Origin of the sequence: Formosa sp. Hel1_33_131, from assembly GCF_001735745.1 — a bacterium.
Lineage (GTDB): Bacteria > Bacteroidota > Bacteroidia > Flavobacteriales > Flavobacteriaceae > Hel1-33-131.
This window is the reverse complement of sequence record NZ_CP017260.1, coordinates 2511927-2735158: the sequence shown is the minus strand read 5'-3', so window position 1 is coordinate 2735158 and position 223232 is coordinate 2511927. Positions and strand designations below refer to the sequence as shown.

At 36.1% G+C, this 223232-nt stretch carries 227 protein-coding genes, 1 tRNA gene and 2 other RNA genes; 129 read left to right on the top strand and 101 right to left on the bottom strand.

Going from position 1 to position 223232, the window contains the following annotated elements; all coding sequences use genetic code 11:
* Window positions 1-129: 129 nt before the first annotated feature.
* Window positions 130-966, bottom strand: a complete 837-nt coding sequence (locus FORMB_RS12755; RefSeq protein ID WP_069677832.1) for an SAM hydrolase/SAM-dependent halogenase family protein — start codon at window positions 964-966, stop codon at window positions 130-132.
* Between the two features lie 175 nt (window positions 967-1141).
* On the opposite strand from FORMB_RS12755, the gene FORMB_RS12750 reads away from it, so the two are divergent.
* On the top strand, window positions 1142-2095 hold the full coding sequence (locus FORMB_RS12750) for a PhoH family protein (protein ID WP_069677831.1): 954 nt from the start codon (window positions 1142-1144) through the stop codon (window positions 2093-2095).
* 9 nt (window positions 2096-2104) lie between these two features.
* Entirely contained in the window at window positions 2105-3058 is a 954-nt protein-coding gene (locus tag FORMB_RS12745; RefSeq protein ID WP_069677830.1) for a phosphoribosylaminoimidazolesuccinocarboxamide synthase, read from the top strand.
* Here the strand turns inward: FORMB_RS12745 and FORMB_RS12740 are convergent.
* Entirely contained in the window at window positions 3036-4145 is a 1110-nt protein-coding gene (locus FORMB_RS12740; protein ID WP_083243963.1) for a heparan-alpha-glucosaminide N-acetyltransferase domain-containing protein, read from the bottom strand. The two genes, FORMB_RS12745 and FORMB_RS12740, sit on opposite strands and share 23 nt — an antisense overlap.
* 65 nt (window positions 4146-4210) lie before the next feature.
* Window positions 4211-5410, bottom strand: coding sequence for a cytochrome-c peroxidase (locus tag FORMB_RS12735; RefSeq protein ID WP_069677828.1), 1200 nt, complete (start codon window positions 5408-5410; stop codon window positions 4211-4213).
* 87 nt (window positions 5411-5497) lie between these two features.
* Here FORMB_RS12735 and acs point away from each other — a divergent pair, with 87 nt between their 5' ends.
* Window positions 5498-7399: an acetate--CoA ligase gene (gene acs, locus FORMB_RS12730; protein ID WP_069677827.1), complete on the top strand. Its 1902-nt coding sequence runs from the start codon at window positions 5498-5500 to the stop codon at window positions 7397-7399.
* 30 nt (window positions 7400-7429) lie between these two features.
* The gene (locus tag FORMB_RS12725) at window positions 7430-8476 is read left to right on the top strand and encodes a proline iminopeptidase-family hydrolase (RefSeq protein WP_069677826.1); all 1047 of its coding nucleotides are present in this window, start codon (window positions 7430-7432) and stop codon (window positions 8474-8476) included.
* Here FORMB_RS12725 and FORMB_RS12720 read toward each other — a convergent pair.
* Genes FORMB_RS12720 through FORMB_RS12710 form a run of 3 tightly spaced genes read right to left on the bottom strand, consistent with a single transcriptional unit; the run spans window position 8473 to window position 11335 of the window.
* Entirely contained in the window at window positions 8473-9672 is a 1200-nt protein-coding gene (locus FORMB_RS12720; RefSeq protein ID WP_069677825.1) for a multidrug effflux MFS transporter, read from the bottom strand. The two genes, FORMB_RS12725 and FORMB_RS12720, sit on opposite strands and share 4 nt — an antisense overlap.
* Before the next feature lie 19 nt (window positions 9673-9691).
* Complete coding sequence (locus tag FORMB_RS12715; protein WP_069677824.1) at window positions 9692-10240, bottom strand: NUDIX hydrolase; 549 nt, start codon at window positions 10238-10240, stop codon at window positions 9692-9694.
* A 6-nt stretch (window positions 10241-10246) separates the two neighbouring features.
* Window positions 10247-11335, bottom strand: a complete 1089-nt coding sequence (locus FORMB_RS12710) for a M42 family metallopeptidase (RefSeq protein ID WP_069677823.1) — start codon at window positions 11333-11335, stop codon at window positions 10247-10249.
* 100 nt (window positions 11336-11435) lie between these two features.
* Here FORMB_RS12710 and FORMB_RS12705 point away from each other — a divergent pair, with 100 nt between their 5' ends.
* A complete protein-coding gene (locus tag FORMB_RS12705) occupies window positions 11436-12098 on the top strand; it encodes a DUF4294 domain-containing protein (protein ID WP_069677822.1) in 663 nt (220 codons plus the stop codon).
* 221 nt (window positions 12099-12319) lie between these two features.
* Here FORMB_RS12705 and FORMB_RS12700 read toward each other — a convergent pair whose 3' ends face one another.
* The 3 genes from FORMB_RS12700 to FORMB_RS12690 are packed head-to-tail and all read right to left on the bottom strand — an operon-like array spanning window position 12320 to window position 14161.
* Window positions 12320-12748: a DUF4268 domain-containing protein gene (locus FORMB_RS12700; protein WP_069677821.1), complete on the bottom strand. Its 429-nt coding sequence runs from the start codon at window positions 12746-12748 to the stop codon at window positions 12320-12322.
* 5 nt (window positions 12749-12753) lie between these two features.
* Window positions 12754-13428, bottom strand: a complete 675-nt coding sequence (locus tag FORMB_RS12695) for a ZIP family metal transporter (protein ID WP_069677820.1) — start codon at window positions 13426-13428, stop codon at window positions 12754-12756.
* Window positions 13421-14161 (bottom strand): class I SAM-dependent methyltransferase, encoded by a 741-nt coding sequence (locus FORMB_RS12690; protein WP_069677819.1) that lies wholly within the window; start codon window positions 14159-14161, stop codon window positions 13421-13423. Before FORMB_RS12690 ends, FORMB_RS12695 begins: the two co-directional genes overlap by 8 nt.
* Before the next feature lie 58 nt (window positions 14162-14219).
* On the opposite strand from FORMB_RS12690, the gene FORMB_RS12685 reads away from it, so the two are divergent.
* Complete coding sequence (locus tag FORMB_RS12685) at window positions 14220-15389, top strand: THUMP domain-containing class I SAM-dependent RNA methyltransferase (RefSeq protein ID WP_069677818.1); 1170 nt, start codon at window positions 14220-14222, stop codon at window positions 15387-15389.
* On the opposite strand, the gene FORMB_RS12680 is transcribed toward FORMB_RS12685, so the two are convergent.
* Window positions 15386-15817, bottom strand: coding sequence for a hypothetical protein (locus tag FORMB_RS12680; RefSeq protein WP_069677817.1), 432 nt, complete (start codon window positions 15815-15817; stop codon window positions 15386-15388). The two genes, FORMB_RS12685 and FORMB_RS12680, sit on opposite strands and share 4 nt — an antisense overlap.
* A gap of 192 nt (window positions 15818-16009) precedes the next feature.
* Here FORMB_RS12680 and FORMB_RS12675 point away from each other — a divergent pair, with 192 nt between their 5' ends.
* The 6 genes from FORMB_RS12675 to FORMB_RS12650 all read left to right on the top strand — a co-directional run bounded on the left by FORMB_RS12675 (window position 16010) and on the right by FORMB_RS12650 (window position 21791).
* Window positions 16010-17551 (top strand): DEAD/DEAH box helicase, encoded by a 1542-nt coding sequence (locus FORMB_RS12675; RefSeq protein ID WP_069677816.1) that lies wholly within the window; start codon window positions 16010-16012, stop codon window positions 17549-17551.
* A 41-nt stretch (window positions 17552-17592) separates the two neighbouring features.
* Window positions 17593-18096 carry a CIA30 family protein gene (locus tag FORMB_RS12670; protein ID WP_157498204.1) on the top strand — a complete coding sequence of 168 codons (504 nt, stop codon included), beginning with the start codon at window positions 17593-17595 and terminating at the stop codon, window positions 18094-18096.
* A 100-nt stretch (window positions 18097-18196) separates the two neighbouring features.
* Window positions 18197-18388: a cold-shock protein gene (locus FORMB_RS12665; RefSeq protein WP_069677815.1), complete on the top strand. Its 192-nt coding sequence runs from the start codon at window positions 18197-18199 to the stop codon at window positions 18386-18388.
* Window positions 18389-18566: 178 nt separating this feature from the next.
* Window positions 18567-19016: a KTSC domain-containing protein gene (locus FORMB_RS12660; protein ID WP_069677814.1), complete on the top strand. Its 450-nt coding sequence runs from the start codon at window positions 18567-18569 to the stop codon at window positions 19014-19016.
* 118 nt (window positions 19017-19134) lie between these two features.
* Window positions 19135-20466, top strand: a complete 1332-nt coding sequence (locus tag FORMB_RS12655; protein ID WP_069677813.1) for a DEAD/DEAH box helicase — start codon at window positions 19135-19137, stop codon at window positions 20464-20466.
* 5 nt (window positions 20467-20471) lie between these two features.
* On the top strand, window positions 20472-21791 hold the full coding sequence (locus tag FORMB_RS12650) for a DEAD/DEAH box helicase (RefSeq protein ID WP_069677812.1): 1320 nt from the start codon (window positions 20472-20474) through the stop codon (window positions 21789-21791).
* On the opposite strand, the gene rlmF is transcribed toward FORMB_RS12650, so the two are convergent.
* Both rlmF and FORMB_RS12640 read right to left on the bottom strand, forming a co-directional pair.
* The gene (gene rlmF, locus FORMB_RS12645) at window positions 21788-22663 is read right to left on the bottom strand and encodes a 23S rRNA (adenine(1618)-N(6))-methyltransferase RlmF (protein WP_069677811.1); all 876 of its coding nucleotides are present in this window, start codon (window positions 22661-22663) and stop codon (window positions 21788-21790) included. The two genes, FORMB_RS12650 and rlmF, sit on opposite strands and share 4 nt — an antisense overlap.
* A gap of 94 nt (window positions 22664-22757) precedes the next feature.
* Window positions 22758-23702 (bottom strand): dioxygenase family protein, encoded by a 945-nt coding sequence (locus FORMB_RS12640; protein WP_069677810.1) that lies wholly within the window; start codon window positions 23700-23702, stop codon window positions 22758-22760.
* A gap of 293 nt (window positions 23703-23995) precedes the next feature.
* Here FORMB_RS12640 and FORMB_RS12635 point away from each other — a divergent pair, with 293 nt between their 5' ends.
* On the top strand, window positions 23996-26209 hold the full coding sequence (locus FORMB_RS12635; protein ID WP_069677809.1) for a DNA cytosine methyltransferase: 2214 nt from the start codon (window positions 23996-23998) through the stop codon (window positions 26207-26209).
* Window positions 26206-27387, top strand: coding sequence for an MvaI/BcnI family restriction endonuclease (locus FORMB_RS12630; protein WP_069677808.1), 1182 nt, complete (start codon window positions 26206-26208; stop codon window positions 27385-27387). Before FORMB_RS12635 ends, FORMB_RS12630 begins: the two co-directional genes overlap by 4 nt.
* 34 nt (window positions 27388-27421) lie before the next feature.
* On the opposite strand, the gene FORMB_RS12625 is transcribed toward FORMB_RS12630, so the two are convergent.
* Entirely contained in the window at window positions 27422-28057 is a 636-nt protein-coding gene (locus FORMB_RS12625; protein ID WP_069677807.1) for a thiamine phosphate synthase, read from the bottom strand.
* Between the two features lie 30 nt (window positions 28058-28087).
* Entirely contained in the window at window positions 28088-28699 is a 612-nt protein-coding gene (locus tag FORMB_RS12620) for a DEAD/DEAH box helicase (RefSeq protein ID WP_069677806.1), read from the bottom strand.
* 264 nt (window positions 28700-28963) lie between these two features.
* On the opposite strand from FORMB_RS12620, the gene FORMB_RS12615 reads away from it, so the two are divergent.
* The 3 genes from FORMB_RS12615 to FORMB_RS12605 are packed head-to-tail and all read left to right on the top strand — an operon-like array spanning window position 28964 to window position 32794.
* The gene (locus FORMB_RS12615; protein WP_069677805.1) at window positions 28964-30082 is read left to right on the top strand and encodes an FAD-binding domain-containing protein; all 1119 of its coding nucleotides are present in this window, start codon (window positions 28964-28966) and stop codon (window positions 30080-30082) included.
* The gene (locus FORMB_RS12610) at window positions 30079-31536 is read left to right on the top strand and encodes a cryptochrome/deoxyribodipyrimidine photo-lyase family protein (RefSeq protein ID WP_069677804.1); all 1458 of its coding nucleotides are present in this window, start codon (window positions 30079-30081) and stop codon (window positions 31534-31536) included. The genes FORMB_RS12615 and FORMB_RS12610 overlap by 4 nt, the downstream gene beginning before the upstream one ends.
* Before the next feature lie 10 nt (window positions 31537-31546).
* On the top strand, window positions 31547-32794 hold the full coding sequence (locus tag FORMB_RS12605) for an NAD(P)/FAD-dependent oxidoreductase (protein ID WP_069677978.1): 1248 nt from the start codon (window positions 31547-31549) through the stop codon (window positions 32792-32794).
* Window positions 32795-32862: 68 nt separating this feature from the next.
* Here FORMB_RS12605 and FORMB_RS12600 read toward each other — a convergent pair whose 3' ends face one another.
* On the bottom strand, window positions 32863-33348 hold the full coding sequence (locus tag FORMB_RS12600; protein ID WP_231925551.1) for a YybH family protein: 486 nt from the start codon (window positions 33346-33348) through the stop codon (window positions 32863-32865).
* A gap of 268 nt (window positions 33349-33616) precedes the next feature.
* Between FORMB_RS12600 and FORMB_RS12590 the strand changes: the two genes are divergently transcribed.
* A protein-coding gene (locus FORMB_RS12590; protein ID WP_157498202.1) for an IS3 family transposase occupies window positions 33617-34776 on the top strand; the annotation gives its coding sequence in 2 pieces (ribosomal slippage) (window positions 33617-33878 and window positions 33878-34776; 1161 coding nt in all).
* A 316-nt stretch (window positions 34777-35092) separates the two neighbouring features.
* Here the strand turns inward: FORMB_RS12590 and FORMB_RS12585 are convergent.
* The 4 genes from FORMB_RS12585 to FORMB_RS12570 form a co-directional block, all read right to left on the bottom strand.
* A complete protein-coding gene (locus FORMB_RS12585; RefSeq protein ID WP_069677801.1) occupies window positions 35093-36925 on the bottom strand; it encodes a YCF48-related protein in 1833 nt (610 codons plus the stop codon).
* Between the two features lie 166 nt (window positions 36926-37091).
* Window positions 37092-38384 carry a helix-turn-helix transcriptional regulator gene (locus FORMB_RS12580; RefSeq protein ID WP_069677800.1) on the bottom strand — a complete coding sequence of 431 codons (1293 nt, stop codon included), beginning with the start codon at window positions 38382-38384 and terminating at the stop codon, window positions 37092-37094.
* 176 nt (window positions 38385-38560) lie between these two features.
* A complete protein-coding gene (locus tag FORMB_RS12575; RefSeq protein WP_069677799.1) occupies window positions 38561-39676 on the bottom strand; it encodes a metallophosphoesterase in 1116 nt (371 codons plus the stop codon).
* Window positions 39676-42516 (bottom strand): TonB-dependent receptor, encoded by a 2841-nt coding sequence (locus tag FORMB_RS12570; protein ID WP_069677798.1) that lies wholly within the window; start codon window positions 42514-42516, stop codon window positions 39676-39678. Before FORMB_RS12570 ends, FORMB_RS12575 begins: the two co-directional genes overlap by 1 nt.
* A 1288-nt stretch (window positions 42517-43804) precedes the next feature.
* Here FORMB_RS12570 and FORMB_RS12565 point away from each other — a divergent pair.
* The 9 genes from FORMB_RS12565 (at window position 43805) to FORMB_RS12525 (ending at window position 51173) form a co-directional block, all read left to right on the top strand.
* Window positions 43805-45265, top strand: coding sequence for an arginine decarboxylase (locus FORMB_RS12565; protein ID WP_083243962.1), 1461 nt, complete (start codon window positions 43805-43807; stop codon window positions 45263-45265).
* Window positions 45266-45268: 3 nt separating this feature from the next.
* On the top strand, window positions 45269-46207 hold the full coding sequence (gene speB / locus FORMB_RS12560) for an agmatinase (protein ID WP_069677797.1): 939 nt from the start codon (window positions 45269-45271) through the stop codon (window positions 46205-46207).
* On the top strand, window positions 46197-47171 hold the full coding sequence (locus FORMB_RS12555) for a deoxyhypusine synthase family protein (RefSeq protein WP_069677796.1): 975 nt from the start codon (window positions 46197-46199) through the stop codon (window positions 47169-47171). Before speB ends, FORMB_RS12555 begins: the two co-directional genes overlap by 11 nt.
* A 10-nt stretch (window positions 47172-47181) precedes the next feature.
* Window positions 47182-47472, top strand: coding sequence for a hypothetical protein (locus FORMB_RS12550; RefSeq protein WP_069677795.1), 291 nt, complete (start codon window positions 47182-47184; stop codon window positions 47470-47472).
* A 15-nt stretch (window positions 47473-47487) separates the two neighbouring features.
* The gene (locus FORMB_RS12545; protein WP_069677794.1) at window positions 47488-47901 is read left to right on the top strand and encodes an NUDIX hydrolase; all 414 of its coding nucleotides are present in this window, start codon (window positions 47488-47490) and stop codon (window positions 47899-47901) included.
* A 56-nt stretch (window positions 47902-47957) separates the two neighbouring features.
* Window positions 47958-48371 carry a VOC family protein gene (locus tag FORMB_RS12540; protein ID WP_069677793.1) on the top strand — a complete coding sequence of 138 codons (414 nt, stop codon included), beginning with the start codon at window positions 47958-47960 and terminating at the stop codon, window positions 48369-48371.
* An 862-nt stretch (window positions 48372-49233) separates the two neighbouring features.
* A complete protein-coding gene (locus tag FORMB_RS12535; RefSeq protein WP_069677792.1) occupies window positions 49234-49518 on the top strand; it encodes a DUF3817 domain-containing protein in 285 nt (94 codons plus the stop codon).
* Window positions 49515-50759: a mechanosensitive ion channel family protein gene (locus tag FORMB_RS12530; RefSeq protein WP_069677791.1), complete on the top strand. Its 1245-nt coding sequence runs from the start codon at window positions 49515-49517 to the stop codon at window positions 50757-50759. Before FORMB_RS12535 ends, FORMB_RS12530 begins: the two co-directional genes overlap by 4 nt.
* A gap of 3 nt (window positions 50760-50762) precedes the next feature.
* Window positions 50763-51173 (top strand): glyoxalase, encoded by a 411-nt coding sequence (locus FORMB_RS12525; RefSeq protein WP_069677790.1) that lies wholly within the window; start codon window positions 50763-50765, stop codon window positions 51171-51173.
* Here FORMB_RS12525 and FORMB_RS12520 read toward each other — a convergent pair.
* From FORMB_RS12520 to fabG, 13 genes are all read right to left on the bottom strand, one after another.
* Window positions 51163-51831, bottom strand: coding sequence for a DUF2461 domain-containing protein (locus FORMB_RS12520; protein WP_069677789.1), 669 nt, complete (start codon window positions 51829-51831; stop codon window positions 51163-51165). The genes FORMB_RS12525 and FORMB_RS12520 overlap by 11 nt on opposite strands.
* A gap of 11 nt (window positions 51832-51842) precedes the next feature.
* Window positions 51843-52625 carry a pseudouridine synthase gene (locus FORMB_RS12515; RefSeq protein WP_069677788.1) on the bottom strand — a complete coding sequence of 261 codons (783 nt, stop codon included), beginning with the start codon at window positions 52623-52625 and terminating at the stop codon, window positions 51843-51845.
* 36 nt (window positions 52626-52661) lie between these two features.
* Window positions 52662-53252 carry a bifunctional phosphoribosyl-AMP cyclohydrolase/phosphoribosyl-ATP diphosphatase HisIE gene (gene hisIE / locus FORMB_RS12510; RefSeq protein ID WP_069677787.1) on the bottom strand — a complete coding sequence of 197 codons (591 nt, stop codon included), beginning with the start codon at window positions 53250-53252 and terminating at the stop codon, window positions 52662-52664.
* Window positions 53252-54007, bottom strand: coding sequence for an imidazole glycerol phosphate synthase subunit HisF (gene hisF, locus FORMB_RS12505; protein WP_069677786.1), 756 nt, complete (start codon window positions 54005-54007; stop codon window positions 53252-53254). Before hisF ends, hisIE begins: the two co-directional genes overlap by 1 nt.
* Before the next feature lie 2 nt (window positions 54008-54009).
* The gene (gene hisA, locus FORMB_RS12500; RefSeq protein ID WP_069677785.1) at window positions 54010-54738 is read right to left on the bottom strand and encodes a 1-(5-phosphoribosyl)-5-[(5-phosphoribosylamino)methylideneamino]imidazole-4-carboxamide isomerase; all 729 of its coding nucleotides are present in this window, start codon (window positions 54736-54738) and stop codon (window positions 54010-54012) included.
* Window position 54739: 1 nt separating this feature from the next.
* A complete protein-coding gene (hisH, locus tag FORMB_RS12495; RefSeq protein ID WP_069677784.1) occupies window positions 54740-55321 on the bottom strand; it encodes an imidazole glycerol phosphate synthase subunit HisH in 582 nt (193 codons plus the stop codon).
* The gene (hisB, locus tag FORMB_RS12490; RefSeq protein ID WP_069677783.1) at window positions 55322-56458 is read right to left on the bottom strand and encodes a bifunctional histidinol-phosphatase/imidazoleglycerol-phosphate dehydratase HisB; all 1137 of its coding nucleotides are present in this window, start codon (window positions 56456-56458) and stop codon (window positions 55322-55324) included.
* A complete protein-coding gene (hisC, locus tag FORMB_RS12485) occupies window positions 56455-57492 on the bottom strand; it encodes a histidinol-phosphate transaminase (protein ID WP_069677782.1) in 1038 nt (345 codons plus the stop codon). The genes hisB and hisC overlap by 4 nt, the downstream gene beginning before the upstream one ends.
* Entirely contained in the window at window positions 57479-58777 is a 1299-nt protein-coding gene (gene hisD, locus FORMB_RS12480; protein ID WP_069677976.1) for a histidinol dehydrogenase, read from the bottom strand. The genes hisC and hisD overlap by 14 nt, the downstream gene beginning before the upstream one ends.
* Window positions 58777-59634, bottom strand: coding sequence for an ATP phosphoribosyltransferase (hisG, locus tag FORMB_RS12475; protein ID WP_069677781.1), 858 nt, complete (start codon window positions 59632-59634; stop codon window positions 58777-58779). The genes hisD and hisG overlap by 1 nt, the downstream gene beginning before the upstream one ends.
* 258 nt (window positions 59635-59892) lie before the next feature.
* On the bottom strand, window positions 59893-60705 hold the full coding sequence (locus FORMB_RS12470) for a prohibitin family protein (RefSeq protein ID WP_069677780.1): 813 nt from the start codon (window positions 60703-60705) through the stop codon (window positions 59893-59895).
* Window positions 60706-60722: 17 nt separating this feature from the next.
* On the bottom strand, window positions 60723-62753 hold the full coding sequence (locus tag FORMB_RS12465) for a hypothetical protein (protein ID WP_069677779.1): 2031 nt from the start codon (window positions 62751-62753) through the stop codon (window positions 60723-60725).
* Between the two features lie 36 nt (window positions 62754-62789).
* Complete coding sequence (gene fabG, locus FORMB_RS12460) at window positions 62790-63536, bottom strand: 3-oxoacyl-[acyl-carrier-protein] reductase (protein ID WP_069677778.1); 747 nt, start codon at window positions 63534-63536, stop codon at window positions 62790-62792.
* 287 nt (window positions 63537-63823) lie between these two features.
* Here fabG and FORMB_RS12455 point away from each other — a divergent pair, with 287 nt between their 5' ends.
* Together FORMB_RS12455 and FORMB_RS12450 are read left to right on the top strand one after the other, a co-directional pair.
* Window positions 63824-65188 carry an Omp28-related outer membrane protein gene (locus FORMB_RS12455; RefSeq protein WP_069677777.1) on the top strand — a complete coding sequence of 455 codons (1365 nt, stop codon included), beginning with the start codon at window positions 63824-63826 and terminating at the stop codon, window positions 65186-65188.
* Window positions 65189-65364: 176 nt separating this feature from the next.
* Window positions 65365-65736, top strand: a complete 372-nt coding sequence (locus tag FORMB_RS12450; RefSeq protein WP_069677776.1) for a lipocalin family protein — start codon at window positions 65365-65367, stop codon at window positions 65734-65736.
* 98 nt (window positions 65737-65834) lie between these two features.
* Here FORMB_RS12450 and FORMB_RS13090 read toward each other — a convergent pair whose 3' ends face one another.
* The 6 genes from FORMB_RS13090 to glyA all read right to left on the bottom strand — a co-directional run bounded on the left by FORMB_RS13090 (window position 65835) and on the right by glyA (window position 77160).
* Window positions 65835-65975 carry a hypothetical protein gene (locus FORMB_RS13090; protein ID WP_157498200.1) on the bottom strand — a complete coding sequence of 47 codons (141 nt, stop codon included), beginning with the start codon at window positions 65973-65975 and terminating at the stop codon, window positions 65835-65837.
* Window positions 65976-66275: 300 nt separating this feature from the next.
* The gene (locus FORMB_RS12445) at window positions 66276-66962 is read right to left on the bottom strand and encodes a hypothetical protein (protein ID WP_069677775.1); all 687 of its coding nucleotides are present in this window, start codon (window positions 66960-66962) and stop codon (window positions 66276-66278) included.
* Between the two features lie 26 nt (window positions 66963-66988).
* On the bottom strand, window positions 66989-67189 hold the full coding sequence (locus FORMB_RS12440; protein ID WP_069677774.1) for a hypothetical protein: 201 nt from the start codon (window positions 67187-67189) through the stop codon (window positions 66989-66991).
* A 4-nt stretch (window positions 67190-67193) separates the two neighbouring features.
* Window positions 67194-72251, bottom strand: a complete 5058-nt coding sequence (locus FORMB_RS12435) for a DUF6443 domain-containing protein (RefSeq protein WP_157498198.1) — start codon at window positions 72249-72251, stop codon at window positions 67194-67196.
* A gap of 4 nt (window positions 72252-72255) precedes the next feature.
* Window positions 72256-75732 carry an RHS repeat domain-containing protein gene (locus tag FORMB_RS12430; RefSeq protein WP_069677772.1) on the bottom strand — a complete coding sequence of 1159 codons (3477 nt, stop codon included), beginning with the start codon at window positions 75730-75732 and terminating at the stop codon, window positions 72256-72258.
* 156 nt (window positions 75733-75888) lie between these two features.
* Window positions 75889-77160 carry a serine hydroxymethyltransferase gene (glyA, locus tag FORMB_RS12425; protein WP_069677771.1) on the bottom strand — a complete coding sequence of 424 codons (1272 nt, stop codon included), beginning with the start codon at window positions 77158-77160 and terminating at the stop codon, window positions 75889-75891.
* Between the two features lie 477 nt (window positions 77161-77637).
* Between glyA and thrA the strand changes: the two genes are divergently transcribed.
* From thrA to FORMB_RS12390, 6 genes are all read left to right on the top strand, one after another.
* Window positions 77638-80091: a bifunctional aspartate kinase/homoserine dehydrogenase I gene (gene thrA / locus FORMB_RS12415; protein ID WP_069677769.1), complete on the top strand. Its 2454-nt coding sequence runs from the start codon at window positions 77638-77640 to the stop codon at window positions 80089-80091.
* Window positions 80091-81020 (top strand): homoserine kinase, encoded by a 930-nt coding sequence (locus FORMB_RS12410; RefSeq protein WP_069677768.1) that lies wholly within the window; start codon window positions 80091-80093, stop codon window positions 81018-81020. The genes thrA and FORMB_RS12410 overlap by 1 nt, the downstream gene beginning before the upstream one ends.
* 2 nt (window positions 81021-81022) lie before the next feature.
* The gene (gene thrC / locus FORMB_RS12405) at window positions 81023-82318 is read left to right on the top strand and encodes a threonine synthase (protein WP_069677767.1); all 1296 of its coding nucleotides are present in this window, start codon (window positions 81023-81025) and stop codon (window positions 82316-82318) included.
* A 55-nt stretch (window positions 82319-82373) separates the two neighbouring features.
* Complete coding sequence (gcvT, locus tag FORMB_RS12400) at window positions 82374-83456, top strand: glycine cleavage system aminomethyltransferase GcvT (RefSeq protein ID WP_069677766.1); 1083 nt, start codon at window positions 82374-82376, stop codon at window positions 83454-83456.
* A 13-nt stretch (window positions 83457-83469) separates the two neighbouring features.
* Window positions 83470-84297: a sugar nucleotide-binding protein gene (locus tag FORMB_RS12395; RefSeq protein WP_069677765.1), complete on the top strand. Its 828-nt coding sequence runs from the start codon at window positions 83470-83472 to the stop codon at window positions 84295-84297.
* 80 nt (window positions 84298-84377) lie between these two features.
* Entirely contained in the window at window positions 84378-85088 is a 711-nt protein-coding gene (locus FORMB_RS12390) for a YebC/PmpR family DNA-binding transcriptional regulator (protein WP_069677764.1), read from the top strand.
* Here the strand turns inward: FORMB_RS12390 and FORMB_RS12385 are convergent, their stop codons facing one another.
* The 5 genes from FORMB_RS12385 to FORMB_RS12365 all read right to left on the bottom strand — a co-directional run bounded on the left by FORMB_RS12385 (window position 85089) and on the right by FORMB_RS12365 (window position 89612).
* Window positions 85089-85631, bottom strand: a complete 543-nt coding sequence (locus FORMB_RS12385) for a 1-acyl-sn-glycerol-3-phosphate acyltransferase (RefSeq protein WP_069677763.1) — start codon at window positions 85629-85631, stop codon at window positions 85089-85091. It abuts the gene before it with no gap.
* Window position 85632: 1 nt separating this feature from the next.
* Complete coding sequence (locus FORMB_RS12380) at window positions 85633-86691, bottom strand: iron-containing alcohol dehydrogenase family protein (protein WP_231925550.1); 1059 nt, start codon at window positions 86689-86691, stop codon at window positions 85633-85635.
* 57 nt (window positions 86692-86748) lie between these two features.
* Window positions 86749-87369 (bottom strand): CatA-like O-acetyltransferase, encoded by a 621-nt coding sequence (locus FORMB_RS12375; RefSeq protein WP_069677761.1) that lies wholly within the window; start codon window positions 87367-87369, stop codon window positions 86749-86751.
* A 15-nt stretch (window positions 87370-87384) separates the two neighbouring features.
* Window positions 87385-88119, bottom strand: a complete 735-nt coding sequence (kdsB, locus tag FORMB_RS12370) for a 3-deoxy-manno-octulosonate cytidylyltransferase (RefSeq protein ID WP_069677760.1) — start codon at window positions 88117-88119, stop codon at window positions 87385-87387.
* 68 nt (window positions 88120-88187) lie between these two features.
* Window positions 88188-89612 carry an ATP-dependent DNA helicase gene (locus FORMB_RS12365; RefSeq protein WP_069677759.1) on the bottom strand — a complete coding sequence of 475 codons (1425 nt, stop codon included), beginning with the start codon at window positions 89610-89612 and terminating at the stop codon, window positions 88188-88190.
* 117 nt (window positions 89613-89729) lie between these two features.
* Here FORMB_RS12365 and FORMB_RS12360 point away from each other — a divergent pair, with 117 nt between their 5' ends.
* The 3 genes from FORMB_RS12360 to FORMB_RS12350 are packed head-to-tail and all read left to right on the top strand — an operon-like array spanning window position 89730 to window position 91790.
* The gene (locus tag FORMB_RS12360; protein WP_231925549.1) at window positions 89730-90464 is read left to right on the top strand and encodes a hypothetical protein; all 735 of its coding nucleotides are present in this window, start codon (window positions 89730-89732) and stop codon (window positions 90462-90464) included.
* Window positions 90427-91254 carry a DUF3822 family protein gene (locus FORMB_RS12355; RefSeq protein WP_069677758.1) on the top strand — a complete coding sequence of 276 codons (828 nt, stop codon included), beginning with the start codon at window positions 90427-90429 and terminating at the stop codon, window positions 91252-91254. Before FORMB_RS12360 ends, FORMB_RS12355 begins: the two co-directional genes overlap by 38 nt.
* Entirely contained in the window at window positions 91254-91790 is a 537-nt protein-coding gene (locus FORMB_RS12350) for an RsmD family RNA methyltransferase (protein ID WP_069677757.1), read from the top strand. Before FORMB_RS12355 ends, FORMB_RS12350 begins: the two co-directional genes overlap by 1 nt.
* On the opposite strand, the gene rnpB is transcribed toward FORMB_RS12350, so the two are convergent.
* An RNA gene (gene rnpB, locus FORMB_RS12345) (RNase P RNA component class A) lies at window positions 91790-92101 on the bottom strand. The two genes, FORMB_RS12350 and rnpB, sit on opposite strands and share 1 nt — an antisense overlap.
* A 101-nt stretch (window positions 92102-92202) precedes the next feature.
* Here rnpB and dnaX point away from each other — a divergent pair.
* The gene (dnaX, locus tag FORMB_RS12340) at window positions 92203-93948 is read left to right on the top strand and encodes a DNA polymerase III subunit gamma/tau (protein WP_069677756.1); all 1746 of its coding nucleotides are present in this window, start codon (window positions 92203-92205) and stop codon (window positions 93946-93948) included.
* A 3-nt stretch (window positions 93949-93951) separates the two neighbouring features.
* The gene (locus FORMB_RS12335) at window positions 93952-94533 is read left to right on the top strand and encodes a tRNA-(ms[2]io[6]A)-hydroxylase (RefSeq protein ID WP_069677755.1); all 582 of its coding nucleotides are present in this window, start codon (window positions 93952-93954) and stop codon (window positions 94531-94533) included.
* An 8-nt stretch (window positions 94534-94541) separates the two neighbouring features.
* Here FORMB_RS12335 and FORMB_RS12330 read toward each other — a convergent pair whose 3' ends face one another.
* Window positions 94542-95030, bottom strand: coding sequence for a SixA phosphatase family protein (locus tag FORMB_RS12330; protein WP_069677754.1), 489 nt, complete (start codon window positions 95028-95030; stop codon window positions 94542-94544).
* Window positions 95031-95032: 2 nt separating this feature from the next.
* A complete protein-coding gene (gene pdxH / locus FORMB_RS12325) occupies window positions 95033-95680 on the bottom strand; it encodes a pyridoxamine 5'-phosphate oxidase (protein WP_069677753.1) in 648 nt (215 codons plus the stop codon).
* 116 nt (window positions 95681-95796) lie between these two features.
* On the opposite strand from pdxH, the gene FORMB_RS12320 reads away from it, so the two are divergent.
* The 5 genes from FORMB_RS12320 to ribB all read left to right on the top strand — a co-directional run bounded on the left by FORMB_RS12320 (window position 95797) and on the right by ribB (window position 102526).
* On the top strand, window positions 95797-96081 hold the full coding sequence (locus FORMB_RS12320; RefSeq protein WP_069677752.1) for a DUF3784 domain-containing protein: 285 nt from the start codon (window positions 95797-95799) through the stop codon (window positions 96079-96081).
* 113 nt (window positions 96082-96194) lie between these two features.
* Window positions 96195-98597, top strand: a complete 2403-nt coding sequence (locus FORMB_RS12315; protein WP_069677751.1) for a DNA translocase FtsK — start codon at window positions 96195-96197, stop codon at window positions 98595-98597.
* Window positions 98598-98690: 93 nt separating this feature from the next.
* Entirely contained in the window at window positions 98691-99335 is a 645-nt protein-coding gene (locus FORMB_RS12310; protein WP_069677750.1) for a LolA family protein, read from the top strand.
* A gap of 9 nt (window positions 99336-99344) precedes the next feature.
* Window positions 99345-101327, top strand: a complete 1983-nt coding sequence (locus tag FORMB_RS12305; protein WP_083243961.1) for an LptF/LptG family permease — start codon at window positions 99345-99347, stop codon at window positions 101325-101327.
* Between the two features lie 44 nt (window positions 101328-101371).
* A complete protein-coding gene (gene ribB / locus FORMB_RS12300; RefSeq protein ID WP_069677749.1) occupies window positions 101372-102526 on the top strand; it encodes a 3,4-dihydroxy-2-butanone-4-phosphate synthase in 1155 nt (384 codons plus the stop codon).
* Here ribB and FORMB_RS12295 read toward each other — a convergent pair.
* Window positions 102523-103719 carry a DegT/DnrJ/EryC1/StrS family aminotransferase gene (locus FORMB_RS12295; RefSeq protein ID WP_069677748.1) on the bottom strand — a complete coding sequence of 399 codons (1197 nt, stop codon included), beginning with the start codon at window positions 103717-103719 and terminating at the stop codon, window positions 102523-102525. The genes ribB and FORMB_RS12295 overlap by 4 nt on opposite strands.
* 7 nt (window positions 103720-103726) lie before the next feature.
* Window positions 103727-104359, bottom strand: a complete 633-nt coding sequence (locus FORMB_RS12290; protein ID WP_069677747.1) for an NAD(P)H-dependent oxidoreductase — start codon at window positions 104357-104359, stop codon at window positions 103727-103729.
* Window positions 104360-104512: 153 nt separating this feature from the next.
* Here FORMB_RS12290 and FORMB_RS12285 point away from each other — a divergent pair.
* Both FORMB_RS12285 and FORMB_RS12280 read left to right on the top strand, forming a co-directional pair.
* Window positions 104513-104597: transfer RNA gene (locus FORMB_RS12285), tRNA-Ser, on the top strand.
* A gap of 320 nt (window positions 104598-104917) precedes the next feature.
* Window positions 104918-105877: a hypothetical protein gene (locus FORMB_RS12280; protein ID WP_069677746.1), complete on the top strand. Its 960-nt coding sequence runs from the start codon at window positions 104918-104920 to the stop codon at window positions 105875-105877.
* A 74-nt stretch (window positions 105878-105951) separates the two neighbouring features.
* Here the strand turns inward: FORMB_RS12280 and FORMB_RS12275 are convergent, their stop codons facing one another.
* The 5 genes from FORMB_RS12275 to FORMB_RS12255 form a co-directional block, all read right to left on the bottom strand.
* Entirely contained in the window at window positions 105952-106479 is a 528-nt protein-coding gene (locus FORMB_RS12275) for a GNAT family N-acetyltransferase (protein WP_069677745.1), read from the bottom strand.
* A 29-nt stretch (window positions 106480-106508) separates the two neighbouring features.
* Entirely contained in the window at window positions 106509-106994 is a 486-nt protein-coding gene (locus tag FORMB_RS12270; protein ID WP_069677744.1) for a hypothetical protein, read from the bottom strand.
* 19 nt (window positions 106995-107013) lie between these two features.
* Window positions 107014-107283, bottom strand: a complete 270-nt coding sequence (locus FORMB_RS12265; RefSeq protein ID WP_069677743.1) for a hexameric tyrosine-coordinated heme protein — start codon at window positions 107281-107283, stop codon at window positions 107014-107016.
* Window positions 107284-107333: 50 nt separating this feature from the next.
* Window positions 107334-107936 carry a DUF1684 domain-containing protein gene (locus FORMB_RS12260; protein WP_069677742.1) on the bottom strand — a complete coding sequence of 201 codons (603 nt, stop codon included), beginning with the start codon at window positions 107934-107936 and terminating at the stop codon, window positions 107334-107336.
* A 75-nt stretch (window positions 107937-108011) separates the two neighbouring features.
* Complete coding sequence (locus FORMB_RS12255) at window positions 108012-108758, bottom strand: ORF6N domain-containing protein (protein WP_069677741.1); 747 nt, start codon at window positions 108756-108758, stop codon at window positions 108012-108014.
* Window positions 108759-109179: 421 nt separating this feature from the next.
* Between FORMB_RS12255 and xerA the strand changes: the two genes are divergently transcribed.
* Window positions 109180-110076 carry a site-specific tyrosine recombinase/integron integrase gene (gene xerA / locus FORMB_RS12250; protein ID WP_069677740.1) on the top strand — a complete coding sequence of 299 codons (897 nt, stop codon included), beginning with the start codon at window positions 109180-109182 and terminating at the stop codon, window positions 110074-110076.
* A 177-nt stretch (window positions 110077-110253) separates the two neighbouring features.
* On the opposite strand, the gene rny is transcribed toward xerA, so the two are convergent.
* The 4 genes from rny to FORMB_RS12230 form a co-directional block, all read right to left on the bottom strand.
* Window positions 110254-111831: a ribonuclease Y gene (gene rny / locus FORMB_RS12245; protein WP_069677739.1), complete on the bottom strand. Its 1578-nt coding sequence runs from the start codon at window positions 111829-111831 to the stop codon at window positions 110254-110256.
* Between the two features lie 50 nt (window positions 111832-111881).
* Window positions 111882-111991: non-coding RNA, 6S RNA (ssrS, locus tag FORMB_RS12240), on the bottom strand.
* A 42-nt stretch (window positions 111992-112033) separates the two neighbouring features.
* Window positions 112034-112336: a cell division protein ZapA gene (locus FORMB_RS12235; protein ID WP_069677738.1), complete on the bottom strand. Its 303-nt coding sequence runs from the start codon at window positions 112334-112336 to the stop codon at window positions 112034-112036.
* 12 nt (window positions 112337-112348) lie between these two features.
* Entirely contained in the window at window positions 112349-112639 is a 291-nt protein-coding gene (locus tag FORMB_RS12230; RefSeq protein ID WP_069677737.1) for a hypothetical protein, read from the bottom strand.
* Between the two features lie 160 nt (window positions 112640-112799).
* Here FORMB_RS12230 and FORMB_RS12225 point away from each other — a divergent pair, with 160 nt between their 5' ends.
* Together FORMB_RS12225 and FORMB_RS12220 are read left to right on the top strand one after the other, a co-directional pair.
* Entirely contained in the window at window positions 112800-114488 is a 1689-nt protein-coding gene (locus FORMB_RS12225) for a M23 family metallopeptidase (protein WP_069677736.1), read from the top strand.
* A gap of 72 nt (window positions 114489-114560) precedes the next feature.
* Complete coding sequence (locus FORMB_RS12220) at window positions 114561-116966, top strand: TonB-dependent receptor (protein ID WP_069677973.1); 2406 nt, start codon at window positions 114561-114563, stop codon at window positions 116964-116966.
* Here FORMB_RS12220 and FORMB_RS12215 read toward each other — a convergent pair.
* Window positions 116963-118117, bottom strand: a complete 1155-nt coding sequence (locus FORMB_RS12215) for a cysteine desulfurase family protein (protein WP_069677735.1) — start codon at window positions 118115-118117, stop codon at window positions 116963-116965. The two genes, FORMB_RS12220 and FORMB_RS12215, sit on opposite strands and share 4 nt — an antisense overlap.
* A 100-nt stretch (window positions 118118-118217) precedes the next feature.
* Here FORMB_RS12215 and FORMB_RS12210 point away from each other — a divergent pair, with 100 nt between their 5' ends.
* Window positions 118218-119069, top strand: a complete 852-nt coding sequence (locus FORMB_RS12210) for a hypothetical protein (RefSeq protein WP_157498196.1) — start codon at window positions 118218-118220, stop codon at window positions 119067-119069.
* A gap of 4 nt (window positions 119070-119073) precedes the next feature.
* On the opposite strand, the gene FORMB_RS12205 is transcribed toward FORMB_RS12210, so the two are convergent.
* Together FORMB_RS12205 and FORMB_RS12200 are read right to left on the bottom strand one after the other, a co-directional pair.
* A complete protein-coding gene (locus FORMB_RS12205; protein ID WP_069677733.1) occupies window positions 119074-119634 on the bottom strand; it encodes a Smr/MutS family protein in 561 nt (186 codons plus the stop codon).
* The gene (locus FORMB_RS12200; protein WP_157498194.1) at window positions 119631-119831 is read right to left on the bottom strand and encodes a hypothetical protein; all 201 of its coding nucleotides are present in this window, start codon (window positions 119829-119831) and stop codon (window positions 119631-119633) included. Before FORMB_RS12200 ends, FORMB_RS12205 begins: the two co-directional genes overlap by 4 nt.
* A 118-nt stretch (window positions 119832-119949) precedes the next feature.
* On the opposite strand from FORMB_RS12200, the gene FORMB_RS12195 reads away from it, so the two are divergent.
* Entirely contained in the window at window positions 119950-120204 is a 255-nt protein-coding gene (locus FORMB_RS12195; RefSeq protein WP_069677731.1) for a DUF2752 domain-containing protein, read from the top strand.
* Between the two features lie 558 nt (window positions 120205-120762).
* Here FORMB_RS12195 and FORMB_RS12190 read toward each other — a convergent pair.
* The gene (locus FORMB_RS12190) at window positions 120763-121440 is read right to left on the bottom strand and encodes a hypothetical protein (RefSeq protein WP_069677730.1); all 678 of its coding nucleotides are present in this window, start codon (window positions 121438-121440) and stop codon (window positions 120763-120765) included.
* A gap of 73 nt (window positions 121441-121513) precedes the next feature.
* Here FORMB_RS12190 and FORMB_RS12185 point away from each other — a divergent pair, with 73 nt between their 5' ends.
* The 19 genes from FORMB_RS12185 to FORMB_RS12110 all read left to right on the top strand — a co-directional run bounded on the left by FORMB_RS12185 (window position 121514) and on the right by FORMB_RS12110 (window position 132147).
* Window positions 121514-121705 carry a hypothetical protein gene (locus tag FORMB_RS12185; protein WP_069677729.1) on the top strand — a complete coding sequence of 64 codons (192 nt, stop codon included), beginning with the start codon at window positions 121514-121516 and terminating at the stop codon, window positions 121703-121705.
* 65 nt (window positions 121706-121770) lie between these two features.
* A complete protein-coding gene (locus FORMB_RS12180; protein ID WP_069677728.1) occupies window positions 121771-123780 on the top strand; it encodes a hypothetical protein in 2010 nt (669 codons plus the stop codon).
* A gap of 18 nt (window positions 123781-123798) precedes the next feature.
* Entirely contained in the window at window positions 123799-124662 is an 864-nt protein-coding gene (locus tag FORMB_RS12175) for an ATP-binding protein (protein ID WP_069677727.1), read from the top strand.
* Between the two features lie 6 nt (window positions 124663-124668).
* Window positions 124669-125313: a hypothetical protein gene (locus FORMB_RS12170; protein ID WP_069677726.1), complete on the top strand. Its 645-nt coding sequence runs from the start codon at window positions 124669-124671 to the stop codon at window positions 125311-125313.
* A 3-nt stretch (window positions 125314-125316) separates the two neighbouring features.
* A complete protein-coding gene (locus FORMB_RS13085) occupies window positions 125317-125478 on the top strand; it encodes a hypothetical protein (protein ID WP_157498192.1) in 162 nt (53 codons plus the stop codon).
* 4 nt (window positions 125479-125482) lie between these two features.
* Entirely contained in the window at window positions 125483-125827 is a 345-nt protein-coding gene (locus FORMB_RS12165) for a hypothetical protein (protein ID WP_069677725.1), read from the top strand.
* The gene (locus FORMB_RS13080) at window positions 125827-126003 is read left to right on the top strand and encodes a hypothetical protein (protein ID WP_157498190.1); all 177 of its coding nucleotides are present in this window, start codon (window positions 125827-125829) and stop codon (window positions 126001-126003) included. The genes FORMB_RS12165 and FORMB_RS13080 overlap by 1 nt, the downstream gene beginning before the upstream one ends.
* A complete protein-coding gene (locus FORMB_RS12160) occupies window positions 126003-126305 on the top strand; it encodes a hypothetical protein (RefSeq protein WP_069677724.1) in 303 nt (100 codons plus the stop codon). The genes FORMB_RS13080 and FORMB_RS12160 overlap by 1 nt, the downstream gene beginning before the upstream one ends.
* A 55-nt stretch (window positions 126306-126360) precedes the next feature.
* Window positions 126361-127002 carry a DUF3164 family protein gene (locus tag FORMB_RS12155; protein WP_197493477.1) on the top strand — a complete coding sequence of 214 codons (642 nt, stop codon included), beginning with the start codon at window positions 126361-126363 and terminating at the stop codon, window positions 127000-127002.
* 181 nt (window positions 127003-127183) lie between these two features.
* Window positions 127184-127351 (top strand): hypothetical protein, encoded by a 168-nt coding sequence (locus tag FORMB_RS13075; protein ID WP_157498188.1) that lies wholly within the window; start codon window positions 127184-127186, stop codon window positions 127349-127351.
* On the top strand, window positions 127338-127802 hold the full coding sequence (locus tag FORMB_RS12150) for a hypothetical protein (protein WP_069677722.1): 465 nt from the start codon (window positions 127338-127340) through the stop codon (window positions 127800-127802). Before FORMB_RS13075 ends, FORMB_RS12150 begins: the two co-directional genes overlap by 14 nt.
* 159 nt (window positions 127803-127961) lie before the next feature.
* On the top strand, window positions 127962-128525 hold the full coding sequence (locus tag FORMB_RS12145; protein ID WP_069677721.1) for a hypothetical protein: 564 nt from the start codon (window positions 127962-127964) through the stop codon (window positions 128523-128525).
* Entirely contained in the window at window positions 128440-129147 is a 708-nt protein-coding gene (locus tag FORMB_RS12140) for a hypothetical protein (RefSeq protein WP_197493476.1), read from the top strand. Before FORMB_RS12145 ends, FORMB_RS12140 begins: the two co-directional genes overlap by 86 nt.
* 4 nt (window positions 129148-129151) lie before the next feature.
* Window positions 129152-129403, top strand: coding sequence for a hypothetical protein (locus FORMB_RS12135; RefSeq protein WP_069677719.1), 252 nt, complete (start codon window positions 129152-129154; stop codon window positions 129401-129403).
* 256 nt (window positions 129404-129659) lie between these two features.
* Window positions 129660-129995: a DUF7220 family protein gene (locus FORMB_RS13190; RefSeq protein ID WP_069677718.1), complete on the top strand. Its 336-nt coding sequence runs from the start codon at window positions 129660-129662 to the stop codon at window positions 129993-129995.
* Between the two features lie 18 nt (window positions 129996-130013).
* Window positions 130014-130442 (top strand): hypothetical protein, encoded by a 429-nt coding sequence (locus FORMB_RS12125; protein ID WP_069677717.1) that lies wholly within the window; start codon window positions 130014-130016, stop codon window positions 130440-130442.
* Between the two features lie 128 nt (window positions 130443-130570).
* Window positions 130571-131461: a hypothetical protein gene (locus FORMB_RS12120; RefSeq protein ID WP_069677716.1), complete on the top strand. Its 891-nt coding sequence runs from the start codon at window positions 130571-130573 to the stop codon at window positions 131459-131461.
* Between the two features lie 53 nt (window positions 131462-131514).
* On the top strand, window positions 131515-131907 hold the full coding sequence (locus FORMB_RS12115) for a hypothetical protein (RefSeq protein WP_069677715.1): 393 nt from the start codon (window positions 131515-131517) through the stop codon (window positions 131905-131907).
* Between the two features lie 45 nt (window positions 131908-131952).
* Window positions 131953-132147: a hypothetical protein gene (locus FORMB_RS12110; protein WP_069677714.1), complete on the top strand. Its 195-nt coding sequence runs from the start codon at window positions 131953-131955 to the stop codon at window positions 132145-132147.
* A 14-nt stretch (window positions 132148-132161) separates the two neighbouring features.
* On the opposite strand, the gene FORMB_RS12105 is transcribed toward FORMB_RS12110, so the two are convergent.
* From FORMB_RS12105 to FORMB_RS12070, 8 genes are all read right to left on the bottom strand, one after another.
* Window positions 132162-132674, bottom strand: a complete 513-nt coding sequence (locus FORMB_RS12105; protein ID WP_069677713.1) for a hypothetical protein — start codon at window positions 132672-132674, stop codon at window positions 132162-132164.
* A 13-nt stretch (window positions 132675-132687) separates the two neighbouring features.
* The gene (locus FORMB_RS12100) at window positions 132688-133200 is read right to left on the bottom strand and encodes a hypothetical protein (RefSeq protein ID WP_157498184.1); all 513 of its coding nucleotides are present in this window, start codon (window positions 133198-133200) and stop codon (window positions 132688-132690) included.
* A 92-nt stretch (window positions 133201-133292) separates the two neighbouring features.
* On the bottom strand, window positions 133293-134492 hold the full coding sequence (locus tag FORMB_RS12095) for a phage minor head protein (RefSeq protein WP_069677711.1): 1200 nt from the start codon (window positions 134490-134492) through the stop codon (window positions 133293-133295).
* 68 nt (window positions 134493-134560) lie between these two features.
* Window positions 134561-135826, bottom strand: a complete 1266-nt coding sequence (locus tag FORMB_RS12090) for a phage portal protein family protein (RefSeq protein ID WP_069677710.1) — start codon at window positions 135824-135826, stop codon at window positions 134561-134563.
* Window positions 135826-136245: a phage protein Gp36 family protein gene (locus tag FORMB_RS12085; protein ID WP_069677709.1), complete on the bottom strand. Its 420-nt coding sequence runs from the start codon at window positions 136243-136245 to the stop codon at window positions 135826-135828. The genes FORMB_RS12090 and FORMB_RS12085 overlap by 1 nt, the downstream gene beginning before the upstream one ends.
* Complete coding sequence (locus tag FORMB_RS12080) at window positions 136242-137756, bottom strand: hypothetical protein (protein ID WP_069677708.1); 1515 nt, start codon at window positions 137754-137756, stop codon at window positions 136242-136244. The genes FORMB_RS12085 and FORMB_RS12080 overlap by 4 nt, the downstream gene beginning before the upstream one ends.
* Window positions 137756-138001: a hypothetical protein gene (locus FORMB_RS12075; protein ID WP_157498182.1), complete on the bottom strand. Its 246-nt coding sequence runs from the start codon at window positions 137999-138001 to the stop codon at window positions 137756-137758. Before FORMB_RS12075 ends, FORMB_RS12080 begins: the two co-directional genes overlap by 1 nt.
* A 25-nt stretch (window positions 138002-138026) precedes the next feature.
* The gene (locus tag FORMB_RS12070; protein ID WP_069677706.1) at window positions 138027-138566 is read right to left on the bottom strand and encodes a terminase gpP N-terminus-related DNA-binding protein; all 540 of its coding nucleotides are present in this window, start codon (window positions 138564-138566) and stop codon (window positions 138027-138029) included.
* 171 nt (window positions 138567-138737) lie between these two features.
* Here FORMB_RS12070 and FORMB_RS12065 point away from each other — a divergent pair, with 171 nt between their 5' ends.
* The 29 genes from FORMB_RS12065 (at window position 138738) to FORMB_RS11925 (ending at window position 159498) form a co-directional block, all read left to right on the top strand.
* The gene (locus FORMB_RS12065; RefSeq protein ID WP_069677705.1) at window positions 138738-139895 is read left to right on the top strand and encodes a Clp protease ClpP; all 1158 of its coding nucleotides are present in this window, start codon (window positions 138738-138740) and stop codon (window positions 139893-139895) included.
* 81 nt (window positions 139896-139976) lie between these two features.
* Window positions 139977-140942, top strand: a complete 966-nt coding sequence (locus tag FORMB_RS12060) for a hypothetical protein (RefSeq protein ID WP_157498180.1) — start codon at window positions 139977-139979, stop codon at window positions 140940-140942.
* 64 nt (window positions 140943-141006) lie between these two features.
* On the top strand, window positions 141007-141462 hold the full coding sequence (locus FORMB_RS12055) for an N-acetylmuramoyl-L-alanine amidase (RefSeq protein WP_069677703.1): 456 nt from the start codon (window positions 141007-141009) through the stop codon (window positions 141460-141462).
* Window positions 141453-141944, top strand: a complete 492-nt coding sequence (locus tag FORMB_RS12050; RefSeq protein ID WP_069677702.1) for a hypothetical protein — start codon at window positions 141453-141455, stop codon at window positions 141942-141944. Before FORMB_RS12055 ends, FORMB_RS12050 begins: the two co-directional genes overlap by 10 nt.
* A gap of 3 nt (window positions 141945-141947) precedes the next feature.
* On the top strand, window positions 141948-142307 hold the full coding sequence (locus FORMB_RS12045; RefSeq protein ID WP_069677701.1) for a hypothetical protein: 360 nt from the start codon (window positions 141948-141950) through the stop codon (window positions 142305-142307).
* A 3-nt stretch (window positions 142308-142310) separates the two neighbouring features.
* Window positions 142311-143540: a DUF2586 family protein gene (locus FORMB_RS12040; RefSeq protein ID WP_069677700.1), complete on the top strand. Its 1230-nt coding sequence runs from the start codon at window positions 142311-142313 to the stop codon at window positions 143538-143540.
* Between the two features lie 3 nt (window positions 143541-143543).
* Entirely contained in the window at window positions 143544-143984 is a 441-nt protein-coding gene (locus FORMB_RS12035) for a hypothetical protein (RefSeq protein ID WP_069677699.1), read from the top strand.
* 7 nt (window positions 143985-143991) lie between these two features.
* Window positions 143992-144324 (top strand): hypothetical protein, encoded by a 333-nt coding sequence (locus tag FORMB_RS12030; RefSeq protein WP_069677698.1) that lies wholly within the window; start codon window positions 143992-143994, stop codon window positions 144322-144324.
* Window positions 144325-144570: 246 nt separating this feature from the next.
* The gene (locus FORMB_RS12025; RefSeq protein WP_069677697.1) at window positions 144571-146571 is read left to right on the top strand and encodes a phage tail tape measure protein; all 2001 of its coding nucleotides are present in this window, start codon (window positions 144571-144573) and stop codon (window positions 146569-146571) included.
* Window positions 146571-147182 (top strand): DUF6046 domain-containing protein, encoded by a 612-nt coding sequence (locus FORMB_RS12020; protein ID WP_069677696.1) that lies wholly within the window; start codon window positions 146571-146573, stop codon window positions 147180-147182. Before FORMB_RS12025 ends, FORMB_RS12020 begins: the two co-directional genes overlap by 1 nt.
* A gap of 3 nt (window positions 147183-147185) precedes the next feature.
* On the top strand, window positions 147186-148154 hold the full coding sequence (locus tag FORMB_RS12015; RefSeq protein WP_069677695.1) for a hypothetical protein: 969 nt from the start codon (window positions 147186-147188) through the stop codon (window positions 148152-148154).
* Entirely contained in the window at window positions 148151-148633 is a 483-nt protein-coding gene (locus FORMB_RS12010) for a hypothetical protein (protein ID WP_069677694.1), read from the top strand. The genes FORMB_RS12015 and FORMB_RS12010 overlap by 4 nt, the downstream gene beginning before the upstream one ends.
* Window position 148634: 1 nt before the next feature.
* Window positions 148635-148844 (top strand): hypothetical protein, encoded by a 210-nt coding sequence (locus FORMB_RS12005; RefSeq protein WP_069677693.1) that lies wholly within the window; start codon window positions 148635-148637, stop codon window positions 148842-148844.
* The gene (locus tag FORMB_RS12000) at window positions 148845-149126 is read left to right on the top strand and encodes a hypothetical protein (protein WP_069677692.1); all 282 of its coding nucleotides are present in this window, start codon (window positions 148845-148847) and stop codon (window positions 149124-149126) included.
* Window positions 149126-149431 carry a hypothetical protein gene (locus FORMB_RS11995; protein ID WP_069677691.1) on the top strand — a complete coding sequence of 102 codons (306 nt, stop codon included), beginning with the start codon at window positions 149126-149128 and terminating at the stop codon, window positions 149429-149431. Before FORMB_RS12000 ends, FORMB_RS11995 begins: the two co-directional genes overlap by 1 nt.
* Entirely contained in the window at window positions 149431-149721 is a 291-nt protein-coding gene (locus FORMB_RS11990; RefSeq protein ID WP_069677690.1) for a hypothetical protein, read from the top strand. The genes FORMB_RS11995 and FORMB_RS11990 overlap by 1 nt, the downstream gene beginning before the upstream one ends.
* Before the next feature lie 3 nt (window positions 149722-149724).
* Complete coding sequence (locus FORMB_RS11985) at window positions 149725-151005, top strand: hypothetical protein (RefSeq protein WP_069677689.1); 1281 nt, start codon at window positions 149725-149727, stop codon at window positions 151003-151005.
* 1 nt (window position 151006) lies between these two features.
* A complete protein-coding gene (locus tag FORMB_RS11980; protein WP_069677688.1) occupies window positions 151007-151411 on the top strand; it encodes a hypothetical protein in 405 nt (134 codons plus the stop codon).
* A 14-nt stretch (window positions 151412-151425) separates the two neighbouring features.
* Complete coding sequence (locus FORMB_RS11975; protein ID WP_069677687.1) at window positions 151426-152310, top strand: hypothetical protein; 885 nt, start codon at window positions 151426-151428, stop codon at window positions 152308-152310.
* A 157-nt stretch (window positions 152311-152467) separates the two neighbouring features.
* Entirely contained in the window at window positions 152468-152800 is a 333-nt protein-coding gene (locus FORMB_RS11970) for a hypothetical protein (protein ID WP_157498178.1), read from the top strand.
* The gene (locus FORMB_RS11965) at window positions 152788-153633 is read left to right on the top strand and encodes a phage tail protein (RefSeq protein ID WP_069677686.1); all 846 of its coding nucleotides are present in this window, start codon (window positions 152788-152790) and stop codon (window positions 153631-153633) included. The genes FORMB_RS11970 and FORMB_RS11965 overlap by 13 nt, the downstream gene beginning before the upstream one ends.
* Window positions 153634-153635: 2 nt before the next feature.
* On the top strand, window positions 153636-154412 hold the full coding sequence (locus FORMB_RS11960) for a hypothetical protein (protein ID WP_069677685.1): 777 nt from the start codon (window positions 153636-153638) through the stop codon (window positions 154410-154412).
* 1 nt (window position 154413) lies between these two features.
* Entirely contained in the window at window positions 154414-154785 is a 372-nt protein-coding gene (locus FORMB_RS11955; RefSeq protein WP_069677684.1) for a hypothetical protein, read from the top strand.
* The gene (locus tag FORMB_RS11950) at window positions 154782-155168 is read left to right on the top strand and encodes a hypothetical protein (protein ID WP_069677683.1); all 387 of its coding nucleotides are present in this window, start codon (window positions 154782-154784) and stop codon (window positions 155166-155168) included. The genes FORMB_RS11955 and FORMB_RS11950 overlap by 4 nt, the downstream gene beginning before the upstream one ends.
* 161 nt (window positions 155169-155329) lie before the next feature.
* Window positions 155330-155965 carry a thymidylate synthase gene (locus FORMB_RS11945; RefSeq protein WP_069677682.1) on the top strand — a complete coding sequence of 212 codons (636 nt, stop codon included), beginning with the start codon at window positions 155330-155332 and terminating at the stop codon, window positions 155963-155965.
* A complete protein-coding gene (locus FORMB_RS11940; RefSeq protein WP_069677681.1) occupies window positions 155962-156780 on the top strand; it encodes a DNA adenine methylase in 819 nt (272 codons plus the stop codon). Before FORMB_RS11945 ends, FORMB_RS11940 begins: the two co-directional genes overlap by 4 nt.
* Before the next feature lie 166 nt (window positions 156781-156946).
* Window positions 156947-157270 (top strand): CCC motif membrane protein, encoded by a 324-nt coding sequence (locus tag FORMB_RS11935; RefSeq protein ID WP_069677680.1) that lies wholly within the window; start codon window positions 156947-156949, stop codon window positions 157268-157270.
* 166 nt (window positions 157271-157436) lie between these two features.
* Window positions 157437-159023 (top strand): NADP-dependent glyceraldehyde-3-phosphate dehydrogenase, encoded by a 1587-nt coding sequence (locus tag FORMB_RS11930; RefSeq protein WP_069677679.1) that lies wholly within the window; start codon window positions 157437-157439, stop codon window positions 159021-159023.
* Between the two features lie 163 nt (window positions 159024-159186).
* Complete coding sequence (locus FORMB_RS11925; RefSeq protein ID WP_157498176.1) at window positions 159187-159498, top strand: CCC motif membrane protein; 312 nt, start codon at window positions 159187-159189, stop codon at window positions 159496-159498.
* An 89-nt stretch (window positions 159499-159587) separates the two neighbouring features.
* Here FORMB_RS11925 and rocD read toward each other — a convergent pair whose 3' ends face one another.
* Window positions 159588-160871, bottom strand: a complete 1284-nt coding sequence (gene rocD, locus FORMB_RS11920; RefSeq protein ID WP_069677677.1) for an ornithine--oxo-acid transaminase — start codon at window positions 160869-160871, stop codon at window positions 159588-159590.
* A gap of 133 nt (window positions 160872-161004) precedes the next feature.
* Between rocD and rlmD the strand changes: the two genes are divergently transcribed.
* Genes rlmD through FORMB_RS11905 form a run of 3 tightly spaced genes read left to right on the top strand, consistent with a single transcriptional unit; the run spans window position 161005 to window position 163624 of the window.
* Window positions 161005-162426 carry a 23S rRNA (uracil(1939)-C(5))-methyltransferase RlmD gene (gene rlmD, locus FORMB_RS11915; RefSeq protein ID WP_069677676.1) on the top strand — a complete coding sequence of 474 codons (1422 nt, stop codon included), beginning with the start codon at window positions 161005-161007 and terminating at the stop codon, window positions 162424-162426.
* 3 nt (window positions 162427-162429) lie between these two features.
* Complete coding sequence (locus FORMB_RS11910) at window positions 162430-162933, top strand: DUF6452 family protein (protein WP_069677675.1); 504 nt, start codon at window positions 162430-162432, stop codon at window positions 162931-162933.
* A 25-nt stretch (window positions 162934-162958) separates the two neighbouring features.
* The gene (locus FORMB_RS11905; protein WP_231925548.1) at window positions 162959-163624 is read left to right on the top strand and encodes a DUF6048 family protein; all 666 of its coding nucleotides are present in this window, start codon (window positions 162959-162961) and stop codon (window positions 163622-163624) included.
* On the opposite strand, the gene FORMB_RS11900 is transcribed toward FORMB_RS11905, so the two are convergent.
* The 4 genes from FORMB_RS11900 to FORMB_RS11885 are packed head-to-tail and all read right to left on the bottom strand — an operon-like array spanning window position 163614 to window position 166456.
* Entirely contained in the window at window positions 163614-163799 is a 186-nt protein-coding gene (locus tag FORMB_RS11900; protein ID WP_069677673.1) for a DUF1272 domain-containing protein, read from the bottom strand. The genes FORMB_RS11905 and FORMB_RS11900 overlap by 11 nt on opposite strands.
* Before the next feature lie 2 nt (window positions 163800-163801).
* Window positions 163802-165493: an energy-dependent translational throttle protein EttA gene (gene ettA, locus FORMB_RS11895; RefSeq protein ID WP_069677672.1), complete on the bottom strand. Its 1692-nt coding sequence runs from the start codon at window positions 165491-165493 to the stop codon at window positions 163802-163804.
* Window positions 165493-165675 carry a CAL67264 family membrane protein gene (locus FORMB_RS11890; protein WP_069677671.1) on the bottom strand — a complete coding sequence of 61 codons (183 nt, stop codon included), beginning with the start codon at window positions 165673-165675 and terminating at the stop codon, window positions 165493-165495. The genes ettA and FORMB_RS11890 overlap by 1 nt, the downstream gene beginning before the upstream one ends.
* 49 nt (window positions 165676-165724) lie before the next feature.
* Complete coding sequence (locus FORMB_RS11885; protein ID WP_069677670.1) at window positions 165725-166456, bottom strand: pirin family protein; 732 nt, start codon at window positions 166454-166456, stop codon at window positions 165725-165727.
* Window positions 166457-166539: 83 nt separating this feature from the next.
* Here FORMB_RS11885 and FORMB_RS11880 point away from each other — a divergent pair, with 83 nt between their 5' ends.
* Window positions 166540-168168: an acyl-CoA carboxylase subunit beta gene (locus FORMB_RS11880; protein ID WP_069677669.1), complete on the top strand. Its 1629-nt coding sequence runs from the start codon at window positions 166540-166542 to the stop codon at window positions 168166-168168.
* Here the strand turns inward: FORMB_RS11880 and FORMB_RS11875 are convergent.
* The 12 genes from FORMB_RS11875 to FORMB_RS11820 all read right to left on the bottom strand — a co-directional run bounded on the left by FORMB_RS11875 (window position 168155) and on the right by FORMB_RS11820 (window position 179203).
* Window positions 168155-169216: an AMP-binding protein gene (locus FORMB_RS11875; protein ID WP_069677668.1), complete on the bottom strand. Its 1062-nt coding sequence runs from the start codon at window positions 169214-169216 to the stop codon at window positions 168155-168157. The genes FORMB_RS11880 and FORMB_RS11875 overlap by 14 nt on opposite strands.
* Complete coding sequence (locus FORMB_RS11870; RefSeq protein ID WP_069677667.1) at window positions 169217-170170, bottom strand: CPBP family intramembrane glutamic endopeptidase; 954 nt, start codon at window positions 170168-170170, stop codon at window positions 169217-169219.
* A 3-nt stretch (window positions 170171-170173) separates the two neighbouring features.
* Complete coding sequence (locus tag FORMB_RS11865) at window positions 170174-171208, bottom strand: o-succinylbenzoate synthase (protein ID WP_069677666.1); 1035 nt, start codon at window positions 171206-171208, stop codon at window positions 170174-170176.
* Window positions 171209-171886, bottom strand: coding sequence for a metal-dependent hydrolase (locus FORMB_RS11860; RefSeq protein ID WP_069677665.1), 678 nt, complete (start codon window positions 171884-171886; stop codon window positions 171209-171211).
* Between the two features lie 40 nt (window positions 171887-171926).
* Complete coding sequence (menA, locus tag FORMB_RS11855) at window positions 171927-172823, bottom strand: 1,4-dihydroxy-2-naphthoate octaprenyltransferase (RefSeq protein WP_069677664.1); 897 nt, start codon at window positions 172821-172823, stop codon at window positions 171927-171929.
* A gap of 1 nt (window position 172824) precedes the next feature.
* Complete coding sequence (locus FORMB_RS11850; RefSeq protein ID WP_069677663.1) at window positions 172825-173664, bottom strand: 1,4-dihydroxy-2-naphthoyl-CoA synthase; 840 nt, start codon at window positions 173662-173664, stop codon at window positions 172825-172827.
* A gap of 12 nt (window positions 173665-173676) precedes the next feature.
* A complete protein-coding gene (locus FORMB_RS11845) occupies window positions 173677-174513 on the bottom strand; it encodes a CvfB family protein (protein ID WP_069677662.1) in 837 nt (278 codons plus the stop codon).
* Between the two features lie 83 nt (window positions 174514-174596).
* Window positions 174597-174938: a DUF2853 family protein gene (locus FORMB_RS11840; RefSeq protein ID WP_069677661.1), complete on the bottom strand. Its 342-nt coding sequence runs from the start codon at window positions 174936-174938 to the stop codon at window positions 174597-174599.
* 109 nt (window positions 174939-175047) lie between these two features.
* A complete protein-coding gene (gene menD, locus FORMB_RS11835; RefSeq protein ID WP_069677660.1) occupies window positions 175048-176727 on the bottom strand; it encodes a 2-succinyl-5-enolpyruvyl-6-hydroxy-3-cyclohexene-1-carboxylic-acid synthase in 1680 nt (559 codons plus the stop codon).
* A gap of 67 nt (window positions 176728-176794) precedes the next feature.
* Window positions 176795-177907, bottom strand: coding sequence for a chorismate-binding protein (locus tag FORMB_RS11830; protein WP_069677659.1), 1113 nt, complete (start codon window positions 177905-177907; stop codon window positions 176795-176797).
* A gap of 3 nt (window positions 177908-177910) precedes the next feature.
* On the bottom strand, window positions 177911-178336 hold the full coding sequence (locus tag FORMB_RS11825; protein ID WP_069677658.1) for a PaaI family thioesterase: 426 nt from the start codon (window positions 178334-178336) through the stop codon (window positions 177911-177913).
* A gap of 132 nt (window positions 178337-178468) precedes the next feature.
* Window positions 178469-179203, bottom strand: coding sequence for a bacteriorhodopsin-like (locus tag FORMB_RS11820; RefSeq protein WP_069677657.1), 735 nt, complete (start codon window positions 179201-179203; stop codon window positions 178469-178471).
* Between the two features lie 110 nt (window positions 179204-179313).
* Here FORMB_RS11820 and FORMB_RS11815 point away from each other — a divergent pair, with 110 nt between their 5' ends.
* On the top strand, window positions 179314-180210 hold the full coding sequence (locus tag FORMB_RS11815) for a Brp/Blh family beta-carotene 15,15'-dioxygenase (RefSeq protein ID WP_069677656.1): 897 nt from the start codon (window positions 179314-179316) through the stop codon (window positions 180208-180210).
* Between the two features lie 37 nt (window positions 180211-180247).
* Here FORMB_RS11815 and dnaK read toward each other — a convergent pair whose 3' ends face one another.
* Window positions 180248-182143, bottom strand: coding sequence for a molecular chaperone DnaK (gene dnaK / locus FORMB_RS11810; RefSeq protein WP_069677655.1), 1896 nt, complete (start codon window positions 182141-182143; stop codon window positions 180248-180250).
* Window positions 182144-182308: 165 nt separating this feature from the next.
* On the opposite strand from dnaK, the gene FORMB_RS11805 reads away from it, so the two are divergent.
* The 4 genes from FORMB_RS11805 to FORMB_RS11790 all read left to right on the top strand — a co-directional run bounded on the left by FORMB_RS11805 (window position 182309) and on the right by FORMB_RS11790 (window position 185859).
* Complete coding sequence (locus tag FORMB_RS11805; protein WP_069677654.1) at window positions 182309-182782, top strand: hypothetical protein; 474 nt, start codon at window positions 182309-182311, stop codon at window positions 182780-182782.
* Between the two features lie 163 nt (window positions 182783-182945).
* Window positions 182946-183764, top strand: a complete 819-nt coding sequence (gene panB, locus FORMB_RS11800; protein WP_069677653.1) for a 3-methyl-2-oxobutanoate hydroxymethyltransferase — start codon at window positions 182946-182948, stop codon at window positions 183762-183764.
* A gap of 4 nt (window positions 183765-183768) precedes the next feature.
* Window positions 183769-184479, top strand: coding sequence for an RluA family pseudouridine synthase (locus FORMB_RS11795; protein ID WP_069677652.1), 711 nt, complete (start codon window positions 183769-183771; stop codon window positions 184477-184479).
* A 3-nt stretch (window positions 184480-184482) separates the two neighbouring features.
* A complete protein-coding gene (locus FORMB_RS11790) occupies window positions 184483-185859 on the top strand; it encodes an aldehyde dehydrogenase (protein WP_069677651.1) in 1377 nt (458 codons plus the stop codon).
* 114 nt (window positions 185860-185973) lie between these two features.
* On the opposite strand, the gene FORMB_RS11785 is transcribed toward FORMB_RS11790, so the two are convergent.
* The 10 genes from FORMB_RS11785 to FORMB_RS11740 form a co-directional block, all read right to left on the bottom strand.
* A complete protein-coding gene (locus FORMB_RS11785; protein ID WP_069677650.1) occupies window positions 185974-187512 on the bottom strand; it encodes a YifB family Mg chelatase-like AAA ATPase in 1539 nt (512 codons plus the stop codon).
* 158 nt (window positions 187513-187670) lie between these two features.
* A complete protein-coding gene (locus tag FORMB_RS11780) occupies window positions 187671-188579 on the bottom strand; it encodes a glycoside hydrolase family 17 protein (RefSeq protein WP_069677649.1) in 909 nt (302 codons plus the stop codon).
* Window positions 188580-188594: 15 nt separating this feature from the next.
* Complete coding sequence (locus FORMB_RS11775; protein ID WP_069677648.1) at window positions 188595-190943, bottom strand: MFS transporter; 2349 nt, start codon at window positions 190941-190943, stop codon at window positions 188595-188597.
* A 33-nt stretch (window positions 190944-190976) separates the two neighbouring features.
* A complete protein-coding gene (locus FORMB_RS11770) occupies window positions 190977-192422 on the bottom strand; it encodes a glycoside hydrolase family 30 protein (protein ID WP_231925547.1) in 1446 nt (481 codons plus the stop codon).
* 43 nt (window positions 192423-192465) lie between these two features.
* On the bottom strand, window positions 192466-193758 hold the full coding sequence (locus tag FORMB_RS11765) for a glycosyl hydrolase family 17 protein (RefSeq protein ID WP_069677646.1): 1293 nt from the start codon (window positions 193756-193758) through the stop codon (window positions 192466-192468).
* Between the two features lie 15 nt (window positions 193759-193773).
* Window positions 193774-197247, bottom strand: a complete 3474-nt coding sequence (locus FORMB_RS11760; RefSeq protein WP_069677645.1) for a hypothetical protein — start codon at window positions 197245-197247, stop codon at window positions 193774-193776.
* Between the two features lie 306 nt (window positions 197248-197553).
* Entirely contained in the window at window positions 197554-199860 is a 2307-nt protein-coding gene (locus tag FORMB_RS11755) for a PKD domain-containing protein (protein WP_069677644.1), read from the bottom strand.
* Between the two features lie 24 nt (window positions 199861-199884).
* Window positions 199885-200817, bottom strand: coding sequence for a glycoside hydrolase family 16 protein (locus FORMB_RS11750; RefSeq protein WP_069677643.1), 933 nt, complete (start codon window positions 200815-200817; stop codon window positions 199885-199887).
* A gap of 27 nt (window positions 200818-200844) precedes the next feature.
* Window positions 200845-202254: a glycosyl hydrolase family 16 gene (locus tag FORMB_RS11745; protein ID WP_069677642.1), complete on the bottom strand. Its 1410-nt coding sequence runs from the start codon at window positions 202252-202254 to the stop codon at window positions 200845-200847.
* Window positions 202255-202266: 12 nt separating this feature from the next.
* Window positions 202267-205404 (bottom strand): glycoside hydrolase family 2 TIM barrel-domain containing protein, encoded by a 3138-nt coding sequence (locus FORMB_RS11740; RefSeq protein WP_069677971.1) that lies wholly within the window; start codon window positions 205402-205404, stop codon window positions 202267-202269.
* Between the two features lie 526 nt (window positions 205405-205930).
* On the opposite strand from FORMB_RS11740, the gene FORMB_RS11735 reads away from it, so the two are divergent.
* The 16 genes from FORMB_RS11735 to FORMB_RS11670 all read left to right on the top strand — a co-directional run bounded on the left by FORMB_RS11735 (window position 205931) and on the right by FORMB_RS11670 (window position 216350).
* Window positions 205931-206590: an aquaporin gene (locus tag FORMB_RS11735; protein ID WP_069677641.1), complete on the top strand. Its 660-nt coding sequence runs from the start codon at window positions 205931-205933 to the stop codon at window positions 206588-206590.
* Window positions 206591-206657: 67 nt separating this feature from the next.
* On the top strand, window positions 206658-207314 hold the full coding sequence (locus FORMB_RS11730) for a TetR family transcriptional regulator C-terminal domain-containing protein (protein ID WP_069677640.1): 657 nt from the start codon (window positions 206658-206660) through the stop codon (window positions 207312-207314).
* A gap of 1 nt (window position 207315) precedes the next feature.
* Window positions 207316-208626, top strand: a complete 1311-nt coding sequence (locus FORMB_RS11725) for an ABC1 kinase family protein (RefSeq protein ID WP_069677639.1) — start codon at window positions 207316-207318, stop codon at window positions 208624-208626.
* The gene (locus FORMB_RS11720; protein WP_069677638.1) at window positions 208627-209247 is read left to right on the top strand and encodes a flavin reductase family protein; all 621 of its coding nucleotides are present in this window, start codon (window positions 208627-208629) and stop codon (window positions 209245-209247) included.
* A 13-nt stretch (window positions 209248-209260) separates the two neighbouring features.
* Complete coding sequence (locus FORMB_RS12890; RefSeq protein ID WP_197493475.1) at window positions 209261-209401, top strand: DUF2256 domain-containing protein; 141 nt, start codon at window positions 209261-209263, stop codon at window positions 209399-209401.
* 66 nt (window positions 209402-209467) lie between these two features.
* Window positions 209468-211000: a cryptochrome/photolyase family protein gene (locus FORMB_RS11715; RefSeq protein ID WP_069677637.1), complete on the top strand. Its 1533-nt coding sequence runs from the start codon at window positions 209468-209470 to the stop codon at window positions 210998-211000.
* An 84-nt stretch (window positions 211001-211084) separates the two neighbouring features.
* Window positions 211085-211471, top strand: coding sequence for a hypothetical protein (locus FORMB_RS11710; RefSeq protein ID WP_231925546.1), 387 nt, complete (start codon window positions 211085-211087; stop codon window positions 211469-211471).
* Between the two features lie 39 nt (window positions 211472-211510).
* Window positions 211511-211783, top strand: a complete 273-nt coding sequence (locus tag FORMB_RS11705; protein ID WP_069677636.1) for a TIGR03643 family protein — start codon at window positions 211511-211513, stop codon at window positions 211781-211783.
* A gap of 8 nt (window positions 211784-211791) precedes the next feature.
* Entirely contained in the window at window positions 211792-212481 is a 690-nt protein-coding gene (gene folE / locus FORMB_RS11700; protein ID WP_069677635.1) for a GTP cyclohydrolase I FolE, read from the top strand.
* Window positions 212482-212483: 2 nt separating this feature from the next.
* Window positions 212484-212708: a hypothetical protein gene (locus FORMB_RS11695; protein ID WP_069677634.1), complete on the top strand. Its 225-nt coding sequence runs from the start codon at window positions 212484-212486 to the stop codon at window positions 212706-212708.
* Entirely contained in the window at window positions 212705-213388 is a 684-nt protein-coding gene (locus FORMB_RS11690; protein ID WP_069677633.1) for an SDR family NAD(P)-dependent oxidoreductase, read from the top strand. Before FORMB_RS11695 ends, FORMB_RS11690 begins: the two co-directional genes overlap by 4 nt.
* A gap of 87 nt (window positions 213389-213475) precedes the next feature.
* Window positions 213476-213946, top strand: coding sequence for a glutathione peroxidase (locus FORMB_RS11685; protein WP_231925545.1), 471 nt, complete (start codon window positions 213476-213478; stop codon window positions 213944-213946).
* A gap of 3 nt (window positions 213947-213949) precedes the next feature.
* Window positions 213950-214117, top strand: coding sequence for a Lacal_2735 family protein (locus tag FORMB_RS13070; RefSeq protein WP_157498174.1), 168 nt, complete (start codon window positions 213950-213952; stop codon window positions 214115-214117).
* Window positions 214118-214579 (top strand): TspO/MBR family protein, encoded by a 462-nt coding sequence (locus FORMB_RS11680; RefSeq protein WP_069677631.1) that lies wholly within the window; start codon window positions 214118-214120, stop codon window positions 214577-214579.
* A 2-nt stretch (window positions 214580-214581) separates the two neighbouring features.
* Complete coding sequence (locus tag FORMB_RS11675) at window positions 214582-215043, top strand: SRPBCC family protein (RefSeq protein WP_069677630.1); 462 nt, start codon at window positions 214582-214584, stop codon at window positions 215041-215043.
* Window positions 215043-216350 (top strand): cryptochrome/photolyase family protein, encoded by a 1308-nt coding sequence (locus FORMB_RS11670; protein ID WP_069677629.1) that lies wholly within the window; start codon window positions 215043-215045, stop codon window positions 216348-216350. Before FORMB_RS11675 ends, FORMB_RS11670 begins: the two co-directional genes overlap by 1 nt.
* Here the strand turns inward: FORMB_RS11670 and FORMB_RS11665 are convergent.
* The 4 genes from FORMB_RS11665 to FORMB_RS11650 form a co-directional block, all read right to left on the bottom strand.
* Complete coding sequence (locus tag FORMB_RS11665) at window positions 216347-216925, bottom strand: PhnA domain-containing protein (RefSeq protein WP_069677628.1); 579 nt, start codon at window positions 216923-216925, stop codon at window positions 216347-216349. The genes FORMB_RS11670 and FORMB_RS11665 overlap by 4 nt on opposite strands.
* 50 nt (window positions 216926-216975) lie before the next feature.
* Entirely contained in the window at window positions 216976-218289 is a 1314-nt protein-coding gene (gene murA / locus FORMB_RS11660) for a UDP-N-acetylglucosamine 1-carboxyvinyltransferase (protein ID WP_069677627.1), read from the bottom strand.
* A 55-nt stretch (window positions 218290-218344) separates the two neighbouring features.
* Window positions 218345-218995: a DUF4290 domain-containing protein gene (locus FORMB_RS11655; RefSeq protein WP_069677626.1), complete on the bottom strand. Its 651-nt coding sequence runs from the start codon at window positions 218993-218995 to the stop codon at window positions 218345-218347.
* A gap of 98 nt (window positions 218996-219093) precedes the next feature.
* The gene (locus FORMB_RS11650) at window positions 219094-219387 is read right to left on the bottom strand and encodes a DUF493 family protein (protein WP_069677625.1); all 294 of its coding nucleotides are present in this window, start codon (window positions 219385-219387) and stop codon (window positions 219094-219096) included.
* A gap of 90 nt (window positions 219388-219477) precedes the next feature.
* On the opposite strand from FORMB_RS11650, the gene FORMB_RS11645 reads away from it, so the two are divergent.
* From FORMB_RS11645 to FORMB_RS11630, 4 genes are read left to right on the top strand one after another with little or no spacing between them, the layout of a single operon-like run.
* Complete coding sequence (locus tag FORMB_RS11645) at window positions 219478-220023, top strand: AAA family ATPase (protein WP_069677624.1); 546 nt, start codon at window positions 219478-219480, stop codon at window positions 220021-220023.
* Window positions 220020-221918 carry a RecQ family ATP-dependent DNA helicase gene (locus FORMB_RS11640; RefSeq protein WP_069677623.1) on the top strand — a complete coding sequence of 633 codons (1899 nt, stop codon included), beginning with the start codon at window positions 220020-220022 and terminating at the stop codon, window positions 221916-221918. Before FORMB_RS11645 ends, FORMB_RS11640 begins: the two co-directional genes overlap by 4 nt.
* A complete protein-coding gene (gene fmt, locus FORMB_RS11635; RefSeq protein WP_069677622.1) occupies window positions 221915-222865 on the top strand; it encodes a methionyl-tRNA formyltransferase in 951 nt (316 codons plus the stop codon). The genes FORMB_RS11640 and fmt overlap by 4 nt, the downstream gene beginning before the upstream one ends.
* Before the next feature lie 16 nt (window positions 222866-222881).
* Window positions 222882-223154, top strand: a complete 273-nt coding sequence (locus FORMB_RS11630) for an HU family DNA-binding protein (protein WP_069677970.1) — start codon at window positions 222882-222884, stop codon at window positions 223152-223154.
* Window positions 223155-223232: the final 78 nt, after the last annotated feature.

The following is a 223232-nucleotide window of genomic DNA, read 5'->3' as shown; positions in this document are numbered from 1 at the left end:
CTGTGATGTGTATTATAAATTTAATAATTGGGTTACTACAAATATATCTTTTTGATGCTTATTATTAAAAGAAACTTATTAACATAAGGTTGATAGCTTTTTGAAGCATCAAACAGTACTTGTTTCAACTTAATCTTTGAAAAAATTAATCGAAATACTATCCATCATATCCAATCCCAACAGGGTAGAAGCACTGCCCACTGTGGCTAGATTGCTCCGATACACCGCAATTTCGAGATACTCGGAAGAATTAAACACAACCAGTCCTTGCCCTTCATCATTGCGAAATTCTGCCGAAATGTTAAAATCAACTATATCGCTATAATGGTTATAAATCCGTTTGAATTTATGATTCCGTGCCGAAATCTCAAACCGACGTCCTTTTTGTACCGATTCAAAAAAGCGCTTTTTTATGTTCGTAATCACGTTGCCATAATGGTCCACATAAATCACATTTCCGATCAACTGATTCCCATCATCCTTCACAATAGGCGCAATGTTTTTAATGGGTTTGATTTCTGTAATGATTTTCCCAACCACCTCTAAAGTACCACCACGGGCAATGTGGGCAGCAACTTTCACAAACACATCCAACACTGGGAAACTGGTTGAAATTTTATCATGAATATTTACTTCTACAATTTTCTGTGGATTGATTTCAGAACAAATCATACTCATAATCCCATTATTAGCACAAATAAAATAATGGTCGTTAAGCTGTACTACAATATGTTTATTTTCTTCACTTATTTCGGAGTCAACACCAATAATATGAATACTCCCCACAGGAAAACTTTCAAAGGCATTTTGAATCACATAGGCCGCTTCTAAAATACTAAATGGTGCAATATTATGTGAGATGTCCACAACTTTAGCTTCTACAATTTCAGACAGCAAGGCACCTTTTACAGCTCCTGCAAAATGATCTTTTGTTCCGAAATCGGTCGTTAAAGTGATGATGGCCATTGGCGCTTCGTATTGTTAAGATTAAATAAACCCTTAAAAATCTGATCTTTTAAGATATACAAACCTACACAATTTTTGTTTTAAATTTTTATTAACAGTCTTAAAAATTCTACTAAATTGTGACTACATTTATAGTATTGAATAGAATCATAAACCCACTAAACCAAACAGCCCTTTGAATGAACTAATAATTGAGTTAATAGATATTACACCAAAAGAGTTTTTTGGTCCTCAAAACAAAAACATTGAACTTTTAAAAATGTACTTCCCAAAGCTAAAAATTGTAGCTCGGGGTACAAAAATCACCGCCTTTGGCGATGAAGATTTATTAGCAGAATTTGACAAACGCATGAAAATGCTGTTAAGTCACTTTCAGAAATTCAATAAATTAGATGAAAACATGATCGAACGTGTGCTTACAAGTGATTCTAAAGCCGACTATGATACGTCCTCAAAAAGTGGGGAAGTTATTGTACATGGGGTCAATGGACGCTTGATCAAAGCACAAACAGCCAATCAACGGAAATTGGTGGACAGTGTTTATAAAAATGACATGGTATTTGCGATAGGCCCTGCTGGAACCGGTAAAACCTATACAGGGGTCGCACTGGCAGTTAGAGCCCTCAAAAATAAAGAAGTCAAACGGATTATTTTGACGCGTCCTGCGGTGGAAGCAGGGGAGAATTTAGGCTTTTTACCAGGGGATTTAAAAGAAAAATTAGATCCTTATATGCAGCCTTTGTACGATGCGCTAAGAGATATGATCCCCCCTGAAAAATTAGAAACCTATATCGAAAATGGCACCATTCAAATTGCACCTTTAGCATTTATGAGAGGTCGCACATTAGATCATGCCTTTGTGATTTTAGATGAAGGTCAAAACACGACCCACGCTCAAATGAAAATGTTTTTGACGCGAATGGGAAAAGATGCTAAATTTCTTTTAACAGGCGATCCCGGGCAAATAGATTTGCCAAGACGTACCATTTCAGGACTTAAAGAAGCCCTTTTAATATTAAAGGATATTGAAGGCGTGGGCATGATATTTTTAGACGATAAAGATGTCATCCGTCATAAATTGGTCAAAAAAGTAATTGAAGCCTATAAACATATTGAAAACAGAGATTAAAAGAATAGCATGAGTCATACCATTACCGATACAAATTTTGAATTCCCAGGACAATCGAATCTTTACAAAGGAAAAGTAAGAGAAGTCTATAACATAAACGATGATCTTTTAGTGATGGTAGCGACCGATCGCTTGTCAGCTTTTGATGTAGTGATGCCAAAAGGCATTCCTTTTAAAGGTCAAATTCTAAATCAAATTGCTACAAAAATGATGGCAGCCACGGCTGATATTGTTCCAAATTGGTTGATTGCCACTCCAGATCCCAACGTAGCTGTGGGACATCTGTGTGAACCCTTCAAAGTAGAAATGGTCATCAGAGGCTATATGTCTGGCCATGCGGCTCGCGAATATTCCGCAGGAAAACGTTCGCTTTGTGGTGTATCCATGCCAGATGGTCTAAAAGAAAATGACGCCTTTCCAACCCCCATTATTACGCCTGCAACCAAGGCTGAAATGGGCGATCATGATGAAGATATTTCTAGAGAAGACATTCTGAAACGTGGCATTGTTTCTGAAGCCGATTATGTGGTTTTAGAAGATTATACCCGTAAATTATTTAAAAGAGGATCTGAAATTGCGGCCTCAAGAGGGCTAATTTTAGTGGATACAAAATATGAATTTGGTAAAACTAAAGAAGGAGTTATTGTGTTAATCGATGAAATCCATACACCCGATTCCTCGCGTTATTTTTACGCAGAGGGGTATGAAGCACGTCAAGCCAATAATGAGTCTCAAAAACAACTCTCTAAAGAGTTTGTGCGTCAGTGGTTGATTAGCAAAAATTTCCAAGGGCTAGAAGGACAAACCGTTCCTGAAATGAATGACGATTATATAGTAACAGTAAGTGAACGTTACATCGAATTGTATGAAAATATCACAGGAGAAACTTTTGTAAAAGCCGATGTTTCTGATATTCAATCGCGTATAGAAACCAACATTCTTACGTATTTAAAGACTTTATAGTCGGTTTTGGGAGTTGTGCTTTTTTTCTAATATAATCACTTAATTGCTTATTGGCTTTAGATATATATATTGAAAGAAGACTTACGATTACCAAAAAACAAAGGGCACCTGTAATTGCTTGAAATGGGCTTAAGTTTTTCCCAAAGATTTTGTTAAGGCCCAAGCCTGTAAAACTTCCGTAAAGAAGAATAAAGTGTAACACATAAATGGAAAGAGTTTTTTGTCCAATTTTTAAAATTACAGCATGTTTTAAATAGGATTCTAAGGCATAAAACAATCCAAATAGTATTAGAACATTTCCAAGTCGAACAAATAAATAATTATAGTTAGCAACTTCGGAGAAGAGTATAAAATCGGATGTTGTTGCAAGCCAATGTAAGAAGGCGGAAGACCCAAGAATCAAACCAAAACCTACCGTAAAAAATCCAGTTACAATGGCAGTTTTAAACCGTGGATGTAATAAATAACCATAAAATAAGGTCGCAATAAAAGCACCATAGGCCATGTAACCAAACCAAGGGACAATTGTAAATACAGACCCATTTACTTTTGTAAGATAATTGGCAAACAGTAAGGGGATGCCTTCCGCTGTAAAGGTTCTATAAAAGGGTTCGGTTAGAAACACTAAAGTTCCCAAACAAAGCATGGTAATAGAAAATAATAAGGTCTTCTTTTGAGTGAGGATATACACACCCACAATCAAAATTAGTGAGAGTCCAATAATCTGCAATACATCAATCACCATAAAATAAGTTCCAAAAGACCCTGTGAGCCATCTGAAAAGTGGAATTCGAAGTGCATAGCCAATCCCAATCAACATTAGTCCTCGAACGACTCCCTTTCGCATTCGAAAGTTGAGTGTACCTTTTTCTTTAGCTTTTAGAAGTAAATACGTAAAAATTAATCCTGAAATTGTAAAAAACACTGGCGCAGTGATGCCTCTAAAATACTTCCAAGTATTAAAAGCTAAGTTGTTAGCATCTCGATATTCGACCGCTAATAATGTGTCTATAAAATGACCTTGAAGCATCATTAAGATCGCAAAGGCTCTTATAGCGTCAATGAAGTAGAGACGTTTTAATTGCAAAGTTAAATTGGTTTAACCGCAAAGTTAGAGTATTAAAATCGAAAATGAGTTTTAATTAAAAAGGATTAATCAATAAAAGGGTTACTCCATTTGGAATTTGTGTAAAGATCCGCGCCGCTTAATGTTTCCATAAATGCTACCAATGCATTTTTTTCATTAGGAGTCATATTCAATCGTTGTGGATTTCCTGCTGGGCGAAGCCTTGGGTCTAAATTGTTATTCCCTGTCCCATCAATAACATTGTAGTGATTGATAACGTCTATTAGCTCCACAAAAGCACCATTGTGCATAAAGCTTCCATTGGTGTCTCCATTTTGTTTTACAACATCTCTAAGGCTAGGAGCTCTTGTACTGATCAAATCGGTTCCGATTCCACTGATTGTTCCAATAACACCATTGTTAAGCGAATTGGGATCTACATCAAACTCAGGTGCCTGATGGCATCCAGCACAGCCAACTCCTCCATTGATTCGCATTCCGGTATTATTAAAAACAGGAGGTTGGTTAAATAGTTGTTTTCCTGTGTTTTCTAAAGCTGAAAAATTTGGAAAAGGCTGGTTATTGTTTGCAGCGAGGGAACGACCTTGGTCATATTTACTGTCAAAGGATTGAATACTTCTCACAAATTGTGCAAGTACTTGCTGGATTCGGTCTTCTGAAATAGTTTCCGTTCCAAAAGCATTGGAGAATAATACAGGGTAGTAGGGAATACTTTCTAGTTTTGTGAGTAAATCGTCAAAACTTAAATCGCCATTTTCACCACTAAAGCCCATTTCAATATGGTCCTGAATTGGTTGGGTTGTTTGAGCTTCCAAAGTTGCCGCACGTTTGTCCCAGAAAAATTCATTTCCATTCGCAAAACGATTGTTCACCAAACGCATTGAATGTCTTCCTGTAGTGCCATTAATCCCAACACTCGCTATATCGGCATCGCCAAAAGCCTCACTTTGAACATGGCAACTAGCACAAGCCACTGTATTATCGGAAGAAAGGTTGGTGTCATAAAACAAAACACGTCCTAAAATAGCACCCTCATCTGTAATTGGATTTGCTGCAGGTGTATTGTCTTTTGTGATATAATTTGGAATGTCTTGATTGGCATAGTTAGGCAAGGCATCAAATTCCACGGAAAAATAAGAAGATAAATCAACTGGGGTTTCAAGATTATCTGTTGGGTCTGTGGGGGTCGTGGAGGTATCATTCGATGAACAACTTTGTAAAATAAAATATAATAAGGAAACCTGCAGAATATTTTTAAAATTCATTTTAATGTTGCTCTAATTGGTTAATCTTTTCAAATGTATAAAAAGATTGAGCGAATTGTATTACTTTAGGGACTTAATTTTATAAACATGATTAAATTCGAAATTAAAAATTCAGAAGACTACAATAAAAACTATAGTGCTGCTATTCAGAACCCTGAGGAATTTTGGGCGACCATTGCAAAGAAAAACTTCACTTGGAAACGTCCTTGGAGCAAGGTTTTAGATTGGGATTTTTCCATCCCAAAAGTCAGTTGGTTTGAAGGTGCACAACTCAATATTACCGAAAATTGTATCGACCGCCATTTGGAAACTAAGGGGGATAAAACAGCCATTTTATTTGAGCCTAACAATCCAAACGAACCTTCCGAAGCGATTACTTATAACGAATTACACAAACGTGTCAATCAGTTTGCCAATGTATTAAATTCCAAAGGCATCCAAAAAGGGGATCGGGTTTGTATTTACTTGCCCATGATTCCAGAACTCGCAATTTCAGTATTGGCATGTGCCCGAATAGGCGCTATTCACTCGGTGGTTTTTGCAGGGTTCTCAGCAACGGCCTTATCCACCCGCATCAACGATTGCGACTGTAAAATGGTTATTACCAGTGATGGTGGTTACCGTGGTGCCAAAACAATTGATTTAAAATCGATTGTGGATACGGCACTTTTGGACTGTGATGGTATTGAATCGGTACTCGTTGCCAAACGTATTCACAGCGATATTCCGATGGTTTCAGGGAGAGATTTTTGGTTGCAACCACTTTTAGATACTGCTTCTGAAAAATGCGAAGCGACCGTTATGGATGCTGAAGATCCGCTCTTTATATTATATACATCGGGTTCCACAGGGCAACCTAAAGGAATGGTTCACACCACTGCGGGTTATATGGTATATACCGCCTATACCTTTAAAAATATATTTCAATACGAACCTAATGATGTTTATTGGTGTACGGCCGATATTGGTTGGATTACGGGCCACAGTTATATTGTGTATGGACCACTGTTAAACGGCGCTACGACCTTGATGTTTGAAGGTGTGCCGAGTTACCCTGATTACGGTCGTTTTTGGTCCATTGTCGAAAAACATAAGGTGACCCAATTTTATACCGCACCCACTGCCATAAGAGCGTTGGCTAAAGAAGGTTTAGAGGTGGTGACTCCTTATGATTTATCGTCTTTAAAAATTCTAGGAACGGTCGGAGAACCCATTAATGAAGAAGCTTGGCATTGGTACAATGACCATATCGGAAAAAATAAATGTCCTATTGTGGATACTTGGTGGCAAACCGAAACGGGAGGGATTATGATTTCCCCCATCCCCAACAGTTTCGAAGGAAAACCAGCGTTTGCAACCCTGCCATTTATGGGAATTCAACCCGCATTGATGGATGAAAATGGGGTAGAGTTAGAGGGCAATTCTGTCGAAGGACGTTTGTGTATTAAATTCCCCTGGCCATCTATGGCACGTACTATTTGGGGAAATCATCAACGCTATAAAGAGACGTATTTCTCTGCTTACGATCAAAAGTATTTTACAGGCGATGGCGCACTAAGAGATGAAAATGGGCATTATCGGATTACAGGTCGGGTGGATGATGTCATTATTGTATCGGGACACAACCTTGGAACGGCTCCTATCGAAGATGCGATTAATGAGCATCCAAACGTAGCGGAATCGGCGATTGTGGGGTATCCTCACGATATAAAAGGCAGTGCTTTGTACGGATTTGTAACCTTAAAAAATTCGGATATCTCTAATGATAGTTTAAAAGCCGAAATCAATCAATTGATTAGTAAACAAATTGGGCCTATCGCAAAACTTGATAAAATTCAGTTTACTTCAGGACTTCCAAAAACACGTTCTGGTAAAATTATGCGTCGGATTCTTCGTAAAATTGCCAGTAAGGATACTTCTAATTTAGGAGACATCAGCACCTTGCTAAACCCGGAAGTGGTGGAAACAATCATGAAAAATTCACTTTAAACACTTATATTTACTTAAAATCTAATCACAATGCAAACCAATTTAGTGTACATTCTTCTTTTTTCTTTTCTGTTAACAGCTTGTAAAACAGAAATTAAAACATCTATTAATACTTCAGACTCCGACTATTTAGACAGTTCTCAAAAAGAGGATCAATATTTAGGGGGTATTAAAATGATTCCCATTTCAACCCCAAAAGGGGAGTTCAATGTGTGGACCAAGCGTGTTGGAAACAATCCAACCATGAAAGTACTTTTATTACATGGAGGGCCTGGAATGACGCATGAAATTTATGAATCTTTTGATGGCTACATTCCAAACGAAGGCATCGAATATTATTATTACGATCAATTGGGGTCTTATTACAGCGATCAACCAAAAGACTTATCTCTTTGGGATTTAGATCGTTTTGTGGAAGAAGTAGAACAAGTACGCATTGCTTTGGGCTTGACTAACGATAATTTTTATTTGTATGGACAATCGTGGGGCGGTATTTTAGGCATGCAATATGCATTGAAATATCAGCAGCACTTAAAAGGATTGATCATTTCTAATATGGTACCTTCCATCCCTGATTATCAAAAGTATTCAGATGAAGTGTTAGCACCTAAACTAGATCCTGAAGTATTGAAGGAAATCATGGTGTACGAGGCTAAGGAAGATTATACCAACGCACGTTATATGGAATTGGTGGTCAATAACTACTATACCGAACACATCATTCGATTGCCAGTAGCCGAATGGCCTGAACCCTTAAATAGAAGCTTTAAACATATCAACCACGATGTATATGTAACCATGCAAGGTCCAAGTGAATTTGGAATCAAAGGCGATGCCAACTTAAAGTATTGGGATGTGAAGGCAGACTTGCATAAAATTACAGTCCCGACTTTGAGTATTGGTGCCACATATGATACGATGGATCCCGAACAAATGAAGTTTATCTCTGAAGAAGTTCAAAACGGTCGTTTTTTATTATGTCCTAACGGGAGTCACCTTTCGCAATTTGACGATCAAAAAATCTATTTTGAAGGCTTGATCAAATTTATCAAAGATGTGGATACTGGAGCGTTTTAAATCGTACGTTCCAAGGGTTTGTTAAGAAGAAAAATCACCATAGAAGCAAAACCACATCCCGTAAATCCTAAAAACAACGGCCAGACGGTGGCGCTAACATAAGCACCTATAATACTGGCAATTAATACGCCCATCACGGTTGAAATAAACCCATTGACAGCAGCCCCAACTCCAGCAATATGCCCAATCGGTTGCATGGCCAAAGCTCTAAGGTTTCCAAACAAAAATCCAACAGCAGTAAACTGTAAAGCAAAAAAGATGAGTAACACCCAAAGCGTAGGATTTATTTGATTGAAGAACATTAACACATAGATTAAAGAACTCAAGGTATAGCCCGCTAAAGAAATTAATGCAATGCGTTTCATGCCAATTCTGACCACAAAGACTCCGTTCATATAGGTTGCAAAACCCACACCTACTGCCAAACTCGCAAAGATCAAAGGGAAATCTTCTCCTAAGTCATACTGAACTTCAAAGATGTATTGACTGGTACTCAAATACACCATAAACGAACCTGTGATAAATCCAGATATTAAGGTAAAAGCAACGGCTTGTTTGTGTTTAAAAAATTCTTTGAATCCAGAAACTAAGGTTGAAGTTCTAAAAGGAATCCGATTTGAAAGTGCCAACGTTTCAGGCTGCCGTTTCCAAAACCAAAAAATAACCAACATTCCGAGTCCTAATTGTACATTAAAAATGGCTTGCCAATTGTAGGTGAGCATTAAAAACTGTCCAAGCGTGGGGGCTACGATCGGAATGAGAATAAATATCATGACAATAAACGACATGACTTTGGCCATATAATCGCCTTCATACGAATCGCGAATCATAGCAATACTTAAAGTACGTGGCGATGCCAATCCAATCCCTTGCAAAATGCGACCTGCAATTAACACTTCATAAGAGTTTGTATTCACACAAATAATACTTGCCACTGCAAACACTAAAAATCCCACATAGATAATTGGTTTTCGACCGTAACTATCTGATAAAGGGCCAAAAATTAATTGTCCAAACCCCAATCCAAGAAAAATCATGGTAATCAGTAATTGGTGATCTTTCGTATCAGTCACCCCCAGGTCGTTTCCAATCACGGCGAGGGCAGGGAGGATGCCATCAATAGACAGTGCCACTAAAGACATTAACAGTGCCATGATGGCTACAAACTCTATTTTGAGGGCAGGTTGATTTTGCATTCGGCAAAATTAGTGTTAATTAGAAGATTTTCAACACCGCATCCATCACAAATTGGTAATAGCTCATATCGGCAGGGACAATCTTATAATTGGGATGCTTTTGAAGCATGCAGTTTTGGAGTTCTTCAAAAGAAAACAGCCGTACGGCATCCACCTCCGTTTTTTGAATGTGCAGTTGAGAAATGGGAGTTTCCAATTTCACTAAAAACACATGTTGAAATTCACAGTCTATAACACCATTGTCAAAACGATTGGTGTTTTTCCGAATGTCTAGGGGTACTAAATCAGAGGCTTGAATGTCCAAGCCGATCTCTTCATTGACTTCGCGAAGTGCGCCTTCTAAGATGGATTCTCCAGCACTGACATGCCCCGCAACAGAAACGTCCCAAAACCCTGGGAACGTTTGTTTTGATAGACCTCGTTTTTGGAGTAAAAGGGCAGGAGCAGGGGTGTAAAACCAAACATGCACAGTAGGATGGAACCAACCCTTTTGATGGGCTTCATCTTTTGTGCCTATTTTGCCTGTTGGTTGCCCTTCAGAATTCCAAATATCTAAATATTCTTCCACTACAAATTAGTCAAAGTAAGAGAATGTTTCACCGTCTTTAATTTTTAATAGAGTTTCATAAATCATTTTAATCACATTTTCAACATCGTCACGGTGCACCATTTCAACCGTGGTATGCATGTATCGTAAGGGCAGTGAAATCAATGCTGAAGCCACGCCGCCATTGCTGTAAGCAAAAGCATCGGTATCTGTGCCAGTTGCTCTAGAAAGTGCTGCACGTTGGAATGGAATTTTATTTGCTTCGGCAGTCTCTGTAATCAAATCACGTAATTTTTGTTGAACCGCAGGGGCATACGCTATCACGGGGCCTTTGCCCATTTCGCAGTGTCCTTGCGTTTTTTTGTCAATCATTGGCGTGGTGGTATCGTGCGTCACATCGGTTACAATAGCAACATTGGGTTGTATGGTATGCGTAATCATTTCAGCACCTCGAAGTCCAATTTCTTCCTGAACGGAGTTAGTGATGTACAATCCAAATGGAAGGGTCTTTTTGTTTTCGTGTAATAAGCGGGCTACTTGTGCAATCATAAAACCACCCATTCGGTTGTCTAAAGCACGACATACAAAATGATCTTTATTTAGTATGTGGAAGGTGTCAGGATAGGTAATCACACAACCGACATGTACGCCTAGTTTATCAACGGCTTCTTTGGTTTTACATCCAATATCGATAAAAATATTATCCGGCTTAGGCGCTTGTTCTTTTGCTGCGCTACGTGTATGGATTGCAGGCCATCCAAAAACGCCTTTTACAATCCCGTTTTTTGTGTGAATATTAACGATCTTACTGGGTGCAATTTGGTGGTCGCTTCCTCCATTACGAATGACATAAATAAGTCCATCATCTGAAATATAGTTGACATACCACGAAATTTCATCGGCATGGCCTTCAATCACGACCTTAAAAGGCGCCTCTGGATTGATGACACCCACAGCGGTCCCGTAGGTATCTGTAATAAAGGTATCCACATAGGGTTTTAAATAATCCATCCATAGTTTTTGACCGTCCCATTCGTAGCCTGTTGGGGCTGCATTGTTGAGATAATCTTCTAAAAATGTAAGTGCGTTTTTATCTAGGATTGTTTTCTTTGCCATTTTGAATTTAATTTTGGTTAAAAATAACAATTATGAATGATATTCACATAAAGATTAAGGCATATTTTGTAAGTTTGAAAACCCACAAGTAAACTTAGTTATGAAGTTGATTCGTTGTATTCTTTTTTGGTTCCCTGTTCTCCTTTTGGGGCAGACATTTCCTGTACAAAAAGATTTGCTTCCAGAGAATTATTTAATCATTGTTGGAGATACCATTACCAATAACTCAATTAATTTAAATGAGGTTTATATACTTCCAAAACTTAAATTCACTTCAAATGAATCCAGACGACGGTATTTAATTTTACAGCGTAAAACCATTAAAGTATATCCGTATGCAAAATTAGCTGCGGAACGATTGGAAAGCTTGAATGAGCGGATCTTGAACCTAAAAAGTAAGCGGAAACGAAAGAAGTACACCCGCATGGTTCAAAAGTATATTGAAGGGGAGTTTGCTGAAAAGCTCAAAAAGTTCACGATTACGGAAGGTCAAATTTTAATTAAATTAATTCACCGTCAAACAGGGGAGACCGCTTTTGAACTCATTAAATATTTAAGAAGTGGTTGGCGTGCCTTTTGGTATAATAATACCGCTAGCTTGTTTAATATGTCTTTAAAATTGCCTTTTGATCCCAAAACTTCAGAAGAAGATTATTTGATAGAGGACATCTTACAGCGTCAATTCCAAAGTGGACGGCTAGAATATCAAAAATCCTTTCATGAATTTGATATTTATGAGCTTTTGGAACATTGGAAACACTGATATTGTTTAAATAGGTTCATTTTCACAAGTTGTTCAAAACCGCTTATTACAGAATATCTACCGTTTGTTACGTAGAATGACCGCTTGTTACTTGACGCTTTGTGATTTGAATAAAATGCAGTTATTTTGAACCAGAAATAAATTTCAAGATTTTATTATATGAGATTTAATTAATCTTTTTTGCCCTTTATTTTTAAAACCTACTTAAATACGGTTAAGACTCAAATCTTAATCGTATTTTCATATACGGCATAAAACGCTTCAAACTTCAGCATCGTTTCATTCAGGAATTCCATTGCAGATCTCCAAGTTGATTTATTGTAAATTGAAACCTTAGATTCTATAGAAACAAAGACTGCTGAAAGAATTTTTTCATCAGATACTTCAAAATACTCTTCAAATTTAACTTGTGGTAAAAAATCGGTTTCTAGGATTGATTTATGAGAAAGCATTTGGTTCCAATAAGCTTGTTGTTTACTAGGTTCCATATCGATACAAAATGCGACAAAGGCAGTTTTGGTATCAAAATGAAATTTAAAACTAAGACCTTTAACATTGGTATTATACAGAATCCACTCTGTAGGAAAGGACTTTCCAAAACTGGTCCAGAATTCTTGTCTTAGAAGTTTGGCTTCATTTTTACTAAACATGATTTTTATATAAAATAAGCTAAAACAACGGCACTAATAATCATTAAAATTTTATTCAAATTAAAATGATGTCCTTCGCTACTTTCAAACAAAATGATGGTAGAGATATGAAGAAACATCCCAATGACGATGGCATTTATACTGTAAATCAGGGTTGGTGAAATGCTAAATAATTCGGCTGCAATAGAGCCTAAAGGCGTCATGAGGGTAAATATAATTAAGAAGAGTACCACTTGCGACTTGGGAAGTTTTGATTTTAGCAGATAGGTGGTTATTAAAATCGCAATGGGGATTTTATGAATAACAACGCCAATGATAATGTTATGGTGGTCTTTTAAAGGAAACCCCTCAAAAAAGGCATGAATTCCTAGACTTATAAATAAAAACCATGGAAACCTCTTATTGGAATCGTGGTGATGTAAGTGCCCATGTTCAGCGCCTTTAGAATAAAATTCTAAAAGAATCTGTAACAGAATACCTCCCATAATAAATACGCCTATTTGTTTGGTGTCTACATTTTGGTACACCTCTGGAAGGAGTTCAAAAATTGTGGTTGACAATAAAAAAGCACCACTAAATGCTAAAAATAGTTTTAGATTTAAGGGTTTTGATTTGCTATATAAGAGTACAATGGCTACCCCAAATACAACTGATAATATGGGTGCTAAAAAACTAATCATTCGCCATGAAAATTAAGATTAAACGTTCGGATGTTTTACTGTTAAAGGGGGCTAATTTATAACTTCCAAAACAGTCTAACAAATGCAGTCCCGCATTTGAGAGCATTGTTTCAAAATCTTGAAAGGCAAACGCACGTACTTTCTCTTCAAAATGATGTGTTTTATCAGCATCTTTCACTTCGATGTCTTTTGTGATAAATCCATCTGTATAACTACGTTTGAGTTTGAATTTCACTCCTTCAGCTTCGTAAGTGTTTTGAGCAATCAAATTTTCAATGACAACAGGGCTGTTCATAAAGTCGATAACGCCAATTCCGTTTTGTTTTAGACTCGATTTGATGGTTTGAATCACTTTAAAATTATCCGCTTCCTCCTCAAAATACCCGAAACTTGTGAATAGATTTAAAACCACTTCAAATTGGTTCGGATATGAATTTCTCATATCATGGACGTCAAAATGCAAAGAACTTGATTCATGTGTTTTTGCATGTTCGATACTATTTTTAGATAAATCCAACCCCGTAACCTTATAACCTAAGGCATTTAGGAAAATGGAATGCCTGCCTTTACCGCATGCCAAGTCCAGTATAGAATCGTCCTTATCGAGATTCAAATACGTTGCTATATTTTTAATAAAAACTTCAGCCTCTTTATAATCTCTGTGTTTATAAAGGATATGATAATAGGTGGTATCAAACCAAGACTGAAACCACTTTGAATGTTCTTTTGTCATTTATTTACTTCTAACTCGAACAAAAATACTGTATTTTTGCGCGTACTAAATAATTTTGATGGAGAATAATTTTAAGATGGTTGCTAAAACCTTGTTTGGTTTTGAGGAACTTTTAGCTAAGGAATTGAAACAACTGGGTGCGCAAGCGGTCACTATAGGCGTCCGACACGTGAGTTTTGTTGGAGATAAGGGCTTTATGTATAAAGCAAACCTTGGTTTACGTACGGCCATTAAAATCCTAAAACCTATTGCAAAATTTAAAGTTATAAATGAAAATGACCTATATAATAAAGTTAATGCCATTCCTTGGGAGAATTATTTAAAGTCGGATGGAAGTTTGGCGGTAGGCGCTACCCTTAATGGCGATACGTTTACGCATTCACAATATGTGTCACTTAAAACAAAAGATGCGATTGTGGATCGTTTTAGAGATCAAACTGGAGAGCGTCCAAACGTAGATTTAAGATTTCCAGATTTAAAAATTGACATTCATATCGACCGTCATTTTTGTACTGTTTCTTTGGATAGTTCGGGAGAATCTTTACACAAACGCGGATATAAAATTGCAACGAACATAGCACCTATCAACGAAGTGTTGGCTGCTGGTTTAATAATGTTATCTGGATGGGATGGTCAAAGTGATTTTATGGATCCAATGTGTGGTTCTGGGACTGTTTTGATAGAGGCTGCTATGATTGCTTGTAACATTCCTCCAAATTTAATGCGTAACGAATTTGGTTTTGAACGTTGGGGAGATTGGGACGTCGATTTATTTGAAAAGATTGAAGAATCCTTACTTTCTAAAACACGTGATTTTCATCATAAGATTATGGGCTTTGATAAATCGCCTAGTGCGGTAGAAAAAGCCACACAGAATGTTGAGAATGCAAAGTTGGAAGACTTTATCTACATAAAACACGAAGATTTTTTCAAAACTCAAAAAGGAGGCGAGGAGCATTTACACATGGTGTTTAACCCACCCTACGGAGAACGATTGGATATTGAAATGGAAACCTTTTACAGTTCCATTGGTTCTACCCTTAAACATAAATACCCAGGCACCAATGCATGGATGATTTCGTCAAACTTAGAAGCTCTTAAACACGTAGGATTGAGACCTTCTAGAAAAATCAAGTTATTTAATGCGAAGTTAGAAGCTAGATTTTCGAAATATGAAATGTATGCGGGCACCAAGAAAACACACAAACTCGAGGCGAAAAACGACTAATTTAACACACCCTGTTTACTCATTTTAGAGGAGTACCAAAGCAAGAAAAACCCAATAACAGTGGTGGATATTGGCAGTATTAATTCCATACCACTAATAGCCATATAGTTTTGAATAAAGAAATTGTAGAACTGATGTATAAGCAGCGAAATCATTGAAATTGAGAACAAAAGATTTGCGATTCTTTTTTTAAATAGCAAAGCAATGGATCCAAATACACCTGCAAAAACAGCGGTAGCAAATGTTGCTGTTGCCCATGCTGGCATGTTAATGAAGTAATGCTGTTCAGCTTTAGATAAGGTTAAAAGAACTTTTTGGCTCATAAAAGTTTGGCTTATGTAGGCCAAAACTCCCATGGAGTTCCAAACAAGGGCTAGACTACTGAAAATCCAAAAATTAATTGAAGGCCGATTTGATGTTTCGTTCATAATATTTGAGGTTAAAATTTTTTAAAAGTAATAATTTTTAAATCAATTAAAAAATAATCATATAGATTTAATTTTCAGAAATAAAAAATAAGACTAATATTTATTTTAATCAATTACAAAAAAATATGTTAGAATAATTCTTTATATACTCAATAAAGAATGTACTTTTGCAAAAATCAACCAAAACGAACTATGCTTTCCATTTCAGAACAAGAAGAACGTAAAACGGGCAAAGAACTCTATAGCTACCAGAAGGGAGCCATACAAAAAATCTTTCAATGTTTTGAAACAGCAGCAGATGATTATCACCTTTTGTACCAGTTGCCAACAGGTGGTGGTAAAACCGTTATCTTTTCTGAAATTGTAAGTCAATACCTAAAAACACACAAGAAAAAAGTGTTGGTAATGACCCACAGAATTGAGCTCTGCAAACAAACATCTTCTGTATTGACAGAATTTGGAGTTCAAAATAAAGTGATTGATAGCAAAGCTAATTTAGAAGACCAATCTAAATTTGATTGTTTTGTTGCGATGGTTGAAACCCTCAACAATCGATTAAAAGACGATAAATTAGACATTTCAGATATCGGGCTGATTATTATTGATGAAGCTCATTACAATTCATTCACGAAACTTTTCAAATTCTTTGAAAAATCATTCGTTTTAGGAGTGACTGCGACGCCCTTAAGTTCAAATATTGAACTTCCAATGGCCGATAATTATAATGAATTAATTGTTGGGGAGAGTATTGAATCCCTGATTGAAAATGAATTTTTAGCTCAGGCTAAAATGTATTCCTATAATGTTGGATTGACCTCTTTAGTGGTTGGTGCCAACGGAGATTATACAGTGAAATCTTCGGAAGATTTATATACCAATAATGAGATGCTTTCCAAGTTAATGGAAGCCTATAACGAACGTTGCGAAGGAAAGAAAACATTGATATTTAATAACGGTATCAATACCTCCTTATTTGTTTATGACTTGTTTAGAAACGCCGGTTATCCTGTAGCACATTTAGATAATACGGCCTCTAAAAAAGAACGTACTCAAATCCTTAAATGGTTTAAGGAGACGCCCAATGCCATTCTAACCTCAGTGAGTATATTGACCACTGGTTTTGATGAGCCAACTGTAGAGTCTATTATCTTAAATCGTGCGACTAAATCGTTGACACTATACTACCAAATGATTGGTAGAGGGTCTCGTATTTTAAAGAATAAAAACTCTTTTGACGTGATTGATTTAGGGAATAACTTTCACCGTTTTGGCCCTTGGGGAAGTACAAACCTAGATTGGCAACGCATTTTTAAGTATCCAAATTATTATTTAGATGGTGTCTTAAGTGATGAAGAGCTCGAAAGTAATTTTATTTATGAAATGCCTGAAGACATTAGAGCCTCATTCTCTAATTCTGAAGATGTGTATTTCGACGTCAATAAAACCTATATTCAATCCATTAGAAGTGGCGAGTCCTCAAAGGTAGTTTTGAAACGTTCTATTGAGCAACATGCGCTTATATGTATAGAAAACAGTGAAGATGTTTACGATGCATTGGCCCTTGTTAAACTTCTCACAGATGATATTGATTTCAGAATCCATCGCTATTCAAAATGTATAAGTAAGAGTACACATAACTTTTTGACGTGGCTTAAAGAAGATTACAAAAAGAAATTAAGAGCCTATTTAAGAGAGAATTTTGATGAAATTCTAGAAGCACTTCCAAAAGTTTAGATTTTAAAACTATGTTTTATACATTGATTATATTTACCGTTATGAATATGTTCCAATCACCAAATGTTATTTTTGAATTTGAATCGGGTAGTTCTACCAAAGGATGGCAAATTGTAGATGACCGTGTGATGGGAGGGAGGTCTCAAGGAGATTTCACGATCAATTCAGAGGGTTTCGGAGTGTTTGAAGGTTATGTATCGACTGAAAACAACGGGGGATTCTCTTCACTTCGCTATGATTTTGATGGAATTAAAACGAGTGGTTTTGAAACGGTTGTTTTAAAATTAAAAGGCGATGGTAAATCCTACCAATTCAGATTAAAAGATTCAGATAACCAACGCCATTCGTATATATATACGTTTACAACCACAGGATTAGAACAAGAAATCTGCATTCCACTCAAAGATTTTTCTCCAAGATTTAGAGGTAGGCAATTGGATCTTCCCAATTTTGATGCGGACAAAATTGAACAAATTGCGTTTTTAATAGGGAACAAAACCAATGAACACTTTTATTTAGCAATTGAAAGCATTACATTAAAATAATCATATTTTTAATAAACTGAAAATAAGTAATTTAAATAGTGGTATTTTAATTAAAAGGTTGTACGTTTGCAAAAATATTATAAATTTTAATTACACTATTATGAGTAAAGGAACAGTAAAGTTTTTCAATGAATCTAAAGGATTTGGATTTATCACTGAAGAAGGAGTTGAAAAAGATCATTTTGTACACATTTCAGGATTAGTTGACGAGATTCGCGAAGGCGATTCAGTTGAATTTGATCTTCAAGAAGGAAACAAAGGATTAAATGCAGTAAACGTAAAAGTTATCTAATAAATATACTTCAAGTTTAATAAAAAGCTCAACATTAAATGTTGGGCTTTTTTTGTGCCCAATCGTAATAAGATAGGATTGAAATTTTTGTTTAACTTATTTAGAAATAAAAACAGCCTAATTACAGTCCCTTGTTCATAATAAAGATGTAGTTTCGCAGCTGCTAAAAAATGAGTTTATGAAGCGTATCAGTCAATATAAGAAACTATTTAGTGTTGAAAAGGAAATTGACCTTAAGACACTCAAAAAGAGTTACCGTAATCTAGTAAAAGAATGGCATCCAGATAAGTTTCAAGAAAACGATTCTAAAGCGGAAGAGGCTGAATTAAAAAGTCGTGAAATCATTGATGGCTATCATTTTTTAGTGAGCATCGCTCCCGAAACAATCGCAGCGAATTTAGATGTTTATACGGAGACGATTAACAACTCTGGAATTGCAGATTATATTCACAAAGGAATGCTCTTAGAAATCACCTTTTTAGATGGGACTACTTACGAATACTTTGGGGTAACAAAACCAATCTACATAAAGATGATTAATTCTAACAAATTGAATCGTTTTGCAAAACGAAGCATTTACCCGAATTACATCTACAGAAAATCTAAGCGCACCGTTCAAGAAGCTTAAGCGTCTATTTTGGTGGGGCTTTCTTAATCTATTCTTTTTATCTTTTTTAAATTGAATTCGCAATCCATTTTACACGATTCTCGGATTTTGTATAGTTATCTTTGCATAAAACTATGTTATGTCAAAACCGTTTTCTGATTTAGGAATTAATATACTCTTGCAACAAGGCTTAGCCGATTTACAAATTTCTGTTCCTACAGACATTCAAGTAAAAACCATTCCGGTGGTTCTAAATCAAACGGAAGACATCGTCGCTGTTGCCAAAACGGGTACAGGAAAAACTGCGGCCTTTGGAATTCCTTTGTTGCAGTTAATCAACCTAGAAAACGCTCATGTACAAGTGGTCATATTAGCACCCACCCGTGAGTTAGGACAACAAATTCATACGAACTTAACTGCGTATGCGGTGCATAGTCCAGAAATATCTGTGGCAGCTGTCTGTGGTGGAATTCCTATAAGACCTCAAATAGAACGTTTAAAATCGCCAACCCATATTGTGGTGGCAACCCCAGGACGTTTGGTGGATTTAGTGAAGCGTGGCGCGATTAATCTTAAACAGTTATCGTATTTAGTATTGGACGAAGCCGATGAAATGGTGAGTGCTTTAAAACAAGATTTGGATCTTATTATTAAAGAAATTCCAAAAACACGCAGAACGCTGTTGTTTACCGCTACACTTTCAGGTGCGATTAAACAATTGGTTCAAAATTACATGTCGAAACATGTGATGCAAATAGAAGCCGACATGAAAACGGTTGGTCATCAAGGCATCGATCATCAATATGTGGTGGTGGAACCTATTGAAAAACTGAATGTTTTGATGCATTTTTTAAGTAGCAAAGAAGGACAACGTAGCATTATATTTTGTAAAACAAAAGCAGCGGTTAATAAATTAGCTAAAAATTTAGCCATTAATAAATTCTCATCTGGTGCGCTTCATGGGAGTTTGTCTCAAGGCATTCGCGATCGGATCATGGGACAATTTAGAGAAGGCTTTATTGATATTTTGGTGGCAACGGATTTAGCTGCTCGTGGTATTGATGTGAAAGAAATCGCCTATGTTGTCAATTATCATTTGCCAGACACCTTTGAAGCCTATGTACACAGAAGTGGACGTACAGCGAGAGCAGGCGCAAAGGGATTGTCCTTAACCATATTACAAGCAGAAGAAGTTCAAGACCTTCCTGAATTTGAAAAAGAATTGGGAATTAAATTTAATGAATTCAAAAAAGCAGACGCCCAAAGTATCGAAGAAAACAACGGATTGTTGTGGGCTAAAAAAATATTTAAGACCAAACCCAATCGTACGATTTCAGATACATTCAGAGCAGATATAAGTACCATTTTTCACCATTTGACCAAAGAGGAATTGATCGAAAAAGTATTGGCAAATTATCTGGCGCAAACAAGTACAGCGCAATCAAAAATTGAGGTTTCAAAAAAGAAGTAATTATTATGGCAAATACAATTAAAGAACAACAAGATATTTTAACGAAATTAAATATTCATGTATTGAATCCAATGCAAGAGGAAGCGATTTCGGTGATTGATAGAACAACCAATACCATCTTATTATCACCTACAGGAACAGGTAAAACATTGGCTTTTTTATTGCCACTTATCAAATTACTTGATCCCGAAAGTAAAGAGGTGCAAGCCTTGATTATTGTGCCTTCAAGAGAACTGGCCATACAGATTGAACAAGTAGTCCGCAGTATGGGTTCTGGATTTAAAGTGAATGCTGTGTATGGCGGACGTCCAATGTCTAAAGATAAAATTGAAATCAAACACGTACCCGCTATTTTAATAGGTACGCCCGGTAGAATTGCAGATCATTTTAGCAACGACCGTTTTTCTAAAACGAGCATAAAAACGCTCATATTAGATGAGTTTGACAAGTCGCTTGAAGATGGGTTTGAAGCTGAAATGAAAGAAATTATCCATCAGTTGCCACATATCAACAAACGGATTTTAACCTCTGCCACTCAAAGTATCAACATCCCTGGGTTTGTACGTTTGGATCAACCCACCACTGTCAATTATTTGAAAGAAAAAGTAGTTTCTAAACTGGAGATTAAAACCGTAGTCTATCCGTCTAAAAATAAACCTCAAACGCTTTTGGATTTAGTAGGACACCTTGGCAACCAAACAGGGATTGTATTCTGTAATTTAAGAGACAGTGTTGATTCCGTGAGTCGTTTTTTAGATAAAAATAAGATCAACCACAGTTGTTTTGTAGGAGGTATGGAACAAAAAGAAAGAGAACGTTCTTTGATAAAGTTTAGAAATGGCACCAATCAGATTCTCATTGCGACAGATCTAGCCTCTCGAGGTATTGATATTCCTGAGTTGAAATTTATTATCCATTACGAAGTACCTCGCGCCAAAGAAGAATTTATTCACAGAAATGGGCGTGCTGCTAGAGTCGATTCTAAAGGAACGGCTTATATAATGAAAGGAGACTCTGAAGATTTACCAGCGTACATTCATAATTCTAAAGTCGTTAACATCTCTAAACAGTCGGTTCGTAAACCACAGTTTTGGGAAACTTTGTTTATTTCTGGAGGTCGAAAAGACAAAATTTCAAAAGGGGATATTGCAGGACTCTTTTTTAAACAAGGGAATATTACAAAGGATCAACTCGGAAATATTGAGTTAAAACAAGATTGTGCGTTTGTGGCAGTGCCTAAGTCGATCGCAGAGGACTTGGTAGAGAAATTAAATAATACACGCCTCAAAAAGAAAAAAGTACGGGTAACGGTCTTAGAAACCTAATCAAACCACCAGAGAACAATACGACTTTTCTTATTGCCCAAATCCATTGGCAACACATAAGAATTCGCTTTAGCTTTTTTAAGCTGTTTATCAATACTAGAGAGGCTATCTGTTTTTGAAACCAGTGTAGAAAAGACTTTCACTTGATTTTTAAACGCGGTACTTTCTTTTATCAATCGTTTGATAAAAAGGGCTTCGCCACCATTGCACCAAAGTTCGTTGGCTTGACCTTCAAAATTAAGAGCGACTTCTTTTTTATCAAATTCACGACCTAAATTGTTAATTTTTCTCTGAGACCCTCTAAACGCCTCTTCTTTAGAGGTGTGAAATGGGGGATTGCAAACGGTGAAATCAAATTGCTCATCCGTTTTAATTATATTCTTAAAAAGGAAACTTTTATTTTCTTGATGTCGAATTTCAATCTTATTTTTTAATGACTTTGTATGTTGCATGTTAGCCTTTGCAATTTCTACAGAATTGGCATCACATTCAGCACCTACCATGGTCCAATTAAAATGTTGTAATCCCAAAATACAATAGATGCCATTCGCACCAGATCCGATGTCTAACCCTCGTAGTTTGGTGTTTTTATCGATATTAAATTGTTCTGAAAGAAACTCACGTATATGTAATAAATATTCTAAACGTCCTGGGACAGGAGGAATGAGATAGCCCATTGGCAATTCATATTTCTCAACTTTAAAGTCGGCCAAAAGCATGGCTTTATTCAATTCATAGACCGCGGCTGAATTACTAAAGTCAATCGTTTCTTCGCCTGAGGGGTTTAAAACAATGTGTTCTTGTAACTGTGGATGGTGAATTGCCAATCGTTTCAGATCATAACGATCGCTGTAAGGGTTTTCTAAATGCATCGGGCGAAGGTATGCGATTTCCTGTAAAAACGATCGATATATGTCTCAAATATTATAGAAGAAGATTTCGAATAAGCAGGCGCATCGAAATCTATTATTTCTTCAAAATTTTCAAGTAGTGTACTTGAAGGTCATTAATTTTTAACACACAAAAATAAAGTCCAGAAGCCATAAACGGTTCTGGTCTCCAAACGGCTGAATATTTATTTGCATTCAGTTGTTTATTTTCTACATTGGCGACGAGTTGCCCTTGCAAATTATAAATTTCTATACGTGCTTTTGAGGACTTGAAAACACCATAATTAATAGTCACTTGATCTGTAAATGGATTGGGGCTCACGTTGTAAATCATCCCATTTGTGAGGTGTAAATCATCTGCAGAAAGAATGCCATCTCCATCGACAATAACATCCCATGTGCCTTCTAAAACACCCGCATTATCCACAAGAGGAATAATACGATCTGTGGCATCAAAAGTACCAGAAGTAATGGACGCAGCGGCGTCTCCAGCAATACTCGTATCGCCTTCAAAATACAGTTGAGTTGTAAAAGTTGAAAACCCAGGAGTGGTCACCTTCACATGAATATGACTGGGTCTGTAGCTACTGCCGTTCAAGTATTTTCCAGGTAAAATAGTTTCTAAATTATAAAAACCCGCACTGTTAGATATGATTTTTCGTCTCAAGCTGAAACCTGTATTGTCATAAGCACCGGCGTCGTTGGCATGCCATAAGTCCAATACGGTATCAGGAATGACTTCTGTGCAGTCTAAATTTTTAATAATTCCCGATAATTTTAAACGGACTCCCACTTCATCACTTGGCATCATCACACCATCAGAGCTAATCGGCGCATTGGGTGTATAAAATGGCCCCGTACCATAGTAATCTTGTGTTAACGGGTTGCAGGCTTCTTGTGGTTTTACATTTGATAGATCCCTAGATTTACCAGTATCAGCCTTTGTTAGTAAGGGAGATGCACCCATCGCGATAACCGCAAGTGTGGTGTTTTTTAAAAATTGTCTTCTGTCCTTCTTCATAGTTCCTCGTTTTTAATTTTATAATTGTCCAAAAGCATAGCTTAATTCGTAAATCACAGAGGAATTACTAAATTAATGATCTTTTTTCCAGAAAGTTTTTTTGCAGGTATCCTCACAAAGATAAACGATTTCTGTTCTAACTTGGAGTTTTTTGAATTTTTATTATGGATGTTGAGCAAAAGTGATGATGTGAATTGAACAGGGTAAATGGAAATATTATAAATTTTAGTAGGTTATATTACTTGCTGTCCGTAAATTTGTCCGTGTCCGTAAAAACGTCCGCAATATAAAGTATGGCTACAATAAACTTCTATCTCGATAAATCAAATAAAAAAGGATTCTCTCCAATTCACTTAAGGATTAATTGTAATTCTGAACAAATTAAATTATCAACTGGAGAAAAAATAAAACGGCAAGATTTTGATAAGGAAACTCAAACTGTAAAACAAAACTCAGAAAGATCTACTGAAATTAACCATTATTTGAATTATTTAAAGGAGAGGGCAGATGAACTACTAAACAATTCCTATAAAAAAAGTTATACTAATAATGAAATCAAAACAAAGTTACATGGTTTTGTAAAAGCTTACAAAGAGAATCACAATGTTAACATTGTAAGGGAACAAATCCCTCTATACGGTAAACCGTTTACGTTTGTTGATTTATTTGCAGGTGCGGGCGGTTTTAGTGAAGGTTTTTTACAAGCAGAGCATAACAATAAATTCTTTGATTTTCTTGTAGCAAATGATATAAATGATAACTCTGAATTAACTCATATAGTAAGATACAATCATCAATTAGGATTGGATGCGGATTTTTTATGTCAAGATATTACAGAACCTGATTTTTTGGATAATTTAATTTCGAAAACCAAAGGCAAAAAAGTTGACGTAGTTTGTGGAGGCCCTCCTTGTCAGAGTTTTAGTTTAGCAGGCAAAAGAAAGAAGTTTGATAAAAAGGATGATTTATTTGCTCATTATTTGGGAGTAATCAAAGTACTTCAGCCCAAGTACTTTATTATGGAGAATGTAAAAGGAATTTTAACAAAGGAAAAAGGGAAAATAAAAGAACTAATTCTAAAAGAAATTAATTCCATTGTTGATATTAAAGAAATCCCTCGTTTAGCCTCTTTTATTAAATCTTTAAAAACGACTAATACAGATAACGGTTTCTTGTTAGATTGTTTGATTAAAAGAATTGAAATTGAACAGTTTACGGATTCTAAAATTGAAGAAGTGAAAGAAGTTTATATACGAACAATTGATGCTAAGTTCAGAAAGTTAACTCCAGATATTGTTGACTACAAAACGAGTAAAACGGATGAAAGAATTAGCACGATCAGACACGGTTTTAATATTTTAGCTAGAAGTAAAGAATGGGAAAAACTTAAACGAGATATTATTCGTGAAAAGGATTTTTGTAATATTGATAACGATTTCTTTGTAGATTCTTTCACTCAATTCCTCACGGATATTGATTCAAATGAAATAATCAATAAAGTCGAAGAAGCATTTGATGGATTAAATGTAGTAAAAGACTTTAAGAAATCTTGTGACGATATAATACAAGCATTGAAAATATATGTCCTAAATATTGATGATTGTCTCACAATGATTCGTGCCTATTGTGACAAAGAACAAAGCAATGAATTAGATACAATTATCAGTGATATAAGACTTTATAAAATAGAAGCGCCATTTGTAGCAAATTCATCAAATTATGGAGTACCACAAAATAGAGAGCGTGTTTTATTTATAGGGTGTAGAAAAGATCAAAAATTCATATCTGAGATTCCTGCTACTGTTAAGGAAGAAGAGAAGGTTTCTGTTTTCGAAGCGCTTTATGATTTAGATTTTATTGGCAATAATCAAGAAGCTCACCAATATCAGTCAGTAGATATTTCTAAACAGTATAATGTAACTGCTAAAAAAATGAAAGGTCTAATTAAGGCTCGTTCAATTGATGGTAAACTCATAAAAACTAAAGGGAAAACTTTTGCAGAATGGAGTAAGAGAGGTCGGCTAAACGGTCGATTTGAAAAAGCAACCAAACCTTTTTATGTAAAAAGTGAATTAGCTCTTAATAATGGAGAAAAAGTTTATGACCTACTTCATAATCATAAAACAAGTAACCAAGGAGAGGATGTAATTAAACGACTTGATATAATTTTAAAAGAAGGAAATTATAAAAAAGCACAAAATAAATTAAATGAATGTGGTTTATCGTCTAATAAAAGAAATTACAATGTATTAAAACCAGAGAATCAAAGTCCTACGGTTATGACTATTCCAGATGATTACATTCACTATAACTCACCAAGAGCATTAACTGTTAGGGAAATGGCAAGGTTACAATCATTTGATGATTCATTCGTTTTTCAAGGAAAACGTTCAACGGGCGGAAATAATAGAAAAACCGAACTGCCCCAATATACATTAGTCGGAAACGCAGTGCCTCCATTAATGGCTAGAGCAGTTGCAATTGAAATTTTGAAACACATTAAATGAGATTATTAACTCCCCAAGAAGAAGATAAGCTTAAGGTTTTAACTAAAAACTCAATCTCCTTAACTTTAATTGAACCTACTGAAAATGGACTTAAGAAGTCTATAATGGATGCAACCGGAACTGTAAGGAATTATTTAAGAACTAATAACTTTCACGATTATAGCTTACAACTTCAAGGTCCTGATCATAAAATAATTATTGATGCTTTAATTTATGATGTAAATTCTGTTTTAAAATCCAAAACTTCGTTATACAGGCCTAAGACAAAAACAGGAGATCCAAGAATATGGTTTTCAGAAATATCTAAACACACACAACCAAATGATGTTCTAGGATTAATTTGTTTTGATGGTGTAATTCACATTATCAATGTAACTCAACTGCCAGTTAGCCAATTAATAAATGGTGTTAATTCTAACCCCTTAAAAGAATTAGTACAAGAAATTAATTATAATGAAAATGTAATTGCGAATGAATTACTAGGCTTATTAACAACAATTGCTAAGAAAGGTCCAATTCCTTCAATGGTTAATGCTGATACATCTGTTGGACGTACTTTAGAAACAGCCTTGGGAATAGATATTAATTCTTCTAAATTACCAGATTACAAAGGAATTGAACTGAAATCTTATCGATCTTCAAAAGGGAATCGGAAGAATTTATTTGCTCAAGTACCAGATTGGACATTAAGCAAATTTAAAAATTCAACAGAGATATTAAATGAGTTCGGTTATAGCAGAGGAAGTGCTTTTAAATTGTATTGTACTTTATCTACTATTGTAGTCAACTCACAAGGTCTCTCATTAAAAATTAATTCAGATATAAACCATTTAATAGAAACTTCGGACAAAAAAGAAGTTGGTGATTTTGTTGTATGGACTCTGGAAAAATTACATCAACGACTATTAGAGAAACATAAAGAAACATTTTGGATCGCTGCTGATAGTATTAAAATAAGAGGCAAAGAACATTTTCAATATAAACTAGTTGAACACACAAGAAAACCAATTATCTCACAATTTGATTTACTTTTAGAACAAGGAATAATTACAGTAGATCATTTAATCAAAAGAACTCCAACTGGTGGAGGCGCAGAAAAAGGACCTTTATTTAAATTAAAAGACAATAGTTTAAATTTATTATTTCCTCCAAGTAACAAATATGATTTGTTAGCGTAATAACTTAATTTAACCTAACAACTCCTACAGTCATTTATTGAAACGAATGGCGTTGTTCTTCTGTTGAAGAAGCCGTCAATAGTTGGTTAAATGTTTTTATGGTATTAAAATCTTGTGTGATTTCATCAGAAACCCCAACTCCAGAAATTCCGGTTTCTAAGATGGCTGTAACATCAGTTGTAGTGATCCCTCCAACGCCAATAATAGGCGTTTCGGTTTTTAAGGCTTCTGTAATTGCGGTAAAACCGTTCAAGCCTAATGGAGTTCCTTGAATGTCTTCCTTTGCTCTAAATGGTGCTAAGTATATATAATCGACTTCCTTTTCGATGTAAGTCTCACAATCTTGCAAGTTGTTTGCGGTCGCTCCAATCAGTTGCCAAGGGAGTAACTCTTTTCGAATAATAGTAGGGCAGGGCGATGTAAAATCTAAATGGATGCCATCTACTTTTAGTTCTTTAGCTATTTTATAATGTGCGCTAATAATTAAACGTGTTTGAAAATGAGACGTGATCTCTCTTGCCTGTTTCACTATTTTTAAATACTTCTTTTCAGAACTGTTTTGAAGGTTTAACACGACTAATTCCGCACCTGCTGCACAGGCATTTTGAATGTGATCCAGATGTGCTTTGGGCGAATTCCCCTGTGAAATATAATGTAATTTAGGTATCATAGTGACGTCGTGAATGTTAAATGGTAATTTCTAAAAAGAAACGATTTTTGAACGTTCCATAAAATAAGATTCAAAACGCTCAAGCATTTTAGTCATTTTTTCTGAGTAAATGACATATTGACATTTTTGGATACTCTGAGAAATCGACATAATCGCCGAATAGGAGGAGTGTTGCGAAAGAAATTCCGCATCATCAATACTGATTATTTTTAATTGTGCAGTGCTGACACCATTTAATAAGAACAACTTATTCATTGTTTTGGGAGTAGAAATAAGAATGTCTGTACCCTCAAATATTTCCGATTTCTGAATGTCTATATGCAGCTGTTCATGCCCTACATAAACGCGTAAAGAATTGTATTTTGTATAGGCTAAAAACGTTTCGTATAATTCCATCGCCCGTTCCTTGTTTTCTACAAGAACAACGGCTCTAGGCGCATTTCCGTCAGCCTCACATTTTAACTTTTGTAAGGTAGTCAATACAAGGGTGGTTGTTTTACCACTGTCTTTAGGAGCGGTGCAATATACATTCACACCACTTTTAATAATGGGAATGCTGCTGCTCTGAAATGGCGTTGGCGTTTGTATGTTTAGAGATTCTAATTTCTCTCGAATATCAGAATGTAATTTTTTAAAAGGCATAGAAATTTAAGAGATCACTGGTTAAAGATGTATTCGTAAATATTTGGACAAATATACGCTGTGTAAACTTAATAAACTGAAAAGTTGAATTTCAATTTTTAATAGGAGGGCGCGCGTCCGAAAGTAACAAATCCAATAGTTTAGGAGAAGGCTTAATTAATTGCCTAATAATATGAATTATTCTCGTTTGACAATACTGCATAATAGTTAAACATATTATATCTTTATCAAATAGTTTCAAAATAATAAATAAGCACACAATACATGGAATTATTTAACCAAGAAAATACGATGTTTCCCTTAGCTTACGATGAAATCCTTCAGCGTGTTCGCGCTATTGATCCTGTTAAATACAGTTCAACTCGAAACTATATAAATGGGGCGATCACGCACTTATCTCCCTACATCTCAAGGGGGATTATTTCAACTAAATTTATACTATCTGAAGTTTTAAAAAAAGGGTATAAACCGGCACAAATTGAAAAATTTATTCAAGAATTGGCATGGAGAGATTATTGGCAACAGGTTTGGATTGCAAAAAGCGATGCCATCAATCAAGATTTAAAACACCCTCAAACCCCCGTTTCTAACAATTCAATTTCAAAATCTATTGTAGACTCCCTAACGGGTGTTGAGGCGCTAGACGATGCTATTGAAGCACTTTACAAAACAGGCTATATGCACAATCATTTGAGAATGTACACTGCTGCTGTGGCGTGTAATATGGGCCAAAGTCATTGGAAAGTTCCAGCACAGTGGATGTATTACCATTTATTGGATGCCGACTGGGCGAGTAATGCCTTAAGTTGGCAGTGGGTTTCTGGGGCGAATGCCAACAAAAAGTATGTAGCCAATCAAGAGAATATTAATAAGTACTGTTTTACAGCCCAAAAAAACACCTTTTTAGATGTACCTTATGAAGCATTTGCTTCGATGAAAATCCCTGAGATTTTAAAAGATACTCCTGATATTGAGTTGAAAACTCCGTTGCCAAAACAAACTACTTTATTGATTGATGGTACACTTCCAACCTGCATCTATAATTTCTATAACTTAGATCCCCTTTGGAAAAAAGATATTTCAGTCAATAGGATATTACTATTAGAGCCCTCTCATTTTGAGGCCTATCCCGTCTCTCAAAAAACAATTGATTTTATTCTAAACATCTCAAAAGAAAATATAGATACGATTCAAGTTTATGTAGGAGAATTTAAGGATCTAGTTACAGATTATAAGCTTACAAATATCTATTTTAAAGAACATCCGTTAAGCCAGCATTACCATGGCATTGAAGAATCGAGAGATTGGATGTTTGAGGTTCAGGGCTATTTCCCGTCCTTCTTTTCATTTTGGAAAAAATGTAAAAAACAGCTTACATATTGAAAAAACAGACTGTAAATATTGTTTGGTTAAAACGGGACCTTCGATCGCAAGATCACGAACCTTTATTAAAGGCTGAGCGTGCTGGTATTCCATATCGAATCATCTATGTATTTGAGCCTTCTAGAATTGAATATCCAGATACAAGCCCACGGCATTTGCAGTTTGTGTACCATTCTATTGCAGCCTTAAATAAAACGCTGGCGCCTTTCAATAGGAGTGTAGAGGTGTTTTATGGAGAAGCCATCGACGTATTTGAACAACTTGAAGAAAGCTTTGATATAAACAACATTTTTAGCTATCGCGAAAGTGGCACTCAAGGGACTTGGCAACGTGACAAACAAATCACCATTTTCTGTAAGCAACATCAAATTGATTGGCAAGAGTCGCAACGGGATGGTATTCTAAGAGGTATTAAAAATAGAGAAGATTGGAACAAGCAGTGGCACATTACAATGCACAAACTGGTACTTCAAAACAGCTATTCTGTATCTAAAGAAGAGCCTTTAGAACATTCCTTTTTACTGCCTGAAAAATTAGAGACTCAATTAAAAGACTATCCGAAACAGTACCAACCAGCAGGGGAACAAAATGCATGGCGGTATATAAAGTCCTTTACCAACCAACGCGGGTTTAATTATCAGAAACACATCTCAAAACCAACCGAAAGCAGGATGTCTTGCAGTCGCTTATCCCCTTACTTCGCTTGGGGGAATATGAGTATCAAACAAGCGTTTCACTTTATTGGCACGCATCCTAACGGCACCAGAAACAGCAAGGCTTTTTCGGCGATGCTTACCAGACTTCATTGGCATTGTCATTTTATTCAGAAATTTGAAGTGGAGTGCCGTTATGAAACGGAGTGTATTAACAAAGGGTATGAGCTTTTAGAACACCAGAAGAATGAAGCGTTTATCAAAGCTTGGAAAACGGGCAGCACAGGGTATCCATTAATCGATGCGTGTATGCGTGCTGTTGAAAATACGGGTTGGATTAATTTTAGGATGCGTGCCATGGTGGTGTCTTTTTTAACGTTGAATCTAGATCAAGATTGGCGAGATGGCACTTACCATTTGGCCCGACAGTTTTTAGATTATGAACCGGGCATTCACTATCCACAGTTTCAGATGCAAGCTGGCACTACGGGAATTAATACGGTACGTTTATACAATCCTGTGAAAAATTCTCAGGAGCACGACCCCGAAGGTGCCTTTATCAAAAAATGGATTCCAGAATTGAGTAATGTTCCTGTAGCATACATTCACGAACCTTGGAATATGTCCGCTATGGAGCAGACGTTTTGTGGGGTTAGCATTGGAGAGGATTATCCACTTCCAATTGTGGATTTGCAAGAGAGTGCACGGCTGGCAAGAGATAAAATATGGGGACATAAAAAGCATCCCGCTGTGCAGGGGGAAATGAAACGCCTTTTACAAACACATGTAAATGCCAGATGATAAAAAAATGATGCACAAAAAAGATTATAAAATACATATTATTGGAGCTGGCATAAGCGGACTCATCGCTGCCAGAGTTTTAGAAAATCATGGCTACCATCCTGTGATTATAGAATCAACAGATCGGGTAGGAGGTCGTGTTAAAACAGATGTTGTAAATGGGTATCAATTGGACCATGGGTTTCAAGTGTTGCTCACAGCCTATCCAGCAGTTCAAAAACATTTAGATTATGAGGCTTTAGAATTGCAGAAATTTTTACCAGGCGCTTCTATTTTTAAGGCAAATGCCCAAAAAATAATAGGCGATCCTTTAAGAAATCTTTCGTTACTATTTCCAACACTTCTATCTGGAATCGGGAATTTTTCTGATAAACTTAAAATTCTAAAACTGAACCAAAAGTTAAAGAACAAAAAGATGTCTGACATATTTTCTGAAAAAGAACAATCGACCTTAGACTATTTGATAAATTTTGGTTTTTCAAAGGATATCATCACTGATTTTTTTACACCTTTTTTTAGCGGTATTTTTCTTGAAACACAACTTGAAACATCGAGTAGAATGTTTGAATTTGTATATAAGATGTTTGGTGAAGGCGATGCAACGGTTCCAAAAGCGGGTATTGAGGCGATTCCAAAACAATTATTAAACAATTTAAAGAGTACAACTTTTAAATATAACACGAAAGTAACAGCGTTGAAAGATGGAAAGATTACGCTTGATGATGATACAAAATTAGAAAGTGATTATACAATTGTTGCCACTGAGGCGAGTGGTTTAATTCCTAATTTAAAAAATCAATCTACAGAGTGGAAATCCTGCACGACCTTGTATTTTGAAACGGAAACACGAGGTATTGATAAAAAGTTAATTGGGCTCATTCCTAAATCGGGAACCTTTATAAATAACATCTTTTACAACAGTAGTTTAGAATGTGCTATAAGACCCAAGAATGAACTGTTGTCAGTGACCGTCATAGATGATCAAGACCTTTCTAGCAAAGCCCTTATCGAAGCGGTTCAAACAGAGCTAAAAGAGTTGTGTGGGATTACAACAATGAATTTCATTAAATTGTACAGTATCCCGATGGCACTGCCAAAGTTAAAAGATTTGAAATATGAAATGATGCCCTCTGAGACGCGTTTAACAAACGGACTTTTTTTAGCTGGAGATACGCAATTAAATGCGTCCTTAAATGCCGCCATGATTTCTGGCGAAAGGGCAGCATTGGGCGTGATTGAATCTATTTCAGCTATTTAATAGTTCTGTACAAATAGTGCAGCGTTTTCCTTATTTTATCTGGTAATTAAAATTTTGTACGCGTCAGTTTACCCACAACTCATATCTGCAACAATTTTCCATTCGTTATTTATTTTTTTAAATACAATCAAGAAAACTCCATTTGCATCCCCGACTTTACGACTTAGAAAGTACTTGCCCATGACCCAGTAACTTTGGTTTTCAATAGGGGATATATCTATGATTTCAAAGTTTAGTGTGCCGCTATGATCTTTGGTGGGATAGCCTTTTTTATAGTTATCAAGTGTTTGCTGCCAGCCTTTCGTCAGTCCACTATTTCCGAAGAATTTTAAAGAATCACTCTTAATATACCCTTTCATAAATCCTTCCAAATCATTTTGACTCCAAGCAATCTCTTGGTCTTTCATTACTTTTAGGATTGCCGTTTTGTCATCTTCAAGATTGGGAGTTTTAATTTCTAAAGTGTTTACTTCCCCTTCAATGGCTTCAGGTTTTGTTTGAAAGTCACAGCTGTAAAGAGTTATTGAAAATGTGAATATTAATAAATTTTTCATGATTTAATTATTAAAAATCCGATTTTTAAAATGTTGTTGTAAATAGTTTGGATGCGTTTAATTTTTTTACACAAATAAAATGATTTTCAGCATTTGAATTACAATACCTAAAACAATCAAAATAAGTCCTTCCAAAAACAATCTACTAAACAAATATACTATTTGTTACAGACTTAAATATATTGTTATTCAACGTTACATATGTAAGCTCCCCCTAAAACCGCACTGTTTAAAAGTATAAAAAAAATATTAACTTTAAACAGAAAAAATGAGAAGAAGTAAATTTAGTCCAACGCAAATCGCTACGATTTTAAAAGAGTTTGACACAGGTAAAACCGTTGTAGAAATCACTCGAGAGTATGGGGTTAGTTCTGCCAGTTTTTACAAATGGCGTTCCAAGTATGCAGGAATGAACGCTAAGGAGTTAAAACGCCTCAAGCAGCTAGAGGATGAGAATCGCAAGCTCAAGCAGATGTATGCCACTTTAGCTCTGGATCATCAAATGGCAAAAGAGATCATAGAAAAAAAGCTCTAAAGCCTTGCGTTAAAAGAAGCCTAAGTAATGAGCTTGCTCACTACGGTATCAGTAGGGCGTGCCGTGTACTAAAAATGAGTAAAAGTGTATATTATTACAAGCCATTACCAAAGGATGATTCAGAGATAGTGACAGCACTAAGTGAAAAAGCAGTAATCCACTCAGAGGAAGGTTTTTGGAAAGCCTTTGACCGATTACGTTCAGAAGGAAAAACGTGGAATCATAAACGGGTTTATAGGGTCTATAAAGCCATGGGCTTGTCACTTAGAAGAAAGGTGAAGAAACGATTACCCTCACGGGTTAAAGAGCCTTTAGAAGTTCCTAGCGTACTTAATCATACATGGAGCATGGATTTTGTAACCGATGTTTTAGAGAATAAAAGACGCTTTAGAGCTTTTAACATTATTGACGACTATAACAGAGAAGCCTTACATATTGAGATCGACTATTCTCTGACAAGCAATCGCATCATTTGGGTGCTGAATCATTTAATTAACAAAAATGGAAAACCAAAACGTATTCGTATGGACAATGGACCAGAATTTATAGCGCATTTAACAGCCAACTGGAGTCTGATGCATTCTATAGAGTTTAAATATATTCAACCAGGCAAACCGACTCAAAATGCTTTTATAGAACGCTTCAATGGAAGTTATCGAAGAGGTGTTTTGAATAAATATATTTTTGAAAATTTAGATCAGGTTAGAGAGCAAACACAAATTTGGATGGATGATTACAACCACAAAAGACCCCATGATGCACTAGGAAAATTAGCACCAAAAAAGTACGCAGAAATTAATTTTAATGGAGCTAGCTCCATTAAAATTAAAAACAATAAATTTGATAATAGTAGAAATTTAAACAGTGCGGTTTTAGGGGAAGCTTACAACTAGATCTGTTGAGTTCTGTGCGATTCCTGTAAAACTTAAAAGAGTAATAAGGGCTATTGTAAGAATGTTATTTTTCATGGGGCTCATTCGTTTATCAAAGTTACATATTTTATTTTAAATCGATATAGTTACAATTATTGTGCCAAAACACGGAATTATTATTTTAATGGAATACTCTTTTTACGAAACGACGATAGGAGAGTAGTATAATTCGATGAATTAAAAATCAGCAAGCTAAATACTAAAAAAGTGAATCTTTTTCAAGACTCACTTTTTATTTAACTACCTAAATAATTCAAATAGACAAAAACAATTGTTTTTATTTTAATAATACACCGTCGTCTCCAACAATAATTATTTTTCCACTAGGCGAAGCAGCTATTCCTTCTAAATCTAAAGTGGAATCTGAAATTATACCTGAATCTACCATAGAAGAAGAAAAAGTTGTTCCACCATCAAAACTCTGAATAAGCCCAGCATCATCTGTTACAGCTATAATTAGGTTGTTATTTACAATTTCAAAATAATTAATATCTATATCACTAGGTAAATTGCCTGTAATAGTAATAGTATTCCAAGTACTTCCTCCATCTGTTGTGTTTAGTATTGTTGATTGTTCTCCAACGACCCACCCATTGTTAGCATCTGTAAAAATTACTCTCTTTAAATCGATATCTGCAGCTTGTAGAGTGGTATTTGTATGGTCTATCCATGTAGATCCTCCATCTGTTGTGCTTATAATCGTTCCTTTTTCTGCAACAGCCCAACCATTATTTGCATCTGAGAAGAAAATATTATCAAAATCTAGTGTGTCATAATCATACGTGTACGTGCTTGTTCCTGAATTGAAAGTTGCAGCTTGCACATCCCAATTAGAACCACCATCTGTAGTGTGTAATATAATACCATTGTCTCCAGAAGCCCAACCTGTATTTGCGTCAACAAAAATTATAGATCTAATTTCTTCGCTTTTGGTTTTGTCGTCATCTTCCCATTCTGTCCAACTACCACCAGCATCTGATGTTTTGTAAATAACACCACTTCTAGTAGTTGCCCAACCTGTGTTTTCATCAATAAAAAATACATTGTAAAGATCATCAGTTCCTGCCAGTCCTGGAATTACTGTATCAGCTGTCCAAGTAGCCCCAGAATCTGTAGTTTTAAGTAACGTTCCGTCGTCTCCAACAATATAGGCTATAGTATCATTTAACCAAAATACTTTTAATAAATCTAACGAGGTTGAAGAATCATTAGTAGAAAAGGTAACCGTAAAATCTGGACCAGTAGCTGTCACTCCGTTTACAGTAACACTTATTGGACCACTTGTTACTCCATTTGGAACAACAACGGTTAAACTTGTTGTGGTAGCTGCACTAACAGTAGCATTTATACCATTAAATGATACCGTATTTTCAGAAATAACATCACTAAAATTAGCCCCAAAAATGGTGACCTCTGCTCCAATACTTCCTCCTGAAGGACTATATGACAATACTGAAAGAGCAGTTGTGTCTGTTACTTCAAAAGCAGAAGTAGTTTCTTCTTGAATGCTTGTTACTGAGACTTTTACAGTAGTGTTACCTAGTTCTGCATTTTGTGGTACAATAACTTCTAAACTAGTAGAGCTTGCAGAGGTAACAGTAGCTTGAATAGCTCCAAAGGTTACAACATTTTCTGAAATTATTTCAGAAAAATCTTGACCAGTAATTGTTACTGTATCACCTCTATTTGCAGATGCTGGGCTTATTTCTGTTATAGTTAACGCAAGTTGTATTATTTCAACAATAGGACTCGTACCTAATTCGCCATTAACTGTTACAGTAATTGGTCCTGTAATTGCTCCTAAAGGCACTCTAACCGAAAGTGCATTTTCTTGTGCTTGTATAACTTCTGCTTCTAAATCTATAGTGAAATTACCATTGCTATCTTCTGCACTAGTGAACTTAACTATATTTAGGGAAGTCTCTGCATCAAAATTACCTCCTAAAACACTAATAACTTTATTTGGTTTGGTTGAATCTGGAGAAAAATTTAATATAACTGGTGTTGGAGTGAAACTATTATCATTATCATTACAAGAAGTAATTGAAAAAATGAATATTATCCCCAATAACATAAGTAAACGTCTGAAAAAAAGTTTTGATGTAAGCATGTTTATTTTGTTTAGTTTATATAAGATACAAATGTATAATTATACAAACATTTAGCTATAAAATTGAGTTATATATACCTTATATGATTTGTTTTGCTTCTACTATAAACCTACTATTCTTTATTAAAAGTTTATTTTTATTAAGATTAAAGGCTTTATAATTACATTAATAGTTTATTATAAATTCTTTTAAATCAATAGATTCGTCTAGCAATAGTTTTTTCTTTATTCTATATCTTGAAGCTTGAACAGAGCGTGGACTTATATGTAAATATCTAGCAATTTCTTTTGTTGAAAGATGTAGTTTTATCAAGCAACAGTGCTTTATTTCGGTTTGTGTTAAGGGTGAAAATTCTTTATTCATTCTATTTAAAAAATCGGAATGAACTGAATTAAAGTGCTTTTGCAAATCGTGCCATTCTTCATTCTCTTGACTTAAATTAAAATCAATTTTTTGTACGATTCTTTTAATATCTGATTTTGCAATAGTACTTTTATTAGCAATTAGATTGATATCATATTTTAATTGCTCTATATGTTGTTTATTTTGGATTCCCCTTAGAGATTGACTAAGCAATTCTTCTTCTTTTATAGATTTATCTTTATTTAAGTCTTCAATAATGTTTTTATATTCCTTTTTTTCTTTTTTTCTTAAATTCCACAATCTATAAAGTAAAATTGCTATTATAATAAATAATAAAATAAGCACATAAAATGAATATTTGGTAACAGACAATTTTATTTTTATTTGTGTGAGTTCTGCATTTTTTATCTCCATCTGAATTCTATGATGGAGATCTTTTACCTCATCTTTTAATTTTACATTTTGATTGTTTTGGTGTTTAAAAATGTCACTTAAATAAGTAAAATCATTAGAACCTATTAATTCTAAATCAAATACAGCATCTGTAGTGACTTTACCTCTTTGGTGTAATTCTACAGCAATAATGTTTACACCATTTATAAAAAAACTTGGTGTAAATACCTTTGTAAAAAATTCTTTTTCTTCTTTTGCTTTTACTATTTTTAAAGATTTAGTATATGCGGTAATATTATCTATATACGGCATATTTGTACGCCATACTTCGTTCCCGTTTATATATATAATTGCTCCATCATCTCGTCTAATATTTAATTTATAAGCATAAAATTTAGAGACATCTTTAATATAAAGTATTTTATGAAAATATGCCGTTAGATTTTTATTTAAAGAGTCTTTTCCATAGCTTATAACTGTATTAATATTTTTCATGTTATAGCCTAAAGGCGCATTGCCTTTTTTCCATTTTGGCGATAACAGTTGTTTTTCTTTCCAATAATTATTTTCTAAATAATCTAAATCATAATAAGACCAACTGCTTCCTTTTTTAATTAATACAGAATCTTGTAATGTATTATTTTGTGCTTGTAAGACAGTAAAGGAAATGAATAAAAATAATAAAGAGAATAAACTTTTCATTGTTTATTGTTTAATTCACTAAAGAATATTAGTTTATAAATATGGTAAAATTAAAGCAATAAAAATAACAAAAAATATTTAAATTAAGTAATTGTATATTGTAACTTATTTACAGTTAGTTAGTAAATATGCTCATAAGAAGTATTAACGGTTAGCAACTAAAATAACAACTGTTGTTATTTTAGTTTAATTTTATTACGATCTTCATCTAATGTGTAAAAAACATTATTTTCTTTTAAAAGCATACTTAATTTACCATCACTTTCATTTTTAGGATGTTTTAAATCTATAGCTATTATTCTTTTTTTGTAGGATGCATTTATTTTTTTTTGAATTGTATGACCAACTACTATATAATTTGCATCGTAATATGTTAATATATCTGTAATATCTATATTAGATACATCCATATTTTTAAAATATCCTCTATACCATAAAGGACCTCTTTTTGTGCTAAAAACTAAAGCAGATTCTTCTATTTTTTTTCTGTTTGGGTTTCCGTAATATTTTTTAGCAATTCTATTAATATCGTTTAAAGAATACTGATTATTTACCAGATCAATACTTAAACCTGCATGAACATATATGGTGTTTCCTATTTTTACTACAGCATTTTTTGTGCGCAACCATTTGCCTAGCTCTGTATGTGTTCCAAAAAGTTCTTTATAAGGTATTTTTAATTGTTCTGCTAAATTTTTGTATTTACTTTTTACATATTTAGTATTACCTCTTAAATTCATATTCTCATGATTTCCGATAATTAAATGTACTTTTCCGCCAAATTGTTTGGCTTGTCTTTCCAACTCATAAGTAAGCCATAAACACTGGGTTACATTATCACCTCTATCAAACATATCACCTACAATAACTAAATGTCCATCTCCATAGACCCATTGATAGTCTTTGCTCATTACACCTGCACTTATTAGCATTTTTTTATAAGCATAGAAGTTTCCTTCTAAATCAGATAGTGCTAGTAATTTGGGTGGCTCAGAATATTCAGATTGCTCTTTTACATATTCTTTTTGTAAAAGAACATTAAATGTTTCTTTTTTTTTATTATACACTTCTACGTCAAAAGATAAAACATCGTTTTTGTCAATATTTTCAATTTCTGAAAGTGCTATTTTATATTGAGTTGTATCATTTACTACTTCAGGTCTAACCTGAAGTATTTTTGCAGAATTATTATCCTTGTTTTGGTAAAAAATGTAAGGGCCATCTGTAGTTTGCGCTACAGTTTTATTAATTATAATAAAATAAAATATTCCTAAAAAAACAGTTTTCTTCATTAAATTTTATATTTAAGTCCTAATACAAATTGAGAATCATAGTATTCTTCTTGTATCATATACTGTGATTCTCCAATATAATAACGAAGTGGTTGATTGGTTAGGTTTTTTGCTTCAAAATAAATTTTTAAATCTTTTAATATATCATAAGATGCATTAAAGTCTAAAAAAGTTTGCTTGTCGTAATACTCATCTTGAATAGGTGTTGGTCCATAACCAAGTATATAGGCTGATGTGCCATTTATAGATCCTGTAAGTGTGAAATTTTTATATTCGTAACTTAATGATGCGTTATAAGTAAAATCGGCTGTATCTGTTAAATTTCTTTTATTTCTAAAATTTGGAGAATTAAATCCTGAAAAGTTAGAATTTGTAATAATTAGTCCTGCATCTATTATTGTTGCATTTCCATAAAAGTTTAAATTACGTAAAAAAGAAGGTAGAAAATCTAAATTTTTTTGAAAAGCGAATTCCATTCCTTTTATAGTAGCATCTCCTACATTTTCTGTTTTTCGTATTTGTAAGATATCGCCATTTGCCAATGTGTAGTTTCTGTTAACTCTACTATAAAAATTATTTAAATCTTTATAAAATAAGCCTACAGATATTAATCCTTTTGGTATATAATATTCTATACTAAAATCGTAATTATCTGAAGTTCTTGGTCTTAAATTAGGGTTTCCAACTGTGAGTCTTCCTATATCACTATCATCATCAATATCACTACTTCCAAAACGTATTCTAGGTGCTATTCTTGAGTAGCTTGGTCTGTTAATAGTTTTTGAATATGCAAGTCTTGTTATTAATCTTCTTGTAATATTATATTTAAGATCGGCACTTGGTAAGTAATTATCATACACTACGTTTAGCCTATTATCAATATCAGATTGATTAAGTTGGTCAAAAATAAAGGCTTTATAACCGCTATTTGTTCTTTCCCAACGCACTCCTCCTCTTATAGAAATGTCATTTGTTAAATTGTATTTTGCTTGTAAATACCCTGCACTAACTTTCTCAACGCTTGTATAGCTAGTCTCTGCATGGTTTTCAAGATTTTCTACAATAGTAAAGAGTGTATCATCAAAAATATTTAACCCGCCAACAAATGCTCTGTCTGGAGCATCTAACATTTGATAATTGCTAAAAGCAAAATCAGATCTTCGATAGTTTTCTGATGGGATCTGAATAAAGTCATCTATATTAACTATGGGACTAATATCAAAAGTTCTGTTATCTTCTATACGTTCATTCTTTCTGTATTGAAAACCAGATTTTAAGTAACCATTTTTAAATGGTATTTTAAATTTTATTGCTCCCTTAATATTGCTATCATCAATATTTTGTGTGTTTCTCGTAAAACTAGATAGTACAGCCTCTTCATTAAAATTTGCTAGATTGGTTGTTATTTTAGGTCTATTTGGGTTTCTTGTATCTACAAATAAATCTGCTTCTCCTTCTGCAACACGATAAGCAATTTCTCTTCTTTTTCTTCTCTTTTTTGATTTTGAATATGTAAAACTCCAATCGGTTTCTATTTTTCCAAGTAAATGCTCTCCATATAATTTAGTATTTATAACATTTTTTTTATCTAATCTATAATTATTGGGCTTTCCTTCACTAGAGCCAGCTCTAGTGTATGTTGTAATACTTCCTTCTGAAACTACTATCCCTTCTGGTGTAAATGACTTCGGAACATCAATACTACTATATCTTGTTCTGTATCTATTTTCAAAATCATTTCTATAAGAAAGTGATGTTTTTATTCCAATTAAAGAATTTTTTGAAAATTCATAATCAACCCCTAGATTTAAATTTTTTCTATCTCTTATTACCCAATATTGTCGTATTTGAAGTTCATTAAAAAATCTTGTGTCATCTGTAGGGTCACCTATAACTCCTGTATCTAACCAATCCCAGTCTGCTTCAATGTTATCTGACTTAAATGACCTGCTACTAGAAGATCCATTTAATGCTATTCCTAATTTTCCATCAAGCATCTTTTTAGAAACTCCAACTGCAGTATTATAATTAATGTCATTCCAAGTAGGTGTATAATTATAATCTGTAGAAACACTTAATTTTAATTCTTTACTGTAAGCATTTCTAGTTATTAAGTTTACCACACCTCCAGTAGCCTCACCATCTAAATCGGCAGAAGCACTCTTTGTCACTTCTATATTTTGAATAACATCAGCAGGGATTAAATCTGCCTCTACACTTCTTGAGTTAAAGCTAGTTGAAGAAATTCTATCTCCATTAATAAGCATTGTAGTAGCAGCAGATCCTAAACCTCTAACAGAAACTTCTCTAGCTTCTCCTTGATCGGTCTTTATTGTTAATCCAGACACTCTTTTTAAAGCATCGCCAATATTTGAGTCAGGGAATTTACTCGCCTGTTCTAAAGAAATCACATTTACAATATTTTCAGAGTTCTTTTGAACATTTAAAGCTCTTACTTGTCCTTGTGATCTCGTTTGGACAACTACAGTTCCTAATGATTCTGCTTCTGGTTTTAACAAAACAGATGGTATCTCAATAGTTTTACCAGATACCACCGTTACATTTAGCTTAATCTCTTTGAAACCCAGATAGCTTATTGTAATTGTCTGCTCTCCAGATGGAACATTGGTAATAATAAATTTACCATCAAAGTCACTAGTAGCACCTATAATTCTATTATTAATTTGTAAGAATATTTCTGCACCTGGTAAAGGCAAGCTTGTATCATCTACAATTACTCCTGAAATATTTCCTTTTTTTGAAGAATCTTGCGCATGAATATTCAGTATAAGTAATAATGAGGCAATAAAAAATACATGTTTAATGATTTTTGTTTTCATAAGTTTAAATGATTTTAATCAGATGCAATATATTACTAATACAATAAAGAAAAGTTTTTTTGGGGTTATAGAAACCTACTATAAAATCTAAAAAAACTACTTAAGAACTACTATTAAAAATATTTTTTCAATTATAGTCGAGTTTTACAAAAAATTATAACAATGTCCTTATACTTGACTGGACAAATAGAGAATTATAGCTATCAAATAAACCTAAAAGTTTTTAAGCCGTAATTTAATTCACTCGTTAATATTTATTTTTGTGTTCATGAATCTCCTAAAGTCGATTTCTTTTTTATCAAGAAAAAAAGATAAGAATCAAACCTTATAAAGTTCTTCAGATTTAATTTCTGTTTTACATAATATAAATAGTTAAAATTAAAAGAATATTCTAATGGAAGTGAAAATAAAGCAAGTGTATAGAAATTTTTAAGAAAGAAATTGAGCAAGGGAAAATTTTGCACTGTTGCGAAAAGCTAACGAGAAGTTTCTGAAAACTTTTTACAACGAGAATTTTATTACAGACGAATGCTTTTTTTTGGCGGTGACAAGCGTTGGATAATTGTGTGTAAAATAAATTGCCAGAGCAATTTGATTTTATAAAGCAATCGAGCGTTTGGTAGCGGCTATTTTACATAACGGCAAATTATAGCTACACAATAATAAATACAACTACGAAGCCACAATTAGCTTGACATAATTACTATCGATATAAGTCTAAAGACGTTATATCTGCAATTATGTCAAATATCGCCCAAAAGCGCTATTTCGCTAATTGCTGTAAAATGTTCTATAATGTTCTGCGTTATGTAACTTGAGCTTTGGTTAAAAGCGAAAGTTATTACTTCAGTTTCTTAAAAAAATTTATTCTAAAAAGTTTCTTCTACAATGTTAATGGAACACTCTTTTTACGTAACGACGTAGGAGAGTAGTGGAATGTGTGTGGAATGGAAATGATAAAAAAAAATAAAAAACAATGAAATATTAAATTTTTGTGTTTAATTTGTTATACTAAAGCTTTAATCATAGGAGTTTTTAGCTGAGCAAATTGAAAAATGTTTATAAGTTCGGTCTTTTGAAAATTAGGAAGTCATATTCAAAAGAAGCTTACTGGGTAAGTAACCGAAATTTAAAGCTAACTTCCGTAGTAAAAAATATATCTACACGATATAAATTGTGTTTTGTCCCCAAAATGCAATATCAAATTATGATTTGATTTTAAGTTATTAATTCTTTTTAAGAAAGCATTCCTGCTTTCACGTTTTAATAACTTCTTATCACATTTATAATGAATACAAAATATATTGATTTAATCAGTCAGACTTTTGATTTTCCTCAAGAAGAATTCATCCTTGAGAAAGATCACTTACGTTTCCATGATATAGACCTAAATAAATTGGTTGAAACCTATGGAACACCCTTAAAATTTACATACTTACCTAAAATTTCCGAGAATATAAATCGCGCAAAGCACTGGTTTCAAAAAGCGATAAATAAATACGATTATAACGGTCATTATCAATATTGCTATTGCACCAAAAGCTCACATTTTAGGCATGTTTTAAACGAAGCCTTAAAAAATGATATACATATTGAAACGTCCTCAGCTTTTGACATAGATATTGTAGAAACCCTAAAACAAGAAGGAAAAATAAATAACAAAACTTATGTTATTAGCAATGGTTTTAAACGCGCAGAATACGTTACAAATATTGCGCGATTAATCAATAACGGTCATCAAAATTGCATTCCGATTATTGACAATTATGAAGAAATCGATTTGCTTTCAAACGAAATTCAGGACAATTTCAATATCGGAATTCGTATTGCTTCAGAAGAAGAACCCAAATTTGAATTTTACACCTCTCGATTAGGAATAGGTTATAAAAACATTATGCCTTTTTATAACAAACAAATTAAAGACAATCCAAAAGTAGTACTTAAAATGCTTCATTTCTTTATTAATACTGGCATTAGAGATAATGCTTACTATTGGAATGAGCTTTTAAAATGCCTTAAAGTATATACAAGTTTAAAAAAGATTTGTCCATCGCTAAACAGTTTGAATATTGGAGGTGGTTTTCCTATTAAAAACTCATTAGCTTTTGATTTTGATTATGAATACATCATAGATGAAATCATTAATCAGATTAAACTTACTTGCGAAGAAGAAGATGTAGATGTGCCTAATATTTTTACAGAGTTTGGAAGTTTTACAGTTGGAGAAAGTGGTGGAGCAATTTATGAAGTGCTTTATCAAAAGCAACAAAACGATAGGGAAAAATGGAATATGATAAACTCTTCATTTATAACTACACTTCCAGATACTTGGGCTATAAATAAACGTTTTATTATGTTACCAATAAATCGTTGGAATGATTCTTATGAACGTGTTTTACTTGGAGGATTAACTTGTGATAGCGACGATTATTATAATAGTGAGCAACACATGAACGCTATCTATTTACCAAAATATAATAAAGATAAACCATTATATATCGGATTTTTTAATACTGGAGCTTATCAAGAAACTATTGGAGGTTATGGAGGTTTACAACACTGTTTAATCCCAGCTCCCAAACACATCATAATTGATAAAGATGCCCATGGAAATATCACAACACAGTTATTTAGAGAACAACAAAAAAGCGAAGAATTACTTGAAATTTTAGGCTATGATAAAAAACCTGAAACACAGACAATTCAAAATTTAAATACAAGTGCTGAATTACAATTAGCAGATAAATAAAAAATGGAAACTAAAACTTACGCTGGAATATCAGAAGAATATGCAAAATTAGAGCATTCGAAGATTGTATTAATTCCTGTCCCATATGATGGAACAAGTACATGGCAAAAAGGTGCAGACAAAGGACCAAAAGCCTTTTTAGAAGCTTCTGAAAATATGGAGCTTTACGATATTGAGACCAATTCAGAAGTTTATAAACAAGGTGTTTACTTGACTGAACCTATAAAAGTAAATGCTACACCAGAAGCTATGGTAGATGCTGTACATCAGGAAACTAAAAGCTATATAAAAAAGAACAAATTTGTAACTGTTTTTGGCGGTGAACATTCTATATCTATTGGAACAATTAGAGCATTTAATGAGATGTTTCCAAGCTTAACAGTGGTGCATATAGATGCACATGCAGATTTACGAAAAAGTTATGATGGTAGTTCTTGTAATCATGCTTGTGCAGTTTATGAAGCCAGTCAGAACACCAATTTAATTCAAGTTGGTATTCGTTCTATGGACATAAAAGAGAAGTCTGTTATGAATTTGGATAAAACCTATTTTGCGCACGACATGGCAATAGATGATTCTTGGATGGATTCTGCTATCGACCAAATGACAGATAATGTATTTATAACATTTGATTTAGACGCTTTCGACCCTTCAATACTACCAAGTACAGGTACACCAGAACCAGGAGGTTTGCTTTGGTATGAAACTATGGATTTTCTAAAGCAAGTATTTGCAGAAAAAAATGTTGTTGGTTTTGATATTGTTGAATTATGCCCTAATGAAATAGATAAATCTTCAGATTTTCTTGCAGCAAAACTGTATTATAAAATGTTAAGTTATAAGTTTCAAAATGATGAAACAGAAGATGATTATGACAATGCTTATAACGATAAACCACTAACTAATAATTTATCAAAATTCAAAGAAGAAGATGACTACTAAAGGAGCAATTTCAGACTTTATAGAAACATATTATTTGCATTTCAATGCTGCAACTGTTGTCGATGCAGCAAAATCTTATGAAGAGCAATTAGATAAAGGTTCAAAGATGTTAGTGTCTTTGGCAGGAGCAATGAGTACAGCAGAAATAGGAAAGATTTTTGCTGAAATGATACGACAAGATAAGGTGCAAATTATCTCGTGTACAGGAGCAAATTTAGAAGAGGATATCATGAATTTAGTAGCACATTCTCATTATAAACGAATTCCTAATTATCGAGATTTAACACCCAAGCAAGAATGGGATTTATTAGAACAAGGTCTTAACCGTGTTACAGATACTTGCATTCCAGAAGAAGAAGCATTTAGAAGATTACAACAGCATATTTATAAAATATGGAAAGAAGCAGAAGATAAAGGAGAACGCTATCTACCACATGAGTACATGTACAAAATGTTATTGTCTGGTGTCTTAGAAGAATACTACGAAATAGATTTAAAAGACTCATGGATGTATGCAGCAGCAGAAAAAAATCTACCTATAATTTGTCCAGGATGGGAAGATAGTACTATGGGAAATATTTTTGCAAGTTATGTCCTAAAAGGAGAGCTTAAAGCAAGCACTATGAAATCTGGAATTGAGTATATGACCTTTCTTGCAGATTGGTATTCTGATAATTCTAAAAATGGTATAGGTTTCTTTCAAATAGGAGGTGGAATAGCAGGAGATTTTCCAATTTGTGTAGTACCAATGCTATATCAAGATATGGAGCGTACTGATACACCTTTTTGGAGTTATTTCTGCCAAATAAGTGATTCTACTACAAGTTATGGTTCGTATTCTGGAGCAGTTCCGAATGAAAAAATAACTTGGGGGAAATTAGATATTAACACACCAAAATTTATAATAGAGAGTGATGCTACGATTGTTGCTCCGTTAATCTTTGCCTATTTGTTAGGCATGTAACACTAAAAAAATGATACGTAAAATTGTAGATTATCAAAAGTTGAATGAAGACATTTTAAACCTATTAGTGGATAAATACCCTGATGGATATGCTGACAAGGATATAATCGCATTTAGAAATGCACAAAATGAATACATAGAAGCTGTTGAAGTAAGAACCGAAGATACAGTCTATTTAGTAAAAGTTGGAAAACGATTAGTTCAAGCTATGGAAGAACATGAAGAAGATGATAACTTGAATGTTGATTCTACTAATGATAACGTAGATATTGATACTTTAAATGAAGAGGATTTAGATTAAATTGAAGAATTAATCATGATAGATAAAGTTGATAAATCTAGGCTTATTGCCATAAAGAATGACAAAATTCTTGTTCTTGAAAAAATAGGTGAGAAGAAAAAGTTTTCACTTGCTGGTGGTGTGAAAAAGAAAAAAGAAACAGATATTAAATCCTTAATAAGAGAAACTTTTGAGGAAATAGGGTTGCGGTTAAAAAAGAAAGAATTGACTTATTTTCTATCAAGGAAGAATAATAACACTAAAAAAAAAGAAATCTATAAGCATTATTTTATAACAAATACTTCAATAAAAAATATTGAAGTATTAGAACCTCATAAGTTTAAAAAAGTGCAGTGGGTTCCTTGGTATGATGCACTTGAATACCTGGATAAAGACGACCGAAGTGCAATAACATTATATTTTGACCAGTTTAGAAAACAAGTAAATTAATACAAGATTTTTTTATTTGAATAAAGATTACTTATAACCAATTAAAGCAAATTAATATGGAAACTTTATTTCACTTATCATTACCATGCACAAATGCTGAAGAAACCAAAAGGTTTTATATAGAAACCGTTGGTGCAATTTTAGGAAGGCATTCTAATAACTGGGTAGATATTAACTTATTTGGACATCAAATAACATTTACCCAAGCAGCTAAATTTAATTTCAATAATCCTAATTATGTGTTCGAGGGAAAAATTCTTCCTACTTTTCATTTTGGGATTATTCTAAATGTAGAAGAATGGGGTAGAATGTATTCTAAACTTAATGAACTGAATTTAGAATTAGTAACACAAGCAACTTTTTTAAAAAATAAATCTGGAGAACATTTGTCATTTTTTGTTAAAGACCCAAATGGATATATGTTGGAATTTAAAAGTTTTAAACAACCACAAGAGGTTTTTAAAATTTAATCTCAAAGACTTAAAGATTTTTATTATGTAAAATAGAATCTCCATGTTAAACTTGGCCTCATAAAATTTTGGTTAAACAATAAGGTGAAGTGAGCGTCCATATTTTAGGGGTTTAGTACTACCGTTTCTTAAGAGTTACAATTATACAAGGGATTTTAAAGCAATCTTTACGAGTTACAATGTTTCCTAAAATATAGCGAATGAGCCGTAAATTGTTTCCAAAAGTTTATGCAGCCTTGAATTTTTGTTTCTTTTGTTTCAAGACAAAAGATAATGAATCATTAAAAAAAGGATTAATTGAAGTACTAAATATAACAAGTGCATAGAATTTTATTTTTACTCACTTATTTAATTATTTGCAAAAACTTCAATTGAGTTTGTGAATCTCGTAAAAACTCGATTTCATAAAATTTATGCTCTTGTGGCAAGCTTACGAGAATCGCTTAAAATTTTTTATTACGTACATTTTTCGAATACGCGAATTTTAATAGGAGCAAAAAGGTTAGCTTTTATTTTGGCGTTGGCAAGCGTTGGATAATTGTGTGTAAAATAAATTGCCAGAGCAATTTGATTTTATAAAACAATCGAGCGCTTGGTAGCGGCTATTTTACATAACGGCTAATTATAGCTACACAATAATAAATACAACTACGAAGCCACAATTAGCTTGACATAATTACTATCGATATAAGTCTAAAGACGTTATATCTGCAATTATGTCAAATATCGCCCAAAAGCGCTATTTCGCTAATTGCTGTAAAATGTTCTATAATTTATATTATGTAAAATAGATAATTTCAACATCCAATACCCTCTATTCATTTAAACTTCATTAATTTTGCACCATTAATATACCATACAAATGAAAACACTTACCATATTTCGAATCATTGCCTTTTTAGAAGGCTTATCCTATATACTGTTACTATTTGTGGGCGTGCCGTTAAAATATTTTGGCAATGACGTTACACTTGTTAAAATGCTTGGAATGCCTCACGGGTTTCTATTCATGGCGTATATCGCGTTTGTAATTGTCCTCCGATTTGATAATCCATGGTTCAAAAAACATTTTATTTTAATTGCACTAGCATCCATCGTTCCTTTTGGAACGTTTATCGTTGAACACAAACTTAGAAAATTAGCATGAAACATATTATCGAATTAATAGTACAGTTATTAACCTCTTGGGGCTTGCCCGCTAATGTTGCTACAAATCTAAGTATTACGATTTTATTTATAGGATTAACGATTCTCATCTATATCATTGATCTGATCCTGAAGAAAATTATTCGTGCGACCTTTACAAAAATCGCTAACAAATCTAAAACTGATTTTGATGATATCATGTTGGCGAATAGAGTTCCGAGTAGTATTGCGCAAATAGTTCCTTTCATACTTACCTACAAACTCATTCCTAATTTATTTTATGATTTCGAAAAATTACAAGGATTTATTGAAAAAACAATTTTAGTCGTTGGGATTGCACTCACCATTTGGGGCTTAAGAAATATTCTCAACTCCATAAAAATCTATTTAAAAACCCTTAATTTCCTTAAAGATAAACCTGTTGACAGTTACATACAGGTTTTTATGATTTTTGTATGGCTTACTGGTGTGTTTGCTACCGTTGCCATAGTGTCTGGAATTTCATTTTTAGAATTTATTGCGGGATTAGGAACCATTTCAGCCATTATTATTTTAATATTTAGAGATACCATACTAGGGTTTGTAGCCAGTATTCAAGTGTCCATTAACGACATGGTTCGAATTGGCGACTGGATTTCTTTTGAGAAATTTGGTGCCGATGGCGATGTGATTGAAATCAACCTAGCCACCGTAAAAGTTCAAAACTTTGATAATACCATCACCACCATCCCCACTTATGCACTCATTTCCGATTCGTTTAAAAACTGGCGCGGTATGGACGAATCTAAAGGAAGACGCATCAAGCGCTCTTTAAACATTCGTATGGAGAGTATCAAAAATTTGACGCAAGCCGATATTCTTAAAATATCTAAAATTCAACTCATTTCGGAGTATATTTTAAATCGTTCAAAAGACATCAATACTTATAACGAAACCCATGCGGTTGATAAATCGCTTTTGATCAACGGTAGAAACCTGACCAATATTGGGGTTTTTAGAAAATATATGGAAACCTTTATCGAACAGCATTCTGCGATCAATAAAGAGATGATGATTATGGTTCGTCAACTCCAACCCTCTGCTCAAGGTTTACCGATTGAAATCTATGCATTTAGCAGTGATAAACGCTGGGCAAATTACGAGTTTATCATTGCAGATATTTTTGATCACATGATTGCATCCGTCAACGATTTTGATTTGGAAATTTCTGAAACGCCTGTGTTTACCTCTTTAAAAAAATAACCAATGCAGTCTAGAGATTCAAGTTTAAATGCCATCCGTCTGGATCGTATATCCAACACCATCAAATCAGAAATGTCTTCTGAAGAATACTTTCAAAACAGTGTTTTAAGACCTATTATCAAGTTTCAAAACGATCTATTGCTTGCCGCTTTTTTGAATTTCTCAAACAAATATAAAAACGTATTTTTTGACTTGTCAACAGAGAAAAAAGTAAACTACATAGAAAACGCCATTGCAAAAGATAGCACCTTCAGAAACAGTCTAAAAGATATGATTGTGGGATTGTTTACCGTGGATGAATACAATCAGTACATCCCCAATGCATCCGCCTTAAACAAGCGCATGACGGGTATTATTAAAGAACGCCTTATCAGTCATGTTCAGTTGCTCTCAGAAATGGGACCTACAGCGTAGATTCCCCATTTAAATTAGTAGTCAACACAGAACTCATATAGTCAAAATAAGGTCGAATGACTTCAAAGTCATCAATAACCTGTTGTTCAAAACCCTTTGAAAGCACTTCTTTATCCGTGAATTTTTTAGTAAAAATAAATTGCTTCCTTCGGATCAAATCAATGTTTGGATCCAACTTGTCAAACCCTCTCGGAGCTGATTTTAGTTCATCTCCTTGCATTCTTCCCCAAACGCTTTTAAATTTCGGAGCTTCCATCAACGCACGAATTTCTTCTGAATCCGTTTCAAACTCTTTCCGGATTCTAAGAAGATCTTCTTTATTCGGATCCCAAAACCCCGTGGCAATAAAACTCTCGTTTTGTGGCGCCAGATGTAAATAATACCCACCTCTTAATTCTGGTTTAGTTCGATGAAAACTGCCGCTAAAATGGATTTTGTAGGGCAATTTGTTTTTTGAAAATCGGACATCTCTATAGATGCGAAAAACTTTAAACGTATCAATAGAATCCACCGTATTTAGCTGTTCAAATAATTGAGCATAAAACTGCTTCACTCCCATTTCAACTTCTTTAAATGCCGCTTTATGTTCTTGAAACCAATCGCGATTATTGTTTTTTTGTAATATTTTTAAGAAACTAAATACATCTTTAGAGATCATGTCTTATATTTTTAAAATTCAATCTTATGTAAAATCAAACCCGAAGCGGGCGCGATATAATCCATCACCTCTTGACTCTTGGGTTTTAAACTGTTTTTTATATACTCCAAATCAATCTCGCCACGTCCTAATTTAATCAAAGCCCCCATCATCAATCGTATTTGATGACGCCCAAATCCCTTTCCAATCACTTTTAAAACATAACTTTTCTCTGGAAAAAAACTGGCCGTATATAAGGTGTTTTCTATAAGCTCACAACAGATGAGTTCTCGATCATACACCCCTTCATTCGTGGGTTTATAACAATAGGTTTTATAGTTGTTTTGTCCTTCAAAAAGCTGTGCCCCTTTTTTCATCAATTCGATATCCAAAGAATCTAAAATGGTAGTCATAATCGGAGCCGCAAACGGATGAAATTTTGCACCCTGCGCAAACACATAATGGTATTCTTTTAATTTTGAATCCTGAATGATGTTAAATTTCGCATCCACTTCTTTGATACTTAAAGCGCGAATGTCTTGTGGAAGATTTTGATTGAACAGTTCTAAAAACGCTGTTAAATCCTCTAAAGGTTGTCCATCTAAAAACAATTCAAATGCAGCTTCACTTGCAGACACCATCGCATCGGTGCGCCCCGCTCCTAGTGTTTTGAATTTTTGTTCTTCCAGAATGAACTTCAATGTGCGATCGATCATCAGATGCACTGTTTTGGTGTTCGGCTGTTTTTGCCACCCATGAAAACGGTACCCTAAAAATTGCACCTTGACTACATAAAAATAACGCTTTTGCAACATGTTTACAAGGTCGTAATTTTATAAAGAGTTACAAAATTAATGTCTGGATTTTAGAACGTCAATGACCGCATCGAGTTTGAACCCTTTTGCTTGCAATAAAATTAAGTAATGAAATAACAAATCAGCACTCTCATTTAAAAACAAATCATCGTTGTCATCTTTGGCTTCAATCACAACTTCAACCGCCTCCTCGCCTACTTTTTGAGCTATTTTATTAAGACCTTTTTCAAACAACTCAGAGACATAGGAAGTTTCTGAGGAAGCATTCTCTTTCCGTTCCGTGATGATCGTTTCGAGTTCCGATAAAAACCCATAAGATTCTGTATTGGATTCGCCCCAACAAGTATCAGTTCCTTTGTGACAGGTAGAACCTTGGGGCGTTGCTTGGATCAATAATGTGTCGTTATCACAATCATTCTGTAAACTTTTGAAGCTTAGAAAATTCCCACTCTCCTCCCCTTTTGTCCACAGGCGTTGTTTACTGCGACTAAAAAAAGTCACCTTATTAGTTTCCAAAGTCTTTGCAACCGCTTCCGCATTCATATAGCCGAGCATTAAAACGGTTTTCGTTGTTGCGTCTTGAATGATTGCAGGAATTAATCCGTCACTGTTATACTTGATGTCCATTAGAGTCGTATGTTAATTTGATTTGTTTGTAATTCTTGTTTTAAATCGTTTATGGCAATTTCACCGAAATGAAATACACTGGCTGCCAAGGCAGCATCTGCTTTTCCTTCTTTAAAAACCTCCACAAAATGCTGCATCGTTCCTGCACCTCCAGAAGCAATGATCGGAATATTGACCGTTTCTGACAGTTGTGCCAAGGCTTCATTTGCAAAGCCTGTTTTAACGCCGTCATTATTCATTGAGGTAAATAAGATTTCACCAGCACCACGGGTTTCTACTTCTTTGGCCCATTCAAATAAATCCAAATCTGTTGGGATCGTTCCACCTGCCAAATGTACCAACCATTTACCATCTACTTTTTTTGCATCAATAGCCACCACAATACACTGGTTTCCGAAGGCTTTTGAAAGTTCGTTAATCAGCTCTGGACGTTTGATGGCGGCTGAATTCACCCCCACCTTGTCGGCCCCAGATTTTAAGAGTAATTCAACACCTTCTTTGGTACTCACCCCGCCACCCACAGTAAAAGGAATGTCTATTTGTTCCGCCACATTGCGAACCATGTCTATGGTAGTAGAGCGTGATTCTAGCGTTGCTGAAATATCTAAAAACACCAATTCATCCGCTCCGTTTTCAGCATATTGTTTTGCCAAAGCCACTGGATCGCCAGCGTCTCGAAGATTTAAAAAATTAACTCCTTTGACCGTGCGTCCATTTTTGATATCTAAACATGGAATAATTCGTTTGGCTAACATACTTAAGATCGATTGAGTTGATAGGTTTCTAATTGTTTTAAACTGATATTCCCTTCGTAAATGGCTTTTCCAATAATGACACCTTCACAGCCTAAATCAGCTAATTTTGGCAACTCATCAAAAGTTGAAATCCCTCCCGAAGCAATGAGTTTTACAGGATTCACTGTGGATAAAATCGTTTCGTATAAATCAAATGAAGGTCCTTGTAACATCCCATCTTTGGAAATATCTGTACAGATCACATAAGAAATTCCTTTTGAAACAAACTCTTTTATAAAACTGAGGACTTCTTTGTCACTTTCCACCTGCCAACCTTGAATCGCAATTTTTTGATCCAAGCAATCCGCACCTAAAATAATGTTATCAGCACCATAGGTTTCTAACCAGTTTAAAAATTGTGATGGATTTTTGACAGCAATACTTCCTCCTGTGATCTGGTGTGCGCCAGAATTAAAAGCGATTTTTAAATCTTTGTCAGATTTTAAACCCCCACCAAAATCAACCTTTAAATTTGTTTTGGTCGCGATGGATTCTAAAATTTTATGATTGATGATGTGCTGTGCTTTGGCACCATCCAAATCCACCACATGTAGATGTTCGATGCCGACGTCTTCAAACATTTTAGCAACCTCTAAAGGGTTTTCATTATAGACTTTTTTAGTACTATAATCGCCTTTGGTCAGGCGTACACATTGCCCGTTTATCAGGTCTATTGCAGGTATAATTCGCATACTATAAGTTTAAAAAGTTTTGTAATAATTGAGTCCCGTCTTTACTGCTTTTTTCAGGATGAAATTGAACCCCATAAAAATTATCAGATTGCAAAGCCGCTGAAAATTCATGTTCATACACAGAACGCGCAATGGTTTGCGGTCCTAGATCAGCATAATAACTATGTACAGAGTACATATAGCTGTTTTCAGGGATGGTTTTCAATAAATCCGATTGGAGGTTTTGAATCGTGTTCCATCCCATATGCGGGACTTTAACCGCATTTGAAAAGTGTTTGACATTCACATCAAAAACCCCGAGCCCTTTGGTATCGCCTTCTTCGGAATAATTGCATAACAATTGCATTCCCAAACAAATCCCCAACACCTCTTGTTTGAGAGTTGGAATTAAGAGGTCTAACTTTGATTTCTTCAACATTTCCATTGCCTGACTGGCTTCGCCAACCCCTGGAAAAATGACCTTATCCGCTCTTTGAATTTCCTCTACTGAATTCGAGAGCTTGGCATGAACTCCCAAACGCTGAAACGCAAATTGAATGCTCTGAATATTTCCTGCTCCGTAATCGATTATTATAACGTTCATTTATTCTAAAGTTCCTTTGGTTGATGGTAAAATCATTTTATTCACATCGCGTTTGACGGACATTTTGATCGCTTTTGCAAACGCCTTAAAAATCGCCTCTATTTTGTGATGTTCATTACTCCCATCAGCTTTGATGTTTAAATTGCACTTAGCCCCATCCGTAAAGGATTTAAAGAAGTGCATAAACATTTCCGTAGGCATTTTACCGACGTATTCACGTTTAAAATCAGCTTCCCAAACCAACCAGTTTCTACCTCCAAAATCAATGGCAACTTGTGCCAAACAATCGTCCATTGGCAAGCAAAAGCCATAGCGTTCAATACCTAATTTTGAGCCCAAGGCGGTGTGAAATAAATTCCCGAGTGCAATCGCCGTATCTTCGATGGTATGATGTTCATCAACTTCTAAATCGCCTTTCACTTTGATGTCTAAATCCATTTGTCCATGACGTGCGATTTGGTCTAACATGTGGTCAAAAAAGGCAATTCCAGTATCAATCTGACTTTGTCCTGTGCCGTCTAAATTTAAAGTGATCGCAATCTTCGTTTCATTGGTGTTTCTCACAATAGACTCTACGCGTTGCTTCGCTTTAAGGAATTCATAAATGGCGTCCCAACGGTTTGTTTCTAAGGCGATAAAAGGAGTTAGCTCCTCTTGTTTGACGGAGATTTCATTTTCACCTAAATGTGTTTCATCGTTGATAAAAATGCCTTTACACCCTAAGTTTTTCGCCAGTTCTACATCTGTTAAACGGTCGCCAATTACATAAGAATTCTCTAAATCGTAAGCTTCGGTAAAATACTCCGTTAATAAACCTGTTTGCGGTTTTCGGGTTGGTGCATTGTCTTTAGCAAACGTACGATCGATGAATTGTTTTTCAAAAACGATGCCTTCGTTTTTAAAGGTATCGAGGATGAAATTATGAACCGGCCAAAATGTATTTTCTGGGTATATTTCCGTTCCCAAACCATCTTGATTGGTAATCATGACAATTTCAAAATCCAATTCTTGACAGATTTTTTTTAAATTAGAAAATACATCAGGGTAGAATTCTAATTTCTCAAATGAATCAATTTGTTCGTCCGCAGGTTCGCGGATGATCGTTCCATCGCGATCTATAAATAATACAGGCTTCATTTTAGAGTCTTTAATAAGGTTAATAATTGTGTGTTTTCAGAAGGTGTCCCCACCGTGATTCTTAAGCAATTTTCACAATGCGATTGAGAGCTTCTATTTCTGACAACGATCCCATTTTTAATCAATTCATCGTAACGTTTGTTGGCATCATCTACTTTGATTAAAATAAAATTTGCTTCTGAAGGGTATAGCTTTTTAATAAAGGGATAAGTTTCTAAGGCTTTGTTTAATCTGTTGCGTTCGTTTATAATGGAAGCAATTTGATCAGAAACCACTTCCTTATTATGGAGTGCTTTCAATGCTGCTTCCTGCGTAAGCGTATTGATGTTATACGGGGGTTTTATTTTATTTAATACCGCAATAATTTCTTTGGAGGCATAACAAATCCCCAACCGAATCCCCGCCAACCCATAGGCTTTAGAAAGGGTTTGTGTGACGATTAAATTTGGATACACATTCAGCCATTGGATCCAACTGCTTTCTTCTGTAAAATCGATATAGGCTTCATCTATGACAACCAGCCCTTTAAAGTCTTTCAAAAGACGTTCAACTGCGGTACGATCGACCGTGTTTCCAGAAGGATTGTTCGGCGAACAGATGAACAATAGTTTAGTAGTTGGTTTTATATGTTCTAGAATCGAATCGACCTCTATTTGAAAATCAGAGTTTAAAGGCACTTGTATATTCTCAATGGCATTCAAATTTGCCAAGACTTCGTACATCCCATAAGTCGGAGGCAATGTGAGAATACTGTCTTGATTGGGTTCACAAAACGCTCTGAAAATTAAATCCAAGACTTCGTCGCTGCCATTCCCCAAAAGTATTTGATCTGACGCCACTTCTTTTTGTTTTGAAATGATAGCTTTTAAAGCCGTTTGCTGTGGATCTGGATACCGATTTAAAGAACTGTCAAAAGGGTTTTCATTGGCATCCAAAAATACCATATCCGTTTGCAAGTCTTTATATTCATCGCGCGCAGACGAATAGGGTTTCATCTGTTGTATATTCTTTCGAACTAATTTATTTAGATCCATCTTCTATAGATTTTAATCGAATTGTGACCGCATTTTTGTGTGCCATCAATCCTTCAGCTTCCGCCATAAGTTCGATGGTGTTTCCGATGTTTACTAGGCCTTCTTTGGTGATTTCTTGAAAGCTAATGTTTTTCAAAAAGCTGTCTAAATTCACGCCTGAGTATGCTTTTGCATAGCCATTAGTTGGCAGCGTGTGGTTGGTTCCAGAGGCATAATCACCAGCACTTTCGGGGGTGTATTTCCCGATAAACACAGAACCTGCATTGATGATATTCTCTACAAAAAAAGAATTGTTTTCTGTACAAATGATATAATGTTCAGGTCCGTAAAAATTAATTAAATCAACCGCTTCTTGATCGGAGTCCACTAAAATCAACTTTTTGTTTTCAAGGGCTTTTTCTAGAATCGATTTGCGATCTAAAAGTTGCGTTTGAATGCTAATTTGTTTCGCAGTTTCTAAAAGTAGTTTTTCATCAGTTGACACTAAAACAACTTGACTGTCAACGCCGTGTTCTGCTTGACTTAATAAATCCGAAGCGATAAAAGCAGGGTTGGCATTTTTATCTGCCACAACCAGAAGTTCACTAGGGCCAGCAGGCATATCGATTGCCACACCAAACTTGGTAGCCAATTGCTTTGCAACAGTGACATATTGATTTCCAGGACCGAATATTTTAGATACTTTAGGAATACTCAAAGTTCCAAAGGTCAATCCTGCAATGGCTTGAATCCCTCCTACTTTGATAATTGTTGTAATTCCACACAAAGCTGCTGTATAAAGGATTTCATTGGCAATCGCTCCTTCTGAATTTGGAGGGGTACATAGAATACTATTTTTACAGCCCGCAATGGTTGCTGGAACGGCAAGCATCAATACTGTTGAAAACAAGGGCGCTGTCCCACCAGGAATGTACAAACCTACGGTTTCTATCGGGCGTTTTTCTTGCCAACAACGAACGCCTGGTTGTGTTTCTACATCCACCTTCGCTGTTTTTTGGGCGTTGTGAAAGACTTCAATATTAGACTTGGCTTGTTGAATGGCAGCTTTTAAATCTTCTGAAACTAAATTTGATGCGGTTTCAACTTCTTCTTGTGTAACAAATAGAGATTTTAAATCCACCTTATCAAATCGTTTTGTGTACTGGGCAATCGCCGTATCACCTTCTTGTTTGACTGCTAAAAAGACCTCATTTACAATGGCTTCAATGGCTTCCACAGATTGTGTGGGACGTTGCAGGACGGTTTCCCAAGTGGATCGAGCAGGATATTTAATAAGAGTCTCCATTAAAGTACCATTTTTTCGATTGGACATATAAGGATGCCTTGCGCACCTAAGGCTTTTAAATCGTCTATAATGTCCCAAAATTGGTTCTTATCAATCACACTGTGCACGGAGCTCCACCCCGATTCTGCTAATGGAAGTACGGTTGGACTTTTCATTCCCGGTAAGAGATTGATAATGGCTTCCAAACTATCATTTGGTGCATTGAGCAATACATACTTTGAGGACTGTCCCTTAAGCACTGCTTCGATACGAAATTTTATTTTATCTAAAATCGCTTTTTGAGGCGCTGAAATTGTTGGAGAGACTGCCAAAACGGCTTCTGATTTCAGAATCACTTCTTTCTCAACCAAATTGTTTTTAAACAAGGTGCCTCCTGTAGAGACGATATCAACGATGGCTTCTGCCAGTCCGATATTGGGTGCAATTTCAACAGAGCCATTAATGACATGGATGCTCGCTCTAATATTGTTTTTTTCTAAAAAGGCATTGACGGTATTGGGATAAGAGGTGGCAATTTGTTTGCCGTTCAAATCTTCGAGTGATTTGTATTCCATGTTTTTGGGAACGGCAATTGAAACTCTGCATTTTGAAAATCCTAACTTCGAAATATATTCTATGGAGTTTCCTTTTTCGACAAGAACATTGTTTCCAATAATAGCGGCATCTACAACCCCATCTTTTAAGTATTGAGGAATATCGCCATTCCGCAGGTAAAAAACTTCGACTGGGAAATTTGTCGCCGTGGCTTTGAGTTGGTCTTTTCCATTATCGATAGAGATTCCAATATCTTTCAAAAGTTTCATAGAATCGTCTTTGAGACGTCCTGACTTTTGCACTGCAATTTTTAAAGTATTCATTCTTTATTAATTTAGTAAAAAAAAAAGACCCGCTTGATTGCTCAAACGGGTCCGTATATAGTTTAAATAGTATCCTACACAACTTTACCTCGCTTGATGGCCAGTTAAAATATGATGATGATGGATAACTAAATATGAATTCATTGTAATTATTTTGAAAACAAATATTCAAAAAATAAAAAGTATAAACCTAACTTATTTTTAAGAATTATTGATTTGATAAAAATAGCGAGTACAAAACTAGCTATTAATTAAAATTTACTGATTCCCTAAAATAATTGGCAATCCATTTTTTCCAGAGCCAATGACAATCACTTTACTGTTTGGAGATTCAGACAACTTTACAGTCGCTTCAATTCCTTTATCTTGTAAGATGCGATCGTTTAGAGATGCACTTAAAATTTTGTTTGCATCCGCTTTACCTTGCGCTTCAATACGTACTTTTTGAGCCTCTTTATCTGCAGTCACTAATCTAAATTCATATTCTAAAGATTCTTGCTCTTGCTTTAATTTACTCTCAATCGCATTTTTGATGGTGTTTGGAAGTTTTACATCTTCTACTAAAACACGCTTCACATTTAAAAATTGACCGTCTAATAAGTTTACGACTTCATCAAGAATTTCTTGTTCGATGACATCACGCTTACTAGAATACAATTGTTCTGGCGTATAACGACCTACAACACTTCTTGCTGCTGCATTGACCGCAGGGCCTAAAAGTTCATTCTCATAATCCTCACCTTTTGTTTTGATAAGGCTTCCAAGGTTTTCGAATTCTGGCTCATACCATATCGTTCCGTTTACTTTAACTTCCAATCCGTTTACAGATAAAACGTTCATTTCATCAGAGATGGATTGTTGTCTTACTTTATGGATTAACATACTGTTCCAAGGCGCTACAATTTGAAAGCCTTCACCATACGTTTTGTCCGTTTGGATTCCATCTCCGAAACGCTCAAATAACACGCCTCCTTCACCAGGGCCGATCGTCACGGCAGATTTTGATATTAAAAGAATAATAGCACCAATTATAAAGATAACTGGGAGTCCGATTTTAGGAAATTTTTGCATTTTTTTGTTTTAAATTATTAAATAAGTCCGTTGTATTTTCTTATGAACCATTCGATTGCTAGACTTGATAAAAGTAATAACAACCAGAATTTTATACCGATCAAAGGTACTGTTTTTTTAGTGAATTTCTGAATACTTAAAAAACGATTGTCAGAAATTAATTCAGACATTAATCCGTCGATTTGAGTATCAAAAAAGGCTGCCCCATCTGTGTGAATGGCAAGTTGTTCGAGTTTCTGAACATTGGCATTTATAAATTGTTGTTCGATGTTAAAATCTAAAATTTCAATTTCTCCAAACGAACGATGTGTACCGCCGTTGGCACGCACCTCAAAAGAATAATTCCCAGGCTCTAAAGCGTTTAGATTTATGTTGTAACTGTTTTGAACCGCAATCATTGGATACTCTAATTGTTGCCCTGTAGCTTTGTTTTTAAGCTTGATGACTAACTGTGCATTGCGGTTTGGCTCATAATTTTTATTAAAAAATTGTGCTGATATTTCTAAGGGTTGACTCCCATCATAAATAGATTCATAGTTGACAAGCAGTCGTGTATTTTGGTTTTTGATGTTTAAATACTGAATCAGTTTCGCCATAAACGAATCAAATGATTTAAAATTTTGATCTTCACGGAAGGAATGCATGCGCCATTTCCACAGGTTTTCAGCTAAGAGTACAGCTGTTCTTTGAGAATTGTTTTCGAAAGTAAACCACAAAGGTTCTTGTGTAGGTGAACCATTAATCGATTTGAACAACAAAGTTTCGTGAGAAACATTTAGTGCGATGCTTCCAAATTCAGCGGTTAAGGGCGGATAGGTATTAAACATAAAATCATCTACGGAAAAATTATTAAAATTTGGATTGACAACTCCTTGATAATTTTCATATTGACCTGTAACCTCTTGTTTGAAGTCTGATTGTATTGCATTTAAAAATGCCCATTGTGTTTGGCTCCCTCCTATGATAAAGGTATTTAACTTTCTTTTTTCAATGAGGTCAAAAACGGCTTTAAAACTTTGATTGGGTTGGTATAAAATTGCTAGACCATAGTTGTCATTCGTTTCTAAATACTCTATTGGAGAACAGATTTTAACAAGTCGCTGTTTGTTGGTTTCAATTGCAGCTTTTAAAGCGCCTAAATCGGGATGGGATAAAGAGGTTACTAACGCAATATTCGTGTATTCGTCAATCGTTTCTATTGCAAAGGATTTTTTATTGTTGACCGTATTTTTTTCGTTTTCAACAGGAGACAAACTGACCTGATACCGCTGTAACCCTACCTTAGTAGATACAATCTTAGGTGTGAGGATAATTGAATTATTTGTGGCTGAGAACTGTACACGTTCTTTATGAATAATCCGCCCGCGAGATTCAATTCTTAGTTCTGACTGCACAGCAGTGTTTCCAGTGTAAGAAGCGATAATTTCAACAGGGAATTTATTATTCAGATAGGTGTATTTATTGACGTTAATTTGTTGAATTTTCAAATCCGTATGGTAAATACTGTCCCCCAATATAAGAGGAAACACAACTTGTTCAAACTGTTTAGAAGCAAATTCATAAGCGTCACCAATAGTTTGATTCCCATCGGAAATTAAAACAACGGGCGCAAATTGAGAATCATACAGAGACTCAATGTCTTGGAGGCTCTTTGTAATGTTTGTTTGTGTATCCTCAAAAGTGAGTGTTGAATTTTGATTAATCTGTGTTCCAAACGGATATACTTTAACATCGTATTTAGAAGTAATTTCAGTATTTCTCAAGAGGGTTTGAACCGCCTCAGAAGAAATACTGTCTTTATTTAAGTAATTGACAGATTGAGAATTATCAACCATAACTGCAAGTACAGGTTTAATTATTTTACTTTCTTTTGTTTCAAACTTTGGGTTAATGACAAGAAGTAATAATGAAAAAACCGAAATGAACCTCACTCCTGCTAAACCCCAATGAAGCCGATGACGCTTGGTTTTATACACATACTGAAAAAGCGCTATGAACAGCGCTAAAATTCCAGATCCAATAATGTATAAAATTGTTTGTGTGGGCATAATTAAATGAGCTGTGAACAACTACTTATATAAGATTTAAGTGAGCATGCCACCATCGACATTGATCGTTTGTCCAGTGATGTAACTTGATAAATCACTGGCGAGAAATACGCATGCATTGGCAATATCCTCAGGAGAACCGCCTCGTTTTAAAGGAATTCCAGCACGCCATCCTGCTACGGTTGCTTCGTCTAATTTAGCCGTCATTTCCGTTTCAATAAACCCTGGTGCAATCACATTGCTTCTAATGTTTCTTGATCCAAGCTCTAAAGCAACAGATTTTGAAAAGCCTATAATACCTGCTTTAGATGCCGCATAGTTGGTTTGCCCCGCATTTCCTTTCACGCCTACAACTGAACTCATGTTTATAATAGATCCTTTACGTTGCTTTAACATCGTGCGTTGTACCGCTTTAGTCATGTTAAAAACAGACTTTAGGTTGACTTCAATCACTTTATCAAAATCGTCTTCACCCATTCGCATGAGTAAATTGTCTTTTGTAATCCCGGCGTTGTTTATGAGAATATCAATCCCTCCAAAATCAGCGAGCACGTCTTCTGCTAATTGTTGAGCATCGTTAAAATTTGCGGCGTTGCTTTGGTATCCTTTAACGGTCGTTCCAAAAACTTGCAATTCTGTCTCTAAAGCATTGGCAGCTTCAACAGATGCACTGTATGTAAACGCAACATTTGCGCCATGCTGAGCAAAAACGGTTGCAATTCCTTTTCCAATACCACGACTTGCGCCTGTGATGATGGCTGTTTTTCCTTCTAATAGTTTCATATAGTTCCTTCTAAAAAATTTATATATAATATCTGTAAATATTATTCATATCAAAGATAGTAAAATGCTTTCAAATAAAATTCCTTTAAAAATAATTTGTGAATGCTATTAATAAATCAGATCGTCAAACTGAGCTGATAATTAGTGTTTATTTCAAGTATTAAAATTGAATTAGAGTGCATAATTATATTTTTTCAATTTAAACAGATGTCATTATATAGCTAAAAAATTACGAGTTATGATTATTATTTTGTTTATTTGTTTTGATAATTAATTAAACAAAACTTATGAAAACATTGAATCTTTTTAAATTTATCCTTCTTGGATTTTTAATCACAAGTTGCTCTGACAGTAATGAACCTACAGGATCTGGTTCTGGGTCTGACAACGAAGCAGTAACATCAATAACATTGTCAACAGCTTCTAATACAGTCAACACAAGTGCTCAAGTAGCGTTCATCGTAACAGGCAACAACTCTACTGACTTAACAAGTTTATCTTCTTTAAAAGTAGATAACCTTTCTGTTTCAAACCCTTTTTCGTTTAACTTAGAAGGAACTTACCAAGTGGTTGCTACGTACGAAGATTTAACATCGAACACGCTTACAATAACTGTGACTGATATTCCTCCAACGAGTATTGAATTAAGTTTTGATCAAGATAATTATAACAATGGAGACTCTGCCATATTTGTTGTTACAGATAACTTCAATAATACGGTCACAACGGAAGCTGAAGTGACTGTGAACGGAACGGTTACTACAGCCAATCCCTATCCATTTACTGCTGATGGCACTTATAATTTTGAAGCTACTTACGAAGGTTTAACTTCCAATACAATAACTATCAATGTGGTATCTGCTTCTAGCCCTAGTGACACCTCGTCATTTACAGCTTCTGGAGCTCCTACAACTTTTACTAAGAAAGCACTTTTAGAAGATTTCACAGGGACATGGTGTCCACAATGTCCACCTGCGGGCTCCGCTATTGCAAATGCGATGAGTGGAAATTCAAACATATTTGGAGTCGGTTATCATGCCGGTGGTGGCGGTAGTGAGCCAATGACCATTCCAGAAACTGCTTTCTGGTCTGGTTACTATAACGTGACTGGTTTTCCAACGGTTTATGTGAACGGTCCAGATACGCGATGGAATTATAACAGCATGTCACAAGTGAACACCGAACTAGCAGAAACTGCGACCGTTGGTTTAGCTGTTGACGCAGCTCTTGTCGGTGGTAAACTCGATTTAGAAGTTAAAGTTGGATTTAACACAGCAGCAAATGAAGCTGTACGATTAATGATTTATTTATTAGAAGATAATGTTACAACCTCTACAGCGCAAGCAGGCTCTTCTCAGGGCGCTAACTATGTGCACAGAGATGTTTTAAGAGAAGTTTACACCGATCAATTAGGAGATGCTATTGACGCTTCTAATACCATGGCTGGAGGTGTTTTGACACGCACCCTTACAGGACTCGACTTGCCATCTAATGTAGATGATGTCGCTAATTTAAAAGTGATTGCATTTGTAAGAAACACTTATACTAAAACTTTTGTGGATTACTTTGATGAAACCCATACAGATTCACCACACTACGATATTTATAATGTACAAGAAGTGCATGTTGGAGAAACGCAAGCTTTTGATTAAATAGTCTAATTAAAATCTAATAATAGTAAACATAAAGAAGCCGCTCTTAGAGTGGCTTTTTTGTTTAAGGACTTATTTGTAAATAGTTAAGGCATTATATTTATATAAATTAACTGTGTGAAATTATTTATAATTGTATATTTGAGAATAAACCTACTTAAAAAACATTAAAACCCATGAAAAAATTAGCCCTTTTTATTTGCCTATTTACTATTACAATTTCATTCTCACAAACAACCAAAGAAGATTTAATCGGAAAGTGGCAATTGCTCACACTTACAATTGACGGCACCGTATTGACCACTTACGAAGCTGTCGAAACCGATGATTTCTATCACGAATATTTAGAGGATAAAACGTTTAAGACCACTCTTGACGAGACCACAGATGAGGGAACTTGGGAGTTGTCTGGTGAAACATTGAATATTTTTTTATCAACCAAAAGTGGTGAAATTCATTTTAAAATCTTAGAAATTTCTGCAGATGAATTACATGTATTAGATACCGAGGAGGAGGAAGAAATTATTTTATCCTTTAAAAAGGTGTGATACGCAGTGTTTTGCTATGCTAAACTTTGTTTAGTGGTCGCAAACTAGCGGCATCAGGGTCCGCCCAAAAAACTGGGTTATTATCAAAAGCAGCCCCGCTACCGCACGAATCCTTTCGTGTGGTAATTTAACATTGTAAAAACCAGCACATCATCTATAAATCCTTTTTGATCTGCATAATCAACGGCACTACTATAAACATATTCTTCTGGATTATGAAATTTATAATTTCTACTCATCTAACCTCCTTCTTAAATTTAAAATACAATTCTTTGTTTTTATCAAACTCGTTACTTTTCTTTATGACCACACGAAAGGATTCGTGCGGCAGCGAGGAGGGGATTTATGAATATCCCCATATATATTATCTAGCCTAATAAGTTCTTCAATATAAACGGCTGCCATTGTCTCTCTTGTTCTTATGGCTTTATTTTTAGCTTTAACAAAAGTGGTAATATTGTTTAAAAGTTTTTTATAAATCTCATCATCTGAGTCATTTTTAAAATCTACTGGATCATAACAATCTCCCTGTTGACAACCTATTTCATAATTTTAATATATTTATTTTTATTTAATTGAAATACTGAATCTGGTATTTTCCTTTTGATTGTTCCATAAACCTGTTGTATTGATTTAAATAATGGATAGTATTCGACTTCGTTTCTCAGGGAAATTGAAGTAGACTCTTTAACAAATAAATTCCAAAAATTGCTTTCATAATTCCTGTAATACTTTGGATTTAATTTATAATTATTTGCACTAAAATAGTATTTACCTTTGTGTTTCTGAAAAAAATCTTCTTTGTTAGTTGATTCAAACTCTATAGTTATTGATTCACATAATTCATTAAGTATAGGTTTATTTTCGTGTAAATTTCTATTAAAATTTAAAAGTTTTCCTGAAATTTTATTTAAATTAAATCTCATTATAGTGTCTGACTTTTCATAATCTACATAGTTAAAACCTTCATTAAGTAAAAATATAGTCTTTCTTTTACCTAATTTTCCTTTTGAATTATGTAGTAGTACAAACTTATCTTCTTTTAGGTAAGCAACTACAGAATCTCCCATTTGCTTAATTAGGTTGTTTTTGGATATTTTCTTATCGATTAACTCATAATCTATATGAAAATACATTTCTCCTTCAAAGTAGTTTTGAGATGAACCGTAATTCCAATTAAATAATAAAACTAATATTATTATTCCAATTAAATTTTTATTTTTCATTCTATAATATTTTCTGACAATTATTTTTACAAAAAATTAAAATGCATCAGTATAGCGATAATGCCTATTAATATAACTGCTAAACCTCCAACCAAACCTTTAAAAATCATAGCTATATCCCATGCCCTATCATTCTTATAGTCATTATTATTAAAATTATAATACAAGAAAACAACACCGAAAATAATACACCCTACACCAAATAATATTTTATTGTTTTCAATCATATTTTCACTTCTTAGATTCAACAATTCTTTCGGTTAATATCATTTTAACTGCTCCATTTTGTTGTATTATTTCGTTCGCTAATTGAGAGCCCCCTGGTATTTTCTTTAATCCTGCATCAATTAGTTTTCCTGCTACAACCCAACCAGCCTCATTTGTCGCATTTTCTAAATCTCTCTGGGTTAGATGTACAGTTATTTCTAACCCTGATCCCATAGTGGAAACTATATTACCTGAAGCTGCAAGAGGTATACCTACTTCCGCTCCAATAACTGATATTGTAAGAGCATAGCCAACAACTGCTCCTCCATCTCCAACATCTTGCATTATTTGAGCAAGAGATAATAGATCATCTTTATTATTTGCAATCCATTTTTTGACTCCAAAATCTACTGGTGCCAATGTATTATTAGCCGGATTTTTCGTTCCATTAATTTTTGATCCAATATCATCCCCTATATTATAGTTGTTTAATCCCAAAAGGGAACCCAGCCAATTAAAAAATTGTATGGGGTCATTACAACAATTGTTATTATTATTTCCATCACTATTCCCTCCATTTTCAGCATATGCAACAGCTTCATCAAAGGAAACCTCCTGCCCATCTATTACATATTGACCTGTTTCAAAATTATATATTGAATCAGCACCACTTGGATCTGCAAAAAATACAGGATTATTGTCAAACGCTTGGTAAGGAGAATATTCAAAATGATCTACAATGTCAATTGCATTCCATCTACCAATTGCAGGGTCATATAGACGTAAATTAGTTTCATATAAATCGAGTCCTAAGGATTCTTCCAACTCCACACCATTGAATTTAAACTTGCTTGCTACAGAATTTACATTCGCAGATGTCACGTTATTATACCCTTTATGTTTAAGCCCGAATGGATAGTAATTCGATTCCTCTACAATCTCACTTTCACCGATTCGCTCGATACGCAACTCATCAAACCAAGCGGTCACACTCGGGCTCCCATTATACAACCCAACTCTTAAATTAATTTTATCAATATTAACAGGAACTGTAACTTCCTGCTCCAAATAAACCCATTGATTTTTCGTGAAAATACGAGAGATCTCTGAAACTTCTGTATAATAATTCGTTTCTGTATCTTCATTCATAAAAAAGGACAACATTACCCAAGAGTACCCACTACTTTCTACATAGACCCATCCTGAAAACTTATAGGTGTTGGGTTCTGATTCATTTATTGGAATCCATTCGTTGGAATGGGCATAATACCCTCCAGAAACGGTGCGGTGTAATTTTACAGACGAATTATCTAAATGGCCTTTAGTGGTGTCTATTGGTGCTGACCAACCACTTGTGGAGCCTTCACTGTCCCAACCAGTGCTGTTTTCTAAATCGTCACTAAAAACGGTGGTCCAATTTGCTGGGGCTACTACACCATCTTTGTTCATATCGGAATACGACAAACGTACATTTCCTAAATGGTCTTTGTATTGGTACACATAGTCAAAACCAGTGGTTGAAGGTTCTATATAGCCTTCGGGGTGGGAAAAGAATTTAAGGGTGCTGTTTTCATAAATATAATTACCAGCGTATTGAGTGTTGGTGATATTAAAGTTTTCATTCACCTTTTTAGAGAGCTTCACTCCCGTCGCATCATAGGTGTATTCGATGGCTTTTGGGGTGCGAGAAAACGCAGGGTCGTCATTATTGAAAACTATTTTAGTTGGCAAATTCAAATGGTTGTATTGGATGCTTGTAATGTTTTTGTTTTTATCCACGGTCATGTTCCCATTGGTGTCGTAGGCATAGTCTACTGGGGTGGTGTTTCCATCCTTAAATCCGCCCATGCTGTTGGAAGTGGTATTGTTATAGTGGTCCTTTACGCCTGTCAGTTGGTTGCCTTCGTCATAAGTGTATTTTAAATAGTCCATTGAATAACTTGTGTTCTGGTTATTGGGATTTTGACCACTTCGGTACAAATTCCCAATGTTCCCATTGCGGTCGTAGTTGTAAATATACGCATTATATTTATGTGTGTACTGGCTGTTTTCAGCATAGTAGGCATGGGTAAATCGGTTCAAAGCGTCGTAGCGGTAGTTGTAATGCCGTTGGTCGCTGGAGACGTTGTTGGTTTGCCAGGTCACATGGCTAATGTTTCCGTTGTACAAGGGGTGGTTGTACCATGTGGAGGTTGTGGGGCCTTGTGGGGTGTTGTAGTTGAGTTCAAATCCAAAGAGGTCGTCTCCCAAAGCGCCAGGAGTGTTGATGCGTTTGAGCCAACCACGTATGTTGTAGGCGTAGTCAATGGTTTGTAAGGGATTGCTGGCGGTGGCTTTCCCTCCGACGCCTTTGCTTTCCAGTTGGCCTAGTGCGTCGTAGTGGTTTTCAGAAATGAGTTCTTGGGCTTGTCCGTTGAGGGTTTGTTTTTGGGTCAAGAGTCGACCTGCAGGGTCGTAATCGTAGTGCTCTACAGTGACAATATCGGCTTGTCCTGTTTTTTTGTGGGTGGTATGGGTTTGCAGGGTTTTGCCTGTAAAGTCAAGTTGGAGTTTGGTAATGTCGGTGGTTCCTAGATAGGGGTTTTTACTGTACAGATAGATGGGGCGTGCTTTGGCATCGTAGTAGGTGACATTGGTAATCCAGTGGTTGGTGTCCAATACGCGGACTTTGCTAACGGTTGGCAGGCTTTTGGTTTGGGCGGTGACGGTTTGTCCAAAGACATCAGTAGGTACGGTCAAGTCGCTTGGGACATCTTCGTAAGTGTCGTAGTAGTTGATGGTATAGACTTTGGTGACTCCGGTTGGCATGGCGGTACTGGTGTAGTATATGGAAGTGCCTCCAAGGGTGTGTAGTCTTCTTTTGGATTCGTATTGGGTGTACCCGTTTCCATCTGCAAAGTATTGCATCACACTGCGGGTGTAGTACATGGAGTTTAAGTCTCTACTGCCTGTGTAGGCGACGCGTCCAAAGACGTCGTATTTAGTAAAAAGCCATTTGTTGGCGGCTCTCAAGTTGGCGTCTTGGGTCATCACGGGACGGTCGAGTTTGTCATAGACGATGTATTCCCAGTCTTTACCAGGGATTTTCTTTTCAATTAAGCGGTTGCGTTTGTCGTATTTGTATTGGTAGGCCAAGTCGTTGAGTTCGCTGGTGGTGATGGTGTGGGAGACGGTCACGCGTTCCATCGGCATATATAGGTTTGCAGAGACTCTGTAAGCGACGGTTCCATCACCATGGAGGTGCAGTTGTCCGTTGATGATCTTAGCGGTGTAGTGTCCTGTTTCCCAGTTGTAGGTGTTGGGACTGGTGGTAATACGGATATCTCCTTGCAAGGGACCGTCGGGAATGTCAAATTCCAAGCCTAAGTCAAAGACCATGCCTTCTTTTAAAGCAACTCTGGGACCGTTATAATCTCCAAAGTAAAGTTGGAAGCGTTTGTTGTGGGTGGAAAAATAGTAGCCCAAGTAGTTATAGTAGCTTTGGTAGCCGGGTTGGTACAACGAATATACATTGGAAAAATATTTGTAGCCTAGGTTGTCTTGCTGCCATAAGGAGGCGTAGGTGTTTAGTTTTGGGGGAAGCACAAAAGTGAGGTTTCCATAGTCGTCATAGACGTAGTAGGTGTCGTGCCATTTTTTGTTGTTGAAACTGCGTTTTAAAATAACTTGCCCTTGTTTGTTTTTGTATTCTTGGGTGGTGTTGTTGCTGCCGTCATTGTTGTAGCTGGTGCCTGGTTTCCAATTTTCGTCTTTAGTAATGGTTTTGTAGAGCTCGTTGGGGGCATAAAAGCCGGCGTCTTGGAGCTGGGGGGCTTTGGTGTCGTTGTTTATAAAGTTTACTTTATAAAGGCGTACAAAGTCTGTTTGGGCATTGGTTTGGTAGTCAAATTTGATGGTATGGTCGGTGTCACTGTCTTTATCAACTGCCCAGTCGGTGCCGGGGGCGCCTTGTTCTAAAACACGGTTGAGCGGCGAGGCTTCAAAATGGGTTTCACTGTAGGGGTTTTGGGTGTTTTCGTATTTGGGGGTGTTGTAAAAATTGGTGGTGGCTTGTTGTTGGTTGCCAATTCGGAAGGTGCCTTCGCTTCCTGCAACTTCTGGTACATAGGGCAAATAGTTTTTGTTTTGCCTGCCAAATGGGTCATAGCCAATATGGGTGATGATGTCTTTGCCGGTGGGGCTTTGTCGGATGCCTATTTGTTGTTTGGGACGGCCCAAACCGTCAATGTAGGTGATGGTTTCTTGTTTTTCACCATTAGAAACCTCACCATCCAACGTTTCTGATAGATAATTGGTTGTTAATATATAATTTTCATTTACACTTGTCGATGGACATCCAGAATTGGTTCCGCTTAATTCTGGACATTGATCAGTATTATTACTGACATAGCCAGAAGGTTGGTTACAACTTAATTGACTTGTGTTTGGATCTCCAAACCCATCACCATCTGTATCGGCATACCATTGCGAACCTCCAATCATTCCTAGAGTTACAGATACTGAACTACTTCTTGTACTCCAAACACCTTGAGTATTTCGAGCACGGAGGTAGTAAGTGCCTGTTGCATTTGCAGTATAAGTGTTTTGAGCAAAAGAGGTGCTACTGCCCTGACTATTGGTTCCTTGCCAATACCATTGCACACCACTTGGGACTGTGCCAGATTTTTGGAGGAGTGCTGACGAACAGTTTTGACTTGCTATAATTGGTGGTGAGGGCGTAGCTGGTGCAATAGGAGCACTAACTCTAACAATGTAGTTGCCTCTTAATGTTGTTCTTGTGGTTGTTCTTCCTGTATAGTTAATGATTTTAGGTCCAACATGGGTCCATTTGATAGAAGCACTTGTTGCTGAACTGCTTAAAACGTCTCCTCCTACAACACTCCAAGTTGCTGAAGAAATTTGTCCAGATTCTGTAGTGGCTGTGTAACTAACAGTTTCGTTTAGCATAACGTTAGAGGGGCCTGAGATACTCACAGAACTACCAATGTCTTCAATGTTTATAGCTCTGTCTTGAGCTGCTGTATATAATGTACCTGTGATAAAGCACAATAGAATAAGGTAGAGAGGGGTGGTGTGTCGCATCCTGTTATTGGTTTTTGTAGTTGTATTCGTTTTCACTTAAAATATTGCCGTCTTTGTCTTTGACGTGTTTCAGGCGGTTGAAGGGGTCGTATTCATAATAAACGGTGTTTCCCCGTGGGTCGGTGACACTGGTGACGCCTATTAAGGGGTCGTAGGTGTAGGTGGTGACTAAGGAATTTTTGAAGTTGATTCTTAAATTTCGTAATGCTTCTCTTAAATCGCCTTCTTTACCAACTTTTGTGATGGTGCCATTTGAATTTAAGATGTCAACGGTTCTATCGTCATCTGCATTGGAGAGGGTTTGTAAGTTCGCAACCCGACTTGATACCTGTGCATAGGTGGCGTTTTCTATTTTGGCAATGGGCTGGGTTTGGTTGTAACCCCAGATGTAAACAATGTGGGTGCCATCGGCTTTACTGACTTCTAAGGGGTTGCCGTAGGCGTCGTAGTCGTGGTAGAGGATGCGGTCCTCTAAAAAGCTCTCATCTGTTAACTCTCCTTTTAAAACTTTTACTTTAGAAGGCAGTTTTAAATCCTGGCCATAGTGATTGAAGTTATTATTATATGTATTTTGTACTGTAGATAATAATTCTGAAGAAGTACCAAAATTATTAGTAATATACGATCGAATGAATAATGGTTTTGATATATGACTCACAACATCGTTAGAGATACTTGGGTATGTGTAGCGTGTTTCTGTAGCAATATCCGTATCACTAGAAAAGGTTGTTACTTTTGTTGGAAGTCCAACATATTGATCGTACTCATATTCAATTGTAGTCTCTAAAACCTTCGCTGCATCAACTGAAGATGTATTTGACCCTGAAATTGTTGAACTACCAAAATCAAAAACTTTGGTAGTTGTTGAATTCAGCTGTACTTTATTAGAATATGTGTTATATAACCCCAAATATGTAGTGCCTAAATCACTTACATTTCCTACTATTTCACAACGTGTAAATAGTTCAGTGGTAGCATTATTAGTAATAAAAGTAGAGTTACTATCAATTGTATAATCGTATTCTGTTTCTTTAATTAATCTATATTCATTCTGTATACCACCAGTTTTAGAGAATATTTTTTCCTTTTTTAAAAGCCCATTAACTACCGATTTATTTTCTCTTTTATTGGGCAATCTATAATAATCCGTATCTACAGCTAATATAGCACTTGAACCAGTAACTCCTCCTAAGAAATTGAAAGGCGAAGCATCTGATCTAACAATAAATTCCTTTTCAATGTAACCATTAATATAATTTTTTTTAGGATTTTCAGAGTTGACATCTGACATATAAGTAAGTACTTTGCTATATACTTTTTCGTTGTTACTGTTTGTGTATATAGAGCTAATACTTGAAGAGGTGAGGTTCACAAGTGATTTCTCTATAACGGCCCCTAAAGGTTCATCACAACAAATTTTAGTTAAAGTACTGTATACGTATCTAGGGATAATTGCAGTGCTTTCAGATAAATATTCGTAGTGCTTACGGGTAGCCGCTTTATTAGCGGGGTAATCTGTAACACTTTTTATACGAATTCCTAAATCTTCTATAAGTTCTTCTGTTTCTACTTCATAATTAAAATCAATATTAGCATTTATTGTTCCATTAGATTCAACAGAATTAGCAACTATTTCTAATGAAATTTTATAGTTATGCCCTCTTTTAAACCTGATTCCTTTAAAAATAAAAGTTTCATAAGTAAAAACGTTTCCTAAAACCGGATCCCAATCTAGAATTTCTGAACCATACTGATGCTGTTTGTTAAGAATCTGTTCCGTATTATCCGTAAAGTCTTTCACTGTAAGTCGGAATATTACATGCATATCTAGGTGTTGTATACTTTTTACATTATGTAATCTTACGTCAATTAACTGATCCTTTATTGTGTCTACTGTTCCATTTTCAGAGCCTCCTATTCCTCTATCATTCTCTAGTACCCCAAGATAAACAAAATTAGGATTTTTATTACTAGGGTTTCTTGTGGGGTCATTTCTATAGGTTATAAAGTGCGCATACTTTGTTTCAGAAGCAGTTTCATTACTGAGAAAGCCACTTTCATACTCAAATTCGGAATATCCTCCTGTAGGGTATGTTAGTTTGATTAATGCTCCTTTTGAAGAATAATTGAATTTTGGACTTTTATCGGCCAACGAATTATAAATAGAAGTAAATGCACTGTTATCTGTTTTGGGAGCAAACCTAGAATTTCCTTTGTTATTAAAATAACCTAAATGATCTTGGTCATAATCAAACCGTTTAGGTAAGCTTTCTGGAGAATTGTAGTCCATTTTATAAGAAGTACCATTATTGAAATTTACAGATTTAAGAAAAAATCTTTGGGAATTTTCAACCCCTTTTGGATATAGATATTCAAAATCAATTTTTTCTAATTCTTCTGAAAGATTCATTGAATTTCTTGCGATCATGCTATTTAATACTTTTAAATAATGTGGTCTAACGTCTGTATTAGATATAGGAACTGTAGAGTTGCTAAATACAACCTCATAAGAGTTTTTATTACTATAAATTCTTTTCAGAAATTGGCCGTCTTTAATAGAGTTTCTTAACTTATCAATCGCACCAAGATCTGGTAAGGTCTCATCTGGTTTAAGGCAAGAAGTATAGGTTTCTACTAGCATAGAAATTCTTTCAGAAACTGCAATTAAATTACTGTATTCAAAAGGGAAAGTTTCATAAACAAAATATATTTCGTCTCCCAAAGGGTGCTGCATCTTATGTAAATAAAAAGCTGTTTGAACAAAATTTGTTGCACCTCCACCAGCGGTAGGATATACTGTCTTTGAAGCTTCTGAAGCATGCAGGCCTCCAAAATAATATTTAATACCTTCTGGAGTTGTTATTGTAATTTCTCGTTTTAAATGTTGAGTTATTCCGTCACTGTCAATTGGAGGTCCCTCGTCAACTTCAATTTTAAGTGGAGAATCATTTTTTGTTAAATGAGCTTCAAAATCTTCATCAAAATAGAAACTCCCAGAGTATCCTGGAAAAGAAAAACTAAAAATATCTACTTCCGAATCTGCTGTATTCGCTGTAATAAAATTGTATAATAATGCGATATTATCTGGGTTGTTATAAATATCCATTTCATTTAAATTTTGTTCAGAATAAAATCGCCTTCCTCCTTGAGAATTAAAATCATCTTGATCTCTTACGGTTCTAGCAATAACACCTCCTGCATTTAAGTTCCAGTTAATACCGGTCCAACTTGCCGACTGATCTACTTTTACTCCATTACCCTGGTAGGATAAGCCAATTGGCAAATTTAAACGCCCTGCTCTGTACGTGTAAAGAGGGATACTAGGACTGATTTTTCCTGTTGACTCATTAACAGCAACATCTCCGTAACGTGTCATTTGAAAAGCTGTCGGCGATGGCGGAATTATTGTTGGCAATTCTTGCGAAACTGCAGGCTGGATGTATAGGAAGAATACAATGGCAAGGAGGGCTGTTTTTTTCATAGTAATAGATTTAGGAACTCTAAAGCTATAACAAAAACCTAATTTAAAAAAATGGTTGCCTTATATTTTAATAATTAATTAACATAAGTTAAAATATAACACAAAAAAAACCTCCCAATAAAATTAGGAGGCTCAATTATAAAGTATGATGTACGTCTAAGCAAACAAAGGACGGTGACTCATCATCGCATTTACTTGTTCTGAAATCGCTTCTAATTTCGCTTCATCTTCATGGTTGTTAAGTGCTTGGTCAATAAACTCAACAACCGTTTCCATATCAGATTCTACCAAACCACGAGTGGTAATTGCAGGCGTTCCAACACGGATTCCAGAAGTTACAAAGGGACTCTGTGTATCAAACGGCACCATGTTTTTATTCACCGTAATATCCGCTTTTACAAGGGCTTGTTCGGCAACCTTTCCAGTGATGTTTTTGTTTCTTAAATCAATCAGCATCATATGGTTGTCAGTCCCACCAGAAATCAAATGGTAATCGCGTTTTACAAAAGCTTTTGCCATGGCATCCGCATTCTTTTTAACCTGTAAAATATAATGTAAAAATTCATCGGTCAATGCTTCACCAAAAGCAATCGCTTTTCCAGCAATCACATGTTCTAAAGGTCCACCTTGATTTCCAGGGAAAATAGCAGAATCCAATAAAGAAGACATCATGCGTACTTTTCCAGATTTCAACGTAATTCCAAACGGATTTTCAAAATCTTTTCCCATCATAATCAGACCGCCTCTTGGGCCTCTTAAGGTCTTGTGCGTGGTGGTGGTGACAATGTGACAATACGGTAAAGGATCGTTCAAAATACCTTTAGCGATCAATCCAGAAGGGTGAGAAATATCGCCTAATAAAATAGCACCCACACTGTCGGCAATAATTCTAAAACGCTTAAAATCGATATCTCTTGAGTAAGCAGAGGCTCCTGCAATGATTAGTTTTGGTTGTTCTTTGGTCGCAATCTCCTGAATTTTATCGTAATTCAAAACACCGGTTTCTTTTTCAACTCCGTAAAAAACGGGATCGTACAAACGTCCAGAGAAATTCACAGGCGATCCGTGTGTCAAGTGTCCACCATGAGAGAGATCAAATCCTAAGATTTTATCCCCTACTTTTAAACACGCATGAAAGACGGCTGTATTGGCCTGACTTCCAGAGTGGGGTTGTACGTTTGCCCAAGCAGCTCCAAAGAGTGTTTTGGCACGATCAATAGCAATCAGCTCTACTTCGTCCACAACTTCACAACCTCCATAATAACGCTTTCCAGGATATCCCTCTGCGTATTTGTTGGTCAATACAGATCCGGTAGCTTCCATCACTTGTTCACTTGTGAAATTTTCAGAAGCAATCAATTCAATTCCATTGATTTGACGTTCTTTTTCAGCTTCAATTAATTCAAAAATTTGTTCGTCGCGTTGCATGTATAGTTTTATTCAAAAGGTTATGGCTGCAAAATTAATAATAAGATTGCTGTAAACATATTAAAAACAACAATTTCAACGACTATTTATTAAACAGTCATCAACATTTAATAAGTGCTTTTTTATGTTGAAAATTTGTAATTTTTAAAGGGATTGACAAAAGCGCAGGAATACTTCGTTTTTGGTTAATTATTAAAAATATATACCCTCTAAATTCCATAATTTGTAAAATTGAGATTATTATTTTTTTTTCACTTTGAAATTGATACTTTTGAAAGTTAAATAAATATCTAATGCAACACTTAACAAGTTCTACAAATTTATCCTTCATGGAACCTTTCCAAATGAATCCTCTTTTTGTAACGATGACTGCAATTATGATCACCCTTTTGGGTTTTGCTATTATTTAATTCCGCCCCTAATTTTATTGTTTATACCAAAACAATAGTTTCCATTAAAAATCAATAAAATAAACACATGAAAGTTTTAAAATTTGGAGGAACATCTGTAGGTTCTTCAAAAAACATATCCAAAGTCATAAAAATCATTAAAGAAGAATCTGCTTCTGAAAACATTGTGGTTGTGGTATCTGCCGTTGGTGGAATTACCGATAAATTACTCATTGCGGCCGATAAAGCCATTCGTAAAGACCACAGTTACAAAGAAGACTTTGAGTCCTTACGCTTAAAGCATATCGAAGTGATTGATGGTTTACTGAGTGGCGAAGTGCATGAAGCCACTACTGACATTGTGTTGGAACATTTATCACGGCTTGAAAAGTTATTAGATGGCGTGTATTTAATAAACGAACTGTCACCAAAAACAAACGATAAACTTCTCAGTTTTGGAGAATTGATTTCTTCATTAATTATTTACGAAGCGATCAAATCTAAAGGGGTCAACGTTCAATTAAAAAATTCACAAAATTTAATTGTAACCGATTCAAACTTTACCAATGCAGCTGTTAATTTTGAAGAAACAAATGCCAATATCACCACCTATTTTGAAAGCAATCAAAAAATGGTAACCATCTTACCAGGCTTTATATCCAAGTCTGAAAATGACGAGATCACCACTTTAGGGCGTGGTGGGTCCGATTACACTGCAGCGATTCTTGCGGCAGCACTCAACGCCAGTGTTTTGCAAATATGGACAGATGTAAGCGGGATGTTTACGACCAACCCTAAGATGGTCAAACATGCGAAACCAATTAGCAAGTTATCGTATTTAGAAGCCATTGAATTGTCGCACTTTGGAGCTAAAGTATTGTATCCACCAACCGTGCAACCCGTCCTCCGAAAAGACATTCCACTACTTATAAAAAACACCTTAGCACCTCAAGATCCTGGAACCTTGATTACTAAAATTTCAGAAAACGGCTCTCAATCTCCGATCAAAGGAATTAGCAATATCAATAATGTCTCTTTACTCACGCTACAAGGAAATGGCATGGTAGGGATTCCTGGGTTTTCCAAACGTTTGTTTGAAACCTTGGCGCATTCTAAAATAAATGTGATCATTATCACCCAAGCATCTTCGGAACATTCTATATGTATTGGAGTTTCAGATGCCGATGCGCTCTCCGCAAAAACGGTGATTGATAAAGAATTTGAAAATGAGATTTCGCTCCATAAAATTGATCCTTTAATCATTGAACCCAACTTGTCCATTGTGGCGGTTGTAGGTGATAAAATGAAAAGCCATCAAGGGATTAGCGGGAAAATGTTTAGTACTTTAGGGAAAAACAATGTCAATATTAGAGCGATTGCACAAGGGGCTTCAGAACGGAATATTACAGCCGTGATTTCTGAATCGGATGTAAAAAAAGCATTGAATTCTTTACATGAGCAATTTTTTGAGGAACAAACCAAGCAAATGAACTTATTCATTGCTGGGGTTGGAAATGTAGGTAAATCCCTCATGGATCAGATCAAACAACAAAAGAAATACATAAAATCAACACTTAAAATCAACCTTAAAGTCGTCGCCCTTTCCAACTCTAAAAAGATGGTGTTTGATGAAAGTGGATTAAATCTTTCAGATTGGGATACTCTGTTGAAAGAAGGACAACCAACAGAACCGATGGCGTTCTTTGAAGCCTCAAAAGATTTAAACTTAAGAAATTCTATTTTTATAGATATTACAGCCAACGAAGCGGTCGCCAATACCTATGCTCACTATTTAAAACAAAGCATCGCCGTGGTGGCTTGTAACAAAATTGCGTGTTCAGGTGCCATAGAAAACTACAAAGAATTAAAGCAACTTTCCCATAAATACAATGTGCCCTTCTTGTTCGAAACAAATGTTGGTGCTGGTTTGCCCGTCATTGATACATTAAAAAATTTAATCATGTCTGGGGATCATGTCACTTCCATCAATGCAGTACTTTCAGGAAGTTTGAATTTTATCTTTAATAATTTCAATAAAAACACGACCTTTCACGACGTTGTAAAACAAGCACAATTAGAAGGCTATACGGAGCCAGATCCAAGAATTGATTTGAGTGGTGTGGATGTTGCAAGAAAATTATTGATTTTAGCCAGAGAAAGCGGAGAGATGTTAGAAATGGAAGACATTCAAAATGAAGCGTTTTTGCCAAAAGAATGTATGGAGGCCAACTCTGTAGATGCTTTTTATGAAACCCTAAAAACCAATGAAGATTTGTTTCAAAAACTATTTCAGTCTGCGGAAGCAAACGACTGTCAACTGAAATATGTGGCAGAATTTAAAGATGGAGCGTCAAAAGTAGGTCTCAAAGAAATTCCTGTTGGACACCCTTTTTACAACCTGGAAGGAAAAGATAATATTGTGATGTTTTACACCAACCGTTACAGCGATCAACCCATGATTATCAAAGGAGCTGGCGCAGGATCTGAAGTTACGGCTTCAGGTTTATTTGCAGATATTATTAGAATTTCAAATACACATTAATGAACGAAATTAAACTGTTTTCTCCAGCAACGGTTGCGAATGTCTCCTGCGGATTTGATGTCCTCGGATTTTGCTTGGATTCAATTGGTGATGAAATGGTGATTCGTAAAACCGTAGAAAAAGGAATTCGAATTACAAAAATTGAAGGCTATGACCTTCCCTTTGAAGTTGAAAAAAATGTAGCAGGTGTTTCGGCATTGGCCATGTATGAGGCTGCAAAACCGGATTGTGGTTTTGAAATCGAAATATATAAACACATCAAACCTGGTAGTGGTGTTGGCAGCAGCTCTGCAAGTGCTGTTGGCAGTGTCTATGGAATGAATGTATTGCTTGGTAATCCGTATTCGAAAACCGAACTTACAGCCTTTGCCATGAAAGGCGAAGCCGTTGCCAGTCAAAGTGAGCACGCCGATAACATTGCTCCTGCCCTCTTTGGAGGATTTACCTTAGTGAAAAGTTTAGAGCCTTTAGAAGTTCTTCAAATCCCAACCCCCTCCGATTTATTTGCCGTAGTCATTCACCCTCAAATTGAGATAAAAACATCGGATGCACGAAAGATACTTCCAGAGCATATTTCATTAAAAAATGCGATCACGCAGTGGTCAAATGTGGGAAGTCTTATTCACGGCTTACATACCAACGATTACGATCTGATCAGTCGCTCTTTAAAAGATGTGGTGGTGGAGCCGTTTAGAAGTCAACTCATCCCTGGATTTGAAGACATTAAAAAAGCAGCATTAGAAAACGGTGCTTTAGGCACTGGCATTTCGGGCTCAGGGCCTTCTGTGTTTAGTTTGTGTAAAAGTGATTCCACTGCTGAAAAGGTTGAAAAAGCCATCCGAGAAACCTATCAAAATCAACATATTCCGTTTGAAATTTATGTTTCAAAAATAAATTTAGACGGCATCAAACTCTTAAACGAAAACTAAGGATGAACTATTATAGTTTAAATAACATCGCTCCAACAACCACTTTTGAAAATGCAGTCATCAAAGGACTTGCTCCAGATAGAGGCTTGTATTTCCCAGAGAATATTACCCCTTTAGATGCTTCTTTTTTTGAGAACATAGAGAATCTTTCAAATGAAGACATTGCGTTTGAAGCCATCAAACAATTCATAAGTCCCGAAATTCCTGAAGCTGTTTTAAAAACAATCGTCTCAGAAACGCTTAGTTTTGATTTTCCTGTTGTAAAACTGACAGAATCCATATCCACACTCGAATTATTTCATGGCCCCACAATGGCGTTTAAAGATGTTGGCGCACGCTTTATGGCACGTTGTTTAGGCTATTTTAATAAGAATAATTCCAATGAAGTGACCGTTTTGGTGGCCACTTCTGGTGACACGGGAGGTGCGGTGGCCAATGGATTCTTAGGGGTTAAAGGCGTTCGAGTGGTCATTTTATATCCAAGCGGAAAAGTCAGTAACATTCAAGAAAAACAACTCACGACTTTAGGTCAAAACATCACCGCCCTTGAAGTTGAGGGTACTTTTGACGATTGTCAGGACATGGTAAAAAAAGCATTTCTAGATGATGATCTTACTTCATTAATGCAATTGACATCCGCAAACTCTATCAATGTCGCGCGTTGGCTTCCGCAGTTGTTTTATTTTATGTTTGCGTACAAACAACTGAAGCATCAATATAAAGACATCGTGTTTTCAGTGCCTAGTGGGAATTTCGGAAATGTATGTGCCGGAATGATTGCCCAAAAATTAGGTTTGCCCATTAAACATTTTATCGCTTCTAACAATGATAATAATGTGGTGACTCGTTATTTAGAGTCCAATTCTTACGATCCTAAACCGTCCGTTCAAACGGTGAGTAACGCGATGGATGTAGGGAATCCAAGTAATTTTATCCGAATTCAAGCGATTTATAATAATGAGTTTGATACCTTAAAATCAAACCTCTCTTCTTACAGCTTCACGGATGAAGAAACAAAACAAGCGTTGGATGAGATTTATAAGACCACTAATTACATCGCCGATCCACACGGAGCCGTGGGTTATTTAGGCTCTAAATCGTATTTAAAGACCAATCCAGAAGCGCATTGTGTGTTTTTAGAAACCGCCCACCCGACAAAGTTTTTAGATGTGGTTAAAGAAGTTATTGATGCCGAAATTCCACTACCTCCACAAATAAAATCCGTCATCGATAAACAAAAAGTAGCGACTGATATTAAGGACTATTCTGAATTTAAAGCATTTTTAACACAGCTTTAAGCCGTTTCGATTCCTATTTTTGATTAGATTTGTACTACTTAAAATCTAATTTACTATGAAAGTTACTGCACTCCAATCTACACACGAAGCTCTAGGCGCTAAAATGGTTCCCTTTGCGGGATACAATATGCCCGTTCAATACGAAGGGGTTAATGCCGAACATGAAACCGTTAGGAATGGCGTTGGTGTATTTGACGTCTCTCACATGGGCGAGTTTCTTATTAAAGGTCCGCATGCTTTAGATCTTATACAATCGGTCTCTTCAAACGATGCTTCAAAACTAACCGTCGGAAAAGCACAATACAGTTGTTTGCCAAATGATCAAGGCGGTATTGTCGATGATTTAATTATTTATAAAGTCAAAGAAGAAACCTATCTGTTAGTGGTCAATGCCAGTAATATTGAAAAAGATTGGAACTGGATTGCGTCCAAAAATTCAATGGGTGCGGAGATGAAAAATATCAGTGAGGTCTATTCCTTATTAGCCATTCAAGGGCCAAAAGCAGTGGAAGCGATGCAATCGTTGTCCAGCGTTGATTTGGCTTCTATTGGGTTTTATAATTTTGTAGTGGCTGATTTTGCAGGCATAGAGCATGTCATCATTTCTGCAACCGGATATACTGGAAGTGGTGGCTTTGAGATTTATTGTAAAAACTCAGAAGTGAAACAGGTATGGGAAAAAGTCCTAGAAGCAGGTGCTTCTTTTGGAATCAAACCTATTGGTTTAGCCGCGCGAGATACCTTACGATTGGAAATGGGCTATTGTCTTTATGGAAATGACATTGATGACCACAGCTCTCCTATCGAAGCTGGATTGGGATGGATTACCAAGTTTACAAAATCCTTCACAAATTCTGAAGCCCTTAAAACTGAAAAAGAAGAAGGTCCTAAAAGACGTTTGGTTGGCTTTGAATTATTAGAACGTGGCATTCCTCGTAAGGATTACACCATTGAAGATGCCTCTGGAAATGACATCGGAATTGTCACTTCGGGGACCATGGCACCGTCGTTAGGAAAAGGGATTGGAATGGGTTATGTCTTGTCAGAACAAGCAGCCGTTGGAACTGAAATTTGCATTGCCATTCGCAAACAAAAAGTGCTTGCCACGATTGTGAAACTTCCTTTTTACAAAAAATAACTTTCGTAGAAATATGGCTACCTTAAAAAAACACCGCATTCTGATATTAGGGGTCAGTGGCTTTTTAGGCAATGCTATTTATAAGGAGCTCCACCCCTATTACCAAACATTTGGAACCTATCGAACGCCTCTTTTAGCATTTGAAAAGAACAAGCAATTCTTTCACTACGATGTAGAGGAAGATGATATTTTTGAGGTTCTAAATGTGGTAAAACCAACAATCATCATCTCTGCGCTGAGAGGCGATTTTGCAGCACAGTTGACAGCACATAAACATGTTTTTGAGTACATCTCTTCTCAGAAAAATTGCAAGATGGTCTTTTTATCTTCTGCCAATGTATTTGATGCCTACAGTAAATTTCCGAGTTATGAGAATGACACCACGCTTAGCAACAGTGTTTACGGTCATTTTAAAATTAGACTTGAGCAGTTATTCTTAAAACTCCCCCCTAAAAAAGTAACCATCTTACGGTTGCCGATGGTTTTTGGAGCGCCATCTCCACGGGTTAATGAGCTTAAATTACATCTTGAACTGGACGTCCCGATTGAATTATTTCCTAATCTGATTATGAATGTCATTTCAGATAAAAAAGTAACCCAACAATTACACTACATCATCAATCGAAACAAACATGGTATTTTTCATTTAGGAAGTAAGGACTTGGTACACCACGATGATTTTATCAAAGAGTTAGTTTCTAAAATAGGAACTAAAACCCCGCGTTATAAACTTGTATATACCACCAATGACGACCGATACTTGGCTGTTTTACCAAAAGAAAACACCCTTCCAAAACACCTTCAAATGTACAGCTTGGAACTCTTTGAAAATATGTTTTAAAGTTTTAAGTCGATTTATACTTGTTTTTCGCTTCAGCATTTTTATTTTTGTTAAACATTATTTAGAATACAATAAAACCTATGGGAAGAGCATTTGAATTTCGCAAAGCAAGAAAAATGAAACGTTGGTCAGCAATGAGCAAGGCATTCACACGTATTGGAAAAGACATTGTCATGGCAGTCAAAGAAGGTGGTGCGGATCCAGATAGCAATTCTCGATTAAGAGCCGTCATTCAGAATGGGAAAGCGGTCAACATGCCCAAGGACAACATTGAGCGTGCCATTAAACGAGCCAGTGATAAAAGTCAAGGGGATTATAAAGAAGTCTTGTTTGAAGGCTATGCGCCTCATGGGATTGCGATTCTTGTTGAAACGGCGACAGACAACAATACCCGTACCGTTGCAAATGTCAGAAGTTTTTTCAATAAATGCAATGGAAGTTTAGGAACTTCTGGTTCTGTAGTGTTTATGTTTGACCATACTTGTAATTTTAGAATCAATGCAGAAGGATTGGATGTTGACGATATTGAACTTGAATTTATCGATTTTGGTGCCGAAGAAGTCTTTGCAGACGATGATGGTATTTTGATCTATGCCCCGTTTGAAAGTTTTGGAGCGATTCAATCAGCTTTAGAATCACGTGAAATTGAAATTCTATCTTCTGGATTTGAACGGATACCACAAGTGACGAAACCCCTAAACGAAGCACAAGTGGCGGATGTCGAAAAACTTTTGGAAAAACTAGAAGAGGACGACGATGTTCAATTTGTGTACCACACCATGCAAGAGTAATTAAGAGAATTCTGGGATTTTTCCTTTAACCCCTTCAAAAAACGCACGCATAAACTTAAAATCTGCTTCCATATCATCGGTGGGGTAAAAAGGTTCTGAGAACTTATTCTCTTTATTTTCAAAATCAAAAGACAACATAACTACAGGGACTTTTGCCGTTTTGGCTATAAAGTAAAATCCCGTTCGCCAGGACTCAACCTTTTTACGAGTGCCTTCGGGAGCTAACAACATACGAAACACCTCTCTATCTTCAAACAGTCTAGCAATAGCATCCACTTGTTTTTCATTTGCATTTCGGCGTACAGGTGCCCCGCCAAGGGCTCTAAAAAACCAAGCTGTTAAAGGATTAAATAATGCATTCTTCCCTACGAAATGTGCTTCCAGCTTTAGGGATGATCTTAAAAGCACCCCTATATAAAAGTCATGCCAACTCGTATGGGGTGCTGCAATAAGCACTGCTTTTTTTACAGAATCAAAATTTTTAAAACCGGTTGATTTCCAACCTAATAAACGATGGTATATAAATTTTGATATCCTGTGCATGTTACATTTTAGAATAAAGGTCCTTTAAGCGGGATCTTGTTATTTTGGTTTTCCAATCTTTTCCGATGGCATTTTCCCATAAGGGTTCAAGACTCAAAGAGACATCAATCATGATGTCAAATTGTTTGTCTGTGAGGTTGGCGCAAATTCCTTGCGGTAATGAGATATTATGCTTTGCTTTCATCTTTTTGAACAATTCAACCCCTTCTGGATAAAATTCTTCTAAGTGATCAAATACGATACAATTTCCAATCCCATGCTTGGTCCCTAATAAAAAAGACAAGCCATAACTCATGGCGTGGGCAACGCCCACTTGCGAATACGCAATGCTCATTCCACCATGCCAAGACGCCATCATCAATTTATCTTGACTTTCTTCTTGGATCAACGTCTCTAAAAAGACTTCTTTACAAAGACTTAAAGCTGTTTCTCCATAAGTTTTACTAAAGGAGTTGATATACTCTCCTGTAAGCGATTCTATACAATGAATATAACAATCCATTCCTGTATAAAACCATTGTTCTTTAGAAACACCTTCCGTAAGTTCTGGGTCTAAAATTACTTGATCAAAGGGTGTAAAATCACTATTGATTCCTAATTTCATAGTGGGCCCTGTCAAAATGGTTGTTCTTGACACTTCGGCACCTGTGCCTGAAATTGTAGGAACACCAACATGATAAATGCCTTTATTTTTTATCAAATCCCAGCCTTGATACTCGTGGCTCGATCCGTCATTCGTTAGCATCAAAGCAACTGCTTTGGCTAAATCTAAAAGGGTTCCCCCTCCTATTCCAATAATTCCTGAGGGCAACACACTCGAGTTTAAAACGATGTCTTCGACCAATTTATCTACTTGTGTTGTTTTGGGTTCTTCTTCAGATGATATGAAGATAATTTGATCCTTATACAGTAAGGGGATTTTGGCTATTAAGGATGCATTGTGTTCAAATACGTCGTCAACAAGAAATATGAAAGGGGCACTTTCATTTAGACGTTCTGGGGCTAAGATTTCACCTAATTGGGTGAAACTACCGCGACCAAAGACAACTTTGGAAACCATGGGGAAATTTTTAAAACTCATATTCATAACTAGGTAGTATTAATCCATAATAATATATTATGGGAGGTTAAGGTTTTTTTGAAATAATTCTGCAAATTGCCCGACATGATAGCCGTCTATTAAGGCATGATTTGCACTAATCCCTACATTCATCAATAATGAATCGTTTTCTTTGTAGGTTTTACTAAATGCTAATTTGGGTACGGAATCTTTGACCCCTGAAAAAGGCTCTTTTTGGGATGTAAAAGAAAACCAAGGCAAGGCAGAACAATGGATACAATCTAAACCATAAACTGGGGGGTAAAGTTCCGAAGATTCATCAATGCGTTGTTTTTCTTTCAGTAAATTGGTGTTAAATTCTTCAAAGTTTTCTGAAAAATTGATATAGCTAAAACCAAAGGTTTTATCAGCTCTTAGAATGGTTGAAGAAGCGTGTATGACATCGCATTCAAATACTTCGTCGTCTATAATTCTATATTTAAAATTTTCAACTGCATTAATCGCTTTCATACAGTCGTGAAGATAGATCGCAAAAAAACTAGAACCCGTGTCCTTTGATTTTTTGTAGGCTTTAGACACATCAAAAGGAATCGTCACCCCAAAATAAGGATCTGCTAATGCATTAAAATGATTAAAATGGTGTTTGCGATTCCAAGCGCTTATATCTAATTTTTTCAATATTATTCTTCTTAATTAATTCGTTTTCCAATGTTTATTGGCGTTTATCAAATCTTCGGGAGTGTCAATTTCAATGCCGTGAATATCTGTTTCCACCATTTTTATTTTTTTCCCAAACTCTAAATAACGAATGCATTCTATTTTTTCAGAAGCCTCCAACATTTTCATGGGAAGTTTTGTGAAATCAAGTAAGGCTTGTTTTCTAAAAGCATACACACCTTTATGTTTAAAATACTTAGTATCTACTGTTTTATCTCTGGAATAAGGAATGGGACTTCTTGAAAAATAGAGAGCGAAATTACGTTGATCAACGATTACTTTAACAGAGTTTCTATTCAGAATTTCTTCAGCATCTGTAATATGGATCATTAAAGAGGCTAAATCAATTTCATTTTCAGAATCATTTTCAAATTCATCTAAGACTTTTATCAAACTCTCTTTGTCTGTAAAAGGTTCATCTCCTTGCACATTGACCACAATATCACAATCAATCGCTTCCGCAGCTTCGGCAATACGATCACTTCCTGATTCATGTATTTTTTGGCTCATGAAAACTTTTCCGCCGTGACTTTTAATTTCCTGTGAAATAATCTCACTGTCGGTCACTACATAGACATCGCTAAATAAATTTGTTTCCATTGTAGCCTCATAGGTACGAAGAATGACACTCTTCCCTCCTAGATTTTGCATAAGTTTTCCAGGAAAACGAGATGAGTCGTAACGCGCAGGAATCATGGCAATTATTTTCATTTAGCTTAAGATTAATTAATGAACAAAAATACAATATTTTTTTGAGAATTTATTTAAAGGAATCGTCTTTAATCTTCAAAATAATCATCTTGAAAACCAATTAGATATAGTTTTTCTTTGGCACGCGTCATTGCTGTATAAAGCCAACGCAAGTAGTCACGATCGATACCATTTGGTAAATAAGGCTGCTCTACAAATACGGTATTCCACTGCCCCCCTTGCGATTTGTGACAGGTAATCGCATACGAAAATTTCACTTGGAGTGAATTGAGGTATTTACTCTTTTTAACGCCTAAAAACTTTTTATAAGAAGAGGGTTCATCTTCAAAATCTTTTAGTATTTCTTGATATAATTTATTGGACTCTTCATAGGGCAAAGAAGGGGTTTCTAAGGTGATGGTATCTAACATTAAAACGGTTTCAAATGGGCGCATTTTAGGATAATCTACCATTCGGATTTTAACTTCTGCAAACCGAAAACCATATAATTCTTTAACACTAAAAACTTCCAAAACTTCTATAATATCCCCATTGGCTATAAACCCAGCTGCACTTGTAGGCTTTAACCAAAAGTAATTATTTTTAACAATCATTAAAAAATCGCCCGCTGTCAATTCATTTTCATTAAACAAAATCCGAGAACGAATTTGCTCATTATAGAGGTTTGCTCGTTTATTAGAGCGCACTATTAAAGCCGTTTCTTCATTCCCTAAGTTGCTATAAGCATCGTTAATAGCATCCATAATCTCATAACCATCATTCAAACGCACAATATCTTTGAACCCTTTAAGGTTGAATTCAAAAGAATCAAAGTACGAATTTGAGATGGCTTCCCTCAAATGCGTGGCATTGAATAAAATCCCAGAATCTTCCCCTTGCCTCACCACTTCGTCCAACTCTAGACGGAGAACTTCTTTATTGTAGTTGAGCTCTAAGTTAGATTCATTTAACGCAGGACTCAAATCGAGTTTCACAGGTGGCAACTGTGCGGTATCACCAATTAACAACAACTTACACTGAAAGCCAGAATACACATATTGAATCAAATCGTCCAACAACGACCCCGTTCCAAATAACTTTGCTTGATTGGAAATATCTGAGATCATAGAGGCTTCATCCACAATAAAAATGGTCTTTTTGTGCTTGTTAGGCGCCAGTACAAAAGAAATTTTACCGTTTTTTTCGGAACGTGGCACATAAATTTTCTTATGAATGGTAAACGCTTCTTTTTGTGAATAGTTGCTAATCACCTTAGCTGCACGTCCTGTTGGCGCCAATAAAACAGCATTTTTTTGAACTTCCCATAAGTTTTTTACAAGCACTCCAATAATTGTTGTTTTTCCAGTACCAGCATAGCCTTTTAAAACAAAGAGTTCATTGGCAACCGTACTAAAAACAAAGTTAGAAAGTTGCTGTAATCCAATGTTTTGCTTAACCGTTGGCGTAAAAGGAAAACTGGTTTTTAGTAGTTTATAAAAGTCATTTTTATCCATTCGATTGTATAGCAGATATATTTTTATTCAAATATAGAAATGATTTTTTGTAACATTCACTTTATTGAATAAAAAAAAATTGTAGATTTGTAGTGTCTCATAACAATTTATAAAACTATGATAATTTTTTTAATAATCGTTGCCGTCATTTTACTGACCATTGGAATTGTTTATCTAATTGATAAAAACGTCCCAAAAAAATACAAACCATTTATTCTTGTTGGCCTCTGGGGACTCATCATTTATTTAGGGTACATCACCATTATGTCTGTCTATGGTGAAATTCAATTCAATCAACTAAAAGAAAAACGCTACAAGGTGGTTATCGAAAATCTAAAAGATATTAGAGATGCCGAATTAGCACACAGAACTGTGACTGGTCAATTTGAAGCAAATTGGGATAGCTTAGTGAAATTCATTGAAAATGAAAAATTCACAATCACACAACGAAGAGATTCCACGATCATTGACAAAGAATTGACACGTATTTACGGAGTTGATACGCCTAAAGATATTGTCATTATTGACACACTAGGCTTTGTTCCTGTAAGAGACTCCTTGTTTGGAGCGGATCCTCGATACAAAACAATGATGAACATTCCTACCTTAGAAGATGGACAAAAATTTGAATTAAAAGCAGGTCTTTTGGAACAAAACGGAGTGAACATTCCTGTGTTTGAAGCCTCTGTTTCTAAAAAAGTAATTTTATTTGACCAAGATAAGAACTTAGTAGATCTTGAATCTGAAGTCAAATCTGTAGAAGGTGTGAATGGACCGAGCCTAAAGGTAGGGTCTATGGAAGAAATAAATACAAATGGAAACTGGCCAAAAAATTATTCTAAAGAACAATAACATATCAGACTCCATATATGAATTGTCCATTCAAGTAAACTTGAATGGACTTTCTTTTTTTGTTTTAAACTTAATGGACTCGAAAATTGAATTTTTAGAGTCGGTGAATTTTGATAAGAAACAAACCCCTCAAGCCCTTTTAGATCAACTCACCCATAGTTTTAACAGTCTAGAAGAGCTTCAAAAACAATTCGGCAAGGTGACCGTCATTCACGACAATGAATTAGCGACCCTTGTTCCTAAGCCTTTGTTTGATGAAACGAACCTAGTCGATTATCTAAAATTTAATACCAAAATATTAAAAACAGATTTCATCACGTATGATCCTCTGAAAATTGCAGATATAGTGGTTGTATATGTACCACTCGTAAATATCAACAATTTTATATTTGAGCGTTTTGGAAGTTTTGAATACAAGCACAGTGCCACCATTACATTAAACCGCGTGTTGACACTTGAAAAAAATTCAAAATCCTTGAAAATGTATCTCAATATTGAGACCTCTCATTTTGAAATTATTGTGGTTGAAAACAATCATTTAAAGTTTTACAACCGTTTTGAGTACAGTACTAAAGAAGATTTTATTTATTACCTTTTATTTACAGCGGAACAATTACAACTGAATCCCGAAGAATTTCCAGCAATCTTAATGGGCTCTGTTGATGAAAATGACGACCTCTATCAGATTGCATACAAGTATGTAAGGCACGTCAGTCTTTTACATGAAGATGCAATGCTTTACAGCAACGATGCTAGTTCTAAACATTTTACACTCCTAAACAGCTTATAATGCGAATCATATCAGGAATATTCAAGGCCAGACGAATTATGGCACCAAAAAAATTACCCGTGCGTCCCACCACCGATATGGCCAAAGAAGCGTTGTTTAACATCCTCAACCATCGCTATCATTTTCATGATATCTCGGTATTAGATTTATTTTCGGGCACCGGAAATATTAGCTATGAATTTGCTTCAAGAGGGACGGAATCCATTGTGGCGGTCGATCAAAACTTTCATTGTACAAAATTTATTTCGCAAACCTCCGAAGAATTTGAAATGCCTATCCAAGTGGTAAAAGCAGAAGTCTTTGGCTTTTTAGAAAAAACAAAACAACCCCAAACGATTATTTTTGCCGATCCTCCTTATGAGCTAGAACATGAAAAGTTTTTAAAAATTGTAGAGCTTGTGTTTCAAAACGAACTCTTAGAGGAAGATGGTGTACTGATTGTAGAACATTCCAAACAAACAGATTTGTCTTCTGCACCTCAATTCTCAGAAGTGAAAGGTTACGGTGGAAATCGGTTTAGTTTTTTCGAAAATTAAAAAAAAGCAGATCTATAAGCCGGATCCTGTATCACACAAAATGTGACCCTTATCATTTATCTACGTTTACTGTTGCCAGTAAACTTTAGCTGCCTACCCTTCAGCATCGCACGTGTCGCGCTCAAGCACTGATATACATGACATTGCACCTTATAGAGTTTACCTGGTTTCACTACAGCTTAACCTGTACATTCTTTCTGTTGCACTTTTCCTAGCCTTACGACTGGTGGCCGTTAGCCACTATAATACACTATGGTGTCCGGACTTTCCTCCCTTCGTTTAAAACGAACAGCGATAAGGCGATCTGCTTTGCGGCAAAAATACATAAATTGTTAATAACTCCTTTTAATTTTACAGGGTTTAATTTAGGCAATCGGCCATGAATATTTAAATTTGTTTCAATAAGATTTTTATGGAACCATTTATTGTATCGGCATTAAAATACAGACCTCAAACATTTAAAGATGTAGTGGGTCAGTCTGCAATTACCAATACGCTAAAAAACGCCATTGATCAAAATCACCTCGCACAAGCTTTGCTGTTTACAGGTCCGAGAGGCGTTGGTAAAACCACTTGCGCGCGGATTCTTGCCAAAATGATTAACAGTGAAGGTGCTGAACATAAAAATGAAGATTTCGCCTTTAATATTTTTGAATTAGATGCTGCCTCTAACAATTCTGTAGATGATATTAGAAGTCTTACAGATCAAGTTCGGATTCCCCCACAGGTAGGAAACTACAAAGTATATATCATTGATGAAGTACATATGTTATCGCCTTCGGCTTTTAATGCCTTTCTAAAGACCTTAGAAGAGCCCCCAAAACATTGTATTTTTATTTTAGCGACTACTGAAAAGCACAAGATCATTCCAACGATTTTATCGCGTTGTCAGATTTTTGATTTTAAAAGAATTACGGTCACAGACGCTAAAAATTATTTGAAGATCATTGCTGAAGAACAAGGAATTACTGCAGAAGATGATGCCTTACACATCATCGCTCAAAAAGCAGATGGCGCCATGAGAGATGCCCTTTCGATATTTGACAGAGTTGTTAGTTTTTCTGGTAAAAACCTAACCCGTCAAGCGGTCACAGAAAATCTAAACGTTTTAGATTACGACACCTTTTTTGAAGCCACTGATTTAATTTTAGCCAATAAAATTCCAGATTTACTATTGCATTTTAACCATATCCTTTCCAAAGGATTTGATGGTCAACATTTTATAACAGGCTTGGCATCTCATTTTAGAGATTTATTGGTTTCTAAAACACCTCAAACTATTGAATTGTTAGAAGTGGGCGATGATACAAAAGCCATCTATAAAACACAATCGGAGATCACCTCACAAGCCTTTTTGATTCAAGGTATTGAACTTGCAAACGATTGTGATCTGAAATATAAAACGAGTAAAAACCAGCGACTGTTGGTCGAACTTTGTCTCATGCAGCTTGCCTCTATCACTTTTGATGGAGAAAAAAAAAAGCCTAGCGGATTCATAATTCCCGCATCTTACTTCAGATCCAATAACATTCCTGAAGTTAAAGTCACTCGACCGGTTGTGGCTCCAGAAACACCAACTCAAGAACCTTCGAAATACCCAGCGAAAGAAATTCCAGCGGTTGCTGAAAAAGTAGAGGAGCCAAAAACTCCCTATCCTAAAAAGGAATTACCCATCCCCGTCATTAGTAGCACACAACGCCCCACTTCTGGACTGTCGCTCAGTAGCATTCGAAAGAAAAAGGAGCACCAAATTAAACTGATGGAAGTCACGGTTGATGAAGAAGATCTGCCAAACGATGCGTTTACCTTAGAAACGCTTATCAAATTTTGGAATATTTTTGTAACGAAATTAGAAGCGGACGGAAAATACAATTTAGCAGCAATTCTTCAGATTGATACGCCAAAACTCATCAACGAAAATACCATTCGATTGGAGTTTCCAAATACCACCAATAAAATCGAAGTGGAACGTCAGCAATTTGAGTTGTTACAATACTTACGAAAAGCCGTTAATAATTTCTCAATTTCGTTAGACATCATTGTCAATGAAACCCTGGAGAAACAATATGCATACACTCCAGAAGATAAGTATCAAAAATTAGTAGAGAAAAACATACACGTTGAGCTTTTACGTAAAACCTTTGATTTAGATTTATAATTTATGCTTGGACTAAAGTTACCGTCAGACCCGAGATGGGTAAACATCGCTGAAAAGAATTTAGAAGAAATTTTATCGGACCATGCCTTTTGTGAACAAAAAGCGGCCAGTACTGCCATTTCATTAATTGTGAGTTTCCCTGAATATACGGAGTTGGTGCAAGAAATGATTGCTTTGGTAGAAGAGGAAATGAGTCATTTCAAAATGGTGCACGATCTCATCTTAGAGCGTGGCTTCACTTTAGGGCGCGATCGAAAAGATGCCTATGTGTCAAAACTATTGCAGTTTTTCCCAAAAGGAGGCAGTCGCACCACACAATTGGTACATCGTTTACTTTTGGCAGCGTTGATTGAAGCCAGGAGCTGTGAACGCTTCCGACTGTTGTCTGAACATTTAGAAGATAAGAAACTTGCTAAATTTTACAGAAAATTAATGATTAGCGAAGCGAATCATTACAGCTCATTTTTAGGATTTGCAAGACAATATGGCGAGCGCAAAGAAGTGGATCAAAAATGGGAGGCTCTCTTAGAATTCGAAGCAGAGATTATGAAAACATTAAGCGTCACCGAATCCATTCACGGGTAGTTCTACTTTTAAGGATTTAGATTTTTAGGAAATAACTTATATTCCACAACCCCATTTGAACACTCACTCCATCGGTTGGTTTTGAAATTAATTTTAACAATTCCACAGGTAGGAATATTTTCTATATACTGATCACCTTTAGTATTTACAATGGCTGTTAATGCGTTGTTATGACCAAAAATAAAGACGTTCGATACACTCGCATCGATCGTGTTGATAAATGCTTCTAAACCTGGCCCACTAAAATCGTACAACTGATCTGAATAATGCACTTGTGTTTCTGTAGATACAGCATATTTTAAGAAAAAATCACAGGTTTCTCGGGTGCGTTTCGCAGTACTACAAAACACAGCATCGGGTTGGAATGATTTTACAATATCTAAAGACGACATAAATTCGGCATCAAACAACCCTCGTTTATTGAGCGGTCGCTTTTCGTCTGCAAGTCGGAATTTCCAGGACGATTTTGCGTGACGTATAAAAACAATTGATTTCATATTTAAGGGGATAAACGGTCTATTTTCCAAGAATAGTCTTCTTGTAATTGGTAACGAATGCGGTCATGAAGTCGGTTGGCTCTGCCCTGCCAAAACTCAATTTCTATTGGCTTGACCATAAATCCACCCCAAAATTCAGGACGGGGAATATCTTTGGTTTCGTATTCTGATTCTAAGGATTTTAATTTTGTTTCCAACACTTCTCTATTCTCTATTACAGAACTTTGATTTGAGGCAATTGCTCCCAATTGACTTCCTTTCGGTCGCGATTCAAAATAGCCGTCACTAAGATTATCCGCTATTTTTTCGGCAGTTCCTTTAATAATCACCTGACGTTCGGCAGCTGCCCAATGAAACGAGAGACAGACATTTGGATTGGCAGTGATTGCTTTTCCTTTTTCGCTTTCGTAATTTGTATAAAAAATAAAGCCTTCAAAAGTATATTTCTTCAACAGTACAACTCTGTTTTTAGGGTAGCCATCCAACCCGAGTGTTGAAATGGTCATGGCATTGGTTTCGTCTTGATGGAAATGCGCATCCACTTCATGAAACCACTTCTGAAACAATTCCATCGGATTGTCTGAAATAGCTGTTTCTAATAGTGCTCCTTTATCGTAGGATTTGCGGTAGTCCCCTAAGTCTTTTTCCATAATATAATATTCAAGCTCAAATTTACATAAATATAAACAGTTTTGTGAAGTTGAATTATTAAATTTGAGTGCTAATTAATTATTGTATTATAATCTATGGAAGTCTAATTACTGGAATGATTTTAATTTTAACAGGAATTCTTGTTAAGAATAACTCTGATTTGATTGCTGGTTACAACACCCTATCAAAAGAAGAAAAAGAGAAAATAGACATGGACAAACTAACGCAGGTCGCCCGAAAGTATTTAGTCTTAACAGGGCTCAGCGTTCTCATTGTTGAAGGGATTCTATCGCTTTTAACCATCGACGAAAAAACACATTTATACGTAATCTGTGGGATCGTTATATTTGGAGTTACGGTTCTTATCATTCAATCGAATCGTTTAAAACCCAAGCCATAAAAAACCAATTCCTTAAATAAATTAGGTGTGAAATATTGTTAAAAACAAAACAGTGTCCATTGATAGGATAAACGCAAGTAATTTGTATTTTTGTTAAAACCTCCGAAAGAGCAATGGCTAGAAAATCAACAACTAAAACTACCCAAAAACGGTTCTCAAAACTTAATTTCACCCTCACAAATTCTCAACGATTGGTGCTTGGGAGTTTTTTAGTAATTCTTGGAATCTTATTATTTATATCCCTCCTCTCCTATTTGTTTACGGGAGAAAGTGACCAAAGTGTTCTAGGCGACTTCACCAACCGAACTGTAGAAACCAACAACTGGCTTAGCAAAGTAGGTGCTTGGATCAGTCAATTGCTTATATACAAAGGATTTGGAATCTCTTCATTTATATTCTCTGGATTGTTATTTCTATCCGGGATTTCAGTATTGGCAAACTCCTCCAAAAAACGCTTATGGCGAAATTGGTTCTGGGGAACGCTTGTGATTATTTGGGGATCTATGTTATTTGGATTTGCATTTGAAACGGCTCCAAAATTAGGAGGCGTCATTGGATTTGAATTAAATATATTACTACAAGACTATGTAGGAAAAATAGGAACTGCCCTATTATTGCTGTTTTGTTTTATTGTGTACATCGCCTTGCGTTTCAAGGTCGGGCCACAGCAAATTGCACGCCTCTTTGTACGGACTAAAAACGAACTTAAATCTGAATTATCTGAAGAAGACCAACCTTCTAACTCTTTAGTTGATGATCTCGGAACTGAAGAAAATGAACCTATAAAATCATCATTTGAAGTTCCTTTAGAAAACCTAGAACCTACAATTTCAAACCATTCAAGTATTGATTCTTCGAGTACTTTAGAAGTGAATACTCCTACAGAAGAGCCCAGTATCGAGGAAGAGGAAGAACAAGAAGAAGTGCCCTTAGAAATGAAAATTGAAGCCAGTGTTGAAGAGGTGTCTGAAACCGATAACCTTGCTGCAAAATTAGTGGAAGACTTTGGGGAGGTTGATCCTACGTTGGAGTTATCAAAGTTTAAATTTCCTTCTTTAGATTTACTTAAAAAGTACGATACTGAAGGGATTACCATCAATCAAGAAGAGCTAGAAGAAAATAAAAATAAAATTGTTGAGACGCTCAGCAATTATAAAATTGGGATTGCAAATATCAAAGCAACGATTGGACCAACGGTTACATTATATGAAATCATTCCAGAAGCTGGAGTGCGTATCTCAAAAATAAAGAATTTAGAAGACGATATTGCACTTTCACTTTCAGCATTGGGCATTCGAATTATTGCACCAATTCCTGGTCGAGGAACAATTGGTATTGAAGTGCCAAACAAAAATGCAACGATTGTATCTATGCATTCTGTCATTGCCTCTCAGAAGTTTCAAAAATCAGAAATGGAACTTCCGATCGCTTTGGGAAAAACAATTAGCAATGAAACCTTTGTCGTGGATTTAGCTAAAATGCCTCACCTACTTATGGCGGGTGCAACTGGTCAAGGAAAATCGGTAGGACTGAATGCAGTTCTTACCTCTTTATTGTACAAAAAACACCCCGCAGAGGTTAAGTTTGTTTTGGTCGATCCAAAGAAAGTAGAACTGACACTTTTTAATAAAATTGAACGTCATTATTTAGCAAAACTTCCTGATAGTGAGGATGCCATCATTACTGATAACACCAAGGTGATCAATACTTTGAACTCGTTGTGTATTGAAATGGACAATCGTTATGAGATGCTTAAAAATGCGTTTTGTAGAAATATTAAAGAATACAACGAAAAATTTAAGGCACGAAAACTGAACCCGAACGATGGGCATAAGTTTTTGCCTTATATCGTTTTGGTCGTTGATGAATTTGCCGATTTAATTATGACTGCTGGTAAGGAAGTTGAAACGCCTATTGCCCGATTGGCACAGTTGGCCAGAGCGATTGGAATCCATTTGATTGTAGCTACTCAACGCCCATCGGTGAATGTAATTACAGGAATTATCAAAGCGAATTTCCCAGCGCGTATTGCATTTAGAGTGACTTCAAAAATTGATTCTAGAACCATTTTAGACAGTTCAGGAGCGGATCAGTTGATAGGACGTGGAGATTTATTATACACCCAAGGAAACGATATGGTCCGTATTCAATGTGCTTTTGTAGATACACCAGAAGTAGAAAAACTAACCGATTATATTGGATCTCAAAAAGCCTATCCGAGTGCTTATTTGTTACCAGAATACGTGAGTGAAGAGTCTGGCACAAGTCTTGATAACAATATCAACGAAAGAGATCAATTGTTTAGAGAAGCTGCCGAAGTGATTGTAACCGCTCAACAAGGATCGGCTTCGTTATTACAACGTAAATTAAAACTAGGATACAACAGAGCTGGGCGATTGATTGACCAACTAGAAGCCGCTGGAATTGTTGGCCCGTTTGAAGGCAGTAAAGCACGGCAAGTACTTGTCCCCGACTTTCTAGCCCTAAATCAATTATTAGATCAAGAAATTACATAAAAATATGAACCGAGCGTGTCCAAAGAATCATTGCTCAATAGAATAATGAATAGCGAAAACATTTGACCGTTAAAAAGCAATAAGTATAAACAAATGAAAAATTTATTAGTATTAATATTAACCATGAGCATCGGTATGTGTCAAGCACAAAACCGAGATCCTGAAGCCCAAACGCTCTTAGACGAAGTGAGTGCTAAGGTGAATGGCTACGACAATATGGTATTGGAATTTAAATATGTCTTGGACAATAACGAAGAAAACATTCACCAAGAAACACGGGGCGATGTCACCTTGTTGGGGGATAACTATGTATTGAATATTCTGGGAATCACTAGAATTTTTGACGGTGAAAAACTGATTACCATCAGTCCAGAAGATGAAGAAGTGACTATTTCTAAGCAAAATACGGCAGAAGAAAATACCATCACTCCCAGTCAATTGCTTTCATTTTATGAAGAAGGCTATAATTATAAAATGGATATTATTCAAAATATTAGAGGTCGTAAAATTCAATACATCAAATTAGATCCCATCGATTCAAATACGGAAATCAACTATGTATTGTTAGGCATCGATACAAATACCAAACATGTGTATAATTTGATCGAGATTGGAAGTAACGCTACAAAAACAACATTAACTATCAATGCTTTTAAAACCAATCAACCTTTGTCTGAAACTTTATTTACGTTTGACGCTACAAAATACAGTGACTATTTTATCAATAATTTAGATTAAGCTTTCGTTTTGAAAATTTTAGACCGCTACATACTCACCACCTATTTAAAAACATTTTTCAGTGTATTCACGATTCTGATGATGATTTTTATATTACAATCTGTTTGGGTATATATCTCAGAACTCGCTGGGAAAGATTTAGAAATTGAGATCGTTCTTAAATTCTTACTCTATGTATCTCCTCGAATTGTAGTCTTGGTGTTACCCCTCACAATTCTATTAGCATCCATAATGGTTTTTGGAGGCTTTTCTGAGAACTATGAGTTCGCAGCCATGAAATCTACAGGGATTTCACTGCAACGTGCCATGAAGAGTTTGAGTGTCTTTATAATATTTCTAGCGGTGATTAGTTTTTTCTTTGCAAACAGTGTCATTCCGTTTGCTGAATTTAATTTTTACAGCCTTCGACGCAACATCGCCAAAGTAAAACCTGCGATGGCCATTGCCGAAGGTCAGTTCAATCAACTAAACGATATAAATATTAAGGTTGCTGAAAAAAGTGGTGAAAATGGGGAGTTTTTAAAAGATGTTATTATTCATCAGAAAAAAGGAACCTTTACAGGAAATTTCACTGTCATTAAAGCAAATACGGGTGAGTTTATTAGTGACGAAACGTCGGACATATTACAGCTCGTGCTCTTTGATGGGAATTATTATGATGAAATTCAGTCTAAAGATTATACAACGCGTACCAAAAACAGACCCCAAGTAAAAAGTACATTTGAAAAGTACATCATCAATATTGACGTGTCTCAATTCAACGATATTGATTTTGAAAGTAAGGAAACCATCACAAAGCATACGATGTTAAATGTTGTGGATTTAAAGACCGCTATTGACTCTTTAAACATTAAGAGAGAGGGTATTTTAACAACGTTTTCAGAAACGATGCTAAAGCGTACCAATCAGCATACTTTAAACCTTAATTACAAACTAAGCGAGCTGGATTCTATCACTGAAACAGTGGATATATTAAACTTATACGAAGAACGAAAAAGTATTCAATTGATCGATTTGGCATTGAATACTACTAAAACAGCCAAAAAGGATTTAACAGCGAAGTCAAAAACCATGTTAGATTCACTAGTGACTGTCAATAAACACGTAGTGGCATTTCATGATAAATTTGCCTTGGGCCTCTCTTGTATCATCCTGTTTTTTGTAGGTGCCCCTTTGGGAGCCTTGATTCGAAAAGGAGGAATTGGACTTCCATTGATCATTGCGATTCTTATATTTTTAACGTATCATTTTATTGGACTTTTTGCCAAAAATAGTTCTGAAGATAGTAGTGTCGATCCCGTTGTAGCAGCTTGGCTATCGTCTCTAATTTTACTCCCCTTTAGTATCTATCTAACAAATCGGGCTACAAAAGACCGTGCATTGATTGATTTTGATAGCGTTTTGATTCCTTTAAAACATTTAGTCACCTCAAAATCAGATGGTGAAATTGTAGATGTACAACAATTGACTTCTGAAGACACGTCTGAATTAGACAACTTTGAAAATCATAAATTGATTGACATTGTGAAAAATTTTCGACAGTTTGGACTCTCTTTAAATTACAAACAAACAGCCTTAAAAATTCTGAATACACGAGGTATTAGTGAACTCGAACTTAAAATGGGTGGTGATTTATCCAACCAGAATTATGAAAATGCATTGCGTCTTTATATTGATTTTAAAGAAAATTCTAAACTAGCACTTGTATTAAATATCCTCACAATCGTCCTCGGTTTTGGAGGCTCCTTTTTAAGCAACAACGGAATTCCAGTTATGGGTCAAATCCTGAATGGAATCGCCATTTTAAGTCTTATCTTTTTTGTGGTCGTCTTTCAAAAAACAACTTCCAATCAATCTGATTTTTATAAATTATTATCCATCAAATTTTTGACGAATTCATTCGTGTTCATCATTTTAGGAATTCCTTTATTTTTTCTTTACAGACCCTTTTTTGTTAAGAAGATGAAAGAAGATTTATTGAAAATATCCTAACGATTGGATTACTTATAATATCTTTACCAAAAAATAAAAATACAATGTCGATTACAGAACAAAAACCACAATCAAAAACTGAATTAAACAGTATCGAAGATGCTATTAATGACATTCGATTAGGCAAAGTAGTTGTTGTAGTTGATGATGAAAATAGAGAAAATGAAGGCGATTTTATTGCTGCTGCTGAAAAAGTAACGCCTGAAATGATCAATTTCATGGCTTTGCATGGACGTGGTTTGATCTGTGCACCACTTACTGAAACCAGATGTGATGAGTTAGGTCTTAACATGATGGTTCAAAATAATACAGTGCTTCACAACACTCAGTTTACAGTTTCTGTGGATTTGATTGGAAGTGGCTGTACGACAGGTATTTCTACGTCAGACCGTTCTAAAACGATTAAATCATTAGTCGATTCAAATACCAAGCCGCACGATTTAGGGCGTCCAGGTCATATCTTTCCTTTAAAAGCTAAGAATGGTGGCGTATTGCGTCGAACAGGTCATACGGAAGCTGCCATAGATTTGGCACGCTTAGCTGGGTTACAGCCTGCAGGAATCTTGGTTGAAATTTTGAAAGATGATGGCTCCATGGCACGTTTACCTGATTTAAGGATCGTGGCTGAAAAATTTGACTTAAAAATAATTTCTATTGAAGATTTAGTGGCTTACCGAATGGAGCACGATTCTTTAATCAAGAAAAAACAAGACTTCCAAATAGAAACACGTTTTGGAGATTTCAGACTGAGAGCATATCAACAAACCACAAATGATTCGGTTCATATTGCCTTAACCAAAGGAACTTGGGGTACGGACGAAACGGTTCCGACACGTATCAATTCATCGCTAGTTAACAACGATGTTTTAGGAACGCTGACCAATGATGCTGACCAACAGCTGGATGGTATGTTTAAATTAATTAATAAGCACGGAAAAGGGGCTATTCTTTTTATCAATCAGGTCAGTCAACCTGCAAGTCTTTTAAAGCGCTTGGAAATTGTGAAAAATACCCAACAAAAAGGAACCATCACCAAAGCACCAAGTATTGGAATGGATTCCAAAGATTTTGGAATAGGCGCACAAATTCTTCACGATTTAAATATTCATAAGTTAGGACTTATATCCAACAGTGAACAAACCAAACGTGTGGGGATTATAGGTTACGGTTTAGAAATCGTTGACTATATCAATTACTAAGCAGTAACTTCGCAAATCAGTTTTGCCATGGTTAAAGCTCTTTGCTTTACCTCCGCTTCTGTCCAAGATAATTTTATCAAACAGGATAAATTTCTTCCTATAAAATGATCAGATTTTTCAAAAGTTCTATCTTTTAAATAAGACAAACCTTCCTTGACTTCTTGACTTAGTGGAAACACTGATTTTTGAGTGGTCAAATGGTCCCATTTACGGATGTAATGCCAGTTGTTATCAAAATAATGAAAACACACATCGATGCCATTGGTCTTAAACGCTTGACTTACCTTTCGAGCGGTTTCTAAATCGTCTAAAAAGAAGTTTAAAAACGCATAACTTTCTTCTCCACCTTCTGGAACTGTTCTAAAAGTAACGCCCTCTATACTTGACAACTCGTCTCTGATAATTGTATAATGCTTTTTTTGAATCGCTAAAAATTCATCCAAACGACTGAATTGTGCAACCCCCACAGCAGCATTTAATTCCGAGATACGAAAATTATATCCTAAAATTGGATGGGTTTCTGCTCCTCTATCACTTCCTTGGTGGTCGTGTCCGTGATCGCTAAATTGATCTGAATGGGTATAAAATTCTTTGTTATTGGTAATGACAACTCCGCCCTCTCCACAAGTGACTGTTTTGACATAATCAAATGAAAAACACCCCAAGTCACCAATAGCTCCCAAAGCTTTTCCTTTGTAAGTCCCTCCTATGGCTTGACAGGCATCTTCTATAAGAAATAGATTATGTGCATCGCATATCTGTTTTAAAGCGTCTAAATCCCCCATACTTCCACACATGTGTACACACATGATGGCTTTTGTTTTTGGTGTAACCGCCGATTTAACAGCCTCGATATCCAAAGTCAAAGTATCATCTATATCCACAAGAATTGGAGTTGCTCCCAACATAAGAATGGCTTCAAAACTGGCTACAAATGTAAAGCATGGCATGATCACTTCATCGCCAGCACCCACTCCTGCAGATGCCAATGCGAGACTCACCGCAGCCGTTCCACTTGAGAGGAGTTGGGCATGTTTTACGTCAAATCGAGATTGAATGGCGTGTTCTAATTCCTTTGCTTTCCAGTGGCCTTGACGCATACCGTCAAATCCATAGCGCATCAAAACGCCACTGTCTAATACATCATTTACTTCTTTTCGTTCGGCATCGCCAAATAGTTCAAATCCGGGCATAGTAGGTTTATTTAAATTCTATAATTGATTCATTGAGGGGTTTACGAACTTTTTTCATCGCTCCAAACATATCGTCTTTGGCACGGTAGCCAATTGGCATGACAAGTACAGAGCGTAGGCCTTGTTCGTTCAGTTTAAAAAAACGATCGTATTCTACAGGGTCAAAGCCTTCCATAGGACAGGCATCCACGCCTTGAGTGGCACAAACGGTCAGCATGTTTCCCATGGCTAAATACGCTTGTTTTGCACCCCATTTAAAAACATCATCATCAGATTTCTCTTTAAAACTGTTAATGACACTCGTTCGAAACGGGTTTAAAGCTTCGTCTGGAGTATTGTTAATAGAAATGATGCGATCAAAAAACGCTCTAATATAAGCTTCATCTATCTTCGTTTCTACACAAAAGACACACAAATGAGACGCCTGCCCTACTTGTTTTTGGTTCATGGATAAAGGTACCAAGGCGTTCAGAGTTGATTTATTACTCACAATGAGCAGCTTTACGGGTTGAAGCCCATAAGAACTTGCCGTCAGGTTAAATGCTTGTTTAAGTAACGCAATTGTTTCTTCGGAGATGATGGCTTCAGAATCAAATTTTTTAGTTGCATAGCGCCATTCAAGAGCCTTTATAATGTCCATAATTAAGTTTTTTTTCAAAAGTATATAATTTTACAACGTTTTGACAAAAATTATTCTTAATAATTGCTTAAAAATAGACGAATTAAATTTTTTGAAAATAATTACTAAAAGTATTTGCTAGAACTAAAAACCCTTTTATATTTGCAGCCCATTGGAGAGTTGGCAGAGTGGTCGAATGCGGCAGTCTTGAAAACTGTTGAGGGTCACACCTCCAGGGGTTCGAATCCCTTACTCTCCGCAAAAGAAATCCAAAACGAAAGTTTTGGATTTTGTGTTTTTATAAGTGTTGAAAGCTTGCTTTCATAAGCGTGTGAAAATACAAAATTGAACAATGCGTAGCTTTGTTTGGGATTTTATGTTTGTATTGGATTTCCATCGGGGATATGCAATCCTTACGCTCCGCAAAAGAAATCCGATAATCATTTGATTGTTGGGGTTTCTTTTTTTAATAGAATCTACCCAATTTTATTGTATTATAACTCTAATATAATCCGTTAAAAACTTATCTATTTTAAAAATATTACTTTACTTTTACAACTTATTTTAACTTAAGATATTATGAAAAAATTAATTTATTTATGTACTATTATACTGGTTGTAGCTTGTAGTAGTGATGATTCTTCTGTAACTCCTTCCAACGGGGATGGGACTGATTTGAATGTTACTGGAACGGTTTCAGAACAAACGCCTGATGAAGCTAAAGAAACCATTTATGGTAAATGGAATTTTTCAAGCAGCTCAAGATTAGCCGCTTCGGATTGTACTTTTAATTCTATTGAGTTTACAGATGATGTATATATCATGCAAGTAACTGTGGATGGAGAATCTCAAACACTTTCTGGAGACTACGAAATTAATGTAAGTGCTGACGGAAACGTTTCAAGTATCGATTTAAAGTTTGAATCCGACAACTCAGTAATTACGATTGCATCTTTAACCGAAGTTGTGGTGACTGAAAGTGCTACTGAGATTTTTGCTACCTTTTTAATCGAATGGAGTATTCCTGAAGGATTTGCGACTTGTGATAATCTTCTAGGAGAATATGCTGCTGAAAAAGATGTGCCAATGGATGAAAGTATTACAATAGATCCGGACTCCAATCATGCGAAAATCGTTGGAAACTGGACCCTTGTTTCAATGGTTGAAAACACCTGGCTAGACAAAACTTCAGAGTGGCTAAATGAACCTTGTTATGAGTATTCAAGCGATGAGGACGATGATGTGTTAATTGATGGCTGTACAACAGCTACAAGCATCACTCTTACTATTTCAACTTATGGCACATATGCATTGGTTTGGAGAGGAAGCAACCAAGGAACTTATATCGAATCCAATGTTTGGAATTGGACCGATGAAACTCAAACTGCATTTACTGTAGGAACTGAAGAGGATACTACAGTTATTACTGTCGAATATTTGACCGATACGGAAGGTGCGTTTTCTACTTTTGAAAGGCCTGATCCTGTCAACGCTTTTTATGAAACGTATTATACACTTTATACGTTTTCTAGAAATTAATAATCCAAATTATTTTTATGTAAAGAGGCTTCCTGTAAAGGGAGCCTTTTTTTTATGGGGTTTTGGTTAAAAAGTTATCTCGATTTCCATTTTTCTTTATCAATACTAAAAACATTAAAATCCTTTATTTTTTTCTCAAAGTCCATTCCGTTTCTTAGAGCGACTTTTTCTGAACTTATATTCTCAACATGGACCATGGACATTAATACGTCCGAAAAATTATGTTCAAAAGCATAATTTTTACATTTCAAGGCCGCTTCGGAAGCATACCCACGCCCCCAAAACTCTGGAAGTAATGAATACCCAATTTCTAGGCGCTCAACTTCTTCAATCGTTTGAACTAAAATACCACATTGCCCGACAAGACGGTTGGTGTTTTTGTCAATCAAAACGTTCATGCCTCCCAAATCATTTTCGTATCTATGAAAAGCTTTATCAAACCATGATGTACACAATTCAGATTCTGATGCTTTAGGATCTAAGTCTAAAAATTTAGCAATATTATTAGCTTTAAACATAGGCAGCCAAGTCTCAAAATCGTCTGGTTGCAGTTTTCTAAATTTAAGCCGTTCGGTTTCTTGCCCTGTGAGGAGGTATTTCATGTTTATAATTTGAGGATGAAAGTTAGTGATTATTTACTGTTTTGTTGGTATTCACCCAAAACTGCATTTCCTGCATTTTCTTCAAATCTTTTATTAAACACAAATAGATCCCAAAACCAAACTCTTTGAGCAATTTTTAAGTCCAATTCTCTTTGGGTTGCCATCCCTTTCTCGATTTCATCAAATTTATATAAATACATATCATGTAAATACACTGGCAGTTGCCCTAAAGTCAACATTGATATTATAAATGGTTGCCCACATACAAGAGTTTGTTCTAAAGGGTAAAGTTTTATTTTTAGTTCTGCCGAACTACTATCGTTTACAATATTGAACAATTCCGAAAATTTCAATATTTTTAATTCTTCTTTAAGAGTATCATTAATTACATACGCGTTCGGTCTTGTATACTCATTTTTAAGTTTTCGATATTCTTTTGGGTATATTTTAAAAGAGTAGCAAGAACTACAAAGAACCGATAAAATCACTAAAGTTATCAGATATTTATTTTTCATAGCTATTCCAGAATACAAATTAGTAAATACCTGATTTTATGGTTTTAGTGTTTTTCCAATACTCATTTGCCTTGGCAATGGTGGCAAATTCAGTGGCTACGGTCTGACCAATGGCAATCAGCATCGCAGCGTCATTGGCGTATTTTGGGCGTAGCTGTTCACGTATTTCAGCATCCGGTTGAGTAATTTTAATAATTAAGCGGGCCATTTTCACAGCTAAAGCGCGGCCATCTTCTGGAGTTGCAGTGATTAAAGAATTTCCTGGGATTAATTTTGTTTGTTCAGACATGGGTATTTGTGTTAGGTTTTAGTTTTAAGGTTTATAGAGATTGATAGAGATTAATGATTTACAATTCTTACGCCTGCTTCTACTTTCAAATCAAGGTTATTTTCTCTTGGTGGAATTGGACAGGAACGTGTGGAACTGTATGCACAATACGGATTATAAGCCTTATTAAAATCAATGATAATTGTGTCTGAATCTGGGATACTTAAATCTATATATCTTCCTCCTCCATAGGTTTCTTCACCATTTGTTAAATCTGTAAAAGGCAGAAATAAATGGTTTCTATATTTTTCCATTTTCCTTAACCGATGATTTTGATAAATATTTAATTTGTATTTTTTATCTTCAATTTCAAAAATAGCTTCTCCATATTTCTCATAAATAGGAACTCTATCTGTTGTAGTTTTCATCTTAAACGGAACTTCATCTTGTGATTTGATAAATTTGGCTTCCACACGAAAGGATTTGTTAATTGGAAAAAAATCATGTCCTTTAAATCTCTTTTGCTCTCTTCTGGTTAAGGGGGATTTATCAGGGTTTTTAAATTCTTTATTTAATTCCTCTTGAAATAGTTTCATTTCTTCGATATAAGGCAAGTCTTGCGCTCCTACCACAATAGTTGTAAACCCTAGAAATAGTATTAAAATTGTTTTCATATTATTTTGTATTGGTTTTGAGTTTTTTTTAACGACTGGCCGATCACTTCTTGTTTATCTAAACGATTTCATTTTTCATAGCATCCCTTTAATTTGGTTAATAACTGTAACAGAGTCACTGTTCAACTTAGAAAACGCAAACCATTTTTTACCTAAATCTTTTAATGAGGCACCAATATGGTATACATCTGTACCATCTAAAATTAAAAAACGGTCATGAGATTTGGAAAAGATAATGGCCTTAAATGTGGGATATTGAGTATTGGCTTTGTCAATATCTAGTTGTAGTTTTTTATCAAAGGTTCTACTAAGTAAAAATACCTTTACATACTTCGCTTTTTTGGTGAGTTGCGTGATTACACTGTCGTCTATATAGTTATCAATAACAACAATAGATTGGTTTGCTTTTTTAATAAGTTTATTTACAAAATCATCAGATAATTTCAATAATTGTTGGTGGTTACCTATGCTTTTTCGCATTTCTACAAAGGCAGTCATAATAGCAATGCTAACGTTTACTGCTATTTCACTTCGCAAAACCGAAGCTAACATGGCGACTCCTTGTTCTGTAAACACGTAGGGTAAAGCTCTTCTTTTTGCGGTCGCAATTTGCGACTGCAAATTCTCCCACTCTGACTCAGAAAGTTGAAACATAAAAGACTCAGGGAAACGTTTTAGATTTCTTTTTACCTGTTCATTAAGTCTTTTCGTTTTCACTTGATACAGTTCTGCCAAATGATAGTCGAGCATCACTTGTGCTCCACGGCAAGTAAAAATTCTATTTTCTATTAATACAGCAACTAGTTCTGATTGATCCCTCATATCTACGTTTTAATAGATTTTAATATTTGTTCGTACATAGGAAGTTTGACGCTTTAATTCTTAATACTATCTATAGTGAACTGTTTATTGTAAACTATTCAAATAGCCCTCAACTTGTAAAAAAAACAGCAAACTAAAACTCAATTAATTTGTGAAGAATTAGACTTGGGGACTGAATTCTGGAATAAATGTATTTAAAAAAATAGAATAAAACAAACGAAAAACAGAGAGAATACGTCTTGTTTGAGGCATTTTTTTAATGTTTAAACAAAAAACTAACACTATTCTGTTTTTAGTCAAAAACTAAAAACAGAATTCGTTTTTTAAGCCCAAGTCCACATTTATAAAATCCCTTTGTTATATTTGTTATCAAGCTGCGGTAATTTTTTAATCAAATAATAAGTATTCAAAAGATAGTCTAATGAAGTGGAAAAATGCCTTAAAAGATTTTGCTTTATATCTGAAAATTGAGCGCGGCATGTCCATCCATACCGTCAACAACTATACGTTTGACGTTCAGAAATTGGTGCTGTATCTAGAAACGCACGAGATGCAATTAAACCCTCTTCAGATTACAACAGAACACGTGCAAGGGTTTATCTATGAAATGGCCAAAGAACTAAATCCACGAACTCAATCGAGACTTATATCTGGATTGCGAAGTTTTTATGATTACTTGATCTTTGAAAGCTATTGCGAGTCCAATCCTTTAGAACGCATTGAAGCTCCAAAAATAGGACGAAAACTACCCGATACTCTATCCGTTAAAGATATTGATCTCATTGTAGCAGCAGTAGATTTAAGCAGTCCTCAAGGCGAACGCAACCGCGCCATTATTGAAACCTTGTACAGTTGCGGACTTCGTGTGAGTGAACTTACAGAACTCAAAATTTCAGATTTATTTTTTGAGGAAGGCTTCATCAAAGTAACCGGAAAAGGCAACAAGCAACGCTTTGTACCTATTGGCCCTCTCACTCAAAAATATATCAACCTTTATAAAAACCACGTACGCGAGCAAATAAAAATTGAAACTGCTTTTAATGACACCTTATTTTTGAATCAACGCGGAAAACAACTCAGCAGAGCAATGATTTTTACCATTGTTAAAACCTTAGGCGCAAAAGCAGGGATTGAAAAGAATATTTCTCCACATACCTTTAGGCATTCCTTTGCGACCCACCTTCTTGAAAATGGTGCTGATTTAAGAGCCATTCAGATGATGTTGGGCCATGAAAGCATTACAACCACCGAAATCTATATGCACGTTGATAAAAGCCACCTAAAAGACGCCATGCTGAAATTTCATCCTAGGAGCTAAAAAGAGATCGTTTAAAAAAGCGTTGATTTGTCAATCTGAGCTTGTCTCAGATTCTATAACAAATTGAATTTATTTAATTGAGATTCTGAAATAAACCTGCCTACCGTCAGGCAGGTTCAGAATGACAGAAATTCTACTTTTTAAATAGCCTGCTTTTAATCTCTATAAAATTTTTTTTTATTTAGCAATATTCACCGCACGTGTTTCACGAATCACCGTGACTTTCACTTGTCCAGGATAGGTCATATCTGTCTGGATTTTCTGAGAAATTTCAAACGATAAGTTCCCTGCTTTTTCATCACTTACTTTTTCACTTTCGACAATGACACGAAGTTCACGACCGGCTTGAATCGCATAGGCTTTCTGAACCCCACTAAACCCAAAAGCAATCTCTTCTAGATCTTTAAGTCGTTGGATGTATGAATCTAAAACTTGACGGCGCGCCCCTGGACGAGCTCCAGAAATAGCATCACAAACTTGTACAATTGGAGACATTAACGATTTCATTTCAATCTCGTCGTGGTGAGCCCCAATGGCATTACATACTTCTGCATTTTCTCCGTATTTTTCAGCCCACTGCATTCCTAAGATAGCGTGTGGCGTTTCCATATCCGCTTCCGCATCTGGCACCTTTCCAATATCGTGAAGCAGTCCCGCACGTTTGGCGAGCTTAGGATTAATGCCTAATTCGGCAGCCATCACGCCACAAAGTTTGGCTACTTCTCTGGAGTGTTGTAATAGATTCTGACCATAAGACGAACGGTATTTCATACGTCCTACCGTTTTAATTAATTCTGGGTGTAAACCGTGAATTCCTAAATCGATCACTGTACGTTTTCCAACTTCAATGATTTCTTGTTCTATTTGCTTCTGTGTTTTCTTTACAATTTCCTCAATACGAGCAGGGTGAATACGGCCATCCGTTACTAATTTGTGTAAGGACAAACGCGCCACTTCTCTTCGAACGGAATCAAAACAGGATAAGATAATTGCTTCCGGTGTATCATCCACAATAATTTCAACTCCCGTAGCAGCTTCAATCGCTCTAATGTTACGTCCTTCACGACCAATAATACGTCCTTTAACATCGTCTGACTCTATATTAAATACAGACACACAATTGTCAACCGCTTCTTCTGTTCCGATGCGTTGTATGGTATTAATGATGATTTTCTTAGCGTCTTGCTCTGCTGTTAGCTTTGCTTCTTCCATTGTATCTTGAAGAAAGACCATGGCATCGTTTTTTGCTTCCGATTTTAAAGACTCTACAAGTTGATGCTTGGCATCTTCGGCAGACAAACCAGAAATAACTTCCAGTTGGAGTATTTGACCTTTATGGGCTTTATCAACTTCCTCTTTACGTTTATTCAAAATTTCGAGACGGTGGTCGTAATCCTTGATTTTGGATTCAAAGTCTGTCGATAGTTTTTTGTATTTAGAAAGTTCAGACGAAATTTGTGATTCTTTATCACGGATACGTTTTTCAGTATCTCCCATTTTCTTCTCTCTAGACAAAATAACTTGTTCGTGCTCAGATTTCAATTCTAAGAAACGCTCTTTAGCTTGAAATATTTTATCCTTTTTTGTTGATTCCCCCTCTGATTTTGCTTTTGAAATGATGGAGTTTGCTTCTCGTTTCGCATTTTTAGTGAGTTGAGAGGCGTTGCTTTTTTCACGAACTTTAGAGATCACCAATCCTAAGACAAGTCCTACGACGGCGGCACCTAAAGCAATGAGTATAATGTTGGATTCCATAGTTGATAGTTTAATTTAAAAAAAAGCCTACATCAATCTGGTCTTTGTATAAACTCCATAAATACAAGATTTAGAGTTGAAAAGCTGATCAAGGATCTGTAACAAGACAGCATGCTTTTACAACTTAAACGCACTCCTTTTTAAAGAATTTCCGTTGAGTTTATCAAAAAAATGATCAATATAGGCAGTAACCTAATGTTATTTAAAGAACGTTGTTGTTTAAATGGGCGTCTAATAATTCGTCTACAGCAATCAGACGGCTTTCTAAATCTTCATTCAAACTCGTATTATCTATTGTTTTTTGTTCGTTTTGAGTTGCAAATTGAAGGGCACACATGGCCAATACATCTTGCTTATCTTGAACAGAGTAACTTTTCTCAAATTGTTTTATAGTCGCATCAATTTTTTGGGCGGCTAATCGAAGCCCTTCTTCTTGATCGGGAGTGATAGTCAATGGATATACTCTATTGGCTATGGATAATTTTATTTTTAACCGTTCACTCATAAACTGTAAACTTTAATCGGATAGCTTTGATATACAATCATCGATTTCTTTGATTAAAGTATTAATTTTAAGTTTTGTTTCTCTTTTACTTTCGTCACTGCCAAGGATTGAATTTGCAAATTTAAGCGTTTTAAAATCGTCTTCTTTTTGTTGAAGTGCTTCCAAATGCTTCGCATTTAAAGCATTTGTTTTGAGTAATTCGTCTTTTAAAAACATGTTCTCTTTTTTTAATTCAGTCAGTTCATGCAAAACTCGTTGCACTTTTTGCTCTAAAGAATTGACAATTAGCTCGATTTTGCTCATTTACAGTTTCAATACCTATTTCACAAATTTAACATTCCATATTTAATAACACAATTGTTTTAACTTAAATTTTAATTTATTTATAGGATCTCGAGTGCTCTGCGATTTTTTATTTTTCTATTTACTCTCAATTGTATAATTTAGCAGTCTATCCTAATTTATGAAAGCTTGTACATTTTTACTTTTTTTAGTAGTTTCATTTTGTAACGCACAAACCCCCTATCCTCAAGATTATTTCACAAGCCCACTAGATATTACATTGGTACTGTCGGGAACTTTTGCCGAACTTCGCTCTAATCATTTTCATTCTGGGTTGGATATAAAAACGCAAGGAAAAGAAGGATTTAAAACGTATGCGGCGGCGGCAGGCTATGTGAGTAGAATTAAAATCTCGCACTATGGCTATGGAAAAGCGCTATATATCACTCACCCCAACGGCTATACAACCGTTTATGCACACCTTCAAAAATTTTCTCCAACCATTGAAGCCTATGTGAAAAAACAACAATACCTCAAAGAATTATTTGAATTGGACCTGTTTCCAAAAGCCAAAGATCTAAAAATTTCTGCTAAAGAAGTCATCGCTTACACAGGAAATACAGGCGGTTCTGGTGGGCCGCACCTTCATTTTGAAATTAGAGATAAGCAAGAACGACCGATGAATCCCATGCTGTTTGGTTTTGACATTAAGGATACTACCAAACCTTTGGTGTATGAATTGTATGGATATCCATTATCTGAAGGAAGTCATATCAATGGCGAAACATCCAGAGTAAAAATTAGAATTATAAAACTCCCAAACGGGCATTACAAAACAGAACAAATTACAGCCTTTGGCAAGATCGGGTTTGGAATTATCAGTACAGACAGACAAGATTTTGCATCCAATAAAAATGGGCTTAACCATATCAAAACGACCTTTAATGGCTCCAAAAGTTTAGAGGTTGATTTTAAACGTTTTTCATTTAATGAAACCAAACACCTGAACCGCTACATTGACTACAGGTACTTTTTTGAAACTAAAAAACGAATTCAAAAATTATTCATTGAAAGTAATAATCCCTTAAAACTTCTTAAAAGCCACACCACTCAAGGAATAGTATCTATAATTGATGACACGAATTCCATATACAAAATAACCGTCAGTGACTTTAAAGGCAACCAAACGGATTTAAGCATCCCAATTAAGGGGCTAAAAAAAGAACTGCCAGAAACCAAACCAATCCCTCTGAACCTTCAGCAAATCATTGCTTCTGAAGAAACGATTTTAGAAAAAGACCATGTCAGTGTTCAAATTTATAAAGACTCGTTTTACGAAGATGTTGCCATCAATTTTGAGGTGACAAACGACACCCTAAAACTCCACAAACCAATCATTCCTCTGCAGAAATCGATGAATATAAATTTTGACATCAGTCAATATAAAGGCACTGATAAGGATAAATTATTTATTGGAAGTGTGCCGCTCTATGGGAACAAACTCTACTACACTCCTACCAAAAAACGAGGGAATACATTGACCGCACGCACCAAATATTTAGGGGATTACACTCTTGGAATTGATGATGAAAACCCAATGATTAAAGCAATAAATTTTAAAAATGGCAGTTGGATAAGTAATTATCGCTATCTAAAAATAAAGATTTCGGATGAAATTTCTGGAATCAAAAATTACAGAGCGACTATTAACGATCAATGGATTTTAATGGAGTACGATACTAAAACACAAACGCTTACTCATGATTTTAATGATGAGATGATTACAGACACTAAAAACAATTTAAAAATCATTGTAACCGATAATGTTGGAAATAGTTCTACATTTGAAACTACGTTTTACAGAAAATAACACCATATCAATTTGAAATCAATCACTGCATACCAGATTTTATTCTTTATTTTAATTTTACCAGCAATGGCAATGGGGCAATCTGCTACCCTACGCGGCATTGTGCTTAATGAACTCAACGAACCTTTAGAAGGGGTGAATGTGGTTTCAGACAACAGTGGTACAACAACAAATATAAATGGGTTTTATATTTTAAAAATCCCTGCCAACACAGAGGTGAAAATTCGTTTTTCTCATCTGAATTACAAATATTTAGAAGCACCCTTCAATTTAAAAAATGGAGAAGAATTAGAATTTAATCCTGTTTTAAAAAGTAATTACGAGCAGATTGAAACGGTTATAATTACAGGTTCCAAACGAAAAGAGTTGGAAGGGATTACCACAATTTCCCCTCAAATCATACGCACCATCAAAGGGGCACAACCGGGCGTCGAAAACTTATTAAAAACACTTCCGGGCGTGAATATCTCAAATGAATTGAGTACCCAGTATTCTGTAAGAGGTGGTAATTTTGATGAAAACCTCGTCTATGTCAATGAAATAGAAGTTTACCGTCCGTTTTTAGTGCGTTCAGGGCAGCAAGAAGGACTCAGTTTTGTGAATACTGATATGGTACAGAATTTAGATTTCACCGCCGGTGGCTTTCAAGCAAAATATGGCGATAAGCTATCCTCTGTATTAGACATTACCTATAGAACTCCCATTAAGTTTGGAATTCAAGCAGATTTAAGTTTATTAGGCGGCAGTATTACCGCTGAAAGCGTAAGTAAAGATTCTAAGTTTTCAGCATTGCTGGGACTTCGCTACAGAGACAATAGTCTTTTGGTCGATTCTAAAGAAACCGAAACCAATTTTACTCCAAAGTTTGCCGATATACAAACCTATCTTACTTATAAATTTTCAGATAAGTTTCATTTGAGTTTTTTAGGAAACTTAGCTATCAACGATTACAATTACCAACCTCGAACCCGCCAAACGAACTTTGGAACGTTACAAGACCCTTTGGCATTATTGGTTTTTTATGAAGGACAAGAAAACGATAAATACAACACCTATTTCGGTGCATTTAAAGGGAGTTATTTCGCAAATGAAAATCTAACACTAAAACTGATTGCTTCCACCTTTCACACCACCGAACAAGAGTACTTTGACATTCTAGCGCAGTACCGTTTGGGCGAAGTGAATAGTAATATTGGAGATGAAAGTTTAGGAGAAGTTGAATTTTCAGAAGGGATTGGATCACAAATCAACCATGCGCGAAACGATCTAGACGCCTTAATCACAAACGTTGAGCATAAAGGACATTTAAAATCTGGAGACGATAATTTTGAATGGTCTGTAAAATATACCCATGAAGATATCCGCGATCGAATTGTGGAATGGGAAGTGATTGACTCAGCTGGATTTTCTATCAACCCTCCAAATTTAGACAGTTTTAACAACCAACCTTACACGGCATACGAAGGCCCTTTAGCTCCTTATAAAAACATCCGAGCGACCAACAACACACAAATAAACCGCGTCCAAGCCTACGGGCAATGGAACCGCCGAACGATGCTCGGAGATCATGAGGTTTATGCCAATGTTGGGGTGCGCTACCACGCATGGACGGTACAAGGGGACGGTATTGAGAAATCCACACAATCGGTGTTCAGCCCACGCGTACAATTAGCGATTAAACCTGATTGGAATAAAGATATGTTGTTTCGCTTGAGTGGTGGATTGTATTACCAACCGCCTTTTTATAGAGAACTCAGAGACAGTGATGGTATTGTCAATAGCGATGTCAAAGCACAACAATCCATTCATGTGGTGCTTGCCAACGAGTACAGTTTTGAAATGTGGGAACGTCCTTTTAAACTCATCTCAGAAGCCTATTATAAAAACCTGTCGGATGTCAACCCTTACACGGTTGAAAATGTCCGCATACGTTATGACGCTTCTAACGCTGCAAAAGCGTATGCTTATGGTTTGGATTTACGATTAAATGGCGAGTTTGTTCCAGGTACTGAATCGTGGTTTTCTTTTGGATATTTAAAAACGGAAGAAAACATCAATGGTCAAGGATTTATTGCACGCCCAACCGATCAACGTTTGAAATTCGGAATTCTTTTTCAGGATTATGTGCCGAAGCTTCCAAAAATGAAAATGTATCTAAACTTGGTGTATAATACAGGCGTCCCTGGCGGCTCCCCTAGTTATGCCAGTCCCTACGATTACCAAAGCCGTTTGCCTGATTATAAACGTGCCGATGTTGGAATGTCCTATGTGATTGTTGATGCTAAAGATTCTAACAAAAATGGATGGAGAAAACCATTCGAAGAATTGTCAATTGGTTTGGAAATTTTTAACATGTTTGATGTTCAAAACTCCATTACAAATACGTGGGTAAGAGATGTGTACTCTAAACGTCAATATTCAATTCCAAACTATTTGACACCACGTGTATTTAATGTCAGATTAGGAATGCGTTTTTAAGAAGCTGTTGTGTTGATGAGTGTTTGAAGTGTTTCAACAACCGCATCAATCTCTTCTTTGCTATTATAAATACTAAATGAAAACCGTATGGATGGTTTTTTGAGATCGTCCTCCGAAAGAATTTGTGTCAATACATGAGAGCCTTTAGCACTTCCGCTCTGACAAGCACTGCCTTTAGAACAGGCAATCCCCTTCAAATCCAATTGAAATAGAAACATAGGCGCATTCGCTTCTGAAACCGGCAAACACACATTTACTAGTGTGTAAGTGCTATTCTCAGAATCGCTACAACATCCATTAAATTTGACGCCTTCTATCTGAGTTTTTAATTGTTCTACAAAATAGGATTTTAATGACTTTACTTGAGCCATTTCAGACTCTAAGTTCTCATAGGCTAATGCCAAGGAAGTATCTAAGCCCACAATATCATGAATACTTTCAGTTCCCGCACGAACACCTCGTTCTTGCATTCCTCCGTGAATTAAAGGCTTGAGCCCTGAGTTTTTTCTTATAAACACAAAACCAATCCCTTTGGGTCCGTGAAATTTATGAGCACTGGCAGCTAAAAAATCAATCGGAATGGCTTGTAAATCTAAATGGTAATGTCCAACAGATTGCACAGAATCACTATGAAAAAGAGCGTCCCTAGACTTACATAAATCGGCTACTCTTTGAAGGTCTAAAATAGTCCCTATTTCATTATTGACATGCATCAGTGAAACTAAAGTTTTATCTGTGGATTCTAACAACGTTTCAAGATGGTTATAGTCAATAGTCCCATCTGCTAAAATAGCAACATAATTGACTTTGATTTTATAGTCCTTCTCCAACTGTTCCACCGTATGAAGGACTGCATGGTGTTCAATTTTAGAAGTAATAATGTGAGTTACTTTCAAATCTTTAACAGCAGATTTCAATACTAAATTATCCGCTTCGGTGCCTCCTGAAGTAAAAACAATTTCAGAAGCCAACGCGTTAAAGTGAGACGCAATTCGTTTGCGACAACTTTCAATAATTGATTTTGAGGAACGTCCATAACCATGAGTTGAGGAGGCGTTTCCGTAATTGGACTTAAGGACGTCAGCCATCGTATCGATCACTTCGTCTCTGACTTGGGTAGTCGCCGCATTATCTAAATAAATTGAATTCATGGAGCTTTAGTTTGATACAAAAATAACCAAATAAAATTATTAGCAAATTATATTCAAACTAATTAACAAATCGTTTACTTTTGTGTTAAATATGTTTGGTATGCGATCTTTATTAATCTTACTTTTTTGTTGTAACTTTCTTTTATCATGTGACGATGGGGATGTTTTGAATGTTGAATTGGATTTTGACAAAAACCTCACTCTTTGTGGAGATTCTAATACCCCCAATTATATTTTATACGACACTAAAAACGACCCGTCTGAATCACTCACGCTTTTATTCCCAAACAATACGCAGGCGCAAACTATTTTGAACCCTGAAAATTCAGGGAATATGGAAACAATGACTATTAATAAAAGTAGTGTCCGCTTCATTTACAGAACTTATAATGGAGATCCTAACGACTATATTTGTGAAGACATTCCAGATGCTAACGTCTCTGTAAACGAAAATTTCGAAGCGGAAATCGGAACTGCTAATTTCATATCCACCTTTGAAGATGACGATAATGATGGCGTCCCAACCGCTCTAGAATTTGATGGAGATACGGATGGAGATGGCATCCCTAATTATAAAGACAGTGATGATGACGGTGATAATGTGCCAACCCTAAACGAAAAACCAGACCCTAACGACGATGGCGATATATCAGATGCCCAAGATACGGATGGTGACGGGATTCCAGATTATTTGGATAACGATGATGATGGTGATGGCACTCCTACACGTTTAGAAGATGAAAATAACAATGGGAACTTATTTGACGATTTGGCCACAGGGGCAGCAGTCGCACGGTTTCTAGACGATACAGTCTCGGATACTTATGCGGTTACATTTGTAAGGCCTAACGCATTCAGACGTACATTCAGAATCAATGTCACTTTAGAAGATATCGACCTCACAATTTTAGCAACGGATCGTTTTGAATTAGGGACTTACGAATACTTTTAATCTATTAAGACGTTTTTGACTGAAAGATATATACTTCAGTAGCCCCTTGTCCGTATTTTTGGTAATTGGCATCGTAGAATTTTAAACCTTCATACCGCTTAAAAAGATATTCTAGTTCTAATTTTAGAACCCCTTCACCTACTCCATGAATAAACACGATGCGTTGAATGCGATTTTGAATCGCAAATTCTAAGCGGCGCTTGGCGGTCTCTATCTGTAAATCTAGCATCTCATGGTTTTGCATGCCCCGAGAATTTTTCACCAATTGGTGGATATGTAAATCCACTTCCATTGCGGGTTGGGTGCGTTCCTTAGAAGAAATTTTAGGAGGATTTTGACGTTTAGTAGTTTCCTTTTCAGAGAGGACACTTTCTAATGATTTATTTGAAAACAGCGATCGAGACATCATACGGGGGTCTTTAATTTTCACCAACTCATTGGATTCAAATTTTAACTCAAACCCGTTCGTTGTTGCAACCGTAATTTCGGAACCTTCTATATTAGTAATGATCCCTGATAAATCATCATCCAAAACGGATACCGTATCATTGATTTCAAATTTCATTCTTCTTCTTCATTTTCAACATAAGAATCTTTTGTTGGGAGGTCTTTGATCCCTTTGGACATCTGATACAACGCAAGCATGAGCAAACAGAATCCACCAATTTGTAGGATCAAATCAGGATCATCTTGAAATTCAGTAACGATCACAAGAAAAATTCCTAGTACAAGACATATATAATAAAGGGTACGTTTTGACATCACATTTGGCTTAAAAATCAAAATTACAGCTTTTGAATTTATGATAAATAGCAATATCCATTTTTTATTTCGAAAATAATTCTCTTAATTTGAATATCCTATTTATAAAAAACAATTAATGGCTCTAGAAAACTATATGATTCCGTGTTTAAGTAAAACTCTTTTTGGGTTTGAATGCATGGGTTGTGGATTTCAAAGATCCCTTTTTTTGATATGGAGAGGCCATTTTGTAGAAGCCTTTTATATGTATGCTGCCATTTACCCCCTATTGATTCTCTTGGCATTATTAATACTCACCCGATTTTATAAATTTAAAAACTATTCAAAAGGTATATGGGGCATAAAACAAATTGTACAAAAGAATAAAACCTAAAAACACCAGTAAAGTACTGATTTTGTTATACTTAACAAGGTTTTTACAAAAAAGCTAAAAAAAACTAATTGTACAAAAGCACTATAACACTACCATTGACGTACTTTTTTTATTAACACATTTTTACCACCCCCTACCATTACTACCATATAAAACCGTTGTAACCTGTTATTACTGCTGTTAAACACTGTTTAAAAGCCTGTTAGAAGCTATTTAACAACAACACTTAACCTATTTTTGACTTGACCATAAAACAGCAATTTACACCCAAAAAAGCATAGGATGGACAATAGGATGGACAATAGGATGGACAAAACGCATTAAAAAAAGGCTAGAATACCACATAAAAAACGCTAAAAAACGGCTAAAATGACCAAAAAGAGCTAGAATAAGGGGACATAATGTCCTGTTTTTTATAGTTAGAATTGACTTAAGTAGCTAATAATAAGCAACAAAACCTCTATTACTTCCTATTTTTAATAATGCTTGGTTGTACTTTTTGTTTTCTTATTTTCGTTTTTTTATCACTCTAGCGGTTTACATATAATATAAAAAGAACTATAATAGTTGTACTTTTCCTGTGCTTTCTTCTTTATTAACGGAGCCAAGAACACGAGCTAAATAACGTATATCTGTTTTTTTTACTCTTATAGGTTGATGAATTAAGGCCCCGTCTGGATGGGTTTCTAAATTCGTACTATAACAGTTTATGTAATCATTGTCTAATTCAGCTATTTTTTTAGTGATGCGCATTTCTATTGTTTCTACTACGTAATTTCTACCCCAAATAATTTCACTTTTATTGTTTAGTTCTTTTATCGCTAAAATACAACCACTAGGGTATTCCGCCATACTATTTTCATAGTGGCGGATAGCTGCGGTTGCTCCTTTGAACCAGTCTCCTGCATCTATTTGTATAGCAGTGTTATAGACAGCTTCTGTCTCTGCTACCACATTATTACCGCCTATAGTGCTGACATCTTCGTAGTACGGTATCAAGTTTTTTTCTTCTGAAGGTTTTGAATTATCTGCTTTTAGCATCTCGCCTTCGCCTGTAATTAACCATTCCGCCGAAATTTCAGGATAAACATTTAGAATATTATGTATTTTATCACTTCCTACAGCACCTGAGTTTGTAAAAAAGCCATTTGACAGGTTGGTTTTCTTGCAAAAACCTGATTTAGTAACTCCTTTAAAGCTAATGAATTGTAGTATATTTTCTTTTGATGTCGACATTAATTTCCAGTATTATGTAATTTAATAGAATATTATGTGTATATTTGCTTCAACAAACGAAACAATATAGACAATGAACAAATCTACAAAGAAAAACAACAAGTTTAATAGTCAGGTTGTAAATAAACTTTCCGAAAAGCACGGATTTACCACCCAGTACATCCGGCAATGCCTAAGAGGGGACCGTAATAGTTTAACCTCAGAAACCATTAGAAAAGAATACAAGAAGCTCGCAAAAGAAGTAGAAACTGTTTTAAATCAATAATTATGTTATTAAGAAACAACCCCGCAACTTAAAGTAACTGCATATTTTAATTGAAACATAACCAAATGTACGAAAACTACAATAACATACTTGGCGTAAACCAAACGATTTTTTATCAAGAACTCGCTATGTTAAGTTATGATAATTTTCAAAAATGGGTACAACGAGGCAAACTAAACCGCCTTCGCACAAAAGGGCGTGGTCGTACAGGACTGATAGAATTCTCATCTATTCCAGAAGAAATAAAGCAACTCATCATAAAAAAGTTTGGGAATCCTTACCTAGAAAATGACCGTGCAACCTTCACGAATCAATTAGAACAAGACCAAGATGCTATTGACTTTTTTAAGTCGTACCGTTACAATGACGGTTCTGGGATCCCTACTAAAAAACAACACCAATACATTTGTGAAGCGGAATTGCTAAATCTGTACATATCATTAATAAGCAACTATGGTGCTAAAATGAAAGCATCTAGCAGAAAAGCAAATAAAGGGGCTTTACAAGCTAAAATATCTGCCATAATTAATGATATAAAAAGTGAATGTTACCCAAACACTTCTACTAAAAAATATCCTCACAAATTACCAACCAATCCACGTGCTTTAAATAGAAAGGCTTTTGGCACTTCAAAAAGCCTTGGTTATGAAAAAGCTGGTTTTGAATTTTTAGTACATAAGAATGCTAATAATAAAGCAGCTCAAAAAATCAAAGGCGATATCGCAAAATGGTTGCTAGCTCAATATTCAATGCCAAATAAAATAGTGGTCCCAGTGCTTCATGCGATGTATGAGCGTGAAGCATTAAAGCGTAATTGGTGCGAACTATCTGAAAATGCAATATACAAGTGGCTACATGAACCAACACAAGAGCGTCAATGGATGATTAGCCGCGATGGTATGGAAACATTCCGTAATAAATATGGCCATAAATTAGTAAGAGATAAAGATACATGGTTTCCCAATTCGTATTGGGCCATTGATGGTTCTAAAATTGACTGGTTGCACTATTACGACAACACACTAGGTATGGCAGCTAAGTTAAAAATAGATATTGTTATTGATGTTTATAGCGAAAAAATAATAGGTACAAGCTTTAGTGAAACTGAAAACCACGAAGATCATTTTAGAGCAGTCAAAATGGCTTTTCAAGAAGCACAGGCTAAACCTTTCTTATTTACTTATGATGGGCAAAGTGGTCATAAAACAAGTCGTATGCAAGGCTTGTATGGCAAAATGGTAGCTAAAAAAGGTGGCACACATTACCAACACGCTGTTGGTCGCCACAGTTCGCCTGTAGAGCAAGTATTTGGACGTTTCCAACAGCAAATACTTAACCAGTGGTGGTTTAGTGACAAACAAAGTATTAAGGCTCGCACAGACAACAGTAAGCCTAATATAGATTTTTTATTAGAAAACAAGCACCGTCTTTTAACTAGAGAAAAGCTGATTGAAGCTTTTAAAATTTCGGTTAACGAATGGAATAACGCCAAACATCCAAAGTTTAACGAAACACGCAATGAGGTTTACAACCATGAACCAATAATGCAAGAAAAAATGAACTATCTGGACATGATAGATTTGTTTTGGATTTATACGAACGATACCATTACATACAAAGCCGATGGAATTAAAGTTCAAATCGCCAATAAAAAGTATCATTTCGAGGTATACGATGCCAATGACAATGTTGATTTACGCTTCAGAGAACGTTACGTTGGCTCGAAATTCTTTGTAAAGTACGACCCAGACCAACTAGATAATTATGTAAGTCTGTACGCTAAACTTCCAAATGGCGATACCAAATTTATAGCAGATGCACAACCAGTACACAAGCAACAGCAAATACCTGCTTTAATGACTGAAGGCGATAAAGCCCAATTTGCAAAAGACTATGAAGTCCGTAAAGTTGAAGAAGCCAAAGCTAAAAAGCAAATGGAGCAAATACAGCGTGAAACTGGTATTACTCCAGAACAATTAATAGAAGATCAAGAATTTAAAATAAAAATGGGTGGCAAACTACCAAAAAAAGAACGCAATGCGGTAGAAGCTGCATCAGTATTCGATTTACTATAAACTAATAACCTAATTATTATGCAACTATCAAAAGAACACAAAACACTTATTGCAAACGAACTTTCAAGACGTAGTACTAAAACCAGCCAAAATCAGTTGGCTTTACAAGCGGATGTGTCTTCGGCCACTATTAGCCAAATGCTTAACAACAATTGGAAACTTATTAGTGATGCCCTCTGGCGAAAAGTACAAGTGACTTTGCGTATAGATCCAAAGTGGAACATTGCAAAAACACACAACTTTTTACAAGTTAAACAATTGCTGAGCGTTGCAAAATCTGAAAGTTTAAGTATTGGCATTAGCGATAGTGCTGGTAAAGGCAAAACAGAAGCCTTTATAAATTTTGAGCGGGACCACGAAAATGTGATTTATGTAGAATGTAAAAACTATTGGACCAAAAAAAGCTACATAAAACAGCTTTTAATTAATACGGGCCTAAGTTCAATAGGAACTACAGAAGAACTCATTAACCGATTTATAAAGCATTTAAAAGGTTTAGATACACCGCTTTTAATCATAGATCAGTTTGACAAGCTTAAGGATCCACAACTAGATCTGTTTATGGACTTCTATAACGATTTAAGCGGGCACTGTGGTTTTGTTGTTAGTGGTGTTGAAGCTTTGGAAAAGCGAATAATAAAGGGCGTTAATCGTGAAAAAATCGGCTATGCAGAATTATACAGTCGTATTGGTAAAAAGTTTATAAAGCTTGCACCAATAACAGAACAAGATGTAAAGCAAATATGCAATGCGAATGGCATTACAGATGGCGATGATGTGTCTTTTATATATCACAATAGCGAAGGTGATTTAAGACGTGTACGCCGTGATATTGATAAAATAAAAATAAAACTAAAAGCAAACCAAAAGAAATCTGCATAAAGTTAGATGGCAAAGCAGCGTAAAAAGGCAATATCAGTAGAAGAATTATTAAAAACAAAGTTCATTGAAATACCTCTAACAGGACGGTTTAGAGAATTAATAGGCACCCCAGAAGCAAGTGGCACATGGATGATCAAAGGAGCTTCTGCTAACGGTAAAACTACTTTTGTGCTGCAGCTTATAAAAGAGTTGTCGAAATACGGTAAAGTGGCTTACAACTCATTAGAAGAAGGCGCACGTAAAAGTATGCAAGATGCATTTAAAGAGATGCATATGGACCAGCTACCAAAAGGCTGTTTAATCTTATTGCATCGGGAACCAATGCCAGAAATGGTCGCAAGACTACAAAAAAAAGGTGCACCACGTATTGCAATTATAGACAGCATACAGTACACATTTATGACCAAGCAAGATTATAAAAAGATGCAAGCAGCAATACCTAATACACTATTAATTTTTATAAGCCACAACGATGGCAAACAAGCATCTGGTGCCTTAGCAAAAGCGGTTTGGTATGACGCGGATGTTAAAATAGATGTAGAAGGCTTTATTGCTAGGGCAAAAAGCAGAGCTGCGCGAGGTATTCATTTAAAACCTTTTGTGATTTGGGAACAAGGCGCACAAGAGTATTGGAACGATTTAAAACGATAAGAAATGGATAATTATCATGCAGAATTAATAGCAGAATCAAATAGAAGATTAATTGAAGCTTTGGGCATGCATTGGGAAAATCAATCAAGAAAATTTAAAAATGAAAGCCCCGCATATACTGAATCTGATTTTAGCAATATAGCATACAGACCATATAATTTTTAAGACAATGACAAATCAAGAAAAAATAATAAAGCTAATTGGCACGGACCAGGCCATGTATACAGATTTGGTGTTTAAATGCTACATCGACTGGTGTATGCTGTATTCTGCTTATAACATCCCATTAAAAACATTAGTAAACAACGAAAGCCTATTTAACTGGTATTTAAAGCAGTTTAAAACACAAGTAGAAGACGCATTTATTGAAGACAATAGAGACTACATAACTATAGCAAACAACAACACAAAAGTTTTTTGGGATCTATTTAAAACATATCCTGCTGTCATAGAAAATTATTATCCACGAGTGCTTTTAAAAACGATTAAAGCCACCTTAAAACAAAGCGCATAATGAAAACACCATATACAAAAAATCAATTAGAAAAAAAGCTAGCTCAGCTTAACTATAAATATCAAAACACGGTTGGTGTTACAGAAAAAAAACGAATTGAGGGATCACTAAATTATTATACAACCAAAATATCACATTTTGACGAAAACCCAACTTTAAAAACCATCGAAGCTTAATGAATAAACACCGCTACATACAATACTGCCTTAACATTTTAGGATTCGATAACATTAAGCCCCAACTATCTATTGCTGAACGAAGCTACTTACACAAACAATGGGCTTTAGCACTTAACCAAAAAGATATTGTTGAATTTCCAATTAACACCCCACCAGAACGGGTAGATATACTAGGGCATTTGGTATTAGAAGCCAAATGGGAACGTCCAGAATTACGGTATAACCCAGATCGTGTTTTGGAAGTGTTTGACGAAGATAGGTGCTGCTGGAAAACCTTTAAACCAAGTGACTATGAATAAAAATCGCATTAATAACATCGAAGTAATAGAACCAATAACCTTAATACATAACACAATGAAAAAAATAAAACTTACAGCAACAACACACCTAGTAAAAGACAAAGAATGGATGGATGAAGCTGGTATACACATACCAGTAAATAGAATAACAAAAGCTGAAAGGCTTATGGAACGCTCAAGCGCAAAACTATTAAAAGAAGCCCTTACAATTAACGAAAGGTTAGCCGTTTTTAAAGACACAATACGTGATTTATCACAAGAAGTATATGATGCTTATATGGACGAGAAAACAACCAACAGAGAAACCAAAGGCAACTTTACTTGGTTCAACTTTAATAGAAGCATCAAAATTGAAGTATCTGTTAACCAACCCATACAATTTGATGAATTGGCTATTACAAAAGCAAAGCAAAAATTTGATACCTTTTTAGATGCCAATATTACCAGCAAGAATGTATTCGTAAAAGAAATGGTTATAAACGCATTTGAAACCCAGCGCAAAGGCAATTTGGACGTAAAAAGCGTGATGAATTTAACCAGATATGAAAGTAAAGTTAAGGATCCTTTGTTTTCTGAAGCTGTGGCACTTATTAATTCTGCAATTAGACGCCCTAAAACCAAAACCTACTTTAGAGTTTGGCAAAAAAACAGCAATGGCGAATATCAAAATGTAGACTTAAATATATCTAGCATTTGAAACCTAAAATAGTAGCACTAAGCGGTGGGCTAATGCACTGGGCAAATGTACACTATCACTTACGGCAGGACGGGGTAGGTTCGATTCCTGCAGTGCTACTATTTATATTTATTGCGAATGTACTTGTATAAGGTTTCGGCTGAGACAGGAAAAAATATTAATTACTTAAAAACGGACACCAATGGCAGTAGAAATAACACAAATAACTGATGATGAAATTACGGTAAACCAAAAATCAGTTTATAAAGATAGTAACGGCAAGTGGATAGCATCCCAAGAGCTTTCTATAAATGAAATCCGTGCTTTTCAAGAGCATATAAAATCAATAGATAGCAATGCAAATAACTAAAGATCAAATAAAAGTACTTCATGCCGTATTGCCTAGAGAAGTAATTGCAGATCCAGAACAAAAAAAGGCATTTGTGTACAGCATTACGAACGACCCAGAACGCACAAGCACAAAGCAGCTAACTTTTTCAGAAGCAAACGATGCTTTAGTGTCTCTTGGTGCAACACCGTTTAAAAGACCCTTTGTAAGGCTTGATAAGTGGCAGAAATTCAATTATAAGAAGAAATCGCACATGAACATTCTTAGCCTGTTAATGCAAATGGAATGGCACTATAAAAGTGATGAAAGTAATAGATACTTCGCAGATATGGTACGCTTTGGTAATTGGTTGCAAACGAAAGCACCAATTAAGAAGCCTTTAAACGAAATGACAACCAACGAAGTAAGCACCACAATAGTGGTGTTAGAAAAAATGGTAGATCAATACAACAAAAAACAAGTAGCAATTTAATCCATGGATAAAGGGCTTCATATAAATTGCAAGCATCGCAACAAACAGTTAAAAGTAACATCTGTTTCTTGTACATGCGAAACAGTTCTTACCATTTGTGATGATTGCAAGCAAGTGTTAAACACAGAAGTAGATTGTTAGTATCATAAAAAAACAGCAATGACTAATCATTACAAAATACACATAAAGAGTTGCAGTACTAATTTAAAAGTAACCTATCGTAATAATACTTTTTTGAAAGTAGAAAAACTAACAGGTAAGCTAACAGATGCACAAGTAAAAAGTATTGGTGCATTAATACCGCCAACAGAAAAAGCTATAGAGCAGCACACCCAAAATTTAGGTCACTTAATTATTATTTCGCCTATAATAAAAGTGAAAAGTTTGTACACAGAATTTCTGGATGAATGGTTTGCTTTTTATGATGATTTTATGAAAATAAAGCCTCGTTTTAATGCTACAGATGGCAGAAGCTTAAAGGCTATCATAAAATACCTTACTGAGATATCGCAAGATGAAAAAGAGGCATTACAGCTTTGGAAAATCATTTTACAGAATTGGCACAAACTGGATAACTTCTATAAAAAAAGTGCCGATTTAAAATTCATAAGTAGTCAAATCAATAAAATATTAATCAATGTCAAAGGCGTTAATAAAACAAACCAGCAGGTCTTTAAATCCGCAATGGAAAGCGAGACAGGGCGAAACTTTAAGTTTAAGTAAAAGCATCATTGAGGGCAACGCTAAATTAGCACAGATTGAAATGGGTTTAACAATAAACGAAACCTTTTCAAAGCCTCATTTAAGAAGTGTTTTTATAGGTGATCATAGTAGTGTTGGCTTTAGCGTTGTGAATGTGTTGGTTACTCGTTTTATTGACTCCTTTGCTTTTACCACCAAACTAAATGCAGATCAAATAGATAGTCTTACAGTCGATACCCTAGAAAACTTTGCTTATGAGAGCCTAGAGGATGTCATACTGTTTTTTAAAATGTGTCGCTCTGGGAAGTTTGGAGTTGCTAAAAAAAGTATCGATAGCAATCTAATTTTTGGCGAATGGTACCCTAAGTATTTAGACAAAAAAGCGGAATTACGAGAACAAAAATACAACACGCAAAAAAACGAACGTAATAGCATCCCAACCACAATGGATGATGTAAAAAAGTCATATGCCAAAATAGAAAAGAAAAACTTTGTGAAGCGTGTAGAAAATTACATAGACAAGATTACTGCGTATATGGATCGACAAATGCTAGAAGACACCATTTTAGACTGGAGTAAGAACCCAGGTCGCAAACCCTATTTAGATATACTAAAACGAAAACGTAAAACAATAAAACAATAAAATAATGAAACACTTAACGGACAAACAATTAATAGAATTAGGATTTATACTACTACCAAAAATTAGCGATGAATGCGATGATGGCTTTGCTTATAGGGTTGCAGAAATTAAAACAAAAACCTCTTTTATTGAGATTATTAATGAATATCGAGATAATAAAATAACCTCACAATTTTCAAATTACGAGATTATTGAGGATGGCATTAAACCTATAAACATAGAACTCATTAAAAAATTAAAAACAGTAATCCTGTAAATAAGCAACCTAGAAACAACTAAAATAATAGACAATGTGCGTATCACAATTTAGAGATTTTTGCAAGGTCAGCAAATTCAATCATAGCAATTATGAGAGCGATTTGAAGGATAAGAGCTTAATCGTAAAAAAAGGAACAAAATGGTATAATGGTCGACCTAATTATTATGTAACAGACCTAAAAAAATTGAAGCAATTAGCAAAATTAAACAATGAATATGCTATCAAGGCTTTAGAAAACTTAAAACAATAAACCATGCAAACTAAAAAACAATCACTAGCAGAAGCGTGTATTAATACAGCTGTGGGCTTTTTAATATCCTTTGCTTCTACCTTTTTAATATTTCCTTTAGTAGGTATCGCTAGTTCAGCTGGTAAAAATATCATCATTACATTATTTTTTACTGCGATAAGCATATTAAGAGGGTATGTAATACGTCGATGGTTTAACAAAAGTGTAGCAAAGCAAAAACCAGTATCACCTGATGATGATCAAGTTTTCTGGATGCATTGTTTTGAATGTGAAAACGATATGCCAGTAATAGACGACAAAGAAATAGTATACTGCAGTAACTGTGGGCTTAAACACTAATTTAAAATAAAGGTTAGAATGAAAACAATTGTATTAACATTTTCAAAAAAATTTCCATCGCATCATACAAGAAAAGGGGAGGCGACAAATTTTATAGACAAACTTCTTACAAAAACTAAAACCACCACAATAAGAGGTAATGAAAAAAGATGGCGAAAAATAAGGCATGAAGTAAACGAAGGTCGTGCCTTTTTATCGCTACGCTATTGGAGTGATAAACCCTATCGAAGTAAACAAGTGGAGTTTGCTAGAGTTTATGAAATGGCAACCCATAGAGTTTTTATAACCAACAGCCATAACGGTTTTGAAATGTCAATAAATGGTGTTTGTAGTGATAATTGCGCAATTAATCATATTGTTAAGCGTGAAGGATTTGATACTGCAGCTGATTTTACAGACTGGTTCACCGCTAAAGAATTTTCTGGTGTTATGATTGAGCTTTTCTGAAACTGGAAATATGGGGTGCATCCCAAGCGCAAGAACTGAAAATAAAGTAAACATCCTTACTAAGGAAGCAAAAATAACGTATACTTTTACCTATATTTTGTATATTTGTTTTTAGTAAAATCTGTTAGATGAAACTAAAAGAAAACAATGATTTTAGTATAATTATAGACTTTGATAAGAAATCTCCAAATCCATCGAGAGTTTTTAAATCAATGGCTTCTTTAATTGAATCGTTTGAACAATTCGATAAAGATTTAGTCAAACATATTGATAATAAAATTGAAACTGTTTTAATTCTCGAAGATGTAGAAAAAGGTTCTTTAAAAACAATTTTAGCAAACGCATTAAGAAAAGTTCCAGATAGTGCTATTGGTGATTTAGATTATAAAAAAATGATAGGTCATTATTTGTTAAAAGCAAAATACATTGCTTTAAATGTTTTAGAAGGTAAAGTTAGATTAACTGACGCAACTGAAATAGAAGTGATTGAGATGGAATTAAAAAAAGCAGCAACTGAAACAGGAATTGACCAAATTCCGACTTATGTTCCGACAAATAAAAAAACCATAATTAAAAACATAGACAACATAAATCAGTCGTTAGAAGTTCTTTCAGATACAGATAAGGTTTCTTATGAATCTCCATTCGGAAACGCATCTTTCAATCTTAATTTGAAAATTGATGTCGAGTCAATGGAAGATTTGATAACGGAAGAAGAATTAGAATCTAATTCCAAAATGATTTTAAAAGTCAAGAAACCAGATTATTTAGGCGATTCAAAATGGTCATTCAAACACGGAAACGGAACAATCTCTGCAAAAATAACACACGAAGATTGGTTAAAAGATTTTCAGAATAGGAAAATAGATGTTCGTCCGCAAGACTCTTTGGTCTGTATGGTTAAAATTACTGTTAAATATGATTATAATTACGAAGTTATAAGTACTACACACGAAATTATAGAAGTCATAAAAATAAATCCAAGACCATCAGATGACAATCAAATGTCATTAATATAATTCCGTTTTTCATTTAAAGTATTTTTATTATCTTTAGTCCAAACCTCTAAATCATGAAAAAACTCCTACTTATTGCATTACTATTCAGTTTTAGCCTATCACAAGCACAAACAGTTGAAGAAATTATTAAAGAACAAGTAAGAGTTAGAGCCACTTCAAAACAGTTAAAAGAAGGTTTACAGTTATTAGAAGAAAAATGTTTTGTAACTCCTGTAGAAAAATGCAATAAAGGCAAAGCTTTTTTGCTTTATCTGTTAAGTGAAAGATATTATTATGTCGCTATTCACCTAATTAATTTAGATGGAGATTTACAAAAAGAAACAGCAAAGAAAGCATTGGAATTGTATGACAAAGCAAATGTTTTGTATCCTTTTGAAAATATAACACCACAAAATCAACGGATGTTGTCAGAAGATAAAAAAGAGTACGAAAAAGCCACCGAGTAAAACCCGATTTTGATATTTAAATAGTTTGTATTTACTTTGTAAGTAATGCAACGAGACACCACCATACGACTCTATGAAGCTGTTAGAGAAGAACACCAGCGCCTTTGTAATGTAAAAAGCTTTGGTGTCCAGAAATATAGCAATGCGTATATTAAAGCAGCTTTAGCCAAAAAGTTTTATAAAACCACCAAGACCATCGAAGATATATTATTTTACAAATACGAAAAAAGAGCCAGTTAATTTAACTGGTTTTTTTAGTGTCCAATTTCAAAGGAGATTTTATCAAAACTGACATCGGCATCATTTTGTTCTTCTACACACCCACTTTTAGCACTGTAATCTAGCAATACACAGCTGTAGCTAATTCGGTATAAATTGCCAGCATTCCCTGTATCTACGGGTGCAAAATTAATACGTCTCATTTCGCTGTAGTTTTTGCCACTTGTACCATGAAAAACAGCATTTATTTTATCCATGAGGTCAATAAAAGCTAAAGCACTTTGTTGGTTGTAAGCGCCACTAAAAGTATCTAAAAAGGTTTCATAGTATAAATAAAAATCTACCTGTAAGTTTACTTTTTGTACTTTTTCGCCAATATCTTCTATCCCTATTGTTCGATAGGATACAAATAAAGCAGGTGTGCTAAAGGGGTGTTCTTCTGTTAAAAAATTAACCTGGTTGTGCCATAAATCAAACCATTCTATTTCTGGTAGCTTCGTTTCTACAGCTGTCGCATGTTCTTGGTATAAATCTTTCCAGTTTTGCATTTTAAAAGGTGTTTTAAAGGTTTTTAAATCGTGTTAAAATTTCTTGTGTTACATGGTTATTCCAATCTTCAGAAAAGGTGTTACTATGACCCATGAATTGCCTTTGGTCGATTTTAATAGTCAATCGGGTTTTTTTGGTTAAAGCCATCGCCCGCCACATCCCTTTGCCTGTTTGCTTGAACATGAACCAAAAGTATTTACGGGACCGTTCGGTAATAGGCACATTGAGTATGCCCCCTTCATTGTGTATTGATGCATAAGGTGCATCTGCTTCAAATGTTATGCGTTCTGGTGTGCTACTTGCTACATTTATAGAATTAAACAGGTTGTTAGTCACACGTAATAAATTATAGCTCATACTTTCTTTACGCGGTTTCCACGCCTCAAAAGCGTTATCTGTAAACCCTTGTTTTTCAAAATTGCTATGTATAAATTCCATACCTTTTATTTCAGCATCACTTTGTAAGTCCTTTAGTAGCTGTTGGCTCATGGCTAAAAAATCTGGTATTTTGTTTGCTTTATTCATTTTTTTGTATATTTGTACTGTAACAAGGGTCGCGAGTAATTTCAAGAAATTAGTTACAAAAGAGCAATCTTCGGGTTGCTTTTTTTTGTGTCTTACTTTTTGCGTTTAATTACTTCAATTGTTTTACGGTCTTTTGAAATTAAAATCACTTCTTCAATATTTGGATAAATATCAGTTATACCAAGCCTTTTTATAATCGCTAATTTCATTTGTGCAAATGAATTTGGATTGTTTAATAAATCAATCACCACCACCTTTGTTTTTTGTTTGTTAGCCTTCTTAAAAATATTTTTTAAAGCGACTCCTTTTGGAGCTTTTAAATCTGCGATTTTTTTATTGACTAAGTATTCTGGATTTTTTGCATTGAGGATTACAGTACCATCCGTATGCGGACGTATTTTTATAGTCTTTTTAAGCGTGTTCGCCATCACTTTAGCCACTTCAAAATTGTGTTCTAAATCGTTAGGATCTGCAAACGGACTGACAAATACTTTAGCTCCATTTTTAGCTGTAAACTTTGCTTTTCCATAAGGAGCAATCAGTTTAAAGGTTTCAAATGCCTTTTTATAACTGTCTTCATCTTTTTTAGGGAACACAAAATAGGGGTGTTCTGGTGAGAATATTACACCCGTTTTGCCCACATTTAAACTAAATTCAGGATCTATAAAGCTTGTATCTGGTGATGGTTCATTACTTGCTTCATTCGTTTGCACAATATAACAGCGACACCGCCATCCGTTGGGTGGGTAGATCTTGTCCCATATACGATCATCAATATGGGCTGTAAAGTTTTGTAACCTTTGGTGATCGTCACGCACGTGGTCGTCTCCAACTGTTTTGTATTTAAGATATGGAAATCGTGCTTTATTGCGTTGAAACCCTTGCCACTTTCTTGCCATTTGCGCCGATGCTTTTGCGGTTTGATATTCGGCTTGTAAGTAGTTCGTGTTATATTTTGGATGCACCGCTAATACTGCCTTTTTAAAGCTAGAAAATGAACGTTCTTTGCCGTTTTCATCTACTAATAAACTATTGTATTTCTGTAATTGCTGAAACGTCTTAGCAGCACTAAACTGGTAAATGTTTTGCTGAAGCTGTTGTACCGTTTTACTGTTTTCTGTACTGTAACTGGTGTAGTTTGCGCCATAACCTTCAGCAGCAGCCTTATTAAGCTCAGTAAATGTGCGCTGTATTAGATCCTGGTCTAAATCACTTGGTTTTAACTTCCCAGTGTGTAGATGTTTTGCAATGCGTGTAATGGTCTTATTCCAACCATTTAAATCTATTGCCACAGGTGCTGCATGGTCGTGAGAACATGAAGGCGCATTATAATAGGCCTCAATATTTGTAAACGCTTCAGTTACTCCTTTTTTTTTTGAGGATCTGGATCGGTTGGTGGTGTTGCCATTGCATTTTTTAAACCCGTAATTGGAATGCCTGTACGTGTTGCCAATTCTTCGATATCAATTTCATAATAGGCACTTAAAGCTTTAACGGTGTCTATAAACTCTTTTAACGTTAATGTTTCGGCATCATCCCAATCAAATTTAAGATTAGCTAAGGATGCGTATATGGGGCTTATCTTTACGAGCCGTGGGATTAACTGATTATTAATAATAACTTTTACAAAAAACTTATCTAGCTTGTGCTTCGTTGCCAAGATGTCTGCATGTACATTTGCAGCACCCACGTGGCTTTTTTCGTCGGTTGTACCGGTACCGCCTAAAATACGTTTAGATAGTTCGCTATTTGCCCGTTCAATTAGCTTATCAAAAATATCAAAAGAGCCTCCACCAGTATCTTTACCAATCTCAAATTTTTCCTGCCCACGACCTACCATGAAGTTGTTGGACTTGAAATTTAACAACGCATTGTAGAGTTGGTCTAAACGTGCTTGATCTTCACGGTCTGTAATGGCGAAAATTGGAGGCACACCATACTTTTCTACATAATCTAACCACGAACCAAAGCCTAATTTTTTAGCGAGTACAATTGGCGCAAGCTGTGCGTACATCCCAAGAAAATCATTTTTTCCAATTTGAATGTATTGATCTGCAAAAATACCTTCTTTATAATTCCATCCAGTTGTACCACCAGCTTCTTTTGTAATAATACCTTTTGATGGTATCACATGTGCCTTAGGTACTTCTGTGATGCTTTCTAGGTGCATGTTTTCGTCTAGGTCGAATAATTCAACCACTTTAGTACCTTGAAACTTTGAACGCAAACACACCCCTATAAAATCTATAAACCACATTGCTTCAAATAGTTCTTTGGCTTCTTCATTTTCTTTACCAGATTGGTCTGTGAGTTTAAATGGCGTGCCTTGCACCGGCTCTATTCTGTTTTCAATCGTAGCTACTAAATGGTTGTCTAACTCCAGATTTTGATATAATTTTTCTAATGCTCCAAAAGTGGGTTCTTCTGGATCACTAGCCAATGTTAATGCGAGCTTCCAATCTGCAAGTGTTTTAGCCTGCATACTAATCGCTTCTTTTTCGGTTTGGTCGCTTAAACTTTTACTGTTACCAGACTTTGTTGCTGCAACAACTTTTAAGGTGCGCTCATCGGTATTTTTAAAAACATATCTTGCAACGGCGTTGTGTATAATTTTAGGTATTTTCATTATATATAAAAATCTGGATTTGTATTATTGCCAAACATTGGTGCAGCTGAAGCTGTGCCATCGGTGTTTGTGGGGCTTGGTAATTCGAGCTGTAATTTTCCTGCATTTAGCAACCCTAATTGCTTCATGGCCCAATCGTAATTGTCTTTAACGTCTGTTGGTACTTTACGTGCTGCATTACGCCCAAATATTTTGTGTAGCGTTAATTTGGTTAAGATGTCTGCTAAAAACTCATCACGTACGGGATCTGTTTCATCAAAAATCAGCTCCGTATTATAACGCCCTTTAAGCATTGTTTTAATGATGCCAATACATTTTAGTTCTGCATTAGCAACCACATCTTCATTGTCTTTTGAGCTTTCATCAATAAAGCGCTGAAAACTATCGGTTAGTAAATCATCATCCGTTAAGTAAATCATATCCGTTCGTTTTTAGGCAACATTTTACCTTGTTTATATTGGTTGGCACCCTCTGGCACATTGTAGGTTTCCAGTATGGTAATACCCTGTTGGTGTGTATCTGGAAAATCGTCATGTGTTTTGTAACCTGGTTCTATTCCAAGCAGCTGTGTTATGCCTACTTGCACATCATTGCTTGCCTTTAATTTCTCGAAATAGAAAATGCGGTTATTTTGATAATATGGGTGCAAGCTTAAAATCCGATCGTACTTTTTAACCTTTGGTACAAAAAGCTTGGTGATGTTTAAGATGATGCCAAAAGCTTTTTGGGTTTCCTTTATGACACGTTCTACTTCATCATTCCAAAATTGGGCTTCAAATTTCCAATGCACCATTACTGTTGGTGGCAACCGTTTTTGAAAATCGCACATATAGGCCACAGCTTCACGCATTTTGCATTGCTTTACAAACCCATCAATAACATAAAAGTTCTTTTGGTGTAAGCCCTGTACTGCAATAGCGTTGTAATCGCCTGTACTCTTACCGCTATACGCAACATCCCAGGTGCCAACGATGTGTTTAAATTGATTTAATCTAAGATGCTTGCAATATTGAATGTGTTCTATTTTAAAGATTTCACCTTCAATATGTGGCTTTTGTAAATATTCTGCTTCTAAAGCAAGCGTCCCAATTTCATCTTCTAATTCTTTGTAATAGGTGTCGCTATACTTGGCTGGCCAAGTTGGCTTATAGGTAATAGGATCGTACGCCTTTACATGGTTCACAATCCATTTTGGGTGGCGTTCCTGTAATTTGGTTTGTATCATTACTGGAGCAAAGCGGTTATTGGCATAGACAAAACGTCGTATGTCGCCATCCATCGTTGGGATTAAATCACGTTCAATCCATTTTACATATTCGTTTTGGCGTTTTGGGTTTTTAATGGTTTCCTTCGTTTCCAGATCATCTACTACAATGTAATCTGGCCTTCTGCTTTTTACACGCAAACCACGTACGGATTGACCAGCACCCAATGCTTTGCCTACAAACCCACTTTTGGTAATAAAAAAACCTTTTTCCCATTGCCCAATATTGTGTTGTTCACCAAAGTCGTTTATAATTTTTGGGTTGCCTTCAAATTCGGCACGTAAATCTTCAAGTAATTCACTAGCCCGGTCTTTGCTAACCGTAACCACCACCATGTAATGCGCTTGGTCATTCATCCAAAGCCAAAAAGGCAATAAAACATCGTCCATTACTGACTTACCAAACCCCCGAGGTAATTCGTCAAACTTCTTAATAGTTGGATTTTTTATTACTTGTCTTGCAGCCTTTAAATGGCATTCTGCTGGTTCACATGTTGCATAATGCGGAAAATATTGTTGACACATAAAAGCATAGTCTTTTTTTGCTCGATCAATGCGTGCAGTTTGTTCTACTTTTGTTTCAAAAGCATTCACTGTACCCGCACTTTTCGCAAATTCTAACCGCTTTTTATAGCGTTCTAATGCTTGTTTGTCTTCTTTTCTCATTATTTTTTGACCACTTGATTTGGCGTCACAAAGCGGTTGTTGCGTCTTACATAAATTTTGTTGGTATCAAATTCAAAATATAAGTTTGTTACTACCTTAGCTTTGTAGAGTTTATGGTCGCCTTGAATTTTCTTCTTATAAAGAATTTCGCCAACTTGATAATTAGCACCTTTTTTAATAAAGTGCGCCCCCAACTCTAGGTATATTTCTTTTCTAGTTGCCTTGTTTGCAATAAGGCTTATCATCTTTTTTAATAGTTTAAATCTCATACTATCCTATTGTAATGCTTACTTTGTTAATGTGTTGGTCTTGAAAATCTAAAGTATCTTTATACAATTTTGAATCAAAAGCCAACAGGTCTTTAAACACCTCTTCCATTACGTGTATGTAATTGGATAGCGATACTTTATTTTCTTTATCAAAGTTTTCAAGTGTTTTGTTCCATTTGCTGATAGCATCATCAAATCCAACAATTTCACGTTTTACCTCGCTAATTTGTTCTTTTATCGCTTTTTCAGTTCCCTGGTCTTTTTGTTCTTGTGCTTTGACTAAATCAAGCTTGTACTTATTTAAAGTCGTTCTGGAGACACTTCGATCTTCAATAATATCATCGATTACCTCTTTGATGTTATCAATCCGCTTATCAATGCCGTTTTCTTTGGCATTTCTTAATTCTTTCCATCCATATTTTGCAATCCAACTGCCAACTGTTTTTTCTGTAAGACTCAGTTTTACAGCGATCCATTTGGCTGTTTTACCTTGTTCTATATAGTAAATTCGTGCAAGTTGCTTTTCTTTCTCTTTTGCCATTCTACCTAATAATTATAGGTCAAATATCTACCAATATTAATGGCTATAAAAAGGGATAAACGGAAATGGTGAAGTAGCCCTACCAAAAAGAGTGTAAAAAACTACCATTTTGATTTGTTGATTTTTTTGGATGCTGATATTGCAGCACATTTGCCATGTAATTAAGTATAAATGAAGTCACAGAAACGCATTATTATTATAGGATCTGCCAAGCCAGATAGCAAGGCAAGGCCTTTACAGCTTACTGCTGAAAGTAAAGATGGCAAAGCCTATATACGTATTATAGGACGTATCGCTAATTGGAATGCCAATAACTCTAGCGACTTTCAGAAAAAAGTAGATGAATTACTAAAAACACATACAGAAGCTAATGTGTATATAAATAGTAATGGGGGTTCCGTATTTGAAGCTGTTGAAATTAATAACCAGTTAAACAGGTTTGATAAAGTTAATATAACTGTTGGGGCATCTGCTGCTAGTGCAGCAACATACTTTACAGCTTGTCATTATACAAGTGCTTATGCGAACTCGCAAATAATGATACACAAGCCTATGCTTGGCACATTTGGAAATGAAGACCAAATCACAAAAGAACTAAAGCTACTTAGAAGTGTAACCAAAGATTATTTGGCAAAATACACAAAAAAGACCGGCAAGACTACTACCGAAATTGAAGAACTCTGGAAAGGTGGCGACCATTGGATGAGTGCAGAAGAAGCCAAAACAGAAGGTTTTATTGATGCCATTATTGATGAAGATGGAACAATAAGCGCAGAAGACGTGACCACACTTGAAGCTTGTGGTGCCCCGATAGTGCCAAAAGCAACTACACAAAAAACAAATCAAAAACAAATACAAATTATGAATCGAGAAGAACAAATTGCCTTCTTAGGCTTAGAAGCGAGTGCTACTGATGCTGAAATTACAGCCGCACAAAAAGCTATGAAAATAGATGCTTTAAAACAACGTGAAGCGACTGCTGCTGCAACAGATGCGCAAAAAACAGCAGCTGAAAAAGAAGTGAACACTTTAGTGGATGCTGCCATTGCTGTTAAAAAAATAACCGCAGATCAAAAGCAAACCTATGTTGATTTAGCAACCGCAAACTTTGATGCAGCAAAAACTGCACTTGAAGCAATGGTAACTAAACCAAAATTAAGTGCTGATTTAACTCCAGCAGATGGTAATGATGCACTTGAAGCCTCCCGTAAAGAATGGACTTTGGAGGATTATTTAGATAAAGATCCACAAGCTTACGAAAAAATGAAAGTAGAAAATCCAAAACAAGCCGACGCTTTAGAAGCTGGCTACTTTGGCGACCAACAATAAAATTAACAGAAACTTAAAAAAAGTAGAACAATGAAAAACATTTTATTCAAATCATTAAAATTCACATTATCACTTTTAGCAGTGTTATGCGTCACGGTATTTAGTCATGCATTTAGTGGAGAAACAGAAACAGCTGTACAAGTTGCAAGCGCAACAGTTGTTGCTTTGCCAATCAAAAACGAATTAGCCGAGCGCGAAATGATTAAGCAGTTGCGCCATGAACATACGTGGGCTTCTGAAATTAGATCTAAGCAAAGTTGGGTTAATAATGATGTTATTAAAATACCAAAACGTGGCGAAGCGCCAAAGGTGTTGATTAATAATACGCAATATCCAATACTTAAAAATAACCGTGATGATAGTCATGTAGTCGTTGGTCTGAACAAATTTGATACTGAAAACACGATTGTAACAGACGATGAACTTTATGCATTGCCATACGAAAAGAAAAGTGATGTGCAAATGCAACACCGCGAGACCTTGGAAGATGAAACCATGGAATACGGTATATGGGGTTTAGCTCCACAAGAAAATGATGAAGCCAATAATGAATTTGTATTAGAAACCACGGGTGCCGATGATGGTACCGGGCGTAAAAAGTTAACTACAAAAGACCTTAGAAGTTTACAAGCAAAAATGAACAAAAAAGGGATCAATAAAAAAGGTAGAATTTTAGTCTTACAAGATGACCATGTTAGTGATTTGCTAGACGAAGATAAAAAGTTTTACACCCAATATCATAACCATACAGAAGGGATGATTAGTAGTAAGTATTATGGCTTTAAAGTCTATGAAGACAGTACTACACCGGAATATGATGCAACAGGTAAAAAATTACCCTATGGTTCCGTAGTTGTTGGTCGTAAGTCTTCTATCGTATTTCATAAAGGAAGCACTGCAAAAGCAGCAGGTACCGTAAAACGATACGCACGTGATGCTTCCGCAGATCCAGAATTAAGAGAAAGTACGGTTGGCTTTAGAGTGTACCACATTATTGTCGCTTATGGCATTGAAGGTAGCGCCGCAATTATATCTGGGACGGTGTAATAAAAACAACAAAAGGGCTGGCTAACTTATTGCAAGTAGCCAGCACCCTTAAAAGGGTTTCACTATGAGAAGTATCCATTATTTAGTAGTCCATTGCAGTGCCACAATAGAAGGCAAAGACTTTGATGTAAAAGACATAGATGCCTGGCATAAAAAACGGGGGTGGTCTGGGATTGGTTACCATTATGTAATTAAGCTAGATGGTACCATTGAAAAAGGCAGGCCAGATGCCAAAATTGGCGCGCATGTAAAAGGGTATAACAAGCATAGTCTTGGGATCTGTTATATTGGTGGGCTATCTAAAAATCAAGTGCCTAAAGACACCAGGACCCCACAACAAAAAGCAGCTTTAGAAAACCTATTAATAGACTTAAAAATCAAGCATCCAAAAGCTGAAATAAGAGGGCATCGAGACTTTTCTAAAGATCTAAATGGAAATGGATTTATAGAGCCATTTGAATTTTCAAAAACGTGTCCGTGTTTTAATGCTTATCAAGAATACCAGAACTTATGCAATTAACAAAGTACCTATTATTGATCTCTTTAATGCTAGTTGGATTAACTGGTTGTAGAACTGCCAGACCTGTACTGCAAACATCTGTTACAAAAACTGACAGTACCAGTACTAAAGTGACGTATCAAAAAAAGGTTGATACGCTTACTGCAGCAGCAGATAGTTTAAAAATCAATGTGCCTATTGCCAATTTAACAGAAGTGCCAATTATAGCAACCTCTAAATCCGGGCGTTCAACAGGATCTGTAAGACGTGTTAACAACAATATTGAAGTTGAATGTTTTACAGCAGAATACGAAAAGATTATTGAAACCCAAAACAAGCTTATAGAAACACTTATAAAGCGAACTGAAGTCAAGGAGACAAAAGAAACAAAAACCGAATTTAAAACCCATTGGATTTACAAAGCATTGTCTTGGATTGGCATTTTAGCTGTGGTCCTAGTTGGTGGTAAATTCTTATTAAAACGATATTTAAAACCATTTTAAACCATGAAAAAATCATACAGTAAAACCGAGCTTACAGAACAATCAAAAGCCGTATTTAAAAATTATCCAACTGCCAAAGTAGTTTTTGGAACTACAGATGGTCAGTTTTTCTTAAATGAATCACACGCAAATATTCACGCTACGGCTGAAGGTAAAGTTTTCAAAATTGAAAATGAAAACATACCGTCTGAAGGAACTAAAAACAAGCCAGCTAATGCAGCAGATTTAATTGCAGTAGCAGCTACTTTAGAAACTGTTGAAGCTGTGGATGCAGCAAAAGCTTTAGAGCTAGAAGGTAAAAATCGTGCAACTGTTTTAGCTGCATACGATGCAAGAATCGAAGAACTTAATAAAACGGAATAAAAGATGAGTTTTAAAGGCGTAAAAATAAACAAACAAAACGGCGGTTTAGGTCGTAGAAATGCAAGTACAGATGCTGTGATGGCATTAGTCGTTGGTATGCCAACGACTGGTACTACTGTTGAACTAAATAAAGCTTATAAGTTACTACAAGTTAGTGATGCTGAAGATTTAGGAGTCAATGCATCTTTTGATGCTAATAATGGTTTACTAGCCCACAATGAAGTTAATGACTTCTTTACTTATTGTCCAGATGGTACGCTGTTTTTAATACCAACAACTGCTGGTTTAGAAGCAAGTGCGCTTTTACAAGAAGCTGCATTAAAAGCTACTATTAGAAGCGAAAAAGATATTAAAAGTATTGGTGTTATTGGTGCAACTTCTACAGTATCTACTTTAATAAATGAAGTTGAAACAGTACAGGCGGTTGTTAATGCTTTTGCATTGGAAAATAACTATATAGATGCTGTGATTTTAGAAGGTAAAGCTAGTGATGCTGCTTTAACCATTTCTAATTATCCAGATTTACGTGCTGAAAAAGCACCCAATGTATCTGTGAGTATCGCGCAAGATCTAGCGGTTGCTTCGTTAGATGCAGCCTATGCAAAAAATGCAAGTGTAGGTGCTGTTTTGGGTATGCTTGCTGTACGACAAGTTAATGAGAATTTAGGAAGTGTAGACATTTTAAATAAACCAGATGGATCTAAAGGAAACGAAGATTATCCTTTAACTGTTTTGGGTACAGATCGTTTTGCAGCTGCTGCACTTAGTGATGGGACACCATTTGATAACTTAACACCTCCAGAAGTTAAAGAACTCACTAGTAAAGGGTATATTTTTGCTGGTGCATTTAATGGGTATGGTGGCATTTTCTTTAATGGATCTCCAACATGTGTAGAAAAAGCCAGTGATTATGCTTATATAGAAAACAACAGGGTTTGGAATAAAGCAGCACGCTTAATTCGTACCACACTGATACCAAAAGTAAAAGGTATCGTTAAAAAAGACCCAACCACTGGTTTTATTAAGGCAACTACTATTTCTGCATGGCAAGGTTTATTGAACAAAGCTATGGAAACAATGGTTATTGATAATGAAATATCTGGTTTTGATTTCTACATAAACCCACAACAAACACTCACAGAAGATAGCCCACTAAAAATACAAGGTAATATTGTTATTGACAGTATTGTGTTTGAATTTGAATTTGATTTAGGATTAACTGATAAATTATAGAATATGCCAACACAAGGAACAATTATAAACAAATTCGGCAAAATGGCTGGATGGAATAGTATTACGACTAATATTCTTGGTCGTGATTTAGAAGGTATCACAAAATTAGCTTACAGCGATGAAACTGATAAAAAGAATTTTAATGGTGCTGGCGGTTTTCCTGTAGGGCGTGGTGATGGTAACACAGAAGCCAAAGCTTCCTTTTCTTTATATAAAGAAGAAGTTAATGGACTTTTAAACGCCTTGCCACCGGGTGGTCGTTTACAGGACATTGCTCCATTTGACATTACTGTTAATTACGAAAAAGCAGACGGTTCTTTACAAAAAGATCGCATTAGAAATTGCGAATTTATGGGCAATGGCATCGATGTTAAAAACGGAGATGGGTCTATTGTAACGAAGTTTGATCTCTTAGTGTCCCACATTGAATGGAATGTAATCTAATTAAGTTATGGAATATCAAAAACATAAAGACATTACAGCAGAAGATAATGCAAAATGGGAAGCTCAATATGGCAAAAGTCGAATTTCTGACTTAGACATTGAAGTCGATGGTAAAACGTATAAATTTATTGTGCGAAAACCAGACCGTAATGTATTAAAAGCCATTGGACGGCATGCAGCACAAAAAGATGTTGAAAAGGTGAACGAGGTTCTTATTAAAAACTGTGTTTTAGGGGGTGATATGGAAGCTTTAGAGAAAGATGGTGAAGTGTATTTAGAAGTACTTGATAGCGTGAATCTACTTAAATCTAAAGCCAAAAAAACTCTAAAAAAGCGTTAGACCTTTACACCTTAAAGGTCGATGAAGACGAATCAAAAGAGGACCATCAATTTATACAAAAAATCAATGCTCTTTTACGGTCCCATTTTATTGGAGTTAATCCAGAAAAATTAAGTAATAATGAATGGGCAAAGCTTTACCAGGAATATTTATATGTAAAGCACACAGATCTGGAAAATTTGTATAAAGTTATTGAAGGCGCAAATAAAAAAGCATTAGTTGAAATTTTAAGCCAAGTATTAAAAAATGGGTAGCAGTAAAACAAGTTGGGTTTTTGAATTAATAGACAAGGTGACTGCACCTATGCGAAGCGTTGATGGCGCAACTAAAAATGTTAATAAGACACTTCACAATGTGACACGCGCTTTAGATGGTATGGACGATGCTACAAAAGCAACGGCTCAAAACGCAATTAAAAGTTTTAGTGATCTTACCAAAGAAGTTAAAAAAGAAGAAAAACAACTAGACAGCTTAAAAAATCATTTAAAAAGTTTAGGTCCTGCAATAGATCCTTTACTAAAAGCAACAATAGATTTTGACATTAAAAAAGCGGAAACTAAAGTTAGACGTTATAAAGAACAATTAGTTGAAGTACAGCATGAATTAGAAGCCGTAGAAAAAGCACCAAATTCTGAAAAAATGAAGGCTAATTGGGGTGCAGCAGTTGTTGTTGCCAACCAAGCAATAGAACTGGTAAACAAAGCGATTGATGGTTTGCGGTTTACGACTGAAATTAATGATTTAAGCACCACTATAGAACGTTTTTCTGGCACATCTGGTGAACAATTAGACAGCCTTACTGAGAGAGCCTATAAGCTAGGTGCAGTCTTTAAGCAAAGCCCAGAAGAAATTGCCAAAGCTGCGAATGCTATGACCAAGCAAATAGGCGGTTCTTACGAAGAAAACTTTGCATTAATAGAAGCTGGCTTTGAAAAAGGCGCAAATATTAATGGTGATTTTATAGACCAGTTAAAAGAATACCCAACCTTTATAAATCAAGTTGGTTTATCACAATCACAAGCGATTGCATTGATGGCGAAGGCGGGTAAGGATGGTATATTTTCAGATAAGGCGATTGACAGTATTAAAGAGGCTGATTTGTCTTTACGAGAAATGGGCAAACCACAAGTGGAAGCCTTAAAAGGGATTGGCATTGAAGTTAAAGACTTAGCTGGAAAAACCACATTTGAAGCTGTACAGATGATTAGTAAAGCGATGGACGGTGCCACTGTAAGTGCTAAGCAATTAGTACTCGCAGATATTTTTAAAGGCGCTGGTGAGGATGCAGGTATTGGTTGGATTGAAGGGCTTGGCAGTATTGATTTAGATATTAACAATATACCTTCTATAGCTTCTTCTGGTGCCTCCATAAGAGGATGGTTAGCAGGTGTTAGAACCGCTTTTACAGAAACATTTGGCGGTATTGCATCAAGTGTTGTGGAATTAGCACCTGTAGCAACTGGCATCGCTTCTATGATCCCAATAATAACAACTCTAACTAAAGTGACTTGGCTACAAAGTGCTGGCACAAAAGTAGTGACCGCATTACAATGGTTATGGAATGCAGCATTAACCGCCAATCCAATCGGGCTAATAATAGTTGGTGTTGCAGCATTAGTTGCAGGCATTGTTTGGTTAGTAACGAGTATTACAGGCTGGGGCGAAGCATGGGACCACACTTGGACGGGCGCAAAGCTATTGTTTAAATCATTTATTGCGGCCACCAAAGCCTATCTTAATGTTTTTGTTAGTGGCTTCATGTTAGGTATCAATCTCATTAAAACGGGTTGGTATAAATTCAAGGAAGCGATGGGTATTGGAGATAGTACCGAAAACCAAAAGATGCTTGCCGAAATTAATGCAGACACAGAAGCTAGAAAAAAATCTATAGTAGATGGTTATAAAGAGGCCGCAGATTTAGCATTACAGTCTGGGAAAGAATTTCTGAAAGCTGGAGCGTCCTTAAGTCTAAAAGAAGATGAAGAAGAAAGTGTATTGCCAACTGGCAAAGTAGGGAGTTATGCACCACGCTTAGATGGTTCGCAAGATGGCGTAGTAAAAGCGGGTGGAAAAGGATCTGGGTTGTCTGGTTCTGGTAAAGGTGTTGGCAAACGAATAACAATGAATTTAGAAATAAAAAACTATTTCAATATTGCTAATAATTGGCGCGATGAAGTCGATAAAATTTCGGATGCAGTCACAGGGAAAATTAATGATAAACTGCGTGATGCAGTCATAAGCTTATAATGAATACAAACTTTGACATAGCAACTTTATTAAGCAAAGCATTTGGTGTAAATACAGCCAATTTTGTATTGCCAAATGATGCACCACAAAATGGGGATGCTAGCTATACTTCAATTCCTGTTAAGGAAAAAAAAGAAGCTAAAAAAATGTCATGGCTGGGAACTCCTATTATTTATCCAACGGTGTTTAAAGGTAGTACATATCAATATTATAAAGAAACAGGTATAATTGATGATCAAGCATTAAATGATTTTAATATTCCACCAGCCACGTTAATTGATTTTAGACGTGCAAAAAACATCACTAAAACAAAAATACTTGGGAGTAATGGGACGGTAAAAGAGATTTATGGCTTTGATGATTGGCAAATACGTTTTCGTGGGCTGTGTTTAGATACGCCACAAGTATCTGCATACGAACAACACCAAGAATTGTTGAAGTGGGAAAACATTGCAGATAGTATAGAAGTCATTGGTGAATTGTTTTTAGACAAGTCTATTTATAGATTGGTTATAGAAGACATTAATTTTCCACAACTAGAAGGGAAACAAAATATAATACCCTTTGAAATTGCAGCAGTTAGTGATGCACCATTGGAATTAATCTTGTGAATTATGGCATTAGCACTAAACGCAAGAATTACGCTACCAAAATATGAAGGTAGACGAGAATTAATAATACATCAAGTTTCAGCCATAACAACTGAAACGAGTTTTAAACAATTAACAGACCGGGCAACTGTAACATTGCCCAGAAATGTAAAGTTCTTTGACAAACATAAAGTGCGTGCTATTTTTAGAAGGGGCGCACCAATTAAAATTGAATTTGGCTATAATGGTAATTATGTGACGGAATTTGAGGGGTATATAACACAAGCATCTGCTGGAATCCCAGTCGTAATTACTTGTGAAGATGAAATGTGGAAACTAAAGCAGCTTCCCGTTAATGTAAGCTTTAAGAATGTGACCCTTCAAAAGCTTCTTGAAACTATTGCACCAAATTATGCTGTAGATGCCTTAGAAGGCGTAGAACTTGGCGGTGTACGGTTTGCTAAAAGTACCGTAGCACTAGTATTGGAGAAATTAAGTAAGGATCCTTACAATTTGTATAGCTATATGAAAGGCAAACGATTGGTTTGTGGTAAGTACTATGCAGATGATAGCGAAGAAGAAACGGTTAATTTTCATTTAGAACGCAACGCCGTCAGCAATGATCTAAATTACAGAAATGCAGAAGATGTTATTTTAAAAATTAAAGGTGTTTCTGTCCTGAGAAACGGTAAAAAAGTATTAGCAGAAATTGGAGATCCAGGAGGTGATGAATACCAATTAACGTATTACAATATTGAATTAAAAGCTGAAATTAAAAAGCTTTTAGAAAAAGATTACGAAACTAAAAAGCGTGGCGGTTTCGATGGCAGTTTTACAGCATTTGGTGAGCCAAGTGTAAGACATGGTTTAAAAGTTAATTTGACTAGTAAATTATATGAAGATAGATCTGGAGTGTATTATATCGAAGCCGTCAATAAAACCTTTGGCAATGCTAAAATTAGACAAGAAATAACACTAGGTGGGGTCGTATGAAAAGAGAAGGGCAAGAATTAAACGAGTTTACAAATCTTTTAGATTTAAAAACAAAAGGCAATACCAAAGTACAAACACATTGGGCTGAAGTTGTAGAAGTCGATTGGAATAACAAAACAATGACCGTAAAAGGCTTGATTGATGATTTAGAATTTTACGATGTATTACTCGGCTTAGGATCTGTTTATAAAAAACCAAAAATTGGTGCTAAATGTTTGATCGGTTTAATACTCAATAATGAAGCAGCCACCTTTTTAATAGAAGCGGAAGCTGTTGATGAACTATTTATTGAAGTAGGCACCAGTACGTTTAAAATTGATGCGAATGGGTTTTTAGTAAAGCGAAATAATGAAACATTAAAGAAGGTTCTCAATGATTTGATTGTTGAACTCAACAAAATAATAGTCATACAAGGAACAAGTATAAATGTACCAGCAATGAATGCGATTAAACAGCGGTTAAATACTGTTTTAACATAAGATGATTACAGAAGCACAATTAGCGGATCTATTAGAACAAGCCTACGATGTAGAAGCTGATGCTGGAGTTACACCAGAACAAGCCAGAAGACGTTTTGCAGAAAAACAAGCGGCGGCTATTGCTCAATTTGTCATTGGCCGTACAACAACGGTTACTGGCGTTTCAAGTGATGGTGCTACTGTAACAGCAACGGGAGTAATTAACAACTAAATGGAACAAGATATAGTATTAGATGAAAATGATGACCTAATTTTTGAAGATGGTGATTTTAAGATTGATGCTAGTTTAACACAAGATGTCGGTATCATACTTAGGTTAAATCAAGGCGAATTAAAAAGTGACCCATTACTGGGCGCTAGTATTATACGATTAGTCAATAGCAGTGTTGATGATGACGAATTGCAAACAAGAATTAAACTACACCTACAGCGTGATGGTAAAGATTATGAAGCCCTTAAAAAATACATAACACTAAATATTAAAAAAAGCTAATGGAATTTATTAAACAACACATCACGGAAATCTTGACCGCCCTAGCGGGGGTCAGCGCATGGCTTTTTGAGCGCAAAAAGCGACACCAAGAAATCCAAAGCACCAACGATATACACCAGCAGCATATTGTAGATATGTACCAAGAGGCACTGACGGACTTAAAAAACCGCTACGACTCAAAATTTTTGGAGTTGGAAAAAGAAATACAGTTGTTGCGTGAAAATTTGGATTTGTGGAAAGGCAAATACAGAACTCTTAAAAAAGAGTTTGACGACTATAGAAAACAACACGAAGCAAAAAATTAATGAAACCTAGAGTCATATATAATCAAAATCTTTTAGATATAGCTATTCAAGAGTATGGCACACCATACGCTGTGTTTGATTTAGCAATAGTTAATGGTTTAGGTATTACTGATGATTTAGAAGAAGGAATAATTTTAGAATTAGCCAAAAATAGTTTTGAAGAAAATGAAGCCGCAGATTATTACAAAAAAAAGCAAATAAGACCTGCAACAGCAACTAAAATAACCGTTAATCAATCCTTAGGAGGCATCGGGATTATGAATATAACAAACACATTTATAATAGGATAGAAAATGAAGAAACCTTTACATATAATAAAAACATGGTTTGAAACGGGAGACGTCCCTACCCAGCAGCAATTCTACGATGCTTTTGATAGTTTCCATCATAAAGACAATGGCGAGATACTTACAGAAAAATCAGTAAATGCTGCAGGTGACGTCACTTTTAAATTTACGGATGGCGAAATTTTAATTATAGAAAAATTTGTACCCGATGTTTCCAAACCTATGGCATATATTGACGGATTAGTAGATGCTATAAACACCATAACGACAAATATTACAACGCTGCAAACTTTAAAAGTGGATAAAGTGAACGGCAAAGGATTATCGGATACCAATTTTAGCCAATCCGAAAAAGAAAAATTAGCCAGTTTAGAAAATTACATACCGCCAAGCTCCCAGCCTATTGATTTTATAGATGGCTTACAAGATTTATTAAACCAAGTACAGCAGAATATTACTTTAAAAGTAGATAAAGAAGATGGTAAAGGGTTATCGGACACCAATTTTAGCCAAGCCGAAAAAGAAAAGTTGGCTGGCTTAAAACAAAAGTGGGACAATACTGATAATAGCAATATTAAAACTATTGATTCAACAAAAGTAGCTATTAATAGAGATGAAGCAGATTATGCTTTAGACGTTGGTGTAAAGACTACAGAAACACCACTTACTGGTACAGCAAGTTTTAACGGTTTTGAAATTGTTGGTGTAGGAACTTCATTTTTAAGTGAATTAAACAACAGAGATAGTGTGCTGTTAGAAGATGGGCAAATTATAGCTATTCATAGCATCAATAATGATACATCGGCTTATTCCTTTTCAGGAGGCAACCCTGCAAATAGTGGTGTGTTAAAAAAAGTTATAGTTGATGAAAAACTATTCAATTTACAAGATGTTTTACAAATTTTAAGAAAAAGCGCTAATAACATATATAATAATAGTGAATTAAACTTTATTGGAAATGCTAATATAAATAGACACGCAGACCAAGGAATTATAAAAGATACCGTAAAGACTGATACAAATGGAAACTCTTATATAGTAGAATATATTCAAGGAATGGTTTTTGGCTCTATTCAAAGAATATACAAGGACACAAATGACAATTCAAAATTTAGAACCTTGTTTAGTAGAGACAATGGAACTTACAATTTAACCATTGAATGCAACGGTATTAAAACACTTAAAATATGGGAGGATGGAGCTATCGAAATAATAGGTCTGCCCACAACTTCACAAGGGTCAAATAAACTTTATAGAGATACTAACGGGTTTTTAAAAATAGGATAACATGAAAATATTACAGTTAAAAAGAAAACAAAACACGCCATTTATAAGTGATACAGGAAGTTCGCATAATAATGCTGTACTAATAGTATCAGGTATTGAAAATCAAATAATAGACAAACATTTAAGGGTTCGTTTTCTGGTATTCAACTCTATTGACGATTTAGATAAAAAACCAATTGACACTGGTTTTGTTTTGTCATTTGATATGATAGATACAACAGATACTATTATACATCCTGACACAAAGGAAGTTATTAAATGGGGTAAACCGAATTACATCGATGTTTTAGCCTTATTTAATATCGTAGATGATGGCATTATACTTACCTCTGTACAGGCGGAAGCATGGCTATTAAATGGTATAGAATTTAAAAATGAAGCATTAAATCAAAACTGGGAATTTTAAAATAAGCACATCAAATGGCAAGGGATTTAAACACCATACAGCAACTCATTTTAGATAAGAAAACGGAAACCGCAGAGCTTTCTGCCTTAGAGGTTTTAACTACGGATGAGCAACGTACTTTATCAAGTCTTACAAGTATCTCCAAAGTGGCTATATGGCGACTATGGGTGTATATTGTTGCTTTTGCTATATGGTCATTAGAAAATCTTTTTGATATTTATGAAACCGAGGTAGACCAGCGTATAGCGGCTAACGAAATACATAATTTTCTTTGGTACAAAAAAAAGGCTTTAGAGTTTCAATATGGGCATGCTTTAGTACCTCAAACCGATTATTACGATAATACGGATTTGGTGGTAGCAGATATTGAGCAAAGTAAAATCATAAAGCATGTTGCCGTTATACGTAAAATTATAAATGGGCATGGTTTTTTAGAGTTAAAACTCGCTAAAGAAGAAAACACTCAATTAGTCCCATTAGAAGCTCCCGAAATGGAAGCCTTTAAAGCATATATGTTCTTGGTTGCCGATGCTGGTACATACATACAATATATATCACTACCTCACGACGATTTAAAGCTCGTTTTAGAAATACAATACGACCCGCAAATACTTTGGCAAGATGGAAGCCGAAAAGATGGTACAGATAACACACCAGTAATACAAGCAATCAATACGTTTTTATACACCCTTGAATTTAACGGCGAACTGATATTAACCAAGCTAACAGATTACTTGCAGAATGTTGAGGGTGTTAAAATTCCAAAAATACGAGAAGCATACTCTAAATATGGAGACTTTGACTATGCCGAAATTGACGAGACTTATATCGCAAGAGCTGGCTATATGCGTTTAGATTTAGATAACACCGTAATAAATTACGTGCCTCGTGAACTTTGATAGGATATACATAATAGATTACAACAAACTTGTTGTTTGGCTCTTGCCTACTTTTTTAAGAAAGGTTAAGCTCTTTACATGGTTGCAGGTACTCATTGCACCTATAAAAGAACTGTACAGTGATTTTTTAAAGTTTCGTAAACGAGTTAATTACAAGTTGAGCCATAACTCACAAGTCTGTTATTTACAAAAGGTATTAAATGATGCTTTTGATACTGAGTTAAAGCGAATTTATATCGAAAATGGTATTTTTTTACAAGCCCTTTATGTGTACACACCCGAAGAGCAATTACCTGTTTATATCGACACGCAATATATATACAGTGATGAAGATTTAATAGGCGGTCAGGATGATTTTTTAGTATTTGTTCCTATTGAATTAAAACCAGCATCGCCGATTGCTTTGGAAGGATTTTTAAGTGATATGAGAACATTAATCAATGCGTATAAACTCGCATCAAAAACATATAATATAAAATGGATAGAGTAGAATTATATAGCGGTGGTTTCCCAGTAACCACTACAACGTTTAATTTTTTGCAAGATGCCTACGGGAAGGCAATTAAGGCATTAACCGCATTAGGGGGCGATACTTTCATTTTGGAAGGTGTACAAGTTGTTGCAGGGAATGTTACAGAGGGTTCTATTGTGTATAATGGGGAGCTTTTACCTTTTCGGGGTGGCACTTTTAATAATACCGTAAGTATCTACGAAGATGTACAAGAAGTTGCGTACAACCAAGATAATGATAACGATGGTAATTTAGACCAAAAACGAGCATATGTTAGTCGGTATGCTAAATGCGGAACGGGTGGCTTAGAGTCCTTTAATTTCAATTTACTAAAGCGGTTTACGCCACTTACTCAAATGTCCATGCCAATAGGTTTGATAAGTATGTGGAGCGGTGCGATTGCTAATATCCCACAAGGTTGGGTATTGTGTAACGGAACTAATGGAACTCCAAATTTAAGAGGTCGTTTTGTGGTTGGATTGGACCCCACAAATACCGAGTATAATGCGGTTGGTAAAAAGGGTGGCAGTAATAATATAACACCTTCCGGGACTATAAATAACAAATCTATTTCTTTAACAGTTTCAAGAGATGGGTGGGGAAAAACAGGAAGTTCATTAGGGTCTGCGACTTCTGGAAGATTACTTGTCGGTTCTGGACGAGGTGAAATAGCAGAAAACTTAGAATCGATTAACGCTGCTGGTAGTAATAAAATAGTTACTAATTCGCACAATCACGTATTTACAGGCAGCCCAAAGGACAACCGACCACCATATTACGCACTGGCTTATATAATGTTTAAAGGATTATAATTATGAAAATAGAAACAACAACAGGGAATATTCTTATCAAAACTGATAATGATGAAATTGAGCATATAATTGCAACGGATGTATTTATTCAGAAACATCCGAGAAATGAAAAAGGAGTCTTGATTAGTAAGACACCTACCAACCAAGAAGAAAAGGAGGCTATAATGCTTTTTGTCGATCAAGTGACAGCCATAAATGGTGTTGCTTTTTCGGGTGACAGAAACGATTTGATGATTGAATTATCAAAACTTTTTAAAAAAGGTGGGGCTGACGGCGAGGGGTCAGGAAAAACTTACGTGCAAACATTCAAAACATCCAAAACGTTTGGTGATGGAAATGCTGCGCTTCTTAACCTCTTTCCAGAAATAACAGTCCAGCCTAACAAGCAAGTTAGGTTGGATATCTATGTGCCGACTCGCGATAACACTAATAGTTGGGGAGGCTTATATGTGAATGTTAACGCAAAGGTGAACGGTACTTGGCATAATCTCGGTAATACCGGATATGATGGTGGTGTGATGTCTAATTCGGCCAATGCGATTCACGCCTTAAATCACCAAATGATTTTGGATTTCATTGGCAATTTGTCCCTTGATAAATCAAAACCTTTCACATTACAATTTGAGTTGACTGCAAGAACATACAACGGCGTTACTTATGTAAATGGGGCACACGACATCAATAGAACAGCAAGTGGATTAGGTAGCCGAGGCACATTGAAAACATGGGCTTCTGACCAGAATTACACACATTTAATTATAACCGAAATAAACCGATAAGATGACAAGAGAAGAATACATCGAGCAAATAGAGTTGTACAATGCAGCTCCTCTAGAAAATAAGGAAAATATTCCTACGGAAACGTTAAATTCAATTTATCAATCAATTCTATATCCACAACGGAGAATTGATGGTCAAAAATTTTCTGACATGCAAGGCGCAAAGCTTGTGATACTGGAAGTGCCAGATGCCGTTAAGAAAGCTATTTCAGACTTTTTCGCACCGTCGCAAAATTTTCTGGTTTTGGGTTGGTGGAAATCGGCCTTAAGAAACTTGCAGGCAAGGAAGCCTAACGCCTATGTGAGTGCGGAGCTTCTCGGAAGTGTCATAAATTATATCGAAGAATACATCGAGAAAAGTTATAAAAAATGAAGAATTTTACCTTATCAATCGTATTAGTAATTGTAGCAATTGTATTATTTGATAGTCTGCTATTGCTTGCAATTCCTTGGGGCATTGTAGCTTCTCTTTGGAAACGAAAGTTTAAAAACGGTTTAAATGAATTATCCGTATGGTTTTATGCATGGGCTATCAGCATTGACCAGTTAGGAAATGTAGTATGCAAAGAATTGTTTAATGATACTTTAATCTTACATACTGGTATTCCTTTTGGCAACCCCGATGAAACTATTAGTAGCGTTTTAGGAAAAAATAAGAAAGCAAATACACTTTCAAAAGGAGGTAAAGGATTGGATTGGATTTTAAATAAATTAGACCCTAACCACTCAATTAATAGTATTGAAATAGACGAGTAATAAACCTTTGGGGACGGGTTTGAAAAAAGTCCCCCAACATTAAAATACTTCTCACAGTAATTAAAATTTAGCATTAAAGCCCAGTTGGAGGACATAAGTCTTCCGGTTGGGCTGCTGCATTATATTTAATTACTGTGAGAAGTAGCAAAGATAAAATAAAAATGAATAAATACCACCAAACACTTAGTTACATTTTAAAAAATGGCAAAGTTCAAACGAACAAGAAAGGGGCGATTAAATACCTTTTAAATAAGAAATTAACGTTGAAAGCAATTGATCTGCTCGAGGTCTTCGAGGGGCATCCTATGGCGCGTAAGAAGCTCAAAGATGAGCTCAATCTATTTATGGCGGGAGAACGAATGACAGAGGCATACAGAGAAGTAGGAATCACTTGGTGGGACTATTGTGGCCCTATACTTGTGAACTCTTACCCGACCTATTTTGAGCAGTTGCCAGCCTTGATTGCTAAGATCAACAAAGAGAAGCGAAGTAGTAAGAATTACGTAATGTTTTTGGGAGCGACGAATCAAGAGAGTAATCAGCAACCGTGCTTGTCATTAATCCAATTTCAAATAGAAAAGGGTAAGTTGATCCTCAGTGCCTACCAACGCAGCTCGGATGCTTCACTTGGTCTTCCTGCGGACATTTATCACTTGTACTTAATCAGTAAACAGATCGAGTTGCCACTCAAAAGTATTACGTTGTTCCTGGGCAATGTGCACATCTATGAAAACAATATTAAAGGTACAAAACAGCTGTTAAAAGGAAATTCAATAAAATTTAATTTGAACGTATGAAAACACCCACATCTTATTACGGAGGGAAACAGAATTTAGTAGCTACCATATTACCATTAATACCGCCGCACAAACTATATGCAGAAGTATTTGTTGGAGGAGGTGCAATCTTTTGGGCAAAACCAAAGAGCGATACTGAGGTTATTAATGACACCAACCGTGAACTGATTAATTTTTATGAAGTAGTACAGAATGAGTTTTTAGATCTTGAAAAGATGATTAGGATCTCATTGCACTCACGATCATTATTTAAAGATGCAATTGTAATTTACAACAATCCACACATGTTTACTCGTATTCAGAGAGCATGGTCTATTTGGATAATGGCTGCTCAGTCCTTCTCATCAATGCTCGATGGATCGTTCGGTTATGATAAAAAGAAAGGCACGACATCTCAGAAGATAACCAATAAGCGAAATTCCTTTACTGAAGAGTACTCAATCAGGATACAGAATGTAAATATTGAAAGTACAGATGCTTTAAGGATCATACGTAGTAGAGACTTTAAAGACGCTTTCTTTTACTGTGATCCTCCATACTACAACAGCGATTGCGGTCATTATGATGGATATAGTATAGATGACTTTGAAAACCTCTTAAAAACGCTGTCAAGCATAGAAGGTAAATTTCTAATGAGTAGTTATCCAAGTGAAATACTATCAAAGTATACAGAGGAGTATGGATGGTTTACGATTAAACTAGAGCAAAGCGTGAGTGTGTCAAACAATAGCGGTAAGCCACATAAGAAGAAAATTGAAGTACTCACAGCTAATTATGATTTATCTAACCCAAAAGATGATTTAAAGCTATTTTAAAGGTCTTTAAATTAAACTAACTCATATATTTGTTTTTTATGTACAATTCGATTTAAATCTTTGTACAATTCGATTTCACGATTATAGGTATCAATTGGTTATCAATTGTATCCATCGCAACCATTATTATAAGTTACACCCTTAAACAACTCTAAAATTAAATTAAATGAAGAAACAATTAAACACCACCCTTATCTATGTGCTCAGTATTTTAGGATTACTCTGCTGTTGTTTTGGCGGATTGGGATTTTTATTATCGGGGCCTGCCTATTTAATGGCACATAATAAAGTGAAAGACGCTTCCGAAAACTCCGATGACTATGAAGGTAATTTAAATGCAATGAATACTGCTAAAACAATAGCCTTAGTCATCTTAATCATCAATCTATTGTATTTTATATATGCGCTGTATGTATTCTTTTCTGGTGGCTATGACGAGGTCTTCGACCGCTGGGATGAAGTTATGGAAGAAATTAGAAAAAACTCCTAAAACCGATTACACCCCCTAGCTGCTAGGGGGTGTAATATATTAAATTATAGAGATCATTAACCACTCCCCTATACTGTTAATGACTTATTAACAAGATTAACGTTTCGTTAGGACATTCGACTATAATAATTACTTAGTTTTATCGAACAAATTAACATACAATTATATGACTTTTAAAAACATTCCTGAAGCTTATAAAATCAACGCACTTGTTGAGCAAAAAACATATTTGGTAAATGGTGAAATCAAAGAATGGTCTGGCAAAATGACCGATGTCTATTCAACCATCTCCTCTACCGAGAATTATAAACCTACACTGTTAGGAAGTGTTCCAGAACTCACAAAAACCGAAGCCTTAGAGGCCTTAGATGCGGCATCAAACGCTTATAATAATGGACAAGGCGAATGGCCTACCATGAAAGTTGGCGATCGTATTGCATGCATGGAGAAATTTGCTGAGCAAATGAAAACCAAACGTGATTCCATCGTAAAATACCTCATGTGGGAAATTGGAAAAAACCTTGGAGACTCTGAAAAAGAATTTGACCGTACTGTAGATTATATCTACGATACGATAGATGATTATAAACAAGTAGATCGTAATTCTGCTAAGTTTCAAAAACATTCTGGTGTATATGCGCACATTAGACGGGGCCCTATTGGCGTCGTGTTGTGTTTAGGTCCTTATAATTATCCCTTAAATGAAACCTTCGCGTTATTAATCCCTGCACTTATTATGGGGAATACCACAGTATTTAAACCTGCAAAACTAGGTGTGTTATTGCTATCTCCTTTATTAGAAGCGTTCCAAAACAGCTTCCCTAAAGGCGTTGTGAATGTACTGTATGGACGTGGACGCGTCTTGGCAACTCCCATAATGGAAACGGGGAAAATAGATGTTCTTGCGTTGATTGGGCACAGTAGCTCTGCCAATGCCTTACAAAATAGCCACCCTAAAGGAAACCGATTGCGTTCTGTTTTAGGATTAGAAGCTAAAAACCCTGGTATTGTTTTGCCAGATGCCGATTTAGACCTTGCTATAAACGAATGTATTGCTGGTACCCTTTCTTTTAATGGACAACGTTGTACCGCGCTTAAAATACTCTATGTTCATGAAAGTATTGCCGAGGAATTTAACAAACGTTTTTGTGAGAAAGTAGATGCACTCAAATTTGGAAATCCCTGGGAAGAAGGAGTTCAGCTTACGCCACTTCCAGAACCTAACAAGCCCGCTTATGTTCAAGGGTTAATTGAAGATGCGCAATCTAAAGGGGCGAACATATTAAATTCAAAAGGAGGACAACTCTCTGATAATTATATTTTTCCAGCGGTGCTCTATCCTGTCACTAAAGATATGGAAGTGTACAAAGAAGAACAATTTGGACCGGTCATACCCATCATTACGTTTACCGATGTTCAGCAGGTGTTGGATGACATGGCAGAATCCAATTATGGTCAACAAGTCAGTGTTTTTGGTGAAAATGCAGACACCTTAGCACCACTCTTTGATGTGCTTGTCAACCTTGTGTGTCGCGTCAACTTGAACAGTTCTTGTCAACGAGGACCAGATGTATTTCCGTTCACAGGAAGAAAAGATTCCGCATTTAGCACCTTAAGTGTACGCGATGCGTTGCGCTCATTCTCGATACGAACGTTTGTAGCTACTAAAGAAAATGAGGCGAATAAAGCGATTTTGAAGAATCTATTAGAATCTAGTAAATCTAATTTTGTGAGTACCGAGTACCTCTTATAAAGTACTGTCAGACTTTTATAAATCAAACAATCCCTTCTAAATTTTAGTAGGGATTGTTTTTTTTAGTACATTTATGCTTATTAACACCCCAAACCCAACAACCTACTCGTCCATTTGTTATATGGAAAAGCGTTGCGAGCGGGGACCAAAGAACCCCATATCTATGAAAACTCGTTTAGTTAGTACGCCTATTTTCACGCTCTCGTTTATAAGTTTAATAAGTGCCTGTTTCGGAGGTATCGGAATTATTTTTTCTGTCGTGGCTTTATACATGGCCAATCAAAAAATCAAACAAGCCGAACACAATCCACTCGGATTTACAGGGTCTTTAAAAACAATGAAACTCGCTAAAATCGCTGCCATTATTTCTTTAGTGGTCAACCTGTTCTATGTTGGATACACAGCTATTTGGATTTATGAACATGGCTATCAAGCATTTGAAGACCGCTGGTTGAATATGATATTTTTAAGATAAGAACTGTCATCTAACATAGACCATTGAAACAAAAAAATCACTCCAAATTTGGAGTGATTTTTAAAGAATTTGTAAGGGCTTTTTAAACATTATTTAGTTTCAAAACTTTTTAAGGTTTTGATAATGATATTCACACAGTCAATCAACTGGTCTTCACTCATGACCAAAGGCGGAGCAAAACGAATGATATTTCCGTGAGTTGGTTTGGCTAGAAGACCATTGTCTCTAAGTTCCAAACAGATGTTCCAAGCGGTATCACTGTCTTCATGATCGTCAATAACAATCGCATTAAGCAAACCTTTTCCACGGACTAGTTTTACAATCTTACTCGTAACGATATAGTCATTTAAAAGAGCTCTGAATAAGTTTCCAAGTTGGTATGCATTCTCAGTCAATTGTTCGTCTTTCACAACCTCCAAAGCTGCCATCGCAACAGCTGCTGCAATAGGGTTTCCTCCAAACGTACTTCCGTGAGATCCTGGTGTTATGACCTTCATTATCGCATCATCTGCCAACACGGCAGACACAGGATAAACACCGCCACTCAATGCTTTTCCAAGTATTAAAATATCGGGTTTTGTTTCTGGAGTACCAGAACAATCTTTTTGAGCACAGTCACAATTGCCACAAGTGGCCAATAATCGACCAGTACGAGCAATGCCTGTTTGTACTTCATCGGCAATAAACAATACATTATAGGCTTCACACAATGCTTTTGCTTTGGCTAAATACCCTTCAGTTGGCACAAAAACGCCTGCTTCCCCTTGGATTGGTTCTACTAGAAAACCAGCAACATTCGGATTGTTTTTCAGTGTGTTTTCTAAAGCCTCTGTATCATCATACGGAATTTTTATAAACCCATCCGTAAAAGGTCCAAAGTTTTCACGGGCTACTGGATCATTCGAAAATGAAATAATAGTCGTGGTTCTCCCGTGAAAGTTGTTTTCACATACAATAATTTCTGCTTGACCTTCAGGGATACCTTTCACTTCATACGCCCATTTACGAGAAATCTTAACAGCTGTTTCAACTGCTTCAGCACCCGTGTTCATTGGTAGCACTTTGTCAAACCCAAAATACTTGGTCACATATTCTTCGTAAGGCCCCAATTTGTCGTTATGAAACGCTCGAGATGTCAGTGTCAGCGTTTGAGCTTGCTCTATCATCGCATTCACAATTCGAGGGTGACAATGTCCTTGGTTCACTGAGGAATACGCTGATAAAAAATCGTAATAACGTTTTCCTTCAACGTCCCAGACATAAACGCCTTCGCCTCTAGCCAAGACGACTGGAAGTGGATGGTAGTTGTGAGCCCCATATTGGTTCTCTAAGTTAATAGCTTCTTTGGGTGTAATCTGATTTAAAATAGCCATTTTAATGAGAATTTTAAAATTATAAAATAACTATTCCTTCTTAGTGGAGAGAAATCATCCATATTGTGATGCAATTTAAGAATTCTAAATAGATTTCTTAGAATTATGCTATCATTTATTCTATTTTTGCTTCATGGGTAGACGAAATAAAAACAAAGTGTTTTCAAATTTAGAAGTGATTGATGCAGGTGCTAAAGGCAAAACCATTGCAAAGGCTCCGGACGGAAAAGTGGTGTTTTTGCCAAACGCCGTTCCGGGAGACATTGTCGATGTACAAACATTCAAACAACGCACGGGGTATTACGAAGGAAAAGCAACCGTTTTTCATAAATTATCAGACAAACGCACCGAACCTGCATGCGAGCATTTTGGGACTTGTGGCGGCTGTAAGTGGCAACACATGGATTATTCACACCAACTTTTTTACAAAGAAAAAGAAGTGGTCAATAACCTCACACGCATCGGGCATATTGAATTGCCAGAAATCACCCCTATTTTAGGGTCCAAAGAGCAGTACTTCTACCGCAATAAAATGGAGTTTTCTTTTAGTGATAGCCGTTGGTTAACTGTAGAAGAAATCGCCTCAACAGAAGATTTAGGAGATCGAAATGCCTTAGGCTTTCATATCCCAGGAATGTGGGATAAAATATTAGACGTAAAAAAATGCTGGCTTCAAGGCGATCCTTCCAATGCCATTCGAAATGCGGTAAAGGATTTTGCGCTTGAACACCAAATCCCTTTTTTTAATACCCGCCAACAAACAGGCGTACTAAGAACCCTGATGATTCGTAACACCAGTATTGGCGAATTGATGATTGTCGTTCAGTTTTTTAAAGAAGATACTGAAAGCAGAATCGCGCTTCTGGACCATTTAAAAACAAGCTTTCCAGAAATTACGTCCCTTCAATACATTATTAATGGAAAAGCCAATGATACCATATATGACCAAGATGTGATATGCTATCACGGTCGAGATCATATTTTTGAAGAGATGGAAGGTTTGCGTTTTAAAATTAATGCAAAATCTTTTTACCAAACCAATTCAGATCAAGCCTATAATTTATATAAAATAACACGTGATTTTGCAGGGCTCACAGGGAAGGAACTCGTCTATGATTTATATACAGGAACCGGAACTATTGCGCAATTTGTTGCTAAAAATGCATTGAAAGTCATTGGTGTCGAATCCGTACCAGATGCGATAAGTGCTGCAAAGGAAAATGCCATCTTAAATAACATTGATAATGTGGAATTTTTTGTGGGCGATATGAAATCTGTATTCAATACAGAATTTATAGAAACGCATGGACATCCTGATGTGATCATTACCGATCCACCAAGAGATGGAATGCACAAAGATGTGGTTGCTCAAATTTTGAAAATCACTCCTAATAAAATTGTATATGTGAGCTGTAACAGTGCAACACAAGCAAGAGATTTGGCGTTGTTAGATTCAGTCTATAAAATAAGTAAGACACAAGCTGTTGATATGTTTCCACAAACGCATCACGTAGAAAATGTTGTACTTTTGGAAAAACGTAATCCTAAAAAATAAGCCATGAAAAAGTTTATTTGTTTATTTTTAATCGTCATTTTTAGTTGTGAAAAAGACGACATCTGTCCTGATACTACTCAGACCACACCCCGACTTGTCATTGAGTTTTATGACCTCACATCTCCTGATGAAATTTTGGCAGTCCCTGGGCTTTATGCTTTAGGTCTTGATTCTGAAGGAATGGAGGTCGCAATCAATAATGAAATAGTAACCACCCGTTCTTCTATCACACTGCCCTTAAAAACAAACGACACAGAAACAGAATTTATACTTTATAAAAGTTATGATCTTGTGGATGGTGTGGTTAGCGGAAATCCAGATACAATAAAAGTAACCTACGACACTGAAGACGTGTATGTTTCAAGAGCCTGTGGGTATAAAACGAACTTCAATATTCAAACATTCTCAATTACCGCTGATCCTGATCAGTGGATGATTAGTTCTGAAATATTAATAACTGAAATCACAAATGAAAATGACATCCATGTTAAGATACTTCATTTATAGCCTAATTAGCTGTTTAAGTCTGTGCATGAATCTTCATGCGCAAGAAGAAACCACTCAAACAACCGATAGTTTAGTTGTCAAACAAAAATACGGTCTGCGAGTAGGAGTTGACGCGAGCAAAATTGTACGCACCTTTTTAGAATCCGATTATAGTGCCTTTGAGCTCAATGCCGATTACCGTCTTACAAATAAGCTGTATGTTGCAGGAGACGTAGGTACTGAAGAGCGTACGACATCCACGGACTATTTAAACAGCACCGCAAAAGGCTCCTATCTGAAAGTTGGTTTTGATTATAATATGTATACCAATTGGGTTGGAATGGAAAATATGGTCTATTCTGGGCTTCGTTTTGGGCTTTCTAATTTCGATCAAACATTGAACAGTTACACGATTTATGATACCAACAGCCCAACTTGGGGACAAACCGAAGTCTTGGAAGGTGAGACGTTCACAGGATTGAGTGCCGCATGGCTTGAACTTATATTTGGATTTAAAGCCGAGGTTTTAAACAATCTTTTTATGGGGCTCAATGTTCAAATTAAAGGGCGATTATCTGAAACACAACCCGATAATTTTGAAAACATATACATTCCAGGATTCGGACGCACCTTTGATAGTGGAAATTTTGGAGTCGGTTTTGGTTACAATATCAGCTATTTAGTACCCTTGTTTAAAAAAGTTAAGAAGTAGTTTTTTTAATAGGACGCTTTTCAAAAGTTCCTCCACAATTGGGACACTTATTTTCAAGAATGGCTTCAACACAATTGCTACAAAACGTACATTCGTAAGCACAAATCATTGCTTCACCACTATCTGACGGTAATGCTTTTGAACAGTGCTCACAAACGGAACGCATTTCTAACATACTTATCTAATTAACTTTTTGTATTTAATTCGTTTCGGCATCAAGTCGCCACCCAAACGTTGCTTTTTATTTTCTTCGTATTCACTAAAACTTCCTTCGTAAAAATAGACTTCCGAATTTCCTTCAAACGCCAAGATGTGTGTACAAACACGATCTAAAAACCAACGGTCGTGACTGATCACGACTGCACAGCCTGCAAAATTCTCAAGACCTTCTTCCAAAGCTCTCAAAGTATTTACATCTAAATCATTCGTTGGCTCATCCAAAAGTAAGACGTTCCCTTCTTCCTTAAGCGTCATTGCTAAATGCAAACGGTTCCGTTCACCACCAGAAAGCATGTTTACTTTTTTGTTTTGCTCACTCCCAGTAAAATTAAAACGACTTAGATAGGCACGAGAATTTACTTGACGCCCTCCCATCATAATCAACTCTTGCTCATCACTAAAGTTTTGCCAAATAGATTTTTCAGGATCAATATTTGAATGGCTTTGATCGACATAGGCGATTTTGGCCGTTTCTCCCACTTTAAAACTTCCTTTATCTGAAGTTTCTTCACCCATAATCATTTTAAAAATGGTGGTTTTACCAGCACCATTGGGTCCAATAATTCCGACGATTCCTGCTTGAGGAAGGTTAAAGTTTAAGTTGTCATATAACAATTTATCATCATAGGCTTTACTTACACCTTCTGCTTCAATAACATTTGTTCCCAAACGGGGACCGTTAGGAATGTATATTTCTAATTTTTCATCAAGTTGCTTCTGATCTTGATTCATTAATTTATCATAATTGTTCAAACGCGCTTTCTGCTTTGTTTGACGGCCTTTAGCCCCTTGACGCACCCAGTCCAATTCACGCTCTAAGGTCTTTTGACGTTTAGAAGCGGTCTTGCTTTCTTGTGCCAAACGCTTCGATTTTTGATCCAACCAAGAAGAGTAATTCCCTTTCCAAGGAATGCCTTCGCCTCTATCCAATTCTAAAATCCAACCCGCAACATTATCTAGGAAATACCTGTCATGCGTGACTGCAATCACAGTGCCTTTATATTGTGCCAAATGGTGCTCTAACCAGTGAACAGATTCCGCATCCAAGTGGTTTGTGGGTTCATCTAACAATAAGACATCGGGCTCTTGAAGCAATAAACGACAGAGAGCCACACGACGGCGTTCACCTCCAGATAACACAGATATTTTTTTAGAACCCTCAGGAGTTCTTAAAGCATCCATTGCAATTTCTAATTTTGTATCTAATTCCCATGCATTGGCAGCATCAATTTGATCTTGAAGCTCCGATTGACGGTTCATTAGTTTTTCCATTCTGTCGGCATCGGAATACACTTCTTCCAATCCAAACATGTCATTGATTTTATTGTATTCATCCAAAATAGCAACCGTTTCAGCAGCGCCTTCACGAACAATTTCCATCACCGTTTTAGATTCGTCTAATTTTGGTTCTTGTTCTAAATAACCCACAGAATAATCTTGTGAAAACACAACATCGCCTTGGTAGTTTTTATCGACCCCAGCTATAATTTTAAGCAAGGTTGATTTTCCAGATCCGTTGAGTCCTAAAATACCGATTTTAGCTCCGTAAAAGAAACTAAGGTAAATGTTTTTTAAAACAGGTGTATTTGCACTTTGGTAGGACTTGGTCACACCAGACATTGAAAAAATAATCTTTTTATCGTCACTCATTATACACGTCCTTTTAAAGCGTTAAACACCCAAGCATTGGCAAAAAAACCAATACCTACCGAAGCAAAGCCCCAACCAGCAACCTCATTGTATCTAAAAGCACCCAAGGCAATTAGCGAGATTCCTATAAATATCATAATATATGTGGCCCAAGCCAGTACTGTATTTTTATTCATTGCCATAATTAATTTTTTTAGAGACACAAATATCGTTAATTTGATCGAAACTAGTTTAGCTTTCCTTAAAAGTTACAGGAACTTCTATAAATAAGAATTGAGAATCTTCTGTAGCTTCAATTTTAAAGTCTTTAGTTTCAGAAATTCCGACCGCATCTCTCGGGTTTAATGCTGTGGTTTCAATTTTTGAAGCTCCAAATACCTGCATCATATAAACGCCATGATTGGAGGATTTTAAACTGTACTCAAAGAATGTGTTTGCAGATAAATTAACTCTAGAAATTTGAGCATCTTGATGAATTTTCAAACTCGAATCTGTCGATCCCTCTTCAATTGACGACACCAAAATCTGCAATTCACCATCTGGTGATTGGTCGAAATAATGTTGATCGTATCGAGGGGTGACATTGTTTTGATTTGGCACAATCCATATTTGAAACAAGCTTAAAGACTCCGAAACGGAGCCATTAATTTCCGAATGATGAATCCCTGTACCGGCAGACATTACCTGCACTTCTCCCGCTTTCACTTCTTCCCATGAGTTTCCCATAGAATCTTTGTGTTTCAGAAGTCCCGAAAGTGGTATGGTAATAATTTCCATGTTGTCATGTGGGTGGGTTCCAAACCCCATGCTTGGCGCAATTAAATCATCGTTCAAAACTCTCAGAGCTCCAAAATTCATTTTTTTTGGATCGTAAAAATTAGCAAAACTAAAAGAATGATTGGCTTGCAACCAACCATGATTTGCAAAGCCTCTTGATGATGCACTATGGAAAACTAATGTCATTTGTTATATTTATAATTGTTCATTAAACAAAAACTTGAGAGTCAAAGAATAATGTTATTTTTGTTACCACAAAGATAAGTACCATGGATTTAAACTTCAACATAAACGAGGATTATAATAAGTTACTCGTAACAGATCTAAACAAACGTTTAGCACAAGTTAAATTAGGAGGTGGAAAAGCCAAAATCGAAAAAGAGCACGCCAAAGGAAAACTGACGGCACGCGAACGTATTGACTATCTTTTAGATTCAAAATCAAAATCCATTGAAGTTGGTGCCTTTGTAGGTGATGGCATGTATGAAGCTCACGGTGGATGTCCTTCGGGAGGCGTTGTTGTGAAAATTGGATACATCAAAGGAAAGCAATGCATTGTAGTTGCTAATGACGCCACTGTAAAAGCGGGTGCTTGGTTTCCAATCACCGCTAAAAAAAATCTGAGAGCACAAGAAATTGCAATCGAAAACAAATTACCAATCATTTACTTAGTGGATTCTGCGGGGGTTTATCTCCCAATGCAAGATGAAATTTTCCCTGATAAAGAACACTTTGGACGTATTTTCAGGAACAACGCACAGATGAGCAGTCTAGGTATTACTCAAATTTCGGCAATTATGGGAAGCTGTGTGGCTGGAGGTGCTTACTTGCCCGTTATGAGTGACGAAGCCATTATCGTAGATAAAACCGCAAGTATCTTTTTGGCAGGAAGTTACTTGGTAAAAGCAGCTATTGGAGAAACAATCGATAATGAAACGTTGGGCGGTGCCACAACGCACTGTGAAATAAGTGGTGTAACGGATTACAAAGCCAAAGATGATGCGGATGCGCTGGATAAAGTTAAATCCATCATGGATAAGATTGGTGATTTTGAGAAAGCAGGCTACAGTAAGGTCGCTGCTAAAAAGCCCATTTCTGATCCCAAAGAACTGTATGGAATTCTGCCTAAATCAAGAGCCGATCAATACGATATGTTTGAGATCATCAAACGTTTGGTGGATGGTTCTGAATTTGAAGAATACAAAGCCGACTATGGCAAAACAATTATTACAGCTTATGCCCGTATCGAAGGATGGGCGGTTGGAATTGTCGCAAATCAACGCAAACTCGTCAAAAATGCCAAAGGAGAAATGCAATTTGGTGGGGTTATTTATAACGATAGTGCAGATAAAGCGACTCGCTTTATGGCGAATTGTAATCAGAAAAAAATACCCTTGGTTTTTTTACAAGATGTCACCGGATTTATGGTGGGCAGTAAAAGTGAACACAGTGGAATCATTAAAGACGGTGCTAAGATGGTCAATGCATTGAGCAATAGTGTGGTGCCAAAATTCACCATCATCATCGGTAACAGTTATGGTGCTGGGAATTATGCGATGTGTGGCAAGGCGTACGACCCACGACTCATTGTCGCTTGGCCGAGTGCTGCATTAGCCGTGATGAGTGGCAACAGCGCTGCTAAAGTATTGTTGCAAATAGAAACTGCTTCTTTAAAAAAGAAAGGTGAAACCATTACACCAGAAAAAGAAGCCGAGTTATTCGATGAAATTAAATCGCGCTACGACGCACAAGTGTCTCCTTACTATGCGGCATCTCGATTGTGGACAGATGCTGTGATTAACCCTACAGATACTCGCGATTGGATCCGCATGGGTATTGAAGCTGCCAACCACGCACCTATTGAAAAGGCGTTCAATATGGGAGTTATTCAGGTTTAACCAAATCTAAAGTTTCTTGACGTTTGATTTTTCCAGAAATAGTTTCTTTAAACGCATCTACATAATAAATATGTTTGGGACGTTTCATCGGTTCTAAAATATCAAAATTTAGGGTTTCATAAGGTTTCGAGCGTTCAATCACGATGACGACAATTTCACCTAAAGAATCCTCTTTTTGAGAGGTGATAAAAAAGCGTTCTTCAATAAAACCTTCCAATTGTTGTTCCAATTGTTCAGGGGCTATTTTAATACCTCCCGAATTTATAATCGTATCAAATCGCCCGATCCATTCAAAAGTAGTTTTGGAACGAAGCTGAACAATATCATTCGTTTGAATTGTTGTTGACACTAAATGTGGCGCGTTTACGGTTAAACAATTCCGTTCATCTACTCCAATCGATACGGAAGGTAAAACCTCAAAAAACGAGGCGGGTTGGCTGATATTTTTAACCGCAATATGACTGACGGTTTCTGTCATACCAAAAGTTTCATAAATACTTGAGGATGAATTTTTAAGTTTGATTTTCAAACCATTGGAAAGCTTTGCTCCCCCAACGATGATGGTTGTAATTTGATGTAAATACTCTAGGGAGTTTTCTAATTGTAAGGGAACCATCGCACAAAAGTCATAGCTTCTTAAAATGGCTTCTAAGGGGTTAGAACTCGGTTTGACGCAGTCGAGTTCCAAGCCTAAAACATAGGCTCTTACAAACATCATTTTGGCAGCAATGTATTCAAAAGGCAAACAGGACAAGGCAGAATCTCCAGGCTTCAATTTGAAGTAATCTCCCGTAGCAAGGGCAGAATTGACCATCGCTTGCTTGGACATTAAAACCGTTTTAGGTGTTCCGGTAGAACCAGAAGTTTGCAATGAGATTTCAGGACTTAAATCTATCCATTGTACTATAAAATGGCCTAATGAAACTTGATAATCCTTCCCTTCTTTTATAAAACGATTGGCAAGACTCGACAGTCCTATCGTATCATAAAAAACACCTTCCAATTTGAAGGAAGCATGAGGTTGGTTATATGTTGGATTTGGATTCAACTATTCGGGTAAACTCGCGTTTGACAACTGATCATTGGTTACGGGACCTGTTAATTTATCTTTCCAGTTGGTCCATTTATAAACCTTCGCGAAAACGAAAATTAGAATGGGGTATATAATCAATATAGAGGCAAATATTTCAAACGATCCAATATCAGGATCTGAGATATCTCGAAGAACCGAATTTGTTTGAAAGGCCGTCCAGTCTGCGGTCACTAAAAGTGCGGTGAATAAATTGTTAGCTGCATGAAATCCTAAGGCCAATTCCAGCCCTTCATCCATCAGGGTAATCACACCTAAAAAGAACCCTGTTCCAATGTAATGCACCAATAATATGTAACCCAACTTTTCGATCTCTGGGTTTGCAATATGAAGAAGTCCAAACAAAACAGAAGTGAATATTAATGGCACCCATTTATTCTTACAAAGCACTCCTATTCCTTGCATCAAATAGCCTCTAAATAGATATTCTTCAAAACTCGTTTGAAGTGGCACTAATAAAATAGCAACGGCTGCCAAAATCAGAAATGGCACTAGTTTAAAATTAAATACATAATTTTCGGGAGACATATAATGATCGGCTAAAACCAATCCACTCGAAACAATTCCCCAAAATAAAAATGCAAACCAAAAACGTCTCCAATCAATTTTTAATCGTGAAGTCGTTAAGCTTTTTAGGGTTTGTTTATGGAGTGTTTTGACCACAAAAAAGATCCCTAAAAGACCTGCGGCAAACGACAGTAACATCAGAAATAAATTCAAATTAGAATCTAACAACCTCATGGTTTGACTCATGTCTAAGTTTTGAAGATCCAGACCGGCTTCGACTGCTTTTGCTATTAAAATTATCGTGTATGGAATTTGACCTAAGATCACGGCGATAACGATGATTGCTATACCTGCAATGTAAAGCCACCAATCGTGTTTGATGTTAAATGCTTGTTTGATGTACATAAATTAAAATTTTAAATTCCACTTTGTTTTTAAATCATAAAATAATTGCCCCGAATCGACCACTAAAGGGGCTTGGATGTTGTTGGTAAACAAACCTCCTGTCCCCAATCCTTGAGGAAGCTGACTCTTTAACGTATAGGTCCACTGCGCAATGGCATTGAGTCCAATATTACTTTCCAAAGCGCTGGTCACCCACCACCCAATGGAGTTGGATTCTGCAAGGTCAATCCATTCTTGACTGCCTTTGAAACCTCCGACTAAGGTCGGTTTTAAAATGATGTATTGAGGTTTGATAGTTTGTAGTAATAAGGCCTTATTTGTTACAGAAAACACGCCTATTAATTCTTCATCTAAAGCAATTGGCAGAGGGGTGTCTGCACATAACCGTGCCATTTCATGAGGCTGCCCTTGTTGTATTGGCTGTTCTATCGAATGTAAATTATAGTCCGAAAGTCGTTTTAGTTTTTCTAAGGCTTCATCGGGTTTGAAGGCGCCATTGGCATCGACCCGAATTTCAATGGTTTCTGAATCAAATTCATTTCGTATGGATTTGATGAGTTCTAATTCTTTCTCAAAATCAATCGCCCCTATTTTAAGTTTTATACATGAAAACCCCGCTTCAAGTTTGTCTTTGATTTGTTGTTTCATAAACGACTTATCCCCCATCCAAATCAATCCATTAATAGGAATCGAGTCCTTGCCTTTGGTGAAATCAGATGGAAATAATTCAAATTGATCCTTTTGTTGCAACGATTGAAACGCCATTTCTAATCCAAATTGAATTGAAGGAAATTCAATCAAAGCGGCTAATAATTCATCCAGTCCTAAGTGAATATTTTCACAAGTCCAAGCTAATTTAGTTTCAAAATTTGCACGATCGTCAATACTCAATCCTTTAAACATACCGCACTCGCCGATCCCTTTGAGTGAATTCTGCTCAAGCTGAATAAACCAAGTATCTTTATAGGATAAAACCCCACGAGAAGTGCCGCTAGCTTGCTTGAATTGAAGTTGATATTTAAAATAATTTGCTTGCATCTAGAGGGCTATGGATTCACCTATTGCAAGCAACATGAGGTCTTTGTCTTTTTCAAAAAATGTTTGTATTGCTTTTTGATGGTCAATTTCGATATAACCAAAGGTATCAAAGTGGTAGCCTAAAATTTTATCACATTCCAGAAAATCACTCGCAATCAGAGCATCGTCCACACCCATCGTGAAATTATCGCCAATAGGCAGAATTGCTACATCTAAATTATATTGAAGTGGAATCAATTTCATATCATAGGTAAGGGCGGTATCACCCGCTATATATATTGTTTTATGTTCCCCTTTTATGATAAATCCCCCTGGTTGACCCCCGTAAGTTCCATCTGGAAAGGAAGAGGTATGAATCGCATTTACGTATTTAACCGTTCCAAAATCAAATTTCCAACTGCCGCCATGGTTCATGGGATGTCCGTTGAGACCCATTTTTTGATAGTGAGAAACAATTTCGAAGTTAGATACAATCGTGGCCCCTGTGCGTTTTGCAATGAGCTCAGCGTCCAAAATATGATCTTGATGCGCGTGTGTTAATAAAATATAATCGGCTTTTATAGCCTCTAAATCAATCTGAGATGCCTTAGGGTTTCCTGAAATAAAAGGGTCTACAAGAATATAGATTTGATCAATCGTAAGAAGTAAACTGGCGTGGCCTAAGAATTGAATCGTCATTTTAATTTTTATTTAAAATTACAAAATTATAATATAACCTCTATAAAAGTGAAGCACAAAAAAACAACGCTAAGGCAACAGTCGATAATGCCAAGACTTTAAGTTGTGGATCGTACTCTATTGGGGTTTTGATTTTACGAACAATGTTGAGATGTATTAAGAGTGGTACGAAAGCTATGAACACAAAATACATCGAACTGTTTGCAACTAAAAATGAATAGAGTCCTATTAATAGCATGGCAACTACAATCAATAGTTGGTGGTATGATTTGGCGCGTTTCAGTCCAAAATACCCTGCTAAGGTTTGTTTGTTTGATAATTTATCGGATTCAATATCCCGCATATTATTTAAGTTGAGCACTCCGGCACTTAGCAGTCCAATGGTACTCGCAGGCAATAACATCAAAAAGTCGATTTGTTTTGAATATAAAAAATAGGTTCCTAAAACACTTAGCCATCCAAAAAACAAAAATACCATGACATCGCCCAGTGCTTTATAGCCATAAGCAGAAGCACCTATGGTATATTTAATGGCGGCAACAATGGCTAAAATCCCAAGGACTATAAATACCAAGGAGGTTAAAAACTGCTCGGCACCAAATGCTGTATAAATTAAACTAACGACTAAAATAAGACAAAGTATGACATTAAATATAATGGCATTCCGCATCTCTTTTGGGCTGATATTCCCACTTTGCAATGCGCGTTCTGGTCCAATACGATGTTCGTTGTCGGTGCCTTTAATTCCGTCGCCGTAATCGTTGGCGAGGTTTGATAAAATCTGTAAACTTAAGGTTGTAAGGATTGTCAAAGCAAATATTGAACTGTCGAAAAAATCTCTTGAATATGCTATTCCAGACCCCACAATCGCCCCAGAAATTGACAATGGCAATGTTCGGAGTCGGCAGGCAGAAATCCATGCTTGTAAATTTTTCATGCTATGGAATCCATTTTTTCTCGAAGTTAGGCTTTCGTTTTTCTAAAAAGGCATCACGGCCTTCTTTGGCTTCATCGGTCATATAGGCAAGTCGTGTGGCTTCTCCAGCAAAAACTTGCTGCCCCACCATTCCATCATCGGTAAGGTTCATCGCAAACTTGAGCATTTTAATGGATATCGGAGATTTTTCTAAAATTTCTTGCGCCCATTCATAAGCCGTTGCTTCTAAATCTTCATGAGGCACCACCGCATTTACCATGCCCATATCAAATGCTTCTTGTGCATTGTAGTTTCTCCCAAGGAAAAATATTTCACGGGCTTTTTTCTGACCGACCATTTTTGCTAAATATGCAGAGCCATAGCCCCCATCAAAACTGGTGACATCGGCATCGGTTTGTTTGAAAATCGCATGTTCTTTACTTGCCAAGGTCAAATCGCAAATAACGTGCAAACTATGACCGCCACCCACAGCCCAACCTGGAACGACGGCAATGACCGCTTTGGGCATAAACCGAATGAGGCGTTGTACTTCTAATATGTTTAATCGGTGGTAGCCATCATCGCCCACATAGCCTTCATGACCACGGGCTTTTTGATCGCCTCCGCTACAAAATGAATAGACACCATCTTTGGAAGAAGGCCCTTCAGCACTTAACAACACCACTCCGATACTGGTGTCTTCGTTGGCATCGTATAACGCTTGGTATAGTTCAAGCGTTGTTTTGGGTCTAAACGCATTCCTTACATCTGGACGGTTGAATGCTATACGGGCAACGCCGTTGCATTTTTTATAAGTAATATCTTCGTATTCTTTAACAGTTTTCCATTGTATACTCGGCATAGGATGACGGTTTTAGGTTGTTAAATAAATCCCATCCTGTTCGATGCGGATGCGACGTTGTTTGTAAAGGGTTCCAATAGCTTTTTTGAAACTTTTCTTACTCATTTGAAGGAGAGACTTAATGTCTTCAGGTGAGGATTTATCTGTGAGCTTTAAACATCCATCTTCTTTGTTTTCTAAAAACTCTAGTATTGATTGCGCATTTGGCTCAATGTTTCTGTAACCAATTTTTTCGAGGGTGATATCGAGCTTATTCCCTGGACGAATCTTTTTAACGATTCCCTTGAGCTTGTCACCAATACTTAGATCCTTAAATAAATCTTGATTGAAAATCAAGCCTAAATGGGTTTTATTAATAATGACATTCATTCCTAAATCCGACGGATGGGACACGATTAAATCGACTTCATCAAAAGCCTCAACAGTGAGTTCTTTATTGTCCAGAAAACGATTTGTTTTGCTGGAAGCCACCAGACGTTCGGAAGTTTCGTCTAAATAACAATAGACCAAATACCAGCCTCCTGCTTTCATAGGGAATGCTTGTTCTCTAAACGGACAGAATAATTCTTTTACCAGTCCCCAATCGAGAAAGGCACCAATATCGGTGACGTTATTACAGCGAAGCAGCGCGAATTCTCCTTTTTTAATATACGGATGATCCGTGACCGCTACGAGGCGTTCTTCGTTGTCTAAATAAACAAAGACCTCAATTTTATCATCAATTTCAAATTCTTTGGGAACGTAACGATTCGGTAGTAAGACTTCTTGATCTTCGTCATCTCCCAAAAACAATCCTGGTTCTGTATCTCGCAGAATTGTAAGCTTATTGTAGTCTCCTATGTGTATCATGCCACAAAGGTAAGAATAATAGAGGCAGAAATTAAAAAAAGCGTGACAACAAATTGTGGGACTTAAGAATTGTTTTTGATAGACTATTCATACACCGATTCTTTTCCGAAATGCAGTACTAATAAGTAATAAAACACCGCGCGGTATTTATGGCGGTTTGAGCGTCCATACTGTTCAATCACAGCCTCAATTCCTTCGTCTAATTTATCTTCAATAGACAGTTCTAGTTTATTTATTAGAAATTTATCTTTCAGGATGTTTAACTCAGACTCACTATTAACGGACACCCTGCTAGAATCTGAATTATAGATCGATGGACCACACCCAACTGTCACTTTTCTAAGCAAATCCATATCTGGATACACACTACATTTCTCTCTTAAATCATTGGCATACTTCACAATAAGCTTATCCCTTGCGTTCATAATACAGGTGTCTTTAAATTCGATTCAGGAAGATGCAGTAAACACCTTTCAATAACTAAGACACCACAATCCTAAAAAAGTCACAGTAAAAAGTAATAAATTACAATTATTATTTTACGAAATCGAAATACGAGAGTAGAATCTGGTCGTTTTCAGATGAAGGTGTAAACACTTCTAATATTTTTGGTCGCGAACTTTGTTTGTAAAAATTTTCTAAAGCAACTTCTAATTCCTCCCCTGTGTTTGCAGACGCATACTCCAGGTTAAAGAGTTTAGATATTGGTTCGGCAGTGAGCAAATGGTTGGTTTCAACAAATGTGCTGAAATTTTCGGAATTTTTATTTCCCGGTAAAATTCTAAAAATCCCTCCACCCCTATTATTGATGATTATAATTCTGAAGCTTGAAGGAATGTAGTTATTCCAAAGGGCATTGCTGTCGTAGAAAAAACTTAAATCCCCTGTAATAAAAACCGTTGGTTGCTTTGAAATACGTGCCGCACCTATGGCGGTACTTGTCGATCCGTCAATGCCACTCGTGCCACGGTTACAAAACACAGTCAAGCTTGGATTCATTTCAAACAACTGCAAGTAGCGTATGGTAGAGCTATTACTTGACTGCACCATAGAATCGCTTGGAATGTGTTTCAAAATACGGTCAAATGCTTTGAAATCACTAAACGGAATCGATTTTATATATTTTTTGTGTTTTTGGAGTCGGCGTATTTTGACATGATTCCATGTTTCAAAATAGGTGCTTACTAAATACGAATGACTGGAACTATGGAGTTGCTCAAAAAATGTATTGACGGCGCATTTAAAATGTTTTGTCAAACAAAAAAAAGTGTCGTTAGCAAGAACCTCATCTATATGCCAGTGTATTTTTGGAGGATTGGTTCGTAAAAATGTTTTAATCTTTTTAGAAACAATCATTCCACCGAATGTAAGTAATAAATCAGGCTGAAGCGCCTCAAAATCCGTCGCATCCAAAGGGGTGATTAATTGATCGATACTGGCGAAAAAATTTGGATGATGTAAATTTGAAGTCGTTTCTGTAAGCACAATCACAGAAGGGTCTTCTGCAATCAATTTCAAATATATTTCTTGAACGCTATTAGGCGGGTTCACTCCTACCAAAATCATTTTTCGCTTGGACGAATGCCATTTTTTGACATCTGTTTTTGACAGAGAAAAAGATGGGTTGTTTATTTTTATTTTAGTCGGATTTAGCTCGGACGTAAATTCCTCAGTGGTATCGTATAAAGGCTCCGAAAATGGCACATTGATATGAACGGGCCCACACTCCGATTTTGAAATATGAAGTGCCTTTTCAATAAGCGAATCATTATTTTTAATCGTTTTTAAAAAGGACTTTTTAAAATGTTCTTTTAGGTTGGCTTCATACAGAATATGTGCACCAAAAACATGGGGTTGTGTAATGGTCTGACCATCCCCAATATTGATAAGGTACTCTGGGCGGTCTGCAGAAATCACAACAAGCGGAACCCGGCTGTAAAACGCTTCGGTCACCGCAGGATAATAATTAACGAGAGCACTTCCAGAAGTACATACCAAGGCGACAGGTTGTTGTAGTTGCTGTGCCATACCCAATGCAAAAAACCCAGCAGAACGCTCATCTACAATACTGTAACATTCAAAGAATTCATGATTTGTAAACCCGATTGTCAAAGGTGCATTTCGACTCCCAGGTGAAATCACAATATGCTGAATATTATGACTTTTACAGAGTTGAATAATCGATTGCGCTAAGGGCTGTTTTGACTGTATCATTGCCCCACAAAGTTATTTAATTTTTAGGGTTTAAAATGAAATGAAATAATAAATATTTCCTAAAGGTTTAGAGTACCTTTTTTATGGTTTGAATCTTGTTTTCAGTCTCCGTAAATTCGGACAAAGGATCGGAGTCTTTTGTAATCCCACCTCCACTGTAAAGAACTGCCAAAGTGTCTTTTAACTGCATGCAGCGCAAATTTACCGCAAGGTGGGTAGATTTACGTTCTGTTTGGTAGGCTCTGTTTTCAATATTTCTTTTGGAATTCCTAAAAGTTGATTTTGAAGGAATATTTAATTCTCCAAAAAAACCAGCATAATACTCACGATCGTAGGATTCCATTGAATTGATAAATTCTAACGCCCTATTTCTAGGCGTACCACACACCGCTGGCGTGGGATGCATTGCCCTCAATAGCTGTTTTAAACTTTGGTATGTCGGTTTTAAGCGTCCCGTTATAAGTGTTTGCAAGTGCAACAATTCCCCCGCTTTGAGTGTATGTGGTCCAGACGTTTTAATGGGCTCTAAATAATCCGATAGAACTTCAAGCAAATAATCAGTTACAAACGCATGTTCTTCCATGTTTTTTGAATCCCACTGGACTTGCTCAGAAGATTTAAAAATTTGGGTTCCCGCTAGTGCCATTGTAGATACTGACTTGCCTTCTAGTTTTAGTAGACTTTCAGGGGATGCGCCCAACCAAAATCCTGTTTCAGGATGAAACCAACAATAGGTAAACGCAGATGAATAATTTTGTGCTAATTTCTTGAAAATCTCAATCGGGTTTGAGTCCTCTAAATTAAATTTGAACTCTCTTGAAAGCACGACCTTTTCTAAATCCGTAGCTTTTATTTCATCAATCGCTTTAGACACCAAGTTTAAATGATCGCCTGTAGAATCCATTGAGTGGAGAGGACTTGTTTCAGAAAACACTTCAAACTCCAGCTGTTCTAGCTTTATAACTGATGAATCTTCTAAGGGGATGTAATAACTGTCTTTTTTAGAATCAAAGGGTGCAAATACAAATCCACTCTCAGAATAATCATTAATGATATGATTCTCTGTAGTCGTTTGTATATATGCTTTTATAGCTTGATTTTCTGGTTTGGAAAAAAGCACAAAGGATCGTTTCGATTGGATCGCTGTATTTATTTGATCGAAAAAATCAGTCGAGGTCATCGGTTAGCGTTCTTTAGGAAGTGAAACGGTGGTCAGTTTACAAGAAGAAACCAATTGATTTTGATCGTCTGTGACTTCGATATTAAAAATCTGCATGGTTCTTCCTCTGTGAATAAAGGTTGCTTTGGCATATACAAAGCCTTCTTTCACACTTTTGATGTGGTTGGCAGAGATATCAATTCCTCTCACAAAATAGTTTTTGGTATCTAAAAAAATATGTGCGGCAAAACTTCCGACAGTTTCAGCGAGTGCCGCTGTAGCACCTCCGTGAAGTACTCCATCGGGTTGATACACACGTTTATTGACGGGCATTTTAGCAATTACAAAGTCTTCCCCTGCATCTACAAATTCGATGTTAAGGGTTTCCATTAAGGTATCTTTACAAGCTGCGGTTGCAGCCTTTATAATCTGATCTTTTGTTGGACTCATTTCTAGTGTGATTTGAGTGTAAAGTTACAAAAATCAACGATGAAGTCAATAACCCGATACCGTTAAAAAAAGGCAAAAAAAAAGACTGCCTTTTCAGACAGTCTTAATTCAATATCTACTTGTATTCTATAATTAAGCTGTTTTCTTAACTGCTAAGCTGTAGATCACTAAACCGAATCCGATTTTGTTGATTGCATCTGCAATGTTGTATAATACATCCATGTCTAGTCCAAGGTTTGCAAAAGAAGAATACCACTGTCCGTCAGCTGTACCTACTAAGTAACCTAATGGATAGATGATCCATCCAACAAGTACAAACCAGCAAAGAATTTTGTGAGCTGCTAATACATCGCCACCAGCTTCTTTAGCTAATTTTGCTGCTCCACCAAGCCATATTTCGTAAACGATAGCAAAGTATGCTACAGCAGAGAAAAAGCCCCACATAGATGCTTGCTCAGAAAAAACAGTTTCTCCTAAGTAACCAGTTACTAACATGATCACTGAAAGTCCAATCATTTTAGTAAGTAAAGATTTTTTAGCACCAGCTAATTTTAGGATTAAGTAAAATTCAACGCACATTAATGGCACCGTAAGAATCCAATCTACATAACGAAAGAACGTTGGTGATACTTGATGTTCTCCCCAATAGTCTCTCATGTACATATAGTGTACAGCTGCAATAAATGTAATTAAACCAGAAACTAAAACAGAAGTTCTCCATTTTTTGTCAAATTGATTTAAAGATAAAAAGAAAAAGGCAGAAGCTGCCATCATTGCCATACATCCAATAAAGAACGTAAAGCCTACGTAATCCGTGTCTGCCATAAGGGCAACCTTGTTTGCAAAAGGTAAAATTAAGTTTGTCATTTTTTAAAAGTTTAGTTAGTTTTTTGTTTAAACAAATATATAAAAAATTAAACTAATTGTTGAGTATTTCGTAAATTTGTAGCCTCAGACCACGTATTTAACACTATTTTATGAAGAATATTTTCAATTTCTCAATCGTCTCAAGCTTCTTAGGCTTATGGATAACTACCCATGTCCCAGAGAGTTTTGAGCTTATTTTGGGTTTTATTTTAATATTTACATTTGGAATGATCCATGGATCTAACGATTTACTTATTGTTAATAAAATTTTAAAAAATGTAAAACACTATTCTAAATTCACACTCCTTGTCGCCTACCTATTAATAGTCTCGGTTGCAATTTTAGTTTTTTATTTGATGCCTTCCCTAGCAATGATTCTGTTTATGTTATTTAGCGCTTACCATTTTGGAGAACAGCATTGGGATCATCGTTTTTCAAAATTAAATACCACTCTTAAATCTATATTTTACTTTTCTTACGGAATGTTAATTCTATATCTATTGTTTGCTTTTAACGATGCGGCAGTGAAATCGATTGTATTTGAAATTACTGGCTACGAGATCGCTCATTTATACACACCCCATATATTAATCGTGTTAGGTGGTTTCGTGGGACTTGTTTTAAGTGTGGCGTTTCTCAAAAAACGCCTGGCTATAGAAGTTGTTTTAAAAGAACTGTTCACTTTAATTGTTTTGGCAATGATTTTCAGTTCCTCTTCTTTGATATGGGGGTTTGCTATTTATTTCATTCTTTGGCACAGTATCCCTTCCTTAATAGAACAAATTACATTTATCTACGGGAACACTAAAACAACCTCAGCTTTAAAGTACTGCAAAGCAGCCGTGCCCTACTGGATTATTTCATTGATAGGAATGGTTATTCTATATGCGATTTTTAGTAGTGAGAAACAGTTCTATCCCTTGTTCTTTTCATTTATAGCTGCGGTTACATTTCCACATGCTTTTGTAATGCTCAGAATGTTTTCCAAAAAAAAAGCACAACCATAAACTGATTGTGCTTTTCTGTATTAAACAAAACTAACTGTTATTTCACTTCTTCGAAATCTACATCTTCAACATTATCTTCTTGAGACGCTTCAGCATCTGGAGCAGCATCCGCAGGAGTACCTTGGGCACCTTCTTGTGCTTTGTACATTTCTTCGCTAGCAACTTTCCATGCTTCGTTAATTTTCTCTAAAGCTGGGTCAATAACCGCGATGTCTTTAGATTCATAGGCCGCTTTCAATTCTTCCAATGCAGCTTCAATTGGTTGTTTCTTATCATCCGATAATTTATCACCAAATTCTTTAAGCTGATTTTCTGTTTGAAAAATCATACCATCAGCAGCATTCAACTTATCTGCTGTTTCTTTAGCTTTCGCATCTGAATCTGCATTAGCCTCTGCATCTTGTTTCATTTTTTGGATTTCTTCATCTGTCAATCCAGAAGACGCTTCAATACGAATGTCTTGAGTTTTGTTGGTTGCTTTGTCCGTTGCGGAAACTTTGATGATTCCATTGGCATCAATATCAAATGTCACTTCAATTTGTGGTGTTCCTCTCTGTGCTGGTGGAAGTCCATCTAAATGAAAACGTCCAATCGTTTTATTATCTGCTGCCATGGCACGCTCTCCTTGAAGGACGTGAATTTCAACTGAAGGCTGATTGTCTGCTGCTGTTGAGAATACTTGAGATTTTTTAGTTGGGATGGTTGTGTTAGACTCAATTAATTTAGTCATTACATTCCCCATAGTTTCAATTCCTAAAGACAATGGTGTAACGTCTAATAATAATACATCCTTCACATCTCCTGTTAATACCCCACCTTGGATGGCAGCACCTACAGCAACAACCTCATCAGGATTTACTCCTTTATTAGGTTTCTTTCCAAAGAATTTCTCTACCGCTTCTTGAACCGCAGGAATTCGAGTAGAACCTCCTACTAAAATAATTTCATCAATGTCACTTGTTGACAAGCCTGCTGCTTTTAAAGCCGTTTGACATGGCTCAATTGTTCTTTTTACTAAGTCGTCAATTAATTGCTCAAACTTTGCTTTTGACAATGAACGTACCAAGTGTTTTGGGCCGCTTGCAGTCGCTGTCACATAAGGCAAGTTGATTTCTGTTTGTGCAGAAGATGACAATTCAATCTTCGCTTTTTCAGCTGCTTCTTTTAAACGTTGAAGCGCCATAGGATCTTTACGTAAGTCTAAGTTTTCATCCGCTATAAATTCTTCTGCTAACCAGTTGATGATTTTTTCATCAACATCATCTCCACCTAAGTGCGTGTCACCATCCGTCGCTAGTACTTCAAAAACGCCGTCTCCTAATTCCAATACCGAAACATCATGTGTTCCTCCACCAAAATCAAAAACAACAATGGTTTGATCTTTTCCTTTCTTGTCCATTCCGTATGCCAATGCAGCCGCTGTAGGCTCATTAATAATACGTCTTACTTTTAATCCTGCAATCTCACCAGCTTCTTTGGTTGCTTGGCGTTGTGCATCGTTAAAATAAGCAGGCACTGTAATTACCGCTTCTGTAACTTCTTGATCCAAAAACTCTTCAGCAGTTTTCTTCATTTTTTGAAGTACCATTGCCGATAATTCTTGTGGCGTATATAAACGACCATCAATATCTACACGTGGCGTATCGTTGTCTCCTTTGACTACTTTGTAAGGGACACGACCTACTTCTTGTTTAGACTCTGAGAATTTGTTTCCCATAAAACGTTTAATTGAATAAACGGTTTTTGTAGGATTGGTGACCGCTTGACGTTTTGCAGGGTCTCCTACTTTGATTTCACCACCATCCACAAAAGCGATGACAGATGGGGTTGTACGTTGTCCTTCAGCATTTGTGATGACAACGGGCTCATTTCCTTCCATGACGGAAACACAAGAGTTTGTAGTTCCCAAATCGATTCCAATAATCTTACTCATAATTTATATAATTTAATTTTGTATTTAAATATTACGCAAACCATAAGTCAATCATTGTGCCAATACAATAGGACTGACACGATGTCAGAAAAAAAATAAAATTCCCTTTTATTAAAAAACAAACAACAGATTAGTATCTTTGATATAATTAATAAATTAACCATTATGAAAAAATTAGTGTCATTGTTATCTGTTGTATTATTTATGTCTTGTGTTGTTGAAGAAGGAATTGACGGACGAGATGGGGGTTTAATTGTGTCTAGTGCATTTGAAATTGTAGTCGATTTTAATCCCTCTAACAACTATGAAATTGTTGAACCATACGGATTTGACGTTTTTGAATATGATGTTACTTTGGTTTATATCTTATGGGAAACTGATAATGGTCAAGATGTCTGGAGGTTATTACCACAAAGTACTATTTTTGTTGGTGGTGCAACGCTCACCTATAATTTTGATTTTACACAGACTGATGTTAAACTATTTTTAGAGGGCACTGCAAATTTTGATAATTTAAGTGCTGTTTGGACTCAAGATGTTGTGTTTAGAATTGTGGTAGTTCCTGCAGATAATGTAAGTAATCTTAGCAATCCTGAAATGACTGATTTCGATAGTTCTTTGTTTCAAAAACGTGACTAATAAAGTGATCTTTAGTTGATTTACAATCTATTAAGATAAAAATTTACACAGTCGATCTTCAGCTCTAGCAACAAATTAGGCTTCATTATTTAGTTCTTATTCAAAAAGCAGGATTTATATACTAATTTAGTACATTTACAATCTATCAAAATTATATACCAAAATGTCAGCATCAAAAAAAGAATACAAAAGAGTGACAGTAAAATCGCTCATTGAAATGAAGTCCTTGGGTGAAAAAATATCCATGCTTACAGCGTATGACTACACCATGGCCAAGATTGTAGATGGTGCAGGCGTTGACGTAATTTTGGTAGGAGACTCTGCCAGTAACGTCATGGCAGGCCATGAAACCACACTTCCAATTACCTTGGATCAAATGATTTACCACGCGTCTTCTGTAGTACGTGCCATCGATCGTGCGCTGGTGGTGGTTGACTTGCCTTTTGGAACCTATCAAAGTGACCCTAAAGAAGCCTTACGCTCTGCAATTCGCATCATGAAAGAAAGTGGTGGACATGCCGTAAAGTTAGAAGGCGGTAAAGAAATTAAAGATTCTATTAAAAAGATATTAAATGCCGGAATTCCTGTCATGGGCCATTTAGGACTTACACCTCAATCGATCTATAAATTTGGAACTTATACCGTAAGAGCCAAAGAGGAAGAAGAGGCTTTACGACTAATTGAAGACGCAAAACTTCTAGAGCGCCTAGGCTGCTTCGCTCTGGTCCTTGAAAAAATTCCCGCAGCCTTAGCACAACAAGTTGCTGAAAGTATTAGCATCCCTGTTATTGGAATCGGAGCTGGTGGCGGCGTTGATGGACAGGTACTCGTATTACATGACATGCTTGGAATGACGCAAGAATTTCACCCGCGTTTTTTACGTCGCTATTTGAGCCTACACGAAGAAATGACCACAGCAATCAATCAATACATTGACGATGTAAAATCTTCTGACTTTCCTAGTGAAAACGAACAGTATTAAATTGATGGATAAGATTGTTTCAAATATTGACAACCTTCAAATTCTTCATGAAGACAATCATTTAATAGTCATCAATAAACGCTCTGGAGACCTTGTTCAGGGTGATAAAACTGGAGACACGCCTCTCAGTGATATTGTAAAGGGGTATATAAAAAAGAAGTACAACAAACCAGGGGCTGTTTATTTGGGAGTCACGCATCGGTTGGACCGCCCTACCACCGGAATTGTTGTATTTGCTAAAACTTCTAAAGCACTCACGAGAATGAATGCATTGTTTTTGAACAAAAAAATAAATAAAACTTATTGGGCTGTTGTGAAGAATAAGCCCTCAAAATTAAAAGACACACTCATTCACTGGCTTAAGAAAAATCCTAAAAACAACAAGTCAAAAGCATATATTAAAGAAGTTGATCAAAGTAAAAAGGCGGTACTGCATTATGAATTAATCTATAGTTTGGACCGCTACCACCTTCTTGAAGTCAATCTTGAAACGGGAAGACACCACCAAATCAGAAGTCAGTTATCTACTGTTGGAAGTCCTATCAAAGGTGATTTGAAATATGGATTTGACCGTAGCAACCCCGACGGGAGTATCCATTTACACGCCCGAAATATTTCATTTACACATCCTGTAAATGAGCAGTTAACATCCGTTACTGCGCCCCCTCCAAACGAGGTATTATGGAAGGAATGTATGAATCACATTGATGTATAAACTATGGAAGCGAAATTAATTTTAGAGACTCAAAAACAGTATTTTCAAACACGTGCCACTCGTGATGTCGGAATGCTTAAAAAATTACTTAGCAACCTTCGTTCAGAGATTCTTAAAAAAGAAGAGGCTATTTACGAAGCACTTTATAAGGATTTTAAAAAATCGAAGTTTGAAGCTTATTTTAGTGAAGTCGGTATTATCATCTCTGAAATTGACGCCACTTTAAAACATATTGACTCTTGGTCGAAACCCAAAAAAATAAGAGCTGCGGGACTTAATTTCCCCTCAAGAGATTTCATCTACAGCGAGCCTTACGGAACTGTATTGGTTATTGCGCCTTGGAACTACCCGTTTCAGTTGGCAATTGCTCCTGTCATCGCTGCCATTGCTGCAGGAAATACAGTAGTTCTAAAACCAAGTGAGCATACGACGCACACCTCGCAGTTACTAGAAAACATCCTAAGTGCTGTGTTTAGACCCGAACACCTCAAAGTGATTCAAGGAGGTATTCCTGAAACCACCTTGCTTTTAAAAGAACGCTGGGACTACATCTTCTTTACAGGAAGTGTTCCCGTCGGGAAAATTGTAGCCAAAGCTGCAGCACCTTATTTAACTCCTTTAACACTCGAATTGGGCGGTAAAAATCCTTGTATTGTAGATGACAGCATGCCAACACAACTGATCGCAAAACGATTGGTATGGGGTAAATTTGTCAATGCAGGGCAAACGTGTATAGCACCTGATTATTTATTGGTTCATTCCTCTGTAAAAGCACAGTTGATTTCTGATTTAAAAACCGAAATCACGAAAGCTTACGGCGTAAACCCACAAGAATCCGAGGATTACCCTCGGATTATCAATGCTGCCAACTTATCTAGGTTGACAACGATGCTTACCGACTCTAAGGTGGTGTTTGGAGGTTCATACGACATCTCCGATTGCTACCTCGCTCCTACGCTAATTGACGAACCCTCTATGGATTCAGAAGTTATGAAAGATGAAATTTTCGGCCCTATCTTACCCATTTTGAGTTATGAAACCGAAGAGGACATCCAGTCCGTTTTAAGTCAATATGACAAACCTCTTGGGTTTTATGTCTTTTCAAATAATAAATCTTTTTACAAAAAGATGATTGAAACTTATAGTTTTGGAGGAGGCACAATCAACGATACCATGATTCATTTCGGAAACTCTAAATTACCTTTTGGAGGGGTCGGAGAAAGTGGTATTGGAGCCTATCATGGGCGGCTTGGATTTGATACATTTTCGCACAAAAAAGGCATCGTTATTAAAGGAAATTGGTTGGACATTCCACTACGCTATGCGCCCTACACAAACAAGCTTAAAAAGCTGAAGCGGCTGTTTAAATTTCTAGGGTAAAGACTTAAAAACAACTTATGAATTGTCATAGTTTTTTCTTATAGTGATTTCTTAAGTATTTGTTTGTCAAGTAATTATTAAGATAATGTAAACTTATAATTTAATATCTGTAAATTATCCTAACCACCCCTCTCGATCCAAACTTCGGTATTGAATGGCTTCGCTAATATGAGTGCTTTCAATAGACAAAGCACCTTCTAAATCGGCAATGGTTCTGGAAACTTTTAGGATGCGATCGTAGGCACGAGCAGATAAGTTTAAACGCTCCATAGCAGTTTTCAAAAGCTGCATGGACGTGTCGTCTAACTTGCAGTATTTCCGGATTTGTTTGGTGTTCATTTGTGCGTTGTAATGTACGACCTCAGAATCCTCAAAGCGTTTGGTTTGCAGCTCACGGGCTTTGGTCACCCGTTTTCTAATATCTACGGAGGACTCCCCTTTTCGCTCGTCTGACAACTTTTCAAAAGGCACGGGCGTCACCTCTATATGGATGTCAATACGATCCAATAAAGGTCCCGAAATTTTACCTAAATAGCGTTGCATTTCGGTGGCTGAAGACATCATTGGCGAATTCGGATCGTTGAAATACCCGCTTGGACTTGGGTTCATACTGGCGACCAACATAAAACTACTTGGGTAGGTAACTGTAAACTTCGCACGTGAAATCGTGACTTCTCGATCTTCCAACGGTTGTCGCATGACTTCGAGAACTTCACGTTTAAACTCGGGCAATTCATCTAAAAACAATACGCCGTTGTGAGATAGTGAAATCTCCCCAGGTTGCGGATAGCTCCCACCGCCCACAAGAGCGACGTTTGAAATTGTATGATGGGGCGATCGAAATGGGCGTTGTGCAATCAGTCCTTTTTGAGCCCCAACACGCCCCACAACCGAATGTATTTTGGTGGTTTCCAATGCTTCGTGCAAAGTCATCGGAGGTAAAATGGAAGGCAACCGCTTGGCGAGCATTGTTTTCCCTGCTCCCGGAGGGCCAATCAATATAATGTTATGTCCACCAGATGCCGCAATTTCCATACAGCGCTTGATACTCTCTTGCCCTTTGACATCTGAAAAGTCAAATTCGGGATGCTCAAGGTTTTTTTGAAACTCGGCTCGGGTATCCACAATGGTTTGTTCTAAGGGCTTGTTGTTATGAAAATAGTCGATTACTTCAGAGATGTGTTCAACCCCATACACTTTCAAACCACTGACGATGGCAGCTTCTTTGGCGTTTTCTTTCGGTAAGATAAATCCCTCAAAACCTTCCTCTAAGGCTTTAATAGCTATGGGTAGTGCGCCTTTTATAGATTGCACCGTTCCGTCTAAGGAGAGCTCTCCCATAATGATATAGCGCTCGATATGGTCTTCTGTAATTTGATTGGAGGCGGTTAGAATTCCCATCGCTAAGGGCAAATCATAGGCAGAGCCTTCTTTGCGCATGTCGGCTGGCGACATATTAATAATGAGTTTTTTACCAGGAATTTTATAACCATTGTTCTGAAGGGCCGCCGCAATACGGAAATTACTTTCTTTAATAGCATTATCTGGCAATCCTACCAGATGGTAACCAATGCCTTTATCGACATTGACTTCAATAGTGATGGTATGTGCTTCCACGCCAAAGACAGCGCTTCCGTAGACTTTTTTGAGCATTTCAATAAATTTGAGGACTTAAAACTACTGAATATTACGGAATAATAAAACTTATAAGAGGGGTTTGTTATAATGTCAAATAAGAAAAAGGTTTTAAGTTGTGCTAGAATAATCACTCCAACAAACAAAAAACCTTTCTTTTTTAAACGATTCGATTCCTAAAACTTCAACTTCTCATTTTTATCCCACAGACCCCAATAGGCACCAACATCGCCTTCGGTGCCCACTTTCCATGATTCATCAAAGGAGGAGAAATAAAATAGATCTATATTGGCTTCTTTAGACCATTTTTGGACATTTATAAAATAGCGCATTGCATTTTCTTTAGATGAAAACGCCCCTCTTAAACTGCCGCCTTCACTCGGCCAGCCAGATTCAGTAATTATTACTTTTTTTCCTTGTGCCGCATCAACTGCTTCGCCAAACATTTTTTGAATGTGATTTAAGGAGTCTTCTTGGCTACAGCCTTCCCAATAGGGATAGCAATTGGCTAAAATGACATCACAAGCTTTTGCGATTTTTGGTCGCTGTGTAAACTCATAATAAGCGTCCACATAGCCTACTGGAATTCCGGGCAATGCTTCTTTTACTCTAAGGATGTATTCTAACAACTGTGCTTCTGTGAGTTCTTCTCTATACATCACTTCATTGCCAACGGCAGCTATATCTACACAGCCTTCTTTTGCCAATGCAATTAAGGCTTCTAGTTCTTCTTCGTTTTTTTCTAAGTCATCACCCAACCAAGCACCAACCAAGGTGTTAATGCCGTGTTTGTGCGCCATGCGAGGGATGAATTCATTGCCTTCAATACACGAAAATGAGCGCACCCATTTGGTGTAAGGCTTGATCACTTGCATACGTCTATCAACCTGATGTTCTGTAATTTTATTACCAGGCCCTTGGCCGTCTTCATACATACTAAAACACAAACCGTGCATTCCGTTGTTTAAGGTATGTTTCCATAATTCTTCTAAACCTTCTGTAGATAGTTTCGTGAAATTAACTCCAGATTCGTAGGGTTGATCGATTTTTTTTAGCGAAAATTGTTGACCTTCTTTAAATGACATAGTACTGTAGTTTTATTATTGAAATTTTAAATTCTCATTCTTATCCCAAAGTCCCCAGCGTGCTCCAACATCTCCTTCGTGATGTACTTTCCATGACTCATCAAATGAGGAGAAATAGAATAGTGGTACTTCATTTTGTCCCGCCCAATTGGCAGTATCTATAAAATATTTCATCGCATTGTTTTCTGAAGGTTCCGCATCTTTTGTGTGATCTCCTTGGTTTGGCCAGCCTGTTTCTGTAATAATAACAGGCTTCCCATTGGCTACTTGTTGTGTGACGGCATACATTTGCTTTAAATACGTTGCTGATTGCTCAATACTACAGCCTTCCCAAAACGGATAGCAATTAGCTAAAATAACGTCACAAGCATCAATCAGCTTAGGGCGTTCTACAAATTGGTAATAGGCATCCACATAACCCACAGGAATTCCTGGTAGGGAGCGTTTGACACGGTTTATATACGCAATCAATTCTTCTTCTGTTAATTCTTCACGCATCAAGGTTTCATTCCCTACAACTGCGATATCTACAAACCCCGATTTTCCAAGTTTGATTAAGGTGTTGAGCTCTTTTTCGTTCTGAGCTTTATCACTTCCGATCCATGCACCCACCATTGTTTTTAAATGTTTTTCGTGGGCAATTTTAGGTGTATGCTCGTTCCCTTCAGTACAGGAGAATGAACGCACCCATTGAGTGTAAGGTGCAATGACATCCATACGTTGACTGATTTGAGATTCCGATAACTGATTTCCAATGTTTTGTCCTTCTAAATACGGGCTAAAACACATGCCGTGCAGACCCTTATTTAAAGTTTCTGAAAACAGGGCTTTAATATCCGCATCCGATTTTGAAGTGAAATCAGTATCCGAAGTCGAATCAATTTGTATTCCTGAAGCGAGTAAGGATGCTAACTTATTTGTTTGATAAAAAGAGGTTGGTTTCTCTTTTCGTTTTGCTAGTTCAGCACTGATTTTTACCGCTTTTTCTTCTGTAAGATCATAGTCACGCATAATCCACATAGCGATTAGAGTTCCTAATATTGGGAAACCCGAAAAGAATACACGCAAACCAATGATAGCCCCTTCTTGTTCCGTAGAGGCAATGCCTTCTTGAAAACCAATAACGGATAGAATGACTCCACTCAAAGCTCCAGCAATTGCAAAACCAAATTTGACCATCCACCAATAAATAGCGCCAAAAATACCTTCTCTTCGTTTTCCTGTATTTAATTCATCTAAATCAATTACATCTGAAGTCATGGACATCATCAATGTAAATAAACTTCCTATTCCAAAGGAGAAGAAAGGAAGGGCGAAAATAAACATATAGGGTTTTCCTGGAATCAATAAAAACCAAAGGAGTATGTACCCTATTATAGAAATCCCTTGAGACCATAAAAATGCATTTTTCTTTCCTAGCTTACGAGACATCCTAGTGACAATCGGAATGACGATAAAGGTTGTGGACAACGCCCCTAAACATCCAAATAACGAAGGCCAGTATCCCGCATTTGCAGCTTCTGCATCTCCATTAAATAACTGATATACAATGACAAAAAAGGTAAATGTAGCAACCGTATTGAAGGCATTAAAAATTAGAAAAGTTGAAATACATAATTTACGGAACGGCTTAATTTTCAACGCTTCTTGAAATCCTAACTTGATTTCTTTAAAACTTCCTTTAATATTACTAAGTGATAAATCGGCATAATCTTCGTCTAAAGTCGATTTACTCTTGATAAATAGTGCAGGAACCATCGCCACAAACATTAAAATAACACCAACCCAAATAGCTAAAGTCCGTGTCGCTTCTTCTGCAGTTTCAAACCATCCATCATCGCCGTTAATATACATAATCACCCAAAACCATGGAGCTATAACCCATGCCCACTGGCCGATCCATTGTGCAACCGCCATGATGCTTGTACGTTCATGAAAATCATCACTCATCTCATAGCCCATCGCTACGTAAGGAACACTAAAAATAGTGAGCCCTAAATAAAAGATAAAGGACCAAAACATAAAATACACAAAATTATAATCTACGCCACTATCTATATATAATTGCCACATAATTGCAAAGGAAATTCCCATCACAATCGCACCAATAAACACATACTGCCTACGTCTCCCCCATTTAGATTTGGTGTTATCTGAGATAAACCCCATTATTGGATCTGTGAAAGAATCAAATATTCTCGGAAAAAAGTATATGATTCCCCACATCCAACCTGGAAATCCTAAATTTTGTACGAGAACGACCATAAAAATTCCAAGTGCTGCTGGAAACATTTGGTTGGCAAGCATTCCTAAGCCAAAGGCAATCTTTTGACCTAAGGGGACTTTGTTAAGAGTGTTAGACATGATGTGTTGGTTTTTAGTTTGTGTGTTAGTTTGTTAGTTTGGTAATACAATCGTTTGTATGGCTTGTGGTTGTATGGCTATTATTGTTGAAGATTCTCCTAAAGAAAGTTCAAAGGTTTTTAATGTTGTTCCTTCATTGAATACCACAACTGCAATGGTTCCATCAGGGTTTTGTGCAGCGGTGACTTGTAGGTCGGTATCCGAATGATCCAGACCAATCACTTTGGCGCCGGGTCGTATGTATTTACTAAAATGTGCCATCGTATAATACAAAGGCGTAAAATAGACTTCATCGTTATCGGAATCTACAATCACAGGAGCAACACACCAGTTTTTAAACCAGTTTGGACCACCCTGTCTGTCCAATACCATATTCCAATCGACCCAACCGTCAACCCAGTTATTTAAGCAACCAATAATATCTCTGGCATATCTGTTGACAGGGGCGTATTTTGGATGTAAATATTTTTTTTCTTGCTCTCGCCAATCAAATCCCCAATCCGTTGCCTCTTTAGACCAATACCATTTGTCATCTTGCCATTTTGGAATTTCAGAATCTACACAGCCTTCGGTTTCTATTAAGTATTTGTTAGGTGCTTTGTCATGAGCATATTGTAATGCTTTAGGGAAAAAATCATAAGTACTTTCATACCAATGAATGGCGGTTCCTGCATAATACTTGGAAGCTGCTTCATTTTCAAACATCACATCGACCCATTCTTTTAATCCAGCTCTGTTTTGATCATAGCCTAAAATATTGATTGCTCCTTTTCCGTCCGCTTCCAGTTTTGGTCCTAAATGGTTTTGAACAAAATCGGTTTCCTCTTCTGGAGAGAAATGCATACTCTCCCAGTTATTGCCATTTCCATGAGGCTCATTGACGGGGGTTAAACCCCAAATATCAATGCCTTCAGCTTTATAATAATCTATGTATTTAGAAAAAAATAAGGCAAAGGTATCGTAGTATTCTGGTAGTAATTTACCACCAACATATTCTTTATTATCTTTCATCCAAGGCGGTGCGGTCCATGGAGAAGCTATGATTTTAAATCCATCTTCAGAGACGGCCATTGCGTCTTTTATCATAGGGATTAAATCGTCCATATCTTCTATGATGCTGAAATGTTTTAGCTCAAAATCATCCGCTATAGGCGCATAGGTATAGTTATTTAATGAAAAATCACAAGAACTAATATGTGTACGGGTCAATGAATAGTTGGCACCTTTTTCACTAAAGTAAGCGTCGATAATTTTAGTTCTATTTTTTTTACTCAAACGATTTAGTAAGTACGCAGAAGATTCCGTAAATGAGCCCCCAAAACCAGTGATGGTTTGGAATATTTGTTCCGGACTCAGTTGAATTTTCGAAGGGTTTTCAGAAGTACTAAATTCTGATACTTCGGTTAACTTGTTACCATTCGCAGACGTTTCATAAACGGTTACTTGCAAAGGTTCTTTAGATGTACATGCTGTGAGCATTGCGAATAAAATTAAAAAATGATGTATTTTTAAACGTTTCATATTAATGGTTCTTTGTGATTTCTTTTTTTACCGGAGGCAATTCAACCTCAAGGAATAGTGCTTCTTTATTTCCATTATAGGTTTTGGTGATGGGATTCCCGCCACGTGTCAATCCTTCAAAAACGCCTTTATCTACCAAATCCCAGAGAACGTATTTTGCTTTACCATCCACCGTAAATAAACCAAAATGGTTTTCAGAACCTCCTGAGTTATGCGCATCTTTCCATGGTTCATCAAAGGCTTCAAAATAGAAGCATGACATATTAGCTTCATTAGTCCATTCACGAATATGGTTGTAAAAAATAGCCTCCTTGTACTCATCGGTTGCTTTAGAGCCTTTAGCCCCGTAATAACCGTTAGAAAAACTTGCCCAACCTGTTTCACCAATATGGATTGGTTTGTTAATGCCCAAGCTCTTTATATAACTTGCCACACTATCGCTTTGTGAAACGGCATAAGTTTTGGCTCGGTTCATGGCAATATCAATGCGTTTCAAACTTGACAATTCGGTTTCGTCCCCGAAAACGCCCCAAAAAATAGGATTGTAATGTGTATCGTGCATTGGATAGGTATGTACAGATAGATAATCCACAGCCTCGATTAATTTCGTGAGATCTTCCACATGGTATTGAGGATCTCCCCCACCCCAAGAAGCAAAATTATCGGAACTGGTGATCCATAAGTCTTTGGATAGGTCTCCTTTTTTCTTTAAAGCTTGTAAATGGTTTACCCATTTTAAAATCACAGCGGGTTGCACAAAATAAGAGGCGGCCCATTTGACCATGGCTTCATTTCCAACGGCAATGACTTTTACAATATCTGGAAATTCTTGTGCCAAAGCGACTGCACGATCAATCTCAGAGGCATTGTTCTCGCTTTCTTCATGGTGATTCAACGGTTGATCGGTCCAAGCATTTTTACAATCGATCCAAGCACCAACCATCATATACATTTCGAAATTGGCATCTTCATTTTTCAACTCCCGAATGGCTTTTAAAATATTAGACGTATGCGCCAAACGCACATTATAGGTGCGCAATATTCTAATATTCATCGCATGAAGAATTTTCATATCTTCTTTTAACTCTTCAATTGAGGGTTGAAAATCTCGAGATTTTTTTCGATATCCTCCGTAAGAGATCGCTAAATATTTTGAATTTCCTAAGATGTCTTTAGCTGTCACTTCGTTTTGATTTTGTTGGTTCGGGTTCTGCGTATTTGATTGCTTATTTTTACAAGATATTACAAGAAAAACAAGGAGTATTAAAATTAATATATGCTTTGTTGCTCTCATAATATCTTACAAATTTTATTTTAAACGACTCTTTTTAATATGTACATTTAGTTGAACGACTTCACCATTACGATTAAATACGTGTTCGCTTGTTTCTGTATCTAAGCTTAAGCTATTAAACGTTTTTGCGGTTCCATTGCTGAAGTCAACCGTTAAACTGTCTTCTTCTGCTATGGTGTATATAATAGGCACTTGACAGTAGGTAAAACAAAGTGAACCTTCTGAAACCAAAATGCTGTCTTTTTTAGTAGGAATCGCGATGTAATGAAAGATGTTACTTTCTTTCAAAAACTCATTTCCTCGTAGTAAACGTGGATTGAATCCTAGTGTTCCTTCTGAAACTACCACTCCTAGTTCGCCAAAACGTGATAAAATATCTTCTTTTACCTGTCCCGTCATTCCTGGTTGTTGTGCACCTTTTCCTGCCGGTGTATGCGAATAGGCATCGGTTGGAAATGCTCCATAGAGTTTTGGTGATTTGTGCACACCAATTCCTGCATTTATTTCGTAATAGTGGTCTAATAAATTCCCTACATCCACTGCATCAGCTTCCGATTCAATGGCTGAATTACAGCTTTCCAAAACTGCTAATTGCAATTTCGACACCATGTGCCAATAGATGGATCCTAATCCTTCATAGCCATAAAAGGTACCTGAACGACCTGTAAAGGCTTTATGGTTAAATACTTCTTCAAATATCTGTAGTATTTTTGGAGTTTCTGAATGAGCGAGTGCTTCGTAAGAAGTTCCTGAAAGTTCGATTAAAGCCGCTTTTAAATCGTTGGCATTTTTAAAATTTCCATTGAAATGGTAATCACCATTGACATCTTTCTCTATAATTTGAACATTTTTATCGCTTACGAGTTGTCCTAATAATTTAGACGATGACACAGCTGCTGCTGAAATTGTGTTACGCCCAATGAATCCTTTTAATTCTTTATTCGGATATAATAAATAACTGTATTGGTCTGGACGGAAAAGCTTGCTGTTTTTCATTGCATCCAAAACAGATAAGGACTGTTTGGTTGATAAATATTTTGAACTTAAAACGGCAACCTGACCTTCTAACATTTCATCTAAATACGAAATTGAAACGCTGTTGTTTTCGTTGACGGTCATTAAATTATATGCATGGTATAAATTATCTTCTCGTTTATTCACTTCGATAGAGTGCTCTAAATACTGAAGACTCACCTCAATAAATGCTTTTATATCCTTCACAGATAGTTCACTTTTTCTTCCTGAAAAAGCGGCATTATAAATTTGAGTTCTATAGTTGCTTCCTGCATTTCCTAAGGCATCTAAAATTACTTTTCGGTCTGTATCATTGATACGCCCGGATAGTAAATTCTGGTTATCTTTAAAGGTCGTTGAAATAGCATCAAAGAATGTGACGAGTTCTTTAGAAACTTCGACGGTTTCTAAGTCCGATTGAACTATGACTGTATCAAAGAATTTCAAGAAACGTCGTAAATAATACAAGGTGACCATAGAAACCCCACTACCAACCAAGGCATTGTTGGCATCGTTCCATTCAGGACGTTGCGTATTCATCCAAATTCCACCTTCTGGAATAAAGTTTGAAAGTTTTGCTAAAGTGGTGGCTAGTATTTTTTCAATGAAATTGACTTTTACAATAAAACGATTCTCATCGCGAAGTAGGGCACCATCGGCTCCAAGTTCTACGCGTTGTTCTCTAATTTTATGATCGAGTGCTTCATCAAATTCAATGGTATCTTTTGGATTTTCAAGCAAGGCGTCGTAGCTTTTGATCTTATAAGGAACATTGGCATAGACAAATAAATCTTTATCAAAAAGAGTTGCTAATTTACCTGGTTGGTGGCTTTCAATAAACTCTAAAAATTTGAGTAAATAGATCACTTGATGATCGCCCCAATAACCGATGTACGACCAAGGGTCGTCTGGTTCAATAGTTTCCCAATCAAATCCGCCTTTGGTTACACGGTATGGATTGTAGCCATCAAAGGTTGTTGCGTTTAAAAATTTATGGATCATACTTTCAATAAACGCAGGATACGAATGTGCCAATGCTTCCCAGTTTTGGAAAATATCGCGCCAGTTTCCTTCGTAATCTAATATTTTTGAACCATCAATCTCACTTTTGGTGTTGATTGAAAATTTATTCCAAGGACGACTCGGATCTCCATGACGACGGCTAAATTTTAACGGCATGTATTCGAAACAAAGGCGTCTAAAGTTAGTGTCATCTACTTGATGAGCGAGTTCTTGTAACACTGAAAGCGTGAACTTTTCAGGAAGTTTTTCAACATTTTCTTCTGTCGTTCTTGCTACTTTTTTATTGGCTTTTGCTAGGTAATTTTTAAAATCCCATTTTTCAATTTGATAGTTATTATCAAAAATCCCACCTCTCATAATATTGAACAAGGTGTTTGAGAAATGGCGTGTATCTCTAAATTTATCTGCGGAAAGCTGTAAACCATCAGAAGCCGCATTTAAGGCGATTAAACGCGTGGTTCCTTTTTCAATTTTTTGGTCTATCAATTCCCATAAACCATCATTGGTTTTAATTTTATTAACCAACTTTGCAATGGCGGAATGGTTTTTATTCACCTCTGCAACAAGCAACCACTCTTTGTCTTCTTGGGATGCTAATACAATTTGAGAATTGACAAAATAAGCGCCTTTTTCAGCTTTGACATCCGTCTCATCTTGAATTTCATATTGTTTTCTAAAGCTATCAAGTTGTAAGGAGGAGAGTAAATATTTAGGAGTGTCTAAACCTAAAGACCAAACAATATTTGCTTTTAGAGCTTCGCTAGGCTCTGCTTTATCTACAATAATTGCGCTTAAAGCATAAATCCCTAAACCTGAACTTTTTTCTAACTCACTACGTTTATAGGCATCGACTAAATTACTACTTGCATTTTGTAAATCGCTACCAACGCCGTAAGGTAAAATGTTTTGAATCCCATCCAATACATTGACTTCAACAGTAGAGGTTGCAGTATTGATAAGCTTCGATTTTTTTATAAATCCAAAGGTGTTTGTAGAATTCCATTGGTATTGAAAGGTGAGTTCTAAATCGTGGTTGATTTCTTCGAACAAGACTTTATTACCATACTCGTTTTTATATAAATTTCGAGTGGTTTTGTACTTTCCTGCAAAACGATCCGAAAAAGGTTCCCATAAATGAACTTCATCATTTTTGACTACTTGGAAAATAGATTTACTTCCTGTGATTTCAGCTGCTTCCGTGATTTTATCATCTGTATAGTACGGAAATAATGCAAATTCAGAGTTTTTTCTTCCAGCGGTTAGACTTCCATTACTAGAAATAAACATCCAGTGATTTGAATCACTAACGATGCTCATGAAAAATGGTCTCATTTTGTCACTATTCGAAATCTTATAATAGACTTCGTTGTCAATGTTGACTAAGGTTCCATCGATGTCTTTACCCTGATTCACGTCTTTATTTTTTCCTAAAAAAATAGCTTTCTTTGTCATTTAATTTTTTATCAATAAACCCCCATTTATGATTTTTTGAGGCTTTATAATTCTTTAATATCTTTTAACTGCTTAGAGTTGATTGGTTTTTTTTAATACTTAAATACTAATTTCAAAAATAAAAAAGGCTTGTTAAAAACAACTTAATCATAACCTTTTTATTCGTGTTTTAATTCATTTATTTTAATAAACGAAAATTATAGCGTTTCTTTTACGGATAACTTACCTGTATGAATTCTGGCTGAACTATTGACTATTTTAATATAAAAAGGCTAGAGATAATTTTTCCCTAGCCTTATTTATTAATTATTGAAACGTAATGTTATCGAAATACACTACATTATCCGATGTTCTTGCATTGAAATCAGGGAATACAACAATCTGATCAATATTTGTAGAGCCATCTAATCCATTTCCAATACGACTCGTAAAATCAAATGTCAATTCTTCCCATGCATTAATTACAGTGTTTGGAACTTTGATTTCTCCTTGTGCGCCATTAGTAGTATTTACTAGTTTAATACCAACATCACTGATTACGGTTTTGTAAACCATAATCTTAATGATCGCATTGGATGCAGAAAGATCCCACGTAATTCCCATTTCGCCATGTGCGGTTTCACAACCAACATAAGGTTGTCCAGCTTGAAGTGCCGTGATTTTAGCCACTGTACTTGAGGTGTTTATTCCTGATGCATTTGGATTTGCTACGAATTCAACTGGTGGGTTCGAATCATTTTCAAAAACATTCCAAGTCCAACTTGCTCCATGTCCTGTTGTCTCAAAATTAATAGGAAGCGTAAGATTATATGAACCGCCACCGCCGCCACCACCGCCGCCAGAACCATAAAGCTTAAGGTCGTCAAAGTAGTACGTATCGGTGTTATTAGCATTTAAATCAAAGAAAATAACAAGCTTATTAAATTTACCACTATCAGCAGCTGTAAAAGGGAACGTCAATTCTTCCCATCCGCTTGTTACTGAAGTTGTGAAAAATTTCTCAACATTATTACCTGCATTTCCAATCTCTTCTAATTTTAATCTAACTTCGGTATTTGGTCTTGCAGACCATACTTTAATTTTTAAGCCAGTATTCGCATTAAAATCTAATTTTGCGTCTAAATCATATTGATTGTTATCCCAAGCATTGTTATTTGCTTTTACGACTTTACCTACTTTACAAGAGCTGTTTACAGTATTGTCAAAGTCTGGGTTATCTACCCATGAAAAACTAGCACCATCAGTGATAAAGTCTGCAGTTGGATCGGATTGAAACGTCATGTTTAAGTTGGATGCACTGTAAGACTCTGTTGTTTCAGGATCACAAACTACAGGACCTGTTCCTGTTCCATATAATGTCAAATCATCAAAATAATAAGTATCTGTGTTGTTTGCATTCAAATCAAAGAAAAGAACCACTTTATTGTATTTGTCACTATCAACACTAGTAAAAGCGAAGCTTAATTCCTCCCATCCATCAGTAACTGATGTAGTTAAAAACTTTTCTACATTAGTAGCTGGAGTTCCATCTTCTTCAAGTTTAATTCTAACTTCAGTGTTTGGTCTTGAAGACCAAACTTTCATTTTTAAACCTTCATTGGCATTAAAATCCAATTTCGCATCTAAGACAATTTGATTGTTATCCCAAGGGTTGTTTCCTAATTTTGTGATTTTCCCTACTTTACAAGAAGTATTTACTGCGTTATCAAAATCTGGATTGTCTATCCACTCAAATGTAGCACCATCATTAACAACACTAGCCGTTGGATCTGACATAAATGTTATATTCAAATCAGCAGCGGAAATTGATTCAACTGTTTCTGCTGTACAAGGTGTTGGAGGCGATACTATTTGTGTAATATCATCAAAATAGAATGTCCCATCGGTTGTTCCCGCACCATCTACAAACATGGTAAGTTGTGAGTAACTCGCGGCAGAGTTAAAAGTGAAAATAATTTCTTCCCAACCAGTTCCTGTATGACTGGCTGTAGCTTCTACATTTGCTGCAGAACCATCTTCAAGTTTTAATAAAACGTTTACTGGTGCATTTGCCCAGAAATTCATTTTGATCGACTTGTCAGTCGTTAAATCTACGGGTGCCCCTAATTCAAAGAACAAGCCTTCGTAAGTCGCACCACTGTTTGTAACTGCTCCTACATTAGATTCCACTGCGTTTGTACCTGAAAGATCTGGATTTGTAAGAATCTCAAAACTTGTACCATCAAAAACGGTTGCATCATAGTTGGTATTTACACCATCAAACGTAATTGGTAAGGTTGCGATTTCAGGAATATTAATTGTAATCTCATCAGAAAAAATATCATAAGCTCCTGCGACATTGGAGGACTTTAAAACCACCAAGTATGTACCGTTTGCATAGACGTTTACTGGATTAATAAGCGTTGAAGTACTTTCATCTCCAAAATCCCAAGCGTATGTTGAGGCATTTACTGAGGTATTGATAAAGGTGACTGTACCAGTATCTGCATTAATCGTGTGTGTAAAACCAGCTGTAAGTTGTGGTAAAACCGCTTCATCATCGTCACAACCCATAAAACTGATTGCTAAAATAAGTAGTGAAACTTTTTTTAATATTTTAAATAAATTTTTCATCGTCTGTTATATTAGTTGTTTTTATTATTTATATACTCTTACGTAATCTACTAGCATGTTTTGTGGAAACGTCTCTCCACTGTCAGGATTTCCTGGGAAATTACCTCCAACAGCTAAATTAATAATGATATAGAAGGGTTTGTTAAAAACCCAATCCCCAGTAATATCAGTCCCCGGAATTGCTTCGGTATCAGCAGTCGCTGCAACACCATCGTTTAGGATGTAAACAGCATCGGCTGGTGTGACTTCAATATCAGAAGGTGTAATTTGATTGTACAATACATCGTCTATATAATAGTTGATGTAATCAGGGCTCCACTCAATTCCAAACACATGGAATCCTGCGTCATAACGGTCATTTCCTAAGTCGTAACTTTTGGTCACTTGTCCCTGTGGATCTGTTAAACCAGAATACCCTGGTCCGTGTATAGAGCCGCTTACTTTTGTAGGTTCTTGTCTGCGGTACTCCATAATATCAATCTCACCACATTGAGGCCATCCGTCCACATCGACGTTTTCTCCTAAGAGCCAAAATGCAGGCCAAAGACCTGATCCTCCCGGAACTTTAATACGTGCTTCAAAACGTCCATAGGCTTGAGAGAATTTTCCTTTGGTAACCAGTTTTGCCGATGTAAATGAGGAGCCGTTATAATTTTCTTCAATCGCAGAAATTACTAACAGTCCATTTTGTACGGTTACATTTTCTGAACGGTCTGTATAATATTGCAACTCATTATTACCCCAACCATCGATACCTGTTCCTGTATCGTAATTCCAAATTTCAGAATTAGGAGCACCTTCAACATCAAACTCATCAGACATCGTTAAATTTGTAAACGTGGCAACCGTTTGGGTTTCGTCTGTATCACAACTGGAAATCGTGAAAAATGATGCAAAAAGAAAAGACATCAACACGAGTGTTTGAATCCTTAACTTATATTTATTTATTTTATTCATGTTTTGTTTTTTTGAATTTATAATCCTCTAGTTTTTATAAAAATAAATATTATCTACATACAGTTCATTTAATGAAGAACCATTAATGTTTTCATAAATAATAAGTCCCATATTATTTCGAGTCGGCAAGGTTATTTGAGCTTCTAAAGTACTCCAAGTACCTGCTTCAAAATCATCGCCATCAAAGAATATTTGTTGGAATGTATCATCACCTCCACCATCAGCTTGGTCAGGCCCAAAATCTCTCACTGTAATTAAAAAATCAAGATTGGCAGGTTCTTCTGGAATGTAGATATTTACATGTAAATTAGGATAATCTGTAATATCCACAGTTGGGTTGGCAAATTGAGTTCCCACAAAATTAAAATTAGTGTAGTTGATCATGTTGTTACCGTCTACTACGAAATCAGAAGACAGTGTTGTTTGCCAAGGTTCCCAGTAACCATTGAAAAAGTCCACTGGAACGTTTGTATAACTATCACTAAAAATAGAAATCACATCACTCGGGTCTCTTGTTGGCGTGGGTGCTACATCAAATGCACCGACTGCATTTATGGTCATGGAGCCTTCTGCTTCTACGCCTCCTAGAGTCGCTGTTATCACAGCTGAACCACTACTAACAGAGATGTTCCCAAATTCATCTATGAAAGCCAAACTTGGTTCCGAAGATGTAAAATCAAAATAACTTGGTGCGACATTCACTGTTTTATTTAATCCAGAACCCAAATTGAAGGTTTGAGTTAAGCCTGTTAATTCTAAAACAATTCCTGAAAAGGCATCTTGTACAACATCATTACCATTTAAAATGGCGGGTCTTGGTTGTCCGATGGTTCCTAGTTTTTCAAACTTTAATTCATCAATCCAAAACGTATAACCATTTCCACCTGTATTTTGGGTTCCTGCCGAATACCAAAACATCCCTCTTTCATCAAAAAGTTTTGAAGCATCTGGAATTGGAATCACAAATTTTTGCCAGTTGGTACTTAAACTTACATTGTTTTCAGATACTTGGTATTTATTCAGTCCAAAGTCTTGTCCAAATCCTACTTCACCAATCACAACGCCTTGAGATGCTTTCGCCCAAAAGGTTAAGGCATCAAATTCAGTAAGGTCACGTCCTGATCCATCAACTCTAAATATGGCTCCTGCATAATTTCCTGCTGGATCATTTGCATTGGGCACATCAAATCGCATGGAAGCAAAACTTTCATAACCTTCGCCTTCGTCTACTGACCAAGCGGTTGCTTTTGAACCTGTGTATGGAAAGTAAAAATCACTCCCAAGTCCAATAGGTGAATCTGTGAAAATCTCACCTGTTTTAGATAAGTGTGCAAATTCTACCTGATCAGAAATGTCTCTCTCACAACTCATGGTGATTACAAAAAGTAATCCCGTGAGGAGCATAATTTTTGAATACATAAATTTTATATTTTTCATTTTTACAGTTTTTTATTTTCCAATATTGATATGTATGTATGTTCTAATTTCCCATTCACTTCCGTCAGGAAATCCTACCGAACTAATAGGAGGCACTGGTGGGAATGTGTTAGCTGGCACAAAATTAGGTGAGTAACGTGGCGAGTTTTCATTTAATGAACGCCATGTTCCACGGACACCTACTTGTGTGTTTGGAAGGATGAACCAATCTGGTTTTCCTAAGGTGGTCGATAGATCTAACATTAATTGTACTGGGTACGTCAAGTTAAAATCTCGGTGGTAATCAAAAGGTCCCCAATCGTTAATTTTAAATGTATGGGTCAATTTCAATTTATTATAAATCAATCGAATGTCTCCTCCAACACGTTGAATCAGTCGAGGATCGCTACCATTTGCCTGTGCATTACCAGCATATAGGTTGGCAATAAATCCAATTTCTGGAGTCATTTTAGATACGATGCGTGAATGTGCTTCCCATAAATCTTGTGCAGGTGCTGCATTCGGAAATGCAAAAGAAGTACGATTTGCTAAAAATCCAACGGCTGCATCTTGTGCTGTTGGGTGGTGACGAAATACAAAGCCAAGATTGAAAGCGAACTTTGCGTCTTCAGCTCGGTCGTTGTCCCATTCGTACATCCAGGTTCCTGGTGTTGGATCGTAAGAAAATAAGAGTTCTCCAGCAGTGGTTTCTCTGTTTCCTCTTACCGCAAATGGATCGTCTTGTATATTTCTCAGACGTCCAGTGCCTCCATTTAAATCATTTGGCATGGCACCCACAATTGGTTTTTGCCATAAAAAGTTAGGGGCAATTTGAAAATCCCCAAACGTATATGAAAAACCAGAAAGGAAGTTGTTTTGGTTTCCACTTCCAGAATCCTTCAATTTCCAACCTGTAAATGTTTGTGTTTGATCCGATCCACCATTAGCAACTAAGCCCATGCTGGCGCCTTGTGCATACCATTTAAAAGCTCCCTTTTCATAGGATAACTTGGCTTTTGCACCCCAGTTGTCATTTTCGTTGATTTTGTCTGTATAAATGATGTAATTATCAGTAGTACCTTCCGCTATTTGAAATTCACGACCGTTTAGAGGTTGTCCTCCCCATAAACCACCTATCTCAAAATTAAAAGCTCCAAATTGTCTTTCGACAGCCAAAGAGACTCTACGTGTTTTTGGAAGTGGTATGGCGATTGAAGTAACAGCCCTACCTACATCATCAATATCTTCGTGGTAAACAGCAGCAACATCCCAGCCACCTAGATTTCTACCATATTTCAATAATATTGCTGGATTTGCTCCCCACCAAAGTTGAGGACCAAAAGCGGCTTTTAAACCTTTTAGTGTTCCCTTGGCATCAAATTCAATACCTGAAATTTCACCGTTATACAAATCTAAATTAGGCCCGTAATTTGCTTCTCTGTACAAGTTAAATAAATCGCCTTCATAAGCCCAGTGGTAATGCCCGGTTCTGTAAAACCCTCTAAGATTAAATTCTTTAGCATTCCAATCAAATTCTGCATTGTATATTTTAACTCTGTTTGGATCTGAAATAGTTACATTTCCATCGTCTGTAGTAACTTCAAATGAACGTCCTGTATTTTCATAAAATATTTCGTCAATTGGATTCTCAGCAACATGACCAAGAATGTTGAAATTCACATTGGCACGCAAATTAGAAGTAGGATTCCCTTCTACACCAATAAAGTAAGATTGCATATGATCAAAACCTAGTTCATTTGGATATCCATTTGTATTTGGATCTGCATTATCAGGAGTTGTAATAAGTGTACCGCCTGTATTAAAGGTTGAAAACTCAGCTCTTAAATTGCTTAGTTTAATTTTTTCACTGCCTCCTAAAGCTGCTTTATCTCCTCTTGCTCGAAGAACTGCATCCATTAATTGAATGTTCTCAAAATGAGTTGTTACAAATTCTGGAGTGACACCTTCTTCATAAGGATTTAATTGGTGTGCTGTTTTTAATGCATAATATGCTGCACGTGGATATAAGGTATAAAGTCCTCTAGTATTTGTAGGGCCTTTGGCACAAATACCAAACCATTCTTCGTTCATGTTATTTTCACCAGGAGCCAAATCCAAAGCATAACCACCATTTGCCCATGAGGCATTGTTGTCATGAATGTCTAAATTTTTAGTTTGTCCAAATTTCCACCAACCATCGCTAAATTGAAAGGTGAAACCTCCTATTGCATTCTCTGATTTCCCTAAACCTGCAGCATTCTGGTAAATATCTTTCCAGTTTTCAACCATATAATAGGCTTGCATTTTTTGGTCTTCAGCATTTTCAATCGCGTTAAATGCATCTGCACCAAACTCGGTTAACATAATAGGCATGTCTAATTTTTCTTTAACCGTTTTGAATGCATCTGTAAAAGAAGATCCACGATACATATTGGTTCCGAAAATATCGATGTCTTTACACTCTTCAGCAATGATGTCTATAAATAAGACATCTCCATTACAGATTGCTATGGGGTGAGAGGAATCAATACTCTTCATTTTAATCGTAGCATCGTTCATCAGCTTGTACATCGGTCTTCCACGCTCTTCGCCAACGAAATCTCTTTTTTCTTCTTCATCAGGAAAATCTTCTGTTTCAGCACCTGCCCAAAAAAGACCGTAGTTATTTTCGTTTCCTAATAGGAACATTAGTAAACCCGGCGTGTCTTTATAATCTTCAGCCAATGTAGTTGCTTCAGACATCAACAACTCTTGGGTTGCTGGATCTCTATAATCCGTCACTGCTACCCATCCGCCGTTTACGGTCAATCCGTAACGTCCAAAGGAGTGATTCAGCATAGTATATATACCATAGTTCTCATAGATGTATTGTATCCATTTTGGCTGTACACCTGTATATTGCCTTATGACATTGACTCCCATGTTTTTCAATAAGCCCATTTCTGCGTCCAATGCTGCCTTAATGACATCATCAGATTGCTTCCATAAACTGTAGGAGTAATTTGTACCAATTGGGAAGTAATCCCAATTCATTCCGTTGATCATGAAGTCTTCTCCATTGACAACTAATTTCATTCCGTCTTCATTATTGACCACCTTTACTTTATCTGCCTGAGCAAATGCGCTGGTTGTAATTAAAAAAAGAATTAATCTTATAAAGGTGTTTCTCATAATTTGGTTCATTTAAAAATAATAGAGTTAATTTAAAAGTTGATTTTAGAATTATTTATACTGTTGTTAAATATAGGGACTAAGCAACATTGGAGTGATAAAAAAAAGCACTACAAAAAACATACAAACTAAAAAACCTTTTCGATTATAACTAATTTAACAAAATGAATACCAATAAACTGAGAAAATCAAGGATTTACAAAATTTGGACTGGGTTGGAATTATCTAATGTAATAGCAATTGTATGGGTAATGTATAGTTATATCAGGTAGATAAAAGCACTTCAGAAAGCAGTGTATAGTTTGAAGAGAGCATTTTTTAAGGGGAATCCGTTTTAAGCGTAGTGGAAACTCTTTATTAGCGTAACGTTTTTTTTGAAGAATCTATAAAAAAGGATTCGTCACTTTTACAAGTATATAGGTTGACAACAAAAGCCGATATAACTATAGATACATATTAACATTATAGTAAAACTTCAATATCTAAAAATAACAAAATTTGATTGTATCTTTGAAAAAAAAATAGAATGAAAAAATACATCGCTGAAACGATAGGAACCTTTAGCATGATTTTTTGTGGTTGTGGCGCCATGGTGATCAATGATTTTACTGGAGGCACCATCACCCACCCAGGAGTTGCCATCACTTGGGGACTTATTGTAATGGCCATGATCTATGCTTTTGGAGATATCTCTGGGGCGCATTTTAATCCTGCAGTGACCGTAGGCTTTGCAGTGGCTAAAAAATTCAGTTGGAACGAAGTTCCCAAATATATAGTTGCGCAATTTATAGGAGCATTCGCTGCCTCCTTAGTGTTGCTGTTTCTTTTTCCTGAAAGTGATTTAGGAGCCACACTCCCTAACATTGAACCTTTGAAGGTCTTTATTATAGAATTGCTGCTTAGCTTTTTCTTGATGGTTGTTATTATTAATGTCTCAACTGGAAGTAAAGAAATTGGTCCCATTGCTGGGATTGCTGTCGGAAGTGTCATTCTACTAGAAGCCATGTTTGCAGGCCCCTTAACAAAAGCGTCCATGAATCCCATTCGTTCTTTAGCACCTGCCCTTGCTTCTGGAAATTTCACTCATTTATGGGTGTATCTTACAGCACCTTTTATTGGAATGTTCCTTGCAGTTTTTAGTTGTAAGCTTGTCAAAAGTGACAATTGTTGTGATGATAAATGTTAATATTTGTTTAATTTTATATTACATTTATTAAACAAAATGTATTTTTACACCATAATCTATAAATGTTATGGCCAAAAAAAATACCCTCACACAAAACACCCTAGTTAAGCTTTATATGGAGCATGTCTTAGAACACAACCACGCTCCGAAATCAATATATACCTTTGCAAAATCTAACGGCTTTGAGGAAGCTGATTTTTATAAATTCTTTGCGAATTTTGAAGTCCTTGAAAGTACGATATTCAGTCTGTTTTTCACAAACACTATAGAGACTTTGGAGTCCAGTAAGGACTACCCTACTTACGATTCCCGAAATCAATTATTAAGTTTCTACTTTACATTTTTTGAAAATTTAACCGCCAATAGAAGTTATGTGGTCTATGCTTTAAACGAAAGCAGCAACCAACTTGAGAACTTAAAAAAACTAAAAGGGTTGCGTTCAAAGTTTCTGAACTACATTGACCAATTAGATATTGAAGTTCTACAGATTAAAAATAAACAATTAGAACAAATTAAAGACAGTGTGGTTCAAGAAACTTACTGGATTCAACTGATGCTCACAATGAAATTTTGGTTGGATGACACTTCTACATCTTTTGAGAAAACAGATATTTTTATTGAGAAATCAATCAACGCAAGTTTCGATTTGATTAACATCTCCCCTCTTAAAAGCTTTGTGGATTTTGGAAAATTTTTAATCAAGGAAAAAATTAGCATGCACTAATATGAAGTCAATCGACCGAATTCCAACTTCAAAAATACAACGCGCTGGAAAACTTGTTTCAACGGGTGCCAAGGTAGGCGTTAACTACCTAAAATATTACGGTGAAAAAATCACCAAAACAGAATCAGAAGCCAAAGAAAATCTCAATAAAAACAATGCTGAAGATATTTATTCAGGATTAAAACAACTCAAAGGAAGTGCTTTAAAAGTGGCACAAATGTTGAGCATGGAAAAAAGTATTTTACCACAAGCTTACGTGGATAAATTTTCTTTAGCTCAATTCTCAGTTCCGCCCTTATCCTCTCCATTAGTCATTAAAACATTTAAAAAATATTTTGGGCAACACCCCAACCAAATTTTTGATGAATTCGACTCAGAATCCGTCAATGCGGCGAGTATTGGTCAAGTTCATAAAGCCGAAAAAGATGGCAAACAATTGGCCGTTAAAATACAGTATCCTGGCGTTGCAGACAGTATCAAATCAGACTTGGCGATGGTGAAACCCATTGCCATCAAAATGTTTAATATCAAAGGAAAAGATTCGGACAAGTATTTCCAAGAAGTTGAAGACAAATTGGTGGAAGAAACCAATTACAATCTTGAAATTTCTCAAAGCAAAGAAATTGCGAACGCTTGCCTTCACATCCCTAATTTGTTGTTTCCTGAATATTACGAGGATTACTCCTCAGACCGCATCATCACGATGGATTTTATGAAAGGTGAACATCTTTCTGAATTCACAAAATACAACACGGATAAAGACAAGGCAAACCAACTTGGACAGGCTCTTTGGGACTTTTTTATGTTTCAAATTCACACGCTCAGAAAAGTACATGCAGATCCCCACCCTGGTAATTTTCTAATAAATGAAGATGCACAACTGATTGCTTTGGATTTTGGATGTATGAAGTCCATACCCGATGAGTTTTACATTCCTTACTTTGAATTATCTGACAAAAACATCATTGACAACCCTGCGTTGTTCAAAGAGAAATTATACGAATTAGAAATTTTAACACCCACCGATACCCCCGAGGAACTGGTGTTTTTTACGGATATGTTTCATGAGTTATTAAGTGTGTTTACACTGCCTTTTCACGATCCAATCTTTGATTTTTCCAATCCTGATTTTTTTGATAAAATCGGAGACTTAGCACAACGATACAGCAAAAGCACCGAACTCCGAAAGTTTAACGGCAACCGTGGTTCCAAGCATTTTATATACATCAACCGAACCTTTTTTGGACTGTATAATTTAATGTTTGATTTGAAAGCTTCGGCTGTAAAAATTAACCAATTTAACAACTACTAAATGTTACACTTAAGACGGCAAGATTTTGATGATTTAGACCATGTTTACAGAATAAACATGATGAACAGTTGCTCCGGTTTTAAATCGGCAAACCTCATTGGAACCAAATCAAATGATGGCACACCAAACGTGGCTGTTTTTAGTTCTGTAACCCATTTAGGATCCAATCCTCCATTGCTAGGAATTGTTTTTAGACCCGTGTCTGATGTGCCAAGAAATACGTATGATAACATCAAAGAAACAGGGCAGTTTACAGTGAATCATATCCACTTAGACATTATTGAGCAAGCGCACCATACCTCTGCTAAATACGATAAAAGTATCTCGGAATTTGACATTACAAAACTGGAAGAAGAATACAAAAACGATTGGCATGCGCCCTTTGTAAAAGGCGCACCAATTCAGATGGCACTCACCTATTGTGAGGAATATATCATCAAAACCAATAACACCGTGCAACTCATTGCCGAAATAAAGGATTTGTATATTCAAGATGATATTGTTGAAACCGATGGATTTGTCAATTTAGCAAAAGCTAATATTGTTGCCATAAATGGCTTGGACGGCTATGCCTTGCCCGCTCTTAAACAACGCATCGAGTACCAACGTCCAAAGAAATAAAGCCGTATTCGAATTGAAAAAAACAAATCTCCCTACCAAAGTTTGCGTCCAATGCCAACGTCCATTTACATGGCGAAAGAAATGGGAGAAAAACTGGGAATCCGTCAAATATTGCAGTAAAAAATGCAGCAGTCTACGAAAACAATCGAGCTGAGTTTAATTTGTAAATACACGAATCACTGCGTTGCAACTCCTACAACTTCAAACTAAATTATTTTAAATGAAAACACTTCGTCTTATTCTTGGGGATCAACTAAACGCACAACATTCGTGGTATGCGTCTGTTTCAGAATCAACCGTGTATTGTATGTTTGAAATGCGTCAAGAAACGGATTATGTGAAACACCACATTCAAAAAGTAGTGGGGTTTTTTGCAGCCATGCGCGATTTCTCAAAACAACTGGAGGCACAAGGTCACAAGGTTGTTTATTTAACTTTAGACGACACTACCAACCTTCAGAATCTAGAAGAGAATATCAAAAATATTATCAACTCTCAAGGCATTGAATCCTTTGAATACCAATCGCCAGATGAATACCGGTTAGATACGCAACTGAAATCGATTTGCAGTACGCTTTCAATTCCATCGTCAGAAGTGGATACCGAACATTTTTATACCAAACGTGACGAACTATCTGTTTTTTACGAAGGGAAAAAGCAATTTGTAATGGAACGCTTTTATCGGTATATGCGTAAGAAACATCATATTTTGATGGAGGGCGAACAACCTGAAGGTGGAGAGTGGAATTACGACAAAAGCAATCGTAACAAATGGAAAGGCTCCCCAGAAATACCTCCATTTTTAGACTTTAAAAACCCTGTTAAAGATATATTAGAAACGATTCACACTGCTAGCATTAAAACCATCGGGCGTTTTAATGACACTACCTTTTCATACCCCATAAACAGAAAACAATCCCTAGAACAACTTGATTATTTTAATCAAAATTTATTGGTTCATTTTGGGGATTATCAAGACGCCTTGCACAACGAGGAGGTATATCTATTTCACTCCCGTCTGTCGTTTGCCATGAACCTAAAACTAATCAGTCCCAAAGAAATTGTGGATTCTGTTTTGGTTCATTACCGAGCAAATCACGAAGAAATTTCAATATCTCAAGTAGAAGGGTTTATTAGACAAGTGATCGGATGGCGCGAATATATGCGGGGTATGTACTGGGCACAAATGCCTGAATACAAGACTTTAAATACCCTTGACAATCACCATGCGATTCCAGAATTCTTTTGGACGGGTGACACAAAAATGAATTGCTTGAGCAAAACAATAAATAATTCTTTGGACAACGCTTATGCGCATCACATTCAGCGTTTGATGATTACGGGGAATTATTTATTGTTAACCCAAACCCACCCCGATGAAGTTGACGATTGGTATTTGGGGATTTACATTGATGCTTTGGAGTGGGTACAACTTCCCAACACCCGCGGAATGAGTCAGTTTGCCGATGGAGGCTTGATTGCAACAAAACCCTATGTGTCTTCTGGCAGTTACATCAATAAAATGAGTAATTACTGCAGTGGCTGTCAATACAACGTCAAAGAACGCTTGGGAGAAAATGCCTGCCCTTTTAATAGTTTATACTGGAATTTTCTAGATGATAAACGCCCTCAACTGGCCACAAACTTCCGTATGAAAATGATGTATTCTGTGTTAAATAAGTTCTCAACTGACGAGCTAATTGCCATGAAATTAAGAGCTTCTCAAGTCATAGAAACCCCTGAGAAATTTTAAACATACATAAAAAATGTTAATATTTGTTTAATTGTTATTTTAAATGATTGAACATTGTGTATGTTTGAAACTTAAATGACTCCATTGGTTCTAGATACAACATACTACAACAAGGAACACAAACAAATATTTAATAATTTTGTTGGTAAGCCTTACACTTTTTTTGAATCCATCAAACGTCGTGGCATAGGATCAAAACGCATGATCGTTGATAAAGTGAGTCCTAATTTGAATCTCATTTTAAATACAGTTTCTGATTTAAATTACGCGAATATTGAAATGCGTAAAAAAGGTATTTTAATACACATTACCAAGGGACACAGAAATTTCACATGGGCAATTCCATTCTATCATTTAGTATTTTACAAAACAGATGGAATGAGCATTCATGCACAAGGAAAATTTATTCAATTTAAAAAAACGAAAACTTTTCATGAAAATAAATTTTTTTTTAAGATCTTTATTAAATGAAAAAATAGAATTCGACGAACAATATAAAATGCCTGCATTATGACTTTAGGGGTTATAGAAATAGACCGAATTATTGAGATGGCGTGGGAAGACCGCACCACTTTTGAAGCGATTGAGCACCAGTTTAAACTCACTGAGCAAGAAGTAATCAAGGTAATGCGCACCTATATGAAGCCAAAAAGTTTCCGATTGTGGCGGGCGCGGGTTCAAGGCAGAAAAACAAAACATCAAAAATTACGGTCTTTTGAATCTGGAAGATTTAAATGTACAAGACAACGACAAATAACTCACAATAAAATATCAAAGCGTTAAAACATTATATGAATACTAAAGTTACTACAGAAAACGAAGATTTGTTAAATGGATTTTCAAATCATGAAATTGGAGATGACCACCTCTTTACTGGGTTAGAAACGCCAATGAAGAAAGATGCTTTTAAGCTTTCAGATGGAGATAAGAAGAAGAAAATAGCTGTTTTATTTGAAGAAATCATGGATGTTTTGGGCTTAGACTTAACGGATGATTCTCTTAAAGGAACTCCTGAACGCGTTGCTAAAATGTATATTGATGAAATATTTTCTGGATTAAACCCTAAAAATAAACCAAAAGTAGCGTTATTTGATAATAAATATCAATACAACCAGATGCTGGTAGAAAAAGACATTACATTTTATTCCAATTGCGAACACCACTTTGTGCCTATTATTGGAAAAGCACATATTTCCTATATATCATCTGGAAAGGTAATCGGATTGTCTAAACTCAACCGCATTGTACAGTATTACGCCAAACGACCACAGGTTCAAGAGCGCCTTACCAATCAAATTGCAGAAGAATTAAAAGGCATTTTGGGAACCGAGGATGTAGCAGTCATTATTGACGCAAAACACCTATGTGTGTCTTCCAGAGGAATCAAAGACGATACCTCTGCAACTGTGACCGCTTTTTATGGGGGCACTTTTAATACCTCAGCAAAAATTGCTGAATTACAAAATTATTTAAAACTATAACTATGGATGTTGTAAAACAAGCAGAAGCTTTTGAACTCAAACCACTTACATTTAAAACAACAAGTGAGCGTATCGAAGCATCAAGAGAAGTAAAAGGATTAATATTGGGAGTCAATGAAATTTATAAAACCTCTAAAGATCCAAAATTAATGGATTTAATGAAACGCTTAACCGCGATCAAACAAAAAATTGAAAAACGTTTAAAAGGACGTCCACTAACAGCATGAAAAAAATTATTATTATTGGGGGTAGTAAAGGTATTGGAAAAGCTATTACCGAAAGTTTGCTTAAAGAGCATCAAGTCATCAATATCAGTCGAACGGCTCCGGAGTTCCAACACGCTAACTTATCACATTTTTCCTGCGATGTATTAGCCGATGAATTACCTGAAATTGAAGATGCTGATGGACTGGTGTATTGTCCAGGAAGTATCAATCTCAAGCCATTCAACAGGTTGAGTATCGATGATTTTAGAACCGATTTTGAAATAAACGTAATTGGTGCCGTTAAATGCATTCAAGTCTATACAAAAGCACTTACCAAAAGTGAGGCTGCTTCTATCGTCTTGTTTAGCACGGTCGCTACAAAATTAGGAATGCCATTTCATGCCAGCATCGCCACTGCAAAATCTGCCGTTGAAGGACTGACCAAGTCTGTAGCAGCCGATTTAGCTCCTAAAATTAGAGTCAATGCGATTGCGCCAACGATTACGGATACAGAATTAGCCGCTAAATTTCTTAGAAATGAACGCATGATTGAAAGTACCATTCAGCGTCATCCTTTGAAAAAATACCTAGAGCCTTCAGAAGTTGCTGCCATGGCAGAATACCTTCTTTCAGACGTCTCTAAGTCAATTTCTGGGCAAATTTTTAACCTAGATTGCGGTATCGTCTCTTTAAAATTATAAGCTATGAATTCATTAAAATTAGTGATTTTATCAATCTTGTTTTTCGTTTCAATTCAAACTAATTCACAAATAATAAATAACCAAACTATGTCTTTATATAACATTGAAATTAACAGTCTTGATGGAAGTCCCATCAATCTAAACGACTACAAAGGAAAACACATCCTGTTTGTAAACGTTGCTTCTGAATGTGGTTTTACGGGACAGTATGAAGACCTTCAAAAACTGTACGACACCTATCAAGATAAGCTGATGGTCATCGGAGTTCCTTGCAACCAATTTGGCGGTCAAGAGCCTGGTACTTCAGATCAAATACAATCGTTTTGTTCAAAAAATTACGGCGTAACTTTCTTAATGACTGAAAAAATCGACGTTAAAGGAGATAATCAACACCCACTATATAAGTGGTTAACCAACAAGGATTTAAACAGTGTTAAAAGCACTTCCGTAAAATGGAATTTTCAAAAGTATTTAGTCGATGGTAACGGAGCCTTTGTAGATTATTTCTATTCGATTACAAAACCATTAAGTAGTAAAATAACACGTCAATTAAAATAAGTTATGTTCGGAATTTTCAAAAAAAAGACCCCAGTCGAGAAACTTCAAGATCGTTATAAAAAGTTAATGTCAGAATGGCACGAACTTTCAACAACGAATCGCTCCGCGAGTGACGCGAAGTATTCTGAAGCGCAAGGGTTATTAGATGAAATTGACAAACTAAACAGCTAAATGAAATTTTATAAAGGCTTACTCCTTTTTATTCTCATTAATTTTAGTGCACTTGCAATCGGAACTTGGCTCATGAATGACGGCCCACGAACCGAATGGTACATCAATCTGAATCAAGCACAATGGTCTCCACCCGGCTGGGTTTTTGGAGTGGCTTGGAGCAGTATTATGATTCTGTTTTCAGTGTATATGACTTTTTTAATTCAAGTGAATCGATCCAAAAAAGTTGTACTCCTATTTAGCGCTCAATTCGTGTTGAACATAATTTGGAATTATCTATTTTTCAATCGACACCTTATCAATATAGGCTTACTTAACATCATACTTTTAACGGTATTAATGTTTTATTTCCTGATAGCATTTAAAAATTCCCTTAAGAATAAACGTTTTTATGTACTGCCCTATTGCATCTGGTTGGTACTCGCAACTTCTTTAAACTTATACATCGCATTATATAATTAAGTATGAAAATTTACACTGTCCACAAAAAGCAAAATCTACCTATTAGTGTAGAAAAAGCTTGGGAATTTTTATCGAATCCAGCAAACCTAAAAACCATCACTCCAGCCTATATGAGTTTTGATATTTTATCGGGTGCCGACCGTCCTATGTATCCTGGGCAGATTATCCAATACAGTGTGACGCCTCTTTTGGGGATTAAAACCAAATGGGTGACTGAAATCACACAAGTGAAAGACCAACATTATTTTGTGGACGAACAACGTTACGGCCCTTACGCACTTTGGCATCACAAACACTTTATTAAGGCGATTGATGGCGGCGTAGAAATGGAAGACATCATTGACTATAAAGTCCCATTGGGATGGCTAGGGCAACTCGTGCATCCGTTTATCGTAAAACCTAAATTGGAAGAAATTTTCGCCCACAGACAAAAGAAATTAACCGAATTATTTGGAACGTATTAATGAAAACAACTGTATCACTATTTTGGTTTAGAAGAGATTTAAGACTGCACGACAACCATGGATTGTTTGAAGCCTTAAAACATAACGAGGCTGTATTGCCTATATTTATTTTTGATACCTCTATATTAGATTCATTACCCAAAAATGATGCAAGAGTTGAATTCATCCATGAACAACTTCAAGCAATCAACACAAACCTGCAAGCACACGGAAGTGGGTTGTCTGTTTACCACGGAACTCCTGAAGCGGTTATAGAACAACTGACCACTGAATACGACGTAAGCAGCGTATATTACAATCGAGATTATGAGCCGTATGCCCTTTCAAGGGATCAAAGTATTTCTGACTTACTAGAATCAAAATCCATCGCATTTAATTCGTTTAAAGACCATGTGATATTTGAACAAAATGAAATTACAAAAGACGACGGACTTCCTTATAAAGTCTATACCCCTTTCTCAAAAAAATGGCTGGCCGCTTTTAATACCGATCGTTGCAGCGCATTTCACTCAGAAGAATTATTAAGCAATACTTACCAATCTAGTTCTTTTCCATGGGTGGATTTAAAGTCTATGGGCTTTGAGCCAAACCCTGTTAAAGTCGCGCCTTACAAAGTGGAAAGTGGCATCATTGAAAATTATGAAGCCACACGGAATTTTCCTGCGGTGGATGGGACGTCCAAATTAGGCCCTCATTTACGATTTGGAACGGTAAGTGTTCGAGAGATTGTTTCCAAAGCCATTCAGCATACCAACAATACGTTTTTAAAAGAATTGATTTGGCGTGAATTTTTTATGCAGATTTTATGGCATTTTCCTCATACCGTCACCCAAAGTTTCAAGCCTCAATACGAAGCGATTAAATGGCGTAATGACCCCGAAGAATACAAACAATGGTGTGATGGAAATACCGGCTATCCCCTTGTAGATGCGGGGATGCGTGAACTGAATCAAACAGGATTTATGCACAACCGTGTGCGTATGTTGGTGGGTAGTTTTTTATGCAAACATCTTTTGATCGATTGGCGCTTGGGAGAAGCTTATTTTGCGGAAAAGCTCCATGATTTTGAACTTTCAAGTAATGTGAGTAATTGGCAATGGGTTGCTGGCTGTGGCGTAGATGCGGCACCGTATTTTAGAATTTTCAATCCTACGACACAAGTTACCAATTTTGACAAAGAGCATAAATACATTAAAAAATGGGTGCCTGAATATCAAGAGTTAACCTATCCTACGCCGATGGTTGATCATAAATTTGCGAGAGAGCGTTGTCTTTCGACCTATAAAGAAGCCTTGGGTAAGAACTAAAGTTTCTTTACGTATTGAGTGATAATCACAATATGCTTGCCATCGACCTTTCCTTCAATATAGGTTTCATTTTCGTGGTCCAAAGAGATCCGTCTGACGGCGGTTCCTTGTTTGGCAATCATACTTGACCCTTTGACTTTTAAATCTTTTATAAGAACGACACTATCGCCTGCTTCAAGGATGACGCCATTCACATCTCTATGAATAAGTTTAGTACCTTCTTCCACGCCATCGCCGAGTGCCTTTGCCCACTCCAACGGTTCTTCATCCAAATACATCATATCTAATAAATCCTGAGACCAACCCGAAGAAAGCACACGGTTGAGCATACGCCAGGCAACAACTTGAACGGGAAGAAATTCACTCCACATACTGTCATTAAGACACCGCCAATGGTTTGGATTCATTAAATCAGAATCTTCGATTTGTGAGGTACAGGTTTCACAGGCGTAGATACTATCCGTAAGATCTACTTTTTTGGAAGGCTGAACGGTATAAACGTTTAGGTTTTCAGTGGCTTTACAAAGTTCGCAACTGTGTTTGCTGCGTTCTTGAAGGTCTTTTTCTAAGTTCATATCTATTTAATAATCATTCGCTTTAGTAAAACTAATTTTGTCTGCTCGAATTATAACTCGACACGTTCAATCTTTGCGCCAATGGCACGTAAGCGATCGTCTATATTTTCATACCCTCGGTCAATCTGTTCAATATTGTGAATCGTAGAAGTCCCTTTAGCAGAAAGTGCCGCAATTAATAAGGAAACCCCCGCTCTAATATCTGGAGAGGTCATGGTCGTAGCTTTTAGGCTTGATTTAAAATCATGTCCAATCACAGACGCACGGTGTGGATCACAAAGAATGATTTTTGCACCCATGTCAATTAATTTATCGACAAAGAACAAACGGCTTTCAAACATCTTTTGATGAATCAGCACGCTTCCTCTGGCTTGTGTAGCCACCACCAGAATAATACTTAATAAATCTGGAGTAAACCCAGGCCATGGCGCATCCGAAATGGTGAGTATAGAGCCATCAATATAATTTTGAATTTCATAGCCATCTATATGCTTAGGAATAAAGATATCATCCCCTTTTCTTTCGATGGTAATTCCCAACTTTCGAAACACATTTGGAATCACTCCCAAATCATCCCAACTTACATTCTTAATTGTTAATTCGCTTTTGGTCATCGCAGCCAATCCAATCCAACTCCCAATTTCAATCATATCTGGCAACATGGTATGCTCTGTACCGCCTAAGGTTTTTACACCTTCAATGGTTAGCATATTTGAACCAATGCCCGAAATCTTTGCGCCCATTCTATTGAGCATTTTACAGAGTTGCTGTAAATACGGCTCACAAGCCGCATTATAGATTGTTGTTGTTCCTGTGGCCAAGACAGCCGCCATCACAATATTTGCCGTTCCTGTCACTGACGCTTCATCCAACAACATATAGGTTCCTTTCAACTCTTTCGCTTCTACTCCGTAAAAATGGTCTTCGCGGTTGTATCTAAAATTAGCCCCTAATTTGATGAATCCCTCAAAGTGCGTATCTAAACGTCTGCGACCAATTTTATCGCCTCCAGGCTTTGGAATGTATCCTTTTCCAAATCGGGCTAAAAGTGGCCCAACAATCATAATCGATCCTCGAAGTCCACGACCGTCTTCCTTAAAAGCTTCAGTTTCTAAATACTCTAAATTGATCTCATCCGCCTGAAAAGAATAACTGCCTTTGGCTAATTTTTCGACTTTAACGCCCAACTTTCCTAATAAATCAATAAGCTTGTTGACATCAATAATATCTGGAATATTGTGAATCGTAATTTTTTCTGGTGATAATATAACAGCACACAAAATCTGAAGGGCTTCGTTTTTTGCGCCTTGTGGCTGAATCGCCCCTTTTAGTTGGTGTCCGCCTTCAATTTTAAAAGTTTTCAATGTTGAGTAATTTAAATGAGTAGTGCGTTTACTGAAATCCTAATCTATCTGGATATTAGTAACGTTTTCGATTTTTTTGGTAGTTGTTCTTTTTGGAAGATTTTTTTGGAGCCGCAAATTTACGTTGTACTTTTAATAAACTTGAGACTTCACTCAAAGCTTCGGTACTCTTACGTAAATCAATTTTTCCGCCAGATAACTCGAACAGATGTCCGAAAATAACGACATCTTCAACGGTGTCTTTATTCCAATTCAGAAATGATTTTTTCATGTGGTTCGCAATGGTATATTCCAATCCATCTTTCATTTCTCCAGCTTCCCATGTATTGGCCACATCAATCATTGTTTTGATGTTGTTTCCATAAAAACGATATTTCGGAAAGTTCTGTGGATACTTTAATGGCTCAGGACGAAGGCTTAACATTTCCTCTGTTGGTTTATCAAAAGGAGATTCTGCGTCCAATTTTAAATCCGACATGATAAATAATTGATCCCAAAGCTTGTGTTGAAAATCAGGCACATCACGTAAATGTGGCTGCATATTTCCCATCACAGAAATAATCGCTTTCGCCAAGCGATTGCGTTCTTCTTTAGATTCTTGAGCCACGGCATGGTTGATCATTTTCTGTAAATGTCTTCCATATTCAGGGATGATTAAGTGTTCTCGTTCTGTATTATATTCTAGTTGATCTGTTAACGCTGTCATGTATGCGATCTTTGGTTTTTAAAATTTAAGTGTTTGCAAAATACAAAAAAATAATGTGAGTCTAAGGGTATTTTAAAAGATGCTTAAAAGTCCTATTTTTAGAGCGAAATAACCCCTTCTACTTGTCTTCCAACTTCTTTATATTTTTCTATAACGCTATCAGGGTTCTTCATAACCACATTGATAGAAATACTGGTGTAATTTCCTTTCTTAGAAGGAATGGTTTTAATAACCGCTCCCATATTATCAAAAATACATTCAACGGTATTGATTTTGACAGGATCTGTTTTAATGATGAATTTATATAAATACTCAGAGGGCCATCCAGAAGTATCCTGCAGCTTTTCTTTTAAATTGTTGTAAAATTCTTCTGGGTTTACAGATTTTTCCATTGTTTAATGCTAAGTGTACAAATATACATTATATCTGATTTTTTATTTCCCTTTTAAATCACGAATTTTACAGGAATTAAACAAAACGACTTGAATACTCAAAAAATTGCTCTTATTGGAGGGCCTGGCACTGGCAAAACAACCTTAATCAACGCACTTAAAACGAAAGGCTATAATTGTATGGAAGAAATTTCTAGACAAATTACCCTTGATGCGCAAGAAAAAGGCATTGAACAGTTGTTTTTGGAAGATCCCTTATTGTTTAGTGAGCATCTTTTATTAGGCCGTCAAAAACAATTTTTAAAAGCCGATACTCTTAATAAAGAAATTGTATTTTTTGATCGTGGACTTCCAGATGTCGTTGCCTATTTAGATTATTTGAAAAGTAGCTATCCAGATTCTTTTAAAACAATTTGCAGTCAACACAACTACAACAAAGTGTTCATTTTAAAACCTTGGAAAGCGATTTACCAACAAGACAACGAACGCTACGAAACGTTTGAACAAGCGTTGATCCTGCATGATTTTCTGGTTAAAACCTATACAGACTATGGGTATGCTATTATTGACACCCCTTTTGGAACGGTTGAGGAACGCATTGACTTTATATTAAATCATTTAAACGAAAGTGAATGAAGCATCCAATTGAAATATTGGAACACTATTGGAAATTTTCTGAGTTTAAACCACAACAAGAAGCAATTATTGAAGCGGTTTTAGCAAATGAAGATTGCATCGCACTTTTGCCAACAGGAGGTGGGAAATCGATTTGTTTTCAAATTCCAGCCTTGATCAAAGACGGCATTTGTATTGTGGTTTCTCCACTCATTGCATTGATGCAAGATCAAGTAAATAACCTAAAAGAAAAAGGCATCAAAGCAATGGCACTCACTAGCGGTTATACTTATGACGACATCGATCGGATGTTGGATAACTGCATTTATGGAAATTATAAATTTCTCTACCTCTCTCCGGAACGTCTTCAACAAGATTTAGTGCAAGAACGCATCAAGCAAATGAATGTCAATGTCATTGCGGTGGACGAGGCGCATTGCATCAGTCAGTGGGGACATGATTTTAGACCGGCCTATCGAGATATCAAAACGCTCAGAACACTTCATCCCTCTGTAAACGTGATTGGATTAACTGCCTCGGCAACTGCCAAGGTGGTAGAGGACATTAGCACACAATTGGACTGCATTGCACCACAAATTTTTAAGACCTCCTTTCAACGCCCGAATTTGGCGTATTTGACCTTGGACTGTGAAGATAAATATTTCAAAACGGTACAAATTTTAAAAAAATATGCGGGTACCTCCATCATATATGTACGCAACAGAAAAGCAACCCTTGAAATTTCAGGGTATTTGAATAAGATCGGAATTACAAGTGGATACTATCACGGTGGATTAAGTCCGAAGGAAAAAGACACTCAATTTGAGCGTTGGACGGCGAATGAGAATCAAGTGATGGTTGCCACCAATGCCTTTGGAATGGGCATTGACAAAGCCAACGTACAAACTGTGATTCATCATAACTTACCCGAAAGCTTGGAAAGCTATTATCAAGAAGCTGGACGTGCAGGGCGCAATAATGAAAACGCCTATGCAGTCATCCTTCGGAATACATCCGATGAAAAAAACTCTAAAAGTCAATATATCAATGGCCTGCCTGATATTGCGTTTTTAAAAAATGTATATAAACGACTTTGTAATTATTTTCAAATTTCTTATGGAGAAGGCGTGGACACGGTTCATAATTTTAACTTTAAATTATTTTGCAGCACCTATAGCCTTCCTTCTATCCTGACGTATAATGCGCTTAAAATTTTAGACCGAACCAGTATCATATCATTAGAAGAACGGTTTAAAAACACGGCCTTCCTACAAATCATTATTGGAAATACTGCTTTGTTCAACTACATCGAAAAGCATCCAAAACAAGCCCTGATCATAAAAGTTGTCTTAAGAAGTCACGAAGGGGTGTTTGACCATTCTACAGAAATTTTCACGCAGACCATCGCGAAGAAAATAAACCTCTCAGAGGACGAAGTAATCTCGCATTTAACTGCTTTGAATAAGGCTGAAATTGTGCAGTTTGAATCCTCAAAAACAGATGCACAAATCACCTTTATTGAACCCCGAGAAGATGATAAAACAATTCATAGAATTTCTAAGATCGTCTCACAACAACAGGATTTAAAAAAAGCACAACTGCAATCGGTGTTTGATTATATCAAAAATGATGGCATTTGTAAAAGTCAAAAATTGCTGTCTTACTTTGAAGAAATAGACTCAAAACAATGTGGGATTTGTTCGAGTTGCTTAGAACGTTCAAAAAAAAGTGTAATTTCAGAAAGTGATTCAAAAACAATCTTAACTTTACTCAAAACAGACGCCCTCTCTTCTAGAAAACTAGAAGCTCTAAGCACTTTTAATAGCGAAAAATTAACCACTATACTCACCAACCTCTTAGAAAAAGAGTTGATTGAACTAACAGAACGAAACACATACAAACTGAAAACGTCATGAAAAAAGAAGATATTCGTATTGTATTTATGGGCACACCCGAATTTGCGGTGACTATATTAGACGGACTTTTACAACACCATTACACGATTGCAGGGGTCATCACTGCGCCCGATCGCCCAGCAGGTCGCGGTCAAAAAATTCATGAATCCGCCGTAAAGGTATTTTCTAAATCTAAAGGCTTGACGGTTTTACAACCCACCAATTTAAAAGACGACTCATTTTTGAGTGATTTAAAAGCTTTGAATGCCAACCTTCAAATTGTGGTGGCTTTCAGAATGCTGCCCAAAGCTGTGTGGCAGATGCCGGCTTTAGGAACCTTCAATTTACATGCGTCTCTACTCCCTGATTACCGAGGTGCTGCCCCTATAAATTGGGCAATTATCAACGGTGAAAAAGAAACGGGTGTGACCACTTTTTTTATTGATGAAAAAATTGATACGGGGGCCGTGATTTTACAATCCAAAATTGATATAAACCCCACAGAAAATGCAGGAGAATTGCATGACAAACTAATGCACTTAGGGAGTGATGTGGTGTTGGAAACGATCCAAACAATCGAAAAGGGCAGCCTAGAAACAACGATACAACCACTTAAAGAAACCAAAACAGCTTATAAACTGAATAAAGACAATTGTAAAGTTGATTGGAATTCGACATTAGACAGCATATACAATCAGGTGCGCGGACTCCATCCCTATCCTGCGGCTTGGGGACTTTTATCCAATGGCGAAGAACTTTTAAACATCAAATTGTATGAGGTTCTAAAACATTCTGAACCCCATGCGTTTGAAGCTGGACAGCTTATTATTTCAAAAAAAGACATTAAAGTCGCCGTAAAAGGAGGGTTTATTGAACTCATCAATTTTAAATTCCCCGGAAAACGACAAATGGATGCGGTATCCTTTTTAAATGGATTTACCTTTCATGAAAATGCACGAATGCTATAAAACCAACCACAAAACAATGAAAAAAAACGATCTTATAGAACACATGGCAGTACGTGCTGGAATTTCAAAAGCATCCGCTCAAAAAGCCTTAGAAGCTTTCATGGAGGCAACCGCTGAATCGCTTCAAAAGGGCAACAAAGTTTCATTGGCGGGATTTGGTACTTGGTCTGTTTATGAACGCTCGGCACGCATGGGGCGAAATCCTAAAACTAATGAACCCTTAGCGATTCCTACAAAAAATGTAATAAAATTTAAGGCGAGTTCTCAATTGACAAATTCCTTAAACTAAAACAACTTTCTATCTGTTTTTAGCCTTGTTTCATCATTATAGACCTCTTCTCTAAAAACATTAAATAAAGTTTTTTTA

Excerpts from the sequence above, each read along its gene's own strand:
- FORMB_RS12755 (WP_069677832.1), bottom strand. The coding sequence starts at position 966 with ATGGCCATCATCACTTTAACGACCGATTTCGGAACAAAAGATCATTTT.
- FORMB_RS12745 (WP_069677830.1), top strand. The coding sequence starts at position 2,105 with ATGAGTCATACCATTACCGATACAAATTTTGAATTCCCAGGACAATCG.
- FORMB_RS12735 (WP_069677828.1), bottom strand. The coding sequence starts at position 5,410 with ATGAATTTTAAAAATATTCTGCAGGTTTCCTTATTATATTTTATTTTA.
- acs (WP_069677827.1), top strand. The coding sequence starts at position 5,498 with ATGATTAAATTCGAAATTAAAAATTCAGAAGACTACAATAAAAACTAT.
- FORMB_RS12725 (WP_069677826.1), top strand. The coding sequence starts at position 7,430 with ATGCAAACCAATTTAGTGTACATTCTTCTTTTTTCTTTTCTGTTAACA.
- FORMB_RS12720 (WP_069677825.1), bottom strand. The coding sequence starts at position 9,672 with ATGCAAAATCAACCTGCCCTCAAAATAGAGTTTGTAGCCATCATGGCA.
- FORMB_RS12710 (WP_069677823.1), bottom strand. The coding sequence starts at position 11,335 with ATGGCAAAGAAAACAATCCTAGATAAAAACGCACTTACATTTTTAGAA.
- FORMB_RS12705 (WP_069677822.1), top strand. The coding sequence starts at position 11,436 with ATGAAGTTGATTCGTTGTATTCTTTTTTGGTTCCCTGTTCTCCTTTTG.
- FORMB_RS12700 (WP_069677821.1), bottom strand. The coding sequence starts at position 12,748 with ATGTTTAGTAAAAATGAAGCCAAACTTCTAAGACAAGAATTCTGGACC.
- FORMB_RS12695 (WP_069677820.1), bottom strand. The coding sequence starts at position 13,428 with ATGATTAGTTTTTTAGCACCCATATTATCAGTTGTATTTGGGGTAGCC.
- FORMB_RS12690 (WP_069677819.1), bottom strand. The coding sequence starts at position 14,161 with ATGACAAAAGAACATTCAAAGTGGTTTCAGTCTTGGTTTGATACCACC.
- FORMB_RS12685 (WP_069677818.1), top strand. The coding sequence starts at position 14,220 with ATGGAGAATAATTTTAAGATGGTTGCTAAAACCTTGTTTGGTTTTGAG.
- FORMB_RS12680 (WP_069677817.1), bottom strand. The coding sequence starts at position 15,817 with ATGAACGAAACATCAAATCGGCCTTCAATTAATTTTTGGATTTTCAGT.
- FORMB_RS12675 (WP_069677816.1), top strand. The coding sequence starts at position 16,010 with ATGCTTTCCATTTCAGAACAAGAAGAACGTAAAACGGGCAAAGAACTC.
- FORMB_RS12670 (WP_157498204.1), top strand. The coding sequence starts at position 17,593 with ATGAATATGTTCCAATCACCAAATGTTATTTTTGAATTTGAATCGGGT.
- FORMB_RS12665 (WP_069677815.1), top strand. The coding sequence starts at position 18,197 with ATGAGTAAAGGAACAGTAAAGTTTTTCAATGAATCTAAAGGATTTGGA.
- FORMB_RS12660 (WP_069677814.1), top strand. The coding sequence starts at position 18,567 with ATGAAGCGTATCAGTCAATATAAGAAACTATTTAGTGTTGAAAAGGAA.
- FORMB_RS12655 (WP_069677813.1), top strand. The coding sequence starts at position 19,135 with ATGTCAAAACCGTTTTCTGATTTAGGAATTAATATACTCTTGCAACAA.
- FORMB_RS12650 (WP_069677812.1), top strand. The coding sequence starts at position 20,472 with ATGGCAAATACAATTAAAGAACAACAAGATATTTTAACGAAATTAAAT.
- rlmF (WP_069677811.1), bottom strand. The coding sequence starts at position 22,663 with ATGCATTTAGAAAACCCTTACAGCGATCGTTATGATCTGAAACGATTG.
- FORMB_RS12640 (WP_069677810.1), bottom strand. The coding sequence starts at position 23,702 with ATGAAGAAGGACAGAAGACAATTTTTAAAAAACACCACACTTGCGGTT.
- FORMB_RS12635 (WP_069677809.1), top strand. The coding sequence starts at position 23,996 with ATGGCTACAATAAACTTCTATCTCGATAAATCAAATAAAAAAGGATTC.
- FORMB_RS12630 (WP_069677808.1), top strand. The coding sequence starts at position 26,206 with ATGAGATTATTAACTCCCCAAGAAGAAGATAAGCTTAAGGTTTTAACT.
- FORMB_RS12625 (WP_069677807.1), bottom strand. The coding sequence starts at position 28,057 with ATGATACCTAAATTACATTATATTTCACAGGGGAATTCGCCCAAAGCA.
- FORMB_RS12620 (WP_069677806.1), bottom strand. The coding sequence starts at position 28,699 with ATGCCTTTTAAAAAATTACATTCTGATATTCGAGAGAAATTAGAATCT.
- FORMB_RS12615 (WP_069677805.1), top strand. The coding sequence starts at position 28,964 with ATGGAATTATTTAACCAAGAAAATACGATGTTTCCCTTAGCTTACGAT.
- FORMB_RS12605 (WP_069677978.1), top strand. The coding sequence starts at position 31,547 with ATGCACAAAAAAGATTATAAAATACATATTATTGGAGCTGGCATAAGC.
- FORMB_RS12600 (WP_231925551.1), bottom strand. The coding sequence starts at position 33,348 with ATGAAAAATTTATTAATATTCACATTTTCAATAACTCTTTACAGCTGT.
- FORMB_RS12585 (WP_069677801.1), bottom strand. The coding sequence starts at position 36,925 with ATGCTTACATCAAAACTTTTTTTCAGACGTTTACTTATGTTATTGGGG.
- FORMB_RS12580 (WP_069677800.1), bottom strand. The coding sequence starts at position 38,384 with ATGAAAAGTTTATTCTCTTTATTATTTTTATTCATTTCCTTTACTGTC.
- FORMB_RS12575 (WP_069677799.1), bottom strand. The coding sequence starts at position 39,676 with ATGAAGAAAACTGTTTTTTTAGGAATATTTTATTTTATTATAATTAAT.
- FORMB_RS12570 (WP_069677798.1), bottom strand. The coding sequence starts at position 42,516 with ATGAAAACAAAAATCATTAAACATGTATTTTTTATTGCCTCATTATTA.
- FORMB_RS12565 (WP_083243962.1), top strand. The coding sequence starts at position 43,805 with ATGAATACAAAATATATTGATTTAATCAGTCAGACTTTTGATTTTCCT.
- speB (WP_069677797.1), top strand. The coding sequence starts at position 45,269 with ATGGAAACTAAAACTTACGCTGGAATATCAGAAGAATATGCAAAATTA.
- FORMB_RS12555 (WP_069677796.1), top strand. The coding sequence starts at position 46,197 with ATGACTACTAAAGGAGCAATTTCAGACTTTATAGAAACATATTATTTG.
- FORMB_RS12550 (WP_069677795.1), top strand. The coding sequence starts at position 47,182 with ATGATACGTAAAATTGTAGATTATCAAAAGTTGAATGAAGACATTTTA.
- FORMB_RS12545 (WP_069677794.1), top strand. The coding sequence starts at position 47,488 with ATGATAGATAAAGTTGATAAATCTAGGCTTATTGCCATAAAGAATGAC.
- FORMB_RS12540 (WP_069677793.1), top strand. The coding sequence starts at position 47,958 with ATGGAAACTTTATTTCACTTATCATTACCATGCACAAATGCTGAAGAA.
- FORMB_RS12535 (WP_069677792.1), top strand. The coding sequence starts at position 49,234 with ATGAAAACACTTACCATATTTCGAATCATTGCCTTTTTAGAAGGCTTA.
- FORMB_RS12530 (WP_069677791.1), top strand. The coding sequence starts at position 49,515 with ATGAAACATATTATCGAATTAATAGTACAGTTATTAACCTCTTGGGGC.
- FORMB_RS12525 (WP_069677790.1), top strand. The coding sequence starts at position 50,763 with ATGCAGTCTAGAGATTCAAGTTTAAATGCCATCCGTCTGGATCGTATA.
- FORMB_RS12520 (WP_069677789.1), bottom strand. The coding sequence starts at position 51,831 with ATGATCTCTAAAGATGTATTTAGTTTCTTAAAAATATTACAAAAAAAC.
- FORMB_RS12515 (WP_069677788.1), bottom strand. The coding sequence starts at position 52,625 with ATGTTGCAAAAGCGTTATTTTTATGTAGTCAAGGTGCAATTTTTAGGG.
- hisIE (WP_069677787.1), bottom strand. The coding sequence starts at position 53,252 with ATGGACATCAAGTATAACAGTGACGGATTAATTCCTGCAATCATTCAA.
- hisF (WP_069677786.1), bottom strand. The coding sequence starts at position 54,007 with ATGTTAGCCAAACGAATTATTCCATGTTTAGATATCAAAAATGGACGC.
- hisA (WP_069677785.1), bottom strand. The coding sequence starts at position 54,738 with ATGCGAATTATACCTGCAATAGACCTGATAAACGGGCAATGTGTACGC.
- hisH (WP_069677784.1), bottom strand. The coding sequence starts at position 55,321 with ATGAACGTTATAATAATCGATTACGGAGCAGGAAATATTCAGAGCATT.
- hisB (WP_069677783.1), bottom strand. The coding sequence starts at position 56,458 with ATGAAGCCTGTATTATTTATAGATCGCGATGGAACGATCATCCGCGAA.
- hisC (WP_069677782.1), bottom strand. The coding sequence starts at position 57,492 with ATGGATCTAAATAAATTAGTTCGAAAGAATATACAACAGATGAAACCC.
- hisD (WP_069677976.1), bottom strand. The coding sequence starts at position 58,777 with ATGGAGACTCTTATTAAATATCCTGCTCGATCCACTTGGGAAACCGTC.
- hisG (WP_069677781.1), bottom strand. The coding sequence starts at position 59,634 with ATGAATACTTTAAAAATTGCAGTGCAAAAGTCAGGACGTCTCAAAGAC.
- FORMB_RS12470 (WP_069677780.1), bottom strand. The coding sequence starts at position 60,705 with ATGCAAAAATTTCCTAAAATCGGACTCCCAGTTATCTTTATAATTGGT.
- FORMB_RS12465 (WP_069677779.1), bottom strand. The coding sequence starts at position 62,753 with ATGCCCACACAAACAATTTTATACATTATTGGATCTGGAATTTTAGCG.
- fabG (WP_069677778.1), bottom strand. The coding sequence starts at position 63,536 with ATGAAACTATTAGAAGGAAAAACAGCCATCATCACAGGCGCAAGTCGT.
- FORMB_RS12455 (WP_069677777.1), top strand. The coding sequence starts at position 63,824 with ATGAAAACATTGAATCTTTTTAAATTTATCCTTCTTGGATTTTTAATC.
- FORMB_RS12450 (WP_069677776.1), top strand. The coding sequence starts at position 65,365 with ATGAAAAAATTAGCCCTTTTTATTTGCCTATTTACTATTACAATTTCA.
- FORMB_RS13090 (WP_157498200.1), bottom strand. The coding sequence starts at position 65,975 with ATGAGTAGAAATTATAAATTTCATAATCCAGAAGAATATGTTTATAGT.
- FORMB_RS12445 (WP_069677775.1), bottom strand. The coding sequence starts at position 66,962 with ATGAAAAATAAAAATTTAATTGGAATAATAATATTAGTTTTATTATTT.
- FORMB_RS12440 (WP_069677774.1), bottom strand. The coding sequence starts at position 67,189 with ATGATTGAAAACAATAAAATATTATTTGGTGTAGGGTGTATTATTTTC.
- FORMB_RS12435 (WP_157498198.1), bottom strand. The coding sequence starts at position 72,251 with ATGCGACACACCACCCCTCTCTACCTTATTCTATTGTGCTTTATCACA.
- FORMB_RS12430 (WP_069677772.1), bottom strand. The coding sequence starts at position 75,732 with ATGAAAAAAACAGCCCTCCTTGCCATTGTATTCTTCCTATACATCCAG.
- glyA (WP_069677771.1), bottom strand. The coding sequence starts at position 77,160 with ATGCAACGCGACGAACAAATTTTTGAATTAATTGAAGCTGAAAAAGAA.
- thrA (WP_069677769.1), top strand. The coding sequence starts at position 77,638 with ATGAAAGTTTTAAAATTTGGAGGAACATCTGTAGGTTCTTCAAAAAAC.
- FORMB_RS12410 (WP_069677768.1), top strand. The coding sequence starts at position 80,091 with ATGAACGAAATTAAACTGTTTTCTCCAGCAACGGTTGCGAATGTCTCC.
- thrC (WP_069677767.1), top strand. The coding sequence starts at position 81,023 with ATGAACTATTATAGTTTAAATAACATCGCTCCAACAACCACTTTTGAA.
- gcvT (WP_069677766.1), top strand. The coding sequence starts at position 82,374 with ATGAAAGTTACTGCACTCCAATCTACACACGAAGCTCTAGGCGCTAAA.
- FORMB_RS12395 (WP_069677765.1), top strand. The coding sequence starts at position 83,470 with ATGGCTACCTTAAAAAAACACCGCATTCTGATATTAGGGGTCAGTGGC.
- FORMB_RS12390 (WP_069677764.1), top strand. The coding sequence starts at position 84,378 with ATGGGAAGAGCATTTGAATTTCGCAAAGCAAGAAAAATGAAACGTTGG.
- FORMB_RS12385 (WP_069677763.1), bottom strand. The coding sequence starts at position 85,631 with ATGCACAGGATATCAAAATTTATATACCATCGTTTATTAGGTTGGAAA.
- FORMB_RS12380 (WP_231925550.1), bottom strand. The coding sequence starts at position 86,691 with ATGGTTTCCAAAGTTGTCTTTGGTCGCGGTAGTTTCACCCAATTAGGT.
- kdsB (WP_069677760.1), bottom strand. The coding sequence starts at position 88,119 with ATGAAAATAATTGCCATGATTCCTGCGCGTTACGACTCATCTCGTTTT.
- FORMB_RS12365 (WP_069677759.1), bottom strand. The coding sequence starts at position 89,612 with ATGGATAAAAATGACTTTTATAAACTACTAAAAACCAGTTTTCCTTTT.
- FORMB_RS12360 (WP_231925549.1), top strand. The coding sequence starts at position 89,730 with ATGATAATTTTTTTAATAATCGTTGCCGTCATTTTACTGACCATTGGA.
- FORMB_RS12355 (WP_069677758.1), top strand. The coding sequence starts at position 90,427 with ATGGAAACTGGCCAAAAAATTATTCTAAAGAACAATAACATATCAGAC.
- FORMB_RS12350 (WP_069677757.1), top strand. The coding sequence starts at position 91,254 with ATGCGAATCATATCAGGAATATTCAAGGCCAGACGAATTATGGCACCA.
- dnaX (WP_069677756.1), top strand. The coding sequence starts at position 92,203 with ATGGAACCATTTATTGTATCGGCATTAAAATACAGACCTCAAACATTT.
- FORMB_RS12335 (WP_069677755.1), top strand. The coding sequence starts at position 93,952 with ATGCTTGGACTAAAGTTACCGTCAGACCCGAGATGGGTAAACATCGCT.
- FORMB_RS12330 (WP_069677754.1), bottom strand. The coding sequence starts at position 95,030 with ATGAAATCAATTGTTTTTATACGTCACGCAAAATCGTCCTGGAAATTC.
- pdxH (WP_069677753.1), bottom strand. The coding sequence starts at position 95,680 with ATGGAAAAAGACTTAGGGGACTACCGCAAATCCTACGATAAAGGAGCA.
- FORMB_RS12320 (WP_069677752.1), top strand. The coding sequence starts at position 95,797 with ATGATTTTAATTTTAACAGGAATTCTTGTTAAGAATAACTCTGATTTG.
- FORMB_RS12315 (WP_069677751.1), top strand. The coding sequence starts at position 96,195 with ATGGCTAGAAAATCAACAACTAAAACTACCCAAAAACGGTTCTCAAAA.
- FORMB_RS12310 (WP_069677750.1), top strand. The coding sequence starts at position 98,691 with ATGAAAAATTTATTAGTATTAATATTAACCATGAGCATCGGTATGTGT.
- ribB (WP_069677749.1), top strand. The coding sequence starts at position 101,372 with ATGTCGATTACAGAACAAAAACCACAATCAAAAACTGAATTAAACAGT.
- FORMB_RS12295 (WP_069677748.1), bottom strand. The coding sequence starts at position 103,719 with ATGCCCGGATTTGAACTATTTGGCGATGCCGAACGAAAAGAAGTAAAT.
- FORMB_RS12290 (WP_069677747.1), bottom strand. The coding sequence starts at position 104,359 with ATGGACATTATAAAGGCTCTTGAATGGCGCTATGCAACTAAAAAATTT.
- FORMB_RS12280 (WP_069677746.1), top strand. The coding sequence starts at position 104,918 with ATGAAAAAATTAATTTATTTATGTACTATTATACTGGTTGTAGCTTGT.
- FORMB_RS12275 (WP_069677745.1), bottom strand. The coding sequence starts at position 106,479 with ATGAAATACCTCCTCACAGGGCAAGAAACCGAACGGCTTAAATTTAGA.
- FORMB_RS12270 (WP_069677744.1), bottom strand. The coding sequence starts at position 106,994 with ATGAAAAATAAATATCTGATAACTTTAGTGATTTTATCGGTTCTTTGT.
- FORMB_RS12265 (WP_069677743.1), bottom strand. The coding sequence starts at position 107,283 with ATGTCTGAACAAACAAAATTAATCCCAGGAAATTCTTTAATCACTGCA.
- FORMB_RS12260 (WP_069677742.1), bottom strand. The coding sequence starts at position 107,936 with ATGAAAACAATTTTAATACTATTTCTAGGGTTTACAACTATTGTGGTA.
- FORMB_RS12255 (WP_069677741.1), bottom strand. The coding sequence starts at position 108,758 with ATGAGGGATCAATCAGAACTAGTTGCTGTATTAATAGAAAATAGAATT.
- xerA (WP_069677740.1), top strand. The coding sequence starts at position 109,180 with ATGAAGTGGAAAAATGCCTTAAAAGATTTTGCTTTATATCTGAAAATT.
- rny (WP_069677739.1), bottom strand. The coding sequence starts at position 111,831 with ATGGAATCCAACATTATACTCATTGCTTTAGGTGCCGCCGTCGTAGGA.
- FORMB_RS12235 (WP_069677738.1), bottom strand. The coding sequence starts at position 112,336 with ATGAGTGAACGGTTAAAAATAAAATTATCCATAGCCAATAGAGTATAT.
- FORMB_RS12230 (WP_069677737.1), bottom strand. The coding sequence starts at position 112,639 with ATGAGCAAAATCGAGCTAATTGTCAATTCTTTAGAGCAAAAAGTGCAA.
- FORMB_RS12225 (WP_069677736.1), top strand. The coding sequence starts at position 112,800 with ATGAAAGCTTGTACATTTTTACTTTTTTTAGTAGTTTCATTTTGTAAC.
- FORMB_RS12220 (WP_069677973.1), top strand. The coding sequence starts at position 114,561 with ATGGGGCAATCTGCTACCCTACGCGGCATTGTGCTTAATGAACTCAAC.
- FORMB_RS12215 (WP_069677735.1), bottom strand. The coding sequence starts at position 118,117 with ATGAATTCAATTTATTTAGATAATGCGGCGACTACCCAAGTCAGAGAC.
- FORMB_RS12210 (WP_157498196.1), top strand. The coding sequence starts at position 118,218 with ATGCGATCTTTATTAATCTTACTTTTTTGTTGTAACTTTCTTTTATCA.
- FORMB_RS12205 (WP_069677733.1), bottom strand. The coding sequence starts at position 119,634 with ATGAAATTTGAAATCAATGATACGGTATCCGTTTTGGATGATGATTTA.
- FORMB_RS12200 (WP_157498194.1), bottom strand. The coding sequence starts at position 119,831 with ATGTCAAAACGTACCCTTTATTATATATGTCTTGTACTAGGAATTTTT.
- FORMB_RS12195 (WP_069677731.1), top strand. The coding sequence starts at position 119,950 with ATGGCTCTAGAAAACTATATGATTCCGTGTTTAAGTAAAACTCTTTTT.
- FORMB_RS12190 (WP_069677730.1), bottom strand. The coding sequence starts at position 121,440 with ATGTCGACATCAAAAGAAAATATACTACAATTCATTAGCTTTAAAGGA.
- FORMB_RS12185 (WP_069677729.1), top strand. The coding sequence starts at position 121,514 with ATGAACAAATCTACAAAGAAAAACAACAAGTTTAATAGTCAGGTTGTA.
- FORMB_RS12180 (WP_069677728.1), top strand. The coding sequence starts at position 121,771 with ATGTACGAAAACTACAATAACATACTTGGCGTAAACCAAACGATTTTT.
- FORMB_RS12175 (WP_069677727.1), top strand. The coding sequence starts at position 123,799 with ATGCAACTATCAAAAGAACACAAAACACTTATTGCAAACGAACTTTCA.
- FORMB_RS12170 (WP_069677726.1), top strand. The coding sequence starts at position 124,669 with ATGGCAAAGCAGCGTAAAAAGGCAATATCAGTAGAAGAATTATTAAAA.
- FORMB_RS13085 (WP_157498192.1), top strand. The coding sequence starts at position 125,317 with ATGGATAATTATCATGCAGAATTAATAGCAGAATCAAATAGAAGATTA.
- FORMB_RS12165 (WP_069677725.1), top strand. The coding sequence starts at position 125,483 with ATGACAAATCAAGAAAAAATAATAAAGCTAATTGGCACGGACCAGGCC.
- FORMB_RS13080 (WP_157498190.1), top strand. The coding sequence starts at position 125,827 with ATGAAAACACCATATACAAAAAATCAATTAGAAAAAAAGCTAGCTCAG.
- FORMB_RS12160 (WP_069677724.1), top strand. The coding sequence starts at position 126,003 with ATGAATAAACACCGCTACATACAATACTGCCTTAACATTTTAGGATTC.
- FORMB_RS12155 (WP_197493477.1), top strand. The coding sequence starts at position 126,361 with ATGAAAAAAATAAAACTTACAGCAACAACACACCTAGTAAAAGACAAA.
- FORMB_RS13075 (WP_157498188.1), top strand. The coding sequence starts at position 127,184 with ATGGCAGTAGAAATAACACAAATAACTGATGATGAAATTACGGTAAAC.
- FORMB_RS12150 (WP_069677722.1), top strand. The coding sequence starts at position 127,338 with ATGCAAATAACTAAAGATCAAATAAAAGTACTTCATGCCGTATTGCCT.
- FORMB_RS12145 (WP_069677721.1), top strand. The coding sequence starts at position 127,962 with ATGACTAATCATTACAAAATACACATAAAGAGTTGCAGTACTAATTTA.
- FORMB_RS12140 (WP_197493476.1), top strand. The coding sequence starts at position 128,440 with ATGTCAAAGGCGTTAATAAAACAAACCAGCAGGTCTTTAAATCCGCAA.
- FORMB_RS12135 (WP_069677719.1), top strand. The coding sequence starts at position 129,152 with ATGAAACACTTAACGGACAAACAATTAATAGAATTAGGATTTATACTA.
- FORMB_RS13190 (WP_069677718.1), top strand. The coding sequence starts at position 129,660 with ATGCAAACTAAAAAACAATCACTAGCAGAAGCGTGTATTAATACAGCT.
- FORMB_RS12125 (WP_069677717.1), top strand. The coding sequence starts at position 130,014 with ATGAAAACAATTGTATTAACATTTTCAAAAAAATTTCCATCGCATCAT.
- FORMB_RS12120 (WP_069677716.1), top strand. The coding sequence starts at position 130,571 with ATGAAACTAAAAGAAAACAATGATTTTAGTATAATTATAGACTTTGAT.
- FORMB_RS12115 (WP_069677715.1), top strand. The coding sequence starts at position 131,515 with ATGAAAAAACTCCTACTTATTGCATTACTATTCAGTTTTAGCCTATCA.
- FORMB_RS12110 (WP_069677714.1), top strand. The coding sequence starts at position 131,953 with ATGCAACGAGACACCACCATACGACTCTATGAAGCTGTTAGAGAAGAA.
- FORMB_RS12105 (WP_069677713.1), bottom strand. The coding sequence starts at position 132,674 with ATGCAAAACTGGAAAGATTTATACCAAGAACATGCGACAGCTGTAGAA.
- FORMB_RS12100 (WP_157498184.1), bottom strand. The coding sequence starts at position 133,200 with ATGAATAAAGCAAACAAAATACCAGATTTTTTAGCCATGAGCCAACAG.
- FORMB_RS12090 (WP_069677710.1), bottom strand. The coding sequence starts at position 135,826 with ATGAAAATACCTAAAATTATACACAACGCCGTTGCAAGATATGTTTTT.
- FORMB_RS12085 (WP_069677709.1), bottom strand. The coding sequence starts at position 136,245 with ATGATTTACTTAACGGATGATGATTTACTAACCGATAGTTTTCAGCGC.
- FORMB_RS12080 (WP_069677708.1), bottom strand. The coding sequence starts at position 137,756 with ATGAGAAAAGAAGACAAACAAGCATTAGAACGCTATAAAAAGCGGTTA.
- FORMB_RS12075 (WP_157498182.1), bottom strand. The coding sequence starts at position 138,001 with ATGATAAGCCTTATTGCAAACAAGGCAACTAGAAAAGAAATATACCTA.
- FORMB_RS12070 (WP_069677706.1), bottom strand. The coding sequence starts at position 138,566 with ATGGCAAAAGAGAAAGAAAAGCAACTTGCACGAATTTACTATATAGAA.
- FORMB_RS12065 (WP_069677705.1), top strand. The coding sequence starts at position 138,738 with ATGAAGTCACAGAAACGCATTATTATTATAGGATCTGCCAAGCCAGAT.
- FORMB_RS12055 (WP_069677703.1), top strand. The coding sequence starts at position 141,007 with ATGAGAAGTATCCATTATTTAGTAGTCCATTGCAGTGCCACAATAGAA.
- FORMB_RS12050 (WP_069677702.1), top strand. The coding sequence starts at position 141,453 with ATGCAATTAACAAAGTACCTATTATTGATCTCTTTAATGCTAGTTGGA.
- FORMB_RS12045 (WP_069677701.1), top strand. The coding sequence starts at position 141,948 with ATGAAAAAATCATACAGTAAAACCGAGCTTACAGAACAATCAAAAGCC.
- FORMB_RS12040 (WP_069677700.1), top strand. The coding sequence starts at position 142,311 with ATGAGTTTTAAAGGCGTAAAAATAAACAAACAAAACGGCGGTTTAGGT.
- FORMB_RS12035 (WP_069677699.1), top strand. The coding sequence starts at position 143,544 with ATGCCAACACAAGGAACAATTATAAACAAATTCGGCAAAATGGCTGGA.
- FORMB_RS12030 (WP_069677698.1), top strand. The coding sequence starts at position 143,992 with ATGGAATATCAAAAACATAAAGACATTACAGCAGAAGATAATGCAAAA.
- FORMB_RS12025 (WP_069677697.1), top strand. The coding sequence starts at position 144,571 with ATGGGTAGCAGTAAAACAAGTTGGGTTTTTGAATTAATAGACAAGGTG.
- FORMB_RS12020 (WP_069677696.1), top strand. The coding sequence starts at position 146,571 with ATGAATACAAACTTTGACATAGCAACTTTATTAAGCAAAGCATTTGGT.
- FORMB_RS12015 (WP_069677695.1), top strand. The coding sequence starts at position 147,186 with ATGGCATTAGCACTAAACGCAAGAATTACGCTACCAAAATATGAAGGT.
- FORMB_RS12010 (WP_069677694.1), top strand. The coding sequence starts at position 148,151 with ATGAAAAGAGAAGGGCAAGAATTAAACGAGTTTACAAATCTTTTAGAT.
- FORMB_RS12005 (WP_069677693.1), top strand. The coding sequence starts at position 148,635 with ATGATTACAGAAGCACAATTAGCGGATCTATTAGAACAAGCCTACGAT.
- FORMB_RS12000 (WP_069677692.1), top strand. The coding sequence starts at position 148,845 with ATGGAACAAGATATAGTATTAGATGAAAATGATGACCTAATTTTTGAA.
- FORMB_RS11995 (WP_069677691.1), top strand. The coding sequence starts at position 149,126 with ATGGAATTTATTAAACAACACATCACGGAAATCTTGACCGCCCTAGCG.
- FORMB_RS11990 (WP_069677690.1), top strand. The coding sequence starts at position 149,431 with ATGAAACCTAGAGTCATATATAATCAAAATCTTTTAGATATAGCTATT.
- FORMB_RS11985 (WP_069677689.1), top strand. The coding sequence starts at position 149,725 with ATGAAGAAACCTTTACATATAATAAAAACATGGTTTGAAACGGGAGAC.
- FORMB_RS11980 (WP_069677688.1), top strand. The coding sequence starts at position 151,007 with ATGAAAATATTACAGTTAAAAAGAAAACAAAACACGCCATTTATAAGT.
- FORMB_RS11975 (WP_069677687.1), top strand. The coding sequence starts at position 151,426 with ATGGCAAGGGATTTAAACACCATACAGCAACTCATTTTAGATAAGAAA.
- FORMB_RS11965 (WP_069677686.1), top strand. The coding sequence starts at position 152,788 with ATGGATAGAGTAGAATTATATAGCGGTGGTTTCCCAGTAACCACTACA.
- FORMB_RS11960 (WP_069677685.1), top strand. The coding sequence starts at position 153,636 with ATGAAAATAGAAACAACAACAGGGAATATTCTTATCAAAACTGATAAT.
- FORMB_RS11955 (WP_069677684.1), top strand. The coding sequence starts at position 154,414 with ATGACAAGAGAAGAATACATCGAGCAAATAGAGTTGTACAATGCAGCT.
- FORMB_RS11950 (WP_069677683.1), top strand. The coding sequence starts at position 154,782 with ATGAAGAATTTTACCTTATCAATCGTATTAGTAATTGTAGCAATTGTA.
- FORMB_RS11945 (WP_069677682.1), top strand. The coding sequence starts at position 155,330 with ATGAATAAATACCACCAAACACTTAGTTACATTTTAAAAAATGGCAAA.
- FORMB_RS11940 (WP_069677681.1), top strand. The coding sequence starts at position 155,962 with ATGAAAACACCCACATCTTATTACGGAGGGAAACAGAATTTAGTAGCT.
- FORMB_RS11935 (WP_069677680.1), top strand. The coding sequence starts at position 156,947 with ATGAAGAAACAATTAAACACCACCCTTATCTATGTGCTCAGTATTTTA.
- FORMB_RS11930 (WP_069677679.1), top strand. The coding sequence starts at position 157,437 with ATGACTTTTAAAAACATTCCTGAAGCTTATAAAATCAACGCACTTGTT.
- FORMB_RS11925 (WP_157498176.1), top strand. The coding sequence starts at position 159,187 with ATGAAAACTCGTTTAGTTAGTACGCCTATTTTCACGCTCTCGTTTATA.
- rocD (WP_069677677.1), bottom strand. The coding sequence starts at position 160,871 with ATGGCTATTTTAAATCAGATTACACCCAAAGAAGCTATTAACTTAGAG.
- rlmD (WP_069677676.1), top strand. The coding sequence starts at position 161,005 with ATGGGTAGACGAAATAAAAACAAAGTGTTTTCAAATTTAGAAGTGATT.
- FORMB_RS11910 (WP_069677675.1), top strand. The coding sequence starts at position 162,430 with ATGAAAAAGTTTATTTGTTTATTTTTAATCGTCATTTTTAGTTGTGAA.
- FORMB_RS11905 (WP_231925548.1), top strand. The coding sequence starts at position 162,959 with ATGAATCTTCATGCGCAAGAAGAAACCACTCAAACAACCGATAGTTTA.
- FORMB_RS11900 (WP_069677673.1), bottom strand. The coding sequence starts at position 163,799 with ATGTTAGAAATGCGTTCCGTTTGTGAGCACTGTTCAAAAGCATTACCG.
- ettA (WP_069677672.1), bottom strand. The coding sequence starts at position 165,493 with ATGAGTGACGATAAAAAGATTATTTTTTCAATGTCTGGTGTGACCAAG.
- FORMB_RS11890 (WP_069677671.1), bottom strand. The coding sequence starts at position 165,675 with ATGGCAATGAATAAAAATACAGTACTGGCTTGGGCCACATATATTATG.
- FORMB_RS11885 (WP_069677670.1), bottom strand. The coding sequence starts at position 166,456 with ATGACATTAGTTTTCCATAGTGCATCATCAAGAGGCTTTGCAAATCAT.
- FORMB_RS11880 (WP_069677669.1), top strand. The coding sequence starts at position 166,540 with ATGGATTTAAACTTCAACATAAACGAGGATTATAATAAGTTACTCGTA.
- FORMB_RS11870 (WP_069677667.1), bottom strand. The coding sequence starts at position 170,170 with ATGTACATCAAACAAGCATTTAACATCAAACACGATTGGTGGCTTTAC.
- FORMB_RS11865 (WP_069677666.1), bottom strand. The coding sequence starts at position 171,208 with ATGCAAGCAAATTATTTTAAATATCAACTTCAATTCAAGCAAGCTAGC.
- FORMB_RS11860 (WP_069677665.1), bottom strand. The coding sequence starts at position 171,886 with ATGACGATTCAATTCTTAGGCCACGCCAGTTTACTTCTTACGATTGAT.
- menA (WP_069677664.1), bottom strand. The coding sequence starts at position 172,823 with ATGAAAAATTTACAAGCATGGATTTCTGCCTGCCGACTCCGAACATTG.
- FORMB_RS11850 (WP_069677663.1), bottom strand. The coding sequence starts at position 173,664 with ATGCCGAGTATACAATGGAAAACTGTTAAAGAATACGAAGATATTACT.
- FORMB_RS11845 (WP_069677662.1), bottom strand. The coding sequence starts at position 174,513 with ATGATACACATAGGAGACTACAATAAGCTTACAATTCTGCGAGATACA.
- FORMB_RS11840 (WP_069677661.1), bottom strand. The coding sequence starts at position 174,938 with ATGAACGCAAGGGATAAGCTTATTGTGAAGTATGCCAATGATTTAAGA.
- menD (WP_069677660.1), bottom strand. The coding sequence starts at position 176,727 with ATGATACAGTCAAAACAGCCCTTAGCGCAATCGATTATTCAACTCTGT.
- FORMB_RS11830 (WP_069677659.1), bottom strand. The coding sequence starts at position 177,907 with ATGACCTCGACTGATTTTTTCGATCAAATAAATACAGCGATCCAATCG.
- FORMB_RS11825 (WP_069677658.1), bottom strand. The coding sequence starts at position 178,336 with ATGAGTCCAACAAAAGATCAGATTATAAAGGCTGCAACCGCAGCTTGT.
- FORMB_RS11820 (WP_069677657.1), bottom strand. The coding sequence starts at position 179,203 with ATGACAAACTTAATTTTACCTTTTGCAAACAAGGTTGCCCTTATGGCA.
- FORMB_RS11815 (WP_069677656.1), top strand. The coding sequence starts at position 179,314 with ATGAAGAATATTTTCAATTTCTCAATCGTCTCAAGCTTCTTAGGCTTA.
- dnaK (WP_069677655.1), bottom strand. The coding sequence starts at position 182,143 with ATGAGTAAGATTATTGGAATCGATTTGGGAACTACAAACTCTTGTGTT.
- FORMB_RS11805 (WP_069677654.1), top strand. The coding sequence starts at position 182,309 with ATGAAAAAATTAGTGTCATTGTTATCTGTTGTATTATTTATGTCTTGT.
- panB (WP_069677653.1), top strand. The coding sequence starts at position 182,946 with ATGTCAGCATCAAAAAAAGAATACAAAAGAGTGACAGTAAAATCGCTC.
- FORMB_RS11795 (WP_069677652.1), top strand. The coding sequence starts at position 183,769 with ATGGATAAGATTGTTTCAAATATTGACAACCTTCAAATTCTTCATGAA.
- FORMB_RS11790 (WP_069677651.1), top strand. The coding sequence starts at position 184,483 with ATGGAAGCGAAATTAATTTTAGAGACTCAAAAACAGTATTTTCAAACA.
- FORMB_RS11785 (WP_069677650.1), bottom strand. The coding sequence starts at position 187,512 with ATGCTCAAAAAAGTCTACGGAAGCGCTGTCTTTGGCGTGGAAGCACAT.
- FORMB_RS11780 (WP_069677649.1), bottom strand. The coding sequence starts at position 188,579 with ATGTCATTTAAAGAAGGTCAACAATTTTCGCTAAAAAAAATCGATCAA.
- FORMB_RS11775 (WP_069677648.1), bottom strand. The coding sequence starts at position 190,943 with ATGTCTAACACTCTTAACAAAGTCCCCTTAGGTCAAAAGATTGCCTTT.
- FORMB_RS11770 (WP_231925547.1), bottom strand. The coding sequence starts at position 192,422 with ATGCTCACAGCATGTACATCTAAAGAACCTTTGCAAGTAACCGTTTAT.
- FORMB_RS11765 (WP_069677646.1), bottom strand. The coding sequence starts at position 193,758 with ATGAGAGCAACAAAGCATATATTAATTTTAATACTCCTTGTTTTTCTT.
- FORMB_RS11760 (WP_069677645.1), bottom strand. The coding sequence starts at position 197,247 with ATGACAAAGAAAGCTATTTTTTTAGGAAAAAATAAAGACGTGAATCAG.
- FORMB_RS11755 (WP_069677644.1), bottom strand. The coding sequence starts at position 199,860 with ATGAAAAATTTATTTAAAATATTAAAAAAAGTTTCACTACTTATTTTA.
- FORMB_RS11750 (WP_069677643.1), bottom strand. The coding sequence starts at position 200,817 with ATGAATAAAATAAATAAATATAAGTTAAGGATTCAAACACTCGTGTTG.
- FORMB_RS11745 (WP_069677642.1), bottom strand. The coding sequence starts at position 202,254 with ATGAAAAATATAAAATTTATGTATTCAAAAATTATGCTCCTCACGGGA.
- FORMB_RS11740 (WP_069677971.1), bottom strand. The coding sequence starts at position 205,404 with ATGAGAAACACCTTTATAAGATTAATTCTTTTTTTAATTACAACCAGC.
- FORMB_RS11735 (WP_069677641.1), top strand. The coding sequence starts at position 205,931 with ATGAAAAAATACATCGCTGAAACGATAGGAACCTTTAGCATGATTTTT.
- FORMB_RS11730 (WP_069677640.1), top strand. The coding sequence starts at position 206,658 with ATGGCCAAAAAAAATACCCTCACACAAAACACCCTAGTTAAGCTTTAT.
- FORMB_RS11725 (WP_069677639.1), top strand. The coding sequence starts at position 207,316 with ATGAAGTCAATCGACCGAATTCCAACTTCAAAAATACAACGCGCTGGA.
- FORMB_RS11720 (WP_069677638.1), top strand. The coding sequence starts at position 208,627 with ATGTTACACTTAAGACGGCAAGATTTTGATGATTTAGACCATGTTTAC.
- FORMB_RS11715 (WP_069677637.1), top strand. The coding sequence starts at position 209,468 with ATGAAAACACTTCGTCTTATTCTTGGGGATCAACTAAACGCACAACAT.
- FORMB_RS11705 (WP_069677636.1), top strand. The coding sequence starts at position 211,511 with ATGACTTTAGGGGTTATAGAAATAGACCGAATTATTGAGATGGCGTGG.
- folE (WP_069677635.1), top strand. The coding sequence starts at position 211,792 with ATGAATACTAAAGTTACTACAGAAAACGAAGATTTGTTAAATGGATTT.
- FORMB_RS11695 (WP_069677634.1), top strand. The coding sequence starts at position 212,484 with ATGGATGTTGTAAAACAAGCAGAAGCTTTTGAACTCAAACCACTTACA.
- FORMB_RS11690 (WP_069677633.1), top strand. The coding sequence starts at position 212,705 with ATGAAAAAAATTATTATTATTGGGGGTAGTAAAGGTATTGGAAAAGCT.
- FORMB_RS11685 (WP_231925545.1), top strand. The coding sequence starts at position 213,476 with ATGTCTTTATATAACATTGAAATTAACAGTCTTGATGGAAGTCCCATC.
- FORMB_RS13070 (WP_157498174.1), top strand. The coding sequence starts at position 213,950 with ATGTTCGGAATTTTCAAAAAAAAGACCCCAGTCGAGAAACTTCAAGAT.
- FORMB_RS11680 (WP_069677631.1), top strand. The coding sequence starts at position 214,118 with ATGAAATTTTATAAAGGCTTACTCCTTTTTATTCTCATTAATTTTAGT.
- FORMB_RS11675 (WP_069677630.1), top strand. The coding sequence starts at position 214,582 with ATGAAAATTTACACTGTCCACAAAAAGCAAAATCTACCTATTAGTGTA.
- FORMB_RS11670 (WP_069677629.1), top strand. The coding sequence starts at position 215,043 with ATGAAAACAACTGTATCACTATTTTGGTTTAGAAGAGATTTAAGACTG.
- FORMB_RS11665 (WP_069677628.1), bottom strand. The coding sequence starts at position 216,925 with ATGAACTTAGAAAAAGACCTTCAAGAACGCAGCAAACACAGTTGCGAA.
- FORMB_RS11655 (WP_069677626.1), bottom strand. The coding sequence starts at position 218,995 with ATGACAGCGTTAACAGATCAACTAGAATATAATACAGAACGAGAACAC.
- FORMB_RS11650 (WP_069677625.1), bottom strand. The coding sequence starts at position 219,387 with ATGGAAAAATCTGTAAACCCAGAAGAATTTTACAACAATTTAAAAGAA.
- FORMB_RS11640 (WP_069677623.1), top strand. The coding sequence starts at position 220,020 with ATGAAGCATCCAATTGAAATATTGGAACACTATTGGAAATTTTCTGAG.
- fmt (WP_069677622.1), top strand. The coding sequence starts at position 221,915 with ATGAAAAAAGAAGATATTCGTATTGTATTTATGGGCACACCCGAATTT.
- FORMB_RS11630 (WP_069677970.1), top strand. The coding sequence starts at position 222,882 with ATGAAAAAAAACGATCTTATAGAACACATGGCAGTACGTGCTGGAATT.